The sequence below is a fragment of the Patescibacteria group bacterium genome (assembly GCA_041662665.1).
In the GTDB taxonomy this organism is placed as follows: Bacteria; Patescibacteriota; JABMPQ01; order JABMPQ01; family JAQVVF01; genus JAQVVF01.
Map to the genome: position 1 here is coordinate 1 of JBAZSC010000003.1, position 211,616 is coordinate 211,616.

Annotated in this window: 220 protein-coding genes, 4 tRNA genes, 1 other RNA gene, 1 pseudogene and 1 other annotated feature; of the genes and pseudogenes, 203 read left to right on the plus strand and 23 right to left on the minus strand. The window is 31.4% G+C overall.

Annotated elements, in window-relative coordinates:
* Positions 1–181: 181 nt before the first annotated feature.
* Positions 182–1,006, minus strand: coding sequence for a hypothetical protein (locus WC663_04470; GenBank protein MFA6296585.1), 825 nt, complete (start codon positions 1,004–1,006; stop codon positions 182–184).
* 71 nt (positions 1,007–1,077) lie between these two features.
* On the opposite strand from WC663_04470, the gene WC663_04475 reads away from it, so the two are divergent.
* The 5 genes from WC663_04475 (at position 1,078) to WC663_04495 (ending at position 3,831) form a co-directional block, all read left to right on the plus strand.
* Positions 1,078–1,215 carry a hypothetical protein gene (locus WC663_04475; GenBank protein ID MFA6296586.1) on the plus strand — a complete coding sequence of 46 codons (138 nt, stop codon included), beginning with the start codon at positions 1,078–1,080 and terminating at the stop codon, positions 1,213–1,215.
* Between the two features lie 61 nt (positions 1,216–1,276).
* The gene (locus WC663_04480) at positions 1,277–1,828 is read left to right on the plus strand and encodes a non-canonical purine NTP pyrophosphatase (GenBank protein ID MFA6296587.1); all 552 of its coding nucleotides are present in this window, start codon (positions 1,277–1,279) and stop codon (positions 1,826–1,828) included.
* Positions 1,829–1,874: 46 nt separating this feature from the next.
* A complete protein-coding gene (locus WC663_04485; protein MFA6296588.1) occupies positions 1,875–2,147 on the plus strand; it encodes a DUF5661 family protein in 273 nt (90 codons plus the stop codon).
* Positions 2,148–2,238: 91 nt separating this feature from the next.
* Complete coding sequence (locus WC663_04490; protein MFA6296589.1) at positions 2,239–2,511, plus strand: DUF5654 family protein; 273 nt, start codon at positions 2,239–2,241, stop codon at positions 2,509–2,511.
* An 87-nt stretch (positions 2,512–2,598) separates the two neighbouring features.
* Positions 2,599–3,831 carry a class I SAM-dependent rRNA methyltransferase gene (locus tag WC663_04495; protein MFA6296590.1) on the plus strand — a complete coding sequence of 411 codons (1,233 nt, stop codon included), beginning with the start codon at positions 2,599–2,601 and terminating at the stop codon, positions 3,829–3,831.
* A gap of 94 nt (positions 3,832–3,925) precedes the next feature.
* On the opposite strand, the gene WC663_04500 is transcribed toward WC663_04495, so the two are convergent.
* Complete coding sequence (locus WC663_04500; protein ID MFA6296591.1) at positions 3,926–4,099, minus strand: L28 family ribosomal protein; 174 nt, start codon at positions 4,097–4,099, stop codon at positions 3,926–3,928.
* A 245-nt stretch (positions 4,100–4,344) separates the two neighbouring features.
* Between WC663_04500 and WC663_04505 the strand changes: the two genes are divergently transcribed.
* The 83 genes and pseudogenes from WC663_04505 to WC663_04915 all read left to right on the plus strand — a co-directional run bounded on the left by WC663_04505 (position 4,345) and on the right by WC663_04915 (position 79,662).
* Positions 4,345–4,971: a site-2 protease family protein gene (locus tag WC663_04505; GenBank protein ID MFA6296592.1), complete on the plus strand. Its 627-nt coding sequence runs from the start codon at positions 4,345–4,347 to the stop codon at positions 4,969–4,971.
* A gap of 133 nt (positions 4,972–5,104) precedes the next feature.
* Positions 5,105–5,548: a 30S ribosomal protein S12 gene (gene rpsL, locus WC663_04510; protein ID MFA6296593.1), complete on the plus strand. Its 444-nt coding sequence runs from the start codon at positions 5,105–5,107 to the stop codon at positions 5,546–5,548.
* A gap of 142 nt (positions 5,549–5,690) precedes the next feature.
* Entirely contained in the window at positions 5,691–6,161 is a 471-nt protein-coding gene (rpsG, locus tag WC663_04515; GenBank protein MFA6296594.1) for a 30S ribosomal protein S7, read from the plus strand.
* A gap of 276 nt (positions 6,162–6,437) precedes the next feature.
* Positions 6,438–6,854: a hypothetical protein gene (locus tag WC663_04520; GenBank protein MFA6296595.1), complete on the plus strand. Its 417-nt coding sequence runs from the start codon at positions 6,438–6,440 to the stop codon at positions 6,852–6,854.
* Between the two features lie 500 nt (positions 6,855–7,354).
* Positions 7,355–7,756: a hypothetical protein gene (locus tag WC663_04525; protein ID MFA6296596.1), complete on the plus strand. Its 402-nt coding sequence runs from the start codon at positions 7,355–7,357 to the stop codon at positions 7,754–7,756.
* A 183-nt stretch (positions 7,757–7,939) separates the two neighbouring features.
* Complete coding sequence (gene fusA, locus WC663_04530) at positions 7,940–10,054, plus strand: elongation factor G (GenBank protein ID MFA6296597.1); 2,115 nt, start codon at positions 7,940–7,942, stop codon at positions 10,052–10,054.
* A 148-nt stretch (positions 10,055–10,202) separates the two neighbouring features.
* Positions 10,203–10,625, plus strand: coding sequence for a hypothetical protein (locus tag WC663_04535; protein MFA6296598.1), 423 nt, complete (start codon positions 10,203–10,205; stop codon positions 10,623–10,625).
* A 54-nt stretch (positions 10,626–10,679) separates the two neighbouring features.
* Positions 10,680–11,099 (plus strand): threonyl-tRNA synthetase editing domain-containing protein, encoded by a 420-nt coding sequence (locus tag WC663_04540; GenBank protein MFA6296599.1) that lies wholly within the window; start codon positions 10,680–10,682, stop codon positions 11,097–11,099.
* Between the two features lie 244 nt (positions 11,100–11,343).
* Positions 11,344–12,537: an elongation factor Tu gene (gene tuf, locus WC663_04545; protein MFA6296600.1), complete on the plus strand. Its 1,194-nt coding sequence runs from the start codon at positions 11,344–11,346 to the stop codon at positions 12,535–12,537.
* Between the two features lie 60 nt (positions 12,538–12,597).
* On the plus strand, positions 12,598–12,942 hold the full coding sequence (rpsJ, locus tag WC663_04550; protein ID MFA6296601.1) for a 30S ribosomal protein S10: 345 nt from the start codon (positions 12,598–12,600) through the stop codon (positions 12,940–12,942).
* Between the two features lie 311 nt (positions 12,943–13,253).
* Complete coding sequence (gene rplC, locus WC663_04555) at positions 13,254–13,865, plus strand: 50S ribosomal protein L3 (GenBank protein MFA6296602.1); 612 nt, start codon at positions 13,254–13,256, stop codon at positions 13,863–13,865.
* Positions 13,866–13,883: 18 nt separating this feature from the next.
* A complete protein-coding gene (rplD, locus tag WC663_04560) occupies positions 13,884–14,495 on the plus strand; it encodes a 50S ribosomal protein L4 (protein MFA6296603.1) in 612 nt (203 codons plus the stop codon).
* Positions 14,496–14,574: 79 nt separating this feature from the next.
* Positions 14,575–14,979 (plus strand): 50S ribosomal protein L23, encoded by a 405-nt coding sequence (gene rplW, locus WC663_04565; protein MFA6296604.1) that lies wholly within the window; start codon positions 14,575–14,577, stop codon positions 14,977–14,979.
* Positions 14,980–15,080: 101 nt separating this feature from the next.
* Positions 15,081–15,911, plus strand: a complete 831-nt coding sequence (gene rplB / locus WC663_04570) for a 50S ribosomal protein L2 (protein ID MFA6296605.1) — start codon at positions 15,081–15,083, stop codon at positions 15,909–15,911.
* 27 nt (positions 15,912–15,938) lie between these two features.
* On the plus strand, positions 15,939–16,289 hold the full coding sequence (rpsS, locus tag WC663_04575) for a 30S ribosomal protein S19 (GenBank protein MFA6296606.1): 351 nt from the start codon (positions 15,939–15,941) through the stop codon (positions 16,287–16,289).
* 11 nt (positions 16,290–16,300) lie between these two features.
* Positions 16,301–16,804: a 50S ribosomal protein L22 gene (rplV, locus tag WC663_04580; protein MFA6296607.1), complete on the plus strand. Its 504-nt coding sequence runs from the start codon at positions 16,301–16,303 to the stop codon at positions 16,802–16,804.
* 79 nt (positions 16,805–16,883) lie between these two features.
* Complete coding sequence (gene rpsC / locus WC663_04585) at positions 16,884–17,525, plus strand: 30S ribosomal protein S3 (protein ID MFA6296608.1); 642 nt, start codon at positions 16,884–16,886, stop codon at positions 17,523–17,525.
* Positions 17,526–17,550: 25 nt separating this feature from the next.
* Positions 17,551–17,958: a 50S ribosomal protein L16 gene (rplP, locus tag WC663_04590; GenBank protein MFA6296609.1), complete on the plus strand. Its 408-nt coding sequence runs from the start codon at positions 17,551–17,553 to the stop codon at positions 17,956–17,958.
* 52 nt (positions 17,959–18,010) lie between these two features.
* On the plus strand, positions 18,011–18,265 hold the full coding sequence (gene rpmC / locus WC663_04595) for a 50S ribosomal protein L29 (protein ID MFA6296610.1): 255 nt from the start codon (positions 18,011–18,013) through the stop codon (positions 18,263–18,265).
* A 22-nt stretch (positions 18,266–18,287) separates the two neighbouring features.
* The gene (gene rpsQ, locus WC663_04600) at positions 18,288–18,551 is read left to right on the plus strand and encodes a 30S ribosomal protein S17 (GenBank protein ID MFA6296611.1); all 264 of its coding nucleotides are present in this window, start codon (positions 18,288–18,290) and stop codon (positions 18,549–18,551) included.
* A 67-nt stretch (positions 18,552–18,618) separates the two neighbouring features.
* Positions 18,619–18,984, plus strand: a complete 366-nt coding sequence (gene rplN, locus WC663_04605; GenBank protein ID MFA6296612.1) for a 50S ribosomal protein L14 — start codon at positions 18,619–18,621, stop codon at positions 18,982–18,984.
* 24 nt (positions 18,985–19,008) lie between these two features.
* Positions 19,009–19,317, plus strand: a complete 309-nt coding sequence (rplX, locus tag WC663_04610; GenBank protein MFA6296613.1) for a 50S ribosomal protein L24 — start codon at positions 19,009–19,011, stop codon at positions 19,315–19,317.
* A 37-nt stretch (positions 19,318–19,354) separates the two neighbouring features.
* Positions 19,355–19,888: pseudogene (rplE, locus tag WC663_04615) on the plus strand (50S ribosomal protein L5).
* 179 nt (positions 19,889–20,067) lie between these two features.
* Positions 20,068–20,253 carry a type Z 30S ribosomal protein S14 gene (locus tag WC663_04620; GenBank protein MFA6296614.1) on the plus strand — a complete coding sequence of 62 codons (186 nt, stop codon included), beginning with the start codon at positions 20,068–20,070 and terminating at the stop codon, positions 20,251–20,253.
* A 43-nt stretch (positions 20,254–20,296) separates the two neighbouring features.
* On the plus strand, positions 20,297–20,683 hold the full coding sequence (rpsH, locus tag WC663_04625; protein ID MFA6296615.1) for a 30S ribosomal protein S8: 387 nt from the start codon (positions 20,297–20,299) through the stop codon (positions 20,681–20,683).
* A 27-nt stretch (positions 20,684–20,710) separates the two neighbouring features.
* Positions 20,711–21,256: a 50S ribosomal protein L6 gene (gene rplF, locus WC663_04630; protein MFA6296616.1), complete on the plus strand. Its 546-nt coding sequence runs from the start codon at positions 20,711–20,713 to the stop codon at positions 21,254–21,256.
* Between the two features lie 81 nt (positions 21,257–21,337).
* Positions 21,338–21,682, plus strand: a complete 345-nt coding sequence (rplR, locus tag WC663_04635) for a 50S ribosomal protein L18 (GenBank protein MFA6296617.1) — start codon at positions 21,338–21,340, stop codon at positions 21,680–21,682.
* 69 nt (positions 21,683–21,751) lie between these two features.
* Positions 21,752–22,348: a 30S ribosomal protein S5 gene (rpsE, locus tag WC663_04640; GenBank protein MFA6296618.1), complete on the plus strand. Its 597-nt coding sequence runs from the start codon at positions 21,752–21,754 to the stop codon at positions 22,346–22,348.
* Positions 22,349–22,434: 86 nt separating this feature from the next.
* Positions 22,435–22,941: a 50S ribosomal protein L15 gene (gene rplO, locus WC663_04645; protein ID MFA6296619.1), complete on the plus strand. Its 507-nt coding sequence runs from the start codon at positions 22,435–22,437 to the stop codon at positions 22,939–22,941.
* 114 nt (positions 22,942–23,055) lie between these two features.
* Positions 23,056–24,336 (plus strand): preprotein translocase subunit SecY, encoded by a 1,281-nt coding sequence (secY, locus tag WC663_04650; GenBank protein ID MFA6296620.1) that lies wholly within the window; start codon positions 23,056–23,058, stop codon positions 24,334–24,336.
* 156 nt (positions 24,337–24,492) lie between these two features.
* The gene (locus tag WC663_04655) at positions 24,493–24,825 is read left to right on the plus strand and encodes a nucleotidyltransferase domain-containing protein (protein MFA6296621.1); all 333 of its coding nucleotides are present in this window, start codon (positions 24,493–24,495) and stop codon (positions 24,823–24,825) included.
* Positions 24,815–25,216, plus strand: a complete 402-nt coding sequence (locus tag WC663_04660) for a HEPN domain-containing protein (GenBank protein ID MFA6296622.1) — start codon at positions 24,815–24,817, stop codon at positions 25,214–25,216. The genes WC663_04655 and WC663_04660 overlap by 11 nt, the downstream gene beginning before the upstream one ends.
* 59 nt (positions 25,217–25,275) lie before the next feature.
* Positions 25,276–25,935, plus strand: coding sequence for a nucleoside monophosphate kinase (locus WC663_04665; protein ID MFA6296623.1), 660 nt, complete (start codon positions 25,276–25,278; stop codon positions 25,933–25,935).
* A gap of 38 nt (positions 25,936–25,973) precedes the next feature.
* Positions 25,974–26,729 carry a type I methionyl aminopeptidase gene (gene map / locus WC663_04670; GenBank protein MFA6296624.1) on the plus strand — a complete coding sequence of 252 codons (756 nt, stop codon included), beginning with the start codon at positions 25,974–25,976 and terminating at the stop codon, positions 26,727–26,729.
* A gap of 137 nt (positions 26,730–26,866) precedes the next feature.
* Positions 26,867–27,247, plus strand: coding sequence for a Holliday junction resolvase RuvX (gene ruvX, locus WC663_04675; protein ID MFA6296625.1), 381 nt, complete (start codon positions 26,867–26,869; stop codon positions 27,245–27,247).
* A 72-nt stretch (positions 27,248–27,319) separates the two neighbouring features.
* A complete protein-coding gene (locus WC663_04680) occupies positions 27,320–30,310 on the plus strand; it encodes a right-handed parallel beta-helix repeat-containing protein (protein MFA6296626.1) in 2,991 nt (996 codons plus the stop codon).
* A gap of 184 nt (positions 30,311–30,494) precedes the next feature.
* Positions 30,495–31,226 carry a dolichyl-phosphate beta-glucosyltransferase gene (locus tag WC663_04685; protein MFA6296627.1) on the plus strand — a complete coding sequence of 244 codons (732 nt, stop codon included), beginning with the start codon at positions 30,495–30,497 and terminating at the stop codon, positions 31,224–31,226.
* Positions 31,227–31,244: 18 nt separating this feature from the next.
* Positions 31,245–31,709 carry a small multi-drug export protein gene (locus tag WC663_04690; GenBank protein ID MFA6296628.1) on the plus strand — a complete coding sequence of 155 codons (465 nt, stop codon included), beginning with the start codon at positions 31,245–31,247 and terminating at the stop codon, positions 31,707–31,709.
* Positions 31,710–31,827: 118 nt separating this feature from the next.
* Entirely contained in the window at positions 31,828–32,589 is a 762-nt protein-coding gene (gene tpiA / locus WC663_04695; GenBank protein ID MFA6296629.1) for a triose-phosphate isomerase, read from the plus strand.
* A 123-nt stretch (positions 32,590–32,712) separates the two neighbouring features.
* A complete protein-coding gene (locus WC663_04700; protein MFA6296630.1) occupies positions 32,713–33,552 on the plus strand; it encodes a class II fructose-bisphosphate aldolase in 840 nt (279 codons plus the stop codon).
* A 21-nt stretch (positions 33,553–33,573) separates the two neighbouring features.
* A complete protein-coding gene (locus tag WC663_04705; protein ID MFA6296631.1) occupies positions 33,574–34,578 on the plus strand; it encodes a 4Fe-4S dicluster domain-containing protein in 1,005 nt (334 codons plus the stop codon).
* A 124-nt stretch (positions 34,579–34,702) separates the two neighbouring features.
* Positions 34,703–35,545: an FAD/NAD(P)-binding protein gene (locus tag WC663_04710; GenBank protein ID MFA6296632.1), complete on the plus strand. Its 843-nt coding sequence runs from the start codon at positions 34,703–34,705 to the stop codon at positions 35,543–35,545.
* Between the two features lie 88 nt (positions 35,546–35,633).
* Positions 35,634–35,849: a HypC/HybG/HupF family hydrogenase formation chaperone gene (locus WC663_04715; GenBank protein ID MFA6296633.1), complete on the plus strand. Its 216-nt coding sequence runs from the start codon at positions 35,634–35,636 to the stop codon at positions 35,847–35,849.
* Positions 35,849–36,520: a DUF6390 family protein gene (locus WC663_04720; GenBank protein MFA6296634.1), complete on the plus strand. Its 672-nt coding sequence runs from the start codon at positions 35,849–35,851 to the stop codon at positions 36,518–36,520. The genes WC663_04715 and WC663_04720 overlap by 1 nt, the downstream gene beginning before the upstream one ends.
* 81 nt (positions 36,521–36,601) lie before the next feature.
* Positions 36,602–37,396 carry a hypothetical protein gene (locus tag WC663_04725; protein MFA6296635.1) on the plus strand — a complete coding sequence of 265 codons (795 nt, stop codon included), beginning with the start codon at positions 36,602–36,604 and terminating at the stop codon, positions 37,394–37,396.
* Positions 37,397–37,541: 145 nt separating this feature from the next.
* Positions 37,542–37,871 carry a GNAT family N-acetyltransferase gene (locus tag WC663_04730; protein MFA6296636.1) on the plus strand — a complete coding sequence of 110 codons (330 nt, stop codon included), beginning with the start codon at positions 37,542–37,544 and terminating at the stop codon, positions 37,869–37,871.
* Positions 37,872–37,994: 123 nt separating this feature from the next.
* The gene (locus WC663_04735; protein ID MFA6296637.1) at positions 37,995–39,302 is read left to right on the plus strand and encodes a Ni/Fe hydrogenase subunit alpha; all 1,308 of its coding nucleotides are present in this window, start codon (positions 37,995–37,997) and stop codon (positions 39,300–39,302) included.
* 14 nt (positions 39,303–39,316) lie between these two features.
* The gene (locus WC663_04740) at positions 39,317–39,649 is read left to right on the plus strand and encodes a hypothetical protein (GenBank protein MFA6296638.1); all 333 of its coding nucleotides are present in this window, start codon (positions 39,317–39,319) and stop codon (positions 39,647–39,649) included.
* A 21-nt stretch (positions 39,650–39,670) separates the two neighbouring features.
* Positions 39,671–40,132, plus strand: a complete 462-nt coding sequence (locus WC663_04745) for a hypothetical protein (GenBank protein MFA6296639.1) — start codon at positions 39,671–39,673, stop codon at positions 40,130–40,132.
* Positions 40,107–40,364, plus strand: a complete 258-nt coding sequence (locus WC663_04750; GenBank protein MFA6296640.1) for a hydrogenase/urease maturation nickel metallochaperone HypA — start codon at positions 40,107–40,109, stop codon at positions 40,362–40,364. Before WC663_04745 ends, WC663_04750 begins: the two co-directional genes overlap by 26 nt.
* Positions 40,365–40,409: 45 nt before the next feature.
* Positions 40,410–41,627: a phosphoglycerate kinase gene (locus WC663_04755; GenBank protein MFA6296641.1), complete on the plus strand. Its 1,218-nt coding sequence runs from the start codon at positions 40,410–40,412 to the stop codon at positions 41,625–41,627.
* Positions 41,628–41,660: 33 nt separating this feature from the next.
* Positions 41,661–42,902, plus strand: coding sequence for a phosphopyruvate hydratase (eno, locus tag WC663_04760; protein ID MFA6296642.1), 1,242 nt, complete (start codon positions 41,661–41,663; stop codon positions 42,900–42,902).
* 136 nt (positions 42,903–43,038) lie between these two features.
* Positions 43,039–44,619, plus strand: coding sequence for a 2,3-bisphosphoglycerate-independent phosphoglycerate mutase (gene gpmI, locus WC663_04765; GenBank protein ID MFA6296643.1), 1,581 nt, complete (start codon positions 43,039–43,041; stop codon positions 44,617–44,619).
* A 152-nt stretch (positions 44,620–44,771) separates the two neighbouring features.
* Complete coding sequence (pduL, locus tag WC663_04770; protein MFA6296644.1) at positions 44,772–45,338, plus strand: phosphate propanoyltransferase; 567 nt, start codon at positions 44,772–44,774, stop codon at positions 45,336–45,338.
* 114 nt (positions 45,339–45,452) lie between these two features.
* Positions 45,453–46,151, plus strand: a complete 699-nt coding sequence (locus tag WC663_04775) for a hypothetical protein (GenBank protein ID MFA6296645.1) — start codon at positions 45,453–45,455, stop codon at positions 46,149–46,151.
* A gap of 62 nt (positions 46,152–46,213) precedes the next feature.
* A complete protein-coding gene (locus WC663_04780; protein ID MFA6296646.1) occupies positions 46,214–46,912 on the plus strand; it encodes a hypothetical protein in 699 nt (232 codons plus the stop codon).
* 13 nt (positions 46,913–46,925) lie between these two features.
* Positions 46,926–48,002, plus strand: coding sequence for an acetate/propionate family kinase (locus tag WC663_04785; GenBank protein ID MFA6296647.1), 1,077 nt, complete (start codon positions 46,926–46,928; stop codon positions 48,000–48,002).
* 157 nt (positions 48,003–48,159) lie between these two features.
* The gene (locus tag WC663_04790) at positions 48,160–49,275 is read left to right on the plus strand and encodes a DHH family phosphoesterase (protein MFA6296648.1); all 1,116 of its coding nucleotides are present in this window, start codon (positions 48,160–48,162) and stop codon (positions 49,273–49,275) included.
* Positions 49,263–49,895: a DHHA1 domain-containing protein gene (locus tag WC663_04795; protein ID MFA6296649.1), complete on the plus strand. Its 633-nt coding sequence runs from the start codon at positions 49,263–49,265 to the stop codon at positions 49,893–49,895. The genes WC663_04790 and WC663_04795 overlap by 13 nt, the downstream gene beginning before the upstream one ends.
* Positions 49,896–50,043: 148 nt before the next feature.
* The gene (locus WC663_04800) at positions 50,044–52,458 is read left to right on the plus strand and encodes a chitobiase/beta-hexosaminidase C-terminal domain-containing protein (GenBank protein MFA6296650.1); all 2,415 of its coding nucleotides are present in this window, start codon (positions 50,044–50,046) and stop codon (positions 52,456–52,458) included.
* A gap of 119 nt (positions 52,459–52,577) precedes the next feature.
* Positions 52,578–52,928 (plus strand): hypothetical protein, encoded by a 351-nt coding sequence (locus tag WC663_04805; GenBank protein MFA6296651.1) that lies wholly within the window; start codon positions 52,578–52,580, stop codon positions 52,926–52,928.
* Between the two features lie 143 nt (positions 52,929–53,071).
* A complete protein-coding gene (locus tag WC663_04810) occupies positions 53,072–53,515 on the plus strand; it encodes a ribonuclease HI family protein (GenBank protein MFA6296652.1) in 444 nt (147 codons plus the stop codon).
* A gap of 141 nt (positions 53,516–53,656) precedes the next feature.
* An RNA gene (gene rnpB / locus WC663_04815) (RNase P RNA component class A) lies at positions 53,657–54,219 on the plus strand.
* A 166-nt stretch (positions 54,220–54,385) separates the two neighbouring features.
* Positions 54,386–55,771: a sugar transferase gene (locus WC663_04820; GenBank protein ID MFA6296653.1), complete on the plus strand. Its 1,386-nt coding sequence runs from the start codon at positions 54,386–54,388 to the stop codon at positions 55,769–55,771.
* Between the two features lie 143 nt (positions 55,772–55,914).
* Positions 55,915–57,039 (plus strand): glycosyltransferase, encoded by a 1,125-nt coding sequence (locus WC663_04825; GenBank protein MFA6296654.1) that lies wholly within the window; start codon positions 55,915–55,917, stop codon positions 57,037–57,039.
* Positions 57,040–57,048: 9 nt separating this feature from the next.
* Positions 57,049–57,660, plus strand: coding sequence for a Wzz/FepE/Etk N-terminal domain-containing protein (locus WC663_04830; GenBank protein ID MFA6296655.1), 612 nt, complete (start codon positions 57,049–57,051; stop codon positions 57,658–57,660).
* Positions 57,661–57,686: 26 nt separating this feature from the next.
* The gene (locus WC663_04835; GenBank protein MFA6296656.1) at positions 57,687–58,736 is read left to right on the plus strand and encodes a hypothetical protein; all 1,050 of its coding nucleotides are present in this window, start codon (positions 57,687–57,689) and stop codon (positions 58,734–58,736) included.
* 12 nt (positions 58,737–58,748) lie between these two features.
* Positions 58,749–59,939 carry a glycosyltransferase family 1 protein gene (locus WC663_04840; GenBank protein MFA6296657.1) on the plus strand — a complete coding sequence of 397 codons (1,191 nt, stop codon included), beginning with the start codon at positions 58,749–58,751 and terminating at the stop codon, positions 59,937–59,939.
* Positions 59,940–60,113: 174 nt separating this feature from the next.
* Entirely contained in the window at positions 60,114–61,241 is a 1,128-nt protein-coding gene (locus tag WC663_04845; GenBank protein ID MFA6296658.1) for a glycosyltransferase family 1 protein, read from the plus strand.
* Between the two features lie 162 nt (positions 61,242–61,403).
* The gene (locus WC663_04850; protein MFA6296659.1) at positions 61,404–64,382 is read left to right on the plus strand and encodes a DUF4012 domain-containing protein; all 2,979 of its coding nucleotides are present in this window, start codon (positions 61,404–61,406) and stop codon (positions 64,380–64,382) included.
* Positions 64,383–64,504: 122 nt separating this feature from the next.
* A complete protein-coding gene (gene murJ / locus WC663_04855; GenBank protein ID MFA6296660.1) occupies positions 64,505–66,052 on the plus strand; it encodes a murein biosynthesis integral membrane protein MurJ in 1,548 nt (515 codons plus the stop codon).
* Between the two features lie 26 nt (positions 66,053–66,078).
* Positions 66,079–66,654, plus strand: a complete 576-nt coding sequence (locus WC663_04860) for a Maf family nucleotide pyrophosphatase (protein MFA6296661.1) — start codon at positions 66,079–66,081, stop codon at positions 66,652–66,654.
* 134 nt (positions 66,655–66,788) lie between these two features.
* Positions 66,789–68,348: a WD40 repeat domain-containing protein gene (locus WC663_04865; protein ID MFA6296662.1), complete on the plus strand. Its 1,560-nt coding sequence runs from the start codon at positions 66,789–66,791 to the stop codon at positions 68,346–68,348.
* A 92-nt stretch (positions 68,349–68,440) separates the two neighbouring features.
* Positions 68,441–70,024, plus strand: coding sequence for a hypothetical protein (locus WC663_04870; protein ID MFA6296663.1), 1,584 nt, complete (start codon positions 68,441–68,443; stop codon positions 70,022–70,024).
* 141 nt (positions 70,025–70,165) lie between these two features.
* Positions 70,166–70,558: an NUDIX domain-containing protein gene (locus tag WC663_04875; protein ID MFA6296664.1), complete on the plus strand. Its 393-nt coding sequence runs from the start codon at positions 70,166–70,168 to the stop codon at positions 70,556–70,558.
* A gap of 46 nt (positions 70,559–70,604) precedes the next feature.
* Positions 70,605–71,303, plus strand: a complete 699-nt coding sequence (locus tag WC663_04880) for a hypothetical protein (GenBank protein MFA6296665.1) — start codon at positions 70,605–70,607, stop codon at positions 71,301–71,303.
* 3 nt (positions 71,304–71,306) lie between these two features.
* Entirely contained in the window at positions 71,307–72,149 is an 843-nt protein-coding gene (locus tag WC663_04885; protein ID MFA6296666.1) for a hypothetical protein, read from the plus strand.
* A 76-nt stretch (positions 72,150–72,225) separates the two neighbouring features.
* Positions 72,226–74,016 (plus strand): translation elongation factor 4, encoded by a 1,791-nt coding sequence (lepA, locus tag WC663_04890; GenBank protein ID MFA6296667.1) that lies wholly within the window; start codon positions 72,226–72,228, stop codon positions 74,014–74,016.
* Between the two features lie 63 nt (positions 74,017–74,079).
* The gene (locus WC663_04895; protein ID MFA6296668.1) at positions 74,080–75,072 is read left to right on the plus strand and encodes a hypothetical protein; all 993 of its coding nucleotides are present in this window, start codon (positions 74,080–74,082) and stop codon (positions 75,070–75,072) included.
* 283 nt (positions 75,073–75,355) lie between these two features.
* Entirely contained in the window at positions 75,356–75,943 is a 588-nt protein-coding gene (locus tag WC663_04900) for a PH domain-containing protein (GenBank protein ID MFA6296669.1), read from the plus strand.
* An 88-nt stretch (positions 75,944–76,031) separates the two neighbouring features.
* Positions 76,032–76,427 (plus strand): septum formation initiator family protein, encoded by a 396-nt coding sequence (locus WC663_04905; protein MFA6296670.1) that lies wholly within the window; start codon positions 76,032–76,034, stop codon positions 76,425–76,427.
* A 43-nt stretch (positions 76,428–76,470) separates the two neighbouring features.
* Positions 76,471–77,568: a peptidylprolyl isomerase gene (locus tag WC663_04910; GenBank protein ID MFA6296671.1), complete on the plus strand. Its 1,098-nt coding sequence runs from the start codon at positions 76,471–76,473 to the stop codon at positions 77,566–77,568.
* A 291-nt stretch (positions 77,569–77,859) separates the two neighbouring features.
* The gene (locus WC663_04915) at positions 77,860–79,662 is read left to right on the plus strand and encodes a chitobiase/beta-hexosaminidase C-terminal domain-containing protein (GenBank protein ID MFA6296672.1); all 1,803 of its coding nucleotides are present in this window, start codon (positions 77,860–77,862) and stop codon (positions 79,660–79,662) included.
* Between the two features lie 179 nt (positions 79,663–79,841).
* Here WC663_04915 and WC663_04920 read toward each other — a convergent pair.
* Together WC663_04920 and WC663_04925 are read right to left on the minus strand one after the other, a co-directional pair.
* Positions 79,842–79,914, minus strand: a tRNA-Thr gene (locus tag WC663_04920).
* A 2-nt stretch (positions 79,915–79,916) separates the two neighbouring features.
* A tRNA-Gly gene (locus WC663_04925) sits at positions 79,917–79,987 on the minus strand.
* Positions 79,988–80,143: 156 nt separating this feature from the next.
* Between WC663_04925 and WC663_04930 the strand changes: the two genes are divergently transcribed.
* From WC663_04930 to WC663_04980, 11 genes are all read left to right on the plus strand, one after another.
* Positions 80,144–81,226 carry a host attachment protein gene (locus tag WC663_04930; protein MFA6296673.1) on the plus strand — a complete coding sequence of 361 codons (1,083 nt, stop codon included), beginning with the start codon at positions 80,144–80,146 and terminating at the stop codon, positions 81,224–81,226.
* A 106-nt stretch (positions 81,227–81,332) separates the two neighbouring features.
* Positions 81,333–82,232: an NAD(P)H-hydrate dehydratase gene (locus WC663_04935; GenBank protein MFA6296674.1), complete on the plus strand. Its 900-nt coding sequence runs from the start codon at positions 81,333–81,335 to the stop codon at positions 82,230–82,232.
* 89 nt (positions 82,233–82,321) lie between these two features.
* The gene (locus WC663_04940; protein MFA6296675.1) at positions 82,322–83,149 is read left to right on the plus strand and encodes a presenilin family intramembrane aspartyl protease; all 828 of its coding nucleotides are present in this window, start codon (positions 82,322–82,324) and stop codon (positions 83,147–83,149) included.
* Between the two features lie 9 nt (positions 83,150–83,158).
* Positions 83,159–83,755: an HD domain-containing protein gene (locus WC663_04945; GenBank protein ID MFA6296676.1), complete on the plus strand. Its 597-nt coding sequence runs from the start codon at positions 83,159–83,161 to the stop codon at positions 83,753–83,755.
* A gap of 149 nt (positions 83,756–83,904) precedes the next feature.
* Positions 83,905–86,016 carry a chitobiase/beta-hexosaminidase C-terminal domain-containing protein gene (locus tag WC663_04950; protein ID MFA6296677.1) on the plus strand — a complete coding sequence of 704 codons (2,112 nt, stop codon included), beginning with the start codon at positions 83,905–83,907 and terminating at the stop codon, positions 86,014–86,016.
* A 114-nt stretch (positions 86,017–86,130) separates the two neighbouring features.
* Positions 86,131–87,177, plus strand: coding sequence for a tryptophan--tRNA ligase (gene trpS / locus WC663_04955; GenBank protein MFA6296678.1), 1,047 nt, complete (start codon positions 86,131–86,133; stop codon positions 87,175–87,177).
* A 108-nt stretch (positions 87,178–87,285) separates the two neighbouring features.
* Entirely contained in the window at positions 87,286–87,954 is a 669-nt protein-coding gene (locus WC663_04960) for a hypothetical protein (protein MFA6296679.1), read from the plus strand.
* Positions 87,955–87,996: 42 nt separating this feature from the next.
* Positions 87,997–88,284, plus strand: a complete 288-nt coding sequence (locus tag WC663_04965) for a hypothetical protein (protein ID MFA6296680.1) — start codon at positions 87,997–87,999, stop codon at positions 88,282–88,284.
* A 66-nt stretch (positions 88,285–88,350) separates the two neighbouring features.
* Positions 88,351–88,962 (plus strand): hypothetical protein, encoded by a 612-nt coding sequence (locus WC663_04970; GenBank protein ID MFA6296681.1) that lies wholly within the window; start codon positions 88,351–88,353, stop codon positions 88,960–88,962.
* A gap of 93 nt (positions 88,963–89,055) precedes the next feature.
* Positions 89,056–89,351, plus strand: a binding site (T-box leader).
* Between the two features lie 74 nt (positions 89,352–89,425).
* Positions 89,426–91,951, plus strand: a complete 2,526-nt coding sequence (locus WC663_04975; GenBank protein ID MFA6296682.1) for a PEP/pyruvate-binding domain-containing protein — start codon at positions 89,426–89,428, stop codon at positions 91,949–91,951.
* 84 nt (positions 91,952–92,035) lie between these two features.
* On the plus strand, positions 92,036–92,575 hold the full coding sequence (locus WC663_04980; protein ID MFA6296683.1) for a hypothetical protein: 540 nt from the start codon (positions 92,036–92,038) through the stop codon (positions 92,573–92,575).
* Positions 92,576–92,657: 82 nt separating this feature from the next.
* Here the strand turns inward: WC663_04980 and WC663_04985 are convergent.
* Together WC663_04985 and WC663_04990 are read right to left on the minus strand one after the other, a co-directional pair.
* Positions 92,658–92,730, minus strand: a tRNA-Trp gene (locus WC663_04985).
* Positions 92,731–92,814: 84 nt separating this feature from the next.
* Entirely contained in the window at positions 92,815–94,239 is a 1,425-nt protein-coding gene (locus WC663_04990) for a pyridoxal-dependent decarboxylase (GenBank protein ID MFA6296684.1), read from the minus strand.
* A gap of 171 nt (positions 94,240–94,410) precedes the next feature.
* Between WC663_04990 and WC663_04995 the strand changes: the two genes are divergently transcribed.
* The 5 genes from WC663_04995 (at position 94,411) to WC663_05015 (ending at position 99,204) form a co-directional block, all read left to right on the plus strand.
* On the plus strand, positions 94,411–95,346 hold the full coding sequence (locus WC663_04995; protein ID MFA6296685.1) for an ATP-binding cassette domain-containing protein: 936 nt from the start codon (positions 94,411–94,413) through the stop codon (positions 95,344–95,346).
* Between the two features lie 96 nt (positions 95,347–95,442).
* Positions 95,443–96,153 (plus strand): ABC transporter permease, encoded by a 711-nt coding sequence (locus WC663_05000; protein MFA6296686.1) that lies wholly within the window; start codon positions 95,443–95,445, stop codon positions 96,151–96,153.
* Between the two features lie 47 nt (positions 96,154–96,200).
* On the plus strand, positions 96,201–97,655 hold the full coding sequence (locus WC663_05005) for a Gldg family protein (GenBank protein MFA6296687.1): 1,455 nt from the start codon (positions 96,201–96,203) through the stop codon (positions 97,653–97,655).
* A gap of 82 nt (positions 97,656–97,737) precedes the next feature.
* On the plus strand, positions 97,738–98,313 hold the full coding sequence (locus WC663_05010; GenBank protein ID MFA6296688.1) for a DUF4340 domain-containing protein: 576 nt from the start codon (positions 97,738–97,740) through the stop codon (positions 98,311–98,313).
* 201 nt (positions 98,314–98,514) lie between these two features.
* Positions 98,515–99,204 carry a hypothetical protein gene (locus WC663_05015; GenBank protein ID MFA6296689.1) on the plus strand — a complete coding sequence of 230 codons (690 nt, stop codon included), beginning with the start codon at positions 98,515–98,517 and terminating at the stop codon, positions 99,202–99,204.
* 115 nt (positions 99,205–99,319) lie between these two features.
* Here WC663_05015 and WC663_05020 read toward each other — a convergent pair whose 3' ends face one another.
* Positions 99,320–100,294: a diacylglycerol kinase family protein gene (locus WC663_05020; protein MFA6296690.1), complete on the minus strand. Its 975-nt coding sequence runs from the start codon at positions 100,292–100,294 to the stop codon at positions 99,320–99,322.
* A 237-nt stretch (positions 100,295–100,531) separates the two neighbouring features.
* Here WC663_05020 and lexA point away from each other — a divergent pair, with 237 nt between their 5' ends.
* From lexA to murG, 24 genes are all read left to right on the plus strand, one after another.
* Complete coding sequence (gene lexA / locus WC663_05025) at positions 100,532–101,143, plus strand: transcriptional repressor LexA (protein ID MFA6296691.1); 612 nt, start codon at positions 100,532–100,534, stop codon at positions 101,141–101,143.
* Between the two features lie 187 nt (positions 101,144–101,330).
* A complete protein-coding gene (locus WC663_05030; GenBank protein MFA6296692.1) occupies positions 101,331–101,576 on the plus strand; it encodes a hypothetical protein in 246 nt (81 codons plus the stop codon).
* Positions 101,577–101,626: 50 nt separating this feature from the next.
* A complete protein-coding gene (locus tag WC663_05035) occupies positions 101,627–102,979 on the plus strand; it encodes a DNA polymerase IV (protein MFA6296693.1) in 1,353 nt (450 codons plus the stop codon).
* A 112-nt stretch (positions 102,980–103,091) separates the two neighbouring features.
* Positions 103,092–103,721 carry a hypothetical protein gene (locus WC663_05040; GenBank protein MFA6296694.1) on the plus strand — a complete coding sequence of 210 codons (630 nt, stop codon included), beginning with the start codon at positions 103,092–103,094 and terminating at the stop codon, positions 103,719–103,721.
* A gap of 809 nt (positions 103,722–104,530) precedes the next feature.
* Complete coding sequence (locus WC663_05045; protein ID MFA6296695.1) at positions 104,531–104,938, plus strand: hypothetical protein; 408 nt, start codon at positions 104,531–104,533, stop codon at positions 104,936–104,938.
* A 423-nt stretch (positions 104,939–105,361) separates the two neighbouring features.
* Complete coding sequence (locus tag WC663_05050) at positions 105,362–105,727, plus strand: hypothetical protein (GenBank protein MFA6296696.1); 366 nt, start codon at positions 105,362–105,364, stop codon at positions 105,725–105,727.
* Positions 105,728–105,859: 132 nt separating this feature from the next.
* A complete protein-coding gene (locus WC663_05055; GenBank protein ID MFA6296697.1) occupies positions 105,860–106,078 on the plus strand; it encodes a DUF167 domain-containing protein in 219 nt (72 codons plus the stop codon).
* A gap of 42 nt (positions 106,079–106,120) precedes the next feature.
* Positions 106,121–107,251, plus strand: a complete 1,131-nt coding sequence (locus WC663_05060) for a TIM barrel protein (protein ID MFA6296698.1) — start codon at positions 106,121–106,123, stop codon at positions 107,249–107,251.
* 22 nt (positions 107,252–107,273) lie between these two features.
* Complete coding sequence (locus tag WC663_05065; GenBank protein ID MFA6296699.1) at positions 107,274–107,507, plus strand: glutaredoxin domain-containing protein; 234 nt, start codon at positions 107,274–107,276, stop codon at positions 107,505–107,507.
* Between the two features lie 104 nt (positions 107,508–107,611).
* Entirely contained in the window at positions 107,612–108,496 is an 885-nt protein-coding gene (locus WC663_05070) for a D-alanyl-D-alanine carboxypeptidase family protein (GenBank protein MFA6296700.1), read from the plus strand.
* A 173-nt stretch (positions 108,497–108,669) separates the two neighbouring features.
* Entirely contained in the window at positions 108,670–109,728 is a 1,059-nt protein-coding gene (mraY, locus tag WC663_05075; GenBank protein ID MFA6296701.1) for a phospho-N-acetylmuramoyl-pentapeptide-transferase, read from the plus strand.
* 128 nt (positions 109,729–109,856) lie between these two features.
* Positions 109,857–110,966, plus strand: a complete 1,110-nt coding sequence (locus WC663_05080) for a D-alanine--D-alanine ligase family protein (GenBank protein ID MFA6296702.1) — start codon at positions 109,857–109,859, stop codon at positions 110,964–110,966.
* Positions 110,967–111,046: 80 nt separating this feature from the next.
* Complete coding sequence (locus tag WC663_05085; protein MFA6296703.1) at positions 111,047–111,733, plus strand: hypothetical protein; 687 nt, start codon at positions 111,047–111,049, stop codon at positions 111,731–111,733.
* An 85-nt stretch (positions 111,734–111,818) separates the two neighbouring features.
* Positions 111,819–112,694 (plus strand): FtsQ-type POTRA domain-containing protein, encoded by an 876-nt coding sequence (locus WC663_05090; GenBank protein ID MFA6296704.1) that lies wholly within the window; start codon positions 111,819–111,821, stop codon positions 112,692–112,694.
* Positions 112,695–112,766: 72 nt separating this feature from the next.
* Positions 112,767–113,141, plus strand: a complete 375-nt coding sequence (locus WC663_05095; protein ID MFA6296705.1) for a hypothetical protein — start codon at positions 112,767–112,769, stop codon at positions 113,139–113,141.
* Between the two features lie 129 nt (positions 113,142–113,270).
* Complete coding sequence (locus WC663_05100; GenBank protein ID MFA6296706.1) at positions 113,271–114,848, plus strand: glycosyltransferase family 2 protein; 1,578 nt, start codon at positions 113,271–113,273, stop codon at positions 114,846–114,848.
* Between the two features lie 104 nt (positions 114,849–114,952).
* Positions 114,953–116,596 carry an amidohydrolase family protein gene (locus WC663_05105; protein ID MFA6296707.1) on the plus strand — a complete coding sequence of 548 codons (1,644 nt, stop codon included), beginning with the start codon at positions 114,953–114,955 and terminating at the stop codon, positions 116,594–116,596.
* Between the two features lie 112 nt (positions 116,597–116,708).
* A complete protein-coding gene (pgeF, locus tag WC663_05110) occupies positions 116,709–117,482 on the plus strand; it encodes a peptidoglycan editing factor PgeF (GenBank protein MFA6296708.1) in 774 nt (257 codons plus the stop codon).
* Positions 117,483–117,568: 86 nt separating this feature from the next.
* Positions 117,569–119,053 carry a UDP-N-acetylmuramoyl-L-alanine--D-glutamate ligase gene (gene murD, locus WC663_05115; protein ID MFA6296709.1) on the plus strand — a complete coding sequence of 495 codons (1,485 nt, stop codon included), beginning with the start codon at positions 117,569–117,571 and terminating at the stop codon, positions 119,051–119,053.
* A 19-nt stretch (positions 119,054–119,072) separates the two neighbouring features.
* On the plus strand, positions 119,073–120,209 hold the full coding sequence (ftsW, locus tag WC663_05120) for a putative lipid II flippase FtsW (GenBank protein MFA6296710.1): 1,137 nt from the start codon (positions 119,073–119,075) through the stop codon (positions 120,207–120,209).
* A gap of 28 nt (positions 120,210–120,237) precedes the next feature.
* Positions 120,238–123,192: a chitobiase/beta-hexosaminidase C-terminal domain-containing protein gene (locus tag WC663_05125; protein ID MFA6296711.1), complete on the plus strand. Its 2,955-nt coding sequence runs from the start codon at positions 120,238–120,240 to the stop codon at positions 123,190–123,192.
* A gap of 57 nt (positions 123,193–123,249) precedes the next feature.
* The gene (locus WC663_05130) at positions 123,250–123,882 is read left to right on the plus strand and encodes a hypothetical protein (protein ID MFA6296712.1); all 633 of its coding nucleotides are present in this window, start codon (positions 123,250–123,252) and stop codon (positions 123,880–123,882) included.
* 125 nt (positions 123,883–124,007) lie between these two features.
* Positions 124,008–124,415, plus strand: a complete 408-nt coding sequence (locus tag WC663_05135) for a hypothetical protein (protein MFA6296713.1) — start codon at positions 124,008–124,010, stop codon at positions 124,413–124,415.
* A gap of 60 nt (positions 124,416–124,475) precedes the next feature.
* Entirely contained in the window at positions 124,476–126,083 is a 1,608-nt protein-coding gene (murG, locus tag WC663_05140; protein MFA6296714.1) for an undecaprenyldiphospho-muramoylpentapeptide beta-N-acetylglucosaminyltransferase, read from the plus strand.
* Between the two features lie 72 nt (positions 126,084–126,155).
* Here murG and WC663_05145 read toward each other — a convergent pair whose 3' ends face one another.
* Positions 126,156–126,401 (minus strand): hypothetical protein, encoded by a 246-nt coding sequence (locus WC663_05145; protein MFA6296715.1) that lies wholly within the window; start codon positions 126,399–126,401, stop codon positions 126,156–126,158.
* A gap of 49 nt (positions 126,402–126,450) precedes the next feature.
* On the opposite strand from WC663_05145, the gene murC reads away from it, so the two are divergent.
* From murC to secA, 5 genes are all read left to right on the plus strand, one after another.
* Entirely contained in the window at positions 126,451–127,716 is a 1,266-nt protein-coding gene (gene murC, locus WC663_05150) for a UDP-N-acetylmuramate--L-alanine ligase (GenBank protein MFA6296716.1), read from the plus strand.
* A gap of 7 nt (positions 127,717–127,723) precedes the next feature.
* Entirely contained in the window at positions 127,724–129,550 is a 1,827-nt protein-coding gene (locus tag WC663_05155) for a metallophosphoesterase (GenBank protein ID MFA6296717.1), read from the plus strand.
* An 18-nt stretch (positions 129,551–129,568) separates the two neighbouring features.
* Entirely contained in the window at positions 129,569–130,516 is a 948-nt protein-coding gene (gene murB, locus WC663_05160) for a UDP-N-acetylmuramate dehydrogenase (protein MFA6296718.1), read from the plus strand.
* 124 nt (positions 130,517–130,640) lie between these two features.
* Positions 130,641–130,964 (plus strand): ribosome-associated translation inhibitor RaiA, encoded by a 324-nt coding sequence (raiA, locus tag WC663_05165; GenBank protein MFA6296719.1) that lies wholly within the window; start codon positions 130,641–130,643, stop codon positions 130,962–130,964.
* Between the two features lie 147 nt (positions 130,965–131,111).
* On the plus strand, positions 131,112–133,868 hold the full coding sequence (secA, locus tag WC663_05170; protein ID MFA6296720.1) for a preprotein translocase subunit SecA: 2,757 nt from the start codon (positions 131,112–131,114) through the stop codon (positions 133,866–133,868).
* Positions 133,869–134,029: 161 nt separating this feature from the next.
* On the opposite strand, the gene WC663_05175 is transcribed toward secA, so the two are convergent.
* Positions 134,030–134,335, minus strand: coding sequence for a hypothetical protein (locus tag WC663_05175; GenBank protein MFA6296721.1), 306 nt, complete (start codon positions 134,333–134,335; stop codon positions 134,030–134,032).
* Positions 134,336–134,487: 152 nt separating this feature from the next.
* Here WC663_05175 and WC663_05180 point away from each other — a divergent pair, with 152 nt between their 5' ends.
* The 4 genes from WC663_05180 to secF all read left to right on the plus strand — a co-directional run bounded on the left by WC663_05180 (position 134,488) and on the right by secF (position 140,388).
* Positions 134,488–136,206, plus strand: coding sequence for a polysaccharide deacetylase family protein (locus WC663_05180; GenBank protein MFA6296722.1), 1,719 nt, complete (start codon positions 134,488–134,490; stop codon positions 136,204–136,206).
* Positions 136,207–136,441: 235 nt separating this feature from the next.
* Positions 136,442–137,845, plus strand: coding sequence for a L,D-transpeptidase (locus tag WC663_05185; GenBank protein ID MFA6296723.1), 1,404 nt, complete (start codon positions 136,442–136,444; stop codon positions 137,843–137,845).
* A gap of 64 nt (positions 137,846–137,909) precedes the next feature.
* Positions 137,910–139,433, plus strand: coding sequence for a protein translocase subunit SecD (gene secD / locus WC663_05190; GenBank protein MFA6296724.1), 1,524 nt, complete (start codon positions 137,910–137,912; stop codon positions 139,431–139,433).
* Positions 139,434–139,479: 46 nt separating this feature from the next.
* Positions 139,480–140,388, plus strand: coding sequence for a protein translocase subunit SecF (gene secF, locus WC663_05195; protein ID MFA6296725.1), 909 nt, complete (start codon positions 139,480–139,482; stop codon positions 140,386–140,388).
* A 169-nt stretch (positions 140,389–140,557) separates the two neighbouring features.
* On the opposite strand, the gene WC663_05200 is transcribed toward secF, so the two are convergent.
* Together WC663_05200 and WC663_05205 are read right to left on the minus strand one after the other, a co-directional pair.
* Entirely contained in the window at positions 140,558–141,787 is a 1,230-nt protein-coding gene (locus WC663_05200) for a hypothetical protein (protein ID MFA6296726.1), read from the minus strand.
* Between the two features lie 169 nt (positions 141,788–141,956).
* Positions 141,957–142,334, minus strand: a complete 378-nt coding sequence (locus WC663_05205; protein MFA6296727.1) for a hypothetical protein — start codon at positions 142,332–142,334, stop codon at positions 141,957–141,959.
* Positions 142,335–142,491: 157 nt separating this feature from the next.
* Between WC663_05205 and aspS the strand changes: the two genes are divergently transcribed.
* The 15 genes from aspS to WC663_05280 all read left to right on the plus strand — a co-directional run bounded on the left by aspS (position 142,492) and on the right by WC663_05280 (position 154,186).
* On the plus strand, positions 142,492–144,306 hold the full coding sequence (gene aspS / locus WC663_05210; protein MFA6296728.1) for an aspartate--tRNA ligase: 1,815 nt from the start codon (positions 142,492–142,494) through the stop codon (positions 144,304–144,306).
* A 106-nt stretch (positions 144,307–144,412) separates the two neighbouring features.
* The gene (locus tag WC663_05215; GenBank protein ID MFA6296729.1) at positions 144,413–145,777 is read left to right on the plus strand and encodes a DUF2330 domain-containing protein; all 1,365 of its coding nucleotides are present in this window, start codon (positions 144,413–144,415) and stop codon (positions 145,775–145,777) included.
* Between the two features lie 21 nt (positions 145,778–145,798).
* Entirely contained in the window at positions 145,799–146,197 is a 399-nt protein-coding gene (locus tag WC663_05220) for a hypothetical protein (protein ID MFA6296730.1), read from the plus strand.
* A gap of 16 nt (positions 146,198–146,213) precedes the next feature.
* The gene (locus WC663_05225; protein MFA6296731.1) at positions 146,214–146,555 is read left to right on the plus strand and encodes a hypothetical protein; all 342 of its coding nucleotides are present in this window, start codon (positions 146,214–146,216) and stop codon (positions 146,553–146,555) included.
* Between the two features lie 4 nt (positions 146,556–146,559).
* Positions 146,560–147,129, plus strand: coding sequence for a YbaK/EbsC family protein (locus WC663_05230; protein ID MFA6296732.1), 570 nt, complete (start codon positions 146,560–146,562; stop codon positions 147,127–147,129).
* 75 nt (positions 147,130–147,204) lie between these two features.
* Positions 147,205–147,864 carry a hypothetical protein gene (locus tag WC663_05235; protein MFA6296733.1) on the plus strand — a complete coding sequence of 220 codons (660 nt, stop codon included), beginning with the start codon at positions 147,205–147,207 and terminating at the stop codon, positions 147,862–147,864.
* The gene (locus tag WC663_05240) at positions 147,830–148,531 is read left to right on the plus strand and encodes a segregation/condensation protein A (protein ID MFA6296734.1); all 702 of its coding nucleotides are present in this window, start codon (positions 147,830–147,832) and stop codon (positions 148,529–148,531) included. Before WC663_05235 ends, WC663_05240 begins: the two co-directional genes overlap by 35 nt.
* Positions 148,532–148,576: 45 nt before the next feature.
* The gene (gene scpB / locus WC663_05245; GenBank protein ID MFA6296735.1) at positions 148,577–149,140 is read left to right on the plus strand and encodes an SMC-Scp complex subunit ScpB; all 564 of its coding nucleotides are present in this window, start codon (positions 148,577–148,579) and stop codon (positions 149,138–149,140) included.
* Between the two features lie 87 nt (positions 149,141–149,227).
* Positions 149,228–149,809: a cytidine/deoxycytidylate deaminase family protein gene (locus tag WC663_05250; protein ID MFA6296736.1), complete on the plus strand. Its 582-nt coding sequence runs from the start codon at positions 149,228–149,230 to the stop codon at positions 149,807–149,809.
* Between the two features lie 52 nt (positions 149,810–149,861).
* A complete protein-coding gene (locus tag WC663_05255) occupies positions 149,862–150,440 on the plus strand; it encodes an AAA family ATPase (protein MFA6296737.1) in 579 nt (192 codons plus the stop codon).
* A gap of 96 nt (positions 150,441–150,536) precedes the next feature.
* Entirely contained in the window at positions 150,537–151,775 is a 1,239-nt protein-coding gene (locus tag WC663_05260) for a metal-dependent hydrolase (GenBank protein MFA6296738.1), read from the plus strand.
* Positions 151,776–151,870: 95 nt separating this feature from the next.
* Positions 151,871–152,326 (plus strand): CBS domain-containing protein, encoded by a 456-nt coding sequence (locus WC663_05265; protein MFA6296739.1) that lies wholly within the window; start codon positions 151,871–151,873, stop codon positions 152,324–152,326.
* A gap of 127 nt (positions 152,327–152,453) precedes the next feature.
* The gene (gene mutM / locus WC663_05270) at positions 152,454–153,272 is read left to right on the plus strand and encodes a bifunctional DNA-formamidopyrimidine glycosylase/DNA-(apurinic or apyrimidinic site) lyase (protein MFA6296740.1); all 819 of its coding nucleotides are present in this window, start codon (positions 152,454–152,456) and stop codon (positions 153,270–153,272) included.
* A gap of 138 nt (positions 153,273–153,410) precedes the next feature.
* On the plus strand, positions 153,411–153,602 hold the full coding sequence (locus tag WC663_05275) for a hypothetical protein (protein ID MFA6296741.1): 192 nt from the start codon (positions 153,411–153,413) through the stop codon (positions 153,600–153,602).
* Positions 153,596–154,186, plus strand: coding sequence for a hypothetical protein (locus WC663_05280; protein MFA6296742.1), 591 nt, complete (start codon positions 153,596–153,598; stop codon positions 154,184–154,186). Before WC663_05275 ends, WC663_05280 begins: the two co-directional genes overlap by 7 nt.
* Before the next feature lie 74 nt (positions 154,187–154,260).
* On the opposite strand, the gene WC663_05285 is transcribed toward WC663_05280, so the two are convergent.
* Entirely contained in the window at positions 154,261–154,644 is a 384-nt protein-coding gene (locus WC663_05285) for a hypothetical protein (GenBank protein MFA6296743.1), read from the minus strand.
* Positions 154,645–154,741: 97 nt separating this feature from the next.
* On the opposite strand from WC663_05285, the gene prfB reads away from it, so the two are divergent.
* The 15 genes from prfB (at position 154,742) to WC663_05360 (ending at position 169,094) form a co-directional block, all read left to right on the plus strand.
* Positions 154,742–155,828, plus strand: a protein-coding gene (gene prfB / locus WC663_05290; GenBank protein MFA6296744.1) for a peptide chain release factor 2 whose coding sequence is annotated in 2 segments (ribosomal slippage) — positions 154,742–154,807 and positions 154,809–155,828 — 1,086 coding nt in all. Because the reading frame shifts where the segments join, the coding sequence is not laid out codon by codon here.
* A 70-nt stretch (positions 155,829–155,898) separates the two neighbouring features.
* A complete protein-coding gene (locus tag WC663_05295; protein MFA6296745.1) occupies positions 155,899–156,576 on the plus strand; it encodes an ATP-binding cassette domain-containing protein in 678 nt (225 codons plus the stop codon).
* A gap of 127 nt (positions 156,577–156,703) precedes the next feature.
* A complete protein-coding gene (locus tag WC663_05300; protein ID MFA6296746.1) occupies positions 156,704–157,618 on the plus strand; it encodes a permease-like cell division protein FtsX in 915 nt (304 codons plus the stop codon).
* A gap of 61 nt (positions 157,619–157,679) precedes the next feature.
* Positions 157,680–158,549, plus strand: coding sequence for an ABC transporter ATP-binding protein (locus WC663_05305; protein MFA6296747.1), 870 nt, complete (start codon positions 157,680–157,682; stop codon positions 158,547–158,549).
* Positions 158,550–158,630: 81 nt separating this feature from the next.
* The gene (locus tag WC663_05310) at positions 158,631–159,446 is read left to right on the plus strand and encodes an ABC transporter permease subunit (protein MFA6296748.1); all 816 of its coding nucleotides are present in this window, start codon (positions 158,631–158,633) and stop codon (positions 159,444–159,446) included.
* Between the two features lie 33 nt (positions 159,447–159,479).
* Positions 159,480–160,154, plus strand: a complete 675-nt coding sequence (locus WC663_05315; protein MFA6296749.1) for a thermonuclease family protein — start codon at positions 159,480–159,482, stop codon at positions 160,152–160,154.
* 30 nt (positions 160,155–160,184) lie between these two features.
* On the plus strand, positions 160,185–161,936 hold the full coding sequence (locus WC663_05320) for a lipocalin-like domain-containing protein (protein MFA6296750.1): 1,752 nt from the start codon (positions 160,185–160,187) through the stop codon (positions 161,934–161,936).
* A 79-nt stretch (positions 161,937–162,015) separates the two neighbouring features.
* The gene (locus WC663_05325; GenBank protein ID MFA6296751.1) at positions 162,016–162,150 is read left to right on the plus strand and encodes a hypothetical protein; all 135 of its coding nucleotides are present in this window, start codon (positions 162,016–162,018) and stop codon (positions 162,148–162,150) included.
* Entirely contained in the window at positions 162,150–162,404 is a 255-nt protein-coding gene (locus WC663_05330; GenBank protein ID MFA6296752.1) for a GIY-YIG nuclease family protein, read from the plus strand. The genes WC663_05325 and WC663_05330 overlap by 1 nt, the downstream gene beginning before the upstream one ends.
* 95 nt (positions 162,405–162,499) lie before the next feature.
* Positions 162,500–162,570, plus strand: a tRNA-Gln gene (locus WC663_05335).
* Between the two features lie 19 nt (positions 162,571–162,589).
* The gene (locus tag WC663_05340) at positions 162,590–163,972 is read left to right on the plus strand and encodes a nicotinate phosphoribosyltransferase (GenBank protein MFA6296753.1); all 1,383 of its coding nucleotides are present in this window, start codon (positions 162,590–162,592) and stop codon (positions 163,970–163,972) included.
* A 127-nt stretch (positions 163,973–164,099) separates the two neighbouring features.
* On the plus strand, positions 164,100–165,380 hold the full coding sequence (locus WC663_05345; protein ID MFA6296754.1) for a hypothetical protein: 1,281 nt from the start codon (positions 164,100–164,102) through the stop codon (positions 165,378–165,380).
* Positions 165,381–165,455: 75 nt separating this feature from the next.
* The gene (locus WC663_05350) at positions 165,456–166,130 is read left to right on the plus strand and encodes a response regulator transcription factor (GenBank protein MFA6296755.1); all 675 of its coding nucleotides are present in this window, start codon (positions 165,456–165,458) and stop codon (positions 166,128–166,130) included.
* Positions 166,131–166,200: 70 nt separating this feature from the next.
* Entirely contained in the window at positions 166,201–167,211 is a 1,011-nt protein-coding gene (locus tag WC663_05355; GenBank protein ID MFA6296756.1) for a HAMP domain-containing sensor histidine kinase, read from the plus strand.
* A gap of 95 nt (positions 167,212–167,306) precedes the next feature.
* Entirely contained in the window at positions 167,307–169,094 is a 1,788-nt protein-coding gene (locus tag WC663_05360) for an HlyD family efflux transporter periplasmic adaptor subunit (GenBank protein MFA6296757.1), read from the plus strand.
* A gap of 93 nt (positions 169,095–169,187) precedes the next feature.
* On the opposite strand, the gene WC663_05365 is transcribed toward WC663_05360, so the two are convergent.
* Positions 169,188–169,511: a hypothetical protein gene (locus WC663_05365; GenBank protein MFA6296758.1), complete on the minus strand. Its 324-nt coding sequence runs from the start codon at positions 169,509–169,511 to the stop codon at positions 169,188–169,190.
* Between the two features lie 68 nt (positions 169,512–169,579).
* On the opposite strand from WC663_05365, the gene WC663_05370 reads away from it, so the two are divergent.
* From WC663_05370 to WC663_05390, 5 genes are all read left to right on the plus strand, one after another.
* Complete coding sequence (locus WC663_05370; protein ID MFA6296759.1) at positions 169,580–170,272, plus strand: ABC transporter ATP-binding protein; 693 nt, start codon at positions 169,580–169,582, stop codon at positions 170,270–170,272.
* A gap of 69 nt (positions 170,273–170,341) precedes the next feature.
* The gene (locus WC663_05375; GenBank protein ID MFA6296760.1) at positions 170,342–171,559 is read left to right on the plus strand and encodes an ABC transporter permease; all 1,218 of its coding nucleotides are present in this window, start codon (positions 170,342–170,344) and stop codon (positions 171,557–171,559) included.
* Positions 171,560–171,623: 64 nt separating this feature from the next.
* Positions 171,624–172,076, plus strand: coding sequence for a hypothetical protein (locus tag WC663_05380; GenBank protein ID MFA6296761.1), 453 nt, complete (start codon positions 171,624–171,626; stop codon positions 172,074–172,076).
* 101 nt (positions 172,077–172,177) lie between these two features.
* On the plus strand, positions 172,178–172,993 hold the full coding sequence (locus WC663_05385; GenBank protein MFA6296762.1) for a prohibitin family protein: 816 nt from the start codon (positions 172,178–172,180) through the stop codon (positions 172,991–172,993).
* A 201-nt stretch (positions 172,994–173,194) separates the two neighbouring features.
* Positions 173,195–173,635, plus strand: coding sequence for a hypothetical protein (locus tag WC663_05390; GenBank protein MFA6296763.1), 441 nt, complete (start codon positions 173,195–173,197; stop codon positions 173,633–173,635).
* 38 nt (positions 173,636–173,673) lie between these two features.
* Here the strand turns inward: WC663_05390 and WC663_05395 are convergent, their stop codons facing one another.
* From WC663_05395 to WC663_05405, 3 genes are all read right to left on the minus strand, one after another.
* On the minus strand, positions 173,674–174,873 hold the full coding sequence (locus WC663_05395; protein MFA6296764.1) for an ABC transporter permease: 1,200 nt from the start codon (positions 174,871–174,873) through the stop codon (positions 173,674–173,676).
* A 9-nt stretch (positions 174,874–174,882) separates the two neighbouring features.
* Positions 174,883–175,800, minus strand: coding sequence for an ATP-binding cassette domain-containing protein (locus WC663_05400; GenBank protein ID MFA6296765.1), 918 nt, complete (start codon positions 175,798–175,800; stop codon positions 174,883–174,885).
* A 138-nt stretch (positions 175,801–175,938) separates the two neighbouring features.
* Entirely contained in the window at positions 175,939–176,493 is a 555-nt protein-coding gene (locus WC663_05405) for a manganese efflux pump MntP family protein (GenBank protein MFA6296766.1), read from the minus strand.
* A gap of 109 nt (positions 176,494–176,602) precedes the next feature.
* Between WC663_05405 and WC663_05410 the strand changes: the two genes are divergently transcribed.
* The 16 genes from WC663_05410 to WC663_05485 all read left to right on the plus strand — a co-directional run bounded on the left by WC663_05410 (position 176,603) and on the right by WC663_05485 (position 190,731).
* Positions 176,603–177,889, plus strand: coding sequence for an ABC transporter permease (locus WC663_05410; protein MFA6296767.1), 1,287 nt, complete (start codon positions 176,603–176,605; stop codon positions 177,887–177,889).
* A gap of 167 nt (positions 177,890–178,056) precedes the next feature.
* A complete protein-coding gene (locus tag WC663_05415) occupies positions 178,057–178,737 on the plus strand; it encodes an ABC transporter ATP-binding protein (protein MFA6296768.1) in 681 nt (226 codons plus the stop codon).
* A 150-nt stretch (positions 178,738–178,887) separates the two neighbouring features.
* A complete protein-coding gene (locus tag WC663_05420; protein MFA6296769.1) occupies positions 178,888–179,412 on the plus strand; it encodes an ORF6N domain-containing protein in 525 nt (174 codons plus the stop codon).
* Between the two features lie 96 nt (positions 179,413–179,508).
* Positions 179,509–180,276 carry a YfbR-like 5'-deoxynucleotidase gene (locus WC663_05425; protein ID MFA6296770.1) on the plus strand — a complete coding sequence of 256 codons (768 nt, stop codon included), beginning with the start codon at positions 179,509–179,511 and terminating at the stop codon, positions 180,274–180,276.
* Positions 180,260–180,454, plus strand: a complete 195-nt coding sequence (locus tag WC663_05430; GenBank protein MFA6296771.1) for a hypothetical protein — start codon at positions 180,260–180,262, stop codon at positions 180,452–180,454. The genes WC663_05425 and WC663_05430 overlap by 17 nt, the downstream gene beginning before the upstream one ends.
* A gap of 154 nt (positions 180,455–180,608) precedes the next feature.
* A complete protein-coding gene (glnA, locus tag WC663_05435) occupies positions 180,609–181,952 on the plus strand; it encodes a type I glutamate--ammonia ligase (protein MFA6296772.1) in 1,344 nt (447 codons plus the stop codon).
* A 95-nt stretch (positions 181,953–182,047) separates the two neighbouring features.
* Positions 182,048–182,470, plus strand: a complete 423-nt coding sequence (gene dut, locus WC663_05440; GenBank protein MFA6296773.1) for a dUTP diphosphatase — start codon at positions 182,048–182,050, stop codon at positions 182,468–182,470.
* Between the two features lie 44 nt (positions 182,471–182,514).
* On the plus strand, positions 182,515–182,955 hold the full coding sequence (locus tag WC663_05445) for a YbhB/YbcL family Raf kinase inhibitor-like protein (GenBank protein ID MFA6296774.1): 441 nt from the start codon (positions 182,515–182,517) through the stop codon (positions 182,953–182,955).
* A gap of 15 nt (positions 182,956–182,970) precedes the next feature.
* Entirely contained in the window at positions 182,971–183,576 is a 606-nt protein-coding gene (locus tag WC663_05450; protein ID MFA6296775.1) for a Type 1 glutamine amidotransferase-like domain-containing protein, read from the plus strand.
* A 30-nt stretch (positions 183,577–183,606) separates the two neighbouring features.
* Entirely contained in the window at positions 183,607–184,257 is a 651-nt protein-coding gene (truB, locus tag WC663_05455) for a tRNA pseudouridine(55) synthase TruB (protein MFA6296776.1), read from the plus strand.
* A gap of 14 nt (positions 184,258–184,271) precedes the next feature.
* Entirely contained in the window at positions 184,272–185,027 is a 756-nt protein-coding gene (locus tag WC663_05460) for a sulfite exporter TauE/SafE family protein (protein ID MFA6296777.1), read from the plus strand.
* 111 nt (positions 185,028–185,138) lie between these two features.
* On the plus strand, positions 185,139–186,470 hold the full coding sequence (locus WC663_05465) for a PQQ-dependent sugar dehydrogenase (protein MFA6296778.1): 1,332 nt from the start codon (positions 185,139–185,141) through the stop codon (positions 186,468–186,470).
* Positions 186,471–186,533: 63 nt separating this feature from the next.
* Positions 186,534–187,022 carry an NUDIX hydrolase gene (locus WC663_05470; protein ID MFA6296779.1) on the plus strand — a complete coding sequence of 163 codons (489 nt, stop codon included), beginning with the start codon at positions 186,534–186,536 and terminating at the stop codon, positions 187,020–187,022.
* 9 nt (positions 187,023–187,031) lie between these two features.
* Entirely contained in the window at positions 187,032–187,823 is a 792-nt protein-coding gene (locus WC663_05475; GenBank protein MFA6296780.1) for a cytochrome b5-like heme/steroid binding domain-containing protein, read from the plus strand.
* 375 nt (positions 187,824–188,198) lie between these two features.
* The gene (locus WC663_05480; protein ID MFA6296781.1) at positions 188,199–190,091 is read left to right on the plus strand and encodes a ribonucleoside triphosphate reductase; all 1,893 of its coding nucleotides are present in this window, start codon (positions 188,199–188,201) and stop codon (positions 190,089–190,091) included.
* On the plus strand, positions 190,009–190,731 hold the full coding sequence (locus tag WC663_05485) for an anaerobic ribonucleoside-triphosphate reductase activating protein (GenBank protein ID MFA6296782.1): 723 nt from the start codon (positions 190,009–190,011) through the stop codon (positions 190,729–190,731). Before WC663_05480 ends, WC663_05485 begins: the two co-directional genes overlap by 83 nt.
* A gap of 214 nt (positions 190,732–190,945) precedes the next feature.
* Here WC663_05485 and WC663_05490 read toward each other — a convergent pair whose 3' ends face one another.
* A complete protein-coding gene (locus WC663_05490) occupies positions 190,946–191,440 on the minus strand; it encodes a hypothetical protein (GenBank protein ID MFA6296783.1) in 495 nt (164 codons plus the stop codon).
* A 178-nt stretch (positions 191,441–191,618) separates the two neighbouring features.
* On the opposite strand from WC663_05490, the gene WC663_05495 reads away from it, so the two are divergent.
* The 8 genes from WC663_05495 (at position 191,619) to WC663_05530 (ending at position 197,568) form a co-directional block, all read left to right on the plus strand.
* Positions 191,619–192,875, plus strand: a complete 1,257-nt coding sequence (locus WC663_05495; protein MFA6296784.1) for a serine hydrolase — start codon at positions 191,619–191,621, stop codon at positions 192,873–192,875.
* Between the two features lie 188 nt (positions 192,876–193,063).
* A complete protein-coding gene (locus WC663_05500; GenBank protein ID MFA6296785.1) occupies positions 193,064–193,297 on the plus strand; it encodes a BON domain-containing protein in 234 nt (77 codons plus the stop codon).
* A gap of 33 nt (positions 193,298–193,330) precedes the next feature.
* Positions 193,331–193,705, plus strand: a complete 375-nt coding sequence (locus WC663_05505) for a hypothetical protein (GenBank protein MFA6296786.1) — start codon at positions 193,331–193,333, stop codon at positions 193,703–193,705.
* Between the two features lie 138 nt (positions 193,706–193,843).
* Positions 193,844–196,411: an ATP-dependent Clp protease ATP-binding subunit gene (locus WC663_05510; protein MFA6296787.1), complete on the plus strand. Its 2,568-nt coding sequence runs from the start codon at positions 193,844–193,846 to the stop codon at positions 196,409–196,411.
* A gap of 7 nt (positions 196,412–196,418) precedes the next feature.
* On the plus strand, positions 196,419–196,931 hold the full coding sequence (locus tag WC663_05515) for an archaemetzincin family Zn-dependent metalloprotease (GenBank protein MFA6296788.1): 513 nt from the start codon (positions 196,419–196,421) through the stop codon (positions 196,929–196,931).
* 60 nt (positions 196,932–196,991) lie between these two features.
* Complete coding sequence (locus WC663_05520; protein MFA6296789.1) at positions 196,992–197,126, plus strand: hypothetical protein; 135 nt, start codon at positions 196,992–196,994, stop codon at positions 197,124–197,126.
* Between the two features lie 5 nt (positions 197,127–197,131).
* Positions 197,132–197,365: a hypothetical protein gene (locus WC663_05525; GenBank protein MFA6296790.1), complete on the plus strand. Its 234-nt coding sequence runs from the start codon at positions 197,132–197,134 to the stop codon at positions 197,363–197,365.
* A complete protein-coding gene (locus tag WC663_05530; GenBank protein ID MFA6296791.1) occupies positions 197,335–197,568 on the plus strand; it encodes a hypothetical protein in 234 nt (77 codons plus the stop codon). Before WC663_05525 ends, WC663_05530 begins: the two co-directional genes overlap by 31 nt.
* 29 nt (positions 197,569–197,597) lie before the next feature.
* Here the strand turns inward: WC663_05530 and WC663_05535 are convergent, their stop codons facing one another.
* Entirely contained in the window at positions 197,598–198,347 is a 750-nt protein-coding gene (locus WC663_05535) for a polyprenol monophosphomannose synthase (GenBank protein ID MFA6296792.1), read from the minus strand.
* Positions 198,348–198,482: 135 nt separating this feature from the next.
* On the opposite strand from WC663_05535, the gene WC663_05540 reads away from it, so the two are divergent.
* Genes WC663_05540 through ahcY form a run of 3 tightly spaced genes read left to right on the plus strand, consistent with a single transcriptional unit; the run spans position 198,483 to position 201,437 of the window.
* On the plus strand, positions 198,483–199,196 hold the full coding sequence (locus WC663_05540; protein MFA6296793.1) for a hypothetical protein: 714 nt from the start codon (positions 198,483–198,485) through the stop codon (positions 199,194–199,196).
* 46 nt (positions 199,197–199,242) lie between these two features.
* On the plus strand, positions 199,243–200,184 hold the full coding sequence (locus WC663_05545) for a carbohydrate kinase family protein (GenBank protein MFA6296794.1): 942 nt from the start codon (positions 199,243–199,245) through the stop codon (positions 200,182–200,184).
* Positions 200,181–201,437, plus strand: a complete 1,257-nt coding sequence (ahcY, locus tag WC663_05550; protein ID MFA6296795.1) for an adenosylhomocysteinase — start codon at positions 200,181–200,183, stop codon at positions 201,435–201,437. Before WC663_05545 ends, ahcY begins: the two co-directional genes overlap by 4 nt.
* A 77-nt stretch (positions 201,438–201,514) precedes the next feature.
* Here ahcY and WC663_05555 read toward each other — a convergent pair whose 3' ends face one another.
* Genes WC663_05555 through WC663_05575 form a run of 5 tightly spaced genes read right to left on the minus strand, consistent with a single transcriptional unit; the run spans position 201,515 to position 206,812 of the window.
* Positions 201,515–202,321 carry a rhodanese-like domain-containing protein gene (locus WC663_05555; protein MFA6296796.1) on the minus strand — a complete coding sequence of 269 codons (807 nt, stop codon included), beginning with the start codon at positions 202,319–202,321 and terminating at the stop codon, positions 201,515–201,517.
* A gap of 8 nt (positions 202,322–202,329) precedes the next feature.
* Positions 202,330–203,268, minus strand: a complete 939-nt coding sequence (gene fmt, locus WC663_05560; GenBank protein ID MFA6296797.1) for a methionyl-tRNA formyltransferase — start codon at positions 203,266–203,268, stop codon at positions 202,330–202,332.
* The gene (gene def / locus WC663_05565; GenBank protein MFA6296798.1) at positions 203,269–203,700 is read right to left on the minus strand and encodes a peptide deformylase; all 432 of its coding nucleotides are present in this window, start codon (positions 203,698–203,700) and stop codon (positions 203,269–203,271) included.
* Positions 203,701–203,753: 53 nt separating this feature from the next.
* Positions 203,754–205,724: a primosomal protein N' gene (gene priA / locus WC663_05570; protein ID MFA6296799.1), complete on the minus strand. Its 1,971-nt coding sequence runs from the start codon at positions 205,722–205,724 to the stop codon at positions 203,754–203,756.
* Positions 205,724–206,812 carry an NAD(P)/FAD-dependent oxidoreductase gene (locus WC663_05575; GenBank protein MFA6296800.1) on the minus strand — a complete coding sequence of 363 codons (1,089 nt, stop codon included), beginning with the start codon at positions 206,810–206,812 and terminating at the stop codon, positions 205,724–205,726. Before WC663_05575 ends, priA begins: the two co-directional genes overlap by 1 nt.
* Positions 206,813–206,897: 85 nt before the next feature.
* On the opposite strand from WC663_05575, the gene thpR reads away from it, so the two are divergent.
* From thpR to WC663_05595, 4 genes are all read left to right on the plus strand, one after another.
* A complete protein-coding gene (thpR, locus tag WC663_05580; GenBank protein MFA6296801.1) occupies positions 206,898–207,446 on the plus strand; it encodes an RNA 2',3'-cyclic phosphodiesterase in 549 nt (182 codons plus the stop codon).
* 68 nt (positions 207,447–207,514) lie between these two features.
* Entirely contained in the window at positions 207,515–208,357 is an 843-nt protein-coding gene (locus tag WC663_05585) for a WecB/TagA/CpsF family glycosyltransferase (protein ID MFA6296802.1), read from the plus strand.
* A gap of 59 nt (positions 208,358–208,416) precedes the next feature.
* Complete coding sequence (gene gltX, locus WC663_05590; protein ID MFA6296803.1) at positions 208,417–209,892, plus strand: glutamate--tRNA ligase; 1,476 nt, start codon at positions 208,417–208,419, stop codon at positions 209,890–209,892.
* A 32-nt stretch (positions 209,893–209,924) separates the two neighbouring features.
* Positions 209,925–211,118, plus strand: coding sequence for a peptidoglycan DD-metalloendopeptidase family protein (locus WC663_05595; protein MFA6296804.1), 1,194 nt, complete (start codon positions 209,925–209,927; stop codon positions 211,116–211,118).
* Positions 211,119–211,616 lie beyond the last annotated feature (498 nt).

Sequence of the window (211,616 nt, forward strand, 5' to 3'; positions counted from 1 at the left end):
AACAAACTGGACAAATGTTTGACATAGATTTGGTGGCAAAGTTAGTTATTGTCCCAAATTATGTCATTAATCCCATATTTAAGCACTAAAAGAACGAACGACTGGTGGCAAAGTTAGTTATTACCCTAAAAATAAAAAAACGGATTTCAGAATGATCCGTTTTTGTTTTGGAAAAAATAAACTATTTAATTTGTTTTGGAGGTGCTAAAGTTTTTGTTTTTTCTGGAATAAAAAATGAAATAACGAAAATAATAATACTAATACTTGTCAATATTATGCCTTCAATTAAATATGGTTTAATGAAAACTATTTTGAGATTATTTAAAACATCTAATGCAATTTGAGCGAAATTTTGTGAGCCTAATGAAATAAATTTTGATGGATCTAAAAATCTGGCAATCAAATAAATAAAAAGATATGTTAATCCTAAACTAAAAAATAGATATGCTGGCAAATGTAATTTTCCGCGATTATTTTGTTTGAAAAGAATTATTAAAAGTAAATACAATAATGAAAATCCAAAAAGAACAAATGCGATGATTGGCAAAATAGCAATAACTGGTTGAAAGAATAATATCGAACCAGGAATTGGTAGAGAATAAGTTTGTGGGATAATTCCTTGTGGAAAAATATCAAGAGGAATATTATATTTGCCTAAAAAATCTTTTTGAAAATCAGACAGATCAATGACAATTATTTTTTTGCCTTTTCTTAAAACATCAATAAAGAAAAAATCGATGGTTGGTTCAATTGTCTTTTGAATTGTTTCTTTGGAAACTTTAATTTTGACGATTTGTGTTATATTTGAATTCTTCTCTTTTGATAAACTTGATAGAATTTGACTAATGTCAATTTGTGATAAGCGTTCATAGGCGTTTGCATCATTTAAAGCTTTTTTGTAAACATCTGGCGAAAGCATTGTGTAGCTGATATTTAAAAGCAAAAAAGCAAGACCTAATGTCGGTAAAAAAAATATAGATGCGATGACTAATAAAAATCTTTTCATAAAATAACATTTAACTTTTAACAATTAACATTTAACTATATTGTAGCAGATTTTTGTGGTAAAATAAATTTATGAAAAATTATGCATCAAGTAAAACTCATCATGGAAAAACGGCCTATCGAACATCGCATCGATTAAGAGTTGCTCCGCCTGAAAAATTAAAAAGAGAATATATTAAGACGAAACGATTTGGAAAAAAGGTCGGTTAGATTTAGTTTAATTATGATAAAAAAGTATGGCTTCTAGACTTTAAAAATTTATCAATTTATTATGGAAAATGTAACTTTTATAACTGGTAATCAAAACAAAGCAGATTATTTATCAAAATATCTTGGACATCCAGTAGATCATATAAAGCTTGATTTAGATGAAATTCAATCGACAGATCTTAAAGAAATTGTTGAGCACAAAGTTCGACAAGCTTATGAAAAAATAAAGAAACCAGTTATTGTTGAAGACGTTTCTTTAGAATTTGTTGCTCTTGGTGGATTGCCTGGACCTTTTATTAAATTTTTTGTGGAGAAAGTTCCCTTCGATGTAATTTGTTCGATGATTAATGGACAGACGAGAAAGGCAATTGCGAGATGTGTTTTTGGTTATTTTGATGGTAAAGATTTGAAATTATTTGAAAGTAGTTTGGATGGTGAAATTGCTAAAATTCCATCAGGAAAAAATGGTTATGGATGGGACAGGATGTTTATTCCGCAAGGATATGCAGTTACAAGAGCGTCACTTAGCGAAGAAGACGATAAGAAAACTTATTTACAAATTAAACCATTTGCAAAATTGAAAGAATATTTAGAATCAAAAGTAGGATATTAGTTTTATTGTTTCATTGTTAAATTGTTTTATTGTTTAACTAAAAAATATGTCAAAACAAAATTTTACAGTTGAAGAAGCTAAACAAATTGGCGAGCAATTAGAAATTGATTGGACAAAATTTGATGTTGATCAATTTCGAAGAGGTTTGGATGTCGAATTAGAGCATGGAACAGTTGACATGCATACAAATGTAACCAATGATGATGCTTTAATGACTGGAAAAATTGCTTTAGCACATTTGAATGAATTTCCAGATTATTATGATAGATTAAAAAACATGGAAAAAGAAGGAGAGGCTTATTGGGAAGGAAAGAGCTAGAATGTTCTATTGTTAACTTGTTAAATTGTTAAGGTTGATTTTATTTGAAAAATATGTTAGTTTGTCAGGCTGACTAATTAACATATTAAATATGGTAAAAATGGCTTTAAGCAAAATTAAAGAGCATAGTATAAAATTAAGAGATGAAGCATTAAAAAAAGTTAGCGGTTATATAGCCGCTGCTTTTGGTTTGATTGTTGGACTTGCTTGGAATGATGCGATTAAATCTTTAATTGATTATATTTTTCCGCAAAGAGATAATGTTTGGGCAAAATTTATTTATGCTGGAATATTGACTTTGATTATGGTAATAAGTGCAGTATTTTTAGTTAGATTGTTTAAGAAAGACAAGCAAGTTAAATAGTTAGACTTGTTAGATTAGTTAGACTAGTTAGGTTGGCTAAACTGGCTAGATAAGTTATAAATTTCTAAAGTTCATAAATCGATTGCTATGTTAGATAAAAAAATTGTTTTAAAAAGAGGACGAGAAAAGGCGATTTTGAATCGGCATCATTGGATTTTTTCTGGAGCAATCAAAAGCGCGCCTGAATTTGAAGATGGCGATATTTTGCCGGTTTTTAGTTTTGATAATAAATTTTTGGGTCAAGCATATTTTAATCGCAAAACATCAATCGCTGGAAGAATGTTAAGTTTTGCTCCTCCTTCGTCCTGCCTTCGCTGCGGCTACGGCAGACAGGCCTGCGGGACTTCGGAGGACAAGTGTGACGTTTTAAAGGTTATAGAAGAGAATGTGAAAAATGCGATTGAGTTAAGAAAAATTTTTTTTGATTTAAAAAATACTAATTCTTATCGTTTGATAAATTCGGAAGGTGATTTCTTGCCAGGACTGATAGTTGATAAATATAATGATGTATTGGTAATACAAATTGGGACTTTGGGAATGGAAAAGTTGAAAGCTAACATTATCAAAATTTTAGTCGCTGAATTAGATCCAGTTGGAATTTATGAAAAGTCTGACTCGCCTTCTAGATTGGAAGAAGGTTTGGAAAGTTTTGAAGGAAAAATATTTGGCACTGTCCCTGATGAAATTGAAATCCTAGAAAATGGAAATAAATTTTTGATTGAAGTAAAAAAAGGTCAAAAAACTGGATTCTATTTTGATCAGCGTGAAATGCGAAAATTAGTAGGAAATTTAGTTAAAAATAAAAAAGTTTTGAATTGTTTTTCTTATACTGGAGGATTTTCTGTTTATGCAATGAAAAGCAAAGCTTTAAAGGTCGATTCAATTGATATTTCGAAAGATTCTGTTTCATTGTTGGAGAAAAATTTTAAATTAAATAATTTAGATATAAAAAATAATAATTTTTTTGTTGGCGATGTTTTTGAATATTTGAGAAATGAAAAATTGGATTATGATTTTATTATTCTTGATCCTCCAGCTTTTTGTAAAACAAAAAATGAAATAGTCGATGCCTGCAGAGGTTATAAAGAAATAAATAGGCTAGCGATAGAAAAAATAAAACCAAAAAGTTTGATATTAACATGTTCATGTTCATATTTTGTTGATGAAAAATTATTTCAGCAAGTTATTTTTCAGGCGGCAGTTGACGCAAATCGAAAAGTTAGAATTATTCAGAAGCATCATTTGGCTCTTGATCATCCAATTAATATTTTTCATCCAGAAGGAAATTATTTGAAGAGTTTGTTATTATATATTGAATAGTTTTAAAGTTATAAAGTTTATAAAGTTCGTAAAGTATAAAAAAACCGGCTTTGCCGGATTCTTTATTCTTAATTCATTATTCTTGATTCTTGGACTATTTGGTTCTGTATAATGTTTTCATACATTTTGTGCAGACCTTTAGTTCTTCGCCTTTATAGTCCATTTTTTGCAAATTTAAATATTGCCTTCTTTTGTTGGCAATGTTAGAATGAGAACGTGAAACTGATTTTTTTGGTCCGCGTTTGCAGATATCGCAACGTTTTGCCATATGTTTTGAGTGATATAGTTAATTTGTATTTATAATAATAACAGAGTATTATTGTTTTGACAAGCGAATTTCGAATAACAAAATTCTAAATAACAAAATAACCCCATACCAAGTTTCTGAAATTTTTACTCATAGCATTAATTTTTGAATAAAATAGATCAATGTTATTGATAATGATTACAGAAACTAGATACGGGGCAGGCTAAATTACGAGTCGCCGATTATTTTTAATTAATTACTAAAATATGATAATCTCATTACTTTTGACTAACCCATTGATGTTTTTTGCGTGGGCAATTTCGATGATTATCGCGATTACTGTTCATGAATTTTCACATGCTTTAGCTGGAACATTGTTAGGCGATCAAACAGCAAAGATGCAAGGAAGATTAACTTTGAATCCTTTATCTCATATGGATATTTGGGGAACATTATTAATGCTTTTTGTTGGATTTGGTTGGGGAAAGCCAGTACCATTCAATCCATATAATCTAAAAAATCAAAGAATCGGACCGGTGATTGTCGCTATGGCAGGACCTTTTTCCAATTTAGTGATGGTTGTAATTTTTGTTTTGCTATTAAAATTTGTTTATCCTTTAACTGGATTGGGAGAGGGAAATGCTTTATTTGATTTCTTATACACTTTGATTTTGATTAATACATTGTTATTATCTTTCAATATAATTCCAATTCCGCCTTTGGATGGATCAAGAGTGTTATTTGCTTTGCTTCCGTCATCAGCAGAGAATATAAAAATGTTTTTGGATAAATATGGTTTCTTTATTCTGATTGGATTGTTATTAGTTGGAGGTAGTTTATTTTCAAGATATTTCTATTGGGTGATCGGGATTGTTGATAAGTTTTTGGCATAGACTGTTTATGAGAAAACAGAAAATAGGAAACAGTACGACATCGAACTGTTTTCTGTTTACTATTTTCTGCTTTCTAAGAAGAAGCATTGACAATCAAATTTTTATTTGATATTCTTTATGTATTATAAAAACTATGCCAACTATCAATCAATTAGTTAAACGAAATAGAAAATCTGGAAAAAGAAAATCTAAAGCACCTGCATTGCAGAGGGATTTTAATAAAATCAAAAAACGATATGTTATGCTTGAAGAAGGAAATCCTTTCAAAAGAGGTGTTTGTACAAAAGTTACAACTACTACTCCAAAAAAACCAAACTCTGCTTTGAGAAAAATCGCTAGAGTTAGATTAACAAATGGTATGGAAGTTACTGCATATATTCCTGGAGAAGGACATAATTTGCAAGAGCACTCAATTGTTATAGTTCGTGGTGGAAGAGTAAAAGATTTACCAGGTGTTAAATATCATATTGTTCGAGGAATTTTAGATACTGCTGGTGTTGAAGGCAGAATGCAACAAAGAAGTAAATACGGTGCAAAGAAAAGTGCTGGAGGCAAGAAAAAAGAAGCAGCTAAATAATCTTAAAGAATTTCTAATTTTTAATTTCTAATTTCTAATAAATTTCCAATTTCTAATTTCTAATGAATAACTTGTTTGAAAATTAATTCATTAAAAATTTAATAAAAATTGAAAATTAGGAATTAGAAATTGCAGTTAATTTATGGCAAGACGCAAAAGACAATATAAAAGAGAATTAAAGCCAGATCCAAAATATGGTAATTTGGTTGTCTCGAAATTTATAAATAGCATAATGGAAAGAGGCAAAAAAGGTGCAGCTAGAAAAACAATTTATAATACATTAGGTTTTATTTCTACTAAATTAAAAAAAGATCCTATTGAAATTTTTGATTTAGCTTTGAAAAATGTAGCTCCAGATTTGGAAATCAAAGGTAGAAGAATTGGTGGCGCTAACTATCAGATTCCTTATGAAGTAAGAGGTGATAGAAAACAAACTTTAGCTTTTAGATGGATTATTGAAGCTGCTAAAGCTAAAAAAGGTCAGCCAATGTCTATTAGATTAGCAACTGAAATAATTGATGCTTCAAAAAATCAAGGATCTGCTGTTAGAAAGAAAGAAGATTCTCATAGAATGGCAAGAGCAAACAAAGCTTTTGCACATTTTGCAAGATAAAAATACGAATATCCACCTTCGTCCTGCCTTCGCTTCGGCTATGGCAGACAAGCCTGCGGGACTTCGGTGGACAAGTACGAATAATGCAAATGATACGAATTGCGAATACTGCAAATTCGAAATTTATATCATTTGCATTATTTTTTTTGTTTAATTTTTATTGTGCATAAGATTGTTGCACTATTTTTATTTAATGATATATTATATTTAACTAGACAGATGCAGGTCGACTGTCAATAAACTATTTAAAACAAAATAATTAATTAACAAAAAATTATGAAGAAAATTTTTGCTTTTCTTACAGTTTGCGCACTTACATTAGGAGCAAATATTGCTTTCGCGCAAAATGATTTAGATTTTAATTTTACAACAACATCAACATTGAATGAAAGCGATGCGGAAGCATTAGCAGGATTAGGAATGGGAATGGGTGTTTTTGGAATCATTGTTGCTATCATTGGTGGATTAATTGGATTGTTTTTCTTGATCTTCTGGATTATGATGTTAGTTGATTGTATTAAAAGAGAATTCCCAAATAGAGGCGTATGGTTGGCTGTTTTGATTATTACATTCTTTATTGGATGGTCATGGTTAGCATCAATCTTATATTATTTCATGGTAAAGAAAAAAAATGTTGGAACAATGAAAGGCGGATCTTCAACTCCTGCTGCTCCAGCTGCACCGAAACAATAGTCATGAGTTTATAGAATATTACATATTTGCAAGGCTCCAATTAATTTTGGAGCCTTTTGATTTTATAATGAAGTTATTGAGTTATAAAGTTATAAAGTCCATAAAGTTTATAAAGTCTGACGTGTTGGTTTTGCGGAGAGATTCTACCCCCCCATGGGAGGGGTTTCGTAGTTGATGATGAGGGCATGTTTTTATTGTAAATTGTTTACTACGAATCCCTATCTTGGAAAGGTTAGAGGGTTTGGGCTTGCAAGATTTTTATTTTTTGTTTATACTATTTTAGATTTCTTTGACTAGAAGAGGAGGAAGAAATGAGCACTTTAAAAAATTTTATTTTTTTGTTTATTGGAGGGAGTTTGTGTTTTATGGGTTATACTTTTTTTGTGAGTAATTTGAACATATTCCAGAGAATAATAGGTTTTTTACTTCTAACAATTTTTGTATTTATTTTTGTGAAAATAACAAGGTATGAATATAGAAGTTCGAATTTTGTTAAAAATGTGCAAACTTTTGTTACAGGGAAAAAGCATTTTTGGAATTATTGTGAATGCCATAAAAATGAGATTAGTGAAACGGCAAAATTATTGTTTGTATCAAGTATAGTAATTGGAATTTTTGATTTGTTTCTTTCTTTGTATATTTCTATTAACTATGACATTATTGATGGATTATTTTTCTTCTTTTTATGTATGTTAATTGTTATGATTTTTGGAGTAAGTGCTGAATATGTAAGAAGATCAGATCAGAAATATGCACATTTGAAAGATGAGAATCAAAAATTGCTGAAGCGGAAAGCAATTATTAAAGTTATTCATATTAATCCTGTTCAAGCAGGTCCTAATTTTGGCAGATATTTTTCAATTCACAATAAAAGAAATGAAAAAGATTATGGTCCTAATTGAAGTTCTTTGTCTAGACTGTATTATCAGTCTTTTTTTATGCCAAAAATTTTACATAAATTTCTGACAAATTTGAAACGGATAACATAGATAGCTCTTGCAATAATTTTATTTTGTAGTTATAATACGAGCATTGAGTTGGACTTAAGTGTTTTTAATTTTTATTTAACTTTTTAATTTTTTAACATGCCTAGAGAGTATTCATTAGAGAAAACAAGGAATATCGGAATTATTGCTCACATTGATGCTGGTAAAACAACTATTACTGAGCGTATTTTATTTTTTACTGGAATTTCACACAAAATTGGTGAAGTACATGAAGGTGCTGCAATCATGGATTGGATGGAACAAGAACAAGAAAGAGGAATTACAATTACTTCAGCAGCAACAACTTGTTTTTGGTCTCCAATTTGGAAAAAAGAACAAGATAAACATCGCATCAATATCATTGATACTCCTGGACACGTTGATTTTACTGTAGAAGTTGAAAGATCGTTGCGTGTTTTGGATGGAGCTGTTGTTGTTTTTGACGGCAAGATGGGTGTTGAGCCTCAATCAGAAACTGTTTGGCATCAAGCTGATAAATACCATGTTCCTAGAATTTGTTTTTTGAATAAGATCAATTTAGTTGGTGGCGATTTTTATAGAAGTTTAGATTCAATTCATAGCAGACTATCAAAAAATGCTCATCCAGTGATGTTGCCAATTGGTTCTGGTGAAGATATAAAAGGTGCTGTCGATCTTATAATGATGAAAGCATATTTTAATGTTGAAGGAAAAGAAGAAGGCATGGAATTATCTGAACCTTCAGAAATTCCTGCTGACATGAAAGAAAAATGCGAAAAATATCGTGCAGAATTAATTGAAAAAATTGTTGAAGCAGATGACAAGTTAATGGAAAAATATTTAGAAGGAGCTGAATTGACTGAAGAAGAAATAAGAGCAGCTTTAAGAAAAGCGACTTTAACTGGTAAGTTTTTTCCAGTTTTGGGTGGTGATGGTAGAAAAGCAATTATTAAAAAAGTATTGGATTATGTTATTGATTGTTTGCCAAGTCCTTTGGATGTACCAGCAATAGTTGCTTTTGATCCAGAAGATGAAACAAAAAAAATAGAAAGAAAAGTTTCTGATACAGAACCATTTACGGCTTTGGCGTTTAAAGTTGCAACTGATCCATTTGTAGGAAAATTAGTTTATTTTAGAGTTTATGCTGGAACTTTGACAGCTGGTTCTTACATTTTGAATTCATCAACTGACAATAAAGAAAGAGTTGGTAGAATTGTTCGTATGCATGCAAATAAAAGAGAAGAAGTAGAAGAAGTTTATGCTGGAGATATTGCAGCAATTGTTGGTTTGAAAGGAACAACTACTGGTGATACTTTATGTGATATGGAACATCCTGTAATGTTGGAAAAAATTACTTTTCCTGAACCAGTTATTTCTATTGCAATTGAGCCAAAAACAAAAGCTGATCAAGAAAAAATGTCTATGGCTTTGCGTGCTTTGTCTGAAGAAGATCCAACATTTAAAGTTCATACAGACGAAGAAACGATGCAAACAATTATTTCTGGTATGGGTGAATTGCACTTGGATGTTTTAGTTGATAGAATGAAAAGAGAATTTAAAGTTGAAGCTAATATTGGAAATCCTCAAGTTGCTTATAAAGAAACTATTTTGGGTACTGCTGAAGCTGAAGGAAAATATATTAGACAATCAGGAGGTCATGGACAATATGGACATGTATGGTTAAGACTAGAGCCAAATGAAAGAAATAAAGGCTTCGAATTTATTAACGAAATTAAAGGTGGCGTAATTCCTCAAGAATTTATTCCAGCTGTTGGCAAAGGTTGTAAAGAAGCTTTGACTGAAGGCGTTATTGCTTCCTATCCAGTAATTGATATTAAGGCAACATTATATGATGGATCTTTCCATGATGTTGATTCCTCTGAAGCTGCTTTCAAAATTGCTGCATCTATGGCAATGAAAGAAGGCGAGAGAAGAGCAAAACCAATTTTACTTGAACCAATAATGAAAATTGAAGCAATGATGCCAGCTGAATTTATGGGTGATATTGTTGGAGATTTAAATTCAAAAAGAGCTCAAATTCAAAATATGGAAGACAGAGATAATTTAAAAATTATTTCTGCTATGGTTCCATTGGCTTCGATGTTTGGATATGTAACAACAATTAGATCTATTACTTCTGGTCGTGGAAATTTCGTGATGGAATTTGATCATTATGAACAAGTTCCAAAAAATGTTGAATTGCAAATAGTCGAGGGACGTGTTGGTAAAAAATAATTGTAAAATTAGTAAAATTGATAAAATTAATAATTGAGTTTGTTAGATAAGTTAGATTTGTTAGATAAGTTAGATTTGTTAGACTAGTTATAAATTCTTTAGGTCAGAAAATAAATCGTAATTAGCAAATATAATTTAAAATAAAAATATGACAATCAATGTTTTAGATCCAAAAGAATTCCCATCAATTTTAAGATTGTTAAAATCTACTGGTGGAAAATATATTATTGTTGAAGATGGAAAACCTTCTTTTGCTTTGATGTCAATTTCTGAATACGAAAAGTTATTAAATGATAAAGAAAAGACTGAAAAAAATTCTTCAAGCAAAGCTTTGATTGATAAAATAAATTCGGATATTGCTAATTGGAAATTAGAGAATGAAGAAGAGGATAATGATGAAGAAGAAGATTATTCAGAATATATCCCAAAGAAAAATTGGGTAGAAGATAAGCAATGCATTGATTATGAAGCGCTAAAAGAAAATAGTCAGAAAAATGATTTAGTGAATGAAGATTTGAGCTATTATTATGATGTTGATGAAGAACAAGAAGACGAAAGATTTGATTTTTAATATTGCAGGATTAAGTTAAATTGGATAAAAAGGAAATTTTGTTTATATTTATGTATGAGATCTCTTATTTTGCATGTTAATAAATTTTCTACAGAGATTATTGAAAAATCTAAACGACCAAAAGAAATTATTCCCGAAAATAAAAAATCTAAAGCAGAGGAAATGAAAAATTGTTTAGTCGTCTTTTTTTGTGTAGAACAGGGAGATAGTGAAAAACAATTAGATGATTTATATAAGGAAATTTTGAAAACAGCTGACGAAGTTAAAACGAAAAACCTAATGATTTCTCCTTTTGTTCATTTATCAAATAAGATTGCTAGGCCTGAAGTGGCAAAACAACTTTATGAACTGCTAATTGACAAATTTATTGACTTAGATTTTGTAATTAAATCATCACATTTTGGTTATCACAAAAGTCTATTGCTTGATATCAAAGGGCATCCAGGATCATTTCGTTATAGAGAGTTTTATTAGAGATTTAAGATTTGTAGTTATTAACAAAAAGGTCTTGCTTTATATCAAAAATATTGTTATAATGCTTCTTGCAAAATAGATTTTGGTAAAAACTATTTCTTATTTTTGCAAAATTTTTTTAGATTATTATAACGAAGAATTTATATTTGACATTATAATTTTTTGCGTATATAATTAAAATAATCCTCCTTCGTCTTTCTAAGACTTCGGAGGATAAGTAATTAAATAAATTAAAATTAAAAAAATGGCAGAAAAATTTGACAGATCAAAACCACATTTAAACGTTGGAACAATTGGCCATGTTGATCATGGTAAAACTACTTTAACAGCAGCTATCTTGAAAGTTATCAATGCTACTGGTAAAGGCAAAGCTCAAGAGCGAACAGTTGACCAAATTGACTCAGCTCCAGAAGAGCGTGAGAGAGGTATTACTATCGCTACAGCTCACTGTGAATACGAAACAGAAAAAAGACACTATGCACACGTTGATTGCCCAGGACATGCTGATTATATTAAGAATATGATTACTGGCGCAGCTCAAATGGATGGTGCTATTTTGGTTGTTTCTGCTGCTGACGGACCAATGCCTCAAACAAGAGAACATATTTTGTTAGCTCGCCAAGTTGGTGTACCAGCTATTGTTGTTTTCTTAAATAAGGTTGATCAAGTTGATGATCCAGAAATGGTTGCTTTAGTTGAAGAAGAAGTAAGAGAATTATTAAAAAAATATCAATTCCCTGGTGATGAGATTCCAATTGTAAAAGGTTCAGCTTTGAAAGCTTTGGAAGATCCAAATGGTGAAGCTGGAAAACCAATTTTGGAATTATTGGAAAAATTAGATTCATATATTCCTGAACCAAAAAGAGATGTTGACAAACCTTTATTGATGCCTATTGAAGATGTATTTTCAATCGAAGGTCGTGGTACTGTTGTTACAGGCAGAATTGAAAGAGGTATGGTTAAAATTAATGATACAGTTGAAATTGTTGGTTTGAAACCTACTCAAAAAACTGTTGCAACAGGTATTGAAATGTTTAACAAATCTTTGGATGAAGGTAGAGCTGGTGATAATGCTGGTATTTTACTTCGTGGAACAAAGAAAGAAGATGTTGAAAGAGGACAAGTATTAGCAAAACCAGGTTCAATTACTCCTCATACTGAATTTGAAGCAGAAAGCTATATTTTGAAAAAAGAAGAAGGTGGAAGACATACTGCGTTCACAAATGGCTACAAACCACAATTTTATGTTAGAACTACTGATGTTACTGGTGAAGTAACATTGCCTGCTGGAACTGAAATGGTAATGCCTGGCGATACTGTCAATGGAATGAAAGTTAAATTAGTTGCTCCAGTTGCTATGGAAGAAAAAATGAAATTCGCTATTCGTGAAGGTGGAAGAACTGTAGGTGCTGGTGTTGTAACAAAGATTATTAAATAATTTATTTTAATGTAGGGTACAAAAATTTTTGTACCCTACTAATTATAATTAAGCCCTTTGATGACAAAGACTAAGAATCAAGAAAAGAAAGAAGAGACATCTTCTCCAAGAATAAGAATCAAAATTAAGGCGTTTGATCATAAGATTATTGATCAATCAGCAGAGCAAATAATTGAAACTGCAAAAAGATCTGGTGCAGAGGTTATTGGCCCGATCCCACTTCCTACTGAAAAGCATAGGGATACTGTTTTGAAATCCACTTTTGTTCACAAAGATGCTCGTGAGCAATTTGAGATTAGGATCCACAAGAGATTGATTGATATTGTGAAGCCAACACCGAAGACGATTGAAGCTTTGTCGAACCTTAATTTACCAGCAGGAGTTGATGTAGAGATAAAGATGTAACCTTACTCGAATACTTTTTCGAATGATATGCTAATGTTTTTTCGAATGTTAGTGAATGTGTTTTTGAATAAGATTGAATAAATTTCCGAACCGAATGTTTGTGAACAGTCTTGTGAAGTTTTAAACATTTTTTGTTAACTATTTTTTAGATATAAAGTAGTATTTAGCAAATAAATAGGCGAGCGAATCGCTTTGGGTTTGTTAACCTAATTTTGTTGTAGTACACTAATGCTACACTAATAACGCTAATTAGACACTAATTACTAATGGACACTAATTGTTGTTAATAATGGTTATTTAGATATTATTATATGAAATTCATTTTTGGCGAAAAAATTGGAATGAGTAGAATGTATAATGAAGGTAAGCTAGAAGCTGTTACCTTAGTTAAAATTGGTGATTGTTTTGTTACAAGGCTTTTAGATAGCAAAAAAGATGGTTATTCTGCAGTTCAGGTTGGTTACGATATAGTTAAAAAAGGCGATGGAAGAGTAAAAGGAGCTTTAAATAAGGCTGGAATTAAAGAGAATTTAAGTAATTTTGCCGAATTCAGAGGTGATGGCTTGACTTCATTAAAAATAGGTGATAAAATTGATATTTCACAGTTCAAAAAAGGTGATTTATTGTCAATTTCCGGACTTTCAAAAGGTAAGGGTTTTGCAGGTGTTATGAAACGCCATGGTTTTCATGGTGCTCCACATTCTCATGGTCATAAACATGATATGAGAGCTCCTGGTTCTATTAACTCCGGTCATCCTCAACATGTTATGAAAGGTAGAAGAATGGGTGGAAGAATGGGTGGAGAAAATGTAACTTTAAAGAATTCTTCAATTTTGGATATTAATTTAGATGAAAATGTATTTGCTGTAAAAGGAGCTTTACCTGGTAAGATTGGCTCATGGTTAAAAATTTGTGGAAATTAAAGATTATTTTGTTTATATATGTTAAAAGTTGATATATTGAATAAAGAAGGAAAGACAGTCGGATCAACGGATTTAGATCCAAAGATTTTTGGTGTAGAAATTAAAACTTCAGTTGTTCATCGTGCTGTTATAGCTCAATTGAGCAAGAAAGATGTAACTTCTAAATCAAAAGATCGAGCTGAAGTAAGAGGCGGCGGAATTAAGCCATGGAAGCAAAAAGGTACAGGACGTGCTCGTGTTGGTTCTATTCGTTCTCCATTATGGAAAGGCGGAGGTAAGACTTTTGGTCCTGTTGCAACAAAGAATGATGTTAAAAAGATTAACAAAAAAGAAAAAAGAAAAGCTTTACATATGGCGCTTTCTGATAAATTTAATTCAAAGAAATTGATTGTCATAGATGAATTGAAAATGGATGCAATTAAGACTAAAGAATTTGCAAAAATTTTAAAGAATATAAACGCTTACAAAAGTACTCTTGTAATGTTGAAGGAAAAGGATGAAAAGACAATGAAATCAATCAGAAATATTGCAAGTGTAAAACCTTTACTATCGAATTTATTGAATGTTTATGATGTTGTTAAGTATGATAAATTAGTTTTAGAAAAAGAAGCATTAAAGAATATTAAATAACGAGTAGCATGTAGAAAGTAGCAGGTAGAAAGCAGAACTTACTACTTACTACATTTTACTTTCTATTGGAAATAAATTTATGGCGTTGCTAGATGTATTCAAAGGAAAGAAAAAAGATACTAAGAAAGAAACTTCAGCTAAGAAGAAAGATTTAGGAGTGAAAAAAGAAGTTAAATCAAAAAAAGCTGTAAATATTTATAGTGCTGCTCACAAGTTTTTATTGAAACCAGTAGTTTCAGAAAAAGGTGCAGATTTGAATATTTCTAATAAATATGTATTTCAAGTAAAGAGAGCTGCTTCTAAGAAAGAAATCGCAAGAGCAATTTTTGCAGTTTATGGTATTAAACCAATAAAAGTTAATGTCATAAATTTAGCTGGAAAATCAAGACGATATGGCAGAACAATTGGTCAAACATCTGATAAAAAGAAGGCTATAGTAACATTGCCAGCAGGAAAAAGTATTCAGATTTACGAAGGAGTATAATAAATAATTTTCAATTACCAATTTTCAATTTTCAATTATTTTTTCGAAAATTGTAAAATGAAAATTTATTGAAAATTGATTATTGAAAATTTAATTTAAATATGCCAATTAAGACTTACAAACCAGTAACACCATCAAGACGATATATCACGACCGTTGATTTTTCAATGTTAACTAAAAAAGAACCAGAAAAGGGTTTGATTGTTGCTTTGCAAAAACATAGTGGTAGAAATCATCGTGGTAAAATTACTGTTCGACATCGTGGTGGAGCAAGCAAGAGACAATACAGAATGATTGATTTTAGAAGATCAAATTATGATGTTGAAGGTGAAGTTAAAAGTTTAGAATATGATCCAAATAGATCTGCTTTTGTTGCATTAGTACAATATTCTGATGGTACAAAATCATATATTTTAGCTCAAGAAAATTTGAAAGTTGGAGATAAAGTTAAGAGTTCTTTGAAAAAACTTGAAGCAAATATTGGAAATAGATATCCTTTAAAATATATTCCTACAGGCACTTTTGTTTCAGAAGTTGAATTTGCGCCAAATAAAGGCGGACAAATGGTTAGAAGCGCTGGTTCTGCTGCACAGCTTTTAGCAATTGAAGGCAAGTTTGCTCAATTGAAATTTCCTTCAGGAGAAGTAAGAAATATTTTGATTGATTCTTGTGCGACAGTTGGTAGAGTTAGCAACATTGATCATGGTAATGTTATGATTGGAAGCGCTGGAAGATCTAGAAAAATGGGAAGAAGACCAGAAGTAAGAGGTAAGGCGATGAATCCAAAAGATCATCCACATGGTGGTGGTGAAGGTAGAAATTCAATTGGTATGATTCATCCAAAGACAAGATGGGGCAAGCCAGCATTTGGTGTTAAGACTAGAAAACCTCATAAATTATCAGATAAGCTGATTTTAAGAAGAAGAAAATAATTTACAAGATACTAAGTTATATATATTATGTCACGAAGTCTAAAGAAAGGTTTGTGGTGCGATCCAAAACTTTTGAAGAAATTGAAGAAATTGAGACAAGGAGATAAGACTATTATTAAGACATGGTCTAGATCTTCAACTATTTTTCCGGAAATGGTTGGTTTTACTATCGGAGTTCACAATGGAAAGGAACATATTCCAGTTTTTGTTACAGAAGAAATGGTTGGACATAGACTTGGTGAATTTTCACCAACAAGAAGATTTGAAGTTCATGGTGGTAGAATTGCTAAGGAAGAAGCAGCAGCAGCTCAAGCAGCTGAATCACAAAAATTAGCAGCTGCACAAGAAGGTGGCGAAAAAAAGGAAGTTAAAGAATAATTATTTTAAATATGCCAGTTAAAGCAACATTAAGACATTTACATATTGCACCAAGAAAAGCGAAATTAGTTATTGATCTAATTCGTGGTTTGGATGTTATTGATGCTGAGAATCAATTGAGATTTTTGAATAAGAAATCTTCTGATTTAGTTTTAAAATTATTATTGTCAGCTACGAGCAATGCAATCAATAATTTTAATATGGAAAAAGATAATCTATTTATCTCTAAAACTTTTGTTAATGAAGCACCGACTTTGAAGAGATTTCGTCCTCGAGCTTTCGGCAGAGCTTATACAATTCGAAGAAGAACAAGCCATATTGAAATAGAATTAGAAGAAAAGATTAAAGGAAAGAAAGCTAAAAAGGTTAAAAAACAAGAAGTGAAAGCAGAAGAAAAGCAAGAAAAGAAAGTTAAGACAGAAAAGAAGTGGGGCAAAAATAATGATCAGAAACGAGGATTGTTTGGAAGAAAATCAGGCGGAGGAAACAAGATTTTTCAAAGAAAGGCTATGTAGAAGCTGATACACGCTGATTTCTAACGCTGATGTGTATTGATTTAAAAGTTAATAATTTATATATTTTTCAAGTAAACATATGGGACATAAAATTAGTCCAATTAGTTTCAGAATAGGTGGGTTACAGACTTGGTCATCGAAGTGGTTTTCAGATAATCAGAAATACAAGAATTATTTGATTAGTGATGTAAAATTAAGAAAGATGATTTTTGAAAGATTGAAAAATGCAGCTTTATCAATAGTTGAAATTGAAAGAACAGCACAATCAATAATTTTTACATTGCATTCTTCAAGACCTGGAATTATAATTGGTCGTGGTGGAACAGAAATTGAAGATATGAAAAAAGAAATTGCAAAGAGTGTTGGTTCTGGAATCAAGATTGATATTAATATTAAGGAAATAAGAGAACCAGAAGCTGATGCTGCAACAGTTGGCGTATTGATTGCAGAACAATTGGAAAAAAGAATTTCTTTTAGAAGAGTTATAAAAAGAGCTTTAGAGAGAACAATGCAGAATAGAAATGTTAAAGGTTGCAAAATTATGGTTGCTGGAAGATTGGATGGATCAGAAATGTCTAGACGCGAATGGGTTGCAGAAGGAAAATTACCTTTGCATACATTAAGAGCTAATATCGATTTTGCTAAAAGAGTAGCACAGACAACTATGGGTGCAATCGGAGTCAAGGTTTGGATTTATAAGGGTGAAGTTTTCCAGAAATAATTTTACATAACTTAATTTCGAATATATGTTAATGCCGAAAAAAGTAAAACATAGGAAATGGCAAAAAGGAAGCAATAAGAGAATTGAAGTTCGCGGAAGTCAATTAAGTTTTGGTATGTTTGGTTTGAAAGCTATGGAAGGAAAATGGCTGACAGCTAGACAAATTGAAGCATCAAGACGTGCAATGACAAGATTTATTCAACGTGGTGGAAAAGTTTGGATTAGAATATTTCCTGATAAACCAGTAACTACAAAAGGAGCTGAAACTCCAATGGGTAAAGGCAAAGGTGCAGTTGATCATTTTGTTGTTTCTGTTGCGCCAGGAAAAATTTTGTTTGAAATGGATGGAGTTACGGAAAAAGTTGCTCGTGAAGCTTTGAGATTAGCAGCAAATAAATTGCCAGTTAAGACTAAATTTATAGTTGAGTTATAAGTTAGAGACGAAGCATTGCTTCGTCTGTACTAAAGTTTTAAAGTTTATAAATATGAAAGTTAAAGAAATTAGAGAAAAAAAGGATAAAGAGCTTGTAAAAATGTTGGCTGAAAAGAGAGAAAGCCTACGTGAAGTTAGATTTAAGATTGCTTCGAATCAGCATAAGAATGTAAAAGAGATTTCTTTATTTAAGAAAGATATTGCAAAAGTTTTAACAGTAATGAAAGAAAGATTATTGATAAGCGCTACAGATTTGACACAAATGAAAGACAAATCTCACACAGATACACAGATAAATGTTAAATAAACTGATATTAAATTTAAATATTATGGAAAAAAATTTAGATAAGAAAAAAATGCCACGCCAATTGAGAGGCACAGTTGTATCTGATAAGATGGATAAAACCATTGTTGTTGAAGTTGAAAGAATTAAGGCACACCCTATTTATAAAAAAAGATACTATATTTCCTTGAAGGTAAAGGCTCATGATTTAGATAATAAAGCTAAAGTTGGCGATGTTGTATTGATTGAACAATGCAGACCAATTAGTTCAGATAAACATTATAGATTAAAGAAAATTATCAACAGTTAACTTTTAACAATTAACAGTTAACAGACATAGTAGTTAATTGTTAAGAGTTAAGAGTTAAGAGTTAATTATGATACAGACTCAAACAAAATTGAAAGTTGCTGATAACACCGGAGCAAAGATAATCCGTTGTATTAGAGTACACAGAGGATTTAAAAGAAGATACGCAAGAATTGGCGATACAATTACAGCTGTTGTATTAGATGCTATTCCTGGTGGAGTTGTGAAGAACAAAGAAGTAGTAAAAGCTGTTGTTGTTAGACAAAGTAAAGAATTGCGTCGAGAAGATGGAACATATATTAGATTTGATGAAAATGCTGCAGTTATTATTGAAGACAAAGAGCCAAGAGGTACTAGAATTTTTGGTCCAGTAGCTCGTGAATTGAGAAAAGGTGATTTTACGAAAATTATTTCATTAGCTGTTGAGGTATTATAAAGTAATTATTAATTAGGAAATCAAATGACGATAAAGAAAGGCGACAATGTATTAGTAATATCTGGTAAAGACAAAGGCAAGGTTGGCAAGGTGCTTTCGGTTTTGCCAAAAAAAGGTAAAATTATTGTTGAGAATGTTAATAAGATGGCAAAGCATGCTAAATCAAAAAGGCAAGATAAGAAAGGTCAGAAAGTTCAAAAAGATATGCCGATTAATATTTCTAATGTTTTGTTTAAATGCCCAAAATGTAATAAGGCTGTTAGAACTGGAGTGAAGATTGGTGAAGAAAAGAAAAAATTTAGAATTTGCAAGAAATGCAAGGAAACTATCTAAGTTATAAAGTTAATAAAGTTTTTAAAGTTATAAAGTAATGACAGAACTACAAAAAAAATATAATGAGAAGATTGTGCCTTTTATGAAGGAGAAGTTTGGTTACAAAAATGTTAATGAGATCCCAAAGGTTTCTAAGATCGTTTTGAATATTGGTGCAGGAAAGACCTTGAAAGATCCAAAATTAATTGATATAATGATTGATAATCTGAAAAGAATCAGCGGGCAGGCTCCTGTTAAGACTCGTGCTGCAAAATCAATAGCTGGATTTGGTATTAAAGAAATGCAAGTAGTTGGTTTGGCTGTAACGATGCGTGGTGCTAGAATGTATGAATTTATGAATAAGTTTGTTAATGTTGCTTTGCCTCGATTTAGAGATTTTCAAGGATTATCTCCAGAAGCTTTTGATGGAAGAGGAAACTATAATATCGGTATCAAAGAACAGATTGTGTTTCCAGAAATAAAAGCTGACGAAATCGAAAAAGTTCATGGATTGGAAGTGACTATTTGTACAACTGCTAATACTGATGAAGAAGGATTAGAATTATTAAAGGCTTTCGGATTCTTGTTCAGAAAACGTGGTGAAAGAGCAAAAGAAGAAGAATTAAAAGAAGTTAGCAAAAAAGAAGCAGTTATGAAGAGATACGACGCAATGAAAAAGAAGCAAACAGTAGCTGGTTCAGCACCTGCTGTTAAAGCAAAACCAGCGGTTTCAAAAAAAGAATCTAAATAAATATATTTTTAAATAATTTTATGGCACGACTGGCATTAATCGCAAAAGCAAAAAAGAAACCTAAATATTCGACTCGTATTGTAAGACGATGTGAATTGTGCGGCCGAAAACATGGATATATGAGACGCTATGGAATGTGCAGAATTTGTTTTAGAGAGCTTGCTAGTAAAGGTGAAATTCCTGGAGTAAGAAAGGCATCATGGTAGTTTTAAAGTTATAAAGTTTTTAAAGTTATAAAGTACTAAACATATGGTAGATCCTATCGCAGACATGTTAACGCAAATTAGAAATGCACAGGCTGTAAAAAAGTCTGAAATTAGTTTACCTTTTTCAAAGGTAAAACTTGCACTTGCAAAGATTTTGAAAGAAGAAGGCTATATCGTTGATTTTGCAATTTTGGAAAAAAATAAATTCTTGAAAATTGTTTTGAAATATTTAGAAAATGGACAGCCGATAATTCAGAAAATTGAGAGAAAAAGTACACCTGGACAAAGAATTTATGTTGGTAGTAAAGAGATTAAGAAGATTCTAGGTGGCTTGGGTACATCTATTGTTTCGACATCAATGGGTATTATGACAGGAAAAGCTGCTCGAAAAAGAAATCTAGGCGGAGAATTAATTTGTGAAATATTTTAATCGTAGCTAATTAACGCTAATAACTATATGTCAAGAATTGGAAAATTGCCGATTCAAATTCCAGCTGGAGTTGAAGTAAAAATTGTTGATAATACTATTACTGTAAAAAAAGAAAAAAATCAGTTACAGTTTTCTTTTAATCCAAAAGTTGATATTACTAGTGATGGTAAAGAAGTGAAAGTTGTAGTAAAAAAAGCAGTTAATCGAAATCTTTGGGGTGTTACGAGATCAATTATTAATAATATGATTATTGGAGTAACTACAGGATTTGAAAAGAAATTGGAAGTGGAAGGCGTTGGTTTTAATGTTCAAGTCAATGGTGATAAATTAGTCATGAAGTTAGGTTTTTCTCATCCGATTGAATATAAAGCACCAGAAGGTATTAAATTTGATGTCAAGAAAAATTTAATAACTGTTTCTGGAATTGATAAGCAATTAGTAGGTCAAGCTGCAGCTGAGATTAGAGAATTTAAGAAGCCTGAGCCATACAAAGGAAAAGGCATACATTATCTTGGTGAACATATTATTAGAAAAGAAGGTAAAAAGGCTGTTGCTTCTGAAGGCGGTAAATAGTGCCTCACTCGAATTAATTTTCGAATGAATGCGAATTAGTTTTCAAATAGCGTGTATAATTAATTAATTGTGGTTTAATATATGAATAAGAAATTACTTAGAACAAGAAGACATAAAAGAATAAGAGCGAGAATGAAAGGTTTTTCAACAAAGCCTAGATTAGCTGTATTTCGAAGTAATAAACATATTTATGCTCAATTAATTGATGATAATGCTGGTAAGACTTTATTGGCAGGAAAAGACTCTGAATTAAAGGATATGAAAAAGAAAAAAGGCGAAATAGCTTTTGAAGTTGGTAAATTGATTGCAAAGAAAGCGATAGAAAAAAATATTACAGAAGCTGTTTTTGATAGAGGTGGATATAAATATGCAGGACGTGTAAAATCGCTTGCGGATGGTGCAAGGAAAGGTGGACTCAAGTTCTAATAACAAAATTAGAAATAACAAAATAACTAAATTGCGAATTATAAATTACTTAATTACTGAATTAAATAAATGGCTAGAAATAATAGAAAATTTGGAAGAGATAAAAATGAATTTGATCAACAATTAGTTGATATTGCTAGAGTTACTAGAATTGTTGCTGGTGGACGTCGTTTTAGATTTAGAGCAACAATTGTTATGGGTAACAAAAAAGGTATGGTAGGTATGGGAATGGGTAAAGGCGGAGATGTATCAACTGCAATTGGAAAAGCAGTAGCTATTGCAAAGAAAAATATGATTAAAGTTTCTATTGTTGATAACACTATTCCACACGAAGTTTGGGTAAAATATTGTGGTGCAAAAGTATTTTTGAAGCCTGCGAAAGCTGGTACTGGCGTTATTGCTGGCGGAGCTGTTCGTACAGTTATGGATTTAGCTGGTATCAGAAATATTACAGCAAAGCAATATGGTTCAAATAATACTCCGAATAATGCAATGGCAACTTTGATTGCTTTAAAAGGATTGAGAAAACCGGAAGAGATTGCAGAAGCTAGAGGTAAAAAGGTTGAAGATTTAGTTGGCAAGAAACGTGAAGAAAAGAAGGTCGAGGTTAAAGAAGTAAAGAAAGTAGCTGAAGTTAAGAAACCGGTTAAAACTGTTAAAAAATAGATATTAAGATATTTGAAATTAGATATTAGATATTAGGAGATTTGAAACCTAATTACCTAATAAACTAATACAACTAATTAACTACGATGAAATTATACGAATTAAAACCAGCAAAAGGATCTACAAAGAAAAGAAAGATTGTTGGACGTGGAATTGGTTCAGGTCATGGAATTTTTTCTGGAAGAGGTTGCAAAGGTCAAAAGGCTAGATCAGGTTATAGCAGACGCCCAAGTTTTGAAGGCGGTAGAACTCCTTTGTATATGCAAATTCCTAAGAAAAGAGGATTCAAGAGTTTGTCAGATAAATGTGAAATTATTAATGTTTTAAATTTGGAAAAGAATTTCAAAGATAATGATACTATTGATAAGAAAGCCATGTCTGAAGCTGGATTAATTAAATCTGCTAAGATGCAAGTAAAGATTTTAGGTGATGGTGATTTAAAGAAAAAATTGAATGTTTCTGCTGATTATTTTTCAAAATCTGCAAAAGAAAAAATTGAAAAAGTCGGTGGCAGTATTAAAGTTATTGAAAAGAAAAAAATTAAGACTGTTAAAGATAAAAAGACTAGATTACAAAATAAAGTAAAAAAGTAAAATATTGAATATTAGATATTGAGATATTTGGAAATTCGGATATTAAAAAATCGACTAGTTATGCAAGTTGAGTTGTAAGTTTTTAAATTTTTAGTTTTTTATATTTTTATACGCATGTTTGAGAAGATAGCCCAAATTTTTAAAATAAAAGAACTACGAAAGAAAATTTTTTTCGCAGTTTCTCTTTTAATTGTGTTTAGACTTGCAGCTCATATTCCAGTTCCTGGTGTTGATGCAGCTGCATTAAAAAGTTTTTTTGAAGGCAATCAAATTTTTGGTTTATTAAACATGTTTACTGGTGGTGGCATGGAAAACTTTTCAATTGTTGCGATGGGCGTTGGTCCTTACATTACATCTTCGATTATTATGCAGCTATTAGTGATGGTTGTTCCTGCTTTGGAAAAAATGCAAAAAGAAGAAGGTGAAGATGGCAGAAGAAAAATGAATCAAATCACTAGATGGTTAACAATTCCTTTAGCTGCTTTGCAATCTTATTCAATGATTGTGTTGTTACAAAAATCAGGTCAAAATATTTTAGGTGATTTGGATCCTTTTAAATTAGTAACAATGATTGTGACATTGACTGCTGGAACGATATTTTTGATGTGGTTAGGCGAATTGATAACTGAAAAAGGAATTGGAAATGGTGTTTCATTAATTATCTTTGCTGGTATAGTTTCAGCAATACCTATGGCACTTCAGCAAACGTTTGTAAATTTTGAGCAATCGAAGGTAATTGAACTAGTTATTTTCGCAGTTGTAGCAGTTGTGGTTATTGCTGGTATTGTTTTTATAACAGAAGGACAAAGAAATATTCCTGTTAATTATGCGAGAAGAGTTCGAGGAATGAAAATGTATGGTGGAACATCTTCACATTTGCCATTGAAAGTTAATCAAGCTGGCGTTATTCCAATCATATTTGCGATGTCATTAATGTTGTTGCCAGGCATGATTGCTAACTTTTTGGTTAATGTAAATAATGCGATGGTTAAAGATATTGCACAGAATGTTGCTGATTTATTTAATAATAATTTGTTTTACGGCGCAATATATTTTGTAATGGTTATTTTCTTTACTTATTTTTATACTGCAGTTACTTTTGATCCAAAACAAATTTCTGAACATTTGCAAAAACAAGGTGGATTTATTCCAGGAATTAGACCTGGTACTCATACAAGAGAATATTTGAATAAGACGATGACTAGAATTACTTTAGCTGGTTCATTTTTCTTGGGCCTTGTTGCAGTTTTGCCTTTCATAATGAAAGCAGCATTTGATGTGCCATCATTAGTAATTGGCGGTACTGGAATTTTGATTGTCGTAAGTGTTGTAATTGAAACTGTCAGACAAATTGAATCAGAAATGGTGATGAGAGACTATGAAAGCTTCTATTGATTTCTCTAAATTAAAAATTTTGCAATCCAAAATTTTTAATCTCTAATACGACTAATGAATCTCTAATATTTTTAAATAATGAAGGTGGAAGCCTTCTTTTTTCTTGTCTATTTTTTTTGGGAATGCTATATTAGAAGTGAAGTTAATTATAATTTTATGAGTAAACAAAAAAAGTTAAAAGAACTAGAAGTGATTACAAAAAGAATTGTTAAGAATTATGCTCCTGAAAAGATTATTCTTTTTGGATCGTATGCTTGGGGTAAGCCGACAGAAGACAGCGATTTTGATTTAATGATTATAAAAAAGAATAAAAAAAGTGGTAAGGAAGGATTTTTTGAGGAAAATATGAAAGTGAGAGATATAATTGATGGTGAATTAGCGATTGATGTTTTAATACATACGCCAGAAGAAATTAAAAAAAGGTTGGACATGGGGGATTTCTTTTATGACAATATAATAAAAAAGGGAAAATATCTTTATGAAAAGTGATAGGAAAGATAAAGAAAAATTATTTCCAGAATGGTTTAGAAAAGCTGAAGAAGATGAACTTTCGGCTAGAGATATTTTGAATGATCAGGAAGGAGCACCGAGTACGGTTTGTTTTCTGAGTCAACAAATTGCTGAAAAATGTTTGAAAGGATATTTGGTTTATAAGAAAAATGAATTTCCTAGGATTCATCTTTTGGATAAATTAATAAATTTATGTCGGGAGATTGATCGAAGTTTTGATGATATAATGAAAGAAGCTAAGTTTTTGAGTGATTTTTATGTTGCAACCCGTTATCCAGGTGATTTTCCTGATTTTGATTTTAAAGATGCAGAGAAGGCTTTTGAAGCAGCTTTAAAGATTAAGAATTTTGTTTTGAAAAGGATTAAATAATTTAGATAATAATATACTGAAGGTTTTAATACCTTCTTTTTTAAGAATAAGAATTTTTTATGCAAAAACAATTATTGATATTATTTATGGGACCATCTGGTTCTGGAAAAGGCACTCAAGCAAAAATGATTAGCAATGAATTTGGCTTTAATTATATTGAGATGGGCGGAATTTTGCGTTCAGAAGTAAAAAAACAGACTGATTTAGGCAAGGAAATTGATATAATTATTCATAAAGAAGGAAAATTGGTGCCTGATTTGATGGTTAAAGAGCTGATTAAAAAAGTATTAATAGAAAATGATCATGAAAAAACGATTGTTTTAGATGGCTATCCAAGAACGAGCCAGCAAGTTTTTGATTTAGACGAAATTTTAAAAGCAATGGATTTAAATAAAGAAATTGTTGTTTTTAATATTAAAATTTCTGATGAAGAGGCAATGAAAAGATTAACTCAAAGAAGGATTTGTGTAGGTTGTAAAAATGTTTTGCCTGCTGATTCAAAGGATTTAAATTGTCCAAAATGTGGTGGTAAATTAGAACATCGCAGCGATGATAATCCAGAAAAAATTCAAGAGAGATTAAAATGGGCTCATGAAAAAGTGGAGCCAGCAATTTTGGAATATAAGAAACGTGGAGTTTTGGAGGAAATTAATGGTGAGCGACCAATTGAGATTGTACATAAGGATATTGTTGGAAGGCTTAAAAATATATTATCATAGTTTTTAAAGTTATAAAGTTATAAAGTTTTTAAAGTACTATGTCTAAAATCATTATAAAGACAGACGAAGAAATTGAAATAATTCATGAAGGTGGAAGAAAGCTGGCTCGAATTATGGAAATTTTGAAAGATGAAATATCAAGACCTGGATATCTTACAAAAGGATTGGATGCTAGAATAAATTTGCTGTGCGAAAAATTTGGCGCTAAACCTGCTTTTATGGGATATCGAGGTTATCCGGCAACTGTTTGTCTGTCTTTGAATGATGAAATTGTACATTGTCCTCCTGGCGACAGAATAATTAAAGAAGGAGATTTGGTTAGTTTAGATTTTGGGTTGAGATATAAGAATTTATATACTGATAGCGCAATTAGTTTTGGTGTTGGAAAGATGACGCCTTTGGCTGAAAAATTAATTAAAGTTACTGAAGCTTCATTATATAAAGGTATTGATCAAGTGCGTCCTGATGGGCATATCGGAGATATTGGACAAGCAGTTTCGCGATATGCTGAAGCTAATGGATTTTCCGTTGTGCGTGATTTGACTGGTCATGGTGTAGGAAAGGAAGTTCATGAGCCTCCACAAATTTTAAATTATGGCAGAGAAGGTGTAGGACCAATTATGAAAAAAGGAATGGTTTTGGCAATTGAACCTATGGTCAATGTCGGTGATTGGAGAATAAAGCAAGGTGTTAATGGCTGGTCAATTATGACTGCTGATGGAGAGTTGTCAGCGCACTTTGAACATACTGTTGCTGTTACTGAGGATGGATATGAGATTTTAACTCAGCAATAATTTTCAATTTCTAATTTCTAATTTTTATTAAATTATTAATGAATTAATTTCTAAACATCGACGATAAAAATAGGTTTGAAAATTAATGCATTAGAAATTCAATAGAAATTAGAAATTTAAAATTAGAAATTTTAAGCATGAATATTCTAGCAATAGATTTTGGCAGTAAACACATTGGTTTAGCAAAAGGTGATGATCAAAACAAAATAGCTTTGCCTTTTTTAAGTTTGGAAAATAATGGTTTAAATAAATTAATTAACGATTTAAAAGAAATTGTTAAAAATGAAAATATAGAGGAGATTGTTGTTGGATTGCCATTAAATATGTCAGGACAAAAAACAGATCAAACTAAAAAGACTGAGTATTTTGCAGAAAGATTAGGTAAAGAAATTAATATCAAAATTATTCTTGAAGATGAAAGATTGACATCTTTTGGGGCTAAAAAATTAGGTAGTGATGTTGATGAGCATCAATTGGCTGCAAGAGAGATTTTACAAGGATATTTGGATAAGAATTAGTTTTTTGTGGATAATATTTTATTCTAGACATGGTATACTTAGGTTATCTAAAGATAGGATAATAAAACAAAAATGTTTTCGAAACGAGCAGGAAAAAATCAAGATCGAATTCTTGAAAAAGTAGGTTTTTTTAGTATTTCAAAATGCAAGATTCTTTTGAGTCTTTTTTTTGTTTTGGGAGTTTGTTTGTTTATGACGGTAAGGGTAAATGCCGCTTCGACTACATATTATGTTGATGCAACAGGTGGATTAGATACAAATAATGGGACTTCAGTTAGTACACCATGGAAGACAATAACTAAAGTAAATACTTCAATGGATTCTGCCACAATAAAAGCTGGTGATTTTGTTTATTTTAAACGAGGCGAAACTTTTACAGGATATTTAGATGTTGATGTTACTGGGACTGCTGGAAATATTTTGACTTTTGGCGCTTATGGAGATGGAAATAAGCCAATTATTAATGCAACTGGTAATAATCGTGCTATTGATGCAAGAACCAATATGTCTTATATAACTTACCAAGATTTAACTGTACAGAATGGAACCACCGATCAATTTTTTATCTATGATAGTGCTACAAATATTACTATCAATAATGTAACTATTTCTGGCGGAGCTACAGGTATAAATATTATTACTGGTACTTTTGCTGATATCTCTATTACTTCTACTGAAATATCGAATTATACCGGAACAGGAATAGCATTATATAGTGTAACTGGCGGCGGAACAAATATTACCATTGATGGAGTAACTGAAAATTCAGGTACTGGAACAAGAGGAATCTACATTAGCGCAGGAACATGGAATGGCATTGACATCCTAAATTCAGTATTCAGCAACCATAGTGCACAAGGCATACAAACCGCATCATCAGTTGTAAATGATCTGACGATAACTGATGTTACTGCTTCAAGTAATAACGGATATGGTGTGTACTTGGGAGGGAGTGGTTCAAATTATGATATACATGGTTTGACTGCCAACTCCAATGGCTCTACTGCAGACTATGACGGATTATATCTAAATACTTCATCCAGTTCTTTAAGTAATATTACTATTGAAGAAAGCGAATTTAACAGCAATGATGGAAATGGATTAGCATTCGCCAGTACCGGAAGCACTAGCTCCGTTTTATCTACAAACGCTTCAAGCAATGATGGTGATGGATTTAATATTCATAATGCTTGGACTGATTTAACATTTAATAATTGTATTGCAAATTCTAATGGCCTAGTCGGCCAGTCAGGCGCAGGCGATGGTTTTTCTTTTCACGAAACAAGTACTGGTACTATTAGAAATAGTATTGCTCAAGATAATATGAAATCATCAGTTGCAAATGTAGGAAGTGCTCAGGTTGTAATGTATAATAATCTTTTTTCTCATACAACTAATGGTACTCTTGCTCTTGTTTATTTGTCAGAAACAGGAACATATTCGCTATATAATAATACTATTTATAGTGCAGGGCATATAGGGTCTGGTCTGAACGTTGTTGGACCGACTCTAGATGTAAAAAATAACATAATTTATGGTTTCGATATTGGGTTTCAGAAAACTTCTGGTACTATTACTGAGGATTATAACGATGTATATGGCGCAACTACAGCCAATTTCAGTGGTCTTACTCCAGGCACTCATTCTCTTCAGCTTGATCCAAAATTAAATAATCCGCCAACTGATTTTTCTCTTCAGTCAGATTCTCCTGCAATTGATTCTGCCTACGATACAAGTATCACCACAGATTATGCCGGCAAGCAAAGATACGATGATCCAGACGTAGCAAACACCGGAGCAGGAGCAGTACCATATTATGATATGGGAGCTTATGAATATGTTCTTCCACCAGATCCAATATTTACATCATCATCTCATCCATCGCAATCATCTTGGTATTCAAATACAACAGTCAATATGTCATTGTCATCTAATGGATCTTCAACTACTAATTACTATTATCTTGTCAATCAAAATGCAACACCAACTAAAGCAGAAGTCTTAGCTGGTACATTTGATGCTGACGGTATTTTTACAGTAACAATTTCATCTGATGGTCAATGGTATATTCATACCATAGCTGTTAATTTAGATAATGATCCGTCAACAAACTACAGCAGCTATTTAGTCCAAATTGACACAGTACCTCCATCAATTCCAGGTACTCCTTCAACATCTTCGTTAACAAACAACAACAAGCCAGAATGGACATGGACAGCATCAACAGATGCAACTTCAGGACTAGGTGATCCAGCTTACAATGTACAATGGTGTGATAATTCAAGCTTTATTGGTTGTGATTTAAATATCTCAACTTCAACAACAAATTCTTTTACTCATTCAATTGCTTTGGCTGATGGCACTTGGTATTTCAGAGTTCAAGCTATTGATAAAGCTGGAAATACTTCTGATTGGTCAGCTTCAGGTACTGATACAATTTTGACAGTTATTCCTTTTAACGAAAAAATTAATCTTAAAGATGCAGTTTTAAATCAAACCTATCAAAGCCAACAAAACAATGTAGATCTTCTTTTTTATCTTCTGCCAAAACAGAAAACAATCAAAGATTTATACATCAAATTAATTAGAAACAAGAAAAAACATCTAAATGGTTTCACAAAGAAAAACAGCTATCCAGGATATCTCAAGCTATTATCAAACATCGGCACAGTCAAAAAAGCCTATCAGAAAAATGTTAACAAACATATTAATTTCAGAGTTTCAGTAAGATATTCAAAAACAAAATTAAACAAGACGAATATTAAAGAAAAGAATCTAAGACTATTTATTAAAGATCGAGATGGAATATGGCGAGGGCCATACCGAATTTATCAAAACAAAACAACTCATACTCTAAAATTTAAGATTAGAAACTATTTAGTTAGACAGCCGAAAAACCCAATTCCAAATCCTTTAGATGTTAAGACTAAAAACAGACCATTTGCTCCAACATTTTACTTTAGAACATTAAAAAAGATTAAATTCGTAATTGCTGAGAAGAATGCCTTATCTAATTTAACTAATTTGGAAACATCGGATAGCCAAGATTTCTTTTTTGAATAATAATTATATTAACAAAGCCCCTCTTGTATTTATTTGGGGCTTTTTGTTTTTTTGATAAAAGTTTGTTATAATATGGCGTAGAAGCGGATTAAACGCTGATACTAACGCTGATTCGAACGCTGAAATGAGAATTTGAGATGTAGATCTTTAATTGTTGATAATTTTTATATTTTTTTTAATGATCATGAAACTTTCAGTAGTAATTCCGGCATACAATGAAGAAAAAAGAATAACAAAAACTTTAGAATCAGTTAATGAATATCTGACAAAACAGGATTTTGATTATGAGATTTTAGTTGTTGCTAATAATTGTACAGATAATACTGATAAAGTTGTTTTGGATTTGAAAAATAAAATCAAAAATTTAGAATTAATGGATATAGGCGCTGGAATACCTGGGAAAGGTGGAGCAGTAAAAGTTGGTTTTTTGAAGGCACAAGGCGAGTACATTATGTTTATGGATGCGGATAATGCAACAAAAATTAATGAATTAGATCATTTTTGGAATTATTTTGATGAAGGTTATGATATTGTAATTGGTTCGCGTGATACTAAAGGATCAAAAGTTGTTGTTTCTCAAGCTTGGTACAAAGAATTAGCTGGAAAAATAGGTAATTTATTAATTCAAATTGTGGCCTTACCTGGAATTCATGATACTCAATGTGGATTTAAAATTTTTAAACAAAAAGTTGTAAAAGACGTTTTTCCAATACAAAAATTAGGTGGATGGGGATTTGATATTGAAATTTTAGCTTTAGCAAAGAAATTTGGTTATAAAATAAAAGAAGAACCTATTACTTGGTTTAATGCTGTTGGTAGTAAAGTAAGTATGGGTGATTATCTACATGTTTTTTCTGATTTATTTAAAGTTAGGTGGTGGTTGTGGACTGGAGTTTATAAAGTTAAAAAGTTATAAAGTTCATAAAGTATTGCTATGTTTCAAAGTTTTTCGCTGATGATTAAGGCGATTCTTATATCAATAGTTGGTGATATTAAGATCGTTGTTCCTTTTTTTGCAGCACAAGGACAAATAGCTTGGTGGCAAGTATTATTCGCTTCTGTACTTGGTAATTCTATTTCTGCGATATTTTTGTTGACATTATTAGTTTTGCTGTCTGATTTTTTGAGACGTAAATTTTCTTTTTGGGATAAATTCTTTACAAACCTTTTTGAAAAAACAAAATTAAAACATAAGAAAAATTTTGAAAAATGGGGCGTGTTAGCAGTTCTTTTAGCTGCAGCAATTCCTTTGCCTGGTTTTGGTGGATGGACTGCTGCTATTGTTTCATTTGTTTTTGGAATTAAATTTAAAAAAGCGGTATTGTTTATTATTTTAGGAATATTTTTGGAAGCTGTTATTATGACTCTTTTGAGTTTTGGGATTAAGAATATATTCTAGGTTTTGTGTGTTTAGATGTTTGTTAAGTTTAATTAGATTTTATTGTTTTAATAAGTTTTAACGCGGAAAAACGCAGAACTTAACGCGGAAAATGCGGAATCGTAATAAATAATAATATATGCGAAATAAATTAATAGTTGGTAATTGGAAAATGAATTTGACTTTGGAGGAAGCTCGAAGGCTGACTTTGGATATTCGTCAAGGATTAACAAATTTGAGCGAAAAAGTTGAAGTTGCAGTTTGTCCATCATTTGTTCATTTAGCTAACGTTCATTATCAATTGCCATCAAGTATAAAATTAGGATCGCAAAATGTTTTTTGGAAAAGTAATGGAGCATATACTGGCGAGATTTCTTGCGATCAACTTTTAGATTTGGGTTGTTCATATGTTATTGTTGGTCATTCTGAAAGAAGAAAAAATTTAAGAGAAACTGATGATATGGTTAATGACAAAGTTTTAGAATGCATGCAAAAAGGATTAAAACCAATTATTTGTGTTGGTGAAACAAATGACGAAAAAGAAAAAAATATGACAGAAGAAAAAGTGACTCAACAAGTTGAATTAGCATTAGAAGGTGTGAAAAGCAAAGATGTTATAAATATTACAATTGCATATGAACCGATTTGGGCGATTGGTAATTCTAATCCAGCAGAGCCATCTGATGCACAAGCTGTAATTTCAAGAATAAGAGATATCTTGAAAAATAATTATTCAGAAAAAGAATCAGAAATGATAAAAATTTTGTATGGAGGAAGTGTGAATCCACAAAATATTGCATCTTTTGTTTTGGAAAAAGATATTGATGGTGCTTTGGTTGGAGGAGCAAGTATCAAAGCAAATGAATTTGTGGGTATAGTCAAGCAAGTTTTAAAAATATAATAACTAATAACCAAATCCCAAATTCCAAACAAATCCCAAATTACAAATTACAAAAATGACGATAGCTTGTAATTTGTGTTTTGTGGATTGTAATTTGTTTGGAATTTGGAGTTTGTAATTTTTATGTTAATTTCATCTCAGATCTTATTAAAAAAAGCCCAACAAGAGCATTATGCTGTTGGTGCTTTTAATACTTCAGATTTAGAAATTACAAAAGGAATTGTGAGCGCTTCTGAAGAGATGAATTCGCCAATTATTTTACAAACTTCTGAGGGAGAAATTGTGCATTCTGGCAAAGATATTTTTTTTAATGCAATGAAAATTTTTGCAGAAAAATCTAAAACTCCAATTAATTTAAATTTAGATCATGGAAAAAGTTTTGAAATGTGCAAATGGGCAGTTGATATTGGCTATAATTCTGTAATGATTGATGGTTCAAAATTATCTTTAGACGAAAATATTAAATTAACAAAACAAGTAGTCGATTATGCTCATGAAAGAAGCGTTGTTGTTGAAGGCGAAATTGGTCTTGTGCCAACACCTGATAAAGGCGAAGAAGTAAAAATCTTAAAAGCTGATCCAAATGAATGTAAAAAATTTGTTGAAGAAACTGGTTTGGATTTTTTGGCTGTTGGGATTGGCAACGTGCATGGTGAGAACAAAGGAAAGCCAATTTTGGATTTTGAAAGATTAAGTGAAATTTGTAAAGTTGTTAGTATTCCTTTGGTTTTACATGGTGGTTCAGGAATTTCTGATTTGGATATTAAAAAAGCAATAAGTATGGGAATTTGTAAAATTAATGTTAATACTGAACTCCGGCAAGCATTTGTAAAATCTTTGCGTGAATCTTTGGAAGATGAGGACGTGATCAAGCCTTATGATATTATGGAGCCAGTGGAAGATGTGATCAAAAAGGTTGTTGAGAAGAAGATCGAGATTTTTGGATCTAAAAATAAGATATAAAATTGCTCAAATAAAGTTAGTATGTCTAAAACAAAATTTTTAGAATTAATCAATTTTTTACAAAAAAACCATAAAGTTTATGGGCCTGTTTTGGATCTGGCAAGCAGATTATTAGTTCGCGAAATAAAAAATCCAGAAGATTTGGTTTTGAATGGCAGATTGACGCATTATTCTTTTAAAAATTTCTTTTTACCAGCTTGTGAATCTTTGTTTGATTATGATCATCAAAAATTAAAAGAGACAAATTATAGTTATAAAAAACAAGCAATTGTTGGAATGACAATATCTGATTTAAAAGCATTAGAATTGTATGATCAGGTTTTTGCTAAAGATCCATATTATCAAGAAAGAAGAAGACAGACTCTGGTGATTGGATATGGTTTGGCGGGCGAAAAAAGTTATTCAGAAGAATTAATTTATGAACAAAAATTTGAGGAAGATATATTAGAACATGTTAAATTTGATGTCTTTCTCGAATTAGAATCTAATACGACTAATAAAATCTCTAATGACTTTTGTCACGTTTTTGCTGGATCTGTTGAAGGACAGAAAGTTTTGGATGGTTTTGGATATAAAGATTATAAAAATATAAAATATGTTGGGCCTATTAAGGAGAACGGTTTAGATAAGACAATGGTCGCTGTTTTTAACAAGATGAAAAAGGGTTATGCAAAAAAGATTTGGGAAGATATTGGAAAAAGATGTATAGAATGCGGACAATGCACTTTGGTTTGTCCGACTTGCTATTGTTTCAGAATTGATGACGAACCAAGTTTAGATAAAGGTAAAGGTAAAAGAATAAGATGTTGGGATGCATGCATGTATCATGAATTTTCAGAAATTTCTGGTAAGACTAGATTATTGAAAAATACTGAACAGAGAATGTGGTTTTGGTTTTATCATAAATTTGTGAGAATCCCATTCAAATATAAAATACCAGGATGCGTGAAATGTGGGCGATGTTCAAGAGTTTGTCCGGTCGATATTGATTTTATGAAGGTTTTGCAGGATGTATTAAAGAGTTAATCGTTGATTTATAAAATGCTTGTAACCACAAAGGCACAGAAAATTTTAAGACACAAAAAATGTTAAATTTATTTAGTGTCTTCGTAGATTTTGTGTTTTAGTGGTTGCAATGGTTATATCAATTATGCTAAATTCGTATAAAACAAAACTTGTAATTATAAAAAGAGTAATTAAAGAATCTTCTGATGTAAAAAGATTTGTTTTAGAATTTGAAAATAAAGTCGATCAAGAAAATTTTGATTTTATTCCAGGACAATTTATTAAAGTCTCAGTTCCTGGATTATGCGATGCGCCGTTTACTTTTGGAACAAGCCCAAAAAACAAAGAAAATTTTGAAATTGCTGTACGAGGAGTCGGAAATTTAACTAATTTTTTGAATCGAATGCAAGTTGGTCAGAAATTAGGAATTAGAGGGCCGTATGGGAATGGATTTCCAATGGATATAATTAAAAAAAGAAATGTTTTGATTGTTTCTGGAGGTTGCGGATTTGTGCCTTTTAAATCAATTATTGAAGATTATTTAATAGATAAAAAAAATTATCAAAGTAAATTCCAGATTTTTTATGGAGCAAGATCTTTTGATGATTTATTATTTAGAGATGATTTTGAAAAATGGGAAAATAATGAAATTGAATTGAAATTAATGGTTGACAAGGGAGGCGATGCGATGTGCAAGGATTCGAAGTATAAATGCAATGTTGGTTTAGTGACAGATTTGATTAAAAATGAAAAATTGGTAGAAAAGCCAGTCGTTTTAGTATGTGGTCCACCAATTATGGTTAAGTTTGTGGTTATGGAATTAGATAAATTATCTATTCCTCATTCTGATATTTTTGTTTCGTTAGAGCGAAGAATGGAATGCGGAGTTGGAATTTGCGAGCATTGTGCAATCGGTCCTTATTATGTTTGTAAAGATGGACCAGTGTTTAGTTGGGATAAAATTGAATGGATTCCGGGAGTCGTGTAAAATTAGTAAAATTTATAAAATTAATAAAGCGAGTAATATTTATAAATTCGAAAATTAAGAAATTGAATATTATTTTAAATTTTTTAGCATGTGCTTAGCGATTCCTGGAAAAATTGTTGATATAAATAAGGATGGATATTTGATTGATTATGAATCAAAGAAAGTTCAGGTTGCCAATTCTTTAATAAATAATGTAAAATTAGGTGATTGGGTAATTGTGCAAAATAGGTTTATAATTAATAGATTAGATATTCAAGATAATGATTTGTTCTTTTCAAATCTCAAAGTAAAGGAGGAAAAGTGATGAGCAGTAAAGAAGGATTGATTGAAGCAGCAAGATTTTCTTGGAATTGTCAGCCAGATAATAAAATGCTTTGTGATGGATTATATGGTTTTGTTCGTGGTAATGGCGGACATGATGTTGAATGGATTGAAAGGCAATTAAAGAATCTATATTCATATTTTTATTATCTTTTGATTGCAAGGCAGAATGGTATTTCTGATCCTTTTGATTTGAATGTTGTGCAGGCGCATTGGATTGGCAATGATTTGTTGAGAATTGTTAAACCTGAAGATGTAAAAAAATTACAGGCTACAGGAGAACTTAAGGCTTTGCCAAAAGAAAAAGAAATGATGATTTTATGGTTGCTGAATAATCTAGTAAAATCAGGATCTTGTCCTCATCATAGTTTTCATGCAACTGTAAATGAAAAATTGAATCCAGATTTAATTCGTCAAGGAAAAAGATGTTTTGTTGAATGTGGCAAGGTAATAGAATTAGAAGATAATTATTTTATTGTTGATATTGATGGAAATACAAGAAAGTGTGGTTATGGTTTTTTGAAAGGTAAGATTCAAGTTGGCAATTTGGTTTTAATCCATTTGAATGAAGGTCGAAGGATTGCAGATTTGTATGAAAAAATGAGATTGGACGATTGGTCTGCTATCACAATGAGTTCTTTAAAATTGATTTAATTCAGATTTCTGATCTTTAATCTTTCGATTAGAGATTTTTTACCTGCATTAAATATTTTGCGAAAATATTTTTAAATAAAAATGGAACAACAAAAATTAAAAGTAGCGATGGTTTCTTTAACTTCCTGTGAAGGATGCTATTTTAGTTTGCTTGATTTGGGAAATGAATTTTTGGAAATCGCAGATAAAATTGATTTAGTTAAATTTAGATTACTTAAGGAAGACCCGCCTTCGCTCCTAGCGAATTCGGAGCTTCGGCGGGCAAAGGAAAAATATGATATAACTTTTGTTGAAGGAAGTCCGATTTCAGAAGATAATTTTGATAAATTAATTGATTTAAGATTAAGGACGAAAAAAATGATAGTTTTGGGAGGATGTGCTCATACTGGTGGAACGTATGCAATGCGAAATCATACAGACAAGAAAAAAGCCTGCAAATATGTTTATCCAAAAACGAATAAAAAAATTTTTAATCCTAATATTTTAGAATTATCAAAAGTTGTACATATCGATGGGATTATTCCAACTTGTCCAGTTAATCCAAGAGAATTCGTAAGATTTATGTCTTTTGTTTTGAATAGTTTGACTTTTAAAATTACTGAGAGGCCAGTTTGTTATGAATGTCAGTTAGCGCAAACTTCTTGTTTATTAAAAATGGGATTGCCATGTTTTGGACCAATGGCTTTGGGTGGTTGCGATGCTCCTTGTCCTAGAGCAGGTATGCCATGCCAATTATGTCGTGGGCCAATGAAAGAAATACAATGGGATAATTTTGAAAAGAAAATGAAAGATATTATGGGAGCAAAAGTTTGGGAAAAAGATTATAATGAAATATTGGAAATTTTTAATGTTAAAGACAAGATAAGTGTTGAATAAGTTAGACTAGTTAGATTAGTTAGATTTGTTTCGGAAATTATGATATTCGGAAATTAACTACCCAACTTTTAGTTGGGGTTCGTCAAACTTTAGTTTGAAGTCGTAGATATTGGATATTAAGATATTAGAAATTAAATATTTTTTTATGGAAATAAAACAAGAAATTAAAAAATCAGAGGCCGTTAAAATTTTTGCTGAAAAAAATGGTGAGATTGTTGGAAGAGCATATTTATATTTGATAAAAAATGATTTGCATACAGAGCCTTATGGATTATTGGAAGATGTTTTTGTTTCGGAAAATCAAAGAGGAAAAGGTACAGGTACAAAATTAGTTCAAGCTGTAATTGAAGAAGCGAAAAAAAGAAAGTGTTATAAATTAATTGCAACAAGTAGAAAATCAAGAGAACAAGTGCATCAATGGTATTTAAAATTAGGTTTTGAAGATTATGGATGTGAATTTAGAATAAATTTTTAATTTGTACTATTTTTGCCAAAAATTATTTTTCTTCAGTCTGCGGAACTCGCCTCGTTTCACTCGGCTCAGACAATCCTCGACTTCAGAAAAAAAATTTTTGGCAAAATAAATTTTTAATTTATTATGTCAAAGAAAATAATAAAAATAAATCATCTAGCAAAAATGGAAGGGCATGCATCTTTTGAAGGTAGGATTTTGGCTGGAGAAATTTCAGAAGCGCATATTATTACAGAAGAAGGTGCAAGATTGATTGAAGGAACTTTAATTGGCAGACATTATTCTGAAGCGCCGACAATTACTTCTAGAATTTGCGGAATTTGTCCAATTGTTCATCATCTAACTGCAGTTAAAGCTTTAGAGGAATGTTTTGAAGTTAAAGTTAGTTCTGAAGTTGTAATGTTACGCAAAATTTTGGAATTGGCGCAAATTATTCATAGTCATGCTTTACATCTTTTCTTTTTGTCATTGCCGGACTTTTTGAATTATGATGATACAAAAAAAATGGCAGGCAGATATCCAAATGAAGCACAGATGGCAATTGATATTCGAAAATGGGCAACTGATTTATGTTTGGCGATTGGAGGCAGAATTACTCATCCATTAACAAATATGGTTGGCGGATTTAGAAGATGGCCAGAAGAAGAAAAATTAGAAAATTTCTTGGATGGATCTGGTGATATTTTAGAAATGGCATTGAAAATTGCTCAATTATTTAGAGATTTGGATTATCCAAAATTTGATAACTTGGGAAATTTTATTGCATTATCAAATGATAATGAATATGCAATATATGATGGTGAAGTTAAAGTTTGGGAAACAAAGAAAAATTTAGCTAAAAAAATATTTGGTAAAGAAATGAAAAATTACGAGGCTGTAAAATTTATAAAATTAATAAAAGAAGTTGAATTGCAAAACGAGATGGTTAAGCGAGTTAAATTTAAAAGAAAGCCATTTTTCTGCGGAGCATTAGCCCGAATAAATATTAATAAATATTTATTGAATGAAGAGGCATCAAAATTTTTGGAAACAACAAATATTGATTTTCCTTCTAGCAACACTTTCTATAATGTTTTAGCACAGGCTGTTGAATTAATTCATTGTATTGAAGAAATTAGAAATTTATTACGAGAGCTAAAGAAAATAAATTGGTTGAATGCAAAAAATGCAAGTTTTAAAATAAAAGCAGGAAAAGGTGTTGGAGCAATTGAAGCTCCAAGAGGCACTTTGTATCATTATTATGAAACTGATAAAGATGGATATATTAAAAATTGCAATATAATTACACCAACTGCTCAATTTTTAGCAAAGTTAGAAGATGATTTGGGTGTATTTCTTGGAGATATTAAAAATTTAACAGATCTGGAAAGAAGAAATAAAATAAAAATGATGATTAGAGCGTTTGATCCATGTATTTCTTGTGCGACACATTAATTAAATTAAAAAATATGAATAAAAATAAAAAAAATATTAGTACAGAAGGAAAAGAAATTTTAAGATTGCGTGATCTTTATAACTATTTACAAAAGCATCCAACTGACAAAGAAAATTTTTATAGCAGGATTCAGAATATGAAAAAAAAGTTAGACATTTTGGAGAAAAAGTTGAATGTTAAAGGTAAGATAATTATTTCAAAAAAAGAAAATAAGTCTTTAGAAGCAGCAATCAAAGCAGTTAAAAATAAAGGATTTGTTGATAATAAAAAAGAATTTGCTAAATTTTTGTATAATTGGCAATTATTTTTAGAGATGGAAAATAGAGTGAATAGTTTGGATAAGTAAAATATTTTGATTTTAAATAATATGAAAAAAGTTAGGGTAAAAAATAAGAAAAATATTGGAATTGAAAAATTAGCTAAAGAAATGAGAGCTGGTTTTAAAGAAATGCATAAAGAGATGAATGCTAGTTTTAAGGAAATGCATGCTGGTTTTAAAGAAATGCATGCTAATTTTAAAGAGGTAGATAAAAGATTCTATGAGCTTTATGATTTTTTGCAAAAGCACATGGTGACTAAGGAAGAGCTTAATAATATTTTGAGTAATTATGCAACGAAGAAAGATTTACAGGAAGTTAAAAATGAGTTGATGAATACAATGGATAAAATTGTTGGTGATTATAATACTGATAAACAAGAGCATGTAACTTTTATTTTGCATTTAGACCGATTGGCAGAAATGGAAATTAAAATTGGCAAAATGGATAAAGAGATTAAAACAATTAAAAATATAATTTTTAAAGATGCACGATTTTCATGCAGCAGATAATATTTTAAAAACTGCTATAGAATATGCCAAAGAAAATAAGTTAAAAAAAGTTGATAAAATTAAGATTGAATTAGGAAAATTTATTGAACATGGGCAAGAAATTTTGGCTGATAATTTAGAATTTAATATAAAAATGTTAGCAAAAGGGACGATTGCAGAAAATTGTGAAATTGTTATTATAGAAAAACGAGGAGAAAATGGATATAGATTAGATGAAATTGAAGGAGAATAAAATATTCGGATATTATGATATTACGGATATTAGATATTTAATTTTATGAACAAAAAAACGATCAAAGATATTGATGTTAAAAATAAAATTGTTTTAGTGAGGGATGATTTTAATGTGCCAATTAAGGATAGAAAAATTTTGGATGATTTTAAGATTAGAAAAAGTCTTGATACGATTAATTATTTGATTAAACAAAATGCAAAAATTGTTTTAATGTCACATTTAGGAAAACCGAAAGGAAAGATAGTTGAGAATTTACGATTAAAACCGGTTGCTGAATGTCTAGCTGCAATGATGAATAAGAGAATTGTAACCACAAAAACACAAAAAACTGGTGAAGACTCAAAAAATGGTGTGATTTATTATTGTGATGATTGCATAGGCAATATTGTAAAGAAAACTATTAATGATGCAGATTTTGGCGATATTATTTTGTTGGAGAATGTTAGATTTTATCCAGAAGAAGAAAAAAATGATGTAGAATTTGCTAAAAAACTGGCGAGTTTAGGTGAGATATTTTGCGAAGATGGATTCGGATCAGTACATCGGGGCCACGCCTCTGTTTCAGGAATTGCTAAATTTTTACCCGCTGTTGCTGGATTATTGCTGGAAAGAGAAGTCGATGTTTTGACAGAAGTTTTAGAAAAACCAGAACATCCATATCTAGTTATTTTAGGCGGAGCAAAAATTTCAACAAAATTAAATTTGATAAATAAATTAGCTAAACAAGCAGACAAGCTGTTGGTTGCTGGTGCTTTATCAAATACTATTTTTATGGCGAATGGCTTAAATGTTGGCGGTTCTCTTGTTGAAAAAGAAATGATTGATCAGATTAAAACAACTGTTTTGAAAAATAATAATATTGATATACCAATTGATGTTGTAGTTGGAAAAGAAAATGGTGATAATGCGAGAATTGTTGATGTTGGAAATGGTATAAGTAATGATGAATTTATTTATGATATTGGTCCAAAGACTATTGAATTGTTTAAAAGAAAAATTGATAAATCTAGTTTGGTTGTTTGGAATGGACCAATGGGAAAATTTGAAAATGAAAGATACGCAAAAGGAACATTTGAATTAGCAAAAGAATTAGTGAAGGTTAAAAAAGCTGTTGTTGGTGGAGGCGAGACTTCAATGGCAATCAGAGAGTTAGGATTAGAAGATAAAATTTATCATTTATCAACTGGAGGTGGTGCTATGTTGGAATTTTTGGAAGGAAAAGAGATGCCAGGAATAGAATGCTTGCAAGTTAAAAGTTAATAAAGTTTTTAAAGTATAAAGTAATAAATTTATATGAAGATAAACAAAATTAGAGCAAGAGAAATCCTTGATTCAAGAGGAGAGCCAACTGTAGAAGTGAAGGTCGATCTTGATGATGGAAAATTTGGAATAGCAAAAGTTCCTTCTGGTGCTTCAACAGGCGAGCATGAGGCTTTGGAATTAAGGGATAATGACAAAAAAAGATATGGAGGCAAAGGAGTAATGAGGGCATGTAAAAATGTTAATGATATTATTTCGGAAAGATTAGTTGGAATGGATGTTTTTAAGCAAGAAAAAATCGATCGAACTTTGATAGCATTGGATGGAACTCCAAATAAATCAAAGTTAGGAGCAAACGCAATTCTTGGAGTGTCGTTGGCTTGTTGTGTTGCAGCAGCTAATTCTAAAGAAATAGAATTATATCAATATATTGGTGAAATTTTTGGGAATAATAATTTTGTTTTACCACAAGCATATTTTAATATCATTAATGGTGGAAAGCATGCTGATTCTGGATTGGATGTCCAAGAATTCATGATTGTGCCAAAAGCAATTAATTTTTTTGAAAAAGTAAGAGTTGGATCTGAAGTTTTTCATGCTTTGAAAGATATTTTGCAAAGAAGAGAATATTCAGTTGGTGTTGGAGATGAAGGTGGCTTTGCACCAAAATTAGATAGCAATGAAGATGCGATTGAAACAATTTTGAGAGCAATTGAAGAAGCAGGATATAAACCAGGTGCTGATGTTAATATTGCATTGGATGTTGCTGCATCTTCTTTTTATAATAAAGAAAAAGGATATTGTTTGAATTCTGGTAAATGCATTGAGTCAGATCATTTAATAGCAATGTTTTCGGATTGGATTAGCAAATATCCAATAAAAATGATTGAAGATTTATTGGCTGAAGATGATTGGGAAGGTTGGAAGAAAGCTACAGAAAAATTAGGCGATAAAGTTCAAATTGTCGGCGATGATTTATTTGTAACGAATATAGAAAGAGTGAAAAAAGGAATAAAAGAAAATTGCGCAAATTCTGTTTTGATAAAGCTAAATCAAATTGGAACTTTGACAGAAACTTTTGAATGCATAAAATTAGCAAAATCAAAAGGATATGCAACAATGATTTCACATCGATCTGGTGAAACAATTGATACTTTTATTGCTGATCTTTGTGTTGGTACAAATTCCGCACAAATTAAATCTGGATCATTATCTCGTGGTGAAAGAGTATGCAAATATAATAGGTTGATGGAGATAGAGGAATTGTTGAAATAATTAAAAATTACAAATCTCAAATTCCAAACAAAATCCAAATTACAAATTACAAAGTCGACGGTTTGTTTTTTGTGTTTTGTATATTGTAATTTGTTTGGGATTTGGAATTTGTGATTTGGGATTTAATGCAAAAACTATGAATTACAAACAAGCAGTATTAATTATCCTAGATGGCTTTGGTATTGCGCCTCCAGGAAAAGGAAATTGTGCGACATTGGCGAAAATGCCATATTATAATTCTTTATTACAGAATTATACTCATACAGTAATAAAAGCTTCTGGCGAGGAAGTTGGTTTGCCTTGGGGTGATGTTGGAAATTCTGAAGTTGGACATGGTAATTTGGGAGCTGGCAGGATTTCTTATCAAAGCTTGCCATTAATAAATACAGCAATTTTAAATAAATCCTTTTTTAAAAACGAAGCTTTGATGGGAGCAATTCATCATGTCAAGAAAAATAAAAGTTCGTTGCATATTATGGGATTGATTAGTGCTGGCGGAGTTCATTCACATATTGAGCATTTATTTGCTTTATTAAAATTAGCTAAGCAAAATAGAATCAAAAAAGTCTATATTCATTGTTTTATGGATGGACGAGATATGCCAAAAGATTCTGGTTTAGATGCCGTAAAAAAAATTCAAAAAGAAACAAGCGGATTTTTTTCAGTAGGAAAAATTGCGACATTATCTGGTAGATTTTTTGCAATGGATCGAGATAATAATTGGGATAGAATTGAAAAGTCTTACAATACTATGACTGGAAATTGGAGCGTCGGAACGTCGGAACCAAAATTTTTTGCTGATCCAATTAATGCCGTAGAGGATTCTTATGCTAATAAAATTTATGATGAGCAAATGGAGCCAATTGTAATTGGGACAAAGGAAAAACCAGTAGCAAAAATTTCAAAAGGAGATGCTGTGATATTTTTTAATTTTAGAGCTGATCGAGCAAGACAGATGACCGAAGCTTTTGTCAGTGATAATTTTAAAGGTTTTAAGCGAGAAAAAATTGAGGATTTATTTTTCGTTTGTTTTACTGAATACGAAAAAGGATTATGTAAGAACATTGCATTTATGCAAAAAGAAACTCCAAATGGCTTGTCAGAAACCATTAGCAAGAATAATTTAAAACAATTTCATACAGCTGAAACAGAAAAATTTGCTCATGTAACTTTTTTCTTTAACTCTGGACGTGAAAAACCTTTTGCAGGCGAGGTACATAAAGTTGTTCCTTCTCCAAAAGTAAAATCTTATGACGAAAAACCAGAAATGTCGGCAGAAGGTGTGACAGTTGAAGCTATAAAAGCAATAAAAGAAAAATATAATTTTGTTTTGATAAATTTTGCAAATCCAGATATGGTTGGACATACTGGCAATATTATGGCAACAATAAAAGGATTAGAGCTTGTTGATACTTGTTTGAAAAAAATTATTCCAGAAGTTTTAAATAATAATGGAGTTGTTGTTTTAACAGCTGATCATGGAAATTGCGAGGAAAAAATAAATTTGCAAAATGGTAGAATAGAAAAAGAGCATACTGCAAATCCAGTACCTTTGGTTTTGATTGGAAAAGGATTGGAGCGAAAGTCAGATAATATTGATTTGAGTATTGAATCTTCAACTGGAGCGTTGGCTGATGTGGCGCCGACAATACTTTCTTTGCTTGGTTTAAAAAAGCCGGAAGAGATGACGGGATTGGATTTGACGAAAGTGATTTAGATATTCGGAAATTCGGATATTAAGAAATTAGAAATTGGAAATTATTATTTAATTTAGTTCAGATATAAATTTCGTGGTAGCCTAAAATTAAAAAGTATAAATTACTTTCGAAAATAGATTCGAAAACATTAGAAAATTAATTTGAGTATTATATGAAAATAAAAATAGAAGTAAGTGCAAGGCATATTCATTTGAGCCAAGAACATTTGGATCAACTTTTTGGAAAGGATTATAAATTAACAAAAAAACAAGGATTATCGCAAGAAGGTGAATTTGCTTGTGAAGAAACTTTGAAAGTTGTTGGACCAAAATTAGAAATTGATCATGTTAGAATAATCGGGCCAGTTAGACCAAGAACACAAATCGAAGTTTCAAAAACTGATGGTTTTATGTTAGGCAATATTCCTCCATTAAGAATTTCTGGAGATGTAGTTGGATCAGCGCCAGTGAAATTAGTTGGGCCTAAGGGTTTTGTTGATTTATTAGAAGGAATGATTATTGCAATGAGACATATTCATATATCGGAAGAACAGGCAGAAGGTTTAAAATTGAAGGATGGTCAAAGAGTTTCTATTTCTTGTTTTGGTGATAGAGGTCTGTTATTTAATAATGTTGTTGTTAGAGTTAATCCGAAATTTGATTTTTATTTACAGCTTGATACTGATGAGGCAAATGCTGCTGGTGTGGAAAATGGAGATGTCGGGGAATTGATTATTTAATTTCTACCCAGCTTTAGCTGGGGTATGTGCAACTTTAGTTGCAGTAGAAGTTTGATGAAAAAATAAAGTTTTTCGAACCACAACTAAAGTTGGGTAGATGCTTAATAAATTTTTATGCACGAACAAATTGGCGAAATAAGTCAAAAAGATATTATGGAATCAGGTGTTGAAAAAACTCCAGGTTTAGAAATTGCAAAAACCGAAGAATCAGAAGAAGCTGTAAAATTGTTAGACGAAATTGCAGGAGATATTGAGAATGATCTAAATATAAAAGCTGAAAGAATGATAATGCTTAGAGAAGCTTTGGGAAAATTGCGATTTAATTTTGGAGCGGAAGGCGAGACAATGACAGCTGAAGAATTAAAAAAAGTTCCTGATATGAAAGAAAATGTTGAGATTTATGAAGCTATGAAACGAGATTTTCATCTTGGTCGGGCAACACGAATTGATGAAGTTACTTATCTTACTCCAGGAATGGCAGAAGAAATAATCTTTGTTTATGATCCTGATGAAACTATGTCATTAATGAGTTTAAAAGTAATGACTGATAAACTAGCTGAAGTTTTGGGTAATGCAGAAGAAGTTAACATAAGGTTACCAAAATTAAATATTTTAACTGGAAAACAGTTGCGAAGTCTTTTGGCAAAAACTAATACTGTTAGTTTGCGGGGTTTGGATACCGTGCAGGTTGATGGAGATTTAGCGATAACTATAGACCAATGTGCTGGAAGAATTGTTATGGATGACAAGCAAATTGATAGGTTAAAAGAACTTTTTCCGAAGTTCGAATTTCGTAGAATTATGGGGCATTAATTAATAGACTGAAATTATATAACCTTTAGGTTAAAGCCAAGTAGAAATATTAAACATTTTTTATGAAAGAACAATTTGGTGAAATAAGTCAAAAAGATATTATGGAATCAGGTGCTGAAAAGACACCTGGTTTAGAATTGGCAAAAACAAAAGAATTGGATGAAGTTGCAAGTCGAGCTGATGAAATTGCTGATGATTTAAAAAATGATCGAAATATAAAAGCTGAACAATTGATTGGATTAGAAGTGGCTTTGGGAAAATTGAAGGTTAATTTTGGCGCTGAAGGTGAGACTATGACAGTTGAAGAATTAAAAAAAGTTCCTGATGCAAAAGAAAATGCTAGACTTTATAGGATAATTGAAAATGCAGTTAAAGAAGGAAAGGCAATTGGGATGGAAGAAGTTACTTATCTTACTCCTGGTATAGCTAGAAAGTTAGTATCTGTTTTAGCGCCATATCAGATTGCGGATTTGTTAAATCTTAAAGTAATGACTGATGGAGTAGCTGAAGTTTTAGGTAAAGCAGAAAAAGTAAGTATAAGTTCAGCAGCATTGGAAAAAATAACATGGAGACAATTGAATGCTTTGTTTGCAAAAACTAATACTGTTCATATGTGGGGTTTAGAAGTGGATAAAAATGATAGGAAATTAGCTAGAATTATTAATTTACATTCAGAACGAATGGTTATGAATGGTAGTCAAATTGATAAATTACATGAATTATTTCCAGATTTAAATTTTCGCGGACTTATGGGCCATTAATTAAAGTTTTATTATGCAAAAATATATACTAGTTATAAATTCAGGTTCAACTTCTTTAAAATACAAATTATTTTTAGAGACTGATTTAAAGATGATTAGATCTGGATATATTGAACACATTGGTGAAAGTGAAATTAAAGATCATGAGCAAGCTTTTGGAATAGTTTTGGAAGAAATCAAAGATTATAAAAATGATATTGTAAAAATTGGACATCGAGTTGTGCATGGAGGAACTAAGTTTGTAGAGCCAACAAAGATTGATGAAAACGTTTTGAAAGAATTAGAAGAAGTAAGTAAATTAGCGCCATTACATAATCCAGCAAATTTAATGGGAATTAAGGCATCTATGAAATTATTGCCAAATGTTTTAAATGTTGCTGTTTTCGATACTGCTTTTCATCAAAGTATTCCAGAAAAAGCGTGGAGATATGCGATTGATGATAAATATTTTAAACAATATGGAGTGAGGCGATATGGATTTCATGGGATATCACATGAATATGTTTGTGGACAAGTTAAAAGTCAAAAGTCTAAAGTCAAAAGTAACAATTCAAAATTAAAAATAATCTCCTGCCATCTTGGTGGTGGATGTTCGGTTTGTGCTATTTCTGATGGCAAATCTGTTGATACTTCGATGGGATTTACGCCACTTGAGGGATTGGTGATGATGAGCAGATGTGGTGATATTGATCCAGCAATAGTGACATATTTGCAGAAAAAAGAAAATTTAAGCGTTGATCAAATTGAAGAAATTTTGAATTTTAAATCTGGAATTTTTGCATTATGTGGTGAGACAAATTGGTTGAAAGTTTTGGAACGTGTTAAAGTTAATGATAGATTAGCAAAAATGGCTTTTGATATTTTTGTTTATAGAATAAAAAAATATATTGGTAGTTATTACGCAATTTTAGGCGGACTTGATGTTTTGGTTTTTACTGGATCAATTGGATCTGGAGATGCTTTAACTCGAGAGGCTGTTTGTGACGGTTTGCCATTTTTGGAAAATGTTGAAGTGACGGCGATTAAGACGGATGAGGAAATGATGATCTCTAGGAAAATTCTAAGCACTAAATTCGTTAAAAGCTTCTAAGGTCGCTTTTAACTTCTAAGCAAATTCAAAGAACAAAAATATAAATATACGAAGAGGCTCAGCCTTTTATTTAAATTGTTGGTTTGTGTTTTTAATAAAGTTGATTTTAAATGTAATTGCTTAGTTTTTTTAATAAAAGGCTGAGCCTCTTAAGATTATGCAAAGACTTTGGCAGGTAAAACAAAAAATAAGTGAAGATTTTATTAATAAATTTCCAGAATTTGATTCTGTGATTTTGCAATTGTTATTTAATAGAGGAATTGATAATCAGAAAAAGATTGATGAATTTTTTAATCCAGATTATTCAAAAAATTTATTTGATCCATTTTTATTGAAAGATATGGATCGAGCGGTTGAAAGAATTTTTAAGGCATTAAAGAATAAAGAAAGAGTTGGAATTTTTGGTGACTATGATGCTGATGGCGTAACATCATCTGTTTTATTAACAGAATTATTTAAAAAAATTGGTTTGGCTGGGCAAGTTTATATTCCTGATCGAGTCTCTGAAGGCTATGGAATGAATAAGAAAGCAATTGATTGGCTAGCAAAAAAAGATATTAAATTGATTGTCAGTTGTGATTGTGGTGTTTCAAACAAGGAAGAAATTGATTATGCAAAAGAAAAATATGGAATTGATTGCGTAATTACTGATCACCATCATGTTCCTATAGATTTTGATAAAAAATATATTGTTGTTGACTCAAAAAGAAAGGGTGATAAATATCCATATAAAGAGTTGGCGGGTGTTGGCGTTGTTTTTAAGCTGGCTCAGGCATTGATCACTCGAATTAATTTTCGAATAAAAGCGAATGAATTTTCGAATGTTAAACTTGAAAATGGTTGGGAAAAGAGTTTGCTTGATTTAGTGACGATTGGCACGATTGCGGATTGTTCGCCGATTATTTCGGAGAATAGAACATTGGTGAAATATGGATTAAATATTATAAAAGAGACTGAAAGAATTGGTTTGCAAAGTTTGATGCAAGTAGCTTGCGTTGATCCAAAATTAATTAATAGCGACAGAATCGGTTTTGCAATTGCGCCAAGAATTAATTCAGCTGGCAGAATGGATCATGCTTCGGCATCGTATAAACTTTTGATTACAGAAGATTTGGAAAAAGCAGTTTGGTTGTCTAAAAAAATCGATAAGACAAATTCAAGCCGGCAATCTTTGACAAGTAAATTAGTTGATGAGGCAAAAAAGAAAATTGGCGATGTCAAAGATCAAAAAGTATTAATGGCATCTGGTGGAAATGGCCTTTGGGCGTTGTAGGTATTGTGGCTGGCAGGATTTGTGAAGAATATAATCGGCCAACTTTGATTTGTGGTAAGGGCTTGATTGAATCTGTTGGATCAGCTAGAAGTATTCCTGCTTTTGATATTATTGACGCTATTTCTTCTTGTAAAAATTTGTTATTAGAATATGGCGGACATAAACAAGCAGCTGGCTTTTCTTTGAAAAATGAAAATTTTGAAAAATTTCATAAAAAATTAGAAAAAATTGCAACAGAAAAAATAGATGAAAAAGATTTACAGCCAGTAATTGAAATTGACAGCGAAGTTGATTTTAAAGATGTGAATTGGAATTTGTATGAAAGATTATTAGATTTTGAACCTCATGGAATTGGAAATCGAAAGCCGGTTTTTTTGGCAAAAGATATTCAAGTTATTAATGCTTATCCTGTTGGCAAAACAAAAAAGCATTTAAAAATGAAAATTAAGTCTAATTCCGATAGTCGGATTTTTGATGTGATTGGTTTTAATCATGGACATAGAGTAGAGGAGTTAAATAAAAAAGGTAAAATGGATATTGTTTTTAATTTGGATTGTAATGAATGGAATGGAGAAAAGATTTTGCAGTTGAGACTTGTTGATTTTAGGATTTCACTCTAATAAATTTTCGAATAAAAGCGAATTCATTAAAAAATTTCTATTCAAAATTTTTTAATTCGAATGATGTTCCGATAACTTTTTGTGGATAATATTTTATTCTAGATATGGTATACTTAGATTATCTAAAATTGGTATAATTAAAACAAATATGTATTTTTTTAATACAAAAATAAACAAAAAAGTACGAGGGGGGGGGCTTAATGGAAAGGTAAAATTTTTTAGTATTTCAAAATACAAGATTCTTTTGAGTCTTTTTTTTGTTTTGGGGGTTTGTTTTTGTTTTGGTAAAATAACGTTTGCTTATCCACCCTATACACCAAATTCTGATTTAGTTGTTGTGGGTCCTTATGATACTGCACCAACAAGTGGAGTAAAAAATATAGGTGATGGAGTAGGCGATGGAGTTGCTAAACGTTATTGGTTAAACGGCGGTCAAAAATACAGAATTCGGCAGAATGGAACCATTAGTAAAGCTAAGGTCTGGGTACCAAACTCTAATGGAACATTTACTTTTTTTCAAATTCAAATATGGAGACCAAATGGAACAAATTTTGATTTAGTAGGAGAATCGGAAAATTTTTATTCTTCAATTACAAAAAATCAAGTTAATGAGATCACTTTATCTTCTCCTATCTCCAATGTTCAAGAAGGAGATTATTATGGAATTGTAATTTCGATGAATGGTGATACTGGGTCAATGTATGCAAGAAGTGGTTTGACCGGAGTCAATCTATACTATACTTCGACGACGCCTAGTGATACTAATTATAATTGGTTGGCAAATTCTAAACTATCAGGATATGCTATTCCACTAGAATTATATATGCAAGCGCCACAGGGTGTTTTTATCGGTGATTCTATTGTGGCTGGTCATCCTGCTAATTATAGTTTCTTAGAAACTACAGCAACAACAGATATTAGTTCTACTATTGAGAAACAATTTAGTAATCTTACAGGATATACTTATCAAAATATGGGTATTGGTTCACAGACAACTTCTAACATATCTGCTCGTTTTACCAATGATGCATTAAATTTAAAACCTAGATTTATAGTAGTTGAAGGAGGAGTAAATGATTTAGCTGGAAGTGTAGATAAGTCTGTTTTTATTGCAAATTGGACGAGCATGTTGGATGCGGTACAAGCAGATGATGATATAACAACAATAATAATTTTGAAAATCTTACCTTGGACAGATGGAACAAATATTCAAATGCAAACTAGAGATGATTGGAACGCATCATTAGTTACTTTGTCATCAGGATATTCAAAGGCTATAGTTGTTGATGCGAGTACTTATGTGGGGCAGTTTCGTGCAGGTGGTGATGTTGGAAATCTTTGGGATATACAACTCGCTTATGATGAGTCGGGAGTACATTTTAATCAAGCAGGAAATTCTCAAATAGCACAAGCAATTGCCGATGCATTAGATAGTGATGCTCCAGTTACAACTGCTCTTCCATTAGGGGGAATATATAACAGTTTTAAAACAGTAACTTTATCTTGTGATGATGGTAGCGGACAAGGATGTAATAAAACATATTACACAATTGACGGGACAGATCCAACTACAAGCTCACCTGAATATACTGTTCCTCTAGATATTTCTTCTAATACTACTTTAAAATTCTTTTCAGTTGATGTTGTTGATAACCAAGAATCAGTAAAAACAGAAGTTTATGTTATTGACACAGAATCACCAGTAACAACTGCTACTCCAGCTGGTGGAACATACGATAGCGTTCAAGTAGTTACTTTGACAACAGATGAAGCAGCAACAACATATTACACATTAGATGGCACAGATCCAACAATTTTATCGTTAGTCTATTCTTTGCCAATCACAATTTCTGAAACATCAGTTCTTAAATTTTTTTCAGTTGATAATGTTGGAAATTCCGAAAGTGTAAAAACTGAAGAATATATTATTAATACTGAAGCTCCATTTATTCCTTTCATTGAAAAACTTAATTTAGAAAACGTAATTCTAAATCAAACCTATCAAAGTCAACAAAACAATGCAGATCTTCTTTTCTATCTTCTTCCTAAACAAAAAGTAATCAAAGATCTATATATTAAATTAATCAGAAACAAGAAGAAACACCTTAATGGTTTTACAAAAAAGAATAGTTATCCAGGTTATTTAAAACTATTATCAAATATTGGTACAGTAAAAAAAGCTTATCAAAAAAATGTTAATAAGCATATTAATTTTAGAGTCTCTGTTAGATATTCTAAAACAAAATTAAACAAGACTAACATCAAAGAAAAGAATCTAAGATTATTTATTAAAGATCGAGATGGTATTTGGCGAGGACCATACAGAATTTATCAAAACAAAACAACTCATACTCTAAAATTTAAGATTAGAAATTATTTAGTTAGACAACCGAAAAATCCTGTTCCAAATCCACTTGATGTCAAAACAAAAAATAGACCATTTGCGCCATCATTTTACTTTAGAACTTTGAAAAAGATTAAATTCGTAATTGCAGAGAAAAATACATTATCTAAATTAACAAATTCTGAAACATCGGATAGCCAAGATTTTGATTTTGAATAAGAAATTAAGAATACTAAAACAGGCTAAAAAAATAGTCTGTTTTTTTATTGTTAAAATTGTTAAATTGTTTTATTGTTGATATATAGGAATATTTTTTGTGAATTATTTATTAAAATAAAATGTTAACTAAAACAGATCTAAAATCAATAGCTGGCTTGATAAATAAAAGCGCTAATGGTTTGGAAAAAAGACTAGATAAAAAGATTAATAATTTAGACAAAAAATTTGATAAAAAGTTTGATTCTTTTGCAATTATGGTTCAAAAAGGTTTTGAACATGTTGATAAAAGATTTGAAAACATCGAGCAAGATATTTCAGTAATGAAAACAAGTATTTCAAAAATAGAGACAGATGTTTCTGAAATGAAAATAAGACTTTCAAAAATAGAGACAGATATTTCTGAAATGAAAGAAGATATCGAATATTTGAAGCAAAAATTGATTGTAGTTGAAGAAAAATTGATTATTTAGAACAAAAAATTGGTGGATTATCAAAAGTTGAACAAGAAGATGTTGATGTTTTGGCTGTTGATTTAGAAAAATTAAAAGTTAAAGTACAAGATTTAAAAGTGCAGGTTCAAAATCAAAAAACATTAAGTTAATTATATTTTTTTATGGCAACAACAGATTATATTGATAGTAAGAAAACTAAAGAATTAGATATTTATACTGATGGCGGATCCAGAGGAAATCCTGGCAATGCAGCAATTGGAGTGGTGATTTATAATTCTGATGGTTTGGCAGTTGAAAAAGTTTCTGAATATATTGGTGAAGCAACAAATAATCAAGCGGAATATAATGCGTTGATTGTTGGTTTGCAAGAAGCGCAGAATTATAAAGCAAAATCTGTTCATTGTTATTTGGATAGTGAATTAGTTGTAAAACAGATGAAAGGACAGTACAAAGTTAAGAATGAAAATATGAAACCTTTATTTACAGTTGTCCAAGGATTAATTAAAAATTTTGAAAGTGTGAAATTTACGCATATTCCTCGCGAGAAAAATAAAGAAGCGGATCGTCTTGTTAATTTGGCATTGGATAAAGCAAAAAAAAGTTAGACTAGTTAGATTTGTTAGACTGGTTAACAATCTGAAATCTGACATTGCTAAATTGTTTCATTGTTAAATTGTTTTTTGGCTTATTTGAGCTTATATAAATACATTGACAAAAATGTATTTTTTTGTTATGTTGATATGACTCAAGTAAGTTGAGTGATTGCTCTGTACATGGTTTGCAAAAATTATGTGCGGAGAGGAAAGTCCGGGCATCATTTGGAGGTTGGATGTGAGAAATGGGAAATGGGAAAAGAAAAATTCTCATTTTCTCATATCCCATATCCAACTTCCAATTTCGTGGTAGTTCCGAAATGGAACCAAGTATAAGAAATTGCTAACTGCTAATAGTTTATAGCTAATAGTTGATAGTTGTTTCGAAGCTAGGACCAGTGCCACAGAGACGTAAACTACCGGGGAACTAGTAACTAGGAAACTAGTAATTAGGGAACTGGAAAAGGTGAAAAGAGTGGTGTAAAAGACCACAGATTGTCATGGTGACATGGCAATGGGGTAAACTCTACCTGATGCAACCCAATATAAACTGGGGCATGAATTGTCAAGCAATTGACAATCCAGAGAGATAATCACTGAATCTCTAATTTGCACTAATTTAGCACAAATAGCACGAATAACTATTTGTGAAATTCGTGATAAATTTGTGCCTATTAGAGATTCTACAGAACCTGGCTTATAGACTTACTTGAGTCATTTTAATCTGCCTACGTCTTGAGGGACTTCGGTAGACAAGAAGTTATAAACAACCCAACATGTTTTGTTGAGTTTTTTTTATTTTTGGGTTAGAATAATGTTAGTAAACAGGAAACAGAAAACAGTATTTTCTATTTTCTATTTTTCATTAACTATTTTCTATAAATGAAACGATCTGAATTATTTTTTACTGCGGCATTAGTACCACTTGACTTTTTAATGTTATTATTGGCTGCTGTTTCAGCTTATTTTTTGAGATTCACTTCTTACTTTGTAGATCTTCGAGAAGTAAAATTTGATATGCCGTTTGCAAAATTTATAGTATTTGTTTCTATTATTGCTTTGGCTTGGTTAATAATTTTTGCCTTTTTGGGATTATATGATGTAAAAAAGAAAAGAAGATTTGTTGATGATTTATATTTAGTTTTTGTTGCAGTTTCAACTGGCATGGCAGCAATATTTGCATATTTGTTTTTTTCACAAGAATTATTTGGGTCGCGTTTCATTGTTTTATTTGTATGGTTGTTCAGTATTGTCTATGTTGTTATTGCAAGACAATTTGTAAAAATTTTTCAAAAATGGCTTTATAGATTCAACATTGGCGTTCATCGAGTAGTTTTAGTTGGTCTTAATTCAATCAGTCAAAGCATAGTTAAATATTTAACCGAAAAAAAATATTCTGGCTATAAAGTGGTGGCAAGAATAAAAAGTTTTGATGAAACAGTTGAAGGAACATTGGAAAGAATTTCTCAACGAAAAGGCATTGATGAAATTATTCAGATAGATCCAAAATTACCAAAAGGCCAAGTATTATCTTTGATTGATTTTGCTGATGAAAGAAAAATTGATTTTAAATATGCTCCAGATCTTTTTGGAACTCAAGCAACGAATATTGATGTTGAAACTTTTTATGGCGTACCGATTGTATATTTAAGGAGAACTCCTTTGGATGGATGGGGTAGAATTATAAAAAGAATAATTGATTTTATTTTAGCATTAATTTTATTGATTATTTTATCGCCAATATTTTTTTTAGTCGCATTAATTATAAAAATTGATTCACGAGGTCCAGTGTTTGTGAGATTGAAGCGTGTTAAAAAAGATGGAGAATTCTATATTTTTAAATTCAGGTCAATGGTTAAAAATGCGCATAAAATGAAAAAGGAATTATTAAAATATAGTGATAGAAAGGGTCCATTATTTAAGATGAAGGATGATCCTCGAGTTACCAGGGTTGGCAGAATTTTGAGAAAAACAAGAATTGATGAATTACCGCAATTGATGAATGTTGTTTGCAATGAAATGAGCTTAATCGGTCCAAGACCGCATGAGCCACAAGAGGTTGAAAAATATACAAAACATCAAAGAAGAGTTTTGGAAATAAAACCTGGAATGACTGGAATGGCTCAAGTTTCTGGAGCTTCAGATCTTAGTTTTAATGAAGAAGTTAGATTAGATACTTATTATATTGAAGATTGGTCATTGTTATTAGATTTACAGATTTTTTTAAAAACAATTATTATTGTTATAACAATGCATGGAGCAGCGTAGTGCGAAATCCTGAATTCTAAATCCTAAACTCTAAACAAATCAAAAATCCAAATATTAAAATTCAAAGAGTTGGGTTTTGAAATTTAGGTTTTATGTTTTGAATTTATTTAGAATTTAGAGTTTAGAAATTAGAATTTTAATTTATGAAGGTCGCTTTAGTACATGATTTTTTAAATCAAGTTGGTGGAGCTGAAAAAGTTTTGGAAATTTTTCATGAAATTTTTCCGAGAGCTCCTGTCTATACAATTACCTACGATGAAAAAGAAACTCGGGGTGTTTTTAAGCACTTAAATATTAAGACGTCTTTTATTCAACGTTTGCCTTTTGGTGTCAAACAATACAAATGGTATATTTCAATGATGCCGGCAGCAATTGAGCAATTTGATTTTTCTAAATATGATATTGTTTTATCTGATTGTTCTGCTTTTTCAAAAGGCGTGATTGTTCGACCAGAGACTTTGCATATTAGCTATGTTCATTCACCAACAAGATATCTTTGGAATGATACGCACAGCTATACTGAAGAAATAAAACAACCAGGTGTTATCAAAAAAATGTTGCCTTTAGTATTGCAAAAAATTAGGACTTGGGATCAATTGGCAGCTTTGAGAGTTGATAAAATGATTGCAAATTCCAAAACTGTTTCAGAAAGAATTGAAAAATATTATAAAAGAAAAAGTGATATTATTTATCCGCCAGTTGAAACAGACAAATATTATATTTCTAATGACATTGATGATTATTTTTTGGTTGTCTCTAGACTTCGTCCATACAAGCGAGTTGATTTAGTTGTTGAAGCTTTTAATGCATTGCGTTTGCCTTTGAAAGTAATCGGCACAGGAGAAGAATTAGAAACTTTAAAGAAAATGGCAAATGATAATATTGAATTTTTAGGTCCAGTTTCTGATAAAGAAAAAGCTTATTATCTTTCAAGATGCAAGGCGTTTATTCATCCGCAAGAAGAAGATTTTGGTATTACAGCTCTGGAAGCAATGGCATCTGGTAGACCAGTAATTGCTTATAAAAAAGGCGGAGCAGTGGAAACTGTAATTCCTGGTAAGAGCGGTATTCTATTTGAAGATCAATCGCCTTGGAGTTTAGTTGATGCAGTTCGTGATTTTGATTCGAAAAATTTTAATCCAGAAGAAATTAGAAAAAGAGCTTTGGATTTTGATATTAAATTATTTAAAGATAGAATTGAAAAATATATTTTTGATTCTTATCGAGAATTTAAAGATAGCAGAGAAAATTATTATAAAATAAATTAAAAAATAATTATGAATCCAAAGAATTATATTCAAGTAGTTTTAAGGCACAAATTTACAATAATTGCGTGTATTGTTTTGTGCGGTTTGGCAGCGTTGATTTATGCTTATGTAAAGCCTCAATCTTTTAGTTCAAATATTTCAATGTCTTTTCATAGAGTGAACAAAGAGGCAACAGTTGATTATCAATATGATAATTATTATGCTGGCAAGGCTGTAGAAATTGTTTCTAATACTGTTGCTGGATGGTTGCAAACTCCAAATATTGTTCAGGAAATTTATACAACAGCAAATGTTACTCCTGATGATATTTATAAAGATGCAAAGAAATTTAAACCAAAACAAGTTTCTGCTCATCAAGTAGAAATGAGATTAACTAATAAAAATAGGCAAGATTTGGAAAAATTATCAAAAGCAACTGTGTCTGTTATGAAAAATAAAGTTGCAAATTTGGAAGTAACAAATGAACAGAAAAATGCTTTTGATGTGATTTCTGAAGATCCAATAATTACAGAAGTAAAATATAGTCCATTAATGTTGACTTTGATTGGACTTGTGGCTGGATTATTTGTGGGCATTGGATTAGCATTTTTGTGGGAGTATTTTAGAGATGAAAGTAACTAGTAATAAGTAACTAGTAACTGAATTTTATGGAGAGATCTGTTGAGACTTCGCAATTTGCAGATATTAAAGAACCTGGAGAAGTAAAAGAAACTCCAGGTTTTGAATTTGAAAAAACAGAATATTCAGAACAGTTTGTTACAGAAGCAAATGAAATTGCAAAAGCAATAGAAAGAGACAAGCCAGTTTTGCTTGATCAAGTGTTGAAATTAAGAGAAGCATTAGAAAAAATGGTTGAATCAGATCCAAAAGTTGAAGCAAAAAGATTGTTTGGCGAAGGATATATGGGACCAGATGAAATAGAAGCTCATTTTACAGTTCAAGATGAGAATGGAAATGTTGAAAAGTTATTTGAATATACTCCTGAAGAAAAAGAGAAGATCAATCAGATGTTGCGAGAGAAATTAGATGATCCGCAAATCAAAGATTTAATCAGAAGAACACCAAAAGAAGAATTGCGAGAAAAATTTCAGCTATTTCTTTTTCCTGATAAATTCAAAGATGGCATGCCGGTAACAATGAAAAGTTTGAATGAAAGATTTCAGCCTGAAATGACAAGACGAGGTTTAGGAAAATTGTTTGTCGGTGATGTTACTGAAAGTTGGTATGCTAAAGTTGAAGAGCCATTTTTTATTTCAGATTCAGCTAAAAAATTAGAATGGAAACTAGTTAGTCGTGGAAATATTGAAGGTTCATATAATCATGATGCTTTTGATGAAACTAGAATTTTGCGAGAATTTTTAACAGTAAATAACTTAGCAACTACTGAAGAATTAGCCGAGGCTTGGAATGGAAAACTAGATGCTTTAAGACAGTTACAACTAACTGACGTGAAGGATGCAGCCAGACAATTATCAGAACTTAAAATTAACCAAAATTACAGAATGGATCCTTTGCAAGTGATATTCTTGCATGCAATGCAGAAAAGTTTTCTAGGAAATAATTATACAAGAACCGCTAAGCTTTCATCAGATGGCCGCTTGGTTGATGTTGGTCGCTGTAGTGCTGGTGGTGCGGGAGTGCGTACTGCGTTTCTTGTTAATTTCAGTGGTATTTTGGGTGTTTCTTTTTCCATCTAATTTTATTTAAGTATGATAATCGGTATCGATATAAGATCATTAATGGAAGGGAAAAGAAGCGGAGTACAGCAATATCTGATTAATTTAATGCGCAATTTGTTTGTTATAGATTCTAAAAATCAATACAAACTATTTTGTAATGCTTATAAAAAAAATAGTTTGGATGTCAGTGAATTTGAAAAATTTCCTAACGTCAAAGTTTGCAAATTTAATTATCCTAATAAGGTTTTGAATACTAGTTTCTGGTTGTTGAAATATCCAAAGATCGATAGTTTGATCAAAGATTTGGATATTTTTTTTGCGCCAAATATTTTGTTTTCAGCCATTTCTCCTAATTGTAAATTTGTAACAACAATTCATGATTTGTCATTTGATTATTTTAGACGATTTTATTCAATGAAGCGGAGATTTTGGCATAATATTGTTGGACCGAAAAAAAAGATTAAGAAATCCGATGCTGTAATTTGTGTTTCGGAGTCGACGGCGAATGATTTGATTAATAAATATGGTGTTTCTAAAGATAAAGTGCATGTTGTATATTCGGGCATAGAGAATAGACAACAGGAAACAGAAAACAGGAAACTAGATATTAAAAATAAATATAATTTGTCGGATAATTTTGTGTTGTTTCTTGGAGCAATGGAGCCAAGGAAAAATATTGTGGGATTGATTGAAGCCTTTGAGTTACTTAAAAAACAAGAAAACAATAAAACAAAAAAACAAACTGACTACAAATTACAAATAACAAATAATTTTCAAAATTTGAAACTTGTTGTTGCTGGTTCTTCTGGCTGGTTAGAAAAAAGAGTGAATAAAATTTATGAGCAAAGTAAATTTAAAAATGATATAATGTTTTTAGGATATGTTGATGAAAAAGATAAATCTGCTTTGTACAGTTTAGCAAAATTGTTTGTTTATCCGTCTTTTTATGAAGGATTTGGTTTTCCGCCCCTTGAAGCAATGGCTTGCAATTGTCCAGTTGTAACTTCTAATGTTGGATCATTATCTGAAGTTTGTGAAAAAGCAGCGATTTTAGTTGATCCATATAATGTTAATGAAATCTTTGAAGCAATGAAGCAAGGACTTTCTGATGAAAAGTTGCGTAAATATTTGATTGCTGAAGGGCAAAAACAAGTTGTTAAGTTTAATTGGCAGAATTGTGCGAGGGAGACGCTTAAGGTATTCGAAATGTTAAATAGTTGATGAATTTTTAATTTTCAATTTCTAATTTCTATTAAATTTTTAATGCATTAATTTCTAAACGCTTTCGTCAAAGGTTTAAAAATTAGTTAATTAGAGTTAAAAGCGACATTAAGGAGCTTTTAACGGGTAGTAACCCTTTAATAGAAATTGAAAATTAGAAATTAGAAATTTTCTATGCGAATTGCAATTGACGCTCGTTTCTTTGGTCCCTTTGGAAAAGGCCTTGGGCGTTATACTGAAAAATTAATAAAATATTTAGAAAAAGTTGATCAGAAAAATGATTATACTATTTTTTTGCGTAAAGAAAATTTTGATTATTATATAGTTGAAAACAAAAATTTTAAAAAAGAATTGGCTGATTTTAAATGGTATACATTAAATGAGCAAAGAAATATGCCAAAAGTTTTGAAAAAAGGTAATTTTGATTTAGTCCATTTTCCGCATTTTAATGTTCCATTATTTTATAAAGGCGATTTTGTAGTAACAATTCATGATTTGATTCTGCTTGATTTTCCAACAAAAAGAACAACTACGCTTGGACCGATAAAATATGCCTTAAAAAATATGGCTTATAAAAAAGTTATTAGCTCTGCAGTTAAAAAAGCAAAAAAAGTAATAACAGTTTCCGAATATACTAAAAAAAGATTAATAGAGCATTTTGATTTAGATGATGATAAAATTGTGGTAACATATGAAGCTTGCGAGAAAATTCATCCAGAAAAAGAAGTGATAAATAAAGATTTTTTAAGAATGCATAAGATTGAAAAGAATTATCTATTGTATGTTGGCAATGCATATCCGCATAAAAATCTTGAAAGATTATTGAAAGTTTTTAAAAATTTAAGAAAAGATAATTTTGATTATCAGCTTGTTTTAGTTGGAAAAAATGATTATTTTTATCAAAGATTACAAGATTTAGCAAAAGAGTTAGGATTGCTAGATTCTAACCAAGTTGTTTTTTATGGTTTTGCTAAAGATAGCGATCTTGCTACTTTATATCAAAATGCATCTTTATATGTTTTTCCATCTTTTATTGAGGGTTTTGGTTTGCCACCTCTTGAAGCAATGAGCTATGGTTTGCCAGTTGTAACTTCAAAAACTTCTTGTTTGCCAGAAATTTTGGGAGATGCAGCGCAATATTTTGATCCAAAAATAGAGAAAGATATTGCTGATGTCATTTTAAATGTTATTAATGATAATATTTTAAAGGAAGAAATGAAGAGTAAGGGCTTAGAGCAAGTGAAAAAATATAGTTGGGAAAGATGTGCAAAAGAAACGTTAGATGTGTACGAGAGTTTATAAAGTTATAAGGTTATAAAGTTGGAGCATTATTCATGCTCTATTTTTTTTGATAAAAATATGTTATTATAAATTCGCGAATAGACACAAATGAAGCACAAATTTCACTAATGAATATCTGTGTATTTGTGTGATTTGTGCTAGAATAGTGCAAATTCGAGATTCATGATAAACAAAAACAAATTTAGAATTATTGGTGATGTAGCGGATTTTAATAATGGTCCGGCAGTTTTAGATTTGCGTGAAATTGGAAAAGCAAGAAAACTTGAAGAAAAGCAGAGATTAGAGAAAGATTTGATTAATCTAAGATCATCGCAGAAAAACGCAGAAGCGAACGTAGAAAACGCAGAAGCGAACGCAGAAAATGCGGAAACTAATGCGGAAAATGAGGAAGCTAACTTACTTGTTGATCAGGTAGGTGCAGAAAAAGCAGTAGAACAAATACAAATACAAGAATTACAGAAACCTAAAGTTCAAGAAAAAAATGATGAGCAAATTTTAGTTCAGCATGAAGATCAAGTGAAGCCCGTTGTTTTACCTCAAGCAGAAATTGTTGCTAAACCGTTAGTGATTAAGGATGAAAAACCAAAAGTAAAAAAAATGTCTTTTAGCAAGAATTGGTTGCAAAGACAAGCAGAAAAGAAAAAAATAAGAAATGCAAAAATAGCTGAGATTAAAAGAATAAAATTAGAAAAACAACAGAAAGAACAGGAATTAAAGAAAGCAAGAATTTTAGAACAGCAAAATATAAAATTAAAAAAAGAATTAGAAAAAAGAGAAGCAAAAAAATTATGGCTTTTAGCAAAACAGGAAGCTAAACGTAAAAAGTTAGAGGAGAAAAAGGCATTACAAGAAAAAATATTATTACAAAAACAACAACTAAAATTAAAAAAAGAATCCGCCTTCGCTCTTGCTAGAGCTACGGCGGACAAAGAAAGAATTTTGGAAAAGCAAAGATTGGAATTAGAATTGAAAGCAAGACAGGAAGAATTGAGACTTAGAAAAATAGCCGAAAAGCAAGAATTAGAATTAAGATTGCAATTAGAACAACAAGAAAAAGAAGAGAGAAAATTAATTGAACAGCAAAGAAAAAGTTTTCAAGAACAGCAAAAACCAAAAGTTGATTATTTATTATTATTTAAAAATAGATTTGGCAAGAGTTTTAGATTCTCATTAATCTTTTTTGTTCTGGTTTGCGCTATTTTAATGTCTGGAATTAAGGGTTTAGATTTTTTTAGTTCTCAAGCAAAAAATACAAAATCAAAAATATTAAGCGATGCAATGGTTGCTTATCAATATATGGGATCAGCAACTAATTCAGCGACAAGCAAGGATTTTGAAATGGCATCTTATAAATTTGGCGTGGCTGGAGATAGATTTTTGAATGCGCAAAAAGATTTGAATCAATATGGCGAAGTTTTGACTTCAGTTCTAAAAATTATGCCTGGCGCATCAGCTGTTAGATCAGGCGATAATTTGCTGTCAGCTGGCGCTAATTTATCACAAGCTGGAGAATATTTATCATCAGCAGTAACTCCTTTTAATGATTTAGGCAGTTTTATTAGCTTGCCTAGTGATGAAAATAGCAATAACCAAAAAACTACTTTAACAGAATTATTATCTGAAGCAACGAATAATTTGAATTTAGCAATTGGAAAATTAGATGCTGCTAACTCAGATTTAAAGAATGTAAAAGTTTCTGATTTGCCTTCTGATGTAGCGCCAAAAATTGCAACAATTAAAGATAATTTGCCAACGATTAGTTCTGATTTAAAAACTTTGACTTCTTATTCTGATAATTTTTTGCAAATGCTTGGACATAAGGGCGCAAAAAGATATTTAGTATTATTTGAAAACAATAGGGAATTAAGACCTACTGGCGGATTTATGGGAACATATGCTTTAGTTGATATTGATTCTGGTAAGATAAAAAATATTAAAATAGAAGGTCCATATAATTTGGATGGAAATTTAATGGAAAAAATAATTGCTCCAGAGCCATTACGATTGATTCAAGTTAAATTATTTTTGAGAGATTCTAATTGGTTTTTAGATTTTCCAATGTCAGCAAAAAAAGTAATGTCAATGTATGAAAAATCAGGCGGGCCTACAGTTGATGGCGTTTTTACAGTTACAGGTAATGTGATGGAAGCTTTGTTAGGAGTAACAGGCGAAATTGATATGCCAGAATATGGAACAGCAGTCAATGCTGATAATTTTTTTGATAAAACGCAGTTTGAAGTGGAATATGATTATGACAAACAAGAAAATGAACCAAAGAAATTTTTGGCAGATCTTTTTCCAGTATTCCTTGACAGATTGTCAAATTTAAGCAAGGATAAATGGTTGGAAACTGCAAATGTGATGTATAAGATGCTTGATCAGAAAGATATTATGATGTATTTTAATGATGAAAAACTAGAAAATTTTGTAAAAGAATTTAATTGGACTGGCGAGATAAAGAATCCAAGCAAAGATTATTTATCAACTGTTATAACAAATATTGGCGGAGGAAAAACAGATGATGTTATTGACCAAAATATTTTTCATGAAGCAGAAATTCAAGATGATGGTTCAGTGATTGATACAATAACAGTAACAAGAATTCATAATGGCGATCCAAATGATATGTGGACTAGTGTTAAGAATATGGCTTATATGAGATTTTATGTTCCACTAGGAAGCGAGATGATTGAAGCTCGAGGTTTTGATAAAGAATTTTGGGGAGTTCTTCGACCGTTAGAAGAAGGTTCTAACCCTGATCCTTTGATTTCAAATATTGAAAATAATACAAAAGTTAATAATGAAAATGGAATTAGAATTATGGAAGAAGGCGGTAAGACTGTTTTTGCAAATTGGATTGGTATCGAATGTGGTCAAGCAAAAACAATGGTGATAAAATATAGATTACCTTTTAAAGTGCAAAAGACTGGTCAAGATGCAGCGACTTCTTATGCAATGTTTTTTCAAAAACAACCAGGTACAAAAGCGTTTGAAACAACAAGTATTTTGAAATATCCAATAGATTATTATGTTAATTGGAAATATTCTTCTGATAATATGTTGACTGAAGTTTCTGATGGATTGCAATATAGGACAAATTTGAATAAAGATAAAGCATATGCAGTGGTATTTGTGAAATAGTTAGTAAAGCTACAAATTCCAAATTCCAAACAAATTACAAACCACAAGTCACAAACTTTTTGTTTTTGTAATTTGGGATTTGTAGTTTGTTTGGAATTTGGTGCTTGTAATTTGTAATTTTTATGAAATTGTTTGAAAAGTATAAAAAATATTTTATATCAGGCGCGTTGATTTTAGGTATCTCTTCTTTTTTATCGCGCTTTTTAGGTTTGGTTAGAGATAGATTATTTGCTGAACAATTTGGTGCAGGCAGAGATTTGGATGCATATTATGCAGCATTTAGAATTCCAGATTTTATTTTTAATTTGTTGATTTTAGGCGCATTATCTTCGGCATTTATTCCAATTTTTGTTGATTATTTATCACAAAAAAAACAAAAAGAAGCATGGCATTTGGCTAATTCGTTACTGAATATTATTCTAGGAATTACGATTGTAATTTGCGCGATTATATTTATTTTTGCGCCTCATTTGATGTTTTTGATTGCGCCTGGATTTAGCGGATCTGAAAAAGAGTTAACTGCACAATTAACTCGAATCATGCTTTTGTCGCCGATATTTTTTGGATTTTCGAATATCGCTGGTGCGATTTTAACTTCATATAAAAGATTCTTTTTTTATGCTTTAGCTCCAATAATGTATAATTTAGGAATTATTTTTGGAGCTTGGTTTTTAGTTGATCCTTATGGTATAAAAGGAATAGCTTATGGTGTTGTAATTGGCGCATTTTTGCATTTTATTGTTCAACTGCCAAGTATTTATAAATTAGGTTATCGTTATAAATTCATTTTTGATTATACGCATAAGGGTGTTCAGAGAGTTGTAAATTTAATGATTCCATCAATTATGGGTCTTGCAATGACACAGATAAATCTTTGGGTAATTACAGTAATTGCATCATTAATTTCAGTCGGCAGTATTACTATTTTTAATTTTGCGAGCAATTTGCAATATTTTCCAGTCGGAGTATTCGGAATATCAATTGGTCTTGCTGCTTTTCCAAAATTAGCTGAAGCAGTTTCGTTAAAAAAATCAATGTTGTTTAAAAATACTTTCTCTTTTGCATTTTCGAAAATTATGTTTTTTGTAATTCCAATTTCTGTTTTTATGCTGTTGATGCGCGCGCAAATTGTTAGGTTAGTTTTAGGTTCTGGAAAATTTGATTGGGAAGATACATATTTAACAGCGCAATCTTTAGGACTTTTTACTTTAAGTTTGTTTGCTCAAGCATTAATTCCTCTTTTAGTCAGGTCTTTTTATTCGATGCAAGATGCAAAGACTCCAGTTTTTATTAGTATAGTTTCAATGATAACAAATATTGCTGGCGGATTAATATTATCAAAATATTTTGGTGTATTAGGATTGGCTTTAGCGTTTTCTTTTGCAGCATTGATAAATATGTTATTATTGTTTGTAGTATTGAGATATCGGCTTGGTGATTTGGGAGATTCGGAAATTATAAAAAGTATTTTAAAGACTTCTTTTTTAACAATCATTTCTGGAATAGTTTGTTATTGTTTATTAATTATTATGGCGAATTTTGTTGATATGGAAACATTTATTGGAATATTATTGCAAGCAAGCGTTGCATTTGTTGGAGGAGCAGGAGTATTTATTCTATTAGCTTGGGTGTTCAAGTTTCGTGAACTAGGAATTGTAAAAAGTAACTAGGAATTTGTAACTAGTAACTAAAAATTATGGATGAAATAATTTTGGCAACTGGCTCGCCATATAGACAACAGTTATTCAGTAATTTAGGATTGAATTTTCGTGCTGAAAAAAGTGATGTTGATGAGAATTTTTCTGATCGACCAAGTGATCCTAAAAAATTAGTTATAGAATTAGCAAAAAGAAAAGCTTTAACAATTGCCAAGAAAAATAAAACAGGAATTGTAATTGGATTTGATTCGATTGGATATGCATCCGGAAAGATATTAGAAAAGCCAGTTTCAAGAAAAGATGCTTTTAAAATGTTAAAAAAACTTTCAGGAAGTTCATGGTATTTTGTGACTGGAATTTTTATAATTAATATTGAAAAAAATAAAAGTTTGAAAAAAGTTGTTTCAACAAAAATATATTTTAGACAAATTTCTGATTTTGAAATAAATAAATATCTTGATCAAGATAAAAATTATTGTACTTATGCTTCTGGATTTAATGCTTCAAAATATTATAGTTCAACTTTTTGCGATCGAATTTCTGGAAGCTATAATAATTTATGCGGAGGTTTGCCTTTAGAAGTAATTATAAAGATGTTAGATAAAATAAAATAAATTTTTATAAATAAATAAAACATCCACCTTCGCTTCTGCGGAAGCTTCGGTGGACAAGTTCCGCCTTCGCTCTGAGGAGCTTCTGCCTTCGCTGAAGCTTCGGCAGACAAGTCGGCGGACAAAGGAAAACAAAAATGCGAAAAAAAGTATTATTGGGAGTTGTATTTTTTGCGAGCATGATTTTGGCTTTTCTAGGCTTTGCAAAAATGACATTGGCTTGGACAGATATTACTGGCGCAATATCTGGTTCATCGGTAACGGATTTGTTATATGCATCTGATGGATCAATTTATGCTAGTGGTACATATAATGATGGAGAGTTAGCAAAAGTATGGCGATACACAAATGGATCTTGGATAGATATAACTGGCGATATTGTTGGATCAGGAGTCCAAACTTTAATACAGACATCAGATGGATCAATTTATGCTGGCGGACAATATAATCTTTTTCATGCAAGAGTTTGGAAATATGCAAATGGCGTTTGGACTGATGTAACTAGTGATATTAGTGGATATATAATCAATTCTTTAATGTTGGCATCCGATGGCTCGATTTATGCAGGTGGAACTATGACAGAAAATGGTTCTGATTTTTTTGCACGAGTTTGGAAATATTCAAATAATATTTGGAGCGATATAACAGGTACTTTGACTGGAACGGAAATTTATTCTTTAAAACAATTTTTTGATGGTTCAATTTATGCTGGTGGTTATGATGTTGATAATGCAAAAGTATGGAAATATTCTGATAATAGTTGGAACGATATTTCTTCTAATTTAAGCGAAGGTTCAGTGTATACTTTAGCTCAAACAAAAAGTGGATTGATCTTTGCTGGCGGTAATTTTGATCTTGGTTCTGGACAATTTGGCGGTGTTTATAGGTATGATAATGGAATGTGGAATAATGCAGGTTTAATGACTAATATCGTTGGAGGTGTTTATGATTTACAAACATTGGGTGATATTGTTTACGTTGGAGGTTATGAACCTACAGATTCTGGCCATGAAGCGAAAATATGGACTTATTCTAATGGTGTTTGGAGTGGAGATGTTTTAGGGATATCTACAGATTATCATACAGATGTAAGATCTTTATTGTTTGCTTCTGACGGTTTATATGCTGGTGGCGACCAAGCTTCTTTGGCAAAAGTATGGACCCGCTCATATACAACAGAAGAATGGCGCTTGATTGAAGAGAATAATTTAGAAAATGGCGATGAAGTGACATTACTTCCAGAATTAAATACTCAAACTATTTCTGGTCAAGATCTTATTCTTAATTTTACAAAGCTTCCAAACAAATTAACAAAAAATAGCGCGTATTATATGCAATGGCAAAGATTTAATGCATATCCAAAAAAATGGAAGAATGTTAAAAAGACTGCTTTAAAAAGATATTGGAAGTTAACTACGAATTTGAATAAATACAAAGCTAAAAAATCTTCACAGAAATTTAAAGTAAAAGTGACTTTCAAATATACTAAAAAATTATTTAATGCTTTAAAAAAGAAAAATTCATTAGCTACAAAATCAAATTTGACTTTGAAGTATAGAAATAAAAAAACTTCTTGGAAAACTGTGACTTCTGTTTTTACTGATGCAAAATTAGTTAAAAAGAATAAGAAAATGATTGTAAAATATTTTACTCATTTTCCTAAAAAGACAAACTATTTTGCAATTGGATTGAAATAGAGTCGTTGATAATGCTAAGCCGTAAATAATTTCGTTTACGGCTTTTTTAATTTATGTCATAATATATTTAATATTATTTATTAAAAACAAAAATGAAAAAATTATTATTTGGACTTGTTTTTTGTGCAAGCCTAGCAATCAGTTGTATTGGTTTTGCTAAGACAACTCTAGCTTGGACAGATATAACAGGTAGTTTGAATGGGACAGAAATTAGCGATTTAGTACAGGCAACTGATGGATCAATTTATGCGTGTGGAAATTATTATGATGAGTTATTAGTGCAACATGCAAAAATTTGGAAGTATTCAAATAGTAATTGGACTGATATTACAGGTAATTTATCAGGGGCAAATGTTGGTAATATAATTGAAGCTTTAGATGGAACATTGTATGTTTCTGGTGTTGATAATGGTTATGTTCCAGCAGTATGGAATTATACAAATGGATCTTGGAATGACGTTACTTCAAATTTAGATGCCTATGAAGTTCTTGCTTTAATGCAAGCTGCTGATGGAACTATCTATGCAGGTGGTGATTATACAGTTGACTATATTAATTACTTCGCAAAAGTTTGGCAATATAATGGTAGTGTTTGGACAGATATAACTGATAGCAACTTGGTTGGATATCGAGTTGATGATTTAATGCAGGCGCGAGATGGATCAATTTATGCCAGCGGTACATATTATAATGAACCGCAATTAAAATTTAATTCTAGAATTTGGCAGTATACTGGGGTTGGTTGGAATAATGTAACTGGAAATTTAGGCGGATCTTTTGTTTATTCAATGTTGCAGATGGATGATGGAGCCTTTTATCTTGGAGGATCTGATTTTGATTTTATTACCCAAACTGCGAAAGTATGGAAGGGCGGAAATAACAGCTGGCAGGATATGTCGTTGCCGGTAACTGGTACAAATAGTGCAGTCAATAAACTGTTATTTTTAGGCGATATTGTCTATGCTAGTGGTTATGATGATGATGTAGCCCACACAGCTACGGTTTGGACTTTTTCAAATAATACGTGGAACAGCGAGATTTTGGGTCAGGCAGATGATCATACAGCAGCTTGGACAATGTTGTTAGGTACGAATGGTTTTTATGTTGGTGGTTATGTAGATCTTCCAGCCAAGGTTTGGTGGCGTGATTATACAATGGAAGAGTGGAGAATTATTTCTGAAAATAAATTAATAGCTGGCGAGCAAATAACTTTGAGATCAGCTTTGGATGAACAGACAATTGCTGGTCAAAGTTTGAATATATTTTTCAAGAATTTACCGAACAAATTAACAAAGAATAATGCGTATTGGATGACTTGGCAGAAATATAATGCCTATCCAAGAAAATGGAAGAGTGCTAAAAAAACTGCCTTGAAAAGATATTGGAAATTGACAACTAATTTGAATAAATATAAAGCAAAAAAATCTTCACAGAAATTTAAAGTAAAAGTTACATTTAAATATACAAAGAAATTATTTAAAGCTTTAAAAAAGAAAAATTCAGCAGCTTCAAAAGCTAATTTAACTTTGAAGTATAGAAATAAAAAAACTTCTTGGAAAAAAATAACTTCTGTTTTTACTGATGCAAAATTAATTAAGAAAAACAAGAAAATGATTGTAAAATATTTTACTCATTTTCCAAAAAAGACACAGTATTTTGCAATTGGATTGAAGTAACCTTTCTCGAATGTTATCTCTAATAACTACTATCGAATGCGATCTCGAATATCTAGGGGCAGAAATTTCTGCTCCTATTTTTTTGTTTAATTTTATTTATAGATATTATTTGGTATAATAAAGTATAATTTATAAAAATTTATGGAAAAAATAATTATTGCATCTGGTCCAGTTATTATTGAAAATAATAAAGTGCTATTAAATAAGCATGGAGATGATAATTTCTGGAAATTTCCTGGAGGCAAGGTTGAAAATTTTGATTTCAAAGATTGGAATAATTTTTTAGAAGATTCTGCAAATAGAGAAGTCAAAGAAGAAATGGGAATTGATGTGAAAATTGTAAAGCCATTAAAGACGATGTTAATTCCAAAGCCAAATGAAAAAGAGAGCTATGTTGTTTTAGTACATTTTTTGGCGGAAAGAATTGGAGATGTAAAACCTGGCAAGGATATTAGAGAATGGAAATGGATTGATATTAATAATTTGCCAGAAGATTGTGCACCAAATGTAAAAGAGATAATAAATTCTCTCTAATAAAATCTCTAATTGATTTCTCTAATCACTCTCTAATATAATTATTATGCCAGAAAATTTTCAAGAAAGTTTAGAAAAGATAAAAGATGTTGAAACTCCTGAAAAGAAAAGTGAAGAGCCTGGTTTTGAAATTGTTGATAATGAACAAAGTAGAGAAGTTGTAAAATTAGCAAATGATTTGGCTGGTAAAATTGAAGGTGATGAAAAAATTATTGGTGAGGACATTTTGAATTTGCGAGAGGCGTTAGGAAGGATTAAATATAATTTTTATGGCGAACAAATGACTACTGAAGAGATAAATAGAATTTCTGATTTGAAAGCTGATATAAAGATTTGGAAGGCAATAGAAGATGATAATCAAGATGCGCTATTAAGGTCTTATAAAGAAATGACTTATATACCACCTGATATTGCAGCTCATTTTGTTGATTTGCCAATGGATTTGCATCTTGATAAAGTGACATTTTTATCTGATGAATCTGCCAAACATTTGGCAAAAGTAAGAGGTATTTTGTTTTTGTCTGACATAAAAAAATTATCTGATAAAGCAGCATTATATTTGGGCGAACATGTTGGAGATCCAGAACAAGATTCTGATTCTTTGCATCTTGATAATTTAGAAGAAATTTCTGAACAAGGCTTGAGGAATTTAGCAAAACATCCTGGTTGGGTATTGTTGCCATTAGGTGGGCTTTATGAAAAATTTTCAAAGTATCGCGAGGAATTTAAAAGCAAGCAAAATTAATTTATGACAGAAAATATTGAAGAAAAATTAGCGCAGATGAAAGATGTTGAGGCTCCTGAAATGAAAAGTGAAGAGCCTGGTTTAGAATTGGCAAAAGGTGAAGAAAATGATGCAATTGTCAAAAATTTAGATAAAATAGCGACTGCAGTTGAAGGTGATCAGGCTGTGACTAGAGGAGATGTTGATGATTTAAGAGAAGCTTTACAAAATATGGAAGTTGATTTCGGTGGAGATTCAGTGCCATTAGAGCAATTAAAAAATGATTCGGATATGCTTAATAATATAAAAGTGTGGCATGAAATTAGAGATAAAAATCTTCGTGGTGCTGATTTATGGCTAAGATATCGTCAATTAACAAGAATTACTCCCAAAATTTTGGAAACCATAATTGATCGTGAGCCCAAGGGAGTTTTGTATTTGGATAATTTGAAAGATTTATCGGATGAATCAGCAGAAGTTTTTAGGCGAAAAGATTTTATTGGTTCTATAGGATTACCGTCAGTTAAAAATATTTCTGATCAAGCTTTGGATGCTTTGACGGCAAATGGAAAGAATTCATTAGATCTTACTTCATTGAAAAGTTTGTCTGATAGACAAGCTATAGTTTTAATTAGATTAAAAGGTCATGTTCCAGAAGGAGAATCAAAGATAATTGAGTCGAAAATATTTTTTAGAGATTTGAAAGATGTTTCTGAAAAAGGATTACAGGCATTAGCAAAGATAGAAAGAATTAGTTTAGAGTTACCTAAAGAAATAGAAGATAAAGTTGATAAAAGACGTTCGAAGTTTCTGAAATTAATACATTGGATTGATAATGAGTTAAAGAAATTGAGACATTATAGATAAAAAAATATTTATAAAGATGGACAAGAAATGTCCTTTTTTATTGAAAAAATATCTGTTTTGATGTAAACTCTAGAATATGGTAAATGATATTAAAACAATTCGAAATTTCTGTATTATTGCCCACATTGATCACGGAAAATCAACTTTGGCTGATCGGCTTTTGGAATTGACAAATACGATTGAAAAAAGAAAAATGCAGGCGCAACTTCTTGATCAAATGGATCTGGAAAGAGAAAGAGGAATCACAATCAAATTACAGCCAGTTAGATTAAATTATAATTTGAATGGTCAAGATTACGTTTTGAATTTAATTGATACTCCTGGTCATGTTGATTTTACTTATGAAGTATCTCGTAGTATTGCAGCTTGCGAAGGAGCTTTACTTTTAGTTGATGCAACAAAAGGCGTGCAGGCCCAGACAATTGCAAATCTTTATTTAGCTCTTGAACATGATTTAGAAATTATTCCAATTATTAACAAAATAGATTTACCGAATGCAAATGTAGAAAAAGTTTGCAGAGAAATTATTCAATTATTAGGCTGTAAAGATGATGAGATTTTAAAAATTTCAGCAAAGACTGGTGAAGGCGTTCCTCAAGTTTTAGAAAAAATTGTTGAAAAAATTCCAGCTCCTGAAAAATCAGATAACGATGAATTAAAGTCATTAATTTTTGATTCTGTTTTTAGTGAATATAAAGGTGCAATTGCCTACATCAGAATTTTTAGCGGATCAGTAAAAATTGGTGATACTATAAAGATGATGTCAACAGGTAAAGAATCAGAAGTTTTAGAAGTTGGTGTATTTAAACCAAAACAAGTTGAAATAGATAAATTAACATCAGGAGAAGTTGGCTATGTTGTTGCTGGATTGAAAGAAGTTTCTGAATGTCGTGTTGGTGATACTATGGCATCTCCAAATATTACTGAGCCATTGCCAGGATATAAAGAAGTAAAACCAATGGTGTTTGCATCTTTTTATCCAGAGAATGCTGATGATTTTGATGGCTTAAAAGATGCTTTAGGAAAATTAAAATTAAATGATGCAGCATTGGATTATGAAATTGAATCTTCAAAAGCTTTAGGTAGAGGTTTTCGTTGTGGATTTTTGGGACTTTTGCATTTGGAAATTATTACGGAAAGATTAAAAAGAGAATTTGGTTTAACTTTGACAATTACTGTTCCATCTGTTGCATATAAAATAAATCTTAAATCAAAAAAACAAATTACAATATTTAGCGCTGCTGATTTGCCGGATTTGAGTTTGGTTGATAGCATTGCCGAGCCTTGGGTTTCGATGGATGTTATCTCGCCAAGCAATTATGTTGGAAAATTAATGGAGTTAATGCAATTTTATCGAGGTCAGTATAAAAATACTGAATATTTGGACGAGACAAGATCTATTTTGCATTATGATGTGCCTTTGGCGGAAGTAATTACTGATTTTTATGATAAATTAAAAAGCGTATCATCTGGATACGCATCAGTTAATTATGAGATTTCTGATTATAAGATTGAAGATTTGGCTAGGCTCGATGTTTTAGTTGCTAATGATTTGGTATTGGCATTATCTAGAATTATTCCAAGAGAAAGAGTACTTGCAGAAGCAAAAAGTATTGTTAAAAAATTAAAAAATGTTGTACCTCAACAAAGTTTTCAAGTTTCATTGCAAGCAGCAATTGGCGGAAAAATTATTGCACGTGAAGATATTAAGGCAATGAGAAAAGATGTTATTGCAAAATTATATGGTGGAGATGTGACAAGAAAAAAGAAATTATTAGAGAAGCAGAAAAAAGGAAAGAGAAAGATGAAGGAATTAGGACGTGTTAGGATTCCACAAGAAGCGTTTTTGGAAGTACTCAAAAAATAGAAGCAGAACGAACGCTGATTTCGAACGCTGATTTGGCGCTGATATATAATTAAAAACAAAAATATGAGAGAACAAATGGGAGAAGAAATAAAAGATGTTGGTGATGTGGAAAAAGAAAAATGGGAGCCTAGTTTGGAATTGGCTGAAGGAAATGAATTAGATAATGTTGTTGATGCGACAAATGATTTAGCAAAGAAAATCGAAGGTGATGAAAAAGTTACAGGTGATGATGTTTTGAAATTGAGAGAAGCTTTGGGAAAAATGAAAGTTAATGTTTATGGCGATGAATTGACAGTTGATGAAGTTAGAGAGATGCCTGATTTTAAAAGAGATATTGAAGATTGGAAAGAAATTATGAAAATGCCTGAACCTCAGCATAGAGGAGGAATTAATTTTTACCGAAGAACGGGGAGATTGACTTATTTGCCTGAAGATGTTGCGCAACGTTTTCTAGATTTTGATAAACTTGAAAAACCGCATAAATTGACAGACTTAAATTTGAAAAAAGTAAAAAGAATTTCTACAAAAACAGCTTCTTTGTTGGCAAAGTTTCATTTTTCTATATCTTTGGGGATTGAGGAATTAAACACTGATGTTGCTAGAGAGCTTGCTAAACATGAAGGTCATTTATTTTTAAATGGTTTAAAAAATATTGACAAAGAGACGGCCGAGATATTATGTCATAAGGAAAAATTAGTTTTATCGGGTTTGACGAATATGTCATTAGAGGTTGCAGAAATTTTATCTGATGTGCCGGCAACTGAAATTGATAAGAAGGAAGCATTTTTTGGAATTAATAGTAAAGTTTTTACTTCTTTGGAATTGATTAGAGTTTTAATGCGTCGTCCTGGATATATTGTTATAAATGGTTATTTTGTTGTAACGGCGGATGTTGCTAAAGAATTAATTTCTCATAATGGCAGTCTAAGAATTGATTATCTGGAAGATATTTCTGATGAGGCAATAGAAATATTATCTAAAAAAGATGACTTGTTAGTTTTTGATGCATCAGTAGATTCTTTAAAAAGGATTGAAGGTAAGATAAAGACCCTGTAGTATCTTTTTAAAACAAAAAAATAGCCAACTAAAAAAAGTTAACTATTTTAAAAATAAATTTAAATAAATAAATATTTTGTGCTATAATCTAAGTTAAGGCAGGAAAAATCAGCCAAGTTAATACAAGAGTGACTGTAACTCCGACAAGCACGATCCAAATAATTTTTTTCTTTAGTTTCGTTTGCATAAGATAATACGAATTTACGAATAATGCAAATGATACGAATATACGAATTCGTAAACTCATTCGAAAATATTCGAAAATTAATTAGTGTAAGTTATTATGTTTGAAGATTATTTTTCTCAAGATTTAAAACAAGATGAAGAGGTGGTCGTAATTTTCCGAAAAAGCTGGGGAAGTCGTCTCTTCTCTATTGTAAAAATAATTCTATTTTTTGCAATACCTTTATTGTTTTCTTTTGTTTTATTTAAACATTGGATTGGCGGAATCATATTCTTATTGCTCTTGTTATTTGCTGTTTTGTATACTTTATATGTGTGGATAAATTGGTATTTTGATAGTGTAGTGATCACAAATCAGAGAATTATTAAAGTCAGTCAAAAAGGACTTTTTAATAGGGCTGTTGAGGAATTTCCTTTGGATCATGTTGGAAATGTTAGCTACGAAATTCCTGGTTTTTTGGCAACTTTTTTCAAATATGGAACTTTAAAAATAGAAATGGATTATGGCAAGAAAACAGATTTAGAATGTTTGACTGGTCCAAGACAGACTCAAGACTTGGTTATTGAATTGTCGCGTTTAGCTCGCAAAAAGATTTCTGCAGAAGAATTGATTGAATTTATTTCTCGTGTAAAATGGGATGTTTATAAAAGAGAAGGCGGATTGCAGAAAAAAGAAAAGATTGAATAATTGCTTTTGTTAGATTGGTTAGACTAGTTAGACTGGTTAGACGAACTGTAAAATTAATAAAATTAGTAAAATTGAATTTGTTAAATTAATGAAGAAAAGGTTTTTAACAAAAAAATGGTCTTTGAGGTTGATAACTGTTTTTGGTTTGGTTTGTATTATTTTTATTGCAATGGGACTAGTGAGGGAATTGGTTAATCGGTATATGGTTAATCAGGAAATTGAAAAAATGCAAGCTGAAATTAATACTTTAGAAAGAAAAAATCAAGAATTGGGAGGCTTGGTTGATTATTTAAATACTGATGCATTTAAAGAAATTCAAGCTCGGCAAAATCTAGGAATGCAAAAAGATGGAGAGACAGCTGTTTCAATAGAATCAATGCCTGATAATATTAATACTGTTGCAGAACTTCCTCAAGATAATAATGATTCGTCTGATAAGACAAATATGGAAAAATGGTGGAATTATTTCTTTTCAAACAATTAACAATTAACTTTTAACAGTTAACACTAACAAATCATAAAAATATATGGAACAAAATTTTGAGAATCCTATCATGGAAAAACCAGTTGAAGAAAAAAAAGATGAAATGTTTTCGCAAATTCCAAAGCGTAAAACTAAAAAGATTTGGATTGTTTTGGGAGTTATTTTAGTTGTTGCTCTTTTAGGTTTTTTGGTTTGGAAATTTGGGTTGTCTGGAAATATAGGTGGAAGAATTTCAAAAGTATTGCCAATACCAGCTGCGAGAGTAAATGGTGGATTTGTAATGTCGTCAAAATTAGATAAAAATTATCAAGCATTGAAATTTTTTTATGATTCTCAACAAGGACAAACAGAAGAAAAAATCAGTGATTTAGATATTAAGAAGATGGCGCTAGATCGTTTAATCGAAGATGAAATGGTTAGTCAATTGTCAGAAAAATATGATATCAAAATTTCTAATGAAGATATTGATAAAGAATACAAATTAGTTTTGGAAGATTATGATTCTGAGAATGAATTAAAAAAAGAAATAAAAAGTTTGTATGATATGGATATTACAGAATTTAAACAAGAAGTTTTAAAGCCTTCTTTAATGTATGATAAATTACAAAAGTCATATTTAATGGATGACAAGATTGATAAAGATCGAAAATCAAAAAGCGATGAAGCAAAGAAAAAAGCAGAAGATGCTTTGGCAAAATTGAAAAGTGGAAAAGATTTTGCTGAATTAGCGAAAGAGATTAGTGAAGATAAATCAACAAAGAAAAATGGTGGTGATTTAGGTTTTTTTGGTAAGGATGAGATGGAGCTAGAATTTGAAACAGCATCTTTTAAATTAAATGTTGGTGAGACAAGTGAAATTATTAGAACTATTGAAGGATTTCATATTATAAAAGTTGATAAGAAAAAAGGTTCTGGAGATGATGAACAAGTCAAAGCTTCGCATATCTTTTTTAAAGTGAAAGATGATTTTGATCAATGGTTTTTAGATCAAAAAAAGAAATTGAAAGTCAAGATTTATGTTAAAGATATAAAATGGAATAAAGAGCAGTCAACGATTGAAGGATTGGAACAACAAGGTACAGAAGATGTTTCTGCTGATGATGTTGAGATTGAAAACGTGGAAGTGGAGCCAGTCAAGTAAAATAACAAAAATAACTAAATTATAAATAACAAAAATAAAATCCGTCTGAATGACGGATTTTGTGTTTCTACCTGGCTTTAGCCAAGGGGTCGTAGAGCTTTAGCTCTAGTTCGAAGGATATTTGTAAATTAAGAAAAAAAATATAATTGATGTAATATTTTGTGCTCCTTATTTTTATCTGTGGATAACTTTCTTCTTCTTCTTCTTCTTCTTCTTCTTCTTCTTCTTCTTCTTTGGTTGTGGTATAATATAATTAACTAAAATTTTTTATACAATAATAAAATAAAAAAAATGAAAAAATTAATCCGAAGAAACAGTTTAATGTTTTTAAGCGCTGTTTTTGTATTGGTACTTTCTTGCTTTGTTTTTTTGCAGAAAAATGTTCAGGCAGCAACTTGGCAGATTGAGACTGTGGATAATAGTTCGGATAATGTAGGTTCAGATAGTTCTTTGGCTTTGGATTCTTTTGGTAATCCAAGAATTAGTTATTTTGAAAATGAAAATAAAGCTCTTAAATATGCTTTTTGGAATGGATCTGCTTGGAATATACAAACGGTTGATGATACAGGTAGCGTTGGTCAATATACTTCTTTAGCATTAGATTCTTCTAACAATCCAAGGATTGCTTATCAAGATCTTTCGAATTATAGTCTCAAATACGCTTCTTGGAATGGCTCTGCTTGGGATATGCAGGCAGTTGATGAGACACATATTATTGCTCGCAGTATTTCTTTAGCATTGGATTCTTCTAACAATCCGAGAATTAGTTATTATGATTGGTTTAATGATGATCTTAAATATGCTTCATGGGATGGTTTCGTGTGGGATATTCAGATAATTGATGTTGGTCAGCATCCTTCTCTAGCTCTAGATTCTTTTAATAACCCACATATTAGTTATTATGATGCTACTCTTGATGATCTCAAATATGCATCATGGAATGGATCTGCTTGGGTTATAGAGACGATTGATTCAACAGGTGATGTTGGCGGAGATAATTCTTTAGCTTTGGATTCTTCTAATCACCCACATATTAGTTATTATGATGCTACTCTTGATGATCTCAAATATGAATCATGGAATGGATCTGCTTGGGTTATAGAGACGATTGATTCAACAGGTGATGTTGGCGGAGATAATTCTTTAGCTTTGGATTCTTCTAATAACCCACATATTAGTTATTATGATGCTACTCTTGATGATCTTAAATATGCATCATGGAATGGATCTGCTTGGGTTATAGAAACAGTTGATTCAACAGGTGATGTTGGCGGAGATAATTCTTTAGCTTTGGATTCTTCTAATAACCCACATATTAGTTATTATGATGCTACAAATGGTAATCTTAAATATGCTTTTGCTGATGTTACTGCACCAATTACAACTGCAAGTCCAGCAGGTGGCATATATTCTTCAACACAATCAGTGGTATTAACAGCTGTTGATGATTCTGCATTTACAACATATTATACAACTGACGGATCAGAGCCAACAACTTCTTCAACACAATATACTGTTCTAATTAGTATTTCTTCAGATACAACATTAAAATTCTTTTCCGTTGATATTTATGGTAATGTTGAGAATGTAGAAACTGAAATTTATGAATTTGATCGTATTATTTTAACTTCAGAATTAAATAATCAAGCTGTCACTAGTTGTGGTTTAAAATTCAAGTTTAAGAAATTGCCTACAAAGTTAACTAAAGATAAAAAATACTGGATTAAATGTAAAAAGACTAAGAAGTATCCTAGAAAATGGCAGAATGCAAAAAAGACTGCCTTGAAGAAATATTGGAAGATAACTACTAATCTCAGAAAATACAAAGTTAAAAAATCTTCACAGAAATTTAAGATTAAAGTAGCTTTTAAGTATACTAAAGCAGAATTTAAGAAGTTGAGGAAAAGAAATAGATTGGCAAAAGAAAATAATTTGTTTTTGAAATTCAAGATTAAAAAAGGAACTTGGAAATCATTATCTGATGTTTGGACTAATGCAAAGATCAAGCGTAATGTGAAAACGAATAGGTTCACTGTCACATATTTTACAAAGTTTCCTAAAAAGATTTATTATTTTGGGATTGGATTGAAATAACTTTTCTCTAATATTAAAAATTTTGTATTCCAAGATTTTTAATTCTCTAATCGGCTTTTCGAATGTTATCTTTAATAAAAACCCGTCGAGTGACGGGTTTTGTGATTTCTACCTGGCTTCAGCCAAGTGGTCGGAAAACTTTAGTTTTTAGTTCGAGAGATATTTAGATATTGGATATTAGCCACTTCCCGGGATCGAACCGGGGACCTTTGCTTTACGAAAGCACTGCTCTACCAACTGAGCTAAAGTGGCATAGCGGGTAATGAGAATCGAACTCACATATCTTGCTTGGGAAGCAAGCGCACTACCACTGTGCTATACTCGCTCATGATTCATTATTCTTAATTCATTATTCTTTAAGATTATACTTGATTTTTAAAATTTTGTAAATCATGCTAAAATGTAACTAGTGAATAGTAATTAGTAACTAGATTCGACGTACTAATTACTAGTTACTTATTACTAGTTAACAAAAAATATTATGTTGCAAAATAAAGACGTAACCAAACTTAACCGCTTACAAAGTGATAAAGAAGATGTTGTGACAATTTATTTGAATTGCGATCAAAGAAGATACAAGCCAGAAGAAATAGAAGAAAAATTAAAAGATTTATTGAAAATTGTTGGAGAAAAATTAGGTGCTGAAGAAACAAAGAAAATTGAAGAATGGATTGATTTAAGATTAGATAAAAAAGTTAAAGGCATGGCATTTTATGCTAGTCCGTCTAAAAATTTTTGGTCGATTTATAAATTTCCTTGTCCAATTAAAACAGGAGCTTATGTTGAAAAGAATGTTCATATCGAACAATTATTGCAAGTCTTGGATGAATTAGAAAGGTATTGTGTTGTAGTTTGTGACAAGGAAAAAGCAAAAATATTTACAGTTTTTTTGGGTGTCATTCAAGATTTTAGTTATATTTTTGATGAGTTTCCAGGAAAGCATGATCAAGGTGGATTAGCGCAACAAAATCAGGCTTCGCATACTGAAGAACATGTTCGTCAGCATTTGAAAAAAATTAATGAACAATTATTTAAGTTCTGGAAAGAAAAAGGATTTGATAGATTAATTCTAGCTGGATCAAAAGAGGTCTTGCCGGAATTAAAAAAAGTTTTGCATACGGAATTAAAAAATAGAGTAGTCGGTGAATTTTTTACAGAATTATTTAAGCCTAACGAACATTTTTTGGAGCAGTCTTTAGTAGTTCAAGAAAAAGTAGAAAGACAGAATGAAAAAAAATTAGTTGATGAATTAAATAACAGCTTGAACGGTCAATTAGCAGTTGCTGGTTTGAAAAAAGTTTTAGATGCAATTCAAGAAAGAGATATAAAAGCTTTATTAGTGGATTCTAAATTAAGTACAACCGGCAAGAAATGTCCAAATTGTGATTTTTTGGGATTGGATGAAGTTGTTTGTCCTTATTGCAGTTTTAAAACTGAAGATGTGAAAGATGTTGTTGATGAATTAGTTCAAAAAGCATATAGCCATCGCGCGAAAATAGAGTTTGTTGAAAATAATGAAGTATTAGCGGGAATGGGTGGGATTGGAGCGATGCTACGGTTCTAGTACTAAAGTTATAAAGTTTTTAAAGTTCATAAAGTAAAATTGTTAATTGCTAAATTGTTAGAATTATTTAACAATGGAACAATGGAACAATAAAACAATTTCGACTATGAAACCTATCGAGCAAGATAAATTATTATTTCCAGAAATTCTAGCTCCCAGACCAAAAGAAGCTCACAAAAAATCTGTTGGCAGTGTGATGATTGTTGCTGGATCTGATGGGATGTCTGGAGCAGCAACTTTATGTTCTGAAGCAACAATGCGTGCTGGAGCTGGAATTGTGCTTTTGGCATTTCCAAAAAGTTTGTCTGAAATTTATACAAAATTAATTCCAGAAGTTTTGACATTGCCTTGCGATGAGACAAAAGAAAAAACTTTGGCATTGTCATCTTTAGATAAAATTTTGGAAGAAGCAAAAAAATACGATGTGATTTTGATTGGTCCAGGATTATCTCAAAATAATGAAACAAGAAAATTGATTTGTGAATTGTTTAAAAATCTAAAAAATTTGCATAAAAATGTGGTTTTAGATGCTGATGGATTAAACGCTATTGCTGGTCAAATAGAATTATTAGAAAAATTAGGTGATAACAAAACTATTTTATTGCCTCATGCTGGTGAGATGGCGAGATTAACAAATAAAGATGTTGATAATATTCAAAGAGATCGAGAATGGCTAGTTAGAAAAAAGGCAAAAGAATGGAAATGTGTTTTAGTGATAAAAGGTTATGAAACAGTTATTTCTGATGGTGAAAGAGTAATAATTAATAAATCTGGCGGACCGGAATTAGCAACTGCTGGAACTGGCGATGCTTTGGCGGGCATGGTCGCTGCTCACTTTGCAGGAAATGTTAATCTGCCTTTTGAAGCAACTGCAACTGCTGTATATTTGCATGGTTTGGCTGGAGATATGGTTAGCAAAAAGTTAGGTGAACGTTCTGTTTTGGCGACTGATGTGATAAATATGTTGCCTGAGGTAATAAAGAAAGTGTTAAATAAGTTAGACTAGTTAGATTGGTTAGACTTGTTATTAGTTAAATTGCTAAATTGTTAAACTATTTTTTTGTTTCAATGTTTTAGTGTTTAAGTGTTTCTGTAATGGCAAAGTTTTCAAAAACATTTTTTATTTATGAAGCTGTTTTATTTTTGATAACGCAGTTTTTGGGTTTGTATCTTGGCTGGCGGCTTTTTCAAATTGAAGAAGTAAAAGAATTAGTAGCGAAGCAGTCATATTCATTATGGCAATTTTTAATTGCATTTGCTGTTGGAACTGTAGTTGTTTTATTTGTAATAAAATATGCAAAAAGCAGAATAATATTTTCTGGCTTTTTTTATATTTTGATATTTTTGGGTTGTGTTGCTTTTTTTGATGTTTTTGCTTTAGGATATTTAGGATTGGGTTTGGCTTTGTTGGTTGTAATATTGCGAAGATTTATGCCTTCTGTTTTGACACATAATCTGGCAATTATTTTAGCAATTTCTGGAATTAGTTCGTATATTGGTTTGTCATTTTTGCCTTTGCAAATAATTATTATGCTTGTTATTCTATCTATTTATGATTTTATTGCAGTTTTCAAAACTAAACATATGGTTTTGATGTTTAAAAAAATGATGGAAAATGGCGCTAATTTGTCAATTATTGTACCTAATAAATTGATCGGTTTTTTGGCTGGAATGGATAAAGCAAAGCCAGGTCAAGATTTTATTTTTCTTGGAACTGGAGATTTGGCTTTTCCAATTATATTTGCTGTTTCAGTTTTAAGAAATAGTTTGTTAAGTTCGATTTTAGTGATTGCTGGAGCTTTGTTGGGAGTGATGGCAATAAATATCTATTTTTATTTTAAGAAAGAGAGAACTGCTTTTCCGGCATTGCCACCAATAACAATTGGCTGTATAATTGGATATCTGGTTTCATTATTTTTTTAGCTAAAAAATATGTTGAGAAAAATGCCTAGTTTGTTGCAGATAAAAAGCTTTATGAAGAAAGTGGCGAAAGAAAATGGAATTTCGGAACAAGTTGATGAAACTTGGGATCATGAGACTCGAGTTTGGAAATTTGCAGAAAAAATTGCAAAATTAGCAATTAAAAATGGCAATAAAGTTGATTTGGATTTTTTGAAGATTGCTTGTTATACTCATGATTTGGGCAGAATGGTTTCTGGAAGCAAAGCTTCAAAGGAATTAGAGCCAGCAATTTTTCATGGAATGCGAGGTTATAAATTGGCGAAAGAGCAAGGTTGGCCAGAGAAATTGGCAAGGGTTTGCATTCGGCATATGGGAGGTATCGGACAGACAAAGGAAGTGAATAAAAAAATAGGATTAGGAAACAAAGATACTTTGGCAAAAACAATTGAAGAAAAGATTTTAGCTTATGCTGATTGTCGGACTTTTTTTAATGTAGAAAAAGGTAGGGCAGACATTTATCCTTTTGATGTAACTTATCGCAGATTTAAAGTTTATCCTAGAGCAGGAGAATTATTGTTAAAAAATAAAAAGTTTATTGATAAAATAACTGGTGGAAAATTGGATTAAAATGCGATAATATAAATGCGAGTTAAATAGATTAGACTGATTTGATAAAAAATAAAATTAATAAAATGTTTGATTGCTAGATTGTTGAATTGTTAAATTGTTAATAATTTAACAATGAAATAATTTAATAATTTATTGTAAATAATAAAATGACAAAATTTAACAAAATTTTTATTTGGAGCGTTGTTTTTGTGTTAACAATTTTTGGCTTGGCTAATTTTAGCCAAGCTAGAACATGGACGCAAAGCGGGACAGATGGATTAGGAGATACAGCTAATTGGAATTTCTATGGTTTTCAGACAATTGGCAATTCACTTTTTACGGGATCTTTGTATGTGGGTCCTGCTAATGGCGCTCAAGCTTTTACAACGTCAGATGGATCAACTTGGGTTTCAGTTGATGCAACTGGTTTTGGAGATGGCAACAATTATTCTTATGGAGGCGGAAATACAACATTTAACAATAATGTTTATTTTTGTTTGAGAAATATTACAACTGGAGCAGAGGTTTGGTCAACATCAAATACTGGCGTTTTGTCTGCTTCACAAGTTAATGTGGATGGTTTTGGAGCTGGCAATCAAAATGCTGATTGTTATTTCTTGAAAGAATATAAGGGTATTTTGTATGGCGGAACGGAAAATACAACTGCAGGAGGTCAAGTTTATGCTTATTCTAATGGAACAACTTGGACACAAACAAATACTAATGGTTTTGGCAGTATTAATAACGATATTTTTTATTCAGGTGAGGTTTTTAAAAACTACTTATATGTTGGAACACGCAATGCTACAACTGGCGGACAGATTTGGCGGACAGATGGAAGTACTTGGTCGCAGGTAACTGGCGATGCATTTGGAGTTGGCAATGCTAGTTATGGAATTATGACTCTGCAAACTTTTGGTAATTATCTTTATGCTGGTATTGCTAACAATGGCGGTGCGCAAATTTGGCGAACTAGCGATGGTGTTAACTGGACAAATACTGGTTTTAGCAGCACTTTTAGCTTGAGTATTCAAGGTATGTATGCAACTGACAATTTATTGTTTGCTGGGACCTCAAATCTTGGCAGTGGAGCAGGTGTTTTTGAAACAAGCGATGGTACAAATTGGATTCAAAATAATGTTGGAGGTTTTGGTACAAGCGGTATTATGGGCAATATTATAGTAAGGGGTATGGGGTTATTTGGCGATTATTTGTATGCTGGCGCATTTAAAGCTAATGGAGGTACAATTTGGAAAACCGATATAATTCCTCCGATTGTGACAGCTAGCCCAGATAATAAAGCTTCTAGAAAAAAGATTAAAGTGACATTATCAAGCAATGACAGTTCAGGATCAATTTATTACACAACTGATGGTTCAATACCGACAACTGGATCAAATTTGTATACTGGACAGATAACTTTTAAAAAGACTAAAATTTTAAAATTTATTGGTGTTGATACTGAAGGCAATGTGAGTTCAGTTCAAACGAAACATTATGTTGTAACAAGCTATCCATATTTATATAATACTAACAAAGAATTGCGCGAGAAGAATGGGACAATAAAATTTTATAATATTTCAACTTCTAAATATGGCAAGAAATTTAAGCCGTTTTCTTCTGGTTTGAAATATTTTACGGTTGCTGATCCAAATCAAGATAATAAGACAGAAATTATTGCAAATAATGGAAATGAAATTAAGTTTTATAATTCTAAAAGAAAGCTAAGATATACTTTGAAAAGTGCGAATGATTATTTAACATTTGGTGATATTAATAATAGCAAAAAAGAAAAAACTTTGATTGCAAAAGCTAAGACTTTAAAAATTTATAACAAGACAAGTTTAGAGAAAACATTTAATTTTTCAGAAAATATAAAAAGTATTGCAGTCGGCAGAGTATTGAAATATGATCAGCCTTTGATAATTGTTGGTTTTGATGATCAGATTAAATTATATAAATATAAAAATAAAAGTTTAGTTTTGAAAAAAACAAAGTCATTAAACTACAGTAAATTATTGGCTTATGATTTGGATACTAATGGAACTGATAACATTATTTATTCTAAAAACAAAAAAGTTTATGTATTAAATAAGAAGTTGAAGAAAAAGTTTTCTTTTAGCGCTGGCGGAAGTTTTTTAGCAGTAGCAGATGTCAATGATGACTATTTATTAGAAATTTTAGCAAGTACTGGAAAGAAATTAAAAACTTATTCAAATGAAGGAATTTTGTTGAATAGCAAAAAAGATAGCGGGAAATGGATTGGAGCAAGATTTTAAGGAGTTATTAGTTTTTTGAGATTTATGAGAATTAAAAGAGTACGAGAGTACTCTTTTAAAAATATTTAATTATATAATTGACAATAATGATTTAAAGATTTAAGATACTTTGAGATGTTTTCCCCAGATTGGGAAGGAGAGGAGGGAGAAATGACAGACAGAAAACAGGTAGTTCTTTCAGGAATTAGAGCGACAGGACAAATGCATTTGGGCAATTACCTTGGAGCAATGCGTCATTTTGTGGAATTAAGCAGAGATCCTAGCAAGCGATGTTTTTTCTTTGTGGCTGATTTGCACACATTGACGACTTTGAAAGATCGGCAACAAATGGCAAAGCATTTGCCAAATATCGTTTTGGATTATTTGGCTGCTGGAATTGATCCTAGGGTTGCAACTTTGTATGCTCAGTCATCTGTGCCAGAAATTTCCGAGCTTTTTTGGCTATTGTGCAATTTTATGCCAGTTGCTGATTTGTTGCTTTGTCCGTCTTACAAGGATAAGGCGTCCAAGAATCCTCAAATTGCTGGTTTGTTGAATTATCCAATTCTGATGGCTGCTGATATTTTGGCTCCCAGAGGCGAATTGATTCCTGTCGGCCATGATCAAATTCCGCACGTTGAAATGGCAAGACAGATTGCTCGTGATTTTAATCGAGAGGTTGAAGAAGAGCTTTTTGTAATTCCAGAACATTTGGGTGGCGAATCAATTACTGTGAAGGGGTTGCATGGTGAAGGAAAGATGGGTAAAAGTGAAAAGCCGGATTCAACTATTTTCTTGACTGATAGCTATGATATTGTTTGGGGTAAATTGCGGACAGCAACTACTGATCCAGATAGGAAAAGAAGAAATGATCCAGGAAATCCAGCAGTTTGCAATGTATTTACTTTGCACACACTTTTGTCTCCAGATGAGAAATTCCGAGAAATGGCCGAAGGTTGTCGAACTGCTTCGATTGGATGCATTGATTGTAAGAAAGAATTGATGATTCATTTGTGGAAATTGTTGGCTGAATTTCAAGCAAATCGCCAGCGAATTTTGCAGAATGGAGGCATTGATTATGTTAGGAATGTTCTGATTGAAGGTGGAAAAAATGCAAGGTCTGTGATTCAGTTTACTGTGCAAAGAGCACAAGAATTGATGGGTGTAGCAACTTATCTTTGATCTTTTTTTAAAGCGTATACACGCTTTTTTTATTGACTAAAAAAGCAGATAATAATAGACTTAAATATAAAGTTGTACTTTGACAACCCGAAAAGGGAGGGAAGAGAAATGCAAGAAGAAGCCGCGAAGTTTTATCAGCATTTGGAATATTTGAACGTTTTTAAGCCTTATCTTGACGCGAAAGCATACAATGATGTTGTTAGTCAAGCATTAAGAAAAACTTTGGCTGATCCATTTTTTCATGGTAGAAGAATCAGAGTTTTGGATTGTGGAACTGGTACAGGAAGAGGATTGATTAGATTGATTAAAGATGGCTTTTTGAGGAATGCATATATTGAAGCTTTTGATGTAGACAGAGATTTGTTGATGGGTATGCCTCGCTTGTTTGAAGAGCATGCTGTTTTGAATGGTTGGTCATACAAGCCTTTAGATTGTAAGGACCCAGCTAATTTTCAGTTCAGTATTACTTGTGAAAAAGAAGGTATTGATATTGTAGTGCATGGTTTTGTTTGTTCTGTTTATGATATTGGGTCAGAAATACTGCTTGAGGAAGTGGATTTGGTAATTGGTCAGGCTTTTATTGAACATGTTAATTCTCAGCTTGCTTATGGCAGACTATTAGGATTGCTGAAAAGCGGTGGGTTTGTCTATTTTTCTATGAACTGTGATGGATGGTTTTGTTATACTCCTTGTCCTCGTGGTTCTGAAGATAGAGATACTAAAATTATGAATTTGTTTAATGATTTGGCAATGAATGATCAGAACTATGGTAATTAATCTGGTGCAATCTATGGTGGTAGAGCATTTTGCGGTCGAAATTTGCCTTATGATTTTAAAAGAAGAGGTTTAAAAACTTTGGCTTATGGACCATCAGATTGGGTTGTAACTCCATATGATCAAGTAGATCAGGAATTGGGATTTTTGAGGCATACTTTGGCAGAAATAAAAGATATTTGTATTTCAGAAAAAGCATTGGAAATGAGGTCAAAGTGGAATGTTAGCGTTTCAGAAATTTTAGAATGGTATTTGGAAAAGTTTGCAGCAATTTCTGATAAAAGTATTGGTTTTACTTGCGTTCAGAAAGATATTTTAGGGAGGAAGATTTAGTTCTTAGCGTGTGAATTGCACGCTTTTTTTATTGACTTGTTAAAATGAATATACTAAATTAACTTAATGTTCTTTATTCCAACCAGAAAAGGAGGGAAGGAAATGGGAGCTGTAAATAAAAATTTATTTGATGAAGCAGTTAGAAGAGCAAAATTGATTGCTCAAAATTGTTCTTCTGTTAATTTGATTTTTTTGGATCAATGGCGAAGATCAAGAGAAGAAGATAAATGGAGGTTGACATATTTAGGTGATGACATTGGTTGTTGTTCTAGTGATTGTTTAAATTGCCCTATCTTTTGGAGTTGTGGAGGAATGGATGATCCTTTTGATGAAAACAAACTTGTAACAACTTTGGTCTTGGCAACGAAATCTGATTTACGAAATTATGATGGAAGACAAGTCTATCTTAATTGTAAATCGTTAGATCAATATGTTATTTCTTTTGTTAATTGCTTTGTTGGAAGTTGTCATAATCGAGTAACAATGCTTGATGAATTAGATTATGTTGCGGGATTTAAAGTTGTTTATTCTCGAGACGAGATTGATTTAACAACTCTTGAAATGAGAATAAAGGAAAGAATTATAAAGGGATGTTTATTAAGATATTCAGAAAAAGAAAAAGAAATTTTTTCAGCTGCAGTGTTAGAGATTGGATTTCCTAAATATTTTGTAATTTGAACATTGTGATCATACATGGATTGTATGATTTTTTTTATTTTCTCTTGACTTTAAAAATATTTTTGATAATATAATAAGTGAAACTTAAAACTTTAAAAATCGTTGACCTGGAAAAAGTAAGTTAGTTATTTTTAAAAGTCTGCTTTCGCTAAAGCTACAGCAGACGAAGCGAATAAGGGATAGTGAGAGCCTTATAAAAATACTAGCTGAAAATGGATCCAGCGAGATGATAAGTTAAATACTTATCCGGTTGCCTCCGTAACCATAGGCTAACTGATATCTTGAATCCACCTTTGCTAAAGCTTCGGTGGACAAAGGAGTCAGTAAGTGATCAGTGTTTTTGCACTGATAAACAAGGTGGTAACACGGGAAGACTTCTCGTCCTTGAATACTTTTTAGAAGTATTTTAGGATGAGAAGTTTTTTGTTATGATCGATCTTTCACAACGCAAGGAGGAGAGAAGATGAAAGTTCTATACCTGAGAAATCTGATGGGTTTGGAAGTGTCGCAGATTGGTGGCAAAGCATTTAATTTGGGCAAGTTAATTATGGCTGGATTTAATGTACCAAGTAGAGGTTTTGTGTTAGATGTGGATGTTTTGGACAGTTGGCCAAGTGGACGTGAAGAAGTAGCAGATTTTTTTGTAGATTATTTTGGTGGACAAGTCGTAGCTGTGAGAAGTTCAGCAGTAGCAGAAGATTCTGGATCAGCTTCTTTTGCTGGTCAGTACAAAACTACCTTGCATGTTAGGACTAGGGAAGAATTTTTGCGAGCAGTTGATGATTTCGTTGCTGGTTTGCTTGATGATGGCATTCAAGCATATCAGACAGTAGTTAAGCAGAAAGATTCAGGTCGACGGCAGGCAGCTTTGATTGTTCAGGAAATGGTTGAAGCAGAAATTGCTGGTGTGCTTTTTACGGTTAACCCACTCGATGGTTTGGACGAGATGATGATTACAGCAGCTTCTGGTATTGGTGAGGCATTGGTATCTGGTCAGGTGACTGGAGATACATATGTTGTTGATAGAGATGGGATGCTCAAAAAGATGGTTATCGGCGGTGTAAAAAAAGATTTGCGAGATGGTGTTGGCTTGATGACAAATAGAGATGTTGCTGAGAGAATTTTGGATGATAGTTTGCTGATGTATTTAGTAAAAATTGGCAAGCGGGTTGAAGAACTATTCCAATGTCCGCAAGATATCGAATGGGCAATTGTTGGTTCGCAGATTTTTTTGCTGCAAGCTCGACCAATTACGGCAATGTCTACTTTGGGTTTGCAGCGTCAAAAAGTTATTGATGATCTTGGAAATTCTTTTGAAAAAGAGAGAGCGAGATTGGAAGAGTTAGGTGTTGTATTGGCAACTGATTGTTTTTCTGATCAAAATATTGCTGAGCTTTTGACTCGTCATCCTACGCCAATGGCTTTTGGAGCATTCTGTTATATTTTTGCTGATGGCGAAGCTGGAATCCGGCTTGGTCGCAATCAAATGGGTTATGAGATTGGGTCAGAACTTGATCATGGTTTTTTCAGATTAGTTGGTGGTCAACCTCGTTGTAGTATTGTTCATGATGCTTTTACTTATCGGATTGCTGGAATTCCGTTGTCGGATTATGCGATTTTGGTGAGATATTATTTGGAGAAAATTGCTGAAGATTCTAAAATGGCAAATTATCCAGAAGTAGTGCTCTATAAGCAAGATCCGAGTTTGGAATTTCTGACAGAATTGTTTGGAGCAGAAAAAGCACAGTTCTATCGAGTGGCTTTTGATCGATTTTTTACTGGATTAGCAGTGTTGATTGAGCAAACGGTGTTGGAGATGAAGACATTCGAAGATGATTTTAGGGCTTATATTGCAAGAGAGAAAGTCAAGATGGAAAGTTTGGACATGAATCTTCAAGCTAATATTGCTCTATGCATGGAAATGTTTGATCATCTGCGAACTGTTGCTTGTGTGATGTTTGTTAAAGTTGCACGTTTGGGATTTTTTGCTTATGCACGACTTCGAGAAAAAATGGCATTGCATTATGGTAAAGAAAAGGGCGAGCAGTTGTTAGCAACATTAACTAGTGGATTGGATAATGATCCGTCTTTGCATTTCAATGTTTGTTTGGCACAGTATCGTGATGGTCAAATCACTTTTTCTGAACTTTTGGAAAGATATGGTCATTTGGGTGCGAATGAACTAGAGGTTTCAGGATTGCGTTATCATGAAGATTCAAGTTTGTTGGAGCGTTACGCAGAACAGATTGCTGGAGATCCTCGTGTTGAATTGGCACGCAGAAAGGCAGAATGTGATAAGGTTCGTGCAACTGTGGCAACGGAATTGGGAGAAGAAGTGGCTAGCTGGGTTGAGGTAGCGCGACAGTATTTGGCTGGTAGAGAATTAATCAAATATCTTTATTTGATGGAATATGATTTAGTTCGGCAAATGTTACTTAGAATCGAAAAGATTTTACATTGGGAAGATGATTTGGTCTTCTGTCTTTATCCAGGAGAGATTCCAATGTTGCAATATGATAGCGAACGTATCCATAGAAAAGCAGTTGCGCGTTTGCAGCGTAGGCGTGAGCAAATGAATATCTATGTTCCGCCAGTAATTTTCTCTGATGATTTGGAGAGGATCGGTCAATCTCCATATCAAGCATCTGATAAGATTTTGACTGGCTTTGGAGTGACAGATCAGGTGGTGACTGGAGAGGTAGTTAAAGTGGCTGATCCAAGGGATAGAAAACAAATTGCCAAGCTTTTTGCAGGTTGTGTTCTAGTGACAATGACAACTGATCCTTCTTGGGCCCCATTGATTGCAGCGATTGGTAGTAACGGTGGTTTGGTGACTGAGATTGGAGGTCCTTTGGCGCATGGGGCAATTGTAGCTAGAGAATTGGGAATTGGCGCTGTCTTGGATGTTACTGGAGCAATGCAGATTTTGCAGGATGGAATGAGAGTAGAGGTTAATGGTCCTTTGGGAGTTGTGAAGATTTTGGATTGATCTTTTTTGCGAGCAAGCAGATTTATCTGCTTTCTTTTTCTGTTTTGTTTTATTAAGATAATACAAAAGAGAAGAGGAAATATTATGAAGAAAAAAATAATTTTATTTGTTTGTTCTGGAAACATGTTTCGGTCACCAATTGCTGAGGCATATTTTGATATGCTTTTAAAAAAGAATAACGATCATAAATTTTTTGTTGCAAAATCAGCAGGAATTCAAGGTACTGGTGGAAAGATAAAATTAAAAGGACAAAATCCTCCAAAATTTAAAAATTTAAGAAATTATGAATTAGAATGGAAGCATTCTGAGCCATTGTTAAAGTCGGCAAATATTGATATTTCTAAACATAATTTTGTTGCTATTAATAAGAAAATTATTTTAGAATCAAGTTTGATTATTGCAATGAGTAAAGATATATATCAAACAAGAACTAACTCTTTATTAAATCAATTTTTAGAAAACAAAGACAAGATTTTTTTATTAAGCAATATAATAAACAAAAAAAGAGGAATACCTGATGTTTTTGGAAAAAGAAAAAGGAGAATGTATAAAGTTGCAATTGGACAAATACAAAATTATTTGGATTCTGGTTATAAGAAAATTATTAAATTAGCTAAAAACTAATAATATTTTGTTAAAAAACTGAACTTATTAGTTCGGTTTTTTTGTACAAAAAAAGACCTCTCAGAGAGAAGGTCTAAAGGGGCGGGCCAGGAGGGATTCGAACCCACAGCATTCGGTTTTGGAGACCGACGCTCTACCATTAGAGCTACTGGCCCGCAAGGTGCAAGAAAAGTAAAGAACGTGTATTTATGATGTCATCATATATCTTTGATTTTGCTTTGTCAAATTTGACTTGTGGATTACTGGTGAGCTTTTTTCCATTCTTGGTCAGCTAGGTCAAGATCAGAAACAAAACGTTTGATGAAAGGAATAGTGTGGGGCATAATACAAATCTTGTAGACAATCAATGGACAACTGAGTGGATCTAACGTATTTTTTGGAAAATAATCAGAACGAAGATGATAAGGCTGAAGAATTCCATGTTCTAGGATTTGTTTGGGGATTTCTCCACCTTCAATGTCAATGACCATTGGAGCAAAGTTGACATGAGGTGAATACGGCATAATTTTGATCCAATTTAGATTAGCATTTTCCTTAATCAATCTAACTAGCTCATTTCTTGTTTCAAGACATTGTTGGACATATTTTCGTTGTCCATTCTGTCCTTCTGCCTGAAAGAGATATCGAGCTAAAACAGGAGAGAGGCAAGATCGTGATCCAGAAACAGTGTCATGATCATGACCTCGGACGTATTGAACACGTCGAGCAACAAGTCTCATCAAATCTTTGCGACAGAGAAAAACTCCAGCAGGATAAGGTAGTCTTCCCATTTTGTCGCCGTCAATGGTTACTGACATGACATTAGGAACATTGAATCCAATTTTAGGTGCATTAATGTTGCAAAAAGGAATTGTAAAACCGCCAAAGCTAGCATCAACATGCAAATAAAATCGGACATCTTGAGTAGTGTTGCGATCAATGAAATTACTGATCGCTTCGATTGGATCAATTGAGCCAAGTACAGTTGTTCCAGCTGTTGCAATAATCAGAAATCTTCTGAAGCCTTCATGGATTTTTTGGTTAACAATTTCTTGTAATGATCCAATATCCATTTCGCCTCGTTCGTTCATGCCAACAAGATTGAGTCCGCAACCGCGATGATCTGGTGTAAACAGATGATCTTTGCTACAGTGAACGCAATGTAACCATTGCGGTTCGCCAAAATCGAGCATTTCTAAAGCTTGAGAAATAGAGAAGTGCTGCAAAGGAGTTGCTAATGCGACAATTCCGCGATTATTAGGATCTGGACATTGGCGCAAATATTGTCTGCCGATCCAGAGTCCTTCAATATTGGCTTCAGTACCACCTCCGCAAAAATATCCTTCGGTTGTTGCTGGTGTGCCACCGATAACTGATGCAAGCATCCAGATTGCTTCAGCTTCCATTCTTTGAACAACTTCAAAACCGCCTTCACCATCTTGGAATTTCAAATTTCCATTATCGTCAATTTCAATGTGGGTATGACTGCCAATAGCATTGATTTGTTTAGCGAGCAGACTTTTTGCACGACCAAGTACGCCTTTTGGCAGAGTTGTACCAGGATAACAAAATGGCGGAATCTCTTGTTCATATGGTGAAGAAATGCTGGCTACGATTTTGGCAATACCTTGTTGATCATGTCCATTTTCTGGCCATTCCCAATCTTGTCTTTTGTTGACGTTCATTTTCTTTTTTCCCTCCCTTGTTGTGAAGGTGCTTCTGCGAAGTTTATAACAATAATTTGATTTTGGCAAGGGCAGGATTTATTTAAATGATAATTTTGTTTTTGTCAAGATGTTCATAACTGCATTGACAAATATATTTAAGACGCTATTATTAGATAAACACTTAAATTTATGATTAAGGTAGAAAATCTTACAAAGTCATACGCAAATTTTAAAGCACTAGATGGTGTTTCTTTCGAGGTGCAAAAGGGCGAAATTATCGGTTTTCTAGGTCCTAATGGCGCTGGAAAGACGACAACAATGAGGATTTTGACAGGTTTTTTTCCTCCAACATCAGGAAAAGTCGAAATCGATGGTTTTGATATTTTTAATGATTCGATTGAAGTTCGAAAGAGAATCGGCTATTTGCCAGAAAATACTCCATTATATCAAGACATGGAAGTTTATGCATTTTTACGATATATGGCAGAATTGAAGGATGTTGAGCCAGAAAAGAAAAATCAGCATATCAAGAATATTATGAAGCGTTGCGGAATTGAGCACATGAAAAATGAGATTATTTCTCGTCTTTCAAAAGGCTATAAACAAAGAGTTGGATTAGCCCAAGCTTTAATTGGTGATCCAAAAGTATTAATTTTGGATGAGCCAACTATTGGTTTGGATCCAAAACAGATTATTGAAATTAGGAATTTGATTAAAGAATTAGGCAAAGAAAAAACAATTATTTTATCAACTCATATTTTACCAGAAGTAGCTGTGACTTGTACTAGAGTTATAATTATTAATGAAGGAAAGATTGTTGCTGAAGATACACCAGATAATTTGGAGAATAAAGTTTCAGGTGTTGCAAAAGTAATTGTAACTGTTCGAGGCGGATCTCCTGATTTGATAAAATCAAGATTGGAAGGCGTACAGGGTGTCAGCAATGTAACTGTTTTGAAAAATCATGCTGGATTTACTGATTTAAGTATTCAATCTGAAAAAGATGTTGATGTCAGAGATAAAGTTTCTTCAATTATAGTTCAAAATAATTGGGGATTGATTGAAATGCATCGCGAAACTTTAGGATTAGAGGAAATTTTCTTAAAACTTACTAAAAAGGGTTAATTTTCTCGAATAAAATCTCTAATAAAACTAATGTAACTCGAATTTGGGATTTATTAGAGAAAGAGTATTAGAAATAGTATTAGAGAAATCAATGTTATGCATAATATTTTAACAATTGCGAAAAAAGAATTAAGATCATATTTTCTATCATCGATTGCTTATGTAGTATTTGCAATGTTTTTGCTTTTGGCAGGATATTTTTTCACAGTAATTTTGCTATATACTCAAGAAGCTTCATTACAAGGAGCAGCTTATAATATTGTAATTACTTTATTATTTTTGATTCCATTATTAACAATGAAATCATTTGCTGAAGAAAGACGACAAGGTACATTGGAATTGTTGATGACAAAACCAGTAACTGATTTAGAAGTTGCATTAGGCAAGTTCTTTGCAGCAGCAGGAATGTATTTGATAATGTTGTTATCAACAGTTGTGTACGTATTTATTTTAATTAAATATGGTAATCCTGATATGGGTCCAATTTATTCTGCCTATATTGGTTTGATTTTGGTTGGATTTGCTTTTATTGCTTTAGGAGTTTTTGCTTCAACTTTGACTGAAAATCAAATTGTTGCTGCAGTAATTGGCTTTGCAATGATTTTATTATTATGGGTTTTGTCTTGGGCTTCTTCTCAATTTACAGGAAATATGGCTGAAATTATTTCGTATTTATCTTTATCTGGGCATTATGATAATTTCGTAAAAGGCGTTATTGATTTGAAGGACGTAGTTTACTATTTGAGTTTTATTATTTTCTGGTTGTTTGTAACTGTAAAATCAATTGAGGTTAGACGATGGAAGTAAATAAGTTCTAAAGTTTATAAAGTTATAAAGTTCATAAAGTAAATATAATGAAATTTGATAAGAAAAAAATTAGTGAAAAGATCAAAGGTGCAAGCAAAAAAGCTAGCAATGTTTTAGGTGCAAGACAAACAAAATTTGGCAGCAATACTTTAGTATTGATTTTGGCTTTGCTTGGTATTTTAATTCTTGTTAATTATATTGTTAGAAAAGAATCTGGAACTTTGCGATATGATATGACAAAGAACAAACAGTTTACTTTGTCTGATCAAACAAAAAAAGTTTTGCAGAATGTTAATGATGATGTAAATATTACAATTTTTTATCAGACTGATAATCCATCTCGTGCTCAATTGCAAAATTTATTATCTGAATATCAAGCGAAAAATTCTCGTATTAAATTTGAATTTGTTGATCCAGATAAAAATCCAACAAAGGCCAGAGAATTTGGAATTACAAGATATGGAACAATTATATTCAAAAAAGGAGATAAAACAGAACAAACGACTGGTTTTTCAGAAAGTGATATAACTTCAAGTATTTTAAAATTAAGCAAAGATGGCAAAAAAGTTGTTTACTTTATGATTGGTCATAAAGAAAAAGATTTAAGCTTGACCTCAGAAAAAGGTTATAGCAGTATTAAAAATACTTTGGAAAAAGAAAATTTTGAAATAAAAAATTTAAATTTAACGACAGTTAGTAAAGTTCCTGATGATGCATCTGTTGTAATTTTGGCTGGACCGCAGAAAGCGCTTTTAGATAAAGAAAAAGAATCTTTAAAGAAATATTTGGATGAAAAAGATGGAAAACTATTTGCGTTGATTGATCCAAGAAAAGAAATAAAAGAAGACGTAAAAGTAAATGATCTTTTGAATAATTATGGAATTAATTTAACAGATGGCTTAGTAATTGATCCGACAAAAGCTTTTTTTGGCGATGTTGCTGCACCAGTTGTTGAAAAATGGGAAAGCCATCAAATTACTGAAGGCTTGTCTGCTGCATTTTTTCCTGGTGTGCAGATGGTTTCTAAAGGAGACAAAACACCAGAAAATATTTTGGTCAATGATTTAGGAAAAAGCAGCAATGATTCTTGGTTAGAAAATAATTTAGATACTGAAAAAGTAAAATATGATGCAGGATCTGATAAAAAAGGACCAATTTCAATTGGTACTGCTGCTCATCAAACTAAAAAAGTAAAAGAAGGCGATCAGGAAGTTGCAAAAGAAGGATTGAGAATTGTTGTTATTGGAGATTCAGATTTTGCAGTAAATGGATATGAAACTTTCTTAGGCAATCAAGATCTATTTGTTAATTCATTGCATTGGTTAGCTTCTGAAGAAGAATTAATTTCTATTCGTCCAAAAGAAGAAGAACAAAGAACTGTTGCTTTGACAGGTTCACAAGGCAGAATTATATTTTATTTGACTGTTGTTATTATGCCATTAACTGCAATTGGTGTTGGCATATATGTTTGGTCACGAAGAAGAAAAACAAGACGACAATAATTTGTATTAACGCAGAATCGAACGCAGAAAATGCAGAATTATACGAGAAAATTGTTTCAGAAATTATATTAAAAATAGTGATATGAAAAAACTTTGGGAAAAAATAATGAATTTCAGATTTAAAGGTGCATTTATTTTGACATTAATATTTATTTTATTGTTAGTTTTTGTTTTAGTATTTGAACGAAATCGAGAAGTAAAATTGGATGAAGCTGGTCAAGAAACTTTTACAGTTTTGGATATTAAAAAAGATGATGTGCAAAAAGTTACATTTAATAATGATGGCGAGAAATTAGTTTTGAATAAACAGGATGACGGATCTTGGAAAGGCAAGAAAGAAGTTATGAAAGATAATAAGAAAAGCACTGACTATTTCAAAGTTGATAGCACAAAACTTGATCCTATTTTAGATGAAATGATAAAAATTGAGGCAGCAGAAAAGATTGAAAATCCTAATCTAAAAGATTATGGTTTAGAGAATGCAAAATATTCTGCAATATTTGAATTAAAAAATAATAAGAAAAAAGAATTATTTGTTGGAGACAAAAATCCTGATGGATCTTCAGTTTATGCAAAAATTTCTGATGAAGATTATGTTTTTTTAGCTCAAACTTCAATAAAAGCAAAAATTCAGACTAAAGAAAGCGATTTGAAATAATCGCGAATTTGTACAAATTTATCACTAATTTCACAAATACGGCGAAAGCCGTTTTTTGGTGCCTCACTCTAATAACTTTTCTAATAGAAATAGATAGTGCATATTGAGAAGAGTTAAAATTTTTTGTTGACAAAAGTTATTATTTTTTGTATTCTATCCTATTGTTCTTTATAAATATTGTAGCCAGAGGAGGAAGAGGAAATGGCACTACCAGAGTTGGTTGTTACCAGAAGTAATACAAAAGAAAAGATTACAAATGTATTAGTTATAGGATCACCTATGTTTGATAGTTTCGAAGTTGATTTAATGGAGACAAAAGATGGAATGTTGGTGGTTGGTCATCCCAGTATTTTTCAGGCTCGTGATTATACTTTGATAGAGGCAAGAGCGCAAAGAGGAGCTTTAACTATTGATGAAATGGCAGAAATTGTTTTGATGAATAATCTTCATGTTTTTTTGGACTTGAAGTATGAAGATATGGGCGAATTAGCAGCAAGCGAGATTAGAAGAGTTGGCTTGCAAAATCATTCGGTGTTGATTTCTTGGGGTCAGCAGAATTTGGTAGCTGTCAGACGAGTTGATAAAGAGCTTAAGACTGGTTGGATATTTAATGGCGCCTTGGAAGATCCAGCAGGTGAGATGGAAAGGTTGGGATGTAATTATTTTGTGACTTGTTTTTATTACATGACGACTGAATTTTGGGTGAAAATGCGTAATTTGCGCAGAAAATCTAAAGTTGGGCTTTGTTTGAGAAAAACTACTCATAAAAATGATTTAAAAATAGCCGCACATGAAGATGTAGAATTTATTTTTGTTGATCCAGAAGTTAATTTAAATGAAATGCTTGTTACTTTTGCTCACGTGACAACTGAATTGATAGACGAACTTTGATACAGGCTTAGCCTGTTTTTTTATGTCTCACTTTAATATTTTTTCGAATAGAATGAATTAGTATGCTATCAGTTATATTAGAAAATCTATTAGAATGATAACAAAAAAACAGGAATTAGATTCCTGTAGAGTTTAGACGAAGGTTCAATATTGGTACAGTTGGTCCAGCTGTTATTCTGATCAACCTGATATCTTTTTTGCGGTTTGAGAAAACATCGCCATCAATAATGATATCTTCGTCAGTTTTAAGAATCAATTCTTTGGCATTGCCATTGATGACTTTTCGAGAAATAAGATCTCTTTTTACTTCTTTGCCCCAGAGATATCGAAATACATGGCTTAGAAGTTCATAGGCATTGAGAGAAAAAATACCAAGAAGAAATTGACCTTTTTGGATTCTTCCAGACAATGGTCTGAATGTTAGGACAACATCTTTAATATTAGCAGCGATGATTCCAGCAAATTTTGTTCTTTCAAATTGCTGATTGTCATATGTTACTTTAGCTTGAGCATAATGGTAAATTCTGAATCTGCTAAAAACAGTTCCAAGAATACAATGAAAGATTAAGCAAATCGCTGCCCAAAGACCCTTGCTTGTTTTTTCGTAATATTTCAAATAATCAACAACAACTCCAATTGAAAAGAAAAATCCATAATAGATTTTTCCAGCATCATCAATTTGAATTAGCTCTTTTTGATAAATTGGATAATCTGGCTGAGATCTGATTTTTAAAACAGTTGCAAGATTTTCATGCGGATCTTTTTTGAAACCGAGAGCTTTGGCAACCATGGACATTGATCCGCCACCGATATGAGCGATAACTGGTAATGCTTGCGTGCCATAAATTTTGAGAGTTTCTTGAATGATGTGGCGCAAAGCTCCATCTCCACCACAACAACAGATATAACGAACTTTTGCTTTTTTTAACTTGCGAATAATACTTCTGACTTGTTCAGGACTTTGAGTAATAAAAACTTGGACATTTTCAACACTTGAGGCAACTTTTTTTATTCGATTGATGTATTTTAGTCCTTTTCTTCTAATCAGCATTGCATTGAGATTGATGATGACAGCAACTGGTGGTAGCATTTTGTCCTCCGTCTTTGTTTGTTAGGGTGCAATTTAGCTTAAATTAGCATAAAAATAAGTTATGCACAACAAAATTATTGATGTTTGGTTTTTGTTGTCCGTCACGCTAATGTTTTTGCGAATGACACTAATAAAAACACTAATAATTTGTTTATCCACAGCTTAAAGTATTGTTGTTTGGTTTTTGTTCGGTTATAATATAAATAACAAAATAACTAAATTATAAATAACAAAATTATGAAAAAGCTAACAAAAAAACAAAAGATTTTATTAGATTTTTTGGCTAATTTTGAACAAGATAATGGCTATATGCCTTCGTATCAGGAAATCACAAGAGAGATGGGATTAAAATCAAAAGCAACTGTTTGGGAGCATTTGAAAAATTTGAAAGATAAAGGTTATTTGGATTTTGTAAAAGGAGCAGCTCGAGCGATAAAGTTAGAAGAAAAATTTAGATTATTTGCAAAAGCAGTCCAAGTACCTTTAGTTGGATTAATCGCAGCAGGCGAGCCAATAGAGGCCATAGAAGATAGAGAGATGATGGATGTGCCAATTGGTTTTGTGAATGGCAAAAGAGTAGAAGATTGCTTTGCTTTGAAGGTAAGGGGTGATTCAATGATTGAAGATGGAATTTTAGATGGCGATTATGTAATGGTGGAAAAAAATTATTATCCTAGTAATGGAGATGTCGTTGTAGCTTTATTAGGAAATGAATATGCAACTTTAAAAAGATATTATCGAGAAAAAAAGCGAATTAGATTGCAACCAGCGAATTCAACGATGAAACCAATTTATGCAATTAATCCGGCGATACAAGGAGTGGTGAGGGCGGTGTTGAGAAAGTTCTAACTAATTTTCAATTTCTAATTTCTAATTTCTATTAAATTCTTAATGCTTAAATTTTCAAACCTATCTTTTGTCGTCGATGTTTAGAAATTAGTTTATTGAAAATTTAATAGAGTTAAAAGCGACCTTAGAAGCTTTTAACGGGCAGTAGCCCTTAGAAATTATTAATTAGAAATTTTTTTGTAAATTTATGTACGAGCAAATAAATGATCCAATCGAAGTTTTAGCGGGTTTTAAAAGAGGACAAATAATTCCTTATCGTTTTAAATGGGGAATGCATCAATATGATGTAAAAAAGGTTAATTTAGTGCATGGAGAAATGCGAGGTAGGGATATGTTATATTATTTTTCTGTTTCCGATGAAGCGAATTATTTTAAATTATGTTTTGATGCTGGACGGATGGCTTGGAAGTTAGAAGAAATGATGGAAGCGTAAAAAATAAAAATTTAAAAATCAAAATGTAAAATGATAATTTAAAATTTAAAATGAATAAGATTATTCTGCATATTGATATGAATTCATATTTTGCGACTTGTGAACAACAAGCAAATCCTTTTTTACGTGGAAAACCAATTGCAGTCGGCGGCCCGCCTTCGTCTAGCACTTTTGCGAAAAGTTGCTGGACTTCGGCGGGTAAATCTGGTGGAGAATTTTCACGTAGGAATTTGCTTATTGTAGCTGCATCTAAAGAGGCGAAGCTAAGAGGTGTTAAATCAGTAATGCCATCTTGGGAGGCGGTAAAGATTTGTCCAGAATTAATTTTTGTACCAGGAGATCATATAAAATACAAATGGATTACGGATAAATTTTTAGAAATATTTAAATCATATTCGCCAATTTTAGAAATTTTTAGTATTGATGAAGTCTTTTTAGAGCTCACGAATTTGCACGAATGCCTTACGGACACGAATTGCACGAATGAAGATAATGTTGATTGTGCGGTTAAAATTGCTAAAGAAATTAAATTAAGATTAAAAAAAGAGATTGGTGAATGGATGACTTGTTCAATTGGAATTGCAAAAAATAAATTACTGGCAAAGTTGGCTTCGGATTTAAAAAAGCCAGATGGATTAATTATTATTAATGATGAAAATAAAGAGAAAATTTTAAATTCGATAGAGCTAACTGATTTTTGCGGAATTGGCAAGAGGATTGAAGCAAGATTAAATGGAATGGGAATTTTTACAGTAAAGCAACTTAAAAGTTGTTCATATATTAATTTAACTAAACAATTCAAATCTTATGGTCATAAATTATATTTGATGGCCCGAGGAGAAGATAATTCAGAAGTTTTACCTTATTATTTATTGCCAGACGAAAAATCAATGGGTCATAATTTTACTTTGCCAAAAGATGTTTGGGATTTGAAAGAAATAAAAAATGTGATTTTGCAGTTATCGGAAAAATTAGGTAGACGTTTAAGGCGAAAAAATTTTGTTGCGAAATGTGTAACGTTATTGTTGAGATACTCTTTTTATGAAAAAAATTCTGGATATGCTAGTTTTCATCATTTTCATAAGCAAAAAAAAGTCAGCTATTGGATTAATGATGGTTATGAAATTTATAAAGTTGCGGAAAAAATTTTAGAAAGTTGGAAAGATAATCAATCAGTTAGAATGATTGGCGTTTCAGTTTCTTGCCTTTCAAAAATGGATCAGATTTCATGTTTAGAAAAAGATAATAAATTAAAAAATGTTTTAAAAGCTTCGGATAAAATAAATAATAAATTTGGAGAAAATACAATTTTTCGTGGCGGTTATTTGCAAGCTGAAAAATCAAGAATTTTAATGCCAAAAGCTTTAAAATCTCCAGTAAGCTTTATGCGACGAAATGATTAAAAATAAAAAAATTTAGTTTTAAAATAGCTACTTTTTTGGCTTGACGAAATTATTGATTATGTTAAACTTGAAACTTGCTGCCCCAAAGGACAAAGGGGCTTGGAGGAAAAGGATGAGAGGGACGAGAATGAGTGCTTTGTGTTTGATGCTGGTTCTTTGTGCATGTTCTGCAAATCCATTTGAAGGCAGGCATAATGTAAATTCAGGTAATGGCAATATTGATGGCAAGAAGGCGATCACAACAGACATGCAATTTTCTGTTGGCGAGGTTGATCCGTTTGATGAAGGAAATTTGGAAGTTTTGGATATGTCTGGTCGTGAGATTTTGCGTGTTGATGCTGTTGCTAATGACACAAAACGACAGTTGAAGGCACTGTCTTGGTCTAAGGATTCTTCCAGATTTGCTGCTCTTTATAGTGATTATCAAGGAACCGAAGCCATTGTACACTGTACTAATGATGCTTCTTATCCTTGTGGAAGAGCTGAATTCAAGAACATCAAGGAAACTAATTTTCACTATTTGACATTTAGCAATAATTTGGGATTTGTCTTGATTTCGACTGATGGAAGTGCTGTTGAAGAGTTGCCAATTATTCCAATTTCTCCCGCTGTAATTGTTTCGCCTCCTATTGTTAATGAAGTAGAACTTGATGGTGGGACTGTAGTCAGTGATTCTGAAATTGTTCCACAGGAAATGGATGGATTAGTAATTGAAGTAGATTCTTCAACCTTGAAAAATTAATTGCACCTTTTTTAAAACCAATTCTGTTTGGTTTTTTTTATTTTTTTTAAAATTTTCTTGACAAATATTTTTTTAATAATATTATATAAGCTATGTTGTTCTTTTTTTAAAAATGCAAAGGTAATTGTGGAGTGAACATTTTTTTAAGCGCTCGTGCGCGTTTTTTGAAGCTTTGGCTTTTTATATTTTGGCCGCGAGGCCAAACAGCGGGAAGGATTGATTCAATATTAAAAATGCTAGCTTAGAAAAATGCTTTGTTGAAGAATTTTTTTTGATACAAAGTCAGAACATCATTTTTTTTATAATATTCTTGCTAAAATTCTCCCTCATTCTTATGACGGATTTTAGCTGGCTCCCATAACTTTGCCGGCAGATATCTTTGGAGGTTACGGCCTCTGAGGACTACCGTGAAACAGTCAAGTTTCATGCCATGTAATTTAACCACATTGATTTTCTTTAGATTCTTTTTTTCTCTTGATTCTCGATGTGGTTGTTTTATTTTTGTTGAATTTTTTAGATAATTGTATTATAATATATTAAAATATTTTGATTGTTCTTTGAAATTTAAGTAGTTATTTTAATAAAAAACGGGAGGAGAGAAACATGAAACTGATTTGGAACATTGTTTGTTTTCCATTTCGGTCTTTGAAATTTTGGTTGGATTTTTTTATTTCATTGTATAAAATTGCGAGAATTAGCAAAGAATTGGCTATTCTAGTAATAGAAATTTGAGATTATGTTTTTCATCTTGATTAATTCAAAATGTTGATGTATGCTTTGATGTTTACCTCAAGCAAGAGGAGGGGAGAATGGAAGGACAGCAAATTGGAAAAAAGAATTGGATTAAGGTAAATTCTGGTTGGACAACTTTGAGTGTTTTTTGTCTTTTGACTGGTTTAGGAATTCTCTCTAATCTTCTTTTTGAATTCTGTGGCAATGTTTTTCTTGCTTGTCTTGCAACATATGGACTTGTAATTTGTGTGATCTGGTGGTTTGCTGGATTGGGTAGTTTCGTAATGATTGGCAAGAAGACTTGGAGTCGTGCACTTTTTGCATTGGTTGCAATTGTAGTTTGGGGTGGTGTTGGTATTGTTGTCTACTATATTTGGAAAGATCTTTTTTGGGCAATTTTCAGTGTTCCTATTGCATATTGCTTTATTGCTCTTTATGTTGATTCGATTGCTAATGCAAGCAAGGAACAGTTGCAGTGGGGATGATCTTTTTGGATTCTTAATTGAATCCTTTTTTATTTTAAAAAAAATAATAAACTTGAATTTTATGATTGAAAAGGTAAAATAAGAGTATTAGAATTATTTAAATCTTTGTCATATATTTTTTTAGATGACAGTTATTACAAAATAATTAAAAATATAATTGTTGAAGAAAGTCCACTTTTTCCGTAAAACAAAACCTCATACGTTGTTTTCGAGCAACCCTGCGGAAGCCCACGTATGAGGATTTACTTGTATTTTTAGCGTAGCATATTTTTAAAATTATTACAAATGTTATCTAGAATTTGTAATGGCGCTGTGTGGTTGAAAAAAATATAATAGATTCTATGTTCTTCGCAGCCTGGCTTTACTTATTATTTAGAAAGAATATAATATATTTTTCGTACCCTAGAAAAGGAGGGAAGGGAAATGGGATTAGTCTGGATTCCAATTGTGAAAAAAGATGTTGATGGAAGAAGTGAAAGCTTTTTTGAAACTCCGAATTTTATGAATTTGGCGCAATTTGTTAAGATTTTTCTAATTGATGTTGGGGCAAGAGAATTAAAAAAGTTTACTGAGGGTTTTGAAACTCCGCATTGGAAATTGGATGAGGAAATTAAGCCTGGTGCAATTTTGAAACTTACTACTTCTCCTTATTCTCATGTTGATCATGTTGTTGTAGTTGCTGTGAGGGATGATCGAGCCGATTTTCTTATCGGCAATACTTTAGAGAGGGCAAGAGCTGAATCTGAGCAACTCAAAAAATGGAAGCTTGATAGAGTTCGAAAAGTTTAGTACTTTTTATAACCGAAGATATTTCGGTTTTTTTATGGTCTCACACTAATATCTCGCTAATAGCGCTAATGTGTCGCTAATAAATTGTTTTATTAAAATTTTTGTTGTAAGATATTAGTTAATAAGAATATTATGTTGATAAAAGTAAAAGTATTTCCGAATGAAAAAAAAGATGAGATAATAAAGAAGTCAGAAGATAGCTTTATTATAAAGGTAAAAGAAAAGGCAGAATTGGGTCAGGCAAATAGGGCTGTGATTTGGCTATTGTCTTTGTATTTTCAAATTCCAGGAAATAAATTCAGAATAATCAAGGGAGGAAGAGAGAGAAACAAGATAATTGAAATATTATAATCTGTAATTATCAAATTGGTTAAACAGATTAAAATTAAAATCATGCCTGTAAATAAAATGAAAATTTTGATTAGCAGTATTTCGGCTACTCCAAGCCCTTTTTATTTGTTGCGAGAAATGATGTCGCGAAAATTTAAATCTTTGCAATTTTTGCAAAAAAAGAATATAGCTTTAAAAGAATTAAATAGCAAATTTTGGAATGAAGAATCATACGATGGTTTGGAGCTAAATTTTCCTGGTTTGGGTTTTTTTGATGAAAATTGGAATATCAAAAAAGATAGAGTTATGGAATATAAAAAAAGCAATTATCCATTTTACTCATTTCATGGTTGTTTTGATTCCTTCCCAAAAAATTTTAGAGGACTGTATTTAAATTTAGCATCTTCTGATAATTATATCGCAAAAGCTTTAAACTCGCAGATTGATGTTGCTGCTCGGCTAAGCAAAGATACTCCAATTTTAGTTTTGCATCCAGGCTTTGCTGATCGTTGCAGTAAGGAAAGAGCATTAGACAATTTACTTTTTAATTTGGAAGGTGCATTACCATATGCAAGAAGGAGAAATGTGATTTTGACATTGGAGAATATGAATTGGAATCCAGACAGAATGAATTTAGGATATCTTGCTGATGACTTTGATTATGTTTTTAGAAGAATAGATGATCCAAATTTAAAAGTAACATTTGATATTGGGCACATGAATACTCAAGTTTTGAATAGAAAATTTAGAGTAAGTCATAATATTGAAAATCAGGCACATATATTAGAATTTATTGATAGAATGTCAAAGAAAATCATTCATGCTCATCTTCATTATAATAATTGTCATCGTTATTTTGATAATGTGTCAGGAATGTTGAAACAAAGTATTTCAGCATGGTTCTATTTAGGTTTTATGACATGGATGAAAATTAATAGATCGATAATAACGAATAAAAACGACTTATTGGATGAACATTTGCCTCTTAATAAAGCAGATAAAATGACAATGGATGCAATAAAAAATTTATTAGAAAAGACAGCTATAAAAGAATATGGAAAATTAACTTTTGAATTTACGCCTAAAAAAATTTTTAAATTTGTGGCAATAAAAAATGGTGCTGAAATGAAAGATCATCTTGCTAGTTTAGAAATAATGAGAAATATATTGAAACCAAAAATATTAAATCTTTAAATTTATTAATTAAATAAAAATTATGGCAAAAGTAAAAGTTTTTAGTACTCCAACTTGTCCTTATTGCGTTCAGGCAAAAGAATATTTAAAAAGCAAGGGTGTTGAATATGAAGAAGTTGATGTTGCAGCTGATGAGGCAGGAAGAAATGAAATGGTAGAAAAAACAGAACAAATGGGAGTACCTGTAATTTTGATTGGCGATGAATATATTGTTGGATTTGATCGTGCAAAAATTGACGAATTGCTTGCGAAATAATAAGTATCCTGAAAATCTAAGTTTGAGGTATTGAATACGAGTTAGACTAGTTAGATATGTTAGACTAGTTTTATATTTTTAGGTTTTTATATTTTTATGAAACGATGAGTAAGATTTTGTTATTATTGGCATTGTTAGCAGCTCAAATATCACCATTGTCTGGTGGAAGTTTTGATGTCCAAAAAAAGGTTGATGATTTAGGGCCAGTCAAAAAAACAGAAAGTTTAGGAATGCAGATAACTTCCAAATCAGCAATTGTTGTAGATAGAAAAACAAAGAAAGTTTTATATGAAAAAAATCCAAATCAAAGAATGGCAATGGCGAGTATGACAAAATTAATGACTGCAATTGTTTTTTTAGAAGAAAGCAAAAAGAATCTTAATGATCGTTTTTTAGTGCCATATGAAATTACAGTTTTAGATGGTGCTGGAATTGGTTTAGAATCAGGTGAAGAAATAACATATAAAGATTTACTTTGGGGTGCTTTGATTGGATCTGGAAATGATGCGGCAGAAGGATTAGCGTTAACGTTAGATAATCGTAAAGAATTTATTGATAAAATGAATGAAAAGGCAAAAGAATTAGGGTTATTAGATACTCATTTTGCTTGTGCTTCAGGACTTGATACTGAAAATCATTATTCTACAGCTTCTGATATGGCAAAAATTTTGGATTATGCATTAGGTTTGAAGGAGATTAAAGAAGCAATAAAAGTTAAAGAATTTGATGTGAATTCTTTGAACACAGATCTTGTTCATCATATTTTGAATACAAATAGGCTATTAAGGTATGATTATCCGAAGATGGTTGGTGGTAAAACTGGTTATACTGATGCTGCTGGTTTTTGTTTAGCTTCATTATCTTCTGATGAAAAAAATAATGATATTCTTACAGTTGTTATGAATTCTGATTTAGATGGAAATCAATTTCAAGATACAAAGGCATTGGTTGATTGGACGTATAAGAATTATAAATGGGCAAAGCTCTAAACTCTAAATTCTAAACTCTAAACAAATTCGAAATACAAATGACTAAAATTTAAAAATAACGAAGTGTTTTGAAAATTTGAATTTTAAGCATTTAGATTTGTTTAGATTTTAGAATTTAGTGTTTAGGATTTTCTGACTTGATTTTAAGTCGGAAACATTTTATTATAAATAATATGGAACACATCCAAGATATAAATTTAGTGACAAATGCAGCAAAAGTTTTGATTATGACAGCAATAGCTTTTGTGACTGCAATTTTGTTGACTCCTGTTTTAACTCATTTCTTGTATAAATACAAAATGGGCAAAAGTATCAGAACTTCTGGAGCTCCAGTTTATACAAAAATGCATAAAGGCAAGGAAGGAACGCCAACAATGGGCGGAATTTTAGTTTGGTTGACTGTATTAATTTTGGCTTTGCTTTTTTTGATTTTAAGTACTTTTTTTAACAATTACTTTGGTTGGATGAATTTTTTATCTAGATCGGAAACTTGGTTGCCTTTGTTTGCATTAGTTGTTACTGCTTTGATCGGACTTGTTGATGATATAATGAATGTTTTCAAAATTGGTCCAAATGGCGGAGGTTTGAGAATGAGATCTCGATTGTTGGTTTACACTATTATTGCGACTGTTGGTGCTTGGTGGTTTTATTTTAAATTAGGTTGGGATTCAATTCATATTCCTGGAGTTGGAGATTTCACGATTGGCTGGTGGTATTTTCCATTATTTATTTTAGTAATTGTGGCAACATCTTTTTCGGTTAATGAATCAGATGGATTGGATGGATTAGCTGGTGGAATTCTTTTAACTTGTTTTAGCGCATTTGCGGTTATTGCATTTATGCAAGGTCAAGTTGATCTTGCAACTTTTTGTGGTGCAATTGTTGGCGCATTGTTAGCTTTTTTGTGGTTTAATATTTATCCTGCTAGATTTTTTATGGGAGATACCGGAGCAATGGCTCTTGGTACTACTCTTGGAATTGTAGCAATGCTGACTAATTCCGTTTTCGTTTTGCCAATCATTGGATTGCCATTAGTAATGGAATCTGCGTCAGTACTAATTCAAGTATTTTCGAAAAAAGTTTTAAAACGAAAAGTTTTTATTTCAACTCCGATTCATCATCATTTTGAAGCTTTGGGTTGGCCAGAAACAAAAGTAACAATGAGATTTTGGATTATTGCTATTATATCAGCAGGGTTGGGGTTGATTATAGGACTGATTGGAAGAGGTTAAAATTACAAATCCCAAAATACAAACAAATCCCAAATTACAAATTGCAAACATTAAATATTCATTGTGTTTTGTAAATTGTAATTTGTTTGGGATTTGGAATTTGTTTTTTTGGTAGTTTAAAATAAATTATGCAAAAATTGACAATTGGTGTTTTATTTGGTGGCAGATCTGGTGAACATGAAGTTTCTTTGGTATCAGCGACTTCAGTAATTGAAAAACTAGATAAAGAAAAATATAATGTAGTAATGATTGGTATTTCTAAAGAGGGTCACTTTATTTCTGGTGAAAATGCAATGAAAAGATTAAAAAATAATGATAAAATTTCGGAAAGTGAAGTGATGATTTCTGCTGATCCTTTAGATTTTGGATTGATTGATTTGAAAAATCAAAAAAGGATTAAAATTGATTGCTTCTTTCCAGTTTTACATGGAACATATGGCGAGGATGGAACAATGCAAGGATTGTTGGATTTGAGCGGTGTTGCTTATGTTGGCGCAGGAATAATTGGATCATCATGTGGAATGGATAAGGTTGTAATGAAAAGATTGTTTCGTGAAGCTGGCTTGAAAATCGTTAAAGATTTATATACTACAAAAAGAGAAATTGATTTAGATAAACAATCTTTTGTTGAAAAGGTTGAAGCAGAAATTGGTTATCCAAATTTTATAAAGCCAGCAAATATGGGTTCAAGTGTTGGAATCAATAAAGCACATAATAAAAAAGAATTAGAAAAATTTATTGATGAAGCTTTGATGTATGATAATAAAATTCTTGTTGAGCAAGGTGTTGAAAAGCCTCATGAAATTGAATGTGCAGTATTAGGAAATGATGATTTGAAAGCATCAGTATTGGGTGAGGTTTTTCCAAATGAAGAATTTTATAGCTATGTAGCAAAATATGTTTCGGAATCAAAAACAGAAGCACCAGCAAAATTGCCAGAAAATATTGCAGAGGAAATTAAAAAACAAGCAATGGACGGTTTTAAAGCTGTTGATTGCAAGGGGTTAGCTCGTGTTGATTTTTTAATTAGTCAAGATCTATCAGAAATTTATATAAATGAAATAAATACTTTGCCTGGGTTTACATCTATTTCAATGTATCCAAAATTATGGGAGAAAACTGGATTAAGTTATACAAAATTGCTTGATGAATTGATTAAATTGGCAATTGATAGAAATAATGAAAAAAAGAGTTTGAAGACTAGCTTTGAAGAAGCAGGAACGTGGCATAAGAAGTGAGTTAGGACCCAACTTTAAGTTGGGGTTCGAAGAACTTTAGTTCTAGTAGTAAGGTTTGTGATAAAATAAAAAATAAATAAATGCTGAGTGCTGAAATGGGTGGAAATTTGCAAAAAGATATTTCAGGTTCTGAAAAAGAAAAGCAGAAGCCTGGTTTGGAATTGGTGAAGGGTGAAGAGTTGGATAATGTTGCTAAGGCAATTGATGATTTATCAGGAAAAATTGAAGGTGATAAAAAAGTTACTGGTGATGATGTTCTGAAATTGGATGAGGCGTTGGGAAAAGTGAAAGTTGATTTTTATGGTGATGAAATGACTGTTGATGAAATAAAGAAAATTCCTGATTTGAAAGAAAACATGAAGCTATGGAAGGGAATAGAGAAAGGTGAAGATAATACAAGTAAAGTTACTTATATTACGAAAAATATTGCGAGAAAACTTATGATAAAAGCGACGAGTAATTTTTATAATAGTGCTATACGTTTTGATAAGTTAAAAATTTTACCTGATGATGTTGCTGAAGTAATAGCTGGTTTGACTCATAGATTTTTTAGTATGTATTTCAATAGTCTGGATTTTTTGTCTGATAAAGCGATAGAATCTTTATGTTCATCAGAAGCTAAGGTATTGGGTTTAAAGTTTGTTAATAATTTATCTGAAAATGCAATAAAAATGTTAGCTGAAAAAATGTTAGCTGAAGATGATAAAACTTTTTTACTTTCCGATGAAACTAAAAAAAGAGTTGAAGAATATTGGGCGAAAAAATAAAAAATAAGTAGAAAAACAGTTGCTCAGCGCATCAGCGTAAGATCTGCGTTGGCATCAGTGTTTAATCTGCTTCTAAGAAATAAAAATGCCGAATTTGGGAGGATATTATTATTCAAAAAAACGTGATAAAGGACTTTCGTCTTACGCAAAAAAAATGCGCAAGTCGAAAAAAAAGTCTGTACAAAGTTTAGGTAAAACTAAAACTAATTTTGGCGTTTCTTTGAGAGGTAAATCAACTTTGATCGTCTTGTTGATTGCAGCGATTATTTGCGCAGGAATATTATTTTTCAGCAATTTTTTTTCAGTAAAGAAAGCGGTATTAGTTGGAAATAATAATATTAAAAGCGAGGAAATAGAAAATATTTTAAAAGATGCAATTTCTGGAAAAAGATTTTTTATTTTTCAAGCAAGCAATATTATATTGATTAATGATGGCATGATTAAAAATAAAATTATGGAGGAGATGCCATTGATTGATAAAATTGAGATAAAAAGAATGTTGCCAAATACTTTAAAATTAAATATTTCAGAAAGAGATCCATTTGCTGTTTGGGAGACAGGAGGAAAAAGATATCTTGTTGATTCAAGAGGAAAGGTTTGTTATGAAATTAAAGATGATGCTAAAATGGACTTGCCAACAATTTATGATAAACAAAATAAATCAGTAGAAGTGAAGGGCGAGGCAACTTTTCCTCAACAGATAAATATAATTAGAAACATTTTAAATTCGTTGAGAGATAAAACAAAATTAGAAGTTGAATCTGTTTCTTTGCCGAATTCATTAGGTTTTGAAGTTGATGTAAAAACAAAAGATGGATTTATGATATACTTTAATACAGAGAGAAGTGTTGATTCGCAAATCAGAGATTTGAAAAGTGTTTTAGATAAACAAGTTGCTGACCAAAAAGGATCTTTGCAGTATATTGATTTGCGAGTTGAGAATTGGGTTTACTACAAGTAGTTATAAAGTTTTTAAAGTTATCCGCCTTCGCTTCTGCTGAAGCTACGGCGGACAAGTAAAGTTCATAAAGTTGTGAAAATTAAAGAAAAAATTAGAATATTCAAACAACATCCATACTTCAGATCTAAATTTAGTATTATTATGCTTTTTAATAGTTTGCTCTTGAATTTTGCTCTGTGGATGTTATTATATTTTAGAATAAAGCCTTCTAATTTTCCCATACCTTTGCATTATTCAGTTTATTTTGGAATTGATAATATAGATTATTGGTACAAAGTATTTTTTGTACCTGGAATTGGAATAGCTTTTTTGCTATTGAATTTGTTCTTATGTATTTGGTTTTATAATAAAGAAAGATTTATTACTCATTTTTTGACAATTAATAATTTTGTCATTCAGCTGATTTTATTTGGGTTTGTTGTGCCATTGGTATTTATGCAGACATAATACAAATATACGAATTTATACAAATCTACGAATATGCGAATTAGCGAATTCGTACATTAGTATATTTGTAAAGTGGCATTAATTTGTTTCTAAGGTCACAAATTAATTTTGTAGATTGGTATCATATTTATGCGGGCAGATCAAATTAAGAATAGAAAAGATAGAACTATTTATAGATTACTGGAAATATTGCCGGGCTTTTTGTCTTGGGGAGTTTTATTAGGAAGTACTATCTTGTCTTTTGTTGAGCCTGTTTGGGTAGCAATTTTTATTATTTGTTTTGATGTCTATTGGTTAATAAAAGTACTTTATTTAGCAGTATATTTATTGGTTTCTTATCGCAGATTAAAAAAGAATGAAAAAGAGCCATGGCTTAAAAATTGTAATAAAATTAAAGTTACAGATCTACCTTCGTCTTCTGACTCCGGTAGACAAAGCAGGCCGAAATTTGAAGAGATTCATCATTTGGTAATTATACCGATGGTTTTTGAAGATGTTGATATTGTAAGACAGACTTTTCAAGCATTAATTAATTCTAATTATCCGAAAGATAAAATGATTGTTGTTTTAGCAACTGAAGAAAGAGCTGGAGTTTGGGCAGAAAAAGTTGCTGATCAAATTCGTGGTGAGTTTGGTGATAAATTTTTTCATTTTGCAGTGACTAAGCATCCTGATAATATTGTTGGCGAATTAAAGGGTAAGGGCTCTAATGAAACTTGGGCAGCAAAAGAAATTAGGAAATTTATTGATGAAAAAGGATTTACATACGAAAGCGTTATTACTTCAGTTTTTGATGTTGATACTTGTGTTCATCCTGAATATTTTGGTATATTAACTTATAAATTTTTGACTGTCGAAGATCATTTGCATGCTTCTTTTCAGCCTGTGCCGATGTTTTTTAATAATCTTTGGGATTCTCCAGCTTTAATGAGAATTGTGGCAATGAGCACGACTTTTTGGATGTTAATGGAACAAGGTAGGCCAGAGAAATTATATACGTTTTCTAGCCATAGCATGAATTTTAAAACTCTTGTTGAAGTTGGTTATTGGGAGACTGATGTTGTTTCTGAAGATTCAAGAATTTTTTGGCAATGCTTTAATTTTTATAATGGCAATTATCGTTGTGAGCCTTTGTTGATTCCTGTTTATATGGATACTGTTTTGGCTGGAACTTTTTGGCAAAGTGTAGTTAATCAATACAAGCAACAGCGAAGATGGGCTTATGGAGCAGAAAATATTCCTTATGTATTAACGAGATTCGCAAAGAATAAAAAGATGTCTTTTTTTAAAAAGATTGATCATGGTTTTTGGGTAGTTGAAGGCATGCTTTCTTGGGCAACAAATTCAATAATAATTTTCTTGGCTGGCTGGTTGCCTTTGTTTGTTGGCGGAGAAGCTTTTTCAAAATCTTTATTAGCACAAAATTTGCCATATGTAACGCAGATATTAATGACATTAGCAATGTTGGGAATGATTGTTTCAGCAACTTTAAGTATGTTCATGTTGCCACCAAGACCAAAAAGACATGGTCAGCACAAAATATTGTTTATGCTTTTGCAATGGATCTTATTGCCTATTTCAACAATTTGCTTAGGTTCTTTTCCGGCATTAGATGCGCAAACAAGATTAATGTTTGGAAAATATATGGGATTTTGGGTGACTGAGAAGGCGAGGAAGCGCGACGATGATGTTAAAAAACAAAATTAAAAATTGTGGTTTTGAAGGTGAGTTAAATAGGTTAGATAAGTTAGACTGGTTAGATTTGTTAACGCTAACTAGTTTAACTTATCTAACTAATTTAATTAATTTCTATGTTTGATATTATTATTAAAAATGGCACAATTGTCGATGGTACTGGCAAAGAAAAATATCAGGCTGATATTGGAATTAATCGAGATACAATTTCAGAAATTGGAAATTTAGAAAATGCCAAAGCTTTAAAACAAATTGATGCTAAAGGTTTTTTTGTTTGTCCTGGATTTGTTGATGTCTTAAATCATTCTGACAGCTATTTTAAAATTTTTTCAAATCCGACTTTAGATAGTTTGGCTTTGCAAGGAATTACAACTATAATTGGAGGAAATTGTGGAGCATCTTTGGCACCTTTGGCTTCTAGTTTTACAATGTCTGATTTAAATAAGAGAATGGGTTTTAAAGCAAATGTAATCACAAATCCATCAAAAAGTGAGACATTATTAAAGTCAATGAGAAAATGGATTGATGTTTCAGGTATTAATATTAATTGGTCTACTTTGGATGAGTTTCTAGATGTTTTAGGCACTCAAGGAATTTCTTTAAATTTTGGGACTTTGATTGGTCATAGTTCAATGAGGCGAAATTTAGTTGGTGAGAGAATTTCTGATTTAACTTCTGACGAGATGACTTTTTTTAAAGAAATGATTGCTGATTCAATGCAACAAGGCGCTTTGGGAATGTCTTGCGGACTTTCTTTTAGCCATGAAAATTTTGTTGAAACAAGCGAGCTTTTAGATTTAGCTTCTGTTTTGCATGATAGTGATTCGATAATGGCTTTTCATCTGAGAAATGAATCAGGAAAAATTATTGAATCAGTGGCTGAAGTGATTGAAATTGCAAAAAGAAGCGGAGTGCGAATTGAAATTTCTCATTTCAAAATTAATGGCAAGGAAAACTGGAATAAAATTAATGAAGCCTTTTCTTTAATTGAAAAAGCTAATGAAAAAGGATTGGAAATTAATTTTGATTTTTATCCTTATGATTTTGGATGGACAGTTTTTTATCAATTTTTGCCAAGCTCATTATATATCGGTGGCAGAGAAAAAATGTTAAAAAGATTAATGGATGAAAAAGAAAAGCCAGAAATTTTGAAATCTCTCCAAAAAATTTCAGCAAGAGTTTCAGAAATGATAATTGCTTATAGCCCATTTAATAAATCTTTTGTTGGCAGGAGTTTTACTGATATTGCCCAATCTCAAGGTATTAGTTTGGAAGAAGCAATTATGATGGCGCTGATTGGCTCTCGCGGACATTTGATTTGTTTTGATAAAAATTTAGATGAAAAGAATATTGTAAGACAAATTAAACATCCATTAGGAATTTTATCATCTGATGGAAGCGGTTTTTATGAAGAAGAAAGTAGAAATGGACAATTAGTTCACCCTAGATGTTTCGGTGCTTTTACGCGTTTTCTAGGAAAATATATTAGAGAAGGAAAATTCTTGGAATGGGAAAAAGCAATTCAAAAAATTACTTCAATGCCAGCTTTAAAATATGGAATCAATAATCGTGGTTTTTTGCAAGCTGGATTAAAAGCTGATATTACAATTTTTGATCCAAATAAAATTGCTGGTTTAGCAACAATTGATAATCCATTTCAATATTCTCGTGGTGTAAAATATGTTTTGGTAAACGGAAAGTTTGTTGTTAATGATTCTAAGCATACAAAAGAACTTGCTGGAGAAATAATTAGAAAATAAATTAGTTAGATTTGTTAGACTGGTTAGATAAGTTAGGCTAGTTAAACGATTGTAAAATTGATAAAATTGATAAAATTCTTACCCTGCACTTAGCAGGGATTTTGGCAAAAATATGCAGAAAGTTGTATCTCAAAAATTAAGTAAACATAATAATTTGATTCAAGGCTTGGCTATTGGTGATTTTGGGCATTTAAAATTTGGAGATGATGGGAGTGAAAATAATATTGAAAAAGTTGTTGAAAATAGAAAAAAATATTTTGATATTTTTGGGATTGATTTGAAAAAAGTTGTAATGCAAAATCAAGTTCATGGAACACATATTTCTTTAGTTTCAAAAAAAGATTGTGGGAAAGGAGTTTTTAGTCCGGATTCTTATATTGATAATAGCGATGGCTTAGTTACAAAAGATAAAAATGTATTTTTAGTTTGCTATACTGCTGATTGTTTGCCAGTAACTTTTTTTGATCCAAAATTAAAAATTTGTGGAATTGCTCATTCTGGCTGGAAAGGAACTTTGGGAAATATTTCTGGTAAAATGATTGGTGAATTTAAGAAAATGGGTAGTAATGTTTTAGACATTATTGTTTATATCGGTCCAGCAATTGGTAAATGCTGTTACGAAGTAAGTGAAGCAAAAGATGACAGGATTAAACTTTTTGAAAATTTGGCGAAAGAATTTAAAGCTGATAATTTTGTCGTAAAAGAAAATGATAAAATTTATTTGGATTTAAAAAGGATAGTAAAAACGGAATTGTTGGATTCTGGTGTTAAAAATGAAAACATTGAGATTTCAAAAATTTGTACAAGTTGTGATGATAAATTTCCGTCATATCATAGAGATAAAGATTTTAAGTCTGATTTGTTAAGCGTAATAGGTATGAAATAGCTTGCGAAAAGCTTGATATTCGGATATTATGATATTAAGCGGAAAGTTGTTTTTGTGTTTTTAGTGTTTAAGTGTTCGAGTGTTTTATGACAATAGAAGATCTAAAAAAGAAAAATATTCATGTCTTAGGCGTTTCTGGAGCTGAAGGAAGCGCGGTTTTGGAATTTTTGGCTGATAATGGAGTTAAAAATATTACTGCTCATGATTTTTGCGATCAAGATAAATTTAAAGAAAGTTTTTTTTCTTTTCATGACAAAATGACAAAAAAAGAAAAAGAAGAAACATATAATGAGATTATCCGCCTTCGCCAAGGCTCCGGCGGACAAGGAAAGGTTAAGTTTAATTATAAAGATACTTATCTTGACCAAATTGAAAAGGCAGATTTGATTTTTGTGCCTCAATCTTGGTTTAGATATGCGCAAAATGATTTATTGAACCAGCATAAAGGAAAAATCGAATTTTCTAATATTACAAAATTATATTTTCAATTTTGCAAAGGCAAAATAATTGCAATAACTGGAACATCTGGAAAATCAACGACTTCAGCATTAGTAAATGATATAATGAAGCGAGGATATAAATTAGGCAAGGTCTATTTTACTGGCAATGATCGTGAGAATGTACAGATTCTAAAAAATATTTTTGAAATTAAAGAAAATGATATTTTAGTTGTTGAAGTAAGCAACAGGCAATTAATGATTGATTTGAAAAAAAGTCCGTATATTGGCATTATTACGAATATCTCGCCGAATCACATGGATGATCATAAGACTTTTACTGATTATATTACAACAAAGAGAAGTTTGATCAGATATCAAAAAAAAGGTGATTTTGCAATTTTGAATTTTGATAATGATATTACAAAGGATATTGGCTTAGATATTGATTCAACAGTTTATTATTTTTCTAGAAAAGGCAGAGTTGATCGAGGCGCTTATGTAAAATTCAATGAAATAATAATTCAAGATTTTGAAAGAGAAAGAAAAATTTGTTCAGTTTTGGATTTAAAAATTCCTGGACCACATAACATTGAAAATGCTTTGGCAGCAAGTTTGGCTGGATATTTGATGAAAATTAATACGAAAGATATCAGAGAAGCATTGTTAAATTTTAAGGGTATAAAATCGAGATTAGAATTAGTAAGAGAAGTTGATGGCGTTTCATATATTGAAGATTCTTCAGCTTGCAATCCTGATGGGACTGCTGTTGCTGTTTCATCATTTAAAAAACCAATGATTTTAATTGCTGGAGGATCAAGGAAAAAACCATATCCAGGAGAATTCGATAGAATGGCTGATTCAATAATAAATTCAAAAGTAAAAATTGTTTTTTTGATTGGAGAGAGAGCAGAAACAATTAAATTAGCTTTAAAAAATTCGAGTATAAGATTTCAAAAAACTAGTCCAATAATTAAAATATCTGAAAATTTGGAGGATGCAGTTATTTCTGCCAATAAATCAGCAAAAAGAGGTGATATCGTAATTTTATCGCCTGGTTGTGAAAGCTTTGGTCTCTTTATTGATTATCGCGATCGAGCGAGACAGTTTAAAAAATTAGTGAAAAGTTTATAATGTATAAACGCGATTAATTGTGTTTATACTAAATTATTATAAAGTGGCTTTAAAACAAAAACCAGATTATGTATTTTTAGTTGTGACTTTAATTCTTGTTGTTTTTGGATTAATTATGTTATCTTCAGCAAGTGTTGTTTTGTCGTACCAAAATTTTGCGAATAATTATTATTATTTTACACACCAACTATTATTTGGAGTACTGATTGGTTTAGTAGCGATGTTTGTTTGCTACAAAATTGATTATCATAATTGGAAAAAATTTGCAGCATTAATGTTAGTTTTAACTTTAGTCTTGTTGGTCCTAGTTTTTATTCCTGGACTTGGCTTTGAGTATGGAGGTGCAAAAAGGTGGGTTAATCTTGGTCCGTTAGGCACAATTCAGCCTACAGAAATTGCAAAATTGACTTTTCTTTTATATTTAGCAACATGGCTAGACAAAAGGTCTCAAGGTATAAAAGATTGGAAATATAGTTTTGCACCATTTTTATTTATGTTGGCTGTTGTCGGAACTTTGACAGTGTTGCAACCTGATGTTGGGACGATGTCAGTAATTATGTTGATGTCGATAATTGTTTATTTTGTGGCAGGTGGAAAATTAACGCATCTGGGAATTTTGGGAGTTGGCGCTGTTTTGATGATGATGCTTTTAATAAAAATAGCGCCATATAGAATGTCTCGTTTTACAGTATTTTTGAATCCTGAATTGGATCCACAAGGAATTGGCTATCAAATTAATCAATCTTTGCTGGCAGTTGGATCTGGTGGAATTTTGGGACGAGGTTTAGGCAAGAGTATTCAGAAACACAATTATCTCCCAGAAGCATCAGGTGATTCGATTTTTGCTGTTATTGCTGAAGAAATGGGTTTTGTGAGAATTATCTTTTTGTTATTGTTATTTTTATTTTTTGCCTATCTTGGATTTAGAATTGCGAAGAGAGCGCCAGATATGTATGGAAAATTAATTGCAACAGGAATTACATCTTGGGTGATTTTGCAAGCTTTAATTAATATTTCAGCAATGATTTCTTTAATTCCTCTAACTGGTATTCCTTTACCTTTTATATCATATGGCGGTTCGGCAATTATCGCTTTGCTGGCTGCTTGTGGGATCATGCTAAATATTTCAAAACAATCTCTAATTAAAAATGACTGATATTCTATTTGATTTAATATAAAAATACATGAAAAAAATATTTGTATTTGGAGCAGTATTTATTGCTTTAATTTTGTTTTGTTTTTTTAATTTCATACCTATTAAAAATGTATTGGCTTCGGAATCATGGAAAGCAATGGATGGTGGTACAAACAATGAAATAACTTCTTTTGCTGTTTATAATAACGAATTGTACGTTGGAGGAAGTTTTACAGAAGTTGGTGGAATTAGTGCAGATTATATTGCCAAATGGAATGGTTCAACTTGGAGTGATGTAGGGGGTGGAACGGATAGTGATGTTTTAGCAATGGCTGTTTATAATGGCGAACTTTACGTAGGTGGTTATTTTTCAGTGGTAGGAAGTGTTAGTGCTAATTATATAGCAAAATGGGATGGCAACACTTGGAGCGCTATTGGTACTGAATCGATGGATAGCAATGTGTATGCTCTTACAGTGTTCAATAATAAACTTTATGTAGGCGGAGATTTTACTACAATTGATGGGGTAAATCCTGTATTATATATTGCATATTGGGATGGTAATACTTGGAGTGCTGTTGGAGCTGGAGTAGACTATGATATTTATGTTTTGGCTGTATATAATAATGAGTTGTATGCTGGAGGAGATTTTTTGAATGCTGGTGGGGCTAGCGCAAATTATATTGCAAAATGGGATGGTAATACTTGGAGTGCTATTGGTACTGGAACTGATAATACAGTTTATACAATGGCAGAATATGATGGAGAACTTTATGTAGGCGGGAGATTTGATACAGCTGGTGGAGTGAGTGCCGCAAAAATTGCAAAGTGGGATGGCAATACTTGGAGTGTTGTTAGTACTGGTTTTGACAACACTGTACTAGTGCTTTCTGTTTATAATAATAAGCTTTATGCAGGAGGATATTTTAAAAATGCTGGTGGTGCTAATGCTAATTATGTTGCAAAATGGGATGGTGATGCTTGGAGCGGAGTCGGAACAGGTATGAATAGCTACATAAATGCATTTGTTATTTTTAACAATGCTTTATATGCTGGAGGTAATTTTGAGTTTATTAATGTTTTAAAAGCTGATTTTGTTGCAAAATGGGATAGTGATACTGCTGATTGGAGCTCAGTTGGTACAGGTATGAATGGTGCTATATATGATTTTGTTGTATATAATGCTGAGCTTTATGCAGCTGGTACTTTTTCTAATGCTGGAGGCGTAGTTGCACATTATATTGCAAAATGGGATGGTAATACGTGGACTGCATTGGCTTCAGAGGTAAATAACATTGTTTATACGTTAGTTGTTTATAATAACGAGCTTTACGCTGGTGGATATTTTACCCAAGCTGGTGGGGGTAGCGCAAATTATATTGCAAAATGGGATGGAAATTCTTGGAGTGCACTTGGAACAGGAATGAATCAATATGTATACACAATGGCTGTTTATAATGACGAGCTTTATGCTGGTGGAACTTTTGCTACCGCTGGCGGAGTTAGTGTTAACTATATTGCAAAATGGGATGGTAATGCTTGGAGTGCGCTTGGAACAGGAATGAACAGTTATGGTTTCGTAAATACTTTGGCAGTTTATAATAGTGAACTTTATGCAGGAGGAAATTTTACTACTGCAGGCGGTATTAGTGCTTTGCGTATTGCAAAATGGGACGGTGATTCCTGGAGCGCACTTGGAGTCGCGGGTACTGGGATGAATTCTTCTGTTGGTGCTTTAATCGTTCATAACAATGAACTTTATATTGGAGGTTATTTTACTACCGCTGGAACTGTTAATCCAGCTAATCGTATTGTGAAATGGGATGGTAATAATTGGTTTGCTTTAGGAAGCGGGGTAGAAGGACAAGGCGGTGCTGGGGTATCTAATCTTGATATCTATAATGATCAACTTTATGTAGCAGGAAATTTTACTTCTGCAGGTGGTATTGATGCATTTCGTATTGCAAAATGGGACGGTAATTCCTGGAGCGCAGTTGGAAATGGAGCAACTGATAGTGTGGCAGCAATGACTGATTACGATGGAGAGCTTTATGTTGGTGGTTTGTTTTACTATGTTGATGGTGAATCGGTACTACATATTGCATATACTGATAGTATTGTCCCAGTTACGACTGCTACTCCAGCAGGTGGAACTTATGATGATTCTGTGTCAGTAACTTTGGCATCCGATGAGACAGCAACAACTTATTATACTATTGATGGGTCTACTCCAAGCACATCTTCTTTAGTTTATTCTGATCCAATTGTGATTTCTCAAGATACAACGCTTAAATTTTTTTCTGCAGATTCCTTTGGTAATGAAGAAGTTGTGAAAACAGAGAATTATGTTATAAATATAACACCAACTCCTACTCCAGAGCCGACTCCTACACCAACGCCAACAATATTATTTAATGAAAAAATAAATTTAAAGAATATTACATTAAATACTATTTATCGAAGCCCAATTGATAATGCTGATCTTTTATTTTATAGGTTGCCTAAACAAGGATCGATAAAAGATTTGTATATAAAATTGATTCGAAATAAAACAAAATATATTAATGGTTTTACAAAAAAGAATAGTCATCCAGGTTATTTAAAGTTGTTATCAAATATAGGTACAGTTGACAAAGCATATTACAATAAAGTTGATAAGCATATTAAATTTAGAATTTCAATTCGTTATTCAAAAAATAAATTAAACAAAGCAAATATCAAAGAAAAAGATTTGAGACTATTTATAAAAGATAGAGATAATAATTGGCGAGGACCATTTACGATATATCAAAATAGAACTACTCATATAATAAAATTTAAGATCAGAAATTATTTGGTTAAAATTCCAAATACAGCTACTTTGGCAAATGAAAATAGGACTTTTGCTCCATGTTTTTATTTTAAGACAATTGAAAAAATAAAATTTGTGATTGCGAAGAAAAATGCATTGTCTAAATTAAGCAAGCTTGAGACTGTAGAAGATAAAAATTTGATTTTTGAATAGATTATCATTCGTTTTATTTTTGATTTTTAGATTATTTTGTTATATATTTTAAGTAGGATGTTCTTTCCTAAAGAGGAGGAGGGAGACGAAATGGATCAACAAGTTGGACTTTGTGTTGGAGATTTACATAGAATCATCAAAACAAGAAAAGAAAATATTGAGCAACGAGACAGAATTTTGAAAGAAAAAGAAGAGGCAGAAAGACTAGAAAGTGTTAGATTGCATGAAGAATTGAAAGCAAGAAGCATGCATTTCCTTGGTGACTTTTTTGTAAAAGCATTAGATGCGATTTTGTTAAGAGCTGCTAGAGCTGGAAAAATGGAAGTTGAAATGTTTGGATGCGGTGGACTTAAAACTTCGCTAGGATATTATTTCCATACTAGTAGTGAAACGGAAATTGGAGTTTTTAAGGAAACCTGGAAAGACGTAGTAGTTCTTAGAAGTGGTTCTTGTTGTGTGTATCTTTTTGGTGATGGCGGATATGTATCTGAGGATCGTTTTTTGTTCGATATATCTCTGCCTAGATTTGCTGGTTCTACTGGATATCTTTTTCCTGGGTATCCTAATGAGGCATGCTATTGGACGACTTTGAAATGTTTTATGAGATCTGATGCAAGTGAAGCATTCAGAGATCTAGTGAATGCAAAGGGTTTGACTTTGTCTAAAAATTTTTGCACTATAAGTTGGTAATCGCATAAGCGATTTTTTTTGACTTAAATTTTATTTATTCTCAAACAATATGGTTTCTATTGATTCGATTGGTTATCTGTGATATTATTTTTTTGGACTAGAAAACAGAAGAAGAGGAGGACGGCATGCTGTTTTTGAGACTTTTGATGGGTAAAGATTTAGCAGACTTGACTAATGGCGAAAGTTATATTGTTGGATTGGAGATTGCTTGTTCTAAGGGAGATTTGAGTGCGGTTGAAGAAAGCTGGGTTCTTAGACTAAAGAAAGAGATTGAAACGTACGCTGAATGCCAGCTTGGATATTTGAATGAAGATGATCCGACTCTTGATGATATCGGAAGATCTTCATTTGAAATGTCTGGATTTACGGATAAAGATTGTATTTTTGGAAAGTCGAAAAAAAGTAGAGAAGTTCTTTTATCTGTTTTTAGTGAGCACTTTGACAAGAATCATATTAAAGGTATTGCTGCTGATGCGATTAGTGATTACAATGTATCAATGATGGGACAATGGTATATCGAACATTTGACATGACCTATTTCGGGTCTTTTTTTATTTTTTGACTTGAGTCTTTTTTTGTAGTATATTTGAGTCATGAAAATACTTTTAGCAGGCGGAGGAACAGGTGGGCATATTATGCCTATTTTGGCTGTAGTAAAGCAAATTGTAAGATTAAATCTCGAAGCCCAATTTTTGTGGATTGGAACAAAAAAAGGTCCGGAAGCCAAAATTGCACGTGAGAATAAAATTGAATTTAAAGCTGTCTTAGCTGGAAAAATGAGACGGTATGTTTCGTTTTGGAATTTTGTTGATATGGTTAAATTGCCTCTTGGTGTTGTACAAGCTTATTTTAAAGTAAAAAAATTCAAGCCTGATGTTTGTTTCAGCAAAGGCGGATATGTCAGTGTGCCAACTGTTATAGTTTGCAATCATTTTAAAATTCCAGTTTTGTTGCATGAATCAGATGTGATTGCTGGCAAGGCAAATTTGTTTATGGCAAAATATGCAAGTAAAATTGCATTAGGATTTGAAGAAGGAAAAAATAGTTTTAAAGATTTTTCTGACAAAATAATCATTACAGGCAATCCTGTTCGCGAGGAAATTTTATTAGCAAAAAAAGAAGATGGCATTAAAGATTTAAATTTAAATAATAAAAAACCTGTATTATTAATAATTGGTGGAAGCCAAGGAGCGCAAAAAATTAATGATTTGATTGGCTTAGTTCTCCATAAATTATTAGAAAAATGGCAGATTATTCATGTTGTTGGGCCATCACATGGCAATCAGATTTTAGGTAATGTAAAAGCATTAGAAAATGATTATCATATATTCCAATTTTTGGATGGCAAGAAAATGGGCGAGGCATTGTCAGTTTCTGATTTAATTATTTCTCGAGCTGGAGCAAATAGCTTGGCTGAAATTTCAGCATTAGGCAAGCCAGCAATTTTGATTCCTTATCCTTTTGCATCATCTGATCATCAAAAAGCTAATGCAGAAATTTATGCAAAAAATAATGCAGCTGTAATTATAAACGAAAAAGATTTGACTTCAGAAAAATTATTGACTGATATAACAAGTTTGCAAGCTGATAAAGAAAAATTAGAAACAATGCATTTGGCAATGCTTAAGATGTTCAATAAAGATGCAAATAATAAATTAGCAACTGAAATTTTAGGTCTAGCAAAATCAAAAAATGTTTTTGCAAAGAAAAATAAAAAAATATTAGTATTTGTTGAAGGTACGATTTTGATGCACAAAAAAGGTTTAGGCGAAAGTCAAGAAAAAATTGTTTTGCAAGTTAAAAATAATGAGCCATCTGTGAAAGACTTTGCTAATTATATTATGATTGGTCACGCAAATGAAAAGCTAAAAAAATGGCAAGAACAAGGTGCAAAAATTTTATATTTAACTTCAAGAATTTCAATGGATGAAGTGTCGCAGATTGGCGAGGTTTTGGCAAAAAATAATTTTCCAGAAGGTGATTTATATTATCGAAAAGAAAATCAAAAATATAATAATATTATAGAATATGTAAAGCCTGATATTTTGATTGAAGATGATTGTGAGAGTAACGGAGGTCAGAAAGAGATGGCGATTACATTAGTTAAGCCAGAAATAAAGAATAGTATTAAGTCAATTGTTGTTAAAGAATTTCAGGGAATTGATAGTTTGTCGGACGATGTTAAATTGTTGAATGGTTAAATTGTTGCTAAACTGTTAGTTTTTAAAATTTGGGAAATAAAAAAATCCACATTAGTAGTGGATGAAAATGAACTATTCTTTTTCTGTTGGAACGAACTGAAGTTGTTCTCCTGAATCAGGATCTGGCAAACAGATTTTGATTTTTGTAGGAGTCGCGTATGTACCTTCTGGATCATTGACGCCTTGCATCACACCTTGAATTTCCGTAAGTGACCATTTGGGAGGACATTTTCTTTCTTCAGAATGTTTGACAATTTCTTGATTTGAGGCACATCCGAGCAATATGATTGATGCAACAACAAGAATTGTTCTTCTCACTTTTCCCTCCTTTGTGGACGGTTTATTAGTATAATAGAAATGTTATCTTATGTCAATAAATTTACAAAAATTTAAAAAAGTATATTTTATTGGTATTGGTGGAATTGGTGTTTCTGCTGTTGCTAGAATTTTTTTGCAAAAAAATATTGAAGTTGTTGGATCTGATCTGGTTGAAAGTGTTGTGACAAAAGATTTAATTAAAAAAGGAGCAAAGATTTTTGTTGGCAAACATGATGCAAAGAATTTGCCTGATGATGTTGATTTAGTTGTGCATACTGTTGCTGCAACATCCGATAATCCAGAATTAGTTAAGGCAAAGAAGTCGGGAATTAAGACGATGAGCTATCCTGAAGTTTTGGGTGAATTAACAAAAAATAAATATTTGATTGCAGTTTCTGGAACACATGGAAAGACAACAACAACAGCGATGATTGGATTAATGTTAGTTGACGCTGGTCTTGATCCAACTGTGATTGTTGGATCTAACATTAAAGAATTTGATGGCAATGCAAGATTAGGAAAAAGCGATTATTATGTTATTGAGGCAGATGAATATCGCCGAGCATTTTTAAATTATAAGCCAAAAATTGCAGTGGTATTAAATATTGAATTTGATCATCCGGATTGTTATAAAGATTTAGATGATGTAAAAGATGCATTTAATCTTTTTATTGCTAGGGCAGATTATATTGTTGATCATCCAGAAAATTTGATGAATGATTTGAATTTAAAATTAAAAGTTCCAGGAAAAGGTTTTTTACTTGATGCTCTTGCTGCTCGAGAAGTTGGCAGAATTCTGGAAATTGATGATAAAATTATTAAAGAGAGCTTGGAAAATTATCAAGGATCTTGGCGGAGATTTGAAATAAAAGGAGAGATTAATGGAGTAATTGTCGTTGATGATTATGCTCATCATCCAACAGAAGTAAAATCAACTTTGCAGGCAGCGAAAGAAAAATATCCTGATAAAAATATTGTTTGTGTTTTTCAACCGCATCATCAAGATAGATTTAATGCTTTGTTTGATGAATTTGTCGGTGCTTTTAATGATTGTGATAGAGTGATTTTGACTGATGTGTATCATGTGGCTGGAAGAGAAGAAAACAGAAAACAGAAAACAGGAAACAGGAAAACTTCTGAGGATTTAGCAAAGAAAATTGGTCAAAAGGTAATCTATGTTGGTGGACTTGATGAAGCCTTTGAATGGCTGAAAAAAAATGTTAAACCTGGTGATGTGGTACTTACTATGGGAGCAGGGACAATAACAGAGGTAAGTGATAAATTGATTAAAAATTTAAAATTAAAAAATAAATAAAAATAAAATGAAAAAACTATTTAGTTTGGGAGCGGTTTGTGGTGTGCTGGTATTTTTACTATTGGGACTAAATGTAAATGCAGCGACAATTCAGAATTATTTGAATGATTGGCAATTTGATTTTGAGGCTTATGGTGATACGCGGACAGGTGATACTGCGCATCAAGAAGTGGTCAATCAAATGGTGCCATTAAATTCCGATTTCGTGCTGCACGTTGGAGATTTGGTCAATAGCGCTTCTTCATTACCTGAGTGGCAGACTTTTTTCAGTATCACAGCTAATTTAATGAATAAACCAATCAAAAATGGTTTGACTAGAAATTTCTATCCTGCAGTTGGTAATCATGAAGTGCCGGTGGCTGATTATCAAGCACAATTTAATAATATTCCGACTTATTATTCGTTTGATTATTTTGGTTGGCATTTTATATCGATTGATAATTATGAAGATTTTGCTACCGGCAGTACGCAGTATAATTGGCTAGTCAATGATTTGAGTGCTAATCAAAATAAAGAAATAATAGTTTGGTTTCATGAGCCGGCTTATAGCTCTGGTCATCATGGACCGAATGCTACTGTGCATGACTATTTGATTCCTTTATTTGAACAATATGGAGTAGCTGTTGTTTTCAATGGTCATGATCATATTTATGAACGAACTTATCCGATTTATCAAAATGCAGTTAATTATAATAATGGAATTGTTTATGTTGTGACTGGTGGTGGGGGAGCACCATTGGGTAATTTTACAACTGGAAATTGGTGGACAGCGGCTGGAGGAAGTGAGTACGAATTTGTTTATTTACAAGCAACAAGTTCAAAGCTTTATGCTAATGTAGTAAATAATAATGGCACGCAGATAGATAATTTTACAGTTGATTTGAGAAAAAATAGCAAATATTTAATGACTTCTCTGGAACAGGATGGTCGAAAAAATATTAAGAAATTTAATACTTCAGGAAGTTTATTGAGTGATGGTTTTAAAGCTTATTCTAAAAAGGCTAAAAACGATGGAGTGAGAATCGCCAGCGGGGATGTAAATATGGATGGCAATGATGAATTAATTGTTGGTTCGGGTTCTAATTCTAAATCTTGGGTTAAAGTTTTTGATATAAATGGAAATTTGTTGAAAAAAATTTATCCTTTTAAGAAAGATTATTTAGGAGGTGTTGATGTGGCAGCTGGTGATGTTAATGGTGATAATATTTCGGAAATTGCAGTGTCAAAATTTACAGGAGAAAGTTCAAAGGTTAAAATTTTTAAATATCTTGATAAATCAGTAATTTTTGATAGAATTATTTATCCAAAACTCGAGTCCGCAGTAGCCATAACTTTAGGTGATGTCGATAATGATTGGACTGATGAATTGATTACTGGGACAGGAACAGGTGTAAGATCAAAAATTAGATTTTATAATATTCTGACGACTAATAAAAAGGGTTCGAAGATTGATAAAGAAATTAAACCGTTCAAGAAAGATATTGTGGATGGTTTAGATGTTGCTTGTGGCGATATAAATAATGATGGTAATTTGGATATCGGTGTATCAAAATTAGCTGGTGATAAAGGTAAGGTCAAGGTTTTTGAATATAGCACCAAAGATTTAATTGAGGAGATTAATGTTTTTCGTAAGGAGCATGTAAGTGGAGCCAATCTAGAGATGTTCGATGTTAATTCTGATGGCAAAGCCGAAGTAATTGCTAGCCAAAGATTAGCAGAAGATAGTCGGCCAACAGTTAAGATTTATGATAATAATAAAAGTTTATTAGAAAAGTTTTCTGCTTATAGTAAAAAAACTAGTGGAGGAGTAGTGGTAGTAGGTGTAAATTATTAAATTTTCAGAAAATAGGTTATGAATAATTTTTTTGAAAAATGTGAGCGCGATATTAATTTGGCTGATCATACGACTTTCAAAATTGGCGGGCCTGCTGATTATTTTTATATTGCAAAAAATCAAGAGGATTTGATTGAAGCTTTGAAATCAGTAAAAGAAGAAGGGATAAAATATTATGTTTTAGGAGGAGGAAGCAATGTTTTGGTTTCTGATGAAGGTTTTAGAGGATTAGTAATAAAAATAGAGCTAGATAATTTGGATATTAAAGAAAATATTATAATTGTCGGTGCTGGTGTTTCAGTTGGCAAAATTGTAAGCAAGGCTTTGGATAACAATTTGACTGGAATGGAATTTTTTACTGGCGTGCCTGGAACAATTGGTGGTGCGATTTTTGGCAATGCTGGAGCCTATGGAAGTGATGCTAGTAAAATTTTGAAAAGTGTCTCTTATTATGATGTAAATGCAGATAAGATAATTAAAAAAGAAATTAATAATCTTGATTTTTCTTATCGTTCAAGTGAATTTAAAAATGATAAAAATAAAATTGTTTTATCATGCGAAATTGAATTAAAAAAATCAGATAGAAATAAAATTATTGCTGAAATGTCAGATATTGCAAAACAAAGAGGAACAAAGATTCCAAATGAGCCTAGCGCCGGTTCAGTTTTTAAAAATGTAACAAAAGATTTAACACAGATACTCAACAAATTAGACACAGATAACACAGATAAAATTAAATTTAAAAAGTATGGAAAAATTCCGGCTGCTTTATTGATTGAAAAAAGTGGATTAAAAGGAAGACAAGTTGGCGGAGCAAAAGTATCAGAAAAGCATACTAATTTTATTGTAAATATAGGTTTCGCAAAGGCAAAAGATGTGCTAGACTTAGTTGAAATAGTGAAAACTCAAGTTAAAATTAAATTTGGCGTTGAGTTAGAATTAGAGAATATATTGGTCGGGTTCTAAATGTTGCATTAAATAAGTTAGATTAGTTAGATAGGTTAGACTGGTTATTTATAAATTGTTCAATTGTTAAATTGTTAATATTAATTTTGACAATTTAGCATTTTAACAATTAAACAATTAAGTTATGAAAATCACAATTTACCACAAAAAAATTGAATTAACGGACAAGCTTTATGATTATGTTCAGGAAAAAGTTGGCGGTTTAGAGCAATATATTGACAATGTGATTGAATGCTTTGTAGAGTTAGACGAAGATACATCAATGAAATCAGGCAAAAAATTCAGATGCGAAGTGCAAATGAAAGTTCCAAGATCTTCCATTAGAGCTGAAGAAATTGCCTATGATATTTTTGAAGCAATTGATCTTGTAATTCCAAAATTAACTAAACAAATTGAAAAATACAAAGGTACTAGAAGTCATCCGAGGGGAATAAAAAGTTTGAATTAGTTTTTATAAAAATATTTTAATTTTGAGAATTTAGAATTTAGAATCTGGAATCTAGAATAGAATAGAGAATTTGGAATAAAATAATTCTCATTTTACTTTCTAATTCTATTCAAAATTCTAGATTCAAGATTCTAGATTCTTAATTTTATGGCATTTGATTTTTTTAAAAAAATATTTGGTGATCCAAATAAACGAGTTGTTGATCAGCTCGCTCCAATAGTTTCGCAAATTAATTCTTTGGAATCAGGTTTGAAAGATTTGTCAGCTGAAGAATTAAAATCTAGAACAAAAAAATTAAAAGATGAATTAAAAAATGGCAAGACTTTAGACGATATTTTGCCTGAGGCTTTTGCTTTAGTTCGAGAGGCTTCCAGAAGAACGACAAAAATGAGACATTTTGATGTTCAGCTTTTGGGTGGAATTGTTCTTCATCAAGGAAAAATATCAGAAATGAAAACTGGTGAAGGAAAAACTTTGGTGGCAACATTGCCATTATATTTGAATGCATTGTCAGGCAAAGGCTCTCATTTAATTACTGTTAATGATTATTTGGCAAGAAGAGATACAGTATGGATGGGGCAGATTTATGATGCTCTTGGATTAAGTGTTGGTTGTATTCAGCATGAACAGGCTTTTGTTTACGATTCTCAATATAGCAAAAAGAATAATGAATCAGGAATAATGAATAATGAAGAACTTGATGAAGAAAGAGATGAAATGGGAAGTTTTAAAGTATTCCATGAATATCTAAGACCAGTTTCTAGAAAAGAAGCATATAATGCTGATATTACTTACGGAACAAATAATGAATATGGTTTTGATTATTTGAAAGATAATATGGTTGCAGAGCTTGCTGAAAAAGTTCAAAGAAATTTGAATTTTGCAATTGTTGATGAAGTTGACTCTATTTTGATTGATGAAGCAAGAACTCCGTTGATTATTTCTGCTCCAGCAGAAGAAGCAGTTGATATGTATAATCAATTTGCAAGCTTGATTCCAAAATTAAAAGAAAATGAAGATTACAATATTGATGAAAAAATGCGGGCAGCAACTTTGACAGATAAAGGAATCGCAAAGCTTGAAAAAATGTTGGGATTGCAGAATATTTATGAAGAAAAAGGAATAGAAATTGTCCATCATATTGAACAAGCTTTGAAAGCGCATACTTTGTTTAAAAGAGACAAAGATTATGTTGTAAAAAATAATGAAGTAATAATTGTTGATGAATTTACTGGCAGATTAATGCCTGGCCGTAGATTTTCTGAAGGTTTGCATCAAGCGTTGGAAGCAAAAGAAAACGTGGCGATTCAGCGAGAATCAAGAACATTAGCAACAATTACATTTCAAAATTATTTTAGAATTTATAAAAAATTAGCTGGCATGACTGGAACTGCGGCAACATCAGCTGAAGAATTTTCAAAAGTTTATAAATTGGATGTTGTTATAATTCCAACCAATAAACCATTAATACGTGAGGATTTAAATGATTTGGTTTATAAATCAGAATTAGGAAAATATATTGCTGTAGTTAAAGATGTAAAAGAAAGAAATAAAAAAGGTCAGCCAGTTTTGATTGGTACGATTTCAATTGAAAAAAATGAGAGATTAGGACAAATGTTGCAAGACGAAGGAATTATATGCAATGTTTTAAATGCAAAGAACCATGAAAAAGAAGGCGAGATAATTGCTCAAGCTGGTAGATTAAATGGCGTGACAGTTGCAACAAACATGGCAGGTCGCGGTGTTGATATTATTTTGGGTGGAGTGCCTTTGAATAAAGAAGAAGCAGAAAAAATTAAACAATTAGGTGGTCTTCATGTTATTGGAACAGAAAGGCATGAAGCAAGAAGAATAGATAATCAGCTTCGAGGTAGAGCTGGACGTCAAGGCGATCCTGGTTCTTCACAATTTTTTGTGTCAATGGAAGATGATTTGATGAGAATTTTTGGTTCTGACAGAATGAAAAAAATGATGGATACTTTGAAATTGCCAGAAGATCAGCCAATTGAACATGGATTAATCTCAAAATCAATTGAAGCAGCTCAAAATAAAGTTGAAGGAAATAATTATGATATTAGAAAACATGTTTTGGAATATGATGATGTGATGAATAAACATCGGGAAGTCATTTATAAAAAGCGTAATGCGATACTTGATGCTTGGGAACGAGAAAAAAGGGAAATAGGAAACAGAAAACAGGAAACAGGAAAAGAAATGCAAACTTTGAAAAGTATTATTTTAGAATATATTGAAGATGAAATTGAGCAAATTGTAACAAATCATACTGGTACAGAAGATGTTGAGAATTGGAATTGTGAAGAAATTTATGAATCTGTAAAAACTATTTTTCCAGTATCGCAAGATATTCATCTTGAATTGGAAAATTTAGCAAAAAAAGCTGGCAATGAAAAAAATGGAGCTGAAGCAAGAACGATAATTATTGATTATCTTTTTGATTTGGCAAGGAAAGCTTATGATGCGAAAGAAAAAGAAAATGGTGAGGAAGGAATGAGGCAAATCGAAAGAGCTGTTTTGCTTCGAACTATTGATTCTTTGTGGATGGATCATTTGGATGCAATGGAATATATGAGAGAGGGAATTGGCTTGCGAGGTTTTGGACAAAGAGATCCATTAGTTGAATATAAAAAAGAAGCATTTGGAATGTTTGGTGCTTTGTTGGCAGAAATTCAAAATAGAGTTGTTTATACTATTTATAAAGTTGGAATTGTGACACAACAAGTATCGCCAATGCAAAAAGCAAAACAACAAATGCAAACTTCAGGCGCGGAAAAAGGTGAAGATTCTAAAACTTTGCCAGAGCACTCTAGCAAAATTGGAAGAAATGATCCGTGTATTTGTGGAAGTGGGAAAAAATACAAGCACTGTTGCGGAAAAAACAAATAGAAATTCGGAAATTATGAAATTCGGAAATTTCTACCCAACTTCAGTTGGGGTTAGGTGAACTTTAGTTCACGGACGACGAAAAACTAAAGTTTTTTTGACCCCAACTGAAGTTGGGTAGGGTACTCTAAAAATCAAAATAAAAAAACGAACGTGGAAGTTCGTTATGCGGAAAGTGCTTTGAAGACAATTCTTGCGTAGTAAGAGCAGACGATTGTAGGTGGAATATCATCTGTGCCATCATTTTTTGTAATTCTGCTATATCTTTCAAGCTGAACAGTAAAATGATTGAAGGGTGGACTGGAAAGTAAATCATTTGCTGTAGATTGGACCAGATTGCTACATTTTTCTATTCCTCTATCAGATCGTTCCATAAAACAGATTTCTGCAACTACTCGATTATTTGCAGAACAATTCTTAGCGTGGTTGGCAATTTTTGCAGCAGTTTCCATGATACGCCAAATAGGCATACCTTCGCAAACAATATAAGTTTTTTCCTCTTGCATTTTTCTTTTTCTCCTCCTTGTTGTCCTCTTTCGAGGAAGGTGCGAATAATTTAGTATATTATTTTATTACGAAAAGACAAGAGATTTTAAAAATCTAAACAACAAAATTAATATTTATGTCAATACATGATCGGATATTGCGGATATTAGATATTCGGATATTAGGTGGTTTGATTTTGGTTGTTTTTTTGTTTTCTTGTTTCTTTGTTTTGAATGCAAATGCGTCCAACTACATTCAGCCAGAAATAAAAGTTTATTCTGATTATGGAGATAAAATAGATGCTGATTTTTTGGCATTTGACAAGAATTTTAAAGGCGGAGCATATCCAGCAATTGGCGATATTAATAATGATGGAAAAGATGAAATTGTGATTGGCGCTGGATATGGTGGCGGGCCGCAAGTTAGAATTTTTGATAAATTGGGAAATTCAACTGGCATTAATTTCTATGCATTTGAAAAAGAATATACTTCAGGTGTTGATGTTGCTGTTTGTAATTTAGATAATAAAGGTAGAAATGAAATTGTTGTTGGCAAAGCACTTGAAGATAGAAGCGATATTGCAATCTATAAAATTAGTAAAAAAAATAAAATTAATAAGCTGACTTCTTTTACGGCTTATGATGAAAGTTTTGAAGGTGGAGTGAATATTTCATGTTCGGATTTAAACAATGATAAAAGAGATGAAATTGTTACTTCACCTGGACCTTCTGGTCGTAGTCATATCAGAACTTTTAAATATTTGGCAAAGAAAAAAGAAGTTGTTGATTTTGGATTATCTTTTTTTGCATTCAATGACGATTTTGAAGGCGGAGCAACTGTCAGTGCTTATAATGGCAAAATAATTGTTGGACAAGCGACAGGAGGAAATTTGGTTTATGTCTATGAAGTGAATCGCAAAGATGTAAGAAAGTTTTCAAAATTAGGAATGCTTGATAAGTTAGCGCCGAAATTTGTTAGAAAAATTAATGCATTTAAAAATTTTAAAGGAGGAGTTAATGTTTCAATTGGAAAATTGGATTCTGGCAAGGCAAAAATTTTGGTATCGCCAGCTTCTAATGGCGGTCCAACAATTCAAATTTTTAATTTAAAAGGAAAGCTATTAAAAAATTTTAGCGCCTATTCAGGTGATTTTAAAGGCGGCGTAAGAATTGCGAATCTCACGAATGGCAAGCCCACAAATAACTCAAATGATAAACAGAAGGATTATGATTTTGTTGTTGCTCCAGGATTTAAATTGGGAATTAAATGTGAAAGAAATTGCGTGGCTTTAACTCTTGATGACGGCTATACTTCAGCAAGTGGATCGTTCGATCGAATTTTGGATACATTAAAATATAAAAAAGTTCATGCGACATTTTTTATGCTAGGTACTGTAATGCAACAATATCCAGACAGGATGAAAAGATTAAGTGATGAAGGGCATCAACTAGCAAATCATAGTTTTTCACACGCTGATTTTACAAGATTATCAAGCGCACAAATTATTAATGAAATTACTTATACTAATCAAATAGGTGAAAGTATAACTGGCAAGCCGACAAAACCTTATTTTCGTTATCCTGGTGGCAGTCATAATGCTTCAACTGATGCAATTGTAAAAAATTTAGGTTATAAGTATTTTGGATGGACAGCATCTGCAGGAGATACAGGATCAAATGTTACAGTACAATCAGCAACCTTTGGCATGCTTTGGAATTTGCATGATGGTTCAATAATTCTGGGACACACAATGAAAGATGCAACTGCAGGAGCTTTGCCAACTGTTATTGATGCAATCAGAAATGCTGGATTTACATTAGCGACTCTTGATGAAATGAGTTCATATTGGAAATGAGAAATGGGATATGGGAAGTGAGAAAATAGATATTCTACCCTGCCCATGGCAGGGGTACGTGAATTTTTTGTAGTAACTTTTAAAAACCCTTGCCGTGGGCAAGGTAGAAGCTAACTATTGAATACTGAATATTTTTGTGCTATTATGATATTGTAAGAAAAAAGTTAGACTAGTTAGACTAGTTAACTATTTTCTGTTTTCTATTTACTATAAATTAATTAAATTATAAATAACTATGAAAAAAGGAGCTTGGTTATTTGCGTTAGCGTTAATTTTTGGATGCGGTTTTTTTGTTTCCAATGCAAAAGCTGATTTTACGTCTCCAGAAGTTAAAGTTTATAAAGGAAAGGGACAGATTAGTAATAGTTTCTTAGCATTTGAAAGCGCATTTCAAGGTGGTGGTTTTATTTCTACTGGTGATGTAAATGATGATGGATTAGATGAAATTGTAATTGGTGCTGGAGTTGGCGGAGGACCAAGAGTCAGAGTTTTTAAGAAAAGTGGAAAATGTATTTTAGATTTTATGGCTTTTGAATCAACTTTCAAAGGCGGTGTTGATGTTGCAATTGGTAATATTGATGGAATAGGAAAAGAAGAAATTATTGTAACGAAAGCAACAGGCGGACAGGCTTGGGTTAAAGTTTTTAGAGGAAAAAAACAAATTAGGAACTTTTTGGCATTAACATCTTTGCATACTGGTGGAGCTTCTGTAGCTTCTGGCGATGTAGATTCCGATAAAAAAGATGAAATTATTGTAGGCTCAGGATTAGGATCAAGATCACACGTAAAAGTTTTTAGCGGCAGAGGAAAAGAATCAGATAAAATTTTCTGGCCATTTGAAAATTCCTATAAGGGTGGAGTTGACGTAGCTGTTGGAGATTATGATGGAGGCAAAGATGAGGAAATTGCTATTTCTAAAGCTAGATTTTCTAATGCAAGATTAAAAATTTATAAATTCGATCAAGAAAAAACAATCTTAGGTCAATTTGATGCTTATCCAACTTCTCATCAAGAAGGTGCTAATGTTGATGCTGGCGATATTGATAATGATGGTTTGGATGAAATTATTACTGGTGCTAATGGACAAACTTCTGAAGTGCGTGCTTTTAAGGTTAATGGCAGACAGCTTAAAGTGAGTTTGAAGCCTTATGGTAATTATATTAGTGGAGGTGCAAGAGTTGCGGTCGGAAGATTTATTAAAGATGTAAAATCAGAAAGAATTACGACTATTCCTGGAAAAAAATATTATAGCGGAAGAAATGAATATCGTTATATCGAAGTGAGTTTGGCTAAACAAAGATTATATGTATATGAGCAAGGAAGAGTTGTTAAAGAGATGTTGATTTCTTCTGGAATTTCCAAATATCCAACACCGACTGGCGATTATTTTATTCAAGCTAAAGTATTGTCAACTCGAATGAAGCATGAATATGGACCTAATCATCCAGATAATTATGATATTCCTAATGTACCGTACGCAATGCCTTTTGATGGAGGTTATACTATACATGGCGCGTTTTGGCATAATAATTTTGGTTATCCAATGAGTCATGGATGTGTGAATTTATCAGTACCAGATTCTAAATGGCTTTTTGAATGGGCGTATTTAGGAGAGAGTGTACATGTAACTCCTTGGTAATTAGAAAATTAAAAATAACTTGTTATTCAGTTAGGTAAGTTAAATAAAAAATAAATTAAACAAAATGTCTATTAGGAAAAAAGTCTGGTTATCATTTTTGGGTATTATAGTTTTATCAGTTTTAGCTGGTATTGTTGATTGGCCAAAGGGTCCGAATATTGATTTTACGATTGGCGGTAAAAAAATCTTTAGAGAATTAAAGGTTCATTTAGGTTTGGATTTGCAAGGAGGAACTCAATTGGTTTATCAAGCTGATTTGAAGAACGTTGAAAATAGTGAATATGAAAATGCGATGTCAGGTGTTCGAGATGTTATTGAAAGAAGAGTCAATGGCTTAGGTGTTTCTGAGCCAGTTGTTCAAACTAATAAAGTTGATAATAATTGGAGGGTTATTGTTGAATTGCCTGGCGTAACAGATATTAATGAAGCAGTTAAAACAATTGGTGAAACTCCATCATTAGATTTTAGAGAATTGCCGCCAAGCACACAGCCTGTAAAGGAACCAGCAAGTGGTGGAGCTGATAGTCTCATTAGCAAAAAAACTAAAGAATTAAAAAACAAAGCAACTACTAGTCAAGAAGTTATTGATACGAATAGTTTAAAAATTGTTGGTGAGGGAAATGATGCAAAAGTAGTTGATGAAAGTGGTAAGGAAATTGACATTAATGCTTTAACAGAGCAATTAAAGCAACAAGAATCTGGTTTGGATTCTGGCAGTTGGGTAATGACAAAATTGACTGGAAGTCATTTGAAAAAAGCACAATTGCAATTTGATCCACAAACAAATCAGCCAGTTGTGGCAATAGAATTTGATAATGAAGGCAAGAAATTATTTGCTGATATAACAGAAAAAAATGTTGGCAAGCGTTTAGCAATATTTTTAGATGGTCAAATGATTTCTGATCCAGTTGTTAATGAAAGAATAGGCGAAGGACAAGCTGTTATTTCTGGTAAATTTACTATTGATGAAGCAAAACAATTAGCAATCAGATTAAATGCTGGAGCATTGCCTGTTCCTGTATCTTTGATTTCTCAAACTAACATTGGTCCTTCAATAGGAAAAATTGCAATTGAAAAAAGTTTTATCGCTGGATTATTTGGACTCTTACTTGTTGCATTATTCATGATAGTGATGTATCGCTTGCCTGGATTAGTTGCGATTATTGCATTATTTATTTATGCATTATTATCTTTAGCGATATTTAAGCTTATTCCAGTAACAATGACTTTGGCAGGTGTCGCTGGTTTTATTATATCTATTGGTATGGCTCTTGATGCAAATATTTTGATTTTTGAAAGAATGAAAGAAGAGCTATATTCTGGCAAAAGCTTGGGAGTGGCGGTTGATGATGGATTTAAACACGCTTGGTTGTCGATTAGAGATTCTCAGGTTTCAACATTGATTACTTGTTTTATATTAGCTTGGTTTGGTACATCAATGATCAAAGGCTTTGCAATAACTTTAGGTATTGGAACTATATTAAGTTTATTTTCAGCCTTGACTGTAACAAGAACATTATTGAAATTAATTTTAATGATTAATGGTTTGAAAGATAAATTATGGTTATTTAATATAAGAAAATCTTAAATTAATTTAAAAACAGCAGGATAATTAAACTAATAAACTAAATATAATGATAAGAATTATAAAATACAGAAGAATATTTTTGACGATTTCAGCACTTTTAGTTTTGACATCAATTTTAAGTTTGATTTTTATTGGTTTTAAGCCAGGTATTGATTTTACTGGCGGTACATTGATGGAAATTGAATTTAAAAAAAGCAGACCAGATATTGTTTTGATAAGAGAAAAATTAGATTCTTTAGATTTGGGTATTGCATCAGTTCAACCAGCTGCTGAAAAAGGAATAATAATAAGAGCAAAAGATTTAAATAATGAACAGAGAAATAAGATTCTGAAAACTTTAGAGAAAGATTTTAAGGATACTGGCAAAGTTACAGAATTGCGTTTTGAATCAATCGGTCCAAGTGTTGGAAAAGATTTAAAAAATAAAGCAATCATTGCTGTTGTCCTCGCATCAATCTGCATGATTTTATATATTGCTTATGTTTTTAGAAAAATGTCGTCAACAGTTTCTTCTTGGAAAATGGCTGCTTGCGCAATTTTGGCTTTAGTTCATGATATTTTGATTGTCTGTGGTATTTTCGTACTTTTGGGATATTTTATGGGCGTTGAAATTGATGTTCTATTTGTTTCTGCATTATTGGTTGTGTTAGGTTATTCAGTAAATGATACAATTGTGGTTTTTGATAGAATTAGAGATAATGTTTTAAAAGATCCATCAATAGATTTGGAAGTTAATGCCGAATTAAGTATTAATCAAACCTTAGTTAGATCTTTGGCAACAGGTATGACGACCTTATTAGTTTTGTTGTCATTGTATCTATTTGGCGGTCAAACAATTCAATGGTTCATTTTTGCATTAATTATTGGTATTATAATTGGTTCTTATTCTTCAATTTTTGTTGCTTCTTGTTTGTTAGTTGAATGGGAAAAATGGGATAAACGTAGAAGTTCATAAAGTTATAAAGTTCTTAAAGTTTATAAAGTAAAACAGGATTTGATGATCCTGTTTTAGTTTCTGTGTTTTCTGCGTTAGCTTCTGCGTCAAAAATTCTGTCACAAAAATTTTTGACTTTTGCGTTAAAACAAATTAAATTTCGACTAACTTTTTTTTAAATTAAGCCAATTTATTTTACTTTCCAGACGTGGAAAATAGGTGCTTGATTGTTTTGATTGCCGCGAAATTCGGTAATATATAATCTATTATGTTTGTGGTCATATGATATTCCGCCTAGGCGTCTAAATTCCGTTGTTGGTGTAAAGAACATTCTTTTTTCAATTTTTTTAATGGCATATGGCTGTGGTTTGTAGGATGGTATTTTTTTCTCTACAACTTTTGCTAAATCTTTTGCTTTGTAAAAAAGAATTTGGGCTTCAAAATTTTCTGACCACCAGCCTCGTTCGCCTGGACCAACTTCTGGGTAAGGAGGGTAGTCTGGCCAGACTGTGCCATCATAATATCCATACCAAGTATTGCCAATTCCTTTGATGCCAACAAAAATTACAGCTGATTTGTCTTTTGTTGTGAGCCAGGCTCCACCAGACCAGCTGTCAGAATGTTTATAATTATTTAAGGCATTTTCTGCATTTGGATCTTGATAATAGCTTTGATATTTGAGAAGTGTTGTATTTTTTATTGATGATCCTGTTTGTAGAGGTTCGTTTAAATTATAGGCAAATAATGATGGACCTTGAGCACCTTGTCCGCCATCGCGATATCGTCCAGTAACTAATCTTTTGCCTGGCGTATATTTTTTTGCCCAAGATTTTGGAATGTTGAATAGATATTTGGTAGTAACATAATTATCTTGTTTTGCCATTTTCCATGGACCTTGAACTTGCGGATTTGATAAATTTAAATTAAAAAAGCCATAAGCAGGATTTCTTTCTCCTTCTTGCATATGTTGTCCCCATGTATAATAAATTTTGCCAGAAGTCTGGTCCTTTTGTTTGGCCAAATAAGTTAAACCAACTGTTGGCAATTCTAATTCTCCAAAAAGATTATCTTTAATGTCAGTAAAACCTTGCAAAGTTTCTGCTGAATTTAGATCATCTAAATTTTTGGAAATGATCGGTTTTGGAATTGTGATTTCAGAAATATATTGGAATTGGTCATGAGAAGTAATATAAAGCGAGCCAGAATAATTATCGCTTGATCCGCTTGGATCTCCTTGAGGATAAAAAGCTAAGGCTTGTCCGCCATAGCTGTAAGTATACGGACTAGTTTCTTCCTCGCCATGAATTTTAAAAGCGCCTTTGTAAACTAAATTTTTTGGTTGTAGAAGTTTGGCATGAGTAAAAGTTAATGGAGTGAAAAGAATTAATGTTATTAAACCAATGACAATTTTTTTAAGCATGTTTTTTTATTTTAATAATTGACTATTTTATTTTAACATAAAGTCGGTTTCACTCTAATACTTTTTCGAATAATTCTAATAATTTTTCGAATAGCAATTTGAAAATTAATTAGAGTATTATTCGAAAACGCATTTGAGTAAGGCAATAAAAAAAACGAGATTGACTCGTTTAGATGGTGCAGCCTTGCGATTTTAACCACTGAATCATTATTGGGATATCAAGTCCTGCTTCGTTTCGATCAATGAATTTTATTGGCTTTTTGGGATCTGAACTAGGGATATCTTTGTCAGAAAGAGTTTCTTTGAAGCAATAAATAATTACAAGAGTACCTTCTGGAATTAGACCATAAAGCTTTGCATAAGAAATTCTGTACAATTCATTTTCACCTAGAATAACTACGAAGGGTGTTTGTGATTGACTTATGGCCTCTTGTAGAGTTTTCTTCGTACCAGCTATTACGATATCATTGCCTGGGAATTTGAAATCGAAGTATTCTTTTATTATTTCCGCATTACGAAATTCTTGATCATAGACGATGATTTTCATCTTTGTCTCCTCCGTCTTTTTGTCAGGGTGCTGATTAAAATTTATGCTTGAAATATGTTTTTGTCAAGTTGGTTTTGACTTTAGAAGAGGAAATTGATATAATTTTATAGAATCATGATTCTTTATTCATAATTCATAATTCATAATTCTCATTTTTATGTTAAGGACAAACACTTGTGGTGAGCTTAATTTAGAAAACAATACTCAAAATGTCAGACTTGCTGGCTGGGTAAATTCCAGACGCGATCACGGTGGTTTGATATTTTTAGATTTGCGAGATAGATATGGGATTACTCAAGTTGTTTTTGATCCAAAGAATAATGAAGCTTTTAGTTTGGCTGATAAAGTTAGAGATGAATTTGTAGTTTCTGTTTTAGGCACAGTCCGTGAGAGGCCAGCAGAAATGATTAACAAAAAAATTAAGACTGGCGAGATTGAAGTTTTGGCAGATAAAATACAAGTTTTGAGTACTTCAAAAACTCCGCCTTTTTCTATATCTTCAGAAAAAGAAGTTAATGAAGACTTGAGATTAAAATATAGATTTTTGGATTTGAGGCATCCAAGGCTTCAGGATATTTTGAAAAAAAGAGATGAAATGATTACTTATGCTCGAGAATATTTTCATAAAGCAGATTTTATTGAAGTTCAGACTCCAATTTTAGCAAACTCATCTCCAGAAGGTGCAAGAGATTATTTAGTACCATCAAGAATTTATCCTGGTAAGTTTTTTGCTTTGCCTCAAGCTCCACAACAATTTAAACAATTATTGATGGTTGCAGGTTTAGATAAATATTTTCAAATTGCGCCATGTTTTCGAGATGAAGATCCAAGAGCTGATCGTCATCCTGGTGATTTTTATCAAATTGATTTGGAGATGTCTTTTGTTGAACAAGAAGATATTTGGAAAGTTATTGAGCCTTTGATGATTGAATTGACTGAAAAATTCTCAGATAAAAAAATAATTACAAAACCTTTTCCAAGATTTACTTACAAAGAAGTAATGAGCAAATATGGATCTGACAAGCCGGATTTGAGATTTGATTTTGAAATAAAAGATATTTCGGATATTGTTAAAGATTGTAAGTTCAAGGTTTTTAGTGATGCTGTAAAAAATGGTGGAGTTGTTAAAGCTCTAAATATAGAGGGTGGCGCTAAATTTTCAAGAAGTGAAATTGATAGTTTAACGGATATTGCAAGAAGTAAAGGAGCAAAAGGGCTGGCTTATATCGTTGTTACTGGACCAAGTGATACTGATATTGCCAAGGGAACTTGTAAAATAGAAGGCTATGATTTTTCTCTAAAATCTCCAATAGCAAAATTTTTGGATTACGAAGTGTTAATAAAAATAGTTAAAGAGCTAAAACCAAAAAATGGCGATATTATATTTTTTGGTGCTGATGTTTGGAAAACTGCTTGTACGTCTTTGGGAGCTGTTAGAGAAGAATGTGGTAAAAAATTAGGATTAAAAGATCCAAAAAAAGCAGCTTGGCTGTGGATTTATGATTATCCAATGTATGATATGTCAGAATTAGAGCCTGGCAAAATTGATTTTTCACATAATCCTTTTTCGATGCCTCAAGGTGGTATTAAAGCTTTGGAAGAAAAAGATCCATTAGAAATTTTAGCTTATCAATATGATATTGTTTGCAATGGATTTGAAGTAAGCTCTGGCGCAATTAGAAACCATGATCCAAAAACAATGTACAAGGCTTTTGAAATTGCTGGATATTCAAAAGAAGATGTTGATTCTAAATTCGGTCATATGATTAAAGCTTTTGAATTTGGCGCTCCTCCTCATGGTGGTTGCGCTCCTGGATTTGATAGATTGATGATGATATTATTAGAGTGTTCAAGTATTCGTGATATTTATGCTTTTCCAAAAAATGGTAAGGGGCAAGATGTCATGTTAGGCGCTCCATCTGTTGTTTCTGAAAAACAATTGAAGGAATTACATTTGAAAATAGTTGACTAGGGCTTATAACCTTCTACCCTGCCCACGGCAGGGGTTTAGTAGGTGTGAAAAACTACCTTTGCCATGGGCAAAGTAGAATATTTTTAAAAATTAAAAACAAAAAATTATGTTGAAGAAAATTATTTTTTCTTTGCTGGCATTGGTATTCATTCTGCCATTTTATTGCAGTGCAGATGGAGGTATATTACCGCCACCAGATTATTATGTTCGAGAAGACAGTCAAAAAGCAGTTATTGTGTATGATCAAGGTCTTGAAACTTTGATTTTGTCTGTTGAATTTTCTGGCGATGCAAAACAATTTGGTTGGGTGATTCCAACTCCAACTAGACCAGAAGTTTCAAAGTCTTCGGATGAGCTTTTTAAATCGTTAGATGATTTGACAGGTCAAACAAGAATATATGATCAAAATTATGGTTTGGGAGTTGCGCCAATGGCTGAAAAAGAAGGCGTGACTGTTTTAGAAAGAAAGAAAATTGATATTTATGATATTGCAGTTTTAGAGTCAACTAGTTCTAAAGATTTAGCGACTTGGCTAAAAGATAATGGCTTTCAATATCCAGAAAATGAAGCTTATATTTTTGATGATTATATTAAGAATAATTGGGTATTTACAGCTGTAAAGGTTCAGGCAGAGTTTTTGGATACTGTCGCTTCAAAAAGACTAAGCGAGGGTCGAGCAACTCCTTTGCAATTAGTTTTTAAATCAGAAAATATTGTTTATCCTTTAAAAATTTCGGCTGTTCAAGTTGAAAAAGCAAAACAAAAAAATGCAAATCAGATTTTGGATGACGAAAAAGATTTGTATACAATTCAAGGCGAGACTGCTGTTTTGAAAGATGATTATATGTCAATTTATTATCCGCCAACTGAACCATATGTTGGAATTACTTTGTATGTTTTGGCAGATCATAAAAAAAATGTACCAGGATTTACGACTGATTATGCAGGATTTGTGATGCCAAAACAGATTGAAAATTGGGCAGTTGTTTCTGGCAAGCCTTGGATGCAAACTTCTAAAAAATATTTTTTAACAAAGCTCTATGATTCAATGACAATTTCAGAAATGACTGATGATTTGTATTTGCGTGATGCTGATAATAATAAAACAGTTGGAACTGGAGTTGATCAAGGCTGGAAAACAGTGGCAAAAGAAATTTTGTACTTTTTCTTATATTTAATAATTTGGATTATTTCTCCGATTGGAATTATCTTTTTAATTGCGACGTTAATTCAATTTTTAGCAAAATCAAATGTGGCGCATATTATTGCATGGGTTTTTCAGATTTTGATGTTTTTTGGAAATTTGATTTTTGTAATTTTATTTAATTTAGCAAGTCTTGATACAACTTCAACATTTAAAATGTCTTTGGGATTAACTATTGCAAGTTATTTAACAATACTGATTATGATAGTTGTTGCAATTTGTCAGGAAATGTATAAAAGAAAAAATTTGAACGAATTAAAAAAATAAATAATAATTAATTATAAAATTATGTCAGAAGGCGAGCCACAATTATCACAATCAGAAATAAAAGGTAGTACTAAAGGAAAAAGTATTACCAAAGAGGGAGAAAAAATGAGTTCAGAAGAATTATATCTTGAAGTAAACGGATTGCTTCAAGCTTCTGCAGATGAATTGAGATCAATAAACCAAAAAAGGCAAGGAATGTTAGATAGGATAAAAGAGCTTGAACCAATGATAGAGGAATGTATTGAAGTGTTAAGAGAAAAACACGAAGGTGAATATTTTGAGTATGTCAGCTTAAAAAGAGATTTGAAAGAATTATATACGCAGAAAGAAGTTATCTTTGAATTACAAAGGCAATTTGATAAATTTGCTGATCATTTAGCAAAATTAGTTTATGATATAAAGAAGAGGGAGACTAATTAATTTAAATTAATAAAATATGAAAGAAGGAAGAGAGCCAATAGAAGGCATAGAATATCAAGAAATTTATTCTAGATACAAAGTTGAAATTGAAAAATACAAAGAAGAAATTGCTCAATATGATCTATTGATAAAACATGAAGAAGAAAGAATGGCTGTTGCAAAAGTTGATTTAAAAAAACATGCTGATGATAAAAATCTATATGACTATATTCTAGATAATTATGAGACACTCATGTTTCTTCGCGAAGAAAATATTATGTTAAGAAAAAGGGCAATCGATGAAATAGATCGTCTTGAAAAAATGGATAAAATTACAACAAAAATGGCTTTAAATGTTAAGAAAGATGTGACAAATTAATTTTATGATGAAGAAGTTTGAGAGTTTTCTAAAAAATAAAAAAGCAAAATATAAGGTAGTTTCGCATCGCAAGGTTTATACTGCTTGGGATAGTTCAGCGACACAACATATCAATATTAAAACTGTTGCAAAGACATTATTAGTTAAAGCAGATAATGATTATTTTTTTGTTGTTTTATCTGCGAATAAAAAATTGGATATAAATAAGCTGAAGAAAATTATTAATGTTTGGCGTGTGAAAGAGGCTAAAACTTTAGACAATATAAGAACTGCAACCACTAAAGCATCCGCCTTCGCTAAAGCTTCGGCGGACAGGCAAAAATTATTAAAAGCACAGAAAATTAAAAAAATTTCATTGTGTTCTGAAAATATTGTTAAGAAAAAAATTGTTGGCAAAGAAGGAGCGATGGCGCCATTCGGCAGTTTTTATGGTTATAAAACTTTTGTTGATTCATTGTTGTTAAAACAAAAGAAAATTAATTTAAATGCTGGTAGTTTTACTGAATCTCTGGAAATGACTCCAGCGAATTATAAAAAAGTAGAAGAACCAATTGTTGGAAGTTTTGGAAAATAAAGAATCGCGAATTTACACAAATTTTTCACAAATGATGCACTAATTATACGGATTAAAAAAATTTAAAAATTATAAATGCGTGAACAAGAAGCAATTCATGATGTTACAATGGAATCAGAAAAAAAATCTGAGTCTGGTTTAGAAATCGTTAAAAATGAAGATTCGGAAAAAGTTGTAGAAATTGCAAAAGATTTGAATGATAAAATAGATAAAAATGAACCAATTAAAGGTGAGGAAGTATTGGATTTAAGAGAGGCATTGCGAAAGATGAAGTTTGATTTTTATGGTGAAAAAAAGACTGCAGATGAGATAAAGGAGATTCCTAACGTAAAAAGAAATATCGAAATATATGAAAATGGAGAAATTATAGATTTTGATGAAGTGACTTATCTGCCAAAAGAAATTGCAGTCAAATTGATTGCAAAAGCAACCGAAGCAAATACAGCAATATTTTTAAGAGGTTTGCATTTTATTTCTGACGAAGTAGCATTATTACTTAGCAGATTTGTTGGTAATATTTATCTTGATGGTTTAGAAACAATTACTGATAAGCAAGCCGAATTGTTTTTGGAACATAGGGGAGGTATTACTTTAAGCGGTTTAACTGATTTGTCAGATATTGGGGTTAGATACCTATCTCAAACTTCTGATTTTTATGATTTTCCACCAAAAATTAAAACAAGAATTGAGAACTATAGAAATGCAGAAATACAACGTAAAATTAGAAAAATTTGAAGGGCCTTTGGATTTACTTTTGGATTTGATTGAAAAAGAAAAAATGGATATTACTCATGTTTCATTATCAAAAGTAACAGATGATTATCTAAAATATTTAGAAAATTCAGAGGAAATTAGTCCAGCATTGTTGGCTGATTTTTTGCATGTGGCAGCACAATTGATTTTGATAAAATCAAGAAACTTATTGCCAGAAATTAATTTAGGAACAGATGAAGAAGTTTCAGCTGCAGAATTGCAAGCTAGATTGTTGGAATACAAGAAATATAAAGATTTGTCATTAAAAATTCAAGAATTATATGGCAAAAATATTTCTTTTGAACAAAAATTTAGTTTGCAAAAAATCGATGCTTTCTATCCAGGAAAAACTTTGAATTTAAATAATATGAACTTAGCTTTGTCTGAATTACTTGGTAGATTTGAAAAAATAGAAATATTGGAAAAGAAAACAATCAAAAAGGCAGTGTCAATCAAAGAAAAAATTGTTTTTATAAAAGGATTGATTTTGAAGCAAGCAAAATTTAAATTTCATGATTTAATTAAAAATAAAAAATCAAAGTCTGAAACAATTGTTTCTTTTTTGGCATTGCTGGAATTGAATAAACAGCATTGCTTAAATATCTCGCAAGAAAATATTTTTGGAGATATACTTATAAATCGCGACTAGATATTCGGATATTACGATATTCGGATATTAGAAATAAAAATATTTATGCTAAACCTACACAGTGCATTAGAATCATTGATATTTGCATCAGGAAAACCAATTGAGATAAAAAAATTGGGAAAGATTTGCAATGTTGAAGAAAAAAAAGTTCAAGAGACTTTAAAAATTTTGAATAGAGAATACGAAAAAAATGATCGAGGTTTAAGATTAATTTTGCAATCTGATGTTGTGCAAATGGTAACAAATCCAAAGAATTCTGAAATAGTAAAAAGTTTGTCATCTAGTGAGCTGGCTGAAGATTTGTCAGCTGTTTCTTTAGAAAGTTTGACTATTATTGCATATAAAGGTCCGATTACTCGAGCAGAGCTTGAAGCAATTCGCGGAGTTAATTGTTTGTATGTATTAAGGAATTTGTTGATCAGAGGTTTGATTGAAAAAAAACAGCATCCAAAAGACTCAAGATTAGGAATATATGCAGTAACAACAAAATTTTTAAGACATTTGGGATTAAATAAAATTTCTGATTTGCCAAATTATGAAGAAATGAAAGCAAAAATAATTCAACCTGTAAATGAAAAAAAAGATGAACCTGTAGTTTTGGCAAAATAAAAATAGTCTTGACTGGTATTTGATTTTTGTAATAAAAATGGTGTAAACTTTAATATTACGGAAATTTTAAAAAATAAAATAAAATCTATGGGAAAGTATTTCAGACCGTCATGGGATGACTATTTCATGGCGATTGCAAAGATCGTAGGAACAAGGGGGACTTGCGACAGACTGAGAGCTGGAGCAGTATTGGTAAAAGACAAAAGAATTATTTCAACAGGTTATAATGGCGCTCCTCCAGAATTAGGACATTGTGATGATATTGGTCATTTGATGGAAGAAGGTCATTGTGTTAGAACGATTCATGGCGAGCATAATGCTATTTTGCAAGCTGCAGTATTGGGTGGTATTTCAACTGTTGGGTCAACATTGTATACTCTTTATAATCCTTGTATTCATTGTGCAAAATATGTGGTAATGGCTGGAGTAAAAAGAGTAGTTATCGGTCAGATTTATCGTGGTGAAAAAGCATTAGAATATTTGAAAAAAGCTGGTTTGGAAATTGAATCATATAAACCAAGTTCAGAGTGGGATCAAAATTTGTTAAAATTATTTTCAGCAGAAATAGAAAAAGTTGAAGCAAAAGAAGGAAATGTAAAATTAGTTGAAGATAGTAATAAAATTGATGATTTGAATATTGTTCAACCAAATCAGACGGTCGCACTCTAATATGTTTTCGAATGTTTGCGAATTTATTTTCTAATTAACTAATTGAACTAAAATGAAGCATAAAGTGATTGCTGTTGTAGGGATGCCAGGAGCGGGCAAAACTGAAGCAGCGATGTATTTATTAAAAAAAGGATTAAACAGAGTCTATTTTGGTGATTGTTGTTTTGATGAGATTAAAAAGAGAGGTTTAAAAACAAATGCCAAAATTGAAAAAGAAATCAGAGAAGAATTAAGAAAAAAACATGGAATGGGTGCATTTGCAATTCTTTCAATGCCAAAAGTAAAAGATGCTTATAAAAAAGGAGATGTAGTAATTGAAAGCATGTATTCTTGGGATGAATACAAAATAGTTAAAGACAAATTTAAGAATGATTTTAAAGTTATTGCAATTTGTGCTAACACTGAACTTCGACACAAGAGATTAACAGGTAGAAAAGAATTGAAGCATGGTGTTGCTCGAAAATTTTCTTTGAAAGATGCAGCTGAAAGAGATTTTGTTCAAATCGAAAATATTGCAACAGGCGGACCGATTGCAATTGCTGATTACATTATTTTGAATGAAGGATCAAAGAAATCATTATTTGAAAATTTGGATAAAATTTTAAAAAAGTTAAAAGTAAGAATTAAGTAATTTTTTAAGATAAAAGTCCTGCAAGAAACAGGACTTTTTTATTGCTAAAAAACGTATTATTGGATAGAATTATGCTGAATTAATTAATATTTTTTTATGATATTTGCACATGCGCCCGCAGGATATTTGATATTAAGATTCACAGAAAAATTTTGGAATAAGAAAAAAATTTTCAAAAAGAAAAAAAGATTGGTTTTATATTTAATTGGAATCATATTTTCTATTTTTCCTGATTTTGATTTGTTTTACCATTATTTTTATTCTGCGAACACTCCACATCGTCAGTATATTTCGCATGGAATTATTGTTTATCTTGTTTTGTTTTTGTTGATTTACTTGATTGGATTATTAGCAAAAAAACAGTTTATTAAATCAATTGCTTGGGTGATTTTGCTTGGTGTTTCTACTCATTTATTTCTAGATACTATTGCGTCTGGAATTGCTATTTTTACTCCATTATCTTCTATGATGATTGGATTAAGATCAATCTGGTTTTTAAAATACAGTTTTTTTACAACAAATTTGTTTTTGATAAATTGTTCTTTAGAATTGTTAATTACTCTTTTTGCGATTGATGTTTTTGTCCATGATTTTGTTAAAAATGCAAAATTAAAATTAGGAATTTTTATTGCAAGTATTATAATTTTTATTTCTGGATTTATCGGTTTAGCTTATGTGAATGCGCATATTTATAATGGCGGACATTTTGATGCTTATTTTGAAGATAATGACCATGATGGAATTATAAATTTGGTTGATTTTGATATTGATGGTAATGGAATTTTAAATATTAATGATGCAGATGCTAATGGAAATGGCTTTTCTAATAAAGAAGATATTTTGAGCGCGACAAATTTGATGATTGGCAGATGGTACGATTTTACAGAAGGAAGTTGGGGCGAGCTTTTTTCTAGATGGGGATTATTAACAAATTCTGATTTGATATCAAAAACATATGAAGCAGCTGGAATTTATTTTCAAACAGAATTTGATAAAGATTACAAAAATAATCCAAATGACTATGTTGGCGTACCTGATGATCCATTGTTTGATCGAAGGACAGAAAATATTTATGCATTTTGTAAACATAATGATCGATTGTTTGATGGTAAGAATTTGGAAGTTGGAGATATTGTATTTTTTAATCTACCTTCGTCTGCTGACTCCGGTGGACAAGGTAATGGTTTGGCAGGATTAGTAACTTCATTTGATAAAAATAAGGAAACTGATATAATAATAGGGGAACCTGGTAAGATGATATATGAAGAAAATTTAAACGTTTTGAATGAAAAAATGAATGGCGTAAAAGCATATTGTCGCATAGTTAAAAATTAATAAAATAATTTTATAGGATTGTTAAATTGTTTCATTGTTAAATTGTTAGCTAAAAAGTTAACAATTTATCAATTTAACATTAAGCAATAAATGCTATGCAAGTACAAGAAGTAATGACGAAGAAAATTGTCAAAATAAAAAAAGGGACAACGCTTCGAGAAGCGGCAAAAATTTTGATCAAAAATGATATAACTGGCGCGCCTGTAGTTAACGAAAAAAATAAAGTGATTGGCTTAATTTCTGAAAAGAATGTTTTTAGAGCGTTGTATCCAAATTATGAAGAATTTTATATTGATCTAGATATAATTGCAAAACCAAATACTTTGAATGACAGATTAAAAAATATTGTTGATTTGAAAGTTGAAAATTTTATGGTTCGTGATGTTATTTCAGCCTTGCCTTCTGATTCTTTAGTAAAAGTTGGCGGAATTATGATGGCACGAGGCGTTCATCGAGTTTTAGTTGTTGATGAAAAAGATACTTTGCTTGGCGTTGTTAGCAGAAGAGACATTTATCCAGTAGTTTTTAAAATGTTGTTAAATATAAAATAACGAGTAACTAGTAATAAGTAACTAGTAATTAGTAATAAATATGCCAGAATTTCAGAGGTTGAGATAATTATCCGCCTTCGCTTTGCTAAGCTTCGGCGGACAAAGGACGACAGTATAATATAATTTTATGCCTGAATTACCAGAAGTAGAAACGATTAAAAGACAGCTAGAAAATAAAATAATTGGCAAGAAGATTAAGGATGTTGAAGTTCGATATGCCAAGTTATTAAATTTGCCAGAAAAAGATTTTATTAAACAAGTTTCTGGAAGTAAAATTGTTGCTTTAAAAAGAAGAGCAAAACTTTTGATTTGGCAATTATCAAATGATAAAAATTTAGTTTTTCATTTGAAGATGGCTGGACAGGTTATTTGGGCAGGAAAAAATCCAGAATTAGCAAGATATACTTATGTTATTTTTACTTTGTCAGATTCTAATAAAGTATTTTTTAATGATAAAAGAAAATTTGGTTGGGTGAAATTTTTGAATAATCAAGATTTAGAAAAATTATTATTGTCTTATGGTCATGAACCATTAGATAAAAATTTTACTTGGCAAGATTTGAAAGAAATTTTAAATAAGAAAAAAAGAATTAGAATAAAACCATTGTTAATGGATCAAACTTTATTGGCTGGAGTTGGCAATATTTATGCTCAAGAAGCTTGTTTTTGCGCAGGAATTTTGCCAGAGCGAAAAGCAGGCGATATAGTTGACGAAGATATTAAAAAGTTGTATGATTGCTTGAAAAAAGTTTTACTTGATTCTATCAAACATCATGGTACTTCAGCTGATGCTTATGTAGATGCAATGGGCAATAAGGGCAGTTTTGAAGCAAGATTGAAAGTTTATGGACGTGAAGGCGAGAAATGTTATAGATGCGGTGGAATAGTAAAAAAGATGAGACTTGGGGGACGAGGAACTTATTTTTGTCCAAAATGCCAAGCGTAGAGACGTAGCATTGCTACGTCTGTACAAAGATTTTTAAAGTTATCCGCCTTCGTCCTGTGGGACTTCGGCGGACAGGTAAAGTTCATAAAGTATTTTTTTGGATATTGTTCTTTTGACAACGAGGAGAGGAGGAAAGAAATGGAAAATTGTTCAAAGGGATTTTCGCAAGGGATTTTAAGTGGTAAAGATTATTTTATTTTTGCTGTAGATTTGGTAAAGCTTGTTCCGATTATGGTTGTGGCTGTACCAATTGTTTTGATGAATGTTGCGCGTGATAGATTGTCTAAAGACAAAAGTAAAAAATCAAGAATCTGTGGAATTGATTGGTAGCAAAAGAAGGAGGAAGGAAGATGAGCGACAATGACTACGAAGGAGCTTTTGAGGGCATGTTGCATGGTTCTTTGAGAAGTAGGCTTGAAAATCTCTTTAAGACATTTTGGAAAGAAATTGTTTATTTGAAGGATACTCGAGGATTGGTTTTAAGTTTTGGAGTGTCGATTGTTGTGATTCTTGTTGTTGTTATTTTGATACCGTTGATAATAGTAATATGGTTGTATGATAAACTCGCAGCTATCTTTAACAGGTTTTCTGAAAAGAAAACAGATAGCTCTGAGTTTGAAAGAAAAGAAAAGACTGAGGCGAGAAAGAGGATGTTTGGGGAAGTAATGAAAGTTTTGTTTTTGGTATTGGTACTTGTAGTATTTTTTTTCTTGATTGCAATAAGACAACTTGGTTTTGCTTTTATCTGTTTGTGTGGAGGTCTCTTCTTTTGGTATATTTGGGAAAAATTTTTTACGGATCATGCAGGTTCGAGTAGTAATGTAACTTGTTGTGAATCTCTTGATCAGTGTACTTGTGATGGTGGAGAAATGTGTGATGCTTGCAGATATTATTATAATCATATTAATCAATAATTGATCTTTAACTGGTTTTGACCAGTTTTTTTGTACTAAAAAAACTCTTTGAAAAGAGTTTGGTTAAAAGGGTACTAGGGTAGAGTGGAGCATAGGCCGTAAAGTTCGACGATGGCATCTTGGTTGTCTTTGGGTGGTTTGATGGAGATGAGTGAATCAGGAATGAGTCCTAGAATATGAAATTTGATTTTGATTTCAAGCGAAGGAGAAAAGGTTTTGGTAATTTCCGAAGTGCCTTTGGTAATGACAATACAAGGGTCTTTCATGGTTTTGAATAGATAGCTGATGCCGATAATAGTGGCATTCCAGGCGGGCATTTCTTTTTCTCCAACCTGAACAATTTCATCTCCGAAGAAATCTTCCTCGTCATAACTTGTGAGAAGAACAGGTTCTGCAAAAGCGGAGGAACAAACAGAGAAAATGCACAGGAAGCAAAGTGCAGAGATGGCCTTTTTCATTGTTGTCCTCCGTGGGTGAAAGCCGACCATATCATATCATATTGAATGAATTTGTCAAGTTTTTGACAGTTATTTTATATTATAGTAAACTTGGAATATGCAGGAATTATTACAAAAATTAGAAAAAATAAAACAGGACATTGCGAAAGTAATGGATCGTCTTTGATATTGCGGGTAAAATTAGTAAAATAAGTAAAATAAGTAAAGATGTCCAGAGTCCTGATTTTTGGAAAGATACAAAAAAAGCAAAGGCAGTGATGCGTGATTTGGATAGTCTAAAGAAAATGGTGGAATTATGGGAGGGCATGTTAGCTGAAACGAATGATTTATTTGATATGTTAGAAATTGCAAAGGATGATGAAATCTTGCAAAAAGAATTAGAACAGCGTTTTGAAATATTGAACAAAAAATTTGAACAGCACCAATTTGAAATAATGATGGCAGGTGAATATGATTTGAATAATGCAATTATGATGATTCATTCAGGAACTGGTGGAACAGAAGCGCAAGATTGGGCAGAAATGTTACTTAGAATGTATTTGAGATATTGTGAAAAAAGAGGCTGGCAAACTGAAATTATCGACAAGGTTTTGGGTAGCGAAGCTGGCATAAAAAATGCTACAATAAAGATAACTGGTAATTATGCTTATGGTTATCTAAAAGCTGAAGCTGGAATTCATAGATTAGTACGGCAATCTCCTTTTGATGCTGATCATGCAAGACATACTTCTTTTGCTTTGGTTGAAGTAATTCCAGAATTATCATCTGATATTAACATACAAATTGATCCAAGCGAATTAAGAATTGATACATATCGATCAAGTGGTGCAGGAGGCCAGAGTGTTAATAAAACAAGCTCTGCAGTTCGAATTACACATTTGCCAACAGGAATTGTGGTTGCTTGCCAGAATGAAAGATCACAAGCTCAGAATAGAGAAACAGCAATGAGTATTTTGAAATCAAGACTTTTTGAGAGAGAATTGAAAAGAAAGAATGAAGAAAAAGCAAAAATTCGAGGCGAACATATTGAAGCAACTTGGAGCAATCAAATCAGGTCTTATGTTTTACATCCATACAAAATGGTTAAAGATCATCGAACAGAATATGAGGTTAAAGATGCGGAGGCAGTGTTAAATGGAGATTTAGATGGATTTATTGATGAGTATTTAAAACGAGAATCATGAATTAAGAATTATGAATAATGATCTAATGCTTTGATCATAATTCATTATTCATGATTCATAATTCATTTTTATGATTGAATTCAAACAAATTAACAAATCTTATTCTGACGGTCTTGTTTTAAGTGATATAAATCTCACAGTCAATGACGGCGAATTTATTACTTTTGTTGGAAGATCTGGCGTTGGCAAAACGACTATTTTTCGGTTGCTAATTGGTGAAGAAAAACCAGATTCAGGAGAATTAATTGTTAATGGCTGTAATGTCGAAAAATTAAGCAAAAGCAGAATTCCATATTATCGCAGAAAATTAGGCGTTGTGTTTCAGGATTTTAAATTGTTATCAAGAAAAACTGTTTATGAAAATGTGGCTTTTACTTTGGTTGTATCAGGTGCATCAAATAAAAAAATAAAAGAATTGGTACCACAAGCTATTGGCTTGGTTGGATTGTCAGGAAAAGAAGAACGTTTTCCGCATGAATTGTCAGGTGGTGAACAACAACGTTGTGCAATTGCAAGAGCTATAGTTCATCAACCAAAAATTTTGATAGCTGATGAGTTGACTGGTGATTTGGATGCAATTTATTCTTGGGAAATTATGGAAATATTATTAAGAATTAATAAGCTTGGAAATACTGTTTTGATTGCAACTCATGATCGAGATATTGTTAATCGTTTGAATAAAAGAGTGATTACAATGGAAAATGGCAAGATTGCCAAAGATCAGCGTGTAGGGCACTACATGATCTAATTTCCAATTATCATTTTTCAATTTTCAATAAATAACCAATTTTCAATTTTCAGAGCGACGACGTTTTGGAAATTGATCATTGACAATTTATTGTAAATTGGAAATTGTAAATTTTTATAGATAATTTATGTTAAGATCTCTATTTCGTGTCATTAAGTTTGGTTTCATGAATTTCTGGCGGAATATCTGGATGTCTTTTGCTACGACTTTGATTATGGTTTTGACTTTATTCTCAATTAGTCTTTTGATTGTTTTGAATCTTTATGGAAATTTGATTTTGGAAAATATTAAAAATAAAATTGATGTAACTGTCTTTTTTAGTCAGGATGTCAGCAAAGCGCAAATCGATGAACTGCAAAGTGCTTTGTCGAATATGAGTGATGTTGAAGAAGTAAAATATACATCAAAAGATGAGGCTTTAAAAGAATTTCAAGAAAAACATGGCGATAACCCTTTGTTGTTATCTTCAATTACAGAATTAGAAGGCAATCCATTGCGAGATACACTTGTAATTCGAGCTAGAAATTTGGAAAAATATAATGATATTAAAATATTTTTGGATAATGAAAAATATCAGCCAATTGTTGAAAAATTTACTTTTGATGATAATAAAGAAATTATCAATAAAGTTTCTTCAACATTGAGCATTGCTAAAAAAATAGGTATTGGCGTGAGTGTAATCTTTTGTATTATCGTAGTTTTGGTTATGTTTAATACAATCAGAATGACAATTTATACTCAGAAAGATGAGATCAGTATTATGAGACTTGTTGGTGCCACGAACTATTTTATTGAGATTCCTTTTATTATTGAAGGCATGCTTTATGGATTATTTGCGAGTGTGATTTCAACAATTATTTTGTATCCAATTATTTTGTATACTACTCCAAAGATAAATGAATTTTTTCAACTGGTTAATGTTGATGCTGCTTCTGTAATTAACAAAAATTTGTTGATTATCATTGCTGTCCAACTTTTACTTGGAATATTTTTGGGAGTAGTTTCTAGTGCTATTGCTATAAGAAAGTACCTTAAAGTTTAGCTTCACTCTAATACCTCTCAAATAGCACTAATAAAATCTCTAATGTTTTTACAATAACAAAATGAGCGTTATTGAAGTTAAAAATTTAAAAAAATATTTTGGCAAGACTAAGGCAGTTGATGGTATTAGTTTTGAAGTTAAAAAAGGAGAGATCTTTGGTTTTTTGGGTCCAAATGGTGCAGGCAAGACAACAGCAATTCGATGTATGATGGATTTTATAAAACCGACAAGTGGCGAAATTAAAATTTTAGACAGAGATGCCCAAAAAGACTCTGTTTTTTTGAAAGAAAAAATTGGCTATTTATCAGGAACTGTCAGGCTCTATGATAAATGGACTGGTAAAGAGCATCTTGATTTTATTAAAGAATTAAATGGCAAAAATAATATTGCTAATGATTTGATTAAAAGATTAGACTTTGATGTTAAAGTGAAAACAAAAAGTCTGTCATCTGGAAACAGACAAAAGCTTGGAATAATTATGGCAATGTTATGCAATCCAGAAGTTTTAATTCTTGATGAGCCATCAATGGCTCTTGATCCTTTGATGCAACATGAAGTTTATCATTTGATTAAAGAAGCATCAGAAAAAGGAACAACTGTTTTTATGTCTTCTCATAATTTGGCAGAAGTGCAGAAAATTTGCAGTAGAATTGGAATTATAAAAAATGGCAAGATGGTAGCAATGGAAGATATTTCGACTTTGCGACAAAAAAGTATGTATACGATGAATATTAATTTTGAAGATAAAATTAATGCTGATGATTTTAAATTAGCTGGAGTTGAGATAATTAAGGCATTGCCGAATGAGTTAAGTCTAGGAGTGAAAGGCGATTTGAATCCAATAATCAAAAAAATTGGTAATTATAGAATAAAAGATTTGGATATTGAACCTGCATCTCTGGAAGAGATTTTCTTGGAATATTATGGTTAAATTATTTGATTATGTTTAAATAAATATAGATGATTTTATCGCGGAAATACGCGGAAATTACGCGGAAAACGCAGAAAAAATATGGTAAAAGAATTTTTCATTTTAGTTTGGCGGACAATTAAAGATCGCAAAATAACGATCATTGTTTATTGTTTGGCAGTAATTGCATTTTTATGGATGTATGTTGGTTTGTTTCCAGCATTTCGTGATCAGTCAGCAACTTTTAATGAAATGATGAAAAGTTATCCGCAGGATTTCATGAAAGCTTTTGGAGTGGAAAATATTGATATGAGTTCTTTGGAAAGTTTTTTGGCAATGGAGCAATTTGGAATAATCTGGCCTTTGATGGTTAGTTTTTTGATGATTTCTTTGGCTGGAATAATGTTGGCTGGAGAAATAGAAAAGGGAACTTCCGAATTATTATTATCTAGGCCTGTATCTAGGCAACAAATTTTTTGGTCGCGGTATTTGGTTGGGATTGCTGTTTTGATAGTTTTTGTTTTTTGTTCAGTAATGGCAGTAATTCCTTTTGCGAAAATTTATAAGGTTGATTATCTAATTAATAATTTTTGGACAATGTCTATGGCTTGCTTTTTGTTTGGTTGGGCGATTTTCAGCATTGCTTTTATGTTTTCAGCTATTTTTTCAGAGAGAAGCAGAGTTTATATGTTGGCAGGTGGCTTGTTAGTTTTGATGTATGTGATAAAAATAATTTCTTCTTTGAAAGAAAGTTTGGAAAATTTGAAATATTTTTCTTTTTTCTATTATTATGATGCTAATAGGGCATTGGTGGAGAATATAATTGATGGCAAATCTTGGGTTGTTTTTATGAGTGTTGCTGTTGTTTGTACTGTGATTGGGATGGTGGTGTTTAGAAAGAGGGATGTGGCGGTGTAGGTGTTTATAATTATTTTAAAATAAAAACTTATTATGAAAAAAATTATATTTATTATATCTTTATTTGTGTTATTTTTTGGTTTTTATTTTGTTGATGCGAAGAAGCATAAAGTTGTACAAGTGCTTGATGGTAATACAATCAAAGTTAATATTCATGGTAAGATCAAATCTGTAAAACTTATTGGTATTGATGCGCCGAAAATTAAAAGTTTTGGAAAATCAGATGAATGTTTTGGTAAAGAAGCATTAAGCTATTTAAAATCTAAAATTGAAAATAAGAGAGTAAAGATTTTGAAAGATTCTGATGGGCGTAAGATTGATAATAAAGGATTCCTTTTGCGTTATGTTTATTTGGGTGAAAAAAATATTAGTGCAAAAATACTTAAAGATGGTTATGTTTATGTTTATACTGGTTATCATTTTTCTAAAGTTAAAAGATTTAAAAAATTAGAAAAATACGCTCGCAATAATGAAAGAGGATTATGGAATATTAGTACATGTGATGGTCAAAGAGAGATACCTGTAAAAGAACCGGTAAAAGTAATTAGTCATATTTATTATACGAGTTCTTACTATACTGCTAGATATTATTATTGTGATACTGATGATGCATGGAAAGGATTATCGCCGACATATTTAAGATCTTTTAATTCTGTTGAAGAATTATTGAGAAATTTTCCAGGCAGAATATTACACCAACCTTGTTAAAAATATAATTTTCTAAATTAATTTTAAAAAATGGAAAAACAAAAAGACAAGAAAAATTTGTTGAAATGTTTATTTTCCGGCTTTATTATCATCGGAGTTGTTGTCATAATATTTGGCAATAATAATTTCAACAGATTAAAACCGAATATGGATTCAGCATCAAATGAAATCGACGAACAAAGCAAAAAAGATATTTATAATGTTCTTTGGCAGAAAGACATTTCTAAGTGGCCAGAAGGTCTTCCTCAAGAACTAGATGAAAAAAAATTATCCTCTATTAGTCCAAAAACATTTGGTGAGGAAGTTTTTACTATGCTTCAAGATGTTAAAACAAAAACAATTCCTTTAGTTCAAAGAAATCCAAAAGGTTACGATGAATTATCTAAGCTTTCGGAAAATGGATTTAATACAAGAGCAGCCTATACATTGGGAGGATTAATGGGGCCTGATTATTTTAACGGATATGACGGGATGAAAAGCATTAATAAATTAGAATTTCCTCGAGATTATGGAATGCATGAAAATTTTCAATTTGGATGGAATTTTATGTCCCTTAATCTCAAAGATCAAAATGGTAATGATATTGATGTACTCATTAATTATTTTACCAGAGCAATATATCCACCTGACATTGCTAAAAAAATGGGCCTCTCGGAAATTGATAATCAAGTTGTCGAACAAATTGTAGGTGTAGGGTATTCTGATAGAAATTTGCATTTTCAAGCTGCGAATCCGGTAATTTCAGGGAAAACTGGTTTAGTTGAATTCGGAAGTCAGCCATATGAAATAAAATTTGGAAATAATGAAGTTAAAAGTATTAACAAAGACTCATTTTTGCCATATACCGTCAAAATATATGATCCAGAAACTGACCTTAAAATCGATTTAACGTTTGAACAAACAAAACCAATGTTTTTAGAAGGTGATGAAGGCAAAGACCCAAGTATGTATAATCTTGGTACATGGTATTATTCAATCCCAAATCTAAAAGTAAGCGGCACAGTTAATTATGCTGGAGATGATAGGAATGTAGAAGGCAAGGGATGGTTTGATAATCAATGGACTGCAGGAGTTATGCCTCCAGGATATCCTGATAATTATTATATTCGTGGACTTTCAAACATAGCAACTGTAGCAAAAAACAAAGTATCTCCGGGATGGGCTTGGGACTGGACAGAAGTTCAGTTTGACAATAATACCGAGATTACCCTTTCCAAAATGCATTCACCGTACGCACAAGACTTAAAAAATCATGGTGAAACTCCCCCAGCAAATACGGAAGCGGAAGCTACTGGCAAATTCATTGACACTGATGGCACAGCAACAGATATCAGCGCTAATGTAACAATTAATAAATGGTTTAAAAGTCCGAATTCTGGCGCATGGTATCCCGATGGTTGGGAAGTTACAGTATCAGAAAAAAATATGACTTTTACTATGACCCCAACTAGCCCTAATCAATTATTCACTACTGCCACAGGAGCCGAATTTCGCGAAGGTGGTGTAAAAGTTACCGGCAAAATGGGCGACACTAAACTTGCTGGCTATGGTTTTGGAGAAGGAACAGCTTATTCAGGACTAGATTATACTTTTTCTAAACAATTTGAAACTCTAGGGGTTGAAGATAGTCCTCAAAATATTGCATTATTTTCTCCATCAGTTCCAAGTATATGGCTTTTTGTCCAAAGCATTCTTTTATATCTAGTATCTCTCATTTTAATTGCTTGGCTTCTAATTATAATTATTCATGCGATTTCAAAAAAATTTCATAAGAGAAATTAATAAAAAAATTTTATTGATCTTAGATGATGTTGAAAAATTGGTGTTTTAGTTTTTATTTTGATTTGCCAAAATTATTTTTATGAAAACAAAAAAGAGCAAAACAATTCAAATCGTTCTTCTTGTTTTGATTATTATCGGAATTATTTTGTTGTGTACTCAAAAATTTTGGGTAGACAATTTGGTTGATTTTATTATGCAATATGAAAAAATCTAATGTATTATCTTTATATTTTAGAATGTGCTGACAAGACTTTGTACACTGGGATTGCAACAGATCTGAAGCGGAGATTGCTTGAACATAATAGTTCTAAGTTAGGGGCGAAATATACGTGTGCAAGGAGGCCCGTTAAGTTAGTTTATTCAAAAAAATTTAAAACTAGATCAAAGGCTTGTATTGAAGAGGCGAGGATTAAAAAGCTAAAAAAAATTGAAAAAATGGAATTGATTCATAGGGGTTCAATATATTGAGCCCCTACTGTTTTTATATTGAAATATTGAAGATTTGCGCTATAATAGGGTTGTTCCGCCTTCGTCTCCTTTCGGGAGACTCCGGCGGATTGCGATCCGGGATCGTCTAATGGTAGGACAACAGGTTCTGGACCTGTTTATCTTGGTTCGAATCCAGGTCCCGGAGAAAAATATAATATTATATTATGTTGAAACATCATTTTTTTACGCCAGAATACATGAATGTTTTTGATTTGGATCAGATCTACATGACGAGCTCAATGTGGTATGACACAAAAATGAAAGATACTTGGGCGACTTTTGATTTGATTGTTAGAGATATGCCGAAGAATCGTAATTTTTTGATTTTTGCTGGTTTGGAGGAGATGGCAACTCATTTACAAAATTGGAAATACACAAATGAACAAATTGCGATGCTTAAAAAAATGGAATTAATTTCTGATACGTTTGCTAAATTTTTGAAAACGGTCAAGTTTGAAGGTGATGTTTATGCAATGCCAGAAGGAAGTATTTTTTTTAATAATGAGCCAATAGTTAGAATTACCGCTCCTCTGATTCAAGGAAATTTATTGACGGCTTTTATGATGACTTGCTTGAGTTCTAATACTATTTATTCTTCGAAATTTGTAAGATCAGTAATCGCTGCCAAAGATAAAAATGTAATCGGTCCAAGTCCAGTTAGAGCCCATGGATTTGAATCTGCTTTTAAAGCGCAAAGGAGTGCTTATATTGTTGGTAGTAAGCAAGTACCTTCTCCAGTTGTCCGAAACTTTTTAAACATTCCGATGGGCGATAATGCAACAATTGCTTATCATGCTTTTGTCAATTCTTATGAATCTGAACAAGAAGCGATGCAAGTTGCCGCAGATCATGCTAAAGTTGATCTTTCTTTGATGGTTGATACTTATGATTATGATAAAGGAATAAAAAATGCAATTGTAATTGGAAAACAGTATGAAAAAATGGGCAAGAGTTTGAAAATTGTTGTAGATAGTGGTGATCTGTATGAAAACGTAGTGAAGGTTAAGAGAAAGATTGATGAGGCAGGCTTAAAAAATATAAGAATTGTTGTTGCGAGCAATCTAGATGAATACAAAATTACTGACTTGATGAAAAAGAAAATTCCAGCGAATACTTTTATTGTTTGTACAGAAGCTTTGACTTCTTCAGATGATCCTAAATTAGAAGTTGTTTATAAAATATCTGAAATAATAGAAAAAGATGGTAGGATAATTAATAAAATGAAATTATCGCCAGGCAAAATGAGTTTTCCAGGAAGAAAACAAGTTTATCGTAAATTTAAAAATAGTCATTTTGAAAAAGATATTATTGGATTAGAAGGCGAAAAAGGATTAGGTGAGCCATTATTAAGACCAATATTTAAAAAGGGAAAATTGGTTTATAATTTGCCAAGTGTTATAAAGATTAGAGATTATGTTTCCGAACAATTAAAGCAAATGCCAGAGAAATATTTAGAAATAGAAAAAACTTATAAATATCCAGTTGAAATTAGTGAAAAATTGCAGAAATTAATTATTGAAACAAAAAAGGAAATACAAGCGAAATAAAATTTAAGGAGGGGTAGGGGTTCAGAATTCTGAACCTTTATTTTTGTTTTCATTCTTTTTGATTGACAGAAAAATATATTTATGTAATGCTATTTAATCGTTCTTTGCCAACAAGGAGGGAAGGGAAGTGGAACAAAGAGACAGAGATCTTGTTAAAGCGATGGTCAATGCTTATTTGGATAAGATGAGGGCCGGGTCGGATCCAGCGTGGACTGGCAGAAAGGAAAAGAATGCTTTGCATGATGCTTTGTATATTGATGGTGTTCCGATTGTCTATGATGAAAAAAATTCTGCTCAATCATTGTTTAGCCAACTTGTTAGATTCAAAAAGGATAGTTTTGATTGTTATCCTCGCGATATGGTTTACCATTTTTTGTACATGTTGGAATATCTGCAGATTTTGGAAGAGGATGGAATTAATGGATTGAATAAGAGGATTGCGATTCTTGTTGATCAGTTGAGGACAATGAATCGTGATGATTATGATGGTATTCGTCATATTTGTAGACTTTTGGATAATTTGTTACAGACTGTGATTTATTTTTGTCCGCATCTGGTCTTTGGAGTGGAGTTGAAATTGAAGTCAGGCAGTGTCATGGATGATGAAGCTTTTGGTAATCTTTATGGCTATGAACATAATCGATGGCCATATGAGAAAATGATGGAAATGCAAGGATTTAATCCTAATGATTCTCGAAGATTGCGAATGGTTGTTAATTTGCCATATAGTTTTACGACAGGTACTCATGGTTCTGGCGAAAGAGCTGCTGTTGGATCATCGCGAGTACCGATTTGTTTTGGTACTTTGATGTATCGAGAAAGAATTCAGAAAAATGGTTCAGTACCTTGCGTCAAGATTTCAGTGAAACGACCTTTGTTGTCTGAGGATTATACGGCATTTGCAATTGACGAAGTAGAAAGTGTTCGACTTGTTCCAGAATGTGATTATATTCCATATTATTCTGATTTTGCTGATCATCCAGAAAAAGAAAAGCTGATTTCAAGAATGAAGCCAGAAGATTATTATCTGATTTTCAGAGATTTTAGTAATTACGTTAATTTCAGGAGAGATAATGTTCCTAGTTCTTATGATCTATTGGAGCGAGCGGCATTTTTGGCAGGTTTCTGCGAGCCAAGCTATTTTTGTCGATTAACTGAATTAGATTATGATAGAAAATCTTTTCAACTCGGTTTCATTTGGGAAGTAGATATTCCAAGCCATAAGCCTCAAGTCTATGAATTTTGGGATATTGAAAAGCCTGATGACGATACTCATGTGGCATTGGGCATGGTCTATGTTGCAATCAAATCACTTGATCAAGAAGTTATGAAGAAGGTGTGTGTTCACGAAGGCATTGATATTATTCGAAGATTAATGCAAATTCCTGTTCATGATCGACATTTCTAGTACTTTTAGACACATTATGTGTCTTTTTTTATTCTCAGTTGATTTTCAGCTTTATTTGGTATAAAATATATTGCTATGAGAATATTAGTTATTGAAGACGATCGCAAGATCGCTAATGCCATAAAAAAGGGTTTAGAGCAAGAATCATATGCAGTTGATGCTGTTTTTGATACAAAAGATGATAAATTGGGTCTGGCATTGCTAATCAATTATGATTTGATAATTTTGGATCGAATGTTGCCTGGTATTTCTGATGGCTTGAATATTTGTCGAAAATTAAGAAAAGAAGGCAAAAAAATGCCGATTTTAATTTTGACTGCAAAAGATAAAATTAATGAAAGAGTGGAAGGACTAGATGCTGGTGCAGATGATTATTTAATTAAGCCTTTTGCTTTTGAAGAATTATTAGCAAGAGTGAAAGCATTATTAAGACGTCCAAATCAAAGCTTGAATCAAATTCTAAGAGCAGGTGATTTGTCATTAGACTTACAAAATTTTAAAGTAATGCGAAAAAATATCGAAATAAAATTGTCGAGTACTGAATTTAAATTATTAGAATATCTAATTAGAAATAAAGGCAGAATTTTGACGAAAGATAATATAATGGAACATGTGTGGGATTATGATGCTGAGATTTTGCCAAATACGGTAGAAGTATTTATTGGTTATTTGCGCAATAAAATTGATAAACCGTTTTCATCTTTAAGTCATCTTCAGACAATTCGAGGTTTCGGATATAAAATTGAGTAACTTAAAAATTTTAATATTGAGATATTCGGATATTACGGATATTAGAAATTAGAAATTAGAAATTTTCGTCATGACATTTAAATCTGCTTATCTAAAATTAACGGCATTTTATGTTCTGATTGTAATGATAATCAGTATTTTTTTTAGTGTTGTTTTATATCGGATTTCTTCAAATGAATTGAATGAGAGATTGAGACAGCAAATGCAAAACTTTCAAGAATTGCAGTTTTTTGAAGGAAGTATGAATTATATTAATAGTTTTGAATTAATGAGATTGCAGCAGTTAGCACAAGCAAATCATAATTTAAAATTCTTTTTAATTTATTTTAATTTTTTTATTCTGGCTGTATCTTTTGGTTTGGGATATTTTTTAGCCCAAAGAACATTAAAACCAATCAAACAAATGATGGAATCGCAGAATAGATTTACAGCTGATGCATCTCATGAATTAAGGACTCCTTTAACTGCGATGAAATCTGAAATTGAAGTTAATTTGCGAGATAATAATTTGAGTTTAGAAAATGCTAAAAAATTATTAAGAAGTAATTTAGAAGAAGTGGAAAAGTTGGAAAATTTATCTAGGTCATTATTAAAATTGGCAAATTATGAAAGTAATAAAAATTTAATAATTACAAATGTGGCTTTAGAAGATATTATTGCAGAAAGTTATTTACGTGTAGAAAAATTGGCAAAAGAAAAGCAGATTACTTTTGAAAATGATTTGAAAAATATAAAAGTTAATGGCAATAGAGATTCTTTGATTCAACTTTTTAAAATTTTATTAGATAATGCAATTAAATATAGCAAACCAAATTCTAAAATATTTATTTTGATGGATAAAGTAAAAAATGATGCAATTATAAAAGTTCGTGATCAAGGAATGGGTATTAAGGAAGAAGAATTGAAGCATATTTTTGATCGATTTTATCGAACAGATTTGTCGCGATCAAAAGAAAAAAATAATGGCTATGGATTAGGATTATCAATTGCGATGCAGATTGTAAAATTACATAATGGAAAAATTAGCGTGGAAAGTCAGATCGAACAAGGATCCGAATTTACTGTTATCTTACCAATCTAAGCTATTTTTCAGGAAAATATAATACGAATATATGAATGAATGCAAATGATACGAATTACGAATACAAGAAAAATATTAATTGATTGAAATATTTTATGCAAAAGATTATTGAATTTTTAAAGAAACGAAAAATGATTGTAGGAGTGGCAATTGTTGTTTTAGCAATCGCAGGTTATTTCAGCATTAAAGCTATAAAAGGCAATGCTGCTGGTGTGACAAAATATGTTGTAGCAAAAGTAGAAAAAGGCACTCTAATCACTTCAGTAACTGGTAGCGGTCAAGTTTCTGCTTCTGATCAAGTTGATATTAAACCGACATCAGCTAGTGAAGTAACAAGCGTTTCAGTTAAAAAAGGCCAGGAAGTTAAAACTGGCGATTTCTTAGTCCAATTAGATTCTCAAGATTCTGCATCTGCAGTTGCTGATGCTGAAGTAAATTTGGAAAATGCAAAATTGGAATTAGAAAAAGCAAATCAACCTTCTGATGAATTATCAATTCTACAGGCAGAAAATTCTTTGGAGCAAGCTAAACAAAATAGAGAAAATGCATCTTCTGATTTAACAAAAAGCTATACAGATGGAATTGGCAGTGCCAATAAAGTATTTTTAGATTTGACAGAAGCAATGCAAGCAATGAATCAAAATAATTTGTTGAATTTTAATTATTATTATGATGTTACGAAATCTTATGATAGTGGTAAAGCATTATATTACAAAAATACAGCGCAAAATTCTTATCAAACTGCTTTAAAATTATATAATGAAACTTTGAGCGATTTAGGTACGACAAGCAGATCTTCATCAGCAGAAGAAATGGAAACATTAATTAATAATTCATATTCAGCTAGTGTTAAAATTGCAGAATCATTAAAAAATTATATTAATTTAATACAGTTCTATAAAAATATTTTAAGCTCTCATAATGTTTCAATTGATTCAGCTGTTGATAGGCAATTAACGACTTTTTCTTCTGATGTTACAAAAATCAATAATGGCATTTCAGAACTTTCTTTAGCAAAACAAAAATTGCAATCTAGTAAAAATGCAATTATAAATGCAGACTCCCAAGTGCTTGAAAAACAAGCAGCTTTAGATAAAGCAAAAGAGCCTGTTGATGAAATAGAAATTAAGACAAAACAAAATAATATTAAGCAAAGAGAAAATGCTTTAATTGATGCGCAAAAGAAGTTAGCAGATTGCAATGTAAAAGCGCCATTCGATGGTATTGTTGCGACAATTGATGCAAAAGTTGGTGATTCTGTATCACAAAATGCATCCTTTATAACATTAATTACAAAAGATAGAATTGCTGATATCTCTTTGAATGAAGTTGATTCAGTAAAAGTGAAGGCAGATCAAAAAGTAACATTAACTTTTGATGCAATTTCTGATTTAACTTTGACTGGAAAAATAGCTGAAATTGATTCGATTGCAACGACGACTCAAAATGTTGCTAGTTATAATGCAAAGATAGTTTTTGATACACAGGACGAAAGAATTAAGCCTGGAATGAGTGTTTCTGCTTCAATAATTACAGATTCAAAAGCTGATGTATTATTAGTGCCAGTTTCAGCTGTTAAAAATTCTTTATATGTTGAAATGCCTGATGAAGACATTGCTCCAAATGCAACATCACAAAATAGCGGAATTATTTTAAAGAAAGAATTAATACAACAGCAAATTACAATTGGGCTTTCTAATGACAGCTATTCTGAAATTACAGATGGTTTGAAAGAGGGCGATATAATTATTACTCGAACAATTGCGCCAACAACTACAAAGGCAACGACGACTACTTCAGGAAATAGTTTGTTTCAAATGGGTGGAAATCAGAAAAACATGGGTGGAAATAATTTGAGAAGTTCGCAAATGCAAAGAGACTAAGTTATAAAGTTTTAAAGTTATAAAGTTCATAAAGTTGTCTGCTATTTTCCAAATAAAAAAAGGCTGGTTAGGGCCTTGGTTGAGAGTGCTGTTCTAAAGTTTTAGAAGTGAATACATCTTTTGGAGCGTCGATTCATCTTGTATGATTTTTGCAATTTCATATTTTGGTACGGAGATTCCTATCTTTTCCGCTGCAAGTTCATTGAGTAGCACAGTGGATGTTTTGTCATAATAGAGATGTACCCAATCTCCGTATGTGGTTGTTGGTTCTACAAAATCGTCAATTTTTACGAGAGCGAGAATTCGTTGTTCCTTGCTGAAAGATGATGAATTGTGAATTTCTACCCATTCAGCGAGAGAAAGATTAAGCCTTCTTAATTCATCAGCAGACAATTTCTGAAGTTCTGTCATTTCCATCTCTTCTTCCTCCTCCTTCTTCTAGTGCAATAGAATGAGATTCTAGACTAAATAATATAACATAATTTATGATAGAGTGCAAGGGTATTACGAAAATTTACAAGTCTGGCGAGAATGAATTCAAGGCATTAGACAATGTTTCATTCAAAATTAATGATGGAGAATATGTGGCAATTGTTGGCCCTTCTGGTTCTGGGAAATCAACTTTGATGCATATTATCGGTGCTTTGGATACGCCAACATCTGGAGAATATCTATTGGATGATAAGGATGTTTCGAAATTATCTGATGATGAATTGGCAGAAATTAGGAAAAATAAAATTGGTTTTGTTTTTCAATCTTTTAATTTATTGCCAAGAGCTACTGTATTAAAAAATGTAATTTTGTCATTAATTTATTCTGATAAAGATGTGGAAAAGAGAGAGGAAAAAGCCAAGCAAGCATTGTTGCAGGCTGGCATGGATGAAAATCATTTTAATCATCTTTCGAATCAACTTTCTGGTGGACAAATGCAAAGAGTAGCTATTGCAAGAGCTTTAGTTAATAATCCTTCTTTAATTTTAGCTGATGAGCCAACTGGAAATTTGGATACAAAAACTGGAGAAATAGTTTTGAAAACTTTTGAAGATTTGAATAGAAAAGAACATCATACGATAATTCTAATTACACACGAACATGATGTGGCGAAACATGCGGATAGGGTTATTCAGATTAAGGATGGAAAAATTATTAAGGATGATAAAAATATAAAAACTTATTAACTGTCATTCTGAGGCCGAAGCCGAAGAATCCCATGAATATGCATTTAACCAGGATGACGTGGTATTTTTATGAGAATAGCTGATTTATTTCAAGAAACTTATCAAGCGTTAATTGCTAATAAAGTTAGATCAGGTTTGACTATACTAGGCATTGTTATTGGTATTGGCTCGGTAATTGCGATGATTGCGATTGGCCAAGGCTCTCAAAAAATGATTCAGTCGAATATTGAATCATTAGGATCAAATTTGATTTTGGTAATGCCAGGAATGCAAAGGACAGCTGGAGTTAGCCAAGGTAGAGGCTCTTCACAGACTTTGACGCTTGAAGATGCTGATAGAATAGTTTCTGAGATAAATAACGTGAAAGGAGTTGCGCCGGAATTATCTTCTAGATATCAGGCAGTTGCTTCAGGTAATAATACAAACACTTCGGTTGTAGGAACTGTTGCTTCATATCCAACTATTAGAAATTTAACTATTGATCAAGGATCTTTTATATCAGATCAACAAGTTGCTAGTATGTCAAAAGTGGCAGTAATTGGTCCAACAACTCGTGATGATTTGTTTGGAGAAAATGCAGATTGCTTAGGAAAGATTGTTAGAATTAATGGTATAAATTTTACAATTATAGGCGTGACGAAATCGAAAGGCAGTTCTGGCATGACGAATCAAGATGATATGATTTTTGTGCCTATAAAAACTGCTCAACAATTTTTAGCTGGTAGTAATTTTGTTAGTACTATTTCTGTCCAAGCAGAAAACCAAAATTCAATGGCTCAAGTTCAAGAAGAGGCAAGTAGCTTGCTTTTAGAAAGACATAATATCTCTGATCCAACCTTAGCTGATTTTAGTATTATGAATCAATCTGATATTGTGGCAACTGCTTCTTCGGTAACAAATACATTTACTGTTTTGCTTGGATCTGTAGCTGCGATATCTCTTGTTGTTGGCGGTATCGGTATTATGAATATGATGTTAACTACTGTAACTGAAAGAACTCGCGAGATTGGTTTGCGAAAAGCAGTTGGCGCAAAAAAAGCAGATATTAATTTACAGTTTTTGACTGAATCAATAATGCTGACATTTATCGGCGGAGTTTTGGGAGTTCTATTGGGCTGGTTGATTTCGTTAGCAGTACAAAAATTTGGTGGAATTACAACAAATATTTCTTTAACTTCTGTCTTATTAGCCTTTGGTGTTTCAGCTTTGATTGGAATTGTCTTTGGATATTATCCTGCACGAAGAGCGGCAAGTTTGAATCCAATTGAGGCGTTAAGATACGAATAACTTATTATTAATATTTAACACATCCGCCTTCGTCCTGCGGGACTTCGGCGGACAAGGAAAAATTATGAAAAAAACGTGGATTATTATGGTGGTGTTATTAATTGTGGTAGGTGGCGGATCATTTTATGGCGGTATGAAATATGGACAAGGAAAGAAAACAAATTTGAGTGGAAGCGCAAAACAAGGTTTCCAGAACATGACTGATGAACAAAGACAGCAAAGAGCGCAAAATGGCGGATTAGGAAGAATGGGCAATGGTAACGGTGGACTTGCAAATGGTGAAATTATTTCTAAAGATGATAAAAGTGTAACAATCAAATTGCGCGATGGCGGATCAAAAATTATTCTTTTTTCTGATTCTACAAAAGTTACCAAAAATGCAGAAGGAACAAAAAATGATTTGAAAGTTGGGGAAAATTTAATGGTGAGTGGAGATTCTAATTCTGATGGCAGTGTAACTGCAAAAACGATTCAGCTGATGCCTGCAGTTTTGGATAATGCACCAAAGACTAACTAAAAATATATTAAAAAACAGCCTCAAAATTTTTAGGCTGTTTTTGTTTTGCTGAATTTAATTATATGCTATACTGATTTAATTTAGAAAATTAATATTATATTATGACTGAAGTTTATAATGTAGCGAAAATGGAAGGAATCAACAACTTGAAGAAGAAAATGCCAATTCTTGTTTTGGCAGCAGTTGTTGTACTTTTATTGCTTGATGGTGTAGGAACAATTGGAGCAGGTGAGCGAGGAATTTTGTTGCAATTTGGAGCAGTAAAAGACAATGTTTTTGGCGAAGGTCTTTATTTTAAGATTCCTTTAGTTCAAAAAGTAGTAAAAATGGATGTAAAGATTAAAAAAGACGAAGTTCCAGCAAGCGCATCTTCAAAAGATTTGCAAGTTGTAACATCTAAAATTGCAATTAATTATCATTTAGATCCTGATGCAGTTAATAAAATTTGGAAAGAAGTTGGCACAGATTATAATGATCGAATAATTGCTCCAGCAATCCAAGAAGCAGTAAAAGCAACAACTGCAAAATTTACAGCTGAAGAATTAATTATCAAAAGACAAGTTGTTAAAGAGCAAATAAAAGAAAATTTAGCAAAAAGATTAGTAAAAAATTATATAACAGTTGATGAATTGAATATTGTTGCTTTTGATTTTTCAGAAGCATTTAATAGCGCAATTGAAGCAAAAGTAACAGCAGAACAATTAAAATTAAAAGCAGAACGAGATTTGCAAAGAATTAAAATTGAAGCTGATCAGAAAATTGCAGAAGCAGAAGGAAAGTCTAAAGCGATCAGAACAGAAGCACAGGCATTGAGTGAAAATGCAAAAGTTGTAGAACTTCGATGGATTGAAAAATGGGATGGAAAAACTCCAACATATTGGGGTGGAGCAACTCCTTTTATTGGATTAGAAAAGTAAATTGAATAATCTGCCTTCGTCCCTCGCTTTGCGAAGATGAGGGACTTCCTCCTTCGCTACGTTACGGAGGACAAGTCGGCGGACAAAGAAAAACAGCCTTGAAATTCAGGGCTGTTTTATTTTGAAAAACATTGACAGATATTTGTTTAAATTGTATTCTTTGTGGTTGGCGTATTTCCCTGGCAAAGGAGGGAGAAGGAAATGGCAGACAAAAAAGATACAGGATTTTGTGTGAAAACTTTAGGAGAAGGTAATGATAAAGTATCTTTTATTGCTTGCAGCACTTGTGGTGAGAAAATGTTCGGCGTTCTTTGTGATCAATGTGTCGGAAATCATGTTTATTTTATTGGTCATAGTCCAAATTGCACATCTGAATTTGCAAAAGTTGCATCAAAACATGAAGGGCATGCAATTCGGGGGGAAAAGTCAGAATTAAATGAAATTTGTGTTGATGTAGTAACTAAGGACGGTATTAAGGATTATGTTGTTAAATGTAGAATTTGTGATCAACAGCTTATAGTTTTTCATTGTGAAAGATGTGATGAAAGAATAATTCATGGACATACTGCTGATTGTGATAGCGAGTCAGCACAGGTTCTAAGAAGACACGATGGTCATCCATGTCATGAAGTTACTGGTTAACTGATTGTACTTTTTTTAAACACCTTTTGGTGTTTTTTTTATTTCGTAATAACTCTTTTGAATACTGGAACAGCAATTGTCAAAGTAACAGCACCAAAAATAAGTAGAATTAAAAGTTCATTTCTGACATCAACAAAGCTTGCTCCCAAGACCATGACTTTGCGTAAAGCATTGATGGCATAAGTTAGCGGAATAACTTTGGAAATATCTTGCATGATTTGTGGCATCATTAAAATAGGAAAAAAAACTCCTGATAAGAATAACATTGGAAATTGGAACATGAATAATAGTTGGGTTGCTGTTTCTTGTTCTGAAGCCATAGCAGATACTAAGATACCCAAGCCGACAAATGAAAAAATACCTAAAAGTAAAATTAGTAAAATTAATAAAAGGTTGCCGTGAATTGTTACGCCAAAAAGAATGACTGCTAAAAGTAAAACAATCGCGCCTTGAATTAAGCCTCTGATCGATTGAGCAGTTGCCTTGCCTAAAATAATAGCTAGTCGATTGATTGGCGAAATTAAAATACCATCTAGTGTTCCATCTTCTTTTTCTTTAGAAATTGCAGCAGCAAGACCAGTCAAAACTGCAGTCATAACAATCATAGCCATGATGCCAGGAGCAACAAATTCAAAATAGTTTGGATTGCCTGGAATAATACCTTGAATTGTTGATTTGATTGGTTGCATCATTGCAGTGGCTTGTTCTATTGAGCCTGGTTGATTTTCTGGTGATGTAATAATAACTAAAAATTTGGCAGTTTTTTGGATGCCAATTTGTTGTCCTAATCCAGAGGCCATATTAGATAATATTTGATCAACAACTGCACTGATTTGTGGATTGGATTGGTCTTCAACAATTATTACTTCTGGCTGTTTGTTGCCATTAATTTGGGAAGTAAAATCTTTTGGAATAAATATTCCACCACTGATTGTTTGTTTTTTAATGCCATTTTTTATTGCATCAATACTATCAAAAGTTGATGTTTTAAATGCTGATTGATTGTCTTGTTTTAAATCCGTGATCATGGTTACTAATTGGTTTCCGTATTGCTGGTTGTCTAAATTTGCGATGCCAATTGGAATATTTTTTAGAGTATTTTGATTAGGAAAAATAAATCCAGTCAAAATCATCATAAAAATAGGCATAATAATGAATGTGGCTAAACGGAGTTTGTCTCTAGAAAATTCAATTAAATCTTTTTTTGCGATGTGAAATATATCTTTGATTGTTTGCATAATTTTAATTTAATGTTGAAATTTTTTCTGCGTTTTCTGCGTAAGATTCTGCGTTTTTCTGCGATTTATTTTTTTTACGCAGAATGACGCGGAACTAACGCAGAATGTGCAGAATTTATCTGACCCTTTGTTTATTCTCGCCAAAACGATGCATGTCTGAAGCAGGGATTTTTTTCCAGCATTATCTCTAATTTCAGTACCTGTTACTTTCAAAAAAACATCTTGAAGAGTTGGATTTTCTTTATTGGTTACTAATTTTTTTAAATTTTCTGAATTATCTAAAGCAACAATTTTTCCATGATCAACAATTGCAATTCTATTTGATAAAATATCAGCTTCTAACATGTCATGTGTTGTAAGCAAAATAGTAATTCCTTTTTTATTTAATTCTTGAATAAATTCTCTAATTAAATTGGATGTTTGTGGATCAAGCCCAAGAGTTGGTTCATCAAGAAAGAGAATATTTGGTTCAGTTAATAAGGCGCGAACAATATTGATTCTTTGTTTCATGCCAGTTGAATATGTTCCAACTTGAGAATCAAGCCAATCAGTCATGTGCAATCGATCAACCCATTTTTTTGTTCGATCTGTAATTTGTTGTTTTGAGAGATGAAAAAGTTGGCCGAAGAATCTTAGATTTTCTCGAGCAGTTAATCGATCATAAAGAATAATTTTTTCTGCGACTAAGCCGATTTGTTTTCTAATGTCATCTGGATCTTTTTTTAAATCAAAACCAGCTATTTTAATTTCACCTTCTGTTGGCTGTAAAAGTGTGGTTAAAATTCTGATTGTTGTTGACTTGCCAGCACCATTTGGGCCAAGAAATCCAAAGATTTCACCTTTTTTAATTTCAAAGCTAATATTGTCAACTGCAATAAATTTTTTAAATTTTTTTGTTAAATTTTTTACTTCAATAATATTTTCCATAATTGTAATTGTTATTTTTTGTTACTAAAATTGTTTATTTGTAGATTTTCGTTTTATTTATATAATCATTCAAGCGGATTTAAACGGATTAAACGCGGATAAAACGGATGGCTGATGTTGTTTTGCGGTTTAATTTAATTATAAAAGATGTCCTAGCAAAATTTTCAAGCCAATACCTATCAAAACAAGTCCACCAATGATTTCAGCTTTTTTGCCCCATTTTTCGCCGCTTTTTTTGCCAATGTAAATAGAAATCAATGATAATGTGAATGTTGTGATGCCAATAATTGAGACTGATAGCCAAATATTAACAGGCAGCAAAGCAATTGTTACGCCAATTATTAGAGCATCAATACTAGTTGCAATTGATTGAGTTAATAATATTTTAAGGCTATGAATATCAATTTTTTTCTCTTCTTCTTTTTTGAAAGATTCAATCAACATTCTGACTCCCAAAATAGTCAGAAGAATAAAAGCAATCCAATGATCAATGCCGGAAATAAATTGCACAAGACCAATACCAAGAATATAGCCAATTAATGGCATTAAAAATTGAAAAAAACCAAAAAAGAAAGCTATTCTTAGAGCTTTTTTTGCTCCCATTTGGTGATGATGTGCGCCATTTGCAGCTGCAACAGCCATAGCATCAAATGATAGGGCAATAGCAATAAAAAAGATATTTATAAGTGACATATTATTATAATAATACACTTGTTAATGATTGAAAAGAATTTAATAAATAGTTGAAGTTATTCTTATAATGGTGTATACTGTAAAAGTTACTTAATAATTTAAATTAAATATGATAGAAATATTAAGAAATTTATGGAGGCGAAAATTTAGAACTTTATTAACTATTTTTGGTATTGCAATTGGTATTTTTGCATTTACAGTAATGGGATCGATGGCTCTGAAATTAAATAAAATGATTGATGGAGGAAAAAAATATGTGACTGGTCAAATTACAATTGCTCCAAAAGGCACTGATTTTATGATGGGACAAATGGGAGCAATGTTGCCGGTTAATACACTAAACAAAATTGCAAAGGTTGAAGGTGTTGAAGCAGTGACTGGCGGAATTGAATTGTCATTAGATGAGCCGAATCCTGATGATCCAGCATCAATGAGTTTTGGCATGCCAGCAACAATTGAAGGCATGGATTTGAAAACCAAATTTAAAAACAGAAATTGGGAAAATATGGAAATGAAAGAAGGCAGAATGATTAAAGAAGGCGATCCTGATGATGTGATTGCAATTGGGGAAACAATAGCTTTAGATAAGAAATGGAAATTAGATGACAAGGTAAAAATTCGTGGCAAAGAGTTTAAGGTAATTGGTATTTTGGATAAAACAATGACTGGACCTGATTCGTATGTTTTTATGCCTTTAAACTCTGCTCGAGATTTGTATGTAGAGTCAAATCCATTTTTGAAGTCATTAAAAGAACAACAAGCTCAGGCTGCAAATATTTCTACTAGAGAATTAGCTAGTTTACCAAAAGCAACTAGAGATCAAATTATGCAAGCAAAAGCTTTTAAAATGGAAGATTTATCCACTATGGGATCAATATCTTGGAAAGACGGAGCAGATTCTGAAGTTGTAGCGAATAAGATCAAAGAAAAATTTAAAGATGAAGTTATAGTATTATCCCCAAAAAAAATGGGAGAAGAAATTGATAAAGCTTCGGCAATGATGAATGCTGTTATTTTAGGTGGCGCATTATTAGCTTTGTTAGTTGGAAGTTTTTCTGTTATCAATACGATGATTATGTCGATTTCTGAAAGAACAAGAGAAATTGGTATTAAAAAATCTTTGGGTGCATCAAATAAATCGATTGCTTTGGAATATGCTTTAGAAGCTGGTGTAATTGGAACTTTGGGCGGCATATTGGGTATCAGTATTGGTGTTTTATTGATTGTAATATTTAATAATAAAATGGCAGAAACTGGTGCTGAAGTATTTTTGTTAGATATTAAGTTTTTGTTTGAAGTTTTATTATTTTCATTTATATTAGGAATCGTAGCTGGTATTTTGCCAGCAATTAAGGCAGCAAAGATGAAAGTAATACAGGCGATTAGAGAGATGTAATTTATTTTACGCAGAACAACGCAGAAGCTGACGCAGAAGACGCAGAAAAGTTTCCGCATTTTCTGCGTTGGATTCTGCGTATGTCTGCGTTAAAAACAATTAGATATTAATAAAACTTAATTATCTTAATCTTTATAAATTAGTCAAGTGAAATTAAATTATAAATTATGAAAAATGTTATTGAAGCTAAGGGTTTGAAAAAAATATATAAAATGTCAAAGACAAATATTGTTCATGCTTTGAATGGTGTTGATTTGAATGTGGAAGAAGGCGAATTTACTGCAATTATTGGACCTTCTGGATCCGGAAAATCAACTTTGATGCATATCTTTGGTTTGTTAGACAAGCCAGATGAAGGAACTTTAATCATTGATGGAGTTGATATGAGTAATTTAAAAGACAAAGAAGCTTATAAATTGCGTGCAAAAAAAATTGGTTTTGTTTTTCAAGGATTTAATTTGATTCCGGCATTGTCAGCTTTGGAAAATATTATGTTGGCTGGAAAATATGGAGGAATGAAAATGACTGAAAGAAAAGCCAGAGCAATTGAATTATTAAAAATGGTTGGACTAGAATCAAGAATGAATCACAAGCCAAATGAATTGTCTGGCGGACAACAGCAAAGAGTAGCAATTGCTCGAGCTTTGATGAACAAGCCAGCAATTATTCTAGCTGATGAGCCAACTGGAGAATTGGATACAAAAACATCTTTAGAAATTATTGAATTGATGAAAAAATTAAATAAAGAAGATAATCAAACATTTTTGTTGGTTACACATAACATGGAAGTGGCGAAAGATTGTAGAAAAATTGTAGAGATGAGAGATGGGCAAAAAATAACAAAATAACTAAATTATAAATAACAAAATTTCAATTAAAAATTTAAAACGGCCTTAAATGGCTGTTTTTGTTTTTAAGTAAAAACTTGATATCACAAATTGTGATTTCCAAAAATAACACTTTTTGAAGTTATTTTTTGAGTATGTTAAATTAATAATATGAAAAAGTATTTCATAATGCCAAGTGAAAAGATAGTCAGTAAAATATATATTATACGCAATAAAAAAGTGATGCTTGATCGTGATTTGGCATTGCTTTATGGCGTGACGACAAAGGTACTAAATCAAGCTGTTAGACGAAATATTAAACGGTTTCCAGCTGATTTTATGTTTAGATTGGAAAAACTGGAATTTGAAAATTGGAAGTCACAAATTGTGACTTCCAATTCTGATAAAATGGGATTAAGAAAATTACCTTTTGCTTTTACTGAACAAGGTGTGGCAATGTTAGCAAGTGTTTTAAAAAGTGATCGAGCAATTCAGGTAAATATTCAAATTGTTAGAACTTTTATTAAATTGAGAGAACTATTGGCAACAAATGAAGAATTGCAATCTAAGTTAATGAGATTAGAACAGCGTTATGATAAAAAATTAAAAGAAGTTTTTAATATATTAAGATTATTATTGACAGAAAAAGAAAAACCAAAAGATGAATTGGGGTTTAAATATAAAAGAATAAAATAATAAAAATTATGAACAGCCTAATGGTTGTTTTTTTATATTCACTTGTTATACTTAAGTGTTAAAAATGTTCCTTCGACAAAAAGGGAGGGAGAGAAAATGGATATACAACTGGCAATGACGATGTGGCGATTCCAGGACATTTTCGGAAGATTAAAGAAATGCATACGCTGGGGTGGATATAAGGAAAGGCATTATGAGCAGTCTTCTTTGGAGCATTCCTTTGCAATTGCACTTTTGACAGCATTTTGTGTAATGAAAGAAAAAGAATTAAAAGGACCAGCTGAAAATTTTGATCCTTTTAGAATGGTTGTTCATGCATTAGTTCATGATTTTTGTGAAGGAGCGATTGGTGATATTACTTATCGATTCAAAAATGATCCAAGACTTCTATATCTGGTTAAGTTAATTGAAAAAGAAGAAGGTTTGCGGTCAACAAGACATATATCTTTCATAGGTCCTTTTTTAGCTGAGGCTATTATCTTGGAGCCAGGCAGTCTTGAAGAAAAATTTTTCGATGCAATGGAAAGATTAGATTATTTTTTTTATGCGCTGGCTGAATATGAAATTCATAAACATTTGGATTTTGTAGCTGTCTTTGATCGACAACACGCAAAATTAGTTGAATATGCAAGTGTATTTCCATCAGTTGCTATGATATATAGTCAAGAAGTCCAAGAATATGTTGAAAAGGAAATGAAAACTAATTGGGGTTTGATTGGTTTGGGTGGAGAGCTTAGACCTCATAAACCATGTCAAAAAGATGTTGAAGATTTGGAAGAAGCGCTGAAGCAATTATTGGCGCAACTTGCCAAGCAGAGGGAAGCCTCTGGAGAGAAAGGAGGAACAGATGCCAGCACTGTCTGAAAAAGAACAAGCAAGGATGAAAGCAGAAAAGCAAGAAGTTTGTACTGAATGTGGGGTACCAACTCATAGGAATTATTGTCGCAGTTGTGATGAATATTTTGAAGATGGTCATACATTAGTTTGTAATGATATGATGGCACAAGACGCAAGACGTCATTCAGAATGTCGTACCCATTAACACCTTTTTGGTGTTTTTTTATTTTATGATATTATAAAGTGTTAACTTGCAGAACTACGCGGAAATTAAAAATTTTGAAATAAATTTTTAATCGCGGAAAACGCAGAATCTACTTATAAATTTTTTTTAAAATATTTGTAACTTAAAAATAAATATGCAAAAAATGAAAACTAAAGAAGAAGTACTAACGTTATGTGAAAGAGAAAAAGTGAAATTTATTGACCTGCAATTTTCTGATTTATTAGGTCATGTAAAGTCAGTAACAATTCCAATTGCAAAATTACCTGAAGCAATTGATCAAAATATTTGGTTTGATGGATCTTCAATAGAAGGTTTTGCAAGAATTTGTGAAAGCGATATGTATTTGAAATTAGATTTATCAACTTTTGCGATTTTACCATGGACAACTGATAACGGAAATGTGACTGCTCGATTTATTTGCGATGTTTATAAGCCAAATGGCGAAGCATATGAAAGCGATCCAAGATATATTTTGAAAAAACAAGTTGCAAAAGCATTATCTTTTGGTTTTAAATATTTTGTTGGTCCAGAATTGGAATTTTATTTAATGAAAAGAGATGAAAATGGGAAGATTATTCCATTGCCTCATGATCATGCTGGATATTTTGATTATGCAACTGATGAAGATTCAGAAGTGCGTAAAGATATGACAACAGCATTGCAAAAACTTGGAATTTTTGTTGAAGCTTTGCATCATGAAGTTGGACCTGGACAGCATGAAATTGATTTTAAATATGGCGATCCGATTACAACTGCTGATTCGGTTTTGACTTTCAAAATTGCTTTGAAACAAATTGCTAGAAAACATGGATTATTTGTGAGCTTTATGCCAAAGCCATTTTTTGGTTTAGCTGGAAATGGGATGCATGTTCATCAAAGTATTTTTATGAATGAGCGGAATGCTTTTTATGATGCAAATGGTTTGTATCATATTAGTGAATTAGCAAAATCATTTATTGCTGGACAGTTATTTCATATTAAAGCTTTGAATTCAATTTTAAATCCAATTGTTAATTCATATAAAAGATTAGTATCAGGATATGAAGCTCCAGTTTATATTTCTTGGGGACAGGTTAATAGATCGGCTTTAGTTAGAATTCCAAGAGTAAATAGCAATAAACCAAGCGCAACAAGAGCTGAACTTCGCTGTCCAGATCCAGCTTCAAATCCGTATTTAGCATTTGCAACTATGTTAGCTTCAGGAATTGATGGAATAGAAAATGAAATGTTGTTGCCATTGCCTGTTGAAGAAAATGTTTTTGAAATGACAAATGAGGAAATGTTAAATCGAGGAATTGAAACTTTGCCAGCTAATTTGTTTGAATCATTAAGACATTTAGTAAAAGATCAATTATTGCGTGAGGTTTTTGGTGAGACAACTTTCAAAAAATATTATGATATTAAAATGAAAGAATGGGATAATTTTAGAATTTATGTTACTGATTGGGAACGTGATAATTATTTGGAAAGATATTAAATATGAATCATGAATTATGAATTAAGAATAGGCGAAAGCCTATTTTTTTTAAACGATTTTTGTTAAAATATGTATGAAAATAACTTTATAAAAATATGAAAATTAGTGTAAAAAAATTAAAACAAGAAGCAATTATTCCAAAATATGCTCATGATACAGATGCAGGATTGGATTTATATTCAATTGAAGATTATACTTTGAAATCTAAACAAAGATATATATTCAAAATTGGAATAAGTGTTCAGATTCCTGATGGATATGTCGGTTTGTTTTGGGATAAATCTGGTTTAGCTGCTAAATTTGGAATAAAAGTAATGGGCGGAGTGATCGATAATGGTTATCGAGGAGAATATGGCATAATTTTGTATAATACTTCTGATTGCGATTTTGTTGTTAAAAAAGGAGATAAAATTGCGCAAATGTTGATTCAAAAAGTTGAGCATGTTGAAGTTGAAGAGGTTGATGTCTTGTCTGAAACTGACCGAAGTGATGGCGGATTTGGATCTAGCGGAAGATAGCAAACACTCAAACAATAAAACAAAAAAACAATAAAACAAATCTTATGAAAATTGAAAGTGTTTTTAAAAATGGTGAAAATATTCCTCCCAAGTATACTTGTGATGGTGAGAATATTAATTTGCCTTTAAAATTTATTGATGTGCCAGAAAATACAAAGAGCTTAGCTTTGATTTTTGATGATCCTGATTCGCCGTCTGGAATTTGGACGCATTGGATTGTTTGGAACATTGATCCCAAAAATTTAGAGATCAAAGAAAATAGCGTACCTAAAAATTCTGTTTTAGGAAAAACAACATTTGGCGAAATTGGATATGGCGGACCTTGTCCTGGATCAGGTGAGCATCGTTATGTTTTTAAATTGTTTGCTTTAGATATTGTTCTTAATTTGGTTGAAGGTGCAGAAATTTCTGAATTAGAAAAAGCAATTGAAGATCATGTAATTGCTAAAGCTGAGTTAATTGGAAAATATGAACGTGAAAATTAAAATTAAAATTAAAAAATGATTAAGTATATTTTGCATGGCGGTGCGACGAAAATAGATAATAAATCGAATCAAGATTTTAATCAGGAAATTGTAAAAGATTTACAAGAGCCAATTAAGATATTGCTTGTTTGTTTTGCTAAGGATAAAGAGCAATGGAAGGATGCATTTGAAAGACATAAGAGCTATCTAATAAAATATAATTTAGGTAAGAATTTTGAATTCGCCTTAGCTGATGAAAATTCGGTGAGATTTATTGATCAGATAAAAAATAATCATGTTTTATATTTTGTGGGAGGAAGTGATGAGTTATTGCAAAAATATTTAAAGAAAATAAATGATTTAGGTACTTTATTTAATGATAAAGTTGTTGTAGGTTCTTCAGCTGGAGCAAATATGTTAGCAAAATATTATTATTCAACTGACGATAATTGTATTAAAAATGGTTTGGGAATTTTGCCAATTAAAGTTTTTTGTCATTATAAAAATAATTTAAAAGAGCTTGAAGAATTAAAAAAATATAAAGAGAATTTAAAAATATATACGATTTATGAAACGGAATATTTAGTTATAAAACAAATAATATCCCCCTGCCATGGGCAGGGTAGAAGTTTTGAATGTTAAATGTTAAAAGTTAATTGTTAAATGTAATTTATGAAAGGTATTTTTGCAGTAAATAAACCAAAAGGTCCAACATCAAATGACATTGTTCAGATTATAAAGCGTGAAAATAGAGGCGAGAAAGTTGGACATGCTGGAACACTTGATCCTTTGGCAAGTGGTGTTCTTGTAATTGCTGTTGGCAGAGAAGCAACAAGAAAAATTTCAGAACAAGTGAAAAAAGAAAAAGAATATATTGCAAAAATAAAATTAGGCCAGAATAGTACAACTGATGACGAAGAAGGAGAAAAAGAAAATATTGAAGTAAAAGTTCAGCCTAATTTAGATGATATTAAAAAAGTTTTACCAAAATTTGTTGGTAAGATAATGCAGACTCCGCCAATTTATTCGGCAATTAAATTAAAAGGAAAAGAGGCATATAAGTATGCAAGAGCTGGAAAAGAAATTAAACTTGAAAAAAGAGAAGTTGATATCAAAGATATTAAGGTATTAGGATATTCCTGGCCAATTTTAGAAATAAATGTTGTAACTGGACCTGGCGTATATATTAGATCTCTTGCTCGAGATATTGGTCGTGAATTGGGTTGTGGAGGTTATCTTGCAGATTTACAGCGAACTAGAGTTGGTGATTTCACAATCGCTGATTCTATGCCGATTTCTAACGCTGAAAAACGCAGAAGTTAACTGGTTTAAATAATATGAGCCTATTTGTAATTTTAGGACTTTGTATAATTTATTTTGTGGTTGGAATTTTTAGCGTGTCAGTTGGCGGAACAACATTAGTGATGGTCCCATTGTTGATTTATGCTGGCATGGATATTAAAACTGCAATTGCAACAAATATGTTTGCGCTGATTTTTTTAAGTCTAAGCGGAATGTTTGGATTTAGAAAAGAAATTAAAAAACAACATATTTGGTGGTTAATTGCATTTGTTATTTTAACTTTAATATCTTCTTTTTTGGGAGCAAAATTGGTTTTAGGAATAAATGAAGAAATTTTAAAAAAGATAATTGCAGTAATTATTATTTTGGCTGCAGGCACCTTATTTATAAAAAAAGACGCTGGGTTGAATGAAAACAAAAATAAAATTGCGGTTTGGAAAATTATTGTTGGATTGATTTTGGTTTTTGTTTTGGGAGTTTATGGTGGATTTTTTAGTGGCGGGTATGTAACTATTTTGACTTATGTGCTAATTTTGTTTTTTGGATTAAGCTTTTTGCAGTCTGCATTTGATACAAAAGTGATAAACTTTTTTTCATCAGGCATAGCATGCGTTATATTTTTTGTTAACAATTTAATTGATTTTAGATTAGGATTAATATTTGCAGTATTTATTTCTATCGGCGCATTGTTTGGAACAAAATTAGCGATTAAGAAAGGAAATAAGTGGATAAGAATAATTTATTTAACAGCAATTTTTATATTAGCAATAAAGTTATTATTATTTGGATGACGCGGAGTCAAAAATTTTTGTGACAAAATTTTTGACGCAGAAGCGAACGCAGAAAATGCGGAATTGCAATTTTATATATTAAAATTATTTTAATAATTTATTAAAAAAAATATGGAAGAGAATATTAAGCCAAAAAAAAGAGGTATGGCGAGTTGGCTAAAAGTTTTTTTGATTATTTTGGTTACTATAATTGTAGGAGGAGCGGCATATGGCGGAATTTTTTACTGGCATAATTTGAGAGGAATCTGGACATCAATTTTGCCAGCTAAAGAAAATATTGCAACAACAATTGAAAATTCAGAAAATGTAGTTTTGCAAGAAAATAAGCAAGAAGTTTTTGTAGCTAATGATACACAAATGCCATTGCAATTGCCAGATGGATTTTCAATCTCTATTTATGCAAAAGAATTGGGCAGTCCAAGAGTGATTGTCGATGATCCAAATAAAAATTTAATTGTCAGTTTAACGTCGAATGGAAAAGTTGTTGCTTTGCTTGATAATGATGCAAATGGAAAATCAGATGAAACAAAAGTTTTGGCAGAAAATTTGAATTCGCCACATGGTTTGGCTTTTGATTGCAAAGATTTGAATAATTGCAAATTATATGTTGCTGAATCAAATCAAGTTTCTATTTATGATTATGATGTCAACAAAGTAGAAATAAAAAATAAGAAAAAAATAATTGATTTGCCAGATCAAGGAATGCATTTTACAAGAACATTATTGATTGATCCAAATATTAATAGATTATTAATTTCAGTCGGTTCTGATTGCAATGTTTGCAATGAAAAGGATAATAAACGAGCTTCAATCTTATCAGCAAATTTAGACGGTACTGATTTGAAAACTTACGCATCTGGTTTGCGAAATTCTGTTTTTATGACTATGCATCCAAAGACTGGTCAGATTTTTGCTAATGATATGGGGCGAGATCTATTAGGCGATAATTTACCACCAGATGAAGTAAATATAATTAAAGAAGATAAAAAATATGGTTGGCCATTTTGTTATGGCAGGAATGTTCGTGATAATACATTTAATGATGATGTGCCAGTTGGTGTTTGTGCAGAACCTAATTATGTTCCTTCATATATTGATATGCAGGCACATTCTGCACCATTGGGACTACAATTTGTTCCGGATACTGCAAATTGGCCAGAAGATTTTAGAAATGATCTAATTATTGCTTATCATGGATCTTGGAATAGAACAGTGCCAACAGGATACAAGCTTGTTAAATATGATATGGATGCAAATGGCAATTATGTAGTTGATGAAAAAAGTTTGCCAAAAATGACTGATTTTATTACTGGCTGGCTAACTCCCAAAAATGAATCTTTAGGCAGACCAACTGGAATATTAATTCATGATGATGGAGTGATGTATATTGCTGATGATAAAGCGGGCGTGATTTATCGCGTATTTTATGGAAAAGCTAGTTAAAATAGTTAGACTGGTTAAATTTAGCGTAAAATTAATAAAATTGATAAAATTAATAAAAAAAATATGGCGAAAAGAGTTTATACGCAAGTGTTTTGTGTTGTTGGAACAATTGTTGTAAAAGATGACAAAATTTTGTTGATTAGAGAAGCAGGAACAATTGATAAAGGTAAATGGAATTTGCCGGCTGGCTGGCTTGATTTGGGTGAAAATCCGATTGATGGCGCAAAAAGAGAAGCAAAAGAAGAAACTGGTTTAGATATAAAAATAACTGATTTTTTAGGGATTTATTCTTTAGTGCGTTTAGATTTGCAAAAAGTTGATGGATTTATTAGACATCCAATAAAATTAATTTTCATTGGAAAAATAAATGGTGAGAAAATTGATAATATTGATAATGAAGAGATTGCTGAAGTGAAATGGTTTTCTTTAAGTGAGATTGAGAAGATGTCAAAAAATGAATTGCGTGATATGGATATTAAAGATCAATTTAAAGATTGTTTAGCTGGTAAACAATATTCATTAGAAATAATTAAGCATACTATTAGAAAATAAAATAAAATTATGAAAAAAACAAAAATCTTGGTTTTAGCAATATTGTGTTTTTTGGTATCACCAGTATTTGCAAAAACTTATACTCTAGATGAAATTTCAAAACATAATAAGGCAACAGATTGTTGGATGTTAATTTCTGGTAAAGTTTATGATGTCACTTCATATTTTGGAGGACAACATCCAAGCGGTGATGGTTCGATGTTGCCATATTGCGGGATTGATGCGACTGAAGGTTTTTCGACAAAGGGCAATATTGGAGAAGATCATAAAGTTAGATCTTATGATTTATTGACTGAATATTATATCGGTGATTTGCAGGAAGAAACTATTGTTAATAAAACAGAAAAATTGGTTGTAAATGAAATAACGAATGAAACAAAAATTGAAGCAAACCAAGCTAATGAATTAGGAACTACTGCTATTCAAACAAAAAGAGAGGTTGAACAGAATGCAATAGAATTCAAATATCCAAGCGCAATTGTTTCGGCAGCAATAATTTTATTTATTTATTTTATTTTAGGTATTATTTATTTATTATCTTCAAATAAACCTTTATTTAAATTAAAAATAACTAAATTTACTAGCATTATCTTGTTTGTTACTTTTATTTTTTCTGGTCTTTTAGGATTATATTTGGCATTTTTTAATAATGCTTATTGGGGCGAACAATTGAATTTAAAATCAATTCACGTGGCTTTTTCAGTTGCTTTTGCTATTTCATCTATTATCCATATTATTTTGCATTTGAAACAAATTTTGAATTATTTAGCTATATCAAAACAAAAGAATGACAATTTATGACGCAGTAAGATTTATTTCATACTTTTTTGTTGATAACATTTTTAAAACTTGTGTTATACTTTAAATGACTATAAAAGCTTCGAAAAATATAAATTGTTTAAAACAAAAATAAAAATAGCTGTTTTAGTAATTGAATGATTGATTACAGCTATTTTTTGTCCTCTATTTTTAAAGAAAAAACTTTAAGGAAGAGGATTTTTAATCCGCAAAAAATGAATTTGATGTTAATCCGCCTTCGTCTTGCGAGACTATGGCGGATAAAGTTAGTTTAATTTTTTATAGTCAGTCTAATATAATAAAGTGCTTTAAAGTTTGCTTTTAAAAATTTATATATTAAAAATAATAAATATTTTCTATTAAAAATAAAATTAAAATATGAAGGATCAAAACAAACAAACAAAAAAGGAGAGAAAAGAAGTAAATGTTGATGTTCTGTCAACCATAGATGAATATTTAGGAAAGATGGATTGGCGAGTTTCAGCAAATGCAAACCAAGGCTATTCTTTAGGCGGTATGATTTTGAATACTGCTGGAAAAGTAGTAGCTAATTATTGGTTGCACAAAATTTATCCAAAGGAAGTTGGAGAAGCGCATATCCATGGTGATTATCATATTCATGATTTGGATATGTTTTCAGGCTATTGCGCTGGTTGGAGCATTAGGCAACTTCTTGAAGAAGGATTTAATGGTGTTTCTGGTAAGGTTGAATCTGGTCCAGCAAAACATTTAGAAACAGCTTTGGGTCAAATGGTAAATTTTTTAGGAACATTACAAAATGAATGGGCAGGCGCTCAAGCATTTTCATCTTTTGACACATATTTAGCGCCATTTGTTAAAGTTGATAAATTAAGTTATGAAAGAGTTTTTCAATGCATTCAGCAATTTGTTTTTAATTTAAATGTTCCATCAAGATGGGGAACACAGACGCCATTTACAAATGTTACTTTAGATTGGGTTTGTCCAGAAGATATGAAAGATCGAAAACCAGTAATTGGTGGAAAAGTCGTTGATTTTACTTATGGAGATTGCCAAAAAGAAATGGATTTAGTCAATAAAGCTTTTATTGAAACAATGATTACTGGAGATAATAAAAGCAGAATTTTTACTTTTCCAATTCCAACTTATAATATTACAAAAGATTTTGATTGGGAAAATGAAAATGTAAAATTATTATTTGAAATGACTGCTAAATATGGCACTCCTTATTTTCAAAATTTTTTGAATTCAAGTTTAAAACCATCTGATGTCAGAAGCATGTGCTGTAGATTGCAATTAGATTTGCGTGAATTGAAAGCAAAAGGCGGAGGTTTGTTTGGTTCAGCAGAAATGACTGGCAGTATTGGTGTTGTAACTATTAATTTGGCAAGAATTGGTTATCTAGCTAAAACAAAAGAAGAATTTTTACAACGATTAGCAAGATTAATGGATCTTGCAAAGACTTCTTTAGATATGAAAAGAAAAGTAATTGAGGAAAACATGGAAAAAGGATTGTTGCCATATACAAAACGCTATCTTGGATCTTTGCATAATCATTTTTCAACAATTGGCATTAACGGATCTAATGAAGCCTGTTTGAATTTTTTAAAAAAAGATATTTCTCATCCAGAAGCGAAGAAATTCATTGTTGAAGTTTTGGATTTTATGAGAAAAAAATTAGCTGACTATCAAGAAGAGACAAACAATTTTTATAATTTGGAGGCAACTCCGGCAGAAGGAACGACTTATAGGTTTGCAAAAGAAGATCAGAAAAGATATCCAGATATTATTCAAGCTGGAACAAAAGATGCGCCATATTATACAAACTCAACTCATTTGCCAGTTGGTTATACTGATAATCCAATGGAAGCTTTGGATCATCAAGATGATTTGCAGACTAAATATACAGGCGGAACAGTATTGCATTTATTTTTGGGCGAAAGGATTATGAATTGGAAAGTTTGTCGAGATTTAGTAAAAAGAGTAGCTGAAAATTACAGATTGCCATATTTTACGATGACTCCGACATTTAGCATTTGTCCAACGCATGGCTATTTGAATGGCGAGCAAAAGAATTGCCCAATTTGTGAAAAAGAATGCGAAGTTTGGTCAAGAGTAATGGGATATTTTAGACCTGTTTCACAATGGAATAAAGGCAAGCAAAGTGAATATAAAGAACGCAAAGAATATGAAATTAAGAATTTAAAATATGAAAATAGCAGGATTTCAGAAATTAAGCCTATTGGAATATCCAGACCGGATTTGCGCAATAGTGTTTCTGCAAGGATGTAATTTTAAGTGTCCTTTTTGCCATAATCCAGAATTGGTATATAACGATCCGCCTACGTCCTGCGGGACTTTGGCGGACAAAGTAACCGAGGAAGAGGTCTTCGGTTATTTGGTTAAGAAGAAAAAAATGCTAGATGGAGTTTGTATCACAGGAGGCGAGCCAACTTTGCATGCTGATTTGATTGATTTTATTGTAAAGCTTAAAAAGATTGGATATTTGGTTAAGCTGGATACAAATGGATCAAACCCTAAAATGTTGAAAGAACTTTTTGACAAAAAATTACTTGATTATGTGGCTATGGATTTAAAAGCACCATTTGAAAGATATTCGGAAATTGTGGGTTTAGGGCATAGGGCACAGGGCTTGGGTATTATTGAAAATTGTAAAAAGTCTTTTAAATTAATCCAGGAATCTTCCGTTGATCATGAATTTAGGACGACTGTTTTTCCGCAAGAACATATAGAAAATGATTTTATGAAAATGGCAGGATATCTGAAAAAAGGCGAGAAATATTATTTGCAAAATATTAGATACATTAAAAATTTAGATCAAAATTTGGATCAAAGTAAAAAAATAGATATTGCTATGCTTTTGAATAAATTAAAGAGTAAATTTCCTGATATTTGTGTTGAAGAAAGATAATATTCGGATATTAGGATATTCGGAAATTAAAAAAATTGAATATTAAATACAGAGTTTACACTTTGTATTTTTTTTGTTAAAATAAACATATTGTTGAATTGTTAGATTGTTAAATTGTTAAGATTTGAATACGATTAGCAATTAAATAATTTAGTACTTGAACAATTTTGGTCATAAAAAAACGCTTTAATAGCGTTTGAGTAAAAAGAGCAGATTAGAGGAACTTTCGGCAATATTCTGTTGCTTTGGCGCAGGGAGTTTCAGTAAGAAAAAAGATGATATCATGATCATGTTGCATTCCTAGCATTTTTAGATTTGCTTGATGTGAAATATCTGGATTACTTGATTCATGCAAAGAATTGAGATCTTGAATGATCTTAGGAATGGTATTTTGTCGCATTCTTTCGTTGGTTGCGCAAACAAATTCACGTTGTACTTGAAACCAATCGCGAGATTCTTCGGTATTTTTCCACATTCCGGTATATTGACTCATCAATCCAAGAGATTGCCTTGCCAGTTTGAGATCCTCTCTGACTTTTTCTATTTTTTCATCGATTTTTCCAAGTTCCATTAGCTGAAGACAGATTTTATCACCATTGCAAATTGCAATATCGACTTCATCGGCTCGAGCTTTGGTAATGAATGTAGAAAGCAAGAAAACGACACAGAGAATAATCACAGTTCCAATCGTCTCTTTTGCCCTTCTCACTTTTCCCTCCGTTTTGTCCCTTTCTTGGGACTTCAAGGAACCAGATTGATTATAAGCACAAGATTATATTTTTGTCAACTGAAAATTGTTAATTAAAACTCATATGATATCACAAATTCTTAACTTACGAATACGCACAAATGCCTTATGGCCACAAATTTCACGAATTTTTGTATTAATGTTTTTTGTATTGAGTATTTGTTTGCCTAATTTTGGCTTTGCAAAAGCAAAAGATTGGGGGATTATTTATAATTTGACTGGTTCTGAGCTTACATTATCTCAACAAATCTTTAATAAATCGCAGAGACTGCAAATTAAAATACCGGCAAACTTGATTGATGAAGAACAGATTGATGTTAAATTTAAGAAATTAGATAAAGCAGATTATAAAATACCAGAAGGATATAAGGCAATAAGCAATATTTATCGTTATGAAATTGCTAATGTTTCTGATAATTTTGTTTTATTAGGAAAGATAAAATTGTTGTTAAAGCATAATTCTAATACTTTTAATCAAAAAGGATTTTTTTATTGGGATGAAGACGAAAAATTGTGGAAAGAATTAAAAAGTAGAATTGATGAAAATAAGAATTTGGCGATTGCAAAGACAGATATTGAATCTCTTGATGTTGTTGTTTTAGAAAAAATTTCTAAATTAGGAATTGTTGAGCCAAATAAAAAAGCTGGTGTTTCTAATCCAGATTTATATTCAATTGGAGCTGTTTTGATGGATGTAAAATCTGGTAAAGTTATGTATTGCAAAGACTGTGATCGAAAATTGACTTTAGCTTCAATGACAAAGATAATGACGGCAAATGTTGTTCTAGAATCTGGAGTTGATTTGAATAAAATATATACATATCAACCTTGGGATAATGCAGAAGGACAAAGTGTGTGGTTAACTTCTGGCGATAAAATAAGAATAGAAGATTTGCTTTATACTTCTTTGGTTAAATCAGCGAATAACGCAACAAGAGCGTTGGCTCATTCAACAGGAATGAGTGATTCTGAATTTGCTGCAAAGATGAATGAAAAAGCAAAAAAAGTGGGAGCAGATTCTTGTTCTTTCTATGATCCAACAGGTTTGGATTGGCGTAATGCATGTACTCCCAAAGATTATGTTAAAGTTGCAATTGATGCATTGAAAAAATTTAAAATTATGCAAGCTTCTACAACAAAAGCATATTCTTATCAAACTTTGGGAGGAAAGACAATCAGTGTTACGAATACAAATGTTTTATTGAATACAAATTTGTATATTTTGGGTGGAAAAACAGGTTATCTGCCAGAAATTGGAATGAATCTGATGACAAAAGCACGTGATAAAGCTGGGCATGAAATTATTAGTGTTGCCATAGGTTCTTCTTCGTATTATGGTGTAACAAATGATGTTGAAACTTTGTTGAGATGGGGATTTGCTAATTGGACGTGGTAAAACCACAAATCTAACACAAATTTATAACAGATTTAACACAGATACACAGATAATATTTTTTGTGATATAATAAAAATGATAAAAAAGTTAGACTTGTTAGATTGGTTAGACTTGTTACTATCTGACCAGTCTAATTAGTTTAACTAGTCTAACTAGTTTAACCAATCTAACAAATTTAACAAACTAATATGCCAGAACTAAATAACAGATCAGACAAAGATATTTATCAAGATATAGAAAAAATGTTTCTTGAAGAAGAAGATATATTGACAGATAATGTTAACGTTGAAGTTAATTCTGGAAAAGTAACTTTGTCAGGATCTGTTGAAACTTTGGAAGAAAAACAAGATTTAGAAGATGCGATTTCTGATGTTGCAGGTGTTGCACTAATTACCAATGATCTACAGATAGAAAAAATATAACATAATACGAATTTATTTCGTTTTAAAACAAAAATGCAAATTTTTTTGGATTATATTGAATGGTGGTATTCTTATGGTCTAATTAGAATGCTTAAATATCTAAAAGCATTTATTTTGGTTTTGGTTGATACTTTTTCTGTAAAGATCTGTCTTGCAACTTTGTTTGCGCCATGGAAACGAGATATTTTTTCAACTGAAGGAATGAGTTTACAGGAAAGATTTGGTGTTTGGGGGAGCAATATGATTGCTAGAATGTTCGGATTTGTTATCAAATCTATAACTTTATTAATTTTTTTGATTTGTTTTGCTGTGCTGATTTGTTTTGAATTTGCGATCATGATTATCTGGTTATTATTACCATTCTTGTTAGTTGAAGCGATTGTTTTTGGAGTTTTGTATTTACGTTAATTTTCAATTTCTAATTTTTAATTTTTATTAAATTATTAATGAACTAATTTTCAAACACTCCGTCAAGTATTTCGTTAGGTTTAGAAATTAGAATATTAAGAATTTAATAGAAATTGAAAATTAGAAATTAGTTTATTTATGATTGTATTCAATACTGGAAAATCTAAAATATTTCGTTATGCAGGATTAGTTAGATTCTTGCGTGTTTTTATTTTTAAAATTTTATCATTTTTTGTTTATCTATTAGGCATTGCTTCTTTAGCTTTTGTAATTTTATATAATTTTTCGAGTTTGTATAATCTGAATTTTAATAGCAGAATGTTGGGATTAGCATTGATTATTTTCGCTATTTCTTTATTATATTTATCTTTTCATATTTTTTATGAATCTGGAGTAAAAAATGTTAAGCCATTAATTCCTTTAAAAGGTGCTTTAGATATTGCAAAGAGCGATGGAAATATTAATATGGCTGATTTTGTTTCTATTAATTTGGCAATTGCAATTTCTAATACATTAAGCAAAAGCAAAGACAAAAAGAATGCAATGATTAATTCTTCTGATTTGCTTTTAGAGCTTTTGAAAGTAAAATCGATAAAATTTATTGTTAATAGGATTGGTCTAAGCGTTTTAGAACTAGAAAAAAATGTAGAAAAATATGCATCAACTGAATCTAAAGGATATCTTGATCTAAAAGAAGTTTTGAAAAAAGCTTTAGAAGTTGGATATCTAGAAGGTCATGAGATAATTAGTTGCGGAGACGTATTTGTCGTTTTGTCAGTATTTGATCCTTTAATGAAAAAGATTTTGTTTGAATTAAATTTGAAAACAGAAGATATAGCAAATATTGTTTATTGGGAAACAGCTTTTTATAAATTCAGAAAAGAAAAAAACTTTGATCCAGACAATGTGAAAAGAAGAGGAGGAATTGGAAGAGAATGGGCATATGGATATACTAGAGCTTTAAGAACTTTTGGTCATGATGTAACTGATGAAATATTAAGAGGCGCATTGCCATTTCATATTATTGGGCATGAAAAAAATATTAATCAAATAGAAGAAGTCTTAGTTCGAGCAACTCATCATAATGTTATTTTGGTTGGTCAGCCTGGTGTTGGAAAAAGAACAGTTGTTTTGGGATTAGCAAAAAGAATGATGGAAGGAACGACTTATTCAAGCTTAGCGAATAAGAGATTAATTGAATTGGATGTTGATAGGTTATTAGCAGGTGCCGAGACTCCTGGTGAGATCATCGAAAGATTAGAAGCAGTTTTGTCTGATGCTGTTGTTGCTGGCAACATTGTTTTGTTTATCGATAATATTCAAAAATTGTTTGGAAGCGGCGAGGGCAAAGTTGGAACAATTGATGCATCGCAAGTTTTAGTGCCATTTTTGGAGAATCCAAACTTATATTTTGTTTCAACTGCAAATGCAGATGATTTTCACCAATACATTGAAACAAGATCTGCTGTTGCTGACAAATTTGAAATAATGGATATTGCTGAGCCAAATGAAAATGTAACTTTAAGAATATTGGAAGATCTAGCTCCAAGATTAGAATCACAAGGCGGTGTTATTATGAGCTATCCAGCATTGAAATCAATTTATAAATTAGCTGATCAATTTTTGTATTCAAAGCCTTTTCCTGAGAAAGCGATTGATTTATTGAATGAAGTGATTGTTTTTGGATCTGCTTTTGGTAGAGGAACGATTGTTTTACCTAGACATGTCGAGACATTAATGAAGAAAAAAGTAAAAGCGCCAATTGGAGAAGTTACCGGATCCGAAAAGCAATTATTGTTGCATTTAGAAGAATTTTTACATAAACGAATAGTCGATCAAGAAGAGGCGATAAGAGTTGTTTCTGATGCTTTAAGAAGGGCAAGGTCAGGAGTTGAAGCAGGCAATAAGCCAGTTGGCAGTTTCTTGTTTTTGGGTCCAACTGGTGTTGGAAAAACAGAAACTACAAAAGCTCTTGCAGAAGCATATTTTGGTTCAGAAAAGACAATGATTCGTTTTGATATGTCGGAATATCAAGATCTATCTGGTGTATATAGATTGATCGGTGCACCTCCTGGATCGCCTGATGCTAAGGCTGGAGGAGAATTGACAAATGCTGTAAAAGAAAATCCTTTTACCGTTGTATTGTTTGATGAAATTGAAAAAGCGCATAAGGATATTTTGAATTTATTTTTGCAAATGCTTGATGAAGGCTGGCTAACTGATTCTTTAGGTAGGAAAGTTAGATTTAATAATACTTTAATCATTGCAACTTCGAATGCTGGTGCTAATTTAATTCAAGAAGGAATAAAACAGCATCTTGATCCAATTGTTTTGAAAGAAAGATTGATTGACTATTTGCAAGCAGAAGGCATATTTAGGCCAGAATTTTTGAATAGATTTACATCTGTAGTTTATTTCAAGCCATTAGAAAAAGAACACGTTTTACAAATTACGAAAATGTTGCTTGGCAAATTGGTAAAAAGATTAGAACAAGAAAAAGGAATATATTTGAGAGTTGAAGAGCCAGCAATTGAGCGCTTAGCAGAACTTGGTTTTGATCCTTTGATGGGTGCTAGACCGATTATGCGAACAATACAGAATTATGTTGAAAATATTTTAGCGAAAAAAATGTTGACTGGCGAAGTTAAACGAGGGAGTCAATATACAATTACATTGTCTGATATTGATAGTATAAAACAGCAATAAAATATTTATGAATAGTATCTATGTATTGGAAGTTGGAACGGTTGATGATCTAGATTGGGAAAATTTGGCTTTGAATTTACAAAAAGTTTTTGATTTTAGTGTAAAAAAAATCGGGCCAATTGATGTGCCTGATTTTGCTTTTAATGCAGAAAAAAATCAATATGATGCAGAAAAAATTTTATTGGATCTGCAAAAAGTAGAATTTGAAGATTTGGAAAAAATGATCGCTGTAACTAATAAAGATTTGTTTGCTTTGGAATATAATTATATTTTTGGACAAGGTGATTGTCCAGGCAGGCAAAGTATTGTGTCAGTATTTCGTTTGAAAGACAAAAATGAAAATTTATTTAACGAAAGAGTTTTAAAAGAAGCAATCCATGAATTAGGCCATAATTTTGGTTTGTCTCATTGCTTAAATATAAAATGCCCAATGCATTTTTCCATTAATATTGCTGATACTGACTTGAAGGAAATTACATTGTGCGAAAAATGTGGAAATTTGTTAAAGATGGTGAATTAATGTGCAATTGCTAAAATTGTTAAATTGTTTTATATTAAAATTGAAAGTTAGAAAATATATATGGATAAGCAAACACAAAAAGAATTCACAAATCTAAAAAAATTAATAAAGGATGGTTTTAAGATGCAGGATGATGGAATTGTTGAGAAATTAGATAAGTTTAAATTATCAATTGATGAAAAAATGATAAATTAGCCTTGATGGTTAAAAAAGGATTTGATGATGTTGATAAAAGATTAGATGAGCATCAGAGAGAATTAGAAGGAATTAGTATTGAGCTTGGCAATCTTCGTTCGAAATTGACAAAGGTATGCAGTCAAGAAGAACATCTGAAGCTAATGGGAGAATTCAGAGTGTTAGAAAAACGTTTTAATGATTTAATATTTTATTTTAATAAAAATATATGTCAAAAAAACGAACAAAAATTGAATTAATGAAATTTTATGGATATGTATGCCATTCAAATATGCTAAGAAAAGATTTTAATAAGTTGTTAAAAAAAGTGGAGCATGTTGAAAAGAGAATGGGTTTTGATATCTACCGGAATAATGGTTTTGTAACTGATGATGAGATGTTAGGTTTGAAACAAAGAATTAAAGAGTTGGAGGCTGTAGTAGACTATTCTCATATATCTTAGTTGTTAATGCTTTGATAAATACTGGTATTTTATTTTTTAGTTAAAGTTTGTTGTTTTGAGTTTAGTCTTAATTTCCAGACGATCCAGAAAGCCTCGTAAAATATTTTTTTTGAGAATTTAGAAATACCATTTTTGCGATCAGCAAAGACAATTGGTATTTCTTTTATTTTAAAGCCAGCTAATTTTGTTTTATACGCCATTTCAATTTGAAATGAATAGCCATCAGATTGGATTTGATCAAAATCAATTTTTTCTAGGACTTGGCGTTTATAACAGCGAAATCCGGAAGTAAGATCGTCAATTTCTAGCTTTAGGATTGTTTTGGCATATAATGTTCCAAAACGGCTAATCAATTTTCGATGAAGCTCCCAATTCTTTGTTGATCCGCCATTAATATATCTTGATCCAATAACCAAATCAGAATCCTTCATGGCTTTTAAGAAGCTTGGAATACTATGCGGATTGTGGGAAAAATCAGCGTCCATTTCAAAAATATAGTCAGCGCCTAAGAAGAGCGCTTTTTTAAATCCAGAGATATAAGCTGATCCTAAGCCCATTTTTGCTTCTCGATTGATGACGTAAAGTTGTTTTGGCATATCTTCGCTTAATCTTTGAGCCATAATACCTGTTTGATCTGGTGAATTGTCATCTACGATGATAATGTTGCCGTCAATGTTGTTATCGCGAAAAACAGTTAATATTTCTCGGACAATTTTTTTAAAATTTTCAACTTCGTTGTAGGTTGGTAGAACAATGCTGACCATAGTTTTGTTTTTCACTCTAATTAATTTTCTAATAAATCTAATATATTTTCGAATTCTGGCTTAGGAAAGGTATTTACTTAGCATTATAAATGTCATATAATGAGTTTAACATATAATTTATGCTAAAAACATAGTTATTTATGCAAAAATATGAAAAAAATATTTAAAACATATAAAAAATTTGAGAAAGCTAATTTGTTGCAATTAAGTTCCTTTTTTCTTGGTTTTGCAGTTGGCAAAAATAAAGATAAGAAAATACGACCTTTTTTTAAAAATGCTTACATTGTTATAAAGGAAAATAAAGGAATATTATATTGGCGAAAAGAAAATTTTGAGAAAGCCATTTTGGTATTGAATAATCTGATCGAGAAGAAGCCAAAATATAATTCTGAATTATTGAAAAAAATTGAAAAAAAAGCGAAGGAAATTAAAAGGATAACAGCAAAAATTGCCAAGATGAAATTAAATAAAAAGAGTAATCAAGAGATAGCTAAATTTGTGCAGGTGCTATATAATATCAAAGTTGAATGGGCAGATTTGTTGTTTATCCCTAATATCTTAGTTATGGAACAAAAGCCAAGTAAATTTGAAATTTTGGCAATTGAGATTGAAAATAGAATTAATATATTAATGGATTCGATAATCAAGGAAATATCTAGAAGAACTTTTTATTCTGTAAGTCAATTATATTTTGCTTTGCCAATTGAGATAAAAGATATTATAAATAAAAAGGGATTAAAAAGATATGAATTGGATAACAGAAGCAAATTATGTTTAATTGAAGTGAACAGGAATGGCAAGCTAAAAGTAATTTCTGGAATTGAAGCTAAAAATATTATTAAAAAATACAAAACAATTTTATAAAAAATTTATGAACAATGAAATTGTTCAATGTTAAGTTATTATATTTATGAAAAAAGTTTTAGTATGCGGGTCATTGTCTTTTGATTACATTATGAATTTTAATGACAAATTCAAAAATCATATTTTGCCTGACAAAATTCATATGTTGAATGTTTGTTTTGGAGCTGAAAAATTATCTAAGGAATTTGGCGGAACTGCTGGTAATATTGCTTATAATCTTAATTTGTTGGGAGTTGAGCCAATTATTTTTGCAACAGCTGGAAAAGATTTTGCTGATTATAAACTTTGGTTAGCGAAAAACAAAATTAAAGCGAATTATATTAATTGTCATAAAAAAGATTATACAGCTTCTTGTTATGTAATTGCTGATTTGGATGATAATCAAATTACGATTTTTCATGGAGGAGCAATGTTACATAATCATTTATCTTTGAAGAAGATTGTTAAGAAAGAAAAAACAGAATTGGCGATTTGCGCGCCTGATTGTCATAAAGGAATGTTATTGCATACAAAAGAATTGCAGGATATGAAAATTCCTTATATTTTTGACCCTGGACAAGGAATTGGCGGTTATACTGGTGATGAATTGTCGAAAATGGCAAAAGGCTCATTATGCACTATTTTGAATGATTATGAATTCAGTGTTTTTTTGCAAAAAACTAAATTAACTAAACAGCAAATTCTAAATTTAACAAAATATTTGATTATTACATTAGGTCCAAAAGGATCAGAAATATATTTTAATAATAAGAAATATACAATTCCAATTGCAAAGCCAAAAAAGGTTTTGGATCCTACTGGTGCAGGTGATGCTTATCGTGCTGGATTAGTATTTGGTTTGCTAAATAATTTTGAAGCTGATAAAATGGGTAAAGTTGGAGCTTGTGCTTCAGCGTATACTGTTGAAAAATATGGGACGCAAACACATAGTTTTACCTTAAATAATTTTAAAACAAGATTTAATAAAAATTTTAAAGAAAAAATATGAAATCAGATGTAAAAGATTTGGAGTTAGCGAAAAATGGAAAAAAGAGAATTGAATGGGCTGAGTCGCAAATGCCTGTTTTGAATTTAATTAAAGAAAGATTTAAGAAAGAAAAACCTTTTTCTGGCATGAAAATTGGCGCTTGTTTGCATGTAACTTGCGAGACAGCAAATTTAATGAGAACTATAAAAGCAGGCGGAGCAGAAATTGTTTTATGCGCATCCAATCCATTATCTACTCAGGATGATGTTGCAGCAAGTTTGACAAAAGATTTTGGGATTAACACTTTTGCAATAAAAGGTGAAGATAAGAAAACTTATTACAAACACTTAAATGAAGTTTTGGATTTTAAGCCAGCTGTGACTTTAGATGATGGAGCCGATTTGATTTCATTATTGCATTCAAAAAGAAAAAATCAGATTAAAGATATTTTAGGCAGTATGGAAGAGACAACAACTGGAGTTATTAGACTTCGAGCAATGGAAAAAGATAAGGCTTTAGAGCTTCCAATTATTGCTGTTAATGATGCTTTGACTAAGCATTTGTTTGATAATAGATATGGAACAGGTCAAAGTACGATTGATGGTATAATTAGAGCAACAGGTGTTCTTTTTGCAGGACAAACTGTTGTTGTTGTTGGATATGGCTGGTGTGGTAGGGGATTTGCAATGCGATCAAAAGGATTGGGTGCAAATGTAATAGTTTGTGAAATTGATCCAATTAAGGCGATTGAAGCAAGTATGGATGGATTTATGGTAATGCCAATGCAAAAAGCAGCAAGCTTGGGAGATATTTTTTGCACATTAACAGGTGATCTTAATGTAATTGCTCAAAATCATTTTAAGAAAATGAAAGATGGCGCAATTGTTTGCAACTCCGGACATTTTAATGCCGAAATTGATATTGAAGGGTTAAAGAAGATTTCAAAGAGCTCGAAATTAGTGAACACATTTGTTGAACAGTATGTTTTGGCGAATGGAAAAAAGATTAATTTACTTGCAGAAGGTAGATTGATTAATTTAGCTGCTGCCGAAGGTCATCCAGCAAGCGTAATGGATATGTCCTTTGCTAATCAGGCATTGTGCGTTGAATATGTTGTTAAAAATTATAAATCTCTTGAGTCAAAAGTTTATTCTGTGCCAAAAGAGATTGATGAAAAAGTAGCAAGATTAAAGCTAGATTCAATGGGTATCAAAATTGATAAATTGACTCCTGAGCAAAAGAAATACTTGAATTCATGGAAGATGGGAACTTAGGCGAATCAAAAGTTTAAAATCTAAAGTCAAAAATAAAACCTCGACGAGAGGTTTTTTGTTTATAATTTTTAAATATTTTATTCGATTGGGTAATTTTTGTTTTGCCAATCTAGGTAACCGTTGATGAGATTAATTGCTTGCGTAAAACCTTTTTTAGTTAGACTTTCGACAATCAATTTGCTTCTATTTCCTGTTTCATCATAAACAATTAATTCTTTGTTTCTAGGCAATTCTTTTATTCTGTTAGCTACTTCTTCGAATGGCATATTAATTGCATTTTTGATATGTGATTTGTCAAAACTATCTTTTTCTCTGATATCTAAAATAACGATATCCTCGTTATTATCAATTTTTTGTTTTAATTGATCTAAATTAATGCTTTTATAAATTGCATCGAATCCAGAAATTATTGGATAATTTTGTTCTTCCCAACCTGTTACTCCTTCCTTGAAACTTTTAACATTTTTTAATCCTTTTGACGATAGTAGCTCAGCGGCTTTCGTTGAAGTTTTGCAGGTATTATCATTAGTACAAGTTGTAATTATTTCTTTATTATTTGGAATTTCTTTTATTCTTGCTTCGACTTGCTCATATGGAATATTTATTGAACCAGGAATATGCTTGGTTAAATAATTTTGTTCACTTTGAACGTCTAAAATATAAATGTTTTCTTGATTGTCAATTTTTTCTTTTAATTCTGAAGCAGTAATTGTTGGTATTGTAGATTGTGATTCGTTCAAATTTGTTTGGCTATTTTTGACTGGCTTGATATTTAATTTCCATTGAGGTTTAACAAAAATAGCAATAATGCCGCCAACTACGATAATTACTGCGAAAATTAACATGATCGTTTCTTTTTTGCTTGCTTTATATGGTTCTGACATTTTATTTTTTATATAGCGATTTTATTTATAATATTTTTATTTCCTCGTAAATAATCTGAAGTTGCGATTTCTTTTTTTCCTTCTGGTTGCCATTTATCTATAACAAGAATGTTTTTAAAACAGGCAACAGCGATTTTATTCTCATGAATAAATATTGTGCCATTTTGTTTTTTTGTATCTTGATTGATTATACTTGCTTTTGTTATTTTGAAACGTTTTTTGTCGATAAAAGTATAGGCTGAAGGCCAAGGATAGAAAGCATTAATTTGTTGTAAAATATTTTTGGCATTTTGTTGCCAATCAATTTTTCCATCTTCTTTTTTGATGATTCTTGTGTAAGTTGCTTGATTATTATCTTGAGGCTTGGGAGTAATTTTTTTATTAATATAATCAGGCAATATTTTTAGGAGAAATTCAGCACCGATTTTTGATAAACGATTATGCAATGTTTCTGAGGTATCATCATTATATATTTTTTCAGTTTTTTGTGCAATTATGTCGCCTTCATCCATTTTTTCGTTCATAACCATAATTGTGATGCCTGTTTCTTTTTCTCCATTTAGAATTGCAGTTTGAATTGGAGATGCACCGCGATATTTTGGTAATAAAGAGGCATGAATATTAATACAACCATATTTTGGTAAATTTAAAATGTCTTTTGGAATAATTTTTCCGTAGGCTGCAACAATAATAACATCAGGATTAAGATCTTTAATTTGATTTATGAATTCTATATTTTCTTTTATTTTTTGAGGTTGAAGAACTTTAATATTATTTTTAATTGCAATCTGTTTGACTGGTGAGGGTAAAAATATTTGTTTTCTGCCAACTTTTTTGTCTGGCTGAGTTACAACTGCAATTAAGTTTGTTCCTTTTATTAGAGAATTCAAAGTTGGGACAGCAAAATCAGGTGTACCAAAAAAAATTGTTTTTATATTTTTTAACATTTATTTGATAATTTTATCTATAAATAGAATGCCGTCGAGATGATCAATTTCATGCTGAAGTACACGAGCATAAAGTCCTTTGGCAGTGATTTTGTTTTTATTTCCATTTTCATCTTGGAATTTGACTGTAACTTTGTAGGCTCTTTTTACTTTGCCAAAAATTTTAGGTAAAGATAAACAACCTTCTTCAGCAATTTCTTTTTTTAAAGATTTAGAAGTTATTTTTGGATTAATAAATATTTTTGGTCCATCTTTAGTTTGAATAGCAATTAATTTTATTGATTTTCCAATTTGTGGAGCGGCTAAGCCAATACCATCATGATCAAGCATAGTTTTAACAAATTCAGGAACCATTTTTTGAATATCAGAAAAATTCTCAATTGTTTGAGTTTTCATTCTAAGGATTTCATTTGGATAAGTAATAATCTTCATGTAACACTCTAATTTATTTTCTAATATTTGCGAATGAGTTTTCGAATACTGTCTTAAAGTAAGCTCTCTGGATCGATATCAACAATCCAATCATTAGGAACTTGTTTTAAGATATAATCTTTAAATTTTAGATCTTTAAGTTTAATTATAATTTGCCAGATGTATCGGCCTTGAATTTTTGTAAAAAACGATGGGGCAGGACCTAAAATAGTTAAAAGTTTAAAGTCTAAAGTTAAAAGTTTTCGAAGCTTGTTTGCCAAATTCGCTGATTCGTGTTGGGCTTGGTCTGGATCGGAATTTTTATAGATTAACTTGATGACTTTAACGAATGGAGGATAATCAAGATCTCGACGAGTTTTAATTTCATTTTTGTAGAAACTTTCAAAATCATGATTGGACGCAGTTTTAATAACAAAGCTATCTGGCTTATATGTTTGAAAAATTACTTTGCCAGGAGTAATACCTCTACCAGTTCTTCCAGCAATTTGTGTAAGAAGTTGAAAGGTTCTTTCTTGCGCTTTGTAATCTGGTAGATTCAAACCAACATCTGAAGAAATAACGCCCACAAGATCGACTCCCTCAAGATCCCAGCCCTTGGCAATCATTTGCGTACCGATCAAGATATTGGCTTTTTTTAGCCTAAAATCATTGTAAATTTGGGCATGCGAGTGCTTGGTGCGAGTAGTATCTGAATCCATCCTGAATATTCTAACATATTTATACATTTTTTGCAACTCCTGTTCAACTTTTTCTGTTCCAGTGCCAAAATATTTTATAGCTGAACTTTTGCATCTTGGACAGGAAATCGGTGTGGGAGTTGTGTAGCCACAGTAATGACAGCTTAAATTATTTTGTTTATAGAGATGAAAAGTAAGAGGAACATCGCAATTTTTGCAAGTCGCAACATAACCGCAATCTCGACAATTTACAAATGTGGCGATGCCTCTTCTATTTATATATAGCAGAGCTTGGCGATTATTTTTTATAATAGTTTCTAGCTCTTTTTGCAAACTTTCGGAAAAAATTGAGAAATTCCTCTTTTTGAATTCTTCTCGCATATCAACAATTTCTACTTTTGGCATTATTGAGTTTGCGGTGAATCTTGAAGGCAATTTTAGTAGTGAATAAATATTTTGTTCAGCCATATAATATGATTCGATACTTGGAGTAGCTGATCCAAGGACAACTTTTGTGTTAAATATGTTGGCTAATTTTATAGCTGCTTCTCTTGCATGGTAACGAGGATTTTGATCATATTGTTTATATGATGAATCATGCTCTTCATCAATAATGATAATGCCTAAATTTTGAATGGGAGCAAAGATTGCTGATCTTGGTCCAATAATTATTTTTGCTTTATTTGATTTTATTTTTTTCCATTGAGTAAATTTTTCTCCAGTTGATAATTTGGAATGTAAAATTGCAATTTGTTCTTGATTAAAATGTTGGGAGAATCGATTGATTGTTTGTGGAGTTAAAGAAATTTCTGGAACTAAGACAATTGATTGTTTATCTAATTTTATTTGCTGTTCAATTAATTTTAAATAAATTTCTGTTTTGCCTGAACCAGTTACTCCATGAATAAGAAAAACTTTAAAATCTTTTGTTGAATTTATTTTTTCAAATATTATTTGTTGTTGTTTTGTGAGTTTTGGATAGGCGATAGTATCTGATTTTACATCTTTTTCTTTTGTTCTTTGATTAACAGCTTGTGGCAACATTAGCTTTATGACAGAAGCAACAGATGTGTGGTAATATTCTGAAATCCATTTTGCAAGTTCTATCTGCTTGTTCGTTAAATTAATATTTTCTACTTGTTTAATGATCTCTTTAGGTTTAAAACCAAGCTCTTGAACATTATTATTGTTCAGTGAATAAACGATACCTTTTATTGTTTTTCCACGAAAAGGAATCTCAACAACTTGACCTAGCGATATATTTTCTTTTGATAAATAAGAAAAAACCTGATTTTTGTCAGGAGGTAATTTAATTGATGGAATAATATTATATAAATTAAATGACATTATTTTGTAAAGTAATTAATGACTTTTTCTTTTCTGTTTTCATTTCTAAGATAATAAGGAAGCAACCTATATAAAAGCGATATCATTGGTTTTATTTTATACAGACTGATAAATTTTTCACAGAATTTTTTTTGTTCTAAGAGTCTGTTAAATTTTTCACTATATTTATAATTTGGATCAATAATTTTTTTTGCTGCTTCTTGACCAGATAGGAGAGCGCCAAAGATTCCTTCACCTGTTAATCCATTAGTGAATCCGCCTGCTTCACCGATAAGAAAAAAGTTATTAAATTTCATTCCTCGATAATCATAATTAATTGGAAATGACTCAATATTTTTTTCTGTAATGCCATTTTTGTTTAGCCATTCAAAAAAATTGTTTCTTAATTTTGAAATTGAAAAATATTTTTGATCTGTTGCTGTTCCAAAACGAGTGTGATTTTGGTGTGGAAAGATCCAAGCATAGTGAGGACCAAATAGTTTTGTGTCAATTTTGATTTCAAAATCTTTGAACAATTTATTTGTTCGGACTTGCATCGTAGTCGCTAATTTGGTAGTTGGTATCTTTAGGAACTTTCGAACTAGAGAGTTTGCTCCATCTGCGCCAATTAAATATTTAAATTGATAACTTTCTTTCTCAGTATTTAGAGAGTTTTTTTGAATAGAAATAACTTTTGTGCTAGTTAGAATAGTTGCTCCGGATTTTTTTGCTTGTTCTGCTAGATAGGATCCTAGTTTTTCACGTTCAACAGTATAGAGATAAGGTTCGTTTTGATTTAAATTGATTATTTTTCTGTAAACAATAATTTTTGCTGAATTGAAACTTTTATCACAAATTGATATTGGAATGTTAAAATAGTTTATATCTTTTTGTGTTAAACCGCCAGCACAAATTTTTTTGCCAAATTCTGAATTTTTTTCTAATACTAATACTTTCTTGTTTTGTTTTGCAAGAGTTTTGGCTGCTGATAATCCGGCAGGGCCAGCACCAATTATTATTGTTTCATAAAATTTATTTTGATTCATAACTTTGGAAAAATATTGCTTTTTAAAAGTTTGCAGAAAATTGGTACGGGGCAAGCCTCGCACCAATTATTATTGTTTCAAAGTATTGCATTTGCTTTAAGTCTAGCATTTTTTTGAAAATCTTCAAATATTTTGCTATACTAAAGTTATGAAAAAGAAGCGCATATTTATTTCATTAAATGTTTCTCTCAGTATAAAAAGAAAAATTGCAAAAGTGCAAAAGAATTTTGCTGATTTTAATGGTGTAAGATGGGAACCTCGAAAAAAGTTACATATTACATTGCATTTTCTGAACTATTTAGACAATAATGAAATTGAAAAAGTTAAAAGTGTCTTGTCAAAGATTAAATTGAAAATCTTTATAGCAAAATTAGCAGATTATGATTTTTTTCCAAGTAAGAAACAGCCAAGAGTAGTTGTTCTTCGAGTTAACAGTTGTAATGAAATTGAAACCTTGCAAAAAATCATTGGAGATGAATTGAAAAAGTATAAATTTTTTGAACCTGAAAAAAGAAAGTATAAAGCGCATTTGACTATTGGCAGAATTGATAAAATTACAGAAAAAGAAATTAGGTTGATTGAAAATGAAAAAATAAGTGGAAGTTGGCGAGTGAATGAAATTGATTTGATGGAAAGTGTGTTAAGGGGAAAGCTAGGATCTAATTATAAAACACTAAAGAAGTTTGTTTTAAACTAAATGCTAAAGCATTTACCGAATGCTAAAGCATTCCGAACCTTGGCTAAAGCCAAGTAGAAAATTATTTTATGGAAAAAATAGATATTTTGGGTGTAAAAATTAATAAGTTAACTTTTGATCAAGTCTTGGAAAAGATCAATAATTTTTTAGTAGAGAACAATAAGAATTACATTTCAACTGTAAATCCTGAGTTTATTATGGCTGCTTTGAAAGATGACGAGTTTAAACGAATACTTAATAATTCAAGTTTAGCAATACCTGATGGTATTGGAATGCTTTGGGCGGCGAAATATTTAAACTGGAAATCGAATTTGAAGAATAAATTTTTACTAAGGGTAAACGAAAATTTTAGAATAATGATAAGCGGAATCAGTTTAATTTTCTATCCAAGATTTTGTAAAAGTGTTTTGCAGGAGAGAATCAGTGGTGTTGATTTGATGTGGGAAATAGCAAAGATAGGTGAACACAAAAATTGTTCTATCTTTTTTTTGGGTGGTTTTGACAAAGTAGGGGAGTATACTTCCAAAAAAATGAAAGCTGTTTATCCAAATTTAAATATTGCTGGAGTTTATGAAGGTACGTATCAAGAAGGTGATGATTATGTTATTCAAGAATTAATTAATAAATCTCAAGCGGATGTTGTTTTTGTTGCTTTTGGACAAGTTAAACAAGAAAAATGGATTGTTAGAAACCTCCCAAATTTATCAAGTGTAAAATTAGCAATGGGTGTTGGCGGGTCATTTGATTTTATTGCAGGAAAAGCGAAAAGAGCCCCTAGATTTTTTCAGAAAATTGGTTTAGAATGGTTATGGCGAGTATTATTTGAACCTTGGCGTTTTGGAAGAATAATTACGGCAACATTTAAATTTACGCATTTAGTTTATAAGAGTAAAATTGATAAATATAATTAATAAAACTAGTAAAAATTGGTAAAATAAGTAAAATTAATAAATTGGGTAAATAATATTTTATGGTAAGAACACGATTTGCGCCATCTCCAACTGGATACATGCATATTGGAAATTTTAGATCGGCATTATATGCTTATATTTTTGCTAGGCAAAATAAGGGAAAATTTGTATTGAGAATTGAAGACACTGATAAAAAAAGATATGTTGAGGGTGCTTTGGATAATTTAATAAAAACTTTGAATTGGGCAGGTTTAGACTATGACGAAGGTGTTTTTGTTGAAAATGGAAAGCCAATTCAAAAAGGAGATAAGGGTCCGTATATTCAATCTGAACGTTTAGATATTTATAAAAAATATGCATTTGAACTAGTTGAAAAAGAAAAGGCATATCATTGTTTTTGTACTGAAGAAAGGCTAGAAGAAATGAGAAAAATGCAGATTGAAAATGGTAGAGCGCCGATGTATGATCGAAAATGTTTAGATTTGTCTAAAGAGGAAATAGAAAAGAAAATTGCTAATAAAGAAAAATTTGTTATCAGACAAAAAATAGATACTGCTGGTTTTACAGAATATAGAGATTTGATTAGAGGTAAAATAAGTATTAAAAATGACATGCTTGACGATCAGATTTTATTAAAGTCTGATGGATATCCTACTTATAATTTTGCTAATGTAATTGATGATCATTTGATGGAAATAACTCATGTTATTCGTGGCGAAGAATATATATCTAGCACTCCCAAGTATATTCAGCTGTATAATAATTTTGATTGGCAAGTTCCTTTTTTTGCGCATTTGCCATTGCTTCTAAATCCTGATCGAACTAAATTATCAAAAAGACAAGGCGATGTGTCAGTAGAGGATTATATTAAAAAAGGCTATTTAAGAGATTCAATAATAAATTTTGTGGCATTTTTGGGTTGGAATCCTGGACAGGGGAGTGAAGAAGAATTTTTTAATTTAAACCAACTAATACAGAAATTTGATATAAAAAAAGTTCATAAATCAGGAGCAGTATTTGATATAAAAAAATTAGATTGGATTAATAGTCATTATATTAAAAATTTGCCAATTGATGAGTTGTATAAATTAGCTTTGCCCTATTTTGAGCAAAAAGATTTTTATAAAAATGCAAAATCAGAACAGAAGACTGAAGAATATTTAAAAAAAGTATTAGAAATAGAAAAAGAAAGATTAAACAATTTATCTTCCGTTGGTGAAAACAATAAATTCTTTTTTACCGACATTAAATATAATAAAGAATTATTGCTATGGAAAAAGATGACTGATGATGAATTAAAGGCGTCATTAAATATGTCTAAAGAAGCATTAAGTAAGATTTCAGTTCAAGATTGGACAAAAGAAAATATTGAGAAAGTTTTGTTGGAAATTGCTAAGGATAAAAGGGGAGAGCTGTTATGGCCATTAAGGTCTTGTTTAACAGGAGAAAAGAAGTCTCCATCGCCTTTTGAAGTTGCTTTTGTTTTAGGTAAAGATGAGACATTAAAGAGAATTGATCAGGCATTAAATTTGTAGAATAATTTAGATTAAAATATAAAATAAAATTTATGTTCAAAAAAATATTTTTATCAGTAATAATATTATTTTTTGTATTTGCATTTAATTTTAATGCATTTGCTGATTTGAATTCACAATTAGATGCAAAAAAGAATGATATTCAACAAATTGATCAAAAAATTCAAGAACTTCAGCAACAAATTGATCAAAAACAAAGCGAACAAGTTACATTAAAAAATCAAATTACGATTATTGATACAGAAATTGATAAGACAAAAGCTCAAATTCAAAAAACTCAGGCTGAGATTCAGAGAACGAATTTAGAGATTGAAAAATTGAGATCTGAAATTGATTTGAAGAAACAAGAAATTTCAAAACAAAAAGTCGTTTTGGGAGAATATATTAGATTGATTAATGAATATGATCAAATTAGTCCAATTGAGATTTTATTTGGCTATAATTCATTTTCGCAATTTTTGGATCAATTGGATAATCTGGAAACATTGGAAAATAAGGGTCAACAGACATTAGATCAAGTACAAAAAATTAAAGTCGAAATGGAAAGCAATAAGAAAGATTTAGATTCTAAGGCAAAGGATTTAGCTAATTTAGATGATCAATTGGCATACGAAAAAGAAGAATTAGATGGAAAGAGGACTGGAAAGGAAAATATTTTAGCTCAAACTGAAGACAAAGAAGAAGAATTTCAGGCTTTGCTTGCTAAAGCAAAGGAAGAACAGGACGCAGCGAATAATGAAATTTATGCAATTGAACAACAGATTAGAAGCCAACAGCAAGATGATCCGAATCAAGATAATTGGCAAGATGTGGGTGGCGCGGAATTAGGTTGGCCGATAAATCCTGTTCAAGGTATTAGCGCTTATTTTATGGATTCTAGTTATTATTCTTTTTGGGGATTGCAACATTATGCGATAGATATTCCAGCTCCACAAGGAACTCCAATGCATGCGCCAGCTGATGGATATGTCGCAAAATATAGTGATGCAGGGCTAGGGTATAGCTATATTCTTCTCTACCATGGTAATGGTCTTTCAACAGTATTTGGGCATGCATCTGCTTGTTATGTTGCTGAAGGTGCAAATGTAAAACGTGGCGATGTTATAGGCCTTTCTGGTGGCGCTCCTGGATCTCGTGGTGCTGGCTGGATGACAACTGGTCCACATTTACATTTTGAGGTTCGTATTAATGGTAATCCAGTTGATCCAATGAAATATTTAAAGTAGAAGCTGATTATACACTGATTTCTAACGCAGATGCTAACGCTGATATATCTGATGTAAAATTTGTTAAAATTTGGCGATTGTAGCGTTTTATATGTCTTGCCAGGTATCAATTTACCTGGTTTTTTTATAAATCGCTGATTCTATGCTGATTTCGAACGCTGATATATGCTGATATAATATTTGTGAAATTGATTTAACATTTTAGAAGTCTTAATCTCCTTTTTTGAATAAAACAGATAAATTGGATTTGGGTTTGCCAGGTCTAGCTTAAGTGGATATATTTATTTAATTTAATAATTATATTAATTAATAAATGAGGAAGTTAATAAAACGAGGTGAAAGTAGGGCTGATGATTATTGATTAGATTATAATAATTAATTAATAAATGAATACAAATAATTAATTAAAAAAATAAATAAATTAAGGGGAGTAGTCTTGATTCTTCTGAGATTAAAGACGTCGTAAAAGATATATTGTGCGACGTGATGTCTCTCTCG

Bases quoted from the DNA above. Each gene is read 5' to 3' on its own strand.
- WC663_05525 (MFA6296790.1), top strand. From the start codon at position 197,132: ATGGTTAAAAAAGGATTTGATGATGTTGATAAAAGATTAGATGAGCAT.
- WC663_05430 (MFA6296771.1), top strand. From the start codon at position 180,260: ATGCCAGCACTGTCTGAAAAAGAACAAGCAAGGATGAAAGCAGAAAAG.
- rpsH (MFA6296615.1), top strand. From the start codon at position 20,297: ATGGTAGATCCTATCGCAGACATGTTAACGCAAATTAGAAATGCACAG.
- secY (MFA6296620.1), top strand. From the start codon at position 23,056: ATGTTTGAGAAGATAGCCCAAATTTTTAAAATAAAAGAACTACGAAAG.
- WC663_05015 (MFA6296689.1), top strand. From the start codon at position 98,515: ATGGCACTACCAGAGTTGGTTGTTACCAGAAGTAATACAAAAGAAAAG.
- WC663_05445 (MFA6296774.1), top strand. From the start codon at position 182,515: ATGAAAATTGAAAGTGTTTTTAAAAATGGTGAAAATATTCCTCCCAAG.
- WC663_05380 (MFA6296761.1), top strand. From the start codon at position 171,624: ATGAAAAAAACGTGGATTATTATGGTGGTGTTATTAATTGTGGTAGGT.
- WC663_05585 (MFA6296802.1), top strand. From the start codon at position 207,515: ATGGAAAAAATAGATATTTTGGGTGTAAAAATTAATAAGTTAACTTTT.
- WC663_04735 (MFA6296637.1), top strand. From the start codon at position 37,995: ATGTCAAAGAAAATAATAAAAATAAATCATCTAGCAAAAATGGAAGGG.
- WC663_04885 (MFA6296666.1), top strand. From the start codon at position 71,307: ATGACAGAAAATATTGAAGAAAAATTAGCGCAGATGAAAGATGTTGAG.
- WC663_04820 (MFA6296653.1), top strand. From the start codon at position 54,386: ATGAAACGATCTGAATTATTTTTTACTGCGGCATTAGTACCACTTGAC.
- WC663_05340 (MFA6296753.1), top strand. From the start codon at position 162,590: ATGTTGAAACATCATTTTTTTACGCCAGAATACATGAATGTTTTTGAT.
- murD (MFA6296709.1), top strand. From the start codon at position 117,569: ATGACAATAGAAGATCTAAAAAAGAAAAATATTCATGTCTTAGGCGTT.
- WC663_04930 (MFA6296673.1), top strand. From the start codon at position 80,144: ATGTTGCAAAATAAAGACGTAACCAAACTTAACCGCTTACAAAGTGAT.
- WC663_05405 (MFA6296766.1), bottom strand. From the start codon at position 176,493: ATGTCACTTATAAATATCTTTTTTATTGCTATTGCCCTATCATTTGAT.
- pgeF (MFA6296708.1), top strand. From the start codon at position 116,709: ATGCAGAAAGTTGTATCTCAAAAATTAAGTAAACATAATAATTTGATT.
- rpsS (MFA6296606.1), top strand. From the start codon at position 15,939: ATGTCACGAAGTCTAAAGAAAGGTTTGTGGTGCGATCCAAAACTTTTG.
- WC663_05505 (MFA6296786.1), top strand. From the start codon at position 193,331: ATGCAAATTTTTTTGGATTATATTGAATGGTGGTATTCTTATGGTCTA.
- WC663_04900 (MFA6296669.1), top strand. From the start codon at position 75,356: ATGTTTGAAGATTATTTTTCTCAAGATTTAAAACAAGATGAAGAGGTG.
- WC663_05520 (MFA6296789.1), top strand. From the start codon at position 196,992: ATGGATAAGCAAACACAAAAAGAATTCACAAATCTAAAAAAATTAATA.
- rplC (MFA6296602.1), top strand. From the start codon at position 13,254: ATGAAATTCATTTTTGGCGAAAAAATTGGAATGAGTAGAATGTATAAT.
- WC663_05105 (MFA6296707.1), top strand. From the start codon at position 114,953: ATGTTTGATATTATTATTAAAAATGGCACAATTGTCGATGGTACTGGC.
- WC663_04835 (MFA6296656.1), top strand. From the start codon at position 57,687: ATGGAGAGATCTGTTGAGACTTCGCAATTTGCAGATATTAAAGAACCT.
- WC663_04880 (MFA6296665.1), top strand. From the start codon at position 70,605: ATGCCAGAAAATTTTCAAGAAAGTTTAGAAAAGATAAAAGATGTTGAA.
- tuf (MFA6296600.1), top strand. From the start codon at position 11,344: ATGGCAGAAAAATTTGACAGATCAAAACCACATTTAAACGTTGGAACA.
- WC663_04535 (MFA6296598.1), top strand. From the start codon at position 10,203: ATGACAATCAATGTTTTAGATCCAAAAGAATTCCCATCAATTTTAAGA.
- WC663_04520 (MFA6296595.1), top strand. From the start codon at position 6,438: ATGAAGAAAATTTTTGCTTTTCTTACAGTTTGCGCACTTACATTAGGA.
- rplB (MFA6296605.1), top strand. From the start codon at position 15,081: ATGCCAATTAAGACTTACAAACCAGTAACACCATCAAGACGATATATC.
- WC663_04665 (MFA6296623.1), top strand. From the start codon at position 25,276: ATGCAAAAACAATTATTGATATTATTTATGGGACCATCTGGTTCTGGA.
- WC663_04710 (MFA6296632.1), top strand. From the start codon at position 34,703: ATGCTAAATTCGTATAAAACAAAACTTGTAATTATAAAAAGAGTAATT.
- fmt (MFA6296797.1), bottom strand. From the start codon at position 203,268: ATGTTAAAAAATATAAAAACAATTTTTTTTGGTACACCTGATTTTGCT.
- WC663_05365 (MFA6296758.1), bottom strand. From the start codon at position 169,511: ATGGAAATGACAGAACTTCAGAAATTGTCTGCTGATGAATTAAGAAGG.
- fusA (MFA6296597.1), top strand. From the start codon at position 7,940: ATGCCTAGAGAGTATTCATTAGAGAAAACAAGGAATATCGGAATTATT.
- rplP (MFA6296609.1), top strand. From the start codon at position 17,551: ATGTTAATGCCGAAAAAAGTAAAACATAGGAAATGGCAAAAAGGAAGC.
- gltX (MFA6296803.1), top strand. From the start codon at position 208,417: ATGGTAAGAACACGATTTGCGCCATCTCCAACTGGATACATGCATATT.
- WC663_04705 (MFA6296631.1), top strand. From the start codon at position 33,574: ATGTCTAAAACAAAATTTTTAGAATTAATCAATTTTTTACAAAAAAAC.
- WC663_05315 (MFA6296749.1), top strand. From the start codon at position 159,480: ATGAAAAAAATTATATTTATTATATCTTTATTTGTGTTATTTTTTGGT.
- WC663_04620 (MFA6296614.1), top strand. From the start codon at position 20,068: ATGGCACGACTGGCATTAATCGCAAAAGCAAAAAAGAAACCTAAATAT.
- WC663_05330 (MFA6296752.1), top strand. From the start codon at position 162,150: ATGTATTATCTTTATATTTTAGAATGTGCTGACAAGACTTTGTACACT.
- WC663_05515 (MFA6296788.1), top strand. From the start codon at position 196,419: ATGAATAGTATCTATGTATTGGAAGTTGGAACGGTTGATGATCTAGAT.
- rplO (MFA6296619.1), top strand. From the start codon at position 22,435: ATGAAATTATACGAATTAAAACCAGCAAAAGGATCTACAAAGAAAAGA.
- WC663_05055 (MFA6296697.1), top strand. From the start codon at position 105,860: ATGTTGATAAAAGTAAAAGTATTTCCGAATGAAAAAAAAGATGAGATA.
- WC663_05265 (MFA6296739.1), top strand. From the start codon at position 151,871: ATGCAAGTACAAGAAGTAATGACGAAGAAAATTGTCAAAATAAAAAAA.
- WC663_04895 (MFA6296668.1), top strand. From the start codon at position 74,080: ATGAGAGAACAAATGGGAGAAGAAATAAAAGATGTTGGTGATGTGGAA.
- WC663_05385 (MFA6296762.1), top strand. From the start codon at position 172,178: ATGACTGAAGTTTATAATGTAGCGAAAATGGAAGGAATCAACAACTTG.
- WC663_04865 (MFA6296662.1), top strand. From the start codon at position 66,789: ATGCGAAAAAAAGTATTATTGGGAGTTGTATTTTTTGCGAGCATGATT.
- aspS (MFA6296728.1), top strand. From the start codon at position 142,492: ATGTTAAGGACAAACACTTGTGGTGAGCTTAATTTAGAAAACAATACT.
- trpS (MFA6296678.1), top strand. From the start codon at position 86,131: ATGTTTTCCCCAGATTGGGAAGGAGAGGAGGGAGAAATGACAGACAGA.
- murC (MFA6296716.1), top strand. From the start codon at position 126,451: ATGTCAATAAATTTACAAAAATTTAAAAAAGTATATTTTATTGGTATT.
- WC663_05495 (MFA6296784.1), top strand. From the start codon at position 191,619: ATGTTTTTTGTATTGAGTATTTGTTTGCCTAATTTTGGCTTTGCAAAA.
- WC663_05285 (MFA6296743.1), bottom strand. From the start codon at position 154,644: ATGAAAAAGGCCATCTCTGCACTTTGCTTCCTGTGCATTTTCTCTGTT.
- WC663_04490 (MFA6296589.1), top strand. From the start codon at position 2,239: ATGGTAAAAATGGCTTTAAGCAAAATTAAAGAGCATAGTATAAAATTA.
- WC663_05500 (MFA6296785.1), top strand. From the start codon at position 193,064: ATGCCAGAACTAAATAACAGATCAGACAAAGATATTTATCAAGATATA.
- WC663_04785 (MFA6296647.1), top strand. From the start codon at position 46,926: ATGCAAAAATATATACTAGTTATAAATTCAGGTTCAACTTCTTTAAAA.
- WC663_05360 (MFA6296757.1), top strand. From the start codon at position 167,307: ATGCAAAAGATTATTGAATTTTTAAAGAAACGAAAAATGATTGTAGGA.
- WC663_04780 (MFA6296646.1), top strand. From the start codon at position 46,214: ATGAAAGAACAATTTGGTGAAATAAGTCAAAAAGATATTATGGAATCA.
- WC663_05410 (MFA6296767.1), top strand. From the start codon at position 176,603: ATGATAGAAATATTAAGAAATTTATGGAGGCGAAAATTTAGAACTTTA.
- WC663_05030 (MFA6296692.1), top strand. From the start codon at position 101,331: ATGTACGAGCAAATAAATGATCCAATCGAAGTTTTAGCGGGTTTTAAA.
- rpsE (MFA6296618.1), top strand. From the start codon at position 21,752: ATGGCTAGAAATAATAGAAAATTTGGAAGAGATAAAAATGAATTTGAT.
- rplD (MFA6296603.1), top strand. From the start codon at position 13,884: ATGTTAAAAGTTGATATATTGAATAAAGAAGGAAAGACAGTCGGATCA.
- rplN (MFA6296612.1), top strand. From the start codon at position 18,619: ATGATACAGACTCAAACAAAATTGAAAGTTGCTGATAACACCGGAGCA.
- WC663_04755 (MFA6296641.1), top strand. From the start codon at position 40,410: ATGAACAAAAAAACGATCAAAGATATTGATGTTAAAAATAAAATTGTT.
- rpsJ (MFA6296601.1), top strand. From the start codon at position 12,598: ATGACAAAGACTAAGAATCAAGAAAAGAAAGAAGAGACATCTTCTCCA.
- WC663_04845 (MFA6296658.1), top strand. From the start codon at position 60,114: ATGCGAATTGCAATTGACGCTCGTTTCTTTGGTCCCTTTGGAAAAGGC.
- WC663_04950 (MFA6296677.1), top strand. From the start codon at position 83,905: ATGACAAAATTTAACAAAATTTTTATTTGGAGCGTTGTTTTTGTGTTA.
- WC663_05005 (MFA6296687.1), top strand. From the start codon at position 96,201: ATGAAATTTGATAAGAAAAAAATTAGTGAAAAGATCAAAGGTGCAAGC.
- WC663_05425 (MFA6296770.1), top strand. From the start codon at position 179,509: ATGGATATACAACTGGCAATGACGATGTGGCGATTCCAGGACATTTTC.
- WC663_04850 (MFA6296659.1), top strand. From the start codon at position 61,404: ATGATAAACAAAAACAAATTTAGAATTATTGGTGATGTAGCGGATTTT.
- WC663_05200 (MFA6296726.1), bottom strand. From the start codon at position 141,787: ATGCTTAAAAAAATTGTCATTGGTTTAATAACATTAATTCTTTTCACT.
- WC663_05250 (MFA6296736.1), top strand. From the start codon at position 149,228: ATGGGAAAGTATTTCAGACCGTCATGGGATGACTATTTCATGGCGATT.
- WC663_04830 (MFA6296655.1), top strand. From the start codon at position 57,049: ATGAATCCAAAGAATTATATTCAAGTAGTTTTAAGGCACAAATTTACA.
- WC663_05400 (MFA6296765.1), bottom strand. From the start codon at position 175,800: ATGGAAAATATTATTGAAGTAAAAAATTTAACAAAAAAATTTAAAAAA.
- WC663_05230 (MFA6296732.1), top strand. From the start codon at position 146,560: ATGATGAAGAAGTTTGAGAGTTTTCTAAAAAATAAAAAAGCAAAATAT.
- WC663_05010 (MFA6296688.1), top strand. From the start codon at position 97,738: ATGAAAAAACTTTGGGAAAAAATAATGAATTTCAGATTTAAAGGTGCA.
- lexA (MFA6296691.1), top strand. From the start codon at position 100,532: ATGAAAAAGCTAACAAAAAAACAAAAGATTTTATTAGATTTTTTGGCT.
- WC663_05450 (MFA6296775.1), top strand. From the start codon at position 182,971: ATGATTAAGTATATTTTGCATGGCGGTGCGACGAAAATAGATAATAAA.
- WC663_04740 (MFA6296638.1), top strand. From the start codon at position 39,317: ATGAATAAAAATAAAAAAAATATTAGTACAGAAGGAAAAGAAATTTTA.
- ruvX (MFA6296625.1), top strand. From the start codon at position 26,867: ATGAATATTCTAGCAATAGATTTTGGCAGTAAACACATTGGTTTAGCA.
- pduL (MFA6296644.1), top strand. From the start codon at position 44,772: ATGAAAATAAAAATAGAAGTAAGTGCAAGGCATATTCATTTGAGCCAA.
- WC663_05205 (MFA6296727.1), bottom strand. From the start codon at position 142,334: ATGAAAATCATCGTCTATGATCAAGAATTTCGTAATGCGGAAATAATA.
- scpB (MFA6296735.1), top strand. From the start codon at position 148,577: ATGCTAAACCTACACAGTGCATTAGAATCATTGATATTTGCATCAGGA.
- gpmI (MFA6296643.1), top strand. From the start codon at position 43,039: ATGAATTACAAACAAGCAGTATTAATTATCCTAGATGGCTTTGGTATT.
- mutM (MFA6296740.1), top strand. From the start codon at position 152,454: ATGCCTGAATTACCAGAAGTAGAAACGATTAAAAGACAGCTAGAAAAT.
- WC663_04810 (MFA6296652.1), top strand. From the start codon at position 53,072: ATGGCAACAACAGATTATATTGATAGTAAGAAAACTAAAGAATTAGAT.
- WC663_04655 (MFA6296621.1), top strand. From the start codon at position 24,493: ATGAGTAAACAAAAAAAGTTAAAAGAACTAGAAGTGATTACAAAAAGA.
- WC663_05050 (MFA6296696.1), top strand. From the start codon at position 105,362: ATGGGATTAGTCTGGATTCCAATTGTGAAAAAAGATGTTGATGGAAGA.
- WC663_04800 (MFA6296650.1), top strand. From the start codon at position 50,044: ATGTATTTTTTTAATACAAAAATAAACAAAAAAGTACGAGGGGGGGGG.
- WC663_05100 (MFA6296706.1), top strand. From the start codon at position 113,271: ATGCGGGCAGATCAAATTAAGAATAGAAAAGATAGAACTATTTATAGA.
- WC663_04485 (MFA6296588.1), top strand. From the start codon at position 1,875: ATGTCAAAACAAAATTTTACAGTTGAAGAAGCTAAACAAATTGGCGAG.
- WC663_05255 (MFA6296737.1), top strand. From the start codon at position 149,862: ATGAAGCATAAAGTGATTGCTGTTGTAGGGATGCCAGGAGCGGGCAAA.
- WC663_04680 (MFA6296626.1), top strand. From the start codon at position 27,320: ATGTTTTCGAAACGAGCAGGAAAAAATCAAGATCGAATTCTTGAAAAA.
- WC663_05220 (MFA6296730.1), top strand. From the start codon at position 145,799: ATGTCAGAAGGCGAGCCACAATTATCACAATCAGAAATAAAAGGTAGT.
- rpsQ (MFA6296611.1), top strand. From the start codon at position 18,288: ATGGAAAAAAATTTAGATAAGAAAAAAATGCCACGCCAATTGAGAGGC.
- WC663_04495 (MFA6296590.1), top strand. From the start codon at position 2,599: ATGTTAGATAAAAAAATTGTTTTAAAAAGAGGACGAGAAAAGGCGATT.
- WC663_04470 (MFA6296585.1), bottom strand. From the start codon at position 1,006: ATGAAAAGATTTTTATTAGTCATCGCATCTATATTTTTTTTACCGACA.
- WC663_04935 (MFA6296674.1), top strand. From the start codon at position 81,333: ATGAAACCTATCGAGCAAGATAAATTATTATTTCCAGAAATTCTAGCT.
- WC663_05300 (MFA6296746.1), top strand. From the start codon at position 156,704: ATGTTAAGATCTCTATTTCGTGTCATTAAGTTTGGTTTCATGAATTTC.
- WC663_05555 (MFA6296796.1), bottom strand. From the start codon at position 202,321: ATGTCAGAACCATATAAAGCAAGCAAAAAAGAAACGATCATGTTAATT.
- WC663_05470 (MFA6296779.1), top strand. From the start codon at position 186,534: ATGGCGAAAAGAGTTTATACGCAAGTGTTTTGTGTTGTTGGAACAATT.
- ahcY (MFA6296795.1), top strand. From the start codon at position 200,181: ATGAAATCAGATGTAAAAGATTTGGAGTTAGCGAAAAATGGAAAAAAG.
- WC663_05155 (MFA6296717.1), top strand. From the start codon at position 127,724: ATGAAAAAACTATTTAGTTTGGGAGCGGTTTGTGGTGTGCTGGTATTT.
- WC663_04480 (MFA6296587.1), top strand. From the start codon at position 1,277: ATGGAAAATGTAACTTTTATAACTGGTAATCAAAACAAAGCAGATTAT.
- rplF (MFA6296616.1), top strand. From the start codon at position 20,711: ATGTCAAGAATTGGAAAATTGCCGATTCAAATTCCAGCTGGAGTTGAA.
- rplW (MFA6296604.1), top strand. From the start codon at position 14,575: ATGGCGTTGCTAGATGTATTCAAAGGAAAGAAAAAAGATACTAAGAAA.
- WC663_05175 (MFA6296721.1), bottom strand. From the start codon at position 134,335: ATGCCTATTTGGCGTATCATGGAAACTGCTGCAAAAATTGCCAACCAC.
- WC663_05240 (MFA6296734.1), top strand. From the start codon at position 147,830: ATGCAGAAATACAACGTAAAATTAGAAAAATTTGAAGGGCCTTTGGAT.
- WC663_05000 (MFA6296686.1), top strand. From the start codon at position 95,443: ATGCATAATATTTTAACAATTGCGAAAAAAGAATTAAGATCATATTTT.
- WC663_05070 (MFA6296700.1), top strand. From the start codon at position 107,612: ATGAGTAAGATTTTGTTATTATTGGCATTGTTAGCAGCTCAAATATCA.
- WC663_04475 (MFA6296586.1), top strand. From the start codon at position 1,078: ATGAAAAATTATGCATCAAGTAAAACTCATCATGGAAAAACGGCCTAT.
- WC663_04790 (MFA6296648.1), top strand. From the start codon at position 48,160: ATGCAAAGACTTTGGCAGGTAAAACAAAAAATAAGTGAAGATTTTATT.
- WC663_04750 (MFA6296640.1), top strand. From the start codon at position 40,107: ATGCACGATTTTCATGCAGCAGATAATATTTTAAAAACTGCTATAGAA.
- truB (MFA6296776.1), top strand. From the start codon at position 183,607: ATGAAAGGTATTTTTGCAGTAAATAAACCAAAAGGTCCAACATCAAAT.
- WC663_05040 (MFA6296694.1), top strand. From the start codon at position 103,092: ATGAGAGGGACGAGAATGAGTGCTTTGTGTTTGATGCTGGTTCTTTGT.
- rplR (MFA6296617.1), top strand. From the start codon at position 21,338: ATGAATAAGAAATTACTTAGAACAAGAAGACATAAAAGAATAAGAGCG.
- WC663_04660 (MFA6296622.1), top strand. From the start codon at position 24,815: ATGAAAAGTGATAGGAAAGATAAAGAAAAATTATTTCCAGAATGGTTT.
- WC663_04940 (MFA6296675.1), top strand. From the start codon at position 82,322: ATGGCAAAGTTTTCAAAAACATTTTTTATTTATGAAGCTGTTTTATTT.
- WC663_05350 (MFA6296755.1), top strand. From the start codon at position 165,456: ATGAGAATATTAGTTATTGAAGACGATCGCAAGATCGCTAATGCCATA.
- WC663_05085 (MFA6296703.1), top strand. From the start codon at position 111,047: ATGCTGAGTGCTGAAATGGGTGGAAATTTGCAAAAAGATATTTCAGGT.
- WC663_05310 (MFA6296748.1), top strand. From the start codon at position 158,631: ATGGTAAAAGAATTTTTCATTTTAGTTTGGCGGACAATTAAAGATCGC.
- WC663_05475 (MFA6296780.1), top strand. From the start codon at position 187,032: ATGAAAAAAACAAAAATCTTGGTTTTAGCAATATTGTGTTTTTTGGTA.
- thpR (MFA6296801.1), top strand. From the start codon at position 206,898: ATGAAAAAGAAGCGCATATTTATTTCATTAAATGTTTCTCTCAGTATA.
- WC663_04945 (MFA6296676.1), top strand. From the start codon at position 83,159: ATGTTGAGAAAAATGCCTAGTTTGTTGCAGATAAAAAGCTTTATGAAG.
- WC663_04540 (MFA6296599.1), top strand. From the start codon at position 10,680: ATGAGATCTCTTATTTTGCATGTTAATAAATTTTCTACAGAGATTATT.
- rpsL (MFA6296593.1), top strand. From the start codon at position 5,105: ATGCCAACTATCAATCAATTAGTTAAACGAAATAGAAAATCTGGAAAA.
- WC663_05305 (MFA6296747.1), top strand. From the start codon at position 157,680: ATGAGCGTTATTGAAGTTAAAAATTTAAAAAAATATTTTGGCAAGACT.
- WC663_05390 (MFA6296763.1), top strand. From the start codon at position 173,195: ATGGCAGACAAAAAAGATACAGGATTTTGTGTGAAAACTTTAGGAGAA.
- WC663_05180 (MFA6296722.1), top strand. From the start codon at position 134,488: ATGTCAATACATGATCGGATATTGCGGATATTAGATATTCGGATATTA.
- WC663_05465 (MFA6296778.1), top strand. From the start codon at position 185,139: ATGGAAGAGAATATTAAGCCAAAAAAAAGAGGTATGGCGAGTTGGCTA.
- WC663_05420 (MFA6296769.1), top strand. From the start codon at position 178,888: ATGAAAAAGTATTTCATAATGCCAAGTGAAAAGATAGTCAGTAAAATA.
- WC663_04905 (MFA6296670.1), top strand. From the start codon at position 76,032: ATGAAGAAAAGGTTTTTAACAAAAAAATGGTCTTTGAGGTTGATAACT.
- dut (MFA6296773.1), top strand. From the start codon at position 182,048: ATGAAAATTAGTGTAAAAAAATTAAAACAAGAAGCAATTATTCCAAAA.
- WC663_05215 (MFA6296729.1), top strand. From the start codon at position 144,413: ATGTTGAAGAAAATTATTTTTTCTTTGCTGGCATTGGTATTCATTCTG.
- secA (MFA6296720.1), top strand. From the start codon at position 131,112: ATGGCATTTGATTTTTTTAAAAAAATATTTGGTGATCCAAATAAACGA.
- WC663_05595 (MFA6296804.1), top strand. From the start codon at position 209,925: ATGTTCAAAAAAATATTTTTATCAGTAATAATATTATTTTTTGTATTT.
- WC663_05135 (MFA6296713.1), top strand. From the start codon at position 124,008: ATGCTGTTTTTGAGACTTTTGATGGGTAAAGATTTAGCAGACTTGACT.
- WC663_05395 (MFA6296764.1), bottom strand. From the start codon at position 174,873: ATGCAAACAATCAAAGATATATTTCACATCGCAAAAAAAGATTTAATT.
- rpsG (MFA6296594.1), top strand. From the start codon at position 5,691: ATGGCAAGACGCAAAAGACAATATAAAAGAGAATTAAAGCCAGATCCA.
- WC663_05020 (MFA6296690.1), bottom strand. From the start codon at position 100,294: ATGCTACCACCAGTTGCTGTCATCATCAATCTCAATGCAATGCTGATT.
- WC663_05480 (MFA6296781.1), top strand. From the start codon at position 188,199: ATGAAGGATCAAAACAAACAAACAAAAAAGGAGAGAAAAGAAGTAAAT.
- secD (MFA6296724.1), top strand. From the start codon at position 137,910: ATGTCTATTAGGAAAAAAGTCTGGTTATCATTTTTGGGTATTATAGTT.
- WC663_05080 (MFA6296702.1), top strand. From the start codon at position 109,857: ATGCAAAAATTGACAATTGGTGTTTTATTTGGTGGCAGATCTGGTGAA.
- WC663_04745 (MFA6296639.1), top strand. From the start codon at position 39,671: ATGAAAAAAGTTAGGGTAAAAAATAAGAAAAATATTGGAATTGAAAAA.
- WC663_05325 (MFA6296751.1), top strand. From the start codon at position 162,016: ATGAAAACAAAAAAGAGCAAAACAATTCAAATCGTTCTTCTTGTTTTG.
- rpmC (MFA6296610.1), top strand. From the start codon at position 18,011: ATGAAAGTTAAAGAAATTAGAGAAAAAAAGGATAAAGAGCTTGTAAAA.
- WC663_05485 (MFA6296782.1), top strand. From the start codon at position 190,009: ATGAAAATAGCAGGATTTCAGAAATTAAGCCTATTGGAATATCCAGAC.
- priA (MFA6296799.1), bottom strand. From the start codon at position 205,724: ATGTCATTTAATTTATATAATATTATTCCATCAATTAAATTACCTCCT.
- WC663_05065 (MFA6296699.1), top strand. From the start codon at position 107,274: ATGGCAAAAGTAAAAGTTTTTAGTACTCCAACTTGTCCTTATTGCGTT.
- WC663_04915 (MFA6296672.1), top strand. From the start codon at position 77,860: ATGAAAAAATTAATCCGAAGAAACAGTTTAATGTTTTTAAGCGCTGTT.
- WC663_04725 (MFA6296635.1), top strand. From the start codon at position 36,602: ATGGAACAACAAAAATTAAAAGTAGCGATGGTTTCTTTAACTTCCTGT.
- WC663_05530 (MFA6296791.1), top strand. From the start codon at position 197,335: ATGTCAAAAAAACGAACAAAAATTGAATTAATGAAATTTTATGGATAT.
- WC663_04990 (MFA6296684.1), bottom strand. From the start codon at position 94,239: ATGAACGTCAACAAAAGACAAGATTGGGAATGGCCAGAAAATGGACAT.
- WC663_04970 (MFA6296681.1), top strand. From the start codon at position 88,351: ATGTTCTTTATTCCAACCAGAAAAGGAGGGAAGGAAATGGGAGCTGTA.
- WC663_04720 (MFA6296634.1), top strand. From the start codon at position 35,849: ATGAGCAGTAAAGAAGGATTGATTGAAGCAGCAAGATTTTCTTGGAAT.
- eno (MFA6296642.1), top strand. From the start codon at position 41,661: ATGAAGATAAACAAAATTAGAGCAAGAGAAATCCTTGATTCAAGAGGA.
- murB (MFA6296718.1), top strand. From the start codon at position 129,569: ATGAATAATTTTTTTGAAAAATGTGAGCGCGATATTAATTTGGCTGAT.
- rplV (MFA6296607.1), top strand. From the start codon at position 16,301: ATGCCAGTTAAAGCAACATTAAGACATTTACATATTGCACCAAGAAAA.
- WC663_05320 (MFA6296750.1), top strand. From the start codon at position 160,185: ATGGAAAAACAAAAAGACAAGAAAAATTTGTTGAAATGTTTATTTTCC.
- WC663_05355 (MFA6296756.1), top strand. From the start codon at position 166,201: ATGACATTTAAATCTGCTTATCTAAAATTAACGGCATTTTATGTTCTG.
- WC663_04840 (MFA6296657.1), top strand. From the start codon at position 58,749: ATGATAATCGGTATCGATATAAGATCATTAATGGAAGGGAAAAGAAGC.
- map (MFA6296624.1), top strand. From the start codon at position 25,974: ATGTCTAAAATCATTATAAAGACAGACGAAGAAATTGAAATAATTCAT.
- WC663_05545 (MFA6296794.1), top strand. From the start codon at position 199,243: ATGAAAAAAGTTTTAGTATGCGGGTCATTGTCTTTTGATTACATTATG.
- WC663_05225 (MFA6296731.1), top strand. From the start codon at position 146,214: ATGAAAGAAGGAAGAGAGCCAATAGAAGGCATAGAATATCAAGAAATT.
- WC663_04700 (MFA6296630.1), top strand. From the start codon at position 32,713: ATGTTAATTTCATCTCAGATCTTATTAAAAAAAGCCCAACAAGAGCAT.
- murG (MFA6296714.1), top strand. From the start codon at position 124,476: ATGAAAATACTTTTAGCAGGCGGAGGAACAGGTGGGCATATTATGCCT.
- rpsC (MFA6296608.1), top strand. From the start codon at position 16,884: ATGGGACATAAAATTAGTCCAATTAGTTTCAGAATAGGTGGGTTACAG.
- WC663_04730 (MFA6296636.1), top strand. From the start codon at position 37,542: ATGGAAATAAAACAAGAAATTAAAAAATCAGAGGCCGTTAAAATTTTT.
- WC663_04825 (MFA6296654.1), top strand. From the start codon at position 55,915: ATGAAGGTCGCTTTAGTACATGATTTTTTAAATCAAGTTGGTGGAGCT.
- WC663_05370 (MFA6296759.1), top strand. From the start codon at position 169,580: ATGATAGAGTGCAAGGGTATTACGAAAATTTACAAGTCTGGCGAGAAT.
- WC663_04995 (MFA6296685.1), top strand. From the start codon at position 94,411: ATGATTAAGGTAGAAAATCTTACAAAGTCATACGCAAATTTTAAAGCA.
- WC663_05540 (MFA6296793.1), top strand. From the start codon at position 198,483: ATGAAAAAAATATTTAAAACATATAAAAAATTTGAGAAAGCTAATTTG.
- WC663_04500 (MFA6296591.1), bottom strand. From the start codon at position 4,099: ATGGCAAAACGTTGCGATATCTGCAAACGCGGACCAAAAAAATCAGTT.
- WC663_05235 (MFA6296733.1), top strand. From the start codon at position 147,205: ATGCGTGAACAAGAAGCAATTCATGATGTTACAATGGAATCAGAAAAA.
- WC663_04505 (MFA6296592.1), top strand. From the start codon at position 4,345: ATGATAATCTCATTACTTTTGACTAACCCATTGATGTTTTTTGCGTGG.
- WC663_04875 (MFA6296664.1), top strand. From the start codon at position 70,166: ATGGAAAAAATAATTATTGCATCTGGTCCAGTTATTATTGAAAATAAT.
- secF (MFA6296725.1), top strand. From the start codon at position 139,480: ATGATAAGAATTATAAAATACAGAAGAATATTTTTGACGATTTCAGCA.
- murJ (MFA6296660.1), top strand. From the start codon at position 64,505: ATGAAATTGTTTGAAAAGTATAAAAAATATTTTATATCAGGCGCGTTG.
- WC663_05125 (MFA6296711.1), top strand. From the start codon at position 120,238: ATGAAAAAAATATTTGTATTTGGAGCAGTATTTATTGCTTTAATTTTG.
- WC663_05045 (MFA6296695.1), top strand. From the start codon at position 104,531: ATGGAAGGACAGCAAATTGGAAAAAAGAATTGGATTAAGGTAAATTCT.
- mraY (MFA6296701.1), top strand. From the start codon at position 108,670: ATGGAACACATCCAAGATATAAATTTAGTGACAAATGCAGCAAAAGTT.
- WC663_05060 (MFA6296698.1), top strand. From the start codon at position 106,121: ATGCCTGTAAATAAAATGAAAATTTTGATTAGCAGTATTTCGGCTACT.
- WC663_05415 (MFA6296768.1), top strand. From the start codon at position 178,057: ATGAAAAATGTTATTGAAGCTAAGGGTTTGAAAAAAATATATAAAATG.
- def (MFA6296798.1), bottom strand. From the start codon at position 203,700: ATGAAGATTATTACTTATCCAAATGAAATCCTTAGAATGAAAACTCAA.
- WC663_05185 (MFA6296723.1), top strand. From the start codon at position 136,442: ATGAAAAAAGGAGCTTGGTTATTTGCGTTAGCGTTAATTTTTGGATGC.
- WC663_05035 (MFA6296693.1), top strand. From the start codon at position 101,627: ATGAATAAGATTATTCTGCATATTGATATGAATTCATATTTTGCGACT.
- WC663_05275 (MFA6296741.1), top strand. From the start codon at position 153,411: ATGGAAAATTGTTCAAAGGGATTTTCGCAAGGGATTTTAAGTGGTAAA.
- WC663_04715 (MFA6296633.1), top strand. From the start codon at position 35,634: ATGTGCTTAGCGATTCCTGGAAAAATTGTTGATATAAATAAGGATGGA.
- rplX (MFA6296613.1), top strand. From the start codon at position 19,009: ATGACGATAAAGAAAGGCGACAATGTATTAGTAATATCTGGTAAAGAC.
- WC663_05460 (MFA6296777.1), top strand. From the start codon at position 184,272: ATGAGCCTATTTGTAATTTTAGGACTTTGTATAATTTATTTTGTGGTT.
- WC663_04685 (MFA6296627.1), top strand. From the start codon at position 30,495: ATGAAACTTTCAGTAGTAATTCCGGCATACAATGAAGAAAAAAGAATA.
- WC663_04975 (MFA6296682.1), top strand. From the start codon at position 89,426: ATGAAAGTTCTATACCTGAGAAATCTGATGGGTTTGGAAGTGTCGCAG.
- WC663_04775 (MFA6296645.1), top strand. From the start codon at position 45,453: ATGCACGAACAAATTGGCGAAATAAGTCAAAAAGATATTATGGAATCA.
- WC663_05260 (MFA6296738.1), top strand. From the start codon at position 150,537: ATGATATTTGCACATGCGCCCGCAGGATATTTGATATTAAGATTCACA.
- WC663_04960 (MFA6296679.1), top strand. From the start codon at position 87,286: ATGCAAGAAGAAGCCGCGAAGTTTTATCAGCATTTGGAATATTTGAAC.
- lepA (MFA6296667.1), top strand. From the start codon at position 72,226: ATGGTAAATGATATTAAAACAATTCGAAATTTCTGTATTATTGCCCAC.
- WC663_04870 (MFA6296663.1), top strand. From the start codon at position 68,441: ATGAAAAAATTATTATTTGGACTTGTTTTTTGTGCAAGCCTAGCAATC.
- WC663_04980 (MFA6296683.1), top strand. From the start codon at position 92,036: ATGAAGAAAAAAATAATTTTATTTGTTTGTTCTGGAAACATGTTTCGG.
- tpiA (MFA6296629.1), top strand. From the start codon at position 31,828: ATGCGAAATAAATTAATAGTTGGTAATTGGAAAATGAATTTGACTTTG.
- raiA (MFA6296719.1), top strand. From the start codon at position 130,641: ATGAAAATCACAATTTACCACAAAAAAATTGAATTAACGGACAAGCTT.
- WC663_04690 (MFA6296628.1), top strand. From the start codon at position 31,245: ATGTTTCAAAGTTTTTCGCTGATGATTAAGGCGATTCTTATATCAATA.
- WC663_04805 (MFA6296651.1), top strand. From the start codon at position 52,578: ATGTTAACTAAAACAGATCTAAAATCAATAGCTGGCTTGATAAATAAA.
- WC663_05090 (MFA6296704.1), top strand. From the start codon at position 111,819: ATGCCGAATTTGGGAGGATATTATTATTCAAAAAAACGTGATAAAGGA.
- WC663_04860 (MFA6296661.1), top strand. From the start codon at position 66,079: ATGGATGAAATAATTTTGGCAACTGGCTCGCCATATAGACAACAGTTA.
- WC663_05130 (MFA6296712.1), top strand. From the start codon at position 123,250: ATGTTCTTTCCTAAAGAGGAGGAGGGAGACGAAATGGATCAACAAGTT.
- WC663_05375 (MFA6296760.1), top strand. From the start codon at position 170,342: ATGAGAATAGCTGATTTATTTCAAGAAACTTATCAAGCGTTAATTGCT.
- WC663_05295 (MFA6296745.1), top strand. From the start codon at position 155,899: ATGATTGAATTCAAACAAATTAACAAATCTTATTCTGACGGTCTTGTT.
- WC663_04910 (MFA6296671.1), top strand. From the start codon at position 76,471: ATGGAACAAAATTTTGAGAATCCTATCATGGAAAAACCAGTTGAAGAA.
- glnA (MFA6296772.1), top strand. From the start codon at position 180,609: ATGCAAAAAATGAAAACTAAAGAAGAAGTACTAACGTTATGTGAAAGA.
- WC663_05510 (MFA6296787.1), top strand. From the start codon at position 193,844: ATGATTGTATTCAATACTGGAAAATCTAAAATATTTCGTTATGCAGGA.